The organism is Marinobacterium iners, from assembly GCF_017310015.1.
Taxonomy (GTDB): domain Bacteria; phylum Pseudomonadota; class Gammaproteobacteria; order Pseudomonadales; family Balneatricaceae; genus Marinobacterium; species Marinobacterium iners.
Genome location: NZ_CP022297.1, coordinates 631556 through 862241, shown reverse-complemented (window position 1 = coordinate 862241; position 230686 = coordinate 631556). Strand labels below are relative to the sequence as shown.

General features: G+C 55.3%; 224 protein-coding genes, 2 tRNA genes, 1 pseudogene and 2 CRISPR repeat arrays (1 of these 229 only partly in view). Of the genes and pseudogenes, 106 read left to right on the top strand and 121 right to left on the bottom strand.

Features of this window, described 5'->3' with window-relative positions; translation table 11 throughout:
- Together csm6 (CFI10_RS04185) and CFI10_RS04180 are read left to right on the top strand one after the other, a co-directional pair.
- Positions 1-20, top strand: partial view of a CRISPR-associated ring nuclease Csm6 gene (gene csm6, locus CFI10_RS04185; protein WP_206839770.1) — the 3' portion only. 1228 nt of this gene lie to the left of the window's left edge; the window shows 20 of its 1248 coding nt (coding positions 1229-1248); its start codon lies off the left edge, out of view; the stop codon is at positions 18-20.
- A gap of 17 nt (positions 21-37) precedes the next feature.
- Positions 38-1915 (top strand): ATP-dependent helicase, encoded by a 1878-nt coding sequence (locus CFI10_RS04180; RefSeq protein WP_206839768.1) that lies wholly within the window; start codon positions 38-40, stop codon positions 1913-1915.
- Here CFI10_RS04180 and CFI10_RS04175 read toward each other — a convergent pair.
- Positions 1912-2487, bottom strand: a complete 576-nt coding sequence (locus tag CFI10_RS04175; protein WP_206839766.1) for a hypothetical protein — start codon at positions 2485-2487, stop codon at positions 1912-1914. The two genes, CFI10_RS04180 and CFI10_RS04175, sit on opposite strands and share 4 nt — an antisense overlap.
- Positions 2488-2685: 198 nt before the next feature.
- Between CFI10_RS04175 and csx2 the strand changes: the two genes are divergently transcribed.
- Positions 2686-3840 (top strand): TIGR02221 family CRISPR-associated protein, encoded by a 1155-nt coding sequence (gene csx2 / locus CFI10_RS04170; protein ID WP_206839765.1) that lies wholly within the window; start codon positions 2686-2688, stop codon positions 3838-3840.
- Positions 3841-3965: 125 nt separating this feature from the next.
- Positions 3966-5131: direct repeats of the CRISPR family, unit length 37 nt; unit sequence GTCTTAATCCCCTCCGGTGTCGGGGTAGCTCTCGGAC.
- Positions 5132-5312: 181 nt separating this feature from the next.
- Here the strand turns inward: csx2 and CFI10_RS04165 are convergent.
- Positions 5313-6008: a lecithin retinol acyltransferase family protein gene (locus tag CFI10_RS04165; RefSeq protein ID WP_160142048.1), complete on the bottom strand. Its 696-nt coding sequence runs from the start codon at positions 6006-6008 to the stop codon at positions 5313-5315.
- Between the two features lie 211 nt (positions 6009-6219).
- Here CFI10_RS04165 and CFI10_RS04160 point away from each other — a divergent pair, with 211 nt between their 5' ends.
- The gene (locus CFI10_RS04160) at positions 6220-6723 is read left to right on the top strand and encodes a hypothetical protein (protein WP_206839763.1); all 504 of its coding nucleotides are present in this window, start codon (positions 6220-6222) and stop codon (positions 6721-6723) included.
- 15 nt (positions 6724-6738) lie between these two features.
- On the opposite strand, the gene CFI10_RS04155 is transcribed toward CFI10_RS04160, so the two are convergent.
- From CFI10_RS04155 to CFI10_RS04130, 6 genes are all read right to left on the bottom strand, one after another.
- A complete protein-coding gene (locus tag CFI10_RS04155) occupies positions 6739-8385 on the bottom strand; it encodes a GTPase (protein ID WP_206839761.1) in 1647 nt (548 codons plus the stop codon).
- A 33-nt stretch (positions 8386-8418) separates the two neighbouring features.
- Positions 8419-10215: a dynamin family protein gene (locus CFI10_RS04150; protein ID WP_206839750.1), complete on the bottom strand. Its 1797-nt coding sequence runs from the start codon at positions 10213-10215 to the stop codon at positions 8419-8421.
- A 47-nt stretch (positions 10216-10262) separates the two neighbouring features.
- On the bottom strand, positions 10263-10820 hold the full coding sequence (locus CFI10_RS04145; protein ID WP_206839741.1) for a hypothetical protein: 558 nt from the start codon (positions 10818-10820) through the stop codon (positions 10263-10265).
- Between the two features lie 45 nt (positions 10821-10865).
- Positions 10866-11699: a GTPase gene (locus CFI10_RS04140; RefSeq protein WP_206839740.1), complete on the bottom strand. Its 834-nt coding sequence runs from the start codon at positions 11697-11699 to the stop codon at positions 10866-10868.
- Positions 11700-11886: 187 nt separating this feature from the next.
- The gene (locus CFI10_RS04135) at positions 11887-14574 is read right to left on the bottom strand and encodes a hypothetical protein (RefSeq protein WP_206839729.1); all 2688 of its coding nucleotides are present in this window, start codon (positions 14572-14574) and stop codon (positions 11887-11889) included.
- A 56-nt stretch (positions 14575-14630) separates the two neighbouring features.
- Positions 14631-15887, bottom strand: a complete 1257-nt coding sequence (locus CFI10_RS04130) for a PDDEXK family nuclease (protein ID WP_206839728.1) — start codon at positions 15885-15887, stop codon at positions 14631-14633.
- A 129-nt stretch (positions 15888-16016) separates the two neighbouring features.
- A CRISPR array of direct repeats spans positions 16017-17168; the repeat unit is 37 nt; unit sequence GTCTTAATCCCCTCCGGTGTCGGGGTAGCTCTCGGAC.
- Positions 17169-17457: 289 nt separating this feature from the next.
- Between CFI10_RS04130 and CFI10_RS04125 the strand changes: the two genes are divergently transcribed.
- From CFI10_RS04125 to CFI10_RS04100, 6 genes are all read left to right on the top strand, one after another.
- Positions 17458-18324 (top strand): hypothetical protein, encoded by an 867-nt coding sequence (locus tag CFI10_RS04125; RefSeq protein ID WP_206839726.1) that lies wholly within the window; start codon positions 17458-17460, stop codon positions 18322-18324.
- A gap of 300 nt (positions 18325-18624) precedes the next feature.
- The gene (locus tag CFI10_RS04120; protein WP_242530101.1) at positions 18625-19392 is read left to right on the top strand and encodes a vWA domain-containing protein; all 768 of its coding nucleotides are present in this window, start codon (positions 18625-18627) and stop codon (positions 19390-19392) included.
- Positions 19393-19462: 70 nt separating this feature from the next.
- On the top strand, positions 19463-20458 hold the full coding sequence (locus CFI10_RS04115; protein WP_206839724.1) for a kinase: 996 nt from the start codon (positions 19463-19465) through the stop codon (positions 20456-20458).
- A 53-nt stretch (positions 20459-20511) separates the two neighbouring features.
- Positions 20512-21627: a protein phosphatase 2C domain-containing protein gene (locus CFI10_RS04110; protein ID WP_341868545.1), complete on the top strand. Its 1116-nt coding sequence runs from the start codon at positions 20512-20514 to the stop codon at positions 21625-21627.
- Positions 21628-21632: 5 nt separating this feature from the next.
- Positions 21633-22640, top strand: coding sequence for a hypothetical protein (locus CFI10_RS04105; protein WP_206839712.1), 1008 nt, complete (start codon positions 21633-21635; stop codon positions 22638-22640).
- An 81-nt stretch (positions 22641-22721) separates the two neighbouring features.
- Positions 22722-23000, top strand: coding sequence for a hypothetical protein (locus CFI10_RS04100; RefSeq protein WP_206842322.1), 279 nt, complete (start codon positions 22722-22724; stop codon positions 22998-23000).
- A gap of 101 nt (positions 23001-23101) precedes the next feature.
- Here the strand turns inward: CFI10_RS04100 and cmr6 are convergent, their stop codons facing one another.
- From cmr6 to CFI10_RS04045, 11 genes are all read right to left on the bottom strand, one after another.
- Entirely contained in the window at positions 23102-24259 is a 1158-nt protein-coding gene (gene cmr6 / locus CFI10_RS04095) for a type III-B CRISPR module RAMP protein Cmr6 (protein ID WP_206839710.1), read from the bottom strand.
- Positions 24259-24753, bottom strand: coding sequence for a type III-B CRISPR module-associated protein Cmr5 (gene cmr5, locus CFI10_RS04090; protein WP_206839708.1), 495 nt, complete (start codon positions 24751-24753; stop codon positions 24259-24261). Before cmr5 ends, cmr6 begins: the two co-directional genes overlap by 1 nt.
- A complete protein-coding gene (cmr4, locus tag CFI10_RS04085; protein WP_206839706.1) occupies positions 24753-25664 on the bottom strand; it encodes a type III-B CRISPR module RAMP protein Cmr4 in 912 nt (303 codons plus the stop codon). The genes cmr5 and cmr4 overlap by 1 nt, the downstream gene beginning before the upstream one ends.
- 45 nt (positions 25665-25709) lie before the next feature.
- Entirely contained in the window at positions 25710-26888 is a 1179-nt protein-coding gene (locus tag CFI10_RS04080; protein ID WP_206839704.1) for a type III-B CRISPR module-associated Cmr3 family protein, read from the bottom strand.
- Entirely contained in the window at positions 26885-28906 is a 2022-nt protein-coding gene (locus CFI10_RS04075) for a Cas10/Cmr2 second palm domain-containing protein (RefSeq protein ID WP_206839695.1), read from the bottom strand. Before CFI10_RS04075 ends, CFI10_RS04080 begins: the two co-directional genes overlap by 4 nt.
- Positions 28907-28908: 2 nt before the next feature.
- Complete coding sequence (gene cmr1 / locus CFI10_RS04070; protein ID WP_206839693.1) at positions 28909-30177, bottom strand: type III-B CRISPR module RAMP protein Cmr1; 1269 nt, start codon at positions 30175-30177, stop codon at positions 28909-28911.
- Positions 30178-30277: 100 nt separating this feature from the next.
- Entirely contained in the window at positions 30278-31585 is a 1308-nt protein-coding gene (gene csm6 / locus CFI10_RS04065; protein ID WP_206839689.1) for a CRISPR-associated ring nuclease Csm6, read from the bottom strand.
- 85 nt (positions 31586-31670) lie between these two features.
- A complete protein-coding gene (locus CFI10_RS04060) occupies positions 31671-33389 on the bottom strand; it encodes a radical SAM protein (RefSeq protein ID WP_206839688.1) in 1719 nt (572 codons plus the stop codon).
- Positions 33390-33569: 180 nt separating this feature from the next.
- Positions 33570-33911, bottom strand: coding sequence for a hypothetical protein (locus CFI10_RS04055; RefSeq protein WP_206839680.1), 342 nt, complete (start codon positions 33909-33911; stop codon positions 33570-33572).
- Positions 33912-34863: 952 nt separating this feature from the next.
- Complete coding sequence (locus tag CFI10_RS04050) at positions 34864-35040, bottom strand: hypothetical protein (protein WP_206839679.1); 177 nt, start codon at positions 35038-35040, stop codon at positions 34864-34866.
- A 223-nt stretch (positions 35041-35263) separates the two neighbouring features.
- Entirely contained in the window at positions 35264-35401 is a 138-nt protein-coding gene (locus tag CFI10_RS04045) for a hypothetical protein (protein ID WP_206839677.1), read from the bottom strand.
- Positions 35402-36613: 1212 nt separating this feature from the next.
- On the opposite strand from CFI10_RS04045, the gene CFI10_RS04040 reads away from it, so the two are divergent.
- The 10 genes from CFI10_RS04040 to CFI10_RS03995 all read left to right on the top strand — a co-directional run bounded on the left by CFI10_RS04040 (position 36614) and on the right by CFI10_RS03995 (position 44116).
- Complete coding sequence (locus CFI10_RS04040; protein ID WP_206839674.1) at positions 36614-36811, top strand: excisionase; 198 nt, start codon at positions 36614-36616, stop codon at positions 36809-36811.
- Positions 36784-37956 carry a site-specific integrase gene (locus CFI10_RS04035; protein ID WP_206839672.1) on the top strand — a complete coding sequence of 391 codons (1173 nt, stop codon included), beginning with the start codon at positions 36784-36786 and terminating at the stop codon, positions 37954-37956. Before CFI10_RS04040 ends, CFI10_RS04035 begins: the two co-directional genes overlap by 28 nt.
- A 293-nt stretch (positions 37957-38249) precedes the next feature.
- Entirely contained in the window at positions 38250-39611 is a 1362-nt protein-coding gene (locus CFI10_RS04030; RefSeq protein WP_206839670.1) for a tyrosine-type recombinase/integrase, read from the top strand.
- A gap of 510 nt (positions 39612-40121) precedes the next feature.
- A complete protein-coding gene (locus tag CFI10_RS04025) occupies positions 40122-40349 on the top strand; it encodes a helix-turn-helix transcriptional regulator (protein WP_242530100.1) in 228 nt (75 codons plus the stop codon).
- Positions 40350-40360: 11 nt separating this feature from the next.
- Positions 40361-40498 (top strand): hypothetical protein, encoded by a 138-nt coding sequence (locus tag CFI10_RS04020; RefSeq protein WP_206839661.1) that lies wholly within the window; start codon positions 40361-40363, stop codon positions 40496-40498.
- On the top strand, positions 40495-40953 hold the full coding sequence (locus tag CFI10_RS04015; RefSeq protein ID WP_206839660.1) for a CHC2 zinc finger domain-containing protein: 459 nt from the start codon (positions 40495-40497) through the stop codon (positions 40951-40953). The genes CFI10_RS04020 and CFI10_RS04015 overlap by 4 nt, the downstream gene beginning before the upstream one ends.
- Positions 40946-42517: a hypothetical protein gene (locus CFI10_RS04010; RefSeq protein ID WP_206839658.1), complete on the top strand. Its 1572-nt coding sequence runs from the start codon at positions 40946-40948 to the stop codon at positions 42515-42517. The genes CFI10_RS04015 and CFI10_RS04010 overlap by 8 nt, the downstream gene beginning before the upstream one ends.
- Before the next feature lie 10 nt (positions 42518-42527).
- Positions 42528-42929 (top strand): TubC N-terminal docking domain-related protein, encoded by a 402-nt coding sequence (locus tag CFI10_RS04005; protein WP_206839656.1) that lies wholly within the window; start codon positions 42528-42530, stop codon positions 42927-42929.
- Between the two features lie 60 nt (positions 42930-42989).
- Positions 42990-43376 carry a hypothetical protein gene (locus CFI10_RS04000; RefSeq protein WP_206839654.1) on the top strand — a complete coding sequence of 129 codons (387 nt, stop codon included), beginning with the start codon at positions 42990-42992 and terminating at the stop codon, positions 43374-43376.
- Positions 43377-43939: 563 nt separating this feature from the next.
- The gene (locus tag CFI10_RS03995; protein WP_206839653.1) at positions 43940-44116 is read left to right on the top strand and encodes a hypothetical protein; all 177 of its coding nucleotides are present in this window, start codon (positions 43940-43942) and stop codon (positions 44114-44116) included.
- A 106-nt stretch (positions 44117-44222) separates the two neighbouring features.
- On the opposite strand, the gene CFI10_RS03990 is transcribed toward CFI10_RS03995, so the two are convergent.
- Both CFI10_RS03990 and CFI10_RS03985 read right to left on the bottom strand, forming a co-directional pair.
- Positions 44223-45140, bottom strand: a complete 918-nt coding sequence (locus tag CFI10_RS03990) for an ADP-ribosylglycohydrolase family protein (RefSeq protein WP_242530099.1) — start codon at positions 45138-45140, stop codon at positions 44223-44225.
- A gap of 835 nt (positions 45141-45975) precedes the next feature.
- On the bottom strand, positions 45976-46146 hold the full coding sequence (locus CFI10_RS03985; RefSeq protein ID WP_206839644.1) for a hypothetical protein: 171 nt from the start codon (positions 46144-46146) through the stop codon (positions 45976-45978).
- Between the two features lie 1112 nt (positions 46147-47258).
- Here CFI10_RS03985 and CFI10_RS03980 point away from each other — a divergent pair.
- The 6 genes from CFI10_RS03980 to CFI10_RS03955 are packed head-to-tail and all read left to right on the top strand — an operon-like array spanning position 47259 to position 55046.
- Entirely contained in the window at positions 47259-50003 is a 2745-nt protein-coding gene (locus tag CFI10_RS03980) for a DNA methyltransferase (RefSeq protein ID WP_206839641.1), read from the top strand.
- Between the two features lie 43 nt (positions 50004-50046).
- Positions 50047-50388, top strand: coding sequence for a type II toxin-antitoxin system RelE/ParE family toxin (locus tag CFI10_RS03975; protein WP_242530098.1), 342 nt, complete (start codon positions 50047-50049; stop codon positions 50386-50388).
- Positions 50385-50693, top strand: coding sequence for an addiction module antidote protein (locus tag CFI10_RS03970; protein ID WP_206839639.1), 309 nt, complete (start codon positions 50385-50387; stop codon positions 50691-50693). The genes CFI10_RS03975 and CFI10_RS03970 overlap by 4 nt, the downstream gene beginning before the upstream one ends.
- A gap of 29 nt (positions 50694-50722) precedes the next feature.
- On the top strand, positions 50723-52804 hold the full coding sequence (locus CFI10_RS03965) for a DEAD/DEAH box helicase (RefSeq protein ID WP_206839631.1): 2082 nt from the start codon (positions 50723-50725) through the stop codon (positions 52802-52804).
- On the top strand, positions 52801-54075 hold the full coding sequence (locus tag CFI10_RS03960) for a GIY-YIG nuclease family protein (protein WP_206839629.1): 1275 nt from the start codon (positions 52801-52803) through the stop codon (positions 54073-54075). The genes CFI10_RS03965 and CFI10_RS03960 overlap by 4 nt, the downstream gene beginning before the upstream one ends.
- Positions 54076-54128: 53 nt before the next feature.
- On the top strand, positions 54129-55046 hold the full coding sequence (locus CFI10_RS03955) for a hypothetical protein (protein WP_206839627.1): 918 nt from the start codon (positions 54129-54131) through the stop codon (positions 55044-55046).
- 204 nt (positions 55047-55250) lie between these two features.
- Here the strand turns inward: CFI10_RS03955 and CFI10_RS03950 are convergent, their stop codons facing one another.
- From CFI10_RS03950 to CFI10_RS03940, 3 genes are all read right to left on the bottom strand, one after another.
- Positions 55251-55658, bottom strand: coding sequence for a hypothetical protein (locus tag CFI10_RS03950; protein ID WP_206839625.1), 408 nt, complete (start codon positions 55656-55658; stop codon positions 55251-55253).
- A gap of 671 nt (positions 55659-56329) precedes the next feature.
- Positions 56330-56857 carry a hypothetical protein gene (locus tag CFI10_RS03945; RefSeq protein ID WP_206839623.1) on the bottom strand — a complete coding sequence of 176 codons (528 nt, stop codon included), beginning with the start codon at positions 56855-56857 and terminating at the stop codon, positions 56330-56332.
- Between the two features lie 176 nt (positions 56858-57033).
- A tRNA-Pro gene (locus CFI10_RS03940) sits at positions 57034-57110 on the bottom strand.
- Between the two features lie 168 nt (positions 57111-57278).
- Between CFI10_RS03940 and CFI10_RS03935 the strand changes: the two genes are divergently transcribed.
- Positions 57279-58463: an acetyl-CoA C-acyltransferase family protein gene (locus tag CFI10_RS03935; RefSeq protein ID WP_206839620.1), complete on the top strand. Its 1185-nt coding sequence runs from the start codon at positions 57279-57281 to the stop codon at positions 58461-58463.
- Between the two features lie 112 nt (positions 58464-58575).
- On the opposite strand, the gene CFI10_RS03930 is transcribed toward CFI10_RS03935, so the two are convergent.
- The 9 genes from CFI10_RS03930 to CFI10_RS03890 all read right to left on the bottom strand — a co-directional run bounded on the left by CFI10_RS03930 (position 58576) and on the right by CFI10_RS03890 (position 66754).
- A complete protein-coding gene (locus CFI10_RS03930; RefSeq protein ID WP_206839618.1) occupies positions 58576-58935 on the bottom strand; it encodes a MerR family transcriptional regulator in 360 nt (119 codons plus the stop codon).
- Complete coding sequence (gene ihfA / locus CFI10_RS03925) at positions 58907-59218, bottom strand: integration host factor subunit alpha (protein WP_091821389.1); 312 nt, start codon at positions 59216-59218, stop codon at positions 58907-58909. The genes CFI10_RS03930 and ihfA overlap by 29 nt, the downstream gene beginning before the upstream one ends.
- A gap of 16 nt (positions 59219-59234) precedes the next feature.
- On the bottom strand, positions 59235-61610 hold the full coding sequence (gene pheT / locus CFI10_RS03920; protein WP_206839616.1) for a phenylalanine--tRNA ligase subunit beta: 2376 nt from the start codon (positions 61608-61610) through the stop codon (positions 59235-59237).
- A gap of 39 nt (positions 61611-61649) precedes the next feature.
- Entirely contained in the window at positions 61650-62633 is a 984-nt protein-coding gene (gene pheS / locus CFI10_RS03915) for a phenylalanine--tRNA ligase subunit alpha (protein ID WP_091821395.1), read from the bottom strand.
- 86 nt (positions 62634-62719) lie between these two features.
- Positions 62720-63076, bottom strand: a complete 357-nt coding sequence (rplT, locus tag CFI10_RS03910; protein WP_091821399.1) for a 50S ribosomal protein L20 — start codon at positions 63074-63076, stop codon at positions 62720-62722.
- Positions 63077-63117: 41 nt separating this feature from the next.
- Positions 63118-63312 (bottom strand): 50S ribosomal protein L35, encoded by a 195-nt coding sequence (gene rpmI, locus CFI10_RS03905; RefSeq protein WP_091821403.1) that lies wholly within the window; start codon positions 63310-63312, stop codon positions 63118-63120.
- A 107-nt stretch (positions 63313-63419) separates the two neighbouring features.
- Complete coding sequence (infC, locus tag CFI10_RS03900; RefSeq protein WP_425270443.1) at positions 63420-63875, bottom strand: translation initiation factor IF-3; 456 nt, start codon at positions 63873-63875, stop codon at positions 63420-63422.
- 101 nt (positions 63876-63976) lie between these two features.
- Positions 63977-65896 carry a threonine--tRNA ligase gene (gene thrS, locus CFI10_RS03895; RefSeq protein ID WP_206839606.1) on the bottom strand — a complete coding sequence of 640 codons (1920 nt, stop codon included), beginning with the start codon at positions 65894-65896 and terminating at the stop codon, positions 63977-63979.
- A 165-nt stretch (positions 65897-66061) separates the two neighbouring features.
- Positions 66062-66754 (bottom strand): FadR/GntR family transcriptional regulator, encoded by a 693-nt coding sequence (locus CFI10_RS03890; RefSeq protein ID WP_242530097.1) that lies wholly within the window; start codon positions 66752-66754, stop codon positions 66062-66064.
- A gap of 127 nt (positions 66755-66881) precedes the next feature.
- Here CFI10_RS03890 and CFI10_RS03885 point away from each other — a divergent pair, with 127 nt between their 5' ends.
- From CFI10_RS03885 to CFI10_RS03875, 3 genes are read left to right on the top strand one after another with little or no spacing between them, the layout of a single operon-like run.
- Positions 66882-67673 (top strand): (Fe-S)-binding protein, encoded by a 792-nt coding sequence (locus CFI10_RS03885; protein ID WP_091821413.1) that lies wholly within the window; start codon positions 66882-66884, stop codon positions 67671-67673.
- A 14-nt stretch (positions 67674-67687) separates the two neighbouring features.
- The gene (locus tag CFI10_RS03880) at positions 67688-69106 is read left to right on the top strand and encodes a LutB/LldF family L-lactate oxidation iron-sulfur protein (protein ID WP_206839598.1); all 1419 of its coding nucleotides are present in this window, start codon (positions 67688-67690) and stop codon (positions 69104-69106) included.
- Positions 69103-69771, top strand: coding sequence for a LutC/YkgG family protein (locus tag CFI10_RS03875; RefSeq protein ID WP_206839596.1), 669 nt, complete (start codon positions 69103-69105; stop codon positions 69769-69771). Before CFI10_RS03880 ends, CFI10_RS03875 begins: the two co-directional genes overlap by 4 nt.
- 178 nt (positions 69772-69949) lie before the next feature.
- On the opposite strand, the gene hisI is transcribed toward CFI10_RS03875, so the two are convergent.
- Positions 69950-70396 carry a phosphoribosyl-AMP cyclohydrolase gene (hisI, locus tag CFI10_RS03870; protein ID WP_206839594.1) on the bottom strand — a complete coding sequence of 149 codons (447 nt, stop codon included), beginning with the start codon at positions 70394-70396 and terminating at the stop codon, positions 69950-69952.
- A gap of 145 nt (positions 70397-70541) precedes the next feature.
- On the opposite strand from hisI, the gene CFI10_RS03865 reads away from it, so the two are divergent.
- Positions 70542-71195 carry a DUF1826 domain-containing protein gene (locus tag CFI10_RS03865; RefSeq protein WP_206839585.1) on the top strand — a complete coding sequence of 218 codons (654 nt, stop codon included), beginning with the start codon at positions 70542-70544 and terminating at the stop codon, positions 71193-71195.
- A gap of 24 nt (positions 71196-71219) precedes the next feature.
- Here the strand turns inward: CFI10_RS03865 and CFI10_RS03860 are convergent, their stop codons facing one another.
- From CFI10_RS03860 to CFI10_RS03825, 8 genes are all read right to left on the bottom strand, one after another.
- The gene (locus tag CFI10_RS03860; protein WP_206839584.1) at positions 71220-71756 is read right to left on the bottom strand and encodes a retropepsin-like aspartic protease family protein; all 537 of its coding nucleotides are present in this window, start codon (positions 71754-71756) and stop codon (positions 71220-71222) included.
- A gap of 61 nt (positions 71757-71817) precedes the next feature.
- The gene (locus CFI10_RS03855; protein ID WP_206839582.1) at positions 71818-74151 is read right to left on the bottom strand and encodes a DNA polymerase II; all 2334 of its coding nucleotides are present in this window, start codon (positions 74149-74151) and stop codon (positions 71818-71820) included.
- The gene (gene mvaD, locus CFI10_RS03850; RefSeq protein ID WP_206839574.1) at positions 74151-75146 is read right to left on the bottom strand and encodes a diphosphomevalonate decarboxylase; all 996 of its coding nucleotides are present in this window, start codon (positions 75144-75146) and stop codon (positions 74151-74153) included. The genes CFI10_RS03855 and mvaD overlap by 1 nt, the downstream gene beginning before the upstream one ends.
- Positions 75133-76074: a mevalonate kinase gene (gene mvk, locus CFI10_RS03845; protein WP_242530096.1), complete on the bottom strand. Its 942-nt coding sequence runs from the start codon at positions 76072-76074 to the stop codon at positions 75133-75135. The genes mvaD and mvk overlap by 14 nt, the downstream gene beginning before the upstream one ends.
- Positions 76052-77056, bottom strand: a complete 1005-nt coding sequence (locus CFI10_RS03840; RefSeq protein ID WP_206839565.1) for a mevalonate kinase family protein — start codon at positions 77054-77056, stop codon at positions 76052-76054. The genes mvk and CFI10_RS03840 overlap by 23 nt, the downstream gene beginning before the upstream one ends.
- Entirely contained in the window at positions 77056-78222 is a 1167-nt protein-coding gene (locus CFI10_RS03835; RefSeq protein WP_206839561.1) for a hydroxymethylglutaryl-CoA synthase, read from the bottom strand. Before CFI10_RS03835 ends, CFI10_RS03840 begins: the two co-directional genes overlap by 1 nt.
- 15 nt (positions 78223-78237) lie before the next feature.
- Positions 78238-79266 carry a type 2 isopentenyl-diphosphate Delta-isomerase gene (gene fni, locus CFI10_RS03830; protein ID WP_091821445.1) on the bottom strand — a complete coding sequence of 343 codons (1029 nt, stop codon included), beginning with the start codon at positions 79264-79266 and terminating at the stop codon, positions 78238-78240.
- Complete coding sequence (locus tag CFI10_RS03825) at positions 79266-80303, bottom strand: hydroxymethylglutaryl-CoA reductase (RefSeq protein WP_091821447.1); 1038 nt, start codon at positions 80301-80303, stop codon at positions 79266-79268. Before CFI10_RS03825 ends, fni begins: the two co-directional genes overlap by 1 nt.
- 364 nt (positions 80304-80667) lie before the next feature.
- Here CFI10_RS03825 and CFI10_RS03820 point away from each other — a divergent pair, with 364 nt between their 5' ends.
- Complete coding sequence (locus CFI10_RS03820; protein WP_091821461.1) at positions 80668-81039, top strand: hypothetical protein; 372 nt, start codon at positions 80668-80670, stop codon at positions 81037-81039.
- Here CFI10_RS03820 and CFI10_RS03815 read toward each other — a convergent pair.
- The 3 genes from CFI10_RS03815 to CFI10_RS03805 form a co-directional block, all read right to left on the bottom strand.
- Positions 81027-82622, bottom strand: coding sequence for a hypothetical protein (locus CFI10_RS03815; protein WP_206839553.1), 1596 nt, complete (start codon positions 82620-82622; stop codon positions 81027-81029). The two genes, CFI10_RS03820 and CFI10_RS03815, sit on opposite strands and share 13 nt — an antisense overlap.
- Before the next feature lie 155 nt (positions 82623-82777).
- Positions 82778-84004 carry an argininosuccinate synthase gene (locus tag CFI10_RS03810; RefSeq protein ID WP_206839550.1) on the bottom strand — a complete coding sequence of 409 codons (1227 nt, stop codon included), beginning with the start codon at positions 84002-84004 and terminating at the stop codon, positions 82778-82780.
- A gap of 112 nt (positions 84005-84116) precedes the next feature.
- Positions 84117-84959, bottom strand: a complete 843-nt coding sequence (locus CFI10_RS03805) for a flagellar protein MotY (protein ID WP_206839548.1) — start codon at positions 84957-84959, stop codon at positions 84117-84119.
- A 180-nt stretch (positions 84960-85139) separates the two neighbouring features.
- Between CFI10_RS03805 and rnt the strand changes: the two genes are divergently transcribed.
- Positions 85140-85760, top strand: a complete 621-nt coding sequence (gene rnt, locus CFI10_RS03800) for a ribonuclease T (RefSeq protein ID WP_206839546.1) — start codon at positions 85140-85142, stop codon at positions 85758-85760.
- A 75-nt stretch (positions 85761-85835) separates the two neighbouring features.
- Here the strand turns inward: rnt and grxD are convergent, their stop codons facing one another.
- Complete coding sequence (gene grxD / locus CFI10_RS03795) at positions 85836-86162, bottom strand: Grx4 family monothiol glutaredoxin (RefSeq protein WP_206839544.1); 327 nt, start codon at positions 86160-86162, stop codon at positions 85836-85838.
- Positions 86163-86432: 270 nt separating this feature from the next.
- Between grxD and CFI10_RS03790 the strand changes: the two genes are divergently transcribed.
- The 3 genes from CFI10_RS03790 (at position 86433) to CFI10_RS03780 (ending at position 89613) form a co-directional block, all read left to right on the top strand.
- Entirely contained in the window at positions 86433-87632 is a 1200-nt protein-coding gene (locus CFI10_RS03790; RefSeq protein ID WP_206839536.1) for an aspartate aminotransferase family protein, read from the top strand.
- A gap of 63 nt (positions 87633-87695) precedes the next feature.
- The gene (gene argF, locus CFI10_RS03785) at positions 87696-88607 is read left to right on the top strand and encodes an ornithine carbamoyltransferase (protein WP_091821486.1); all 912 of its coding nucleotides are present in this window, start codon (positions 87696-87698) and stop codon (positions 88605-88607) included.
- A gap of 91 nt (positions 88608-88698) precedes the next feature.
- Complete coding sequence (locus CFI10_RS03780) at positions 88699-89613, top strand: LysR family transcriptional regulator (protein ID WP_206839534.1); 915 nt, start codon at positions 88699-88701, stop codon at positions 89611-89613.
- Between the two features lie 2 nt (positions 89614-89615).
- On the opposite strand, the gene secD is transcribed toward CFI10_RS03780, so the two are convergent.
- From secD to CFI10_RS03760, 4 genes are all read right to left on the bottom strand, one after another.
- Positions 89616-91883: a protein translocase subunit SecD gene (secD, locus tag CFI10_RS03775; RefSeq protein WP_206839532.1), complete on the bottom strand. Its 2268-nt coding sequence runs from the start codon at positions 91881-91883 to the stop codon at positions 89616-89618.
- 76 nt (positions 91884-91959) lie between these two features.
- Positions 91960-92343, bottom strand: coding sequence for a hypothetical protein (locus CFI10_RS03770; RefSeq protein WP_206839524.1), 384 nt, complete (start codon positions 92341-92343; stop codon positions 91960-91962).
- A 115-nt stretch (positions 92344-92458) separates the two neighbouring features.
- Complete coding sequence (locus CFI10_RS03765) at positions 92459-93130, bottom strand: RES family NAD+ phosphorylase (RefSeq protein ID WP_206839522.1); 672 nt, start codon at positions 93128-93130, stop codon at positions 92459-92461.
- 2 nt (positions 93131-93132) lie between these two features.
- A complete protein-coding gene (locus CFI10_RS03760) occupies positions 93133-93522 on the bottom strand; it encodes an MbcA/ParS/Xre antitoxin family protein (protein WP_242530095.1) in 390 nt (129 codons plus the stop codon).
- Between the two features lie 213 nt (positions 93523-93735).
- Here CFI10_RS03760 and CFI10_RS03755 point away from each other — a divergent pair, with 213 nt between their 5' ends.
- Genes CFI10_RS03755 through CFI10_RS03725 form a run of 6 tightly spaced genes read left to right on the top strand, consistent with a single transcriptional unit; the run spans position 93736 to position 98555 of the window.
- Positions 93736-95088: a class II 3-deoxy-7-phosphoheptulonate synthase gene (locus CFI10_RS03755; RefSeq protein WP_206839520.1), complete on the top strand. Its 1353-nt coding sequence runs from the start codon at positions 93736-93738 to the stop codon at positions 95086-95088.
- 2 nt (positions 95089-95090) lie between these two features.
- Positions 95091-95417, top strand: a complete 327-nt coding sequence (locus tag CFI10_RS03750) for a YqcC family protein (protein WP_206839518.1) — start codon at positions 95091-95093, stop codon at positions 95415-95417.
- A gap of 28 nt (positions 95418-95445) precedes the next feature.
- The gene (locus tag CFI10_RS03745; protein WP_206839516.1) at positions 95446-96309 is read left to right on the top strand and encodes a potassium channel family protein; all 864 of its coding nucleotides are present in this window, start codon (positions 95446-95448) and stop codon (positions 96307-96309) included.
- A 3-nt stretch (positions 96310-96312) separates the two neighbouring features.
- Positions 96313-97806: a DUF1538 domain-containing protein gene (locus CFI10_RS19390; RefSeq protein WP_341868544.1), complete on the top strand. Its 1494-nt coding sequence runs from the start codon at positions 96313-96315 to the stop codon at positions 97804-97806.
- Positions 97803-98156 (top strand): transcriptional regulator, encoded by a 354-nt coding sequence (locus CFI10_RS03730; RefSeq protein WP_091821519.1) that lies wholly within the window; start codon positions 97803-97805, stop codon positions 98154-98156. The genes CFI10_RS19390 and CFI10_RS03730 overlap by 4 nt, the downstream gene beginning before the upstream one ends.
- Positions 98157-98168: 12 nt before the next feature.
- Positions 98169-98555: a CBS domain-containing protein gene (locus tag CFI10_RS03725; protein WP_091821521.1), complete on the top strand. Its 387-nt coding sequence runs from the start codon at positions 98169-98171 to the stop codon at positions 98553-98555.
- A gap of 33 nt (positions 98556-98588) precedes the next feature.
- Here the strand turns inward: CFI10_RS03725 and CFI10_RS03720 are convergent, their stop codons facing one another.
- On the bottom strand, positions 98589-100151 hold the full coding sequence (locus tag CFI10_RS03720) for a cation:proton antiporter family protein (protein ID WP_206839514.1): 1563 nt from the start codon (positions 100149-100151) through the stop codon (positions 98589-98591).
- A gap of 76 nt (positions 100152-100227) precedes the next feature.
- Entirely contained in the window at positions 100228-101931 is a 1704-nt protein-coding gene (locus CFI10_RS03715) for a potassium/proton antiporter (protein ID WP_206839506.1), read from the bottom strand.
- Between the two features lie 179 nt (positions 101932-102110).
- On the opposite strand from CFI10_RS03715, the gene CFI10_RS03710 reads away from it, so the two are divergent.
- The gene (locus CFI10_RS03710; RefSeq protein WP_206841898.1) at positions 102111-103184 is read left to right on the top strand and encodes a DUF3549 family protein; all 1074 of its coding nucleotides are present in this window, start codon (positions 102111-102113) and stop codon (positions 103182-103184) included.
- 15 nt (positions 103185-103199) lie between these two features.
- Here the strand turns inward: CFI10_RS03710 and CFI10_RS03705 are convergent, their stop codons facing one another.
- The 4 genes from CFI10_RS03705 to purU all read right to left on the bottom strand — a co-directional run bounded on the left by CFI10_RS03705 (position 103200) and on the right by purU (position 106171).
- On the bottom strand, positions 103200-103859 hold the full coding sequence (locus CFI10_RS03705; protein WP_091821533.1) for a replication protein P: 660 nt from the start codon (positions 103857-103859) through the stop codon (positions 103200-103202).
- A gap of 61 nt (positions 103860-103920) precedes the next feature.
- Positions 103921-104790: a DnaT-like ssDNA-binding domain-containing protein gene (locus CFI10_RS03700; protein ID WP_206839490.1), complete on the bottom strand. Its 870-nt coding sequence runs from the start codon at positions 104788-104790 to the stop codon at positions 103921-103923.
- Positions 104791-104812: 22 nt separating this feature from the next.
- On the bottom strand, positions 104813-105226 hold the full coding sequence (locus CFI10_RS03695; protein ID WP_091821539.1) for a CBS domain-containing protein: 414 nt from the start codon (positions 105224-105226) through the stop codon (positions 104813-104815).
- A gap of 90 nt (positions 105227-105316) precedes the next feature.
- A complete protein-coding gene (gene purU, locus CFI10_RS03690) occupies positions 105317-106171 on the bottom strand; it encodes a formyltetrahydrofolate deformylase (protein ID WP_091821542.1) in 855 nt (284 codons plus the stop codon).
- A gap of 172 nt (positions 106172-106343) precedes the next feature.
- On the opposite strand from purU, the gene CFI10_RS03685 reads away from it, so the two are divergent.
- The 6 genes from CFI10_RS03685 to CFI10_RS03660 all read left to right on the top strand — a co-directional run bounded on the left by CFI10_RS03685 (position 106344) and on the right by CFI10_RS03660 (position 111635).
- Positions 106344-107882 carry a thymidine phosphorylase family protein gene (locus CFI10_RS03685; protein WP_206841895.1) on the top strand — a complete coding sequence of 513 codons (1539 nt, stop codon included), beginning with the start codon at positions 106344-106346 and terminating at the stop codon, positions 107880-107882.
- On the top strand, positions 107879-108775 hold the full coding sequence (locus CFI10_RS03680; protein ID WP_206839488.1) for a ribose-phosphate pyrophosphokinase: 897 nt from the start codon (positions 107879-107881) through the stop codon (positions 108773-108775). The genes CFI10_RS03685 and CFI10_RS03680 overlap by 4 nt, the downstream gene beginning before the upstream one ends.
- Positions 108762-109346: an alpha-ketoglutarate-dependent dioxygenase AlkB family protein gene (locus CFI10_RS03675; protein ID WP_206839473.1), complete on the top strand. Its 585-nt coding sequence runs from the start codon at positions 108762-108764 to the stop codon at positions 109344-109346. The genes CFI10_RS03680 and CFI10_RS03675 overlap by 14 nt, the downstream gene beginning before the upstream one ends.
- A 30-nt stretch (positions 109347-109376) precedes the next feature.
- A complete protein-coding gene (gene nfsA, locus CFI10_RS03670; RefSeq protein ID WP_206839472.1) occupies positions 109377-110114 on the top strand; it encodes an oxygen-insensitive NADPH nitroreductase in 738 nt (245 codons plus the stop codon).
- 112 nt (positions 110115-110226) lie between these two features.
- Positions 110227-110550 (top strand): hypothetical protein, encoded by a 324-nt coding sequence (locus CFI10_RS03665; RefSeq protein ID WP_091821557.1) that lies wholly within the window; start codon positions 110227-110229, stop codon positions 110548-110550.
- Between the two features lie 62 nt (positions 110551-110612).
- Positions 110613-111635 (top strand): CobW family GTP-binding protein, encoded by a 1023-nt coding sequence (locus CFI10_RS03660; protein WP_206839465.1) that lies wholly within the window; start codon positions 110613-110615, stop codon positions 111633-111635.
- Between the two features lie 33 nt (positions 111636-111668).
- Here CFI10_RS03660 and CFI10_RS03655 read toward each other — a convergent pair whose 3' ends face one another.
- The 5 genes from CFI10_RS03655 to CFI10_RS03635 form a co-directional block, all read right to left on the bottom strand.
- Positions 111669-113021: a TRAP transporter large permease gene (locus tag CFI10_RS03655; protein WP_091821564.1), complete on the bottom strand. Its 1353-nt coding sequence runs from the start codon at positions 113019-113021 to the stop codon at positions 111669-111671.
- The gene (locus CFI10_RS03650; RefSeq protein WP_206839463.1) at positions 113011-113652 is read right to left on the bottom strand and encodes a TRAP transporter small permease subunit; all 642 of its coding nucleotides are present in this window, start codon (positions 113650-113652) and stop codon (positions 113011-113013) included. Before CFI10_RS03650 ends, CFI10_RS03655 begins: the two co-directional genes overlap by 11 nt.
- Entirely contained in the window at positions 113627-114667 is a 1041-nt protein-coding gene (locus tag CFI10_RS03645; protein ID WP_206839453.1) for a TRAP transporter substrate-binding protein, read from the bottom strand. Before CFI10_RS03645 ends, CFI10_RS03650 begins: the two co-directional genes overlap by 26 nt.
- 181 nt (positions 114668-114848) lie before the next feature.
- A complete protein-coding gene (locus CFI10_RS03640) occupies positions 114849-115898 on the bottom strand; it encodes a TRAP transporter substrate-binding protein (RefSeq protein ID WP_206839444.1) in 1050 nt (349 codons plus the stop codon).
- A 79-nt stretch (positions 115899-115977) separates the two neighbouring features.
- Positions 115978-117477, bottom strand: coding sequence for a CoA-acylating methylmalonate-semialdehyde dehydrogenase (locus CFI10_RS03635; protein WP_206839442.1), 1500 nt, complete (start codon positions 117475-117477; stop codon positions 115978-115980).
- Positions 117478-117623: 146 nt separating this feature from the next.
- On the opposite strand from CFI10_RS03635, the gene CFI10_RS03630 reads away from it, so the two are divergent.
- Entirely contained in the window at positions 117624-118580 is a 957-nt protein-coding gene (locus tag CFI10_RS03630; protein WP_091821582.1) for a LysR family transcriptional regulator, read from the top strand.
- A gap of 63 nt (positions 118581-118643) precedes the next feature.
- Here CFI10_RS03630 and CFI10_RS03625 read toward each other — a convergent pair whose 3' ends face one another.
- Entirely contained in the window at positions 118644-118856 is a 213-nt protein-coding gene (locus CFI10_RS03625) for a cold-shock protein (protein ID WP_091821585.1), read from the bottom strand.
- A gap of 762 nt (positions 118857-119618) precedes the next feature.
- Between CFI10_RS03625 and CFI10_RS03620 the strand changes: the two genes are divergently transcribed.
- A complete protein-coding gene (locus tag CFI10_RS03620; protein WP_206839440.1) occupies positions 119619-121595 on the top strand; it encodes a methyl-accepting chemotaxis protein in 1977 nt (658 codons plus the stop codon).
- A gap of 6 nt (positions 121596-121601) precedes the next feature.
- Here the strand turns inward: CFI10_RS03620 and CFI10_RS03615 are convergent, their stop codons facing one another.
- From CFI10_RS03615 to CFI10_RS03565, 11 genes are all read right to left on the bottom strand, one after another.
- A complete protein-coding gene (locus CFI10_RS03615) occupies positions 121602-123830 on the bottom strand; it encodes a YgiQ family radical SAM protein (RefSeq protein ID WP_206839437.1) in 2229 nt (742 codons plus the stop codon).
- Positions 123831-123922: 92 nt separating this feature from the next.
- Complete coding sequence (locus CFI10_RS03610; RefSeq protein WP_206839435.1) at positions 123923-125017, bottom strand: DUF1513 domain-containing protein; 1095 nt, start codon at positions 125015-125017, stop codon at positions 123923-123925.
- A gap of 2 nt (positions 125018-125019) precedes the next feature.
- Positions 125020-126015 (bottom strand): imelysin family protein, encoded by a 996-nt coding sequence (locus CFI10_RS03605; protein WP_206839433.1) that lies wholly within the window; start codon positions 126013-126015, stop codon positions 125020-125022.
- The gene (locus CFI10_RS03600) at positions 126015-127421 is read right to left on the bottom strand and encodes a di-heme oxidoreductase family protein (protein ID WP_206839430.1); all 1407 of its coding nucleotides are present in this window, start codon (positions 127419-127421) and stop codon (positions 126015-126017) included. Before CFI10_RS03600 ends, CFI10_RS03605 begins: the two co-directional genes overlap by 1 nt.
- A gap of 95 nt (positions 127422-127516) precedes the next feature.
- Positions 127517-128860: an imelysin family protein gene (locus CFI10_RS03595; protein ID WP_206839428.1), complete on the bottom strand. Its 1344-nt coding sequence runs from the start codon at positions 128858-128860 to the stop codon at positions 127517-127519.
- Positions 128861-129052: 192 nt separating this feature from the next.
- Entirely contained in the window at positions 129053-130375 is a 1323-nt protein-coding gene (locus CFI10_RS03590) for a Na+/H+ antiporter NhaC family protein (RefSeq protein ID WP_206839426.1), read from the bottom strand.
- A 189-nt stretch (positions 130376-130564) separates the two neighbouring features.
- Complete coding sequence (gene mtgA, locus CFI10_RS03585) at positions 130565-131290, bottom strand: monofunctional biosynthetic peptidoglycan transglycosylase (protein ID WP_206839424.1); 726 nt, start codon at positions 131288-131290, stop codon at positions 130565-130567.
- Between the two features lie 38 nt (positions 131291-131328).
- Positions 131329-131946 (bottom strand): flavodoxin domain-containing protein, encoded by a 618-nt coding sequence (locus CFI10_RS03580; protein ID WP_206839422.1) that lies wholly within the window; start codon positions 131944-131946, stop codon positions 131329-131331.
- Positions 131943-132752: a DUF4198 domain-containing protein gene (locus tag CFI10_RS03575; protein ID WP_091821615.1), complete on the bottom strand. Its 810-nt coding sequence runs from the start codon at positions 132750-132752 to the stop codon at positions 131943-131945. The genes CFI10_RS03580 and CFI10_RS03575 overlap by 4 nt, the downstream gene beginning before the upstream one ends.
- A gap of 61 nt (positions 132753-132813) precedes the next feature.
- A complete protein-coding gene (locus CFI10_RS03570; protein ID WP_091821618.1) occupies positions 132814-133332 on the bottom strand; it encodes a DUF2271 domain-containing protein in 519 nt (172 codons plus the stop codon).
- A gap of 26 nt (positions 133333-133358) precedes the next feature.
- Entirely contained in the window at positions 133359-134018 is a 660-nt protein-coding gene (locus CFI10_RS03565) for a PepSY-associated TM helix domain-containing protein (protein WP_206839421.1), read from the bottom strand.
- A gap of 291 nt (positions 134019-134309) precedes the next feature.
- On the opposite strand from CFI10_RS03565, the gene CFI10_RS03560 reads away from it, so the two are divergent.
- Positions 134310-136589, top strand: a complete 2280-nt coding sequence (locus tag CFI10_RS03560; RefSeq protein ID WP_242530094.1) for a TonB-dependent receptor domain-containing protein — start codon at positions 134310-134312, stop codon at positions 136587-136589.
- A 58-nt stretch (positions 136590-136647) separates the two neighbouring features.
- Here the strand turns inward: CFI10_RS03560 and CFI10_RS03555 are convergent, their stop codons facing one another.
- The 16 genes from CFI10_RS03555 to CFI10_RS03480 form a co-directional block, all read right to left on the bottom strand.
- Complete coding sequence (locus tag CFI10_RS03555; RefSeq protein ID WP_206839419.1) at positions 136648-138027, bottom strand: sodium-dependent transporter; 1380 nt, start codon at positions 138025-138027, stop codon at positions 136648-136650.
- Between the two features lie 61 nt (positions 138028-138088).
- A complete protein-coding gene (locus CFI10_RS03550; protein ID WP_206839417.1) occupies positions 138089-139306 on the bottom strand; it encodes a tetratricopeptide repeat protein in 1218 nt (405 codons plus the stop codon).
- Between the two features lie 4 nt (positions 139307-139310).
- Positions 139311-139967, bottom strand: coding sequence for an energy transducer TonB (locus CFI10_RS03545; protein WP_206839414.1), 657 nt, complete (start codon positions 139965-139967; stop codon positions 139311-139313).
- Positions 139967-140380, bottom strand: a complete 414-nt coding sequence (locus tag CFI10_RS03540; RefSeq protein ID WP_091821634.1) for an ExbD/TolR family protein — start codon at positions 140378-140380, stop codon at positions 139967-139969. Before CFI10_RS03540 ends, CFI10_RS03545 begins: the two co-directional genes overlap by 1 nt.
- Positions 140377-140874: a MotA/TolQ/ExbB proton channel family protein gene (locus CFI10_RS03535; protein WP_091821637.1), complete on the bottom strand. Its 498-nt coding sequence runs from the start codon at positions 140872-140874 to the stop codon at positions 140377-140379. The genes CFI10_RS03540 and CFI10_RS03535 overlap by 4 nt, the downstream gene beginning before the upstream one ends.
- A complete protein-coding gene (locus CFI10_RS03530; RefSeq protein WP_242530093.1) occupies positions 140864-142213 on the bottom strand; it encodes a MotA/TolQ/ExbB proton channel family protein in 1350 nt (449 codons plus the stop codon). Before CFI10_RS03530 ends, CFI10_RS03535 begins: the two co-directional genes overlap by 11 nt.
- Positions 142210-142977 (bottom strand): DUF3450 domain-containing protein, encoded by a 768-nt coding sequence (locus CFI10_RS03525; RefSeq protein WP_091821641.1) that lies wholly within the window; start codon positions 142975-142977, stop codon positions 142210-142212. The genes CFI10_RS03530 and CFI10_RS03525 overlap by 4 nt, the downstream gene beginning before the upstream one ends.
- A gap of 180 nt (positions 142978-143157) precedes the next feature.
- On the bottom strand, positions 143158-144666 hold the full coding sequence (locus tag CFI10_RS03520; protein WP_091821644.1) for a fumarate hydratase: 1509 nt from the start codon (positions 144664-144666) through the stop codon (positions 143158-143160).
- Between the two features lie 118 nt (positions 144667-144784).
- Positions 144785-145657, bottom strand: a complete 873-nt coding sequence (locus CFI10_RS03515; RefSeq protein ID WP_206839410.1) for a prenyltransferase — start codon at positions 145655-145657, stop codon at positions 144785-144787.
- An 82-nt stretch (positions 145658-145739) separates the two neighbouring features.
- On the bottom strand, positions 145740-147101 hold the full coding sequence (gene trhP / locus CFI10_RS03510) for a prephenate-dependent tRNA uridine(34) hydroxylase TrhP (RefSeq protein WP_091821649.1): 1362 nt from the start codon (positions 147099-147101) through the stop codon (positions 145740-145742).
- A 22-nt stretch (positions 147102-147123) separates the two neighbouring features.
- The gene (gene thpR / locus CFI10_RS03505) at positions 147124-147693 is read right to left on the bottom strand and encodes an RNA 2',3'-cyclic phosphodiesterase (RefSeq protein WP_091822825.1); all 570 of its coding nucleotides are present in this window, start codon (positions 147691-147693) and stop codon (positions 147124-147126) included.
- 54 nt (positions 147694-147747) lie between these two features.
- Positions 147748-148362 (bottom strand): glutathione S-transferase family protein, encoded by a 615-nt coding sequence (locus CFI10_RS03500; RefSeq protein WP_206839400.1) that lies wholly within the window; start codon positions 148360-148362, stop codon positions 147748-147750.
- Position 148363: 1 nt separating this feature from the next.
- Entirely contained in the window at positions 148364-149239 is an 876-nt protein-coding gene (locus CFI10_RS03495) for a coiled-coil domain-containing protein (RefSeq protein WP_206839398.1), read from the bottom strand.
- Between the two features lie 116 nt (positions 149240-149355).
- Complete coding sequence (gene groL, locus CFI10_RS03490; RefSeq protein ID WP_206839396.1) at positions 149356-151002, bottom strand: chaperonin GroEL; 1647 nt, start codon at positions 151000-151002, stop codon at positions 149356-149358.
- A 68-nt stretch (positions 151003-151070) separates the two neighbouring features.
- Positions 151071-151364, bottom strand: a complete 294-nt coding sequence (locus CFI10_RS03485; RefSeq protein ID WP_091821661.1) for a co-chaperone GroES — start codon at positions 151362-151364, stop codon at positions 151071-151073.
- Positions 151365-151578: 214 nt separating this feature from the next.
- A complete protein-coding gene (locus CFI10_RS03480) occupies positions 151579-152052 on the bottom strand; it encodes an FxsA family protein (protein WP_206839394.1) in 474 nt (157 codons plus the stop codon).
- A 297-nt stretch (positions 152053-152349) separates the two neighbouring features.
- Here CFI10_RS03480 and CFI10_RS03475 point away from each other — a divergent pair, with 297 nt between their 5' ends.
- The 3 genes from CFI10_RS03475 (at position 152350) to CFI10_RS03465 (ending at position 154855) form a co-directional block, all read left to right on the top strand.
- Positions 152350-153111, top strand: a complete 762-nt coding sequence (locus CFI10_RS03475) for an SDR family oxidoreductase (protein ID WP_091821667.1) — start codon at positions 152350-152352, stop codon at positions 153109-153111.
- Positions 153112-153227: 116 nt separating this feature from the next.
- The gene (locus CFI10_RS03470; RefSeq protein ID WP_091821670.1) at positions 153228-154565 is read left to right on the top strand and encodes an AmpG family muropeptide MFS transporter; all 1338 of its coding nucleotides are present in this window, start codon (positions 153228-153230) and stop codon (positions 154563-154565) included.
- Positions 154566-154639: 74 nt separating this feature from the next.
- On the top strand, positions 154640-154855 hold the full coding sequence (locus CFI10_RS03465) for a hypothetical protein (RefSeq protein WP_091821675.1): 216 nt from the start codon (positions 154640-154642) through the stop codon (positions 154853-154855).
- 36 nt (positions 154856-154891) lie between these two features.
- Here the strand turns inward: CFI10_RS03465 and CFI10_RS03460 are convergent, their stop codons facing one another.
- A complete protein-coding gene (locus CFI10_RS03460) occupies positions 154892-155374 on the bottom strand; it encodes a YajQ family cyclic di-GMP-binding protein (protein ID WP_206839391.1) in 483 nt (160 codons plus the stop codon).
- Positions 155375-155454: 80 nt separating this feature from the next.
- Here CFI10_RS03460 and CFI10_RS03455 point away from each other — a divergent pair, with 80 nt between their 5' ends.
- The 3 genes from CFI10_RS03455 to CFI10_RS03445 are packed head-to-tail and all read left to right on the top strand — an operon-like array spanning position 155455 to position 157744.
- Positions 155455-156372: a ketopantoate reductase family protein gene (locus CFI10_RS03455; protein ID WP_206839388.1), complete on the top strand. Its 918-nt coding sequence runs from the start codon at positions 155455-155457 to the stop codon at positions 156370-156372.
- Entirely contained in the window at positions 156365-157174 is an 810-nt protein-coding gene (gene ppk2 / locus CFI10_RS03450; protein WP_206839380.1) for a polyphosphate kinase 2, read from the top strand. Before CFI10_RS03455 ends, ppk2 begins: the two co-directional genes overlap by 8 nt.
- 9 nt (positions 157175-157183) lie before the next feature.
- Positions 157184-157744, top strand: coding sequence for a cob(I)yrinic acid a,c-diamide adenosyltransferase (locus CFI10_RS03445; RefSeq protein WP_206839378.1), 561 nt, complete (start codon positions 157184-157186; stop codon positions 157742-157744).
- Between the two features lie 9 nt (positions 157745-157753).
- On the opposite strand, the gene CFI10_RS03440 is transcribed toward CFI10_RS03445, so the two are convergent.
- Positions 157754-159298: an HDOD domain-containing protein gene (locus CFI10_RS03440; RefSeq protein WP_206839370.1), complete on the bottom strand. Its 1545-nt coding sequence runs from the start codon at positions 159296-159298 to the stop codon at positions 157754-157756.
- Between the two features lie 296 nt (positions 159299-159594).
- Between CFI10_RS03440 and CFI10_RS03435 the strand changes: the two genes are divergently transcribed.
- Positions 159595-160170, top strand: a complete 576-nt coding sequence (locus tag CFI10_RS03435; RefSeq protein ID WP_206839369.1) for a Z-ring associated ZapG family protein — start codon at positions 159595-159597, stop codon at positions 160168-160170.
- A 32-nt stretch (positions 160171-160202) separates the two neighbouring features.
- On the opposite strand, the gene CFI10_RS03430 is transcribed toward CFI10_RS03435, so the two are convergent.
- Complete coding sequence (locus tag CFI10_RS03430) at positions 160203-161354, bottom strand: IS4 family transposase (protein ID WP_206835208.1); 1152 nt, start codon at positions 161352-161354, stop codon at positions 160203-160205.
- A 133-nt stretch (positions 161355-161487) separates the two neighbouring features.
- On the bottom strand, positions 161488-162249 hold the full coding sequence (locus CFI10_RS03425) for a Nif3-like dinuclear metal center hexameric protein (RefSeq protein WP_206839367.1): 762 nt from the start codon (positions 162247-162249) through the stop codon (positions 161488-161490).
- A gap of 85 nt (positions 162250-162334) precedes the next feature.
- Between CFI10_RS03425 and CFI10_RS03420 the strand changes: the two genes are divergently transcribed.
- Positions 162335-163483: a Do family serine endopeptidase gene (locus CFI10_RS03420; RefSeq protein ID WP_206839358.1), complete on the top strand. Its 1149-nt coding sequence runs from the start codon at positions 162335-162337 to the stop codon at positions 163481-163483.
- Positions 163484-163555: 72 nt separating this feature from the next.
- Here CFI10_RS03420 and hisD read toward each other — a convergent pair whose 3' ends face one another.
- From hisD to CFI10_RS03375, 9 genes are all read right to left on the bottom strand, one after another.
- Positions 163556-164860, bottom strand: a complete 1305-nt coding sequence (hisD, locus tag CFI10_RS03415) for a histidinol dehydrogenase (protein WP_206839348.1) — start codon at positions 164858-164860, stop codon at positions 163556-163558.
- Complete coding sequence (gene hisG / locus CFI10_RS03410) at positions 164857-165507, bottom strand: ATP phosphoribosyltransferase (RefSeq protein WP_091821704.1); 651 nt, start codon at positions 165505-165507, stop codon at positions 164857-164859. The genes hisD and hisG overlap by 4 nt, the downstream gene beginning before the upstream one ends.
- A 16-nt stretch (positions 165508-165523) precedes the next feature.
- Complete coding sequence (gene murA, locus CFI10_RS03405) at positions 165524-166786, bottom strand: UDP-N-acetylglucosamine 1-carboxyvinyltransferase (protein ID WP_091821708.1); 1263 nt, start codon at positions 166784-166786, stop codon at positions 165524-165526.
- Between the two features lie 19 nt (positions 166787-166805).
- Positions 166806-167045, bottom strand: coding sequence for a BolA family protein (locus CFI10_RS03400; protein ID WP_091821712.1), 240 nt, complete (start codon positions 167043-167045; stop codon positions 166806-166808).
- 85 nt (positions 167046-167130) lie between these two features.
- Positions 167131-167433 carry an STAS domain-containing protein gene (locus CFI10_RS03395; RefSeq protein WP_091821715.1) on the bottom strand — a complete coding sequence of 101 codons (303 nt, stop codon included), beginning with the start codon at positions 167431-167433 and terminating at the stop codon, positions 167131-167133.
- Positions 167408-168082, bottom strand: a complete 675-nt coding sequence (locus CFI10_RS03390) for an MlaC/ttg2D family ABC transporter substrate-binding protein (RefSeq protein ID WP_242530092.1) — start codon at positions 168080-168082, stop codon at positions 167408-167410. The genes CFI10_RS03395 and CFI10_RS03390 overlap by 26 nt, the downstream gene beginning before the upstream one ends.
- Complete coding sequence (gene mlaD / locus CFI10_RS03385) at positions 168079-168537, bottom strand: outer membrane lipid asymmetry maintenance protein MlaD (RefSeq protein ID WP_091821718.1); 459 nt, start codon at positions 168535-168537, stop codon at positions 168079-168081. The genes CFI10_RS03390 and mlaD overlap by 4 nt, the downstream gene beginning before the upstream one ends.
- A 1-nt stretch (position 168538) precedes the next feature.
- Positions 168539-169321, bottom strand: coding sequence for a lipid asymmetry maintenance ABC transporter permease subunit MlaE (gene mlaE / locus CFI10_RS03380; protein ID WP_206841881.1), 783 nt, complete (start codon positions 169319-169321; stop codon positions 168539-168541).
- 2 nt (positions 169322-169323) lie between these two features.
- Entirely contained in the window at positions 169324-170136 is an 813-nt protein-coding gene (locus tag CFI10_RS03375; RefSeq protein ID WP_206839346.1) for an ATP-binding cassette domain-containing protein, read from the bottom strand.
- A gap of 203 nt (positions 170137-170339) precedes the next feature.
- On the opposite strand from CFI10_RS03375, the gene CFI10_RS03370 reads away from it, so the two are divergent.
- From CFI10_RS03370 to yjgA, 12 genes are read left to right on the top strand one after another with little or no spacing between them, the layout of a single operon-like run.
- Positions 170340-171311, top strand: a complete 972-nt coding sequence (locus CFI10_RS03370; RefSeq protein ID WP_091822833.1) for a KpsF/GutQ family sugar-phosphate isomerase — start codon at positions 170340-170342, stop codon at positions 171309-171311.
- Positions 171311-171850 carry a KdsC family phosphatase gene (locus tag CFI10_RS03365; RefSeq protein WP_206839338.1) on the top strand — a complete coding sequence of 180 codons (540 nt, stop codon included), beginning with the start codon at positions 171311-171313 and terminating at the stop codon, positions 171848-171850. The genes CFI10_RS03370 and CFI10_RS03365 overlap by 1 nt, the downstream gene beginning before the upstream one ends.
- Complete coding sequence (gene lptC, locus CFI10_RS03360) at positions 171851-172414, top strand: LPS export ABC transporter periplasmic protein LptC (protein WP_206839330.1); 564 nt, start codon at positions 171851-171853, stop codon at positions 172412-172414.
- The gene (gene lptA, locus CFI10_RS03355; RefSeq protein ID WP_091821731.1) at positions 172404-172916 is read left to right on the top strand and encodes a lipopolysaccharide transport periplasmic protein LptA; all 513 of its coding nucleotides are present in this window, start codon (positions 172404-172406) and stop codon (positions 172914-172916) included. Before lptC ends, lptA begins: the two co-directional genes overlap by 11 nt.
- Positions 172916-173641 carry an LPS export ABC transporter ATP-binding protein gene (gene lptB / locus CFI10_RS03350; protein ID WP_091821734.1) on the top strand — a complete coding sequence of 242 codons (726 nt, stop codon included), beginning with the start codon at positions 172916-172918 and terminating at the stop codon, positions 173639-173641. The genes lptA and lptB overlap by 1 nt, the downstream gene beginning before the upstream one ends.
- A 51-nt stretch (positions 173642-173692) precedes the next feature.
- Positions 173693-175198, top strand: a complete 1506-nt coding sequence (locus CFI10_RS03345) for an RNA polymerase factor sigma-54 (RefSeq protein ID WP_206839329.1) — start codon at positions 173693-173695, stop codon at positions 175196-175198.
- 51 nt (positions 175199-175249) lie between these two features.
- Positions 175250-175540: a ribosome hibernation promoting factor gene (gene hpf, locus CFI10_RS03340; RefSeq protein ID WP_091821741.1), complete on the top strand. Its 291-nt coding sequence runs from the start codon at positions 175250-175252 to the stop codon at positions 175538-175540.
- Positions 175541-175561: 21 nt separating this feature from the next.
- On the top strand, positions 175562-176023 hold the full coding sequence (locus CFI10_RS03335; protein ID WP_091821745.1) for a PTS sugar transporter subunit IIA: 462 nt from the start codon (positions 175562-175564) through the stop codon (positions 176021-176023).
- Position 176024: 1 nt separating this feature from the next.
- The gene (rapZ, locus tag CFI10_RS03330; RefSeq protein ID WP_206839328.1) at positions 176025-176909 is read left to right on the top strand and encodes an RNase adapter RapZ; all 885 of its coding nucleotides are present in this window, start codon (positions 176025-176027) and stop codon (positions 176907-176909) included.
- Complete coding sequence (locus CFI10_RS03325) at positions 176902-177171, top strand: HPr family phosphocarrier protein (RefSeq protein WP_206839327.1); 270 nt, start codon at positions 176902-176904, stop codon at positions 177169-177171. Before rapZ ends, CFI10_RS03325 begins: the two co-directional genes overlap by 8 nt.
- Before the next feature lie 53 nt (positions 177172-177224).
- A complete protein-coding gene (gene mgtE / locus CFI10_RS03320; protein WP_091821753.1) occupies positions 177225-178574 on the top strand; it encodes a magnesium transporter in 1350 nt (449 codons plus the stop codon).
- 11 nt (positions 178575-178585) lie between these two features.
- A complete protein-coding gene (gene yjgA, locus CFI10_RS03315) occupies positions 178586-179104 on the top strand; it encodes a ribosome biogenesis factor YjgA (RefSeq protein WP_091821756.1) in 519 nt (172 codons plus the stop codon).
- Positions 179105-179109: 5 nt separating this feature from the next.
- Here the strand turns inward: yjgA and CFI10_RS03310 are convergent, their stop codons facing one another.
- From CFI10_RS03310 to CFI10_RS03285, 6 genes are read right to left on the bottom strand one after another with little or no spacing between them, the layout of a single operon-like run.
- Entirely contained in the window at positions 179110-182685 is a 3576-nt protein-coding gene (locus CFI10_RS03310; RefSeq protein WP_206839326.1) for a YhdP family phospholipid transporter, read from the bottom strand.
- A 12-nt stretch (positions 182686-182697) separates the two neighbouring features.
- Positions 182698-184170, bottom strand: a complete 1473-nt coding sequence (gene rng / locus CFI10_RS03305) for a ribonuclease G (RefSeq protein ID WP_206839323.1) — start codon at positions 184168-184170, stop codon at positions 182698-182700.
- 34 nt (positions 184171-184204) lie between these two features.
- Positions 184205-184786 (bottom strand): Maf family protein, encoded by a 582-nt coding sequence (locus CFI10_RS03300; RefSeq protein ID WP_206839321.1) that lies wholly within the window; start codon positions 184784-184786, stop codon positions 184205-184207.
- Positions 184787-184793: 7 nt separating this feature from the next.
- Positions 184794-185279, bottom strand: a complete 486-nt coding sequence (gene mreD, locus CFI10_RS03295; protein ID WP_091821768.1) for a rod shape-determining protein MreD — start codon at positions 185277-185279, stop codon at positions 184794-184796.
- Positions 185272-186144 carry a rod shape-determining protein MreC gene (gene mreC, locus CFI10_RS03290; protein WP_242530091.1) on the bottom strand — a complete coding sequence of 291 codons (873 nt, stop codon included), beginning with the start codon at positions 186142-186144 and terminating at the stop codon, positions 185272-185274. The genes mreD and mreC overlap by 8 nt, the downstream gene beginning before the upstream one ends.
- Positions 186145-186193: 49 nt before the next feature.
- Complete coding sequence (locus CFI10_RS03285) at positions 186194-187231, bottom strand: rod shape-determining protein (RefSeq protein WP_091821774.1); 1038 nt, start codon at positions 187229-187231, stop codon at positions 186194-186196.
- A gap of 211 nt (positions 187232-187442) precedes the next feature.
- On the opposite strand from CFI10_RS03285, the gene gatC reads away from it, so the two are divergent.
- Genes gatC through gatB form a run of 3 tightly spaced genes read left to right on the top strand, consistent with a single transcriptional unit; the run spans position 187443 to position 190672 of the window.
- Positions 187443-187730 carry an Asp-tRNA(Asn)/Glu-tRNA(Gln) amidotransferase subunit GatC gene (gene gatC / locus CFI10_RS03280; protein ID WP_091821777.1) on the top strand — a complete coding sequence of 96 codons (288 nt, stop codon included), beginning with the start codon at positions 187443-187445 and terminating at the stop codon, positions 187728-187730.
- 27 nt (positions 187731-187757) lie between these two features.
- Positions 187758-189215 (top strand): Asp-tRNA(Asn)/Glu-tRNA(Gln) amidotransferase subunit GatA, encoded by a 1458-nt coding sequence (gene gatA, locus CFI10_RS03275; RefSeq protein WP_091821780.1) that lies wholly within the window; start codon positions 187758-187760, stop codon positions 189213-189215.
- 2 nt (positions 189216-189217) lie between these two features.
- Positions 189218-190672 carry an Asp-tRNA(Asn)/Glu-tRNA(Gln) amidotransferase subunit GatB gene (gene gatB / locus CFI10_RS03270; RefSeq protein ID WP_206839319.1) on the top strand — a complete coding sequence of 485 codons (1455 nt, stop codon included), beginning with the start codon at positions 189218-189220 and terminating at the stop codon, positions 190670-190672.
- A 216-nt stretch (positions 190673-190888) separates the two neighbouring features.
- Here gatB and CFI10_RS03265 read toward each other — a convergent pair whose 3' ends face one another.
- Together CFI10_RS03265 and rpe are read right to left on the bottom strand one after the other, a co-directional pair.
- Positions 190889-191569 (bottom strand): phosphoglycolate phosphatase, encoded by a 681-nt coding sequence (locus CFI10_RS03265; RefSeq protein WP_206839315.1) that lies wholly within the window; start codon positions 191567-191569, stop codon positions 190889-190891.
- Positions 191569-192243, bottom strand: coding sequence for a ribulose-phosphate 3-epimerase (rpe, locus tag CFI10_RS03260; protein ID WP_206839312.1), 675 nt, complete (start codon positions 192241-192243; stop codon positions 191569-191571). Before rpe ends, CFI10_RS03265 begins: the two co-directional genes overlap by 1 nt.
- Here rpe and CFI10_RS03255 point away from each other — a divergent pair.
- Positions 192230-193408 (top strand): DUF3530 family protein, encoded by a 1179-nt coding sequence (locus CFI10_RS03255; protein ID WP_206839310.1) that lies wholly within the window; start codon positions 192230-192232, stop codon positions 193406-193408. The genes rpe and CFI10_RS03255 overlap by 14 nt on opposite strands.
- A 1-nt stretch (position 193409) precedes the next feature.
- Here CFI10_RS03255 and djlA read toward each other — a convergent pair whose 3' ends face one another.
- From djlA to CFI10_RS03240, 3 genes are read right to left on the bottom strand one after another with little or no spacing between them, the layout of a single operon-like run.
- Complete coding sequence (gene djlA / locus CFI10_RS03250; RefSeq protein WP_206839306.1) at positions 193410-194228, bottom strand: co-chaperone DjlA; 819 nt, start codon at positions 194226-194228, stop codon at positions 193410-193412.
- A gap of 11 nt (positions 194229-194239) precedes the next feature.
- Positions 194240-194917, bottom strand: coding sequence for an N-acetylmuramate alpha-1-phosphate uridylyltransferase MurU (gene murU, locus CFI10_RS03245; protein ID WP_425270442.1), 678 nt, complete (start codon positions 194915-194917; stop codon positions 194240-194242).
- Positions 194918-194925: 8 nt separating this feature from the next.
- Positions 194926-195963: an aminoglycoside phosphotransferase family protein gene (locus CFI10_RS03240; protein ID WP_206839302.1), complete on the bottom strand. Its 1038-nt coding sequence runs from the start codon at positions 195961-195963 to the stop codon at positions 194926-194928.
- 117 nt (positions 195964-196080) lie between these two features.
- Here CFI10_RS03240 and CFI10_RS03235 point away from each other — a divergent pair, with 117 nt between their 5' ends.
- Genes CFI10_RS03235 through apaG form a run of 5 tightly spaced genes read left to right on the top strand, consistent with a single transcriptional unit; the run spans position 196081 to position 202538 of the window.
- Positions 196081-199035 (top strand): LPS-assembly protein LptD, encoded by a 2955-nt coding sequence (locus CFI10_RS03235; protein WP_206839286.1) that lies wholly within the window; start codon positions 196081-196083, stop codon positions 199033-199035.
- A complete protein-coding gene (locus CFI10_RS03230) occupies positions 199022-200314 on the top strand; it encodes a peptidylprolyl isomerase (RefSeq protein WP_206839278.1) in 1293 nt (430 codons plus the stop codon). Before CFI10_RS03235 ends, CFI10_RS03230 begins: the two co-directional genes overlap by 14 nt.
- Positions 200315-200316: 2 nt before the next feature.
- Positions 200317-201309 carry a 4-hydroxythreonine-4-phosphate dehydrogenase PdxA gene (pdxA, locus tag CFI10_RS03225; RefSeq protein WP_206839276.1) on the top strand — a complete coding sequence of 331 codons (993 nt, stop codon included), beginning with the start codon at positions 200317-200319 and terminating at the stop codon, positions 201307-201309.
- A gap of 3 nt (positions 201310-201312) precedes the next feature.
- Positions 201313-202113: a 16S rRNA (adenine(1518)-N(6)/adenine(1519)-N(6))-dimethyltransferase RsmA gene (gene rsmA, locus CFI10_RS03220; RefSeq protein WP_206839275.1), complete on the top strand. Its 801-nt coding sequence runs from the start codon at positions 201313-201315 to the stop codon at positions 202111-202113.
- Entirely contained in the window at positions 202113-202538 is a 426-nt protein-coding gene (gene apaG, locus CFI10_RS03215; RefSeq protein ID WP_425270441.1) for a Co2+/Mg2+ efflux protein ApaG, read from the top strand. Before rsmA ends, apaG begins: the two co-directional genes overlap by 1 nt.
- A gap of 3 nt (positions 202539-202541) precedes the next feature.
- Here apaG and CFI10_RS03210 read toward each other — a convergent pair whose 3' ends face one another.
- Positions 202542-203399, bottom strand: coding sequence for a DUF72 domain-containing protein (locus CFI10_RS03210; RefSeq protein WP_206839272.1), 858 nt, complete (start codon positions 203397-203399; stop codon positions 202542-202544).
- Between the two features lie 76 nt (positions 203400-203475).
- On the opposite strand from CFI10_RS03210, the gene CFI10_RS03205 reads away from it, so the two are divergent.
- The 4 genes from CFI10_RS03205 to CFI10_RS03190 all read left to right on the top strand — a co-directional run bounded on the left by CFI10_RS03205 (position 203476) and on the right by CFI10_RS03190 (position 205592).
- Entirely contained in the window at positions 203476-204300 is an 825-nt protein-coding gene (locus CFI10_RS03205) for a motility protein A (RefSeq protein WP_206839271.1), read from the top strand.
- A complete protein-coding gene (locus CFI10_RS03200; RefSeq protein ID WP_206839270.1) occupies positions 204297-205094 on the top strand; it encodes a flagellar motor protein MotB in 798 nt (265 codons plus the stop codon). The genes CFI10_RS03205 and CFI10_RS03200 overlap by 4 nt, the downstream gene beginning before the upstream one ends.
- Entirely contained in the window at positions 205091-205462 is a 372-nt protein-coding gene (locus CFI10_RS03195; protein WP_206839267.1) for a PilZ domain-containing protein, read from the top strand. The genes CFI10_RS03200 and CFI10_RS03195 overlap by 4 nt, the downstream gene beginning before the upstream one ends.
- Positions 205463-205515: 53 nt before the next feature.
- A tRNA-Met gene (locus CFI10_RS03190) sits at positions 205516-205592 on the top strand.
- A 345-nt stretch (positions 205593-205937) separates the two neighbouring features.
- On the opposite strand, the gene CFI10_RS03185 is transcribed toward CFI10_RS03190, so the two are convergent.
- Positions 205938-206186, bottom strand: a complete 249-nt coding sequence (locus tag CFI10_RS03185) for a helix-turn-helix domain-containing protein (RefSeq protein WP_206839265.1) — start codon at positions 206184-206186, stop codon at positions 205938-205940.
- Positions 206187-206310: 124 nt separating this feature from the next.
- Here CFI10_RS03185 and CFI10_RS03180 point away from each other — a divergent pair, with 124 nt between their 5' ends.
- The 6 genes from CFI10_RS03180 to CFI10_RS03155 all read left to right on the top strand — a co-directional run bounded on the left by CFI10_RS03180 (position 206311) and on the right by CFI10_RS03155 (position 211087).
- Positions 206311-206547 carry a hypothetical protein gene (locus CFI10_RS03180; RefSeq protein ID WP_206839263.1) on the top strand — a complete coding sequence of 79 codons (237 nt, stop codon included), beginning with the start codon at positions 206311-206313 and terminating at the stop codon, positions 206545-206547.
- Positions 206548-206581: 34 nt separating this feature from the next.
- Positions 206582-207751 carry a site-specific integrase gene (locus CFI10_RS03175; protein WP_242530090.1) on the top strand — a complete coding sequence of 390 codons (1170 nt, stop codon included), beginning with the start codon at positions 206582-206584 and terminating at the stop codon, positions 207749-207751.
- Between the two features lie 13 nt (positions 207752-207764).
- Positions 207765-208730, top strand: a complete 966-nt coding sequence (locus CFI10_RS03170; protein ID WP_242530089.1) for an HD domain-containing protein — start codon at positions 207765-207767, stop codon at positions 208728-208730.
- A gap of 57 nt (positions 208731-208787) precedes the next feature.
- Entirely contained in the window at positions 208788-209408 is a 621-nt protein-coding gene (locus CFI10_RS03165; RefSeq protein ID WP_206839259.1) for a hypothetical protein, read from the top strand.
- A 139-nt stretch (positions 209409-209547) separates the two neighbouring features.
- Complete coding sequence (locus CFI10_RS03160; protein ID WP_206839257.1) at positions 209548-210267, top strand: plasmid pRiA4b ORF-3 family protein; 720 nt, start codon at positions 209548-209550, stop codon at positions 210265-210267.
- Positions 210239-211087 carry a hypothetical protein gene (locus CFI10_RS03155; protein WP_206839256.1) on the top strand — a complete coding sequence of 283 codons (849 nt, stop codon included), beginning with the start codon at positions 210239-210241 and terminating at the stop codon, positions 211085-211087. Before CFI10_RS03160 ends, CFI10_RS03155 begins: the two co-directional genes overlap by 29 nt.
- On the opposite strand, the gene CFI10_RS03150 is transcribed toward CFI10_RS03155, so the two are convergent.
- Positions 211088-211498 carry an HNH endonuclease domain-containing protein gene (locus tag CFI10_RS03150; protein WP_206839246.1) on the bottom strand — a complete coding sequence of 137 codons (411 nt, stop codon included), beginning with the start codon at positions 211496-211498 and terminating at the stop codon, positions 211088-211090.
- 175 nt (positions 211499-211673) lie between these two features.
- On the opposite strand from CFI10_RS03150, the gene tnpA (CFI10_RS03145) reads away from it, so the two are divergent.
- From tnpA (CFI10_RS03145) to CFI10_RS03120, 6 genes and pseudogenes are all read left to right on the top strand, one after another.
- A complete protein-coding gene (gene tnpA, locus CFI10_RS03145) occupies positions 211674-211991 on the top strand; it encodes an IS66 family insertion sequence element accessory protein TnpA (RefSeq protein ID WP_206839244.1) in 318 nt (105 codons plus the stop codon).
- A 32-nt stretch (positions 211992-212023) separates the two neighbouring features.
- Positions 212024-212359 (top strand): IS66 family insertion sequence element accessory protein TnpB, encoded by a 336-nt coding sequence (gene tnpB, locus CFI10_RS03140; protein WP_206839242.1) that lies wholly within the window; start codon positions 212024-212026, stop codon positions 212357-212359.
- 223 nt (positions 212360-212582) lie between these two features.
- Positions 212583-214070, top strand: a pseudogene (tnpC, locus tag CFI10_RS03135) (IS66 family transposase); the annotation flags it as partial.
- A gap of 373 nt (positions 214071-214443) precedes the next feature.
- On the top strand, positions 214444-214965 hold the full coding sequence (locus CFI10_RS03130; protein WP_206839230.1) for a hypothetical protein: 522 nt from the start codon (positions 214444-214446) through the stop codon (positions 214963-214965).
- Between the two features lie 71 nt (positions 214966-215036).
- Positions 215037-216722, top strand: coding sequence for an IS1634 family transposase (locus tag CFI10_RS03125; protein ID WP_206837824.1), 1686 nt, complete (start codon positions 215037-215039; stop codon positions 216720-216722).
- Between the two features lie 69 nt (positions 216723-216791).
- On the top strand, positions 216792-217520 hold the full coding sequence (locus CFI10_RS03120) for a DUF2325 domain-containing protein (protein WP_206839228.1): 729 nt from the start codon (positions 216792-216794) through the stop codon (positions 217518-217520).
- Positions 217521-217605: 85 nt separating this feature from the next.
- Here the strand turns inward: CFI10_RS03120 and CFI10_RS03115 are convergent, their stop codons facing one another.
- Positions 217606-218856, bottom strand: a complete 1251-nt coding sequence (locus CFI10_RS03115) for an MFS transporter (protein ID WP_206839225.1) — start codon at positions 218854-218856, stop codon at positions 217606-217608.
- A 62-nt stretch (positions 218857-218918) separates the two neighbouring features.
- Positions 218919-220985: a putative bifunctional diguanylate cyclase/phosphodiesterase gene (locus tag CFI10_RS03110; protein ID WP_206839223.1), complete on the bottom strand. Its 2067-nt coding sequence runs from the start codon at positions 220983-220985 to the stop codon at positions 218919-218921.
- A 230-nt stretch (positions 220986-221215) separates the two neighbouring features.
- Here CFI10_RS03110 and tnpA (CFI10_RS03105) point away from each other — a divergent pair, with 230 nt between their 5' ends.
- The 8 genes from tnpA (CFI10_RS03105) (at position 221216) to CFI10_RS03070 (ending at position 227928) form a co-directional block, all read left to right on the top strand.
- Positions 221216-221533, top strand: coding sequence for an IS66 family insertion sequence element accessory protein TnpA (tnpA, locus tag CFI10_RS03105; protein ID WP_206834810.1), 318 nt, complete (start codon positions 221216-221218; stop codon positions 221531-221533).
- A 32-nt stretch (positions 221534-221565) separates the two neighbouring features.
- A complete protein-coding gene (gene tnpB, locus CFI10_RS03100) occupies positions 221566-221901 on the top strand; it encodes an IS66 family insertion sequence element accessory protein TnpB (RefSeq protein ID WP_206834807.1) in 336 nt (111 codons plus the stop codon).
- A gap of 46 nt (positions 221902-221947) precedes the next feature.
- On the top strand, positions 221948-223570 hold the full coding sequence (gene tnpC, locus CFI10_RS03095) for an IS66 family transposase (RefSeq protein ID WP_206834804.1): 1623 nt from the start codon (positions 221948-221950) through the stop codon (positions 223568-223570).
- A gap of 563 nt (positions 223571-224133) precedes the next feature.
- Positions 224134-224778, top strand: coding sequence for a TorF family putative porin (locus tag CFI10_RS03090; RefSeq protein ID WP_206839216.1), 645 nt, complete (start codon positions 224134-224136; stop codon positions 224776-224778).
- 142 nt (positions 224779-224920) lie between these two features.
- Entirely contained in the window at positions 224921-225742 is an 822-nt protein-coding gene (locus CFI10_RS03085; protein ID WP_206839214.1) for a symmetrical bis(5'-nucleosyl)-tetraphosphatase, read from the top strand.
- A 3-nt stretch (positions 225743-225745) separates the two neighbouring features.
- Positions 225746-226063, top strand: coding sequence for a thiosulfate sulfurtransferase GlpE (gene glpE / locus CFI10_RS03080; protein ID WP_206839211.1), 318 nt, complete (start codon positions 225746-225748; stop codon positions 226061-226063).
- Positions 226063-227184, top strand: coding sequence for a tRNA nucleotidyltransferase/poly(A) polymerase-related protein (locus tag CFI10_RS03075; protein ID WP_206841873.1), 1122 nt, complete (start codon positions 226063-226065; stop codon positions 227182-227184). The genes glpE and CFI10_RS03075 overlap by 1 nt, the downstream gene beginning before the upstream one ends.
- 6 nt (positions 227185-227190) lie before the next feature.
- Positions 227191-227928 carry a pteridine reductase gene (locus CFI10_RS03070; RefSeq protein WP_206839204.1) on the top strand — a complete coding sequence of 246 codons (738 nt, stop codon included), beginning with the start codon at positions 227191-227193 and terminating at the stop codon, positions 227926-227928.
- Here CFI10_RS03070 and folK read toward each other — a convergent pair.
- The gene (gene folK / locus CFI10_RS03065) at positions 227914-228438 is read right to left on the bottom strand and encodes a 2-amino-4-hydroxy-6-hydroxymethyldihydropteridine diphosphokinase (protein WP_206839202.1); all 525 of its coding nucleotides are present in this window, start codon (positions 228436-228438) and stop codon (positions 227914-227916) included. The two genes, CFI10_RS03070 and folK, sit on opposite strands and share 15 nt — an antisense overlap.
- A complete protein-coding gene (gene folB, locus CFI10_RS03060; protein WP_091822198.1) occupies positions 228438-228794 on the bottom strand; it encodes a dihydroneopterin aldolase in 357 nt (118 codons plus the stop codon). Before folB ends, folK begins: the two co-directional genes overlap by 1 nt.
- A gap of 144 nt (positions 228795-228938) precedes the next feature.
- Here folB and plsY point away from each other — a divergent pair, with 144 nt between their 5' ends.
- Positions 228939-229511, top strand: a complete 573-nt coding sequence (gene plsY, locus CFI10_RS03055; RefSeq protein WP_206839200.1) for a glycerol-3-phosphate 1-O-acyltransferase PlsY — start codon at positions 228939-228941, stop codon at positions 229509-229511.
- Here the strand turns inward: plsY and tsaD are convergent.
- Positions 229508-230536: a tRNA (adenosine(37)-N6)-threonylcarbamoyltransferase complex transferase subunit TsaD gene (tsaD, locus tag CFI10_RS03050; protein ID WP_206839194.1), complete on the bottom strand. Its 1029-nt coding sequence runs from the start codon at positions 230534-230536 to the stop codon at positions 229508-229510. The two genes, plsY and tsaD, sit on opposite strands and share 4 nt — an antisense overlap.
- Between the last annotated feature and the right edge of the window lie 150 nt (positions 230537-230686).

The window sequence follows — 230686 nt, the reverse complement described above, 5'->3', positions numbered from 1 at the left end:
AACAGATCGATATCGTCTGAGGGGGCCTTACCGGTTTATGCTGCAGCCAACGGATGAGCAACAAGCAGTAATCCAGCATGATAAAGGTCATGCCTTGGTTTGTGCGGTCCCCGGTTCAGGCAAAACAGCCACGCTGATCAACAGGGTGCAATACTTGCTGAACACCGGGGTGCCTGCTGAAAAGATTCTGGTTTTAATGTTCAACCGGCAGGCATCTCAAGAATTTAAATCACGGCTCGACTTCACATTATCATTTGCTGAAAGCCCTGAGGTTATGACTTTTCATGGTCTTGGCTTCAAAGCGCTGGAGCAGCTATCGAAGCTGGGGCATATCGAAAAGCGAAGCCTGGCCAACAACCATGATCTGATGCGATATGTCCGTCAGGGGGTTGCGCACCACACACGCAAGCTGGATCGAAAGGCTCGTCAACTGTTCAGCAAAGCGGATATTCTGGTCAAAAAAACGCTCACGCAGATCGAGCAGGGACTGTCGATGCCGAGCGAGCCGCTGAGCACATTATTAAAATCCAAACTCCAGTCCCGTTTGGGGCTGGATCAGTGGATGAGCTTCAACATAGCACGCTCAGTTCTCGATGCGTTGAGTGCAAAAGGACTGATAACCTATCGCATGATGCTCACAGAACCAGTGAGATTGGCTCAAGAACAACAACTGGTAGCCCCCATTTTACGCGGCTACAGCCACATTCTGGTTGATGAGTATCAGGATATAAACTTCGACCAGATTCAAATGCTGCGCCTGCTGATTTCCGAACATACAGCACTGATGGCTGTTGGAGATATGGACCAGTGCATTTATGAATGGCGAGGCGCTCAACCTGACTATATGCTGGATGAGCATTTTTCACAGGAGTTTCCGGGCTATACCCGCTATGCACTGACCCGGACGTTTCGTTACGGGGCGTCACTCTGTACGGCTGCAAATAATCTGATTGACCACAATCTGAAACGTCTGCCCCTGGTTTCCACGCCTCATGACGACTCACTGGAAACACAGGTGTGCGTCGTTCGCGGCAAACGTGCCATGGCCGATGAGATTTCCGACTGGTACAAAAACGGTGTAACCGATCAGAGTGCGGTTCTGTATCGCTATTGGGCCGACACCATTCCGTTGCAGCTATCCCTTGCCGGCAAAGGCTATCCTTTCCGCGTAAGCTCAAAAGAGCGCAGCTTATTCAACAATCGCCCCATGAAGGCTTTAAGTGCTTGGCTGCATATCGCCGCTGAGGGTAAAGCCAGTCTTGATGATCTGATTTCGGTGTTCAGCTTTCCTACCTTGATGATCAAAAAGGAAACGCTGCGTGGTCTGATATTACAACTGCTTCAGGGCCAGTCTGGTGAGTCCGTTGCAGCCCAACTGGATCTTGCGCAACAACTTCCTTTTGCACAACGCTGGTCTTGCGTGCAGCAGTGGGTGCAAATTGACTCGTCCGAACCGGTTGAGCCGAAGCTGAAGAGCTTGCAAAGCACTCTCGGCTGGGCAGCTGCATTAATGGATGAAGGGGATACCGAAGAAGCAAACGAGCAATTAAAGGAGATGGACGCTGTCATTCTAGACGCGGCTGGCCGCAGGCGCCTGACGATTCTTCAGCTTCACACCGAGCTAAGCAGCCTGGCAAATAATAATCACAACCAGGATGGCCTGCTGATTGCCACCATTCACGCCACCAAAGGCCTTGAGTGGGATAACGTGATTCTGGATGGGCTGGAGGCAAGCCGATTTCCGAGAGATGACGACAAGGGTGACCGGCTGATAGAGGAAGAACGGAGACTGTTTTACGTGGGCATGACGCGGGCACGCAAACGTCTGGTGTGTGTGCTGCCTGACTCTAGTGAGCCAAGTCAATTTTTAGCGGAAGCCGGGCTCTTCAGCATAACGCCAGAAACCGGCGTCTAACTGGAGCTTTCTGTTGCCATAGCCATCCAGCGATCTTCAGGATCGCTGATCCCCATTTCGGCTGATGAAAACAGATCATGAAGCTCAGGATATGCTGTCTCTGTACTTTCCTCTCGGCCTGGCACCACCGAAGATGCAGAACGTCTGGTTCCACTGCCGCCACAGGAAAAACAAACACCATTACATACATGTGCATATACAGGTATGTATCCTGTTCCGCCGCAACGCCCACAGCTATTGCGCTCATCAATATCGACATAACGCCTTACTTGGGAGCTGGTTGACGGCCTGTTGCTCAGGCGTCTCCCCTTAAGAATGATTGTTTTTAGCTCTTGGGACGCGGCATTACGAAAAGCCTCGAGCTCTGGATGCTTGGTATCTTCAAGCACTGATATCTGTTTACGGACCACGAAGCGACGGTAGTGATTGACGGGGTCCAGCACATCAACTTGGCGATAGTCCGATAACGACTCAAGGTCTTCATAAACCAAGCCGACCAGAAGCTTGCCGGTCAGCGGATTCTTAATACCCTGGCACAGTACAGTAACCGGACGGTTGTTTTTTGATCGCATGATGCCTCCCACAAATGCTCGTGTTCGATGACCACACGATAGCGGCAACCTCATGCTGATTGAGGCTTGGCAAGCTTGTGTGAGCCAGGCATGGCTGGACAAAACTCTTCTCGCCTGCACCAAGGAAGCATTGATGGATTTTTAACCCAGCCGATTCATCAGGTAGTATCAGATGACCAAGCCAACAAGGATGCATTGATGAACACTACATTGATTACGTTTATTGGCCGCACACCGAAGACATCTGAGGGATATCGTAAAACGGTTTACAGCATTGATGGACACCGCCAGCCACCCAGTGCATTTCTCGGCTTCAATCTGAAGCAGCACCTGCAACCTGACCGGATCGTTATTCTCGGCACCGCAGGCAGTATGTGGGACCACCTTTTTGAGGGTGATATCGACTTCGGCAACGATGCAGAAAATGATCGGCTAGAGTTGGCTTTCGCTGTTGAAGAAAGTCGGGTCACTCAAGCCATGCTGGATCAGATTCAACCCGTGCTGGCCGACAAATTGGGCATTGAAACCCACCTTCAGCTTATTCAGGTTGGGACTACGCTGAATGAACAGATTGAGGTGGTCGAGCTAATGTCCCGCCACGTTGACACTGGTGACCAAGTGCACCTGGATATCACCCACGGGCTTCGCAGCCTGCCGATGATTGCACTGCTGACAGCCATGTATCTGCGTAACCTGCGACAGGCAACCATCGAAGGTATCTGGTACGGAGCCTTTGAGTTGCGTCAGGATGACATTACCCCTGTCAACAACCTGCAGGGACTGCTGCAGATGGCCGATTGGCTCAGCGCTATGCATGCCTACTCCAAAGACGGTGACTACGGCGTGTTCAGTGAACTGCTTGGTGAGGCCGGTCACTGTTTAAAAGAGGCCGCTTTTTTTGAGCGCATCAATAATTCAGCGAAAGCCAAACAAAAGCTGGAAACCTGGAGTATTGAGGGCAAAATCGATCAGGATCCCGTCGCTCGATTATTTGCCGATGAGTTACAGCAAAGGATCGCATGGCATCGCAAAGGCTCTCGCCACGATCGAGAACAAAAACTGGCGAAGGAATACTTTAAGCGGGGTGACTATCTGCGCGCGGCCATTCTGGCCCTGGAGGCGAAGATTTCAGAAGAACTGCATCAAAATCGTGAGCCAGACACCCGTGACCACCGAGAAGAAGCAAGCAAATCACTGCAGGCAGGATCGCGTGAGTTTCAAACCCTGAGCAGAATCCGCAACGCCCTGGCACATGGGGTACGCAGCCCTGATAAGAAGATCGACAAGCTGCTGTCTGATGAAAACAGCTTAGCGACTGAACTGCAGCGCTTGTTTAAAAGCCTGAAAATTTAAACCGTCGCCATCACTTCCTGATCTGGCCGGTGTCAGCCGCATGCTGGCCGTTTTTTGGTGCCTGTAATCCGGTGTCGGGGTAGCTCTCGGACCGACTACCGCGAACTGGCAGACCTGCCCGCTAAGTCTTAATCCCCTCCGGTGTCGGGGTAGCTCTCGGACCCCTCCAGGAACGCACCCTGCGCCTCTGGGCCTGTCTTAATCCCCTCCGGTATCGGGGTAGCTCTCGGACTGCTCCGCGGTGAGGAGACGCCCACCGAGCTGGTGTCTTAATCCCCTCCGGTATCGGGGTAGCTCTCGGACGTGTGAGATGTCTTCTGACCCTTGGGATTAATTGTCTTAATCCCCTCCGGTATCGGGGTAGCTCTCGGACACTACCACCAACCAGACCATGCAGACGCGTGCTGTCTTAATCCCCTCCGGTGTCGGGGTAGCTCTCGGACCTGAACATAAAACATCAACCCAGTAGCTTCTACCAGTCTTAATCCCCTCCGGTGTCGGGGTAGCTCTCGGACATCATGTCAGCTATCAGAACCACCGCAGAGGTGGTGTCTTAATCCCCTCCGGTGTCGGGGTAGCTCTCGGACATTGACCAGCGCACAAAAAAGCATTGTAGAATTGTCTTAATCCCCTCCGGTGTCGGGGTAGCTCTCGGACAGACAATCGTGTCAGCATTACTACGTTCATACTTGTCTTAATCCCCTCCGGTGTCGGGGTAGCTCTCGGACTAAAGCGGGTCTCATCCCGAACCTTAACTATGAGTCTTAATCCCCTCCGGTGTCGGGGTAGCTCTCGGACATAAAATGAATAACGTCGAATTTGCCATCTTCTAGTCTTAATCCCCTCCGGTGTCGGGGTAGCTCTCGGACCGACTGAGACAGCGTATGATGCTCTGAAAGGAGTCTTAATCCCCTCCGGTGTCGGGGTAGCTCTCGGACGCTACATCGCCCACGCATCCAGTTCCTTCGGGCTGTCTTAATCCCCTCCGGTGTCGGGGTAGCTCTCGGACCGTACTTTATTGCGCGGAATCCCGCTGATAGACGGTCTTAATCCCCTCCGGTGTCGGGGTAGCTCTCGGACACGTGACTACAACTTTGAGCAAGTACAGGCAGGTCTTAATCCCCTCCGGTGTCGGGGTAGCTCTCGGACAAAAGCGTCTGGATGAACCGTAAACAAATCCTGAGTCTTAATCCCCTCCGGTGTCGGGGTAGCTCTCGGACTTTGTACGGCGTGACAATGTACATTTGCACAAAAGTCTTAATCCCCTCCGGTGTCGGGGTAGCTCTCGGACTCCAACCAAATATTTTTATCAATCAAATCAAGCAGATAAAACCTACTTTTTACTGATTTTTTTTTAACCAAAAAGTTGGCTAATATTTGATCAGGTGTAACCTCGAGCATTGCTTTCCTCCCGGTCCGAGAGCGGTTCAAGCTTGCCGTGTATTGATCCAGGTTTCAAGCCCTTTACACCCTCACCACCAGTCAAAGAGCTTACCTACGCCATACACCAGTCCACCCGTAACCAGGGCTGCAGCAGCTATAGGAGCCGCCGGTGTTGCGAGTAAGGTTGACCCCGTCGCTACAAGCCCTGTCGCAGCGGAGCCTCCTGCCACTGATCCACCAGCGGTTAAAGCGGCCGTTGCACCCGCTGCCCCACCACCGCTTGCTGCAGAGACAAGCAATCCGGCCTGAGAAGATGATGATGACGCCGCAGCCAAACGAACCGCATTAACAACTGTACTGGTTGTTTTGCTGGCCCGGTAAACACGCACGGCACCTGCGCTCGCCGCTGCCGCTGCGACGACCACACCGGCACGCTGTACCTGTTCGCTGCTGTGTTCGCCATGTATGCACCAGCTGACAAAATGCTCGCAGTTATTGGTGATAACTGAGTAGCGGTTTTCACCCAGCCGACTTTTGGCGCGACGTACTATTTCATCAGCTGCGAATTTTGCATCAGGTTCAGACACACGATAAACCGTACGCTGGCCCGCAAACTGAGCAAGTGTTGTTTCCTGTACAAAACTGCAACTATCGTCGAACAAACCATTACTTTTTCCGGCGTAATGCACAACACGGCCCTTACCCACATAGATGCCATGATGACTGTAAAGGCCGCTACTCACTTTCAGGTGCTGGCCTGGCTTGAACTGGTTCAACTTGCTCATACTCATCCCTCCAATGCCCTGTTTGAGAGAATAGTAGCGCGTGCATTTTGAATGTGTTGGCTGACAAATTTGTTGTACCTAGTGCCGAACGGCATTGCTCTGAGCACCGATCAGAGGCGAGTTGCAGACAAATTTGTAACAGGCCCCGAGTCATTATTTCAGGTTTAGACTGCCCTCATTCATTGATCAGACGGTCACAGGGGGGCGGGATATGCAGTTTTTAAAGCTGAATAATGAACAGGAAAAGCGTGCTTATCTGCCCCAGGTTTGGCCTTTACTGGATGCGAGTTATCGCACGGTTCCGGGCGGTCTGCATTTTGCGTCGCAGGAAGAGCTTATTAGTGACACCGATGAGTGGCACCTGATCGTTCTGGACGGAGTCGTGCTGGCATTAACCCTGCATAAATACAAATGTGGACTGAAGTTGGTCGCTTTGGCAAAAGCCCGGGCGGAAGGCGCGCGTGCAGCGTTGAAGCAGTTGATCGAGCATGCCCTGCACTTTGGCTGGATGGAGCTTTCCGACCAGGCAGAAAACTTTGTCATGCGTGAGTGTAATGGTCATCGCTTTCTGATCCATGCCAGCCTGGCGGGCAAGCTACTGAAAAAAATGGTGGAGCCCGCCGGCAGTGATGCCTTTCACTACCGCCGACGCATTATGAACTGCGTTAAAACCAAGCTGATTCTGGGCACCCCGGACTTCAGCCAATTGGCATAACGCTCGTTGTGTTACTCAGCTTCCCCGGCCGTACGCTAGCTCAAGCTGGCTTTCCAGCTGCGCCAGTTGGTTGGCATCTTGCGCAAGGCGAAGGCTCTGCCGATCAACTTTTTCAATCGCATCCTCGATATAACGCTGCGCCGGCTGCAACGCCTGACGCAATACCTCACTGATGCACAGGCTCACCGAGTGTTGATATTGACTGGCAATCTGCTGGGCCCCTGAGCGTACTGCCTCATGAAAACGCACCATCATCTCCTGTTGCTGACGCAACTCTTTTTCCGCCTGATAGTGCTGATAAATACCGCTGAGCAACTGGACGCCCACCTGCACCACAGGCCCGCCCACACGGATTTTTTCAAGTATCTTTTCAGCCCACTTCTCCATGGTTTTCTGACCAATACCCTTGAACAGGCTTGGGAGTGCTGATTTGGCGAGCTTCATTACACTCACAAGATGCTCGGATTTAATGTGCTGAACCAACATCTGCAACGTACCATCCGGCAGCAAGCTTTCGCTGCTGGGCTGGGTCAATGTTTTGGGGTTTGAATTGGGCAGTTCAATCCCATCAGGAAGGTCAACCTGTGCTCTGACAGGCGACAATTCACGGTCGAGCTCATTGACCAATTGATCCAAGGCATCGGCTGCTCTGCCAAGCTCCTGTTGTAACTGCTGCTCAACTTCCAGGGTGAGGCTTTGCATGTGCCGGTCGAGTTGCAGCTCACGTTGTGCGTCATCCAGATCAGCCATTGCCAGTTCTTTAAAAACTGACGCAAGCGACTGGCTTTGCTGTCGCAGCAGGCCTTCCAAACGACTTTGGATACCGGTCTGCTCCTGCTGCAGGCGCGTTGCCAGTCGCTGGAAGCCTGAAGTGCCCAGCGCATCCATCTGCAGTTTTAACGCGGCCTGTGCTTCAGCCAAAAGTCTTGCAAAGTCGGCGGCCAGACGCTCTTCACGCTGACGGAAGTCCGTTTGTTCAATAAAATCTGACAGGGCTTGTTCAAACTCGGGCAAACCTGACGACTCAAGCAACAAAGGCTGCTGTTTGAGCTTGCCCTCCAGACCCAGTTTGGCATTGACCCAGTGAATCGGCACTGCAGCCAGGGCGTCAGCTTCAGGCACATCCATTTGCCTGGCTTTTTCCTGGAGTTGTTTACGCAGCTCATCATTCAGCTGTATCTGATACGCGCAATCGCGGGAGATTTCACGCTGATTAACCACCAGCATGACCCGTCTTTTTAAGCGAACCAGTTCAATGATCGCCTGGTATGAATGCAGGTCGTCCAGTGCTGTTGAGGACGATACTACAAACAGCACAAGATCGGATTTTTCCAGCTGCTCACGGGTCACTTGTTCATGTTCAGGAGGTGCATCAACGCCCGGGGTATCATCGATGGCGAAGCTGCCAAACGGATAGCGGCTGACCTTTTCCGTAGTAGGACTGCGCCCTTCTGCTGCTACCTTTTGCCCAGACAGCGCATTGATCAGGCTACTCTTACCGGCACTATAAACGCCATACATCATGATGGTAGGTTTGTTGCGCACCAGTTCGGCAGCGAGATGCTCCTGAAACCGCTGGCAACGACCGTCCTGCAGGTAACAGCCCAGCAATTCGCTATGGGTGCTCAGCATCTGAATCATTGGATGTTGTGTGGCTGTCATCGTATCGTCCTTTTCATTCCAATTCCGTTGATGTTATGCGCGCTCGGTGCTGGTCAAAGGCTCTGTTAACGGCTGACAGCGCTGACAAAACTGCTCCAGCAGGCGTCTGGAATCACGGATGTTTTGCTCCATCTGCTGCAGAATTTCCAGCATCGGTGTGCGGTAACCCTGCTCAAGCGTGTCCGCTATGCGCGTTGAAAACAGCTGATAGGCGGCTTGCTCAATTGCAAACCGGTTATCGCCAATCAGGATGGATCGAGTCGAATCTTTGCTGAAGGCACGCCCGAGCCCCTCTCCTGCTGCCCCACCGAGAATACTTCCAACAACAGCTCCCATAGGCCCAGCCAGGAAGAAACCTACTCCTGCTCCAAGTGCACCACCGCCGGCTCCACCCCAGGCACGTTTGTAGCCACGGTCGCTGTAGTTGAACGATGAATACTCATGCTCGAATCCAGGCAAGGCATCAGAGCTGTCAAACGTAATGGCGGATGCCATGTTCTGCTCCATCCCGTGAAGTTGCTGTTCCAGTTCGACCTGGATCAATCCAGTGGCTTTTTGCTGCAAGTCAGTCGCTATTTGGCTGCTCAACGCCGCATTATCACCGCTGTAATTTTGCATGGCCCGGGCGATAACATCACTCAGTTGCAGTGTTAACTGCTGACTCATTGTCTGGTAACGACGCTCGACTTCGTCCTGCTGTGCTGTCAGTTCCGACTGTATGTCGGCCTGTTGCTCTGCCATTTGTTCTGTACCGGCAAGCAGGCGCTGGGCGAATGCAGCAAGATTTCGCCTTGGCGTTGCCTGCTTAATCCGGACGCTTTCCTGCTTGATGTACAACTGCATGGTGCGCAAAAAATGTGGTATGCCGGAATCTTCAAGCGCCTCTGGTGTATCGGATATTTCAGCACAGCGTACGGACACACTCATGATCTGCGCTTGTGCCAACCCCGGATGCTGGCCGAAATGACGCGACAGCGTTTGCATGACATAGCGTTCCTGCTCCTGTCGATCATCTTGCGAATACATGACAGGGCGTGACACCAGCTGGCCATCTACAACAGCAGGCTTTGGTTCATCTGCTCGGGTCAGCACAAATACCACTGGTTTCCCCATGGATAAGAGCTCACCAATTTCCTTCATGTCGGTTTCGCGTGCGGGGTGCTCGGAGTTCATCACGTACACCACCACATCTGCACTCTGTGCATATTGACGCGCCAGCTCACCATTACGAGCTGTTTTCGAGTGCAACCCCGGCGAATCAACCCATGTCAGACCAGGCAAGGTAAAGTACTGCACAGCGGAGGTGCATTCCTTTCGATCCACTTCAAACCCCTGCGTCAGTGACTGCTCAAGCGCTGCGCCACTGACTTCATGCATGGCAAAACGCAGCCCGTTTGCGGCTAATGCGGCAACCTGCTGAGCATTAGGCTCAGCGCACCCGGTGGCAATATGATTGCCAAACGAACTCTTCCCCGCATTAACCTTGCCGTACACATAGATCAGCAAGGAGTCGCCCTGCTTTTGCCGCAAGCGCGTGCCCTTATCAAAGGATTGTGCAGCTTGGAGCCAGCGCTGACGAGCGCCGGCGATATTTGCCAACCACTGTTCACACATCTGACTCAGCGGATGTTCAGGGTTAAGTTGATCTTGTGTCGCCCGTGCCAATTGCTCAAGCTCTGCCGACACATCGGCCTGATCCTGCATCAGTGCACGCTCCTGCTGCTGAACTTCCGACTGCACGGCTGCGAAGGCTGCCTGCAACTGGTGAAAACTGTCCAGAAACTCACTGCGAGCCTGATGATCAACACTGGTTTTCAGAGTATGTGGCATACAAGATCCTCAGAAGTGGGAAGGGGTAATATCCATGCCATCGCCTGTCAGACATCCGGGATAAGCTGGATGGCATCGGCACACAATTCGTCCAACCGTGCTCCGCTGCGCAGTTGCGCCTCTATTTGACGCATCAGCTTCAACCGCTCCGTACGGGCAATCAGCTCGTTTACAGCAGATTCCATAGCTGGCAACCCAGGCTCACCGAGGTCAATTTGTGTCAGCAAATGCGCCATCTGCATCCGGGCCGATTCAGTACCAACATCCATGTGCGTCAAGTTATTAATAAGCTGCTTTCCGCTCCCTTTTGGACTGGCCATCGTTGATTGACCAAAGGCGATTATCTGAGGTGTCATCAAGTGCCCCGATGCGCCCAGCGCTGTCAACTCAGCGGCCAGCAGCCGACGCGATTCAGCATGCACACGCTTTATCCGTGCCTGCCGCTGCTTCTCCGCATTAGCGGCCCGCTGGCGACGGGCCTCTTCATCGGCGCGATTATCCGAGCCCGATGAGGAAGAAGACCCCGAATCGGAATAGTAAGCCGCCGCTGCGGTACCTGCGGCAATAACACCTGCAACTGCAACCCAGATCAAAGGGAATGGCATCGTGTCTCTCCTGTATGACTGTTCAAATCTTTGGAAGAAAGCCCTTTAACGCTTTTGCAGCGCCGTACGCACCTGACTCAATGTCTGCCCCAGCTGATCAACCCGGTGTGAAAGCGCCTGGTGCTGATCAGCAAAGGCCTGCTCTTCCTGGGCAATCATCTCCTGCAAACGGTCTGCCAGGGCATTGGCCAGCGTTTCTCGCTGCTGGGCCCGGTGCTGCTCTTTGTCGACCAGCATCACCTCAACCCGTTGCTGCAAATAGTCCTGCAAGGCAGGAATACCGCTGTACTGAATCAGGAGCGGCTGCGCCTGACGAACTCCACTCATGTAGGTGTTAGCCGACACTCTGAAAATATCCGGTTCACTCCCACACAGCTCGGCCAATTGACTGGCGATCAACGCCTCAAACTCGTGTTGATCCTCATCAGGCTGTTCTGCCTTGGTCAATACACACACCAATCTATCAGCCAAAGGGCGTTGGCTGTGCTGACTGATCCGGCTGAGGTAATCCAAGGTCGGCTGATCCAACTCCCCTTGCCCCATGCTGTGACACAACAGCAGCAGGTCACTGGTCACAATGCCGTCAAACGCCACCTGATCATCGGTATCTTCCGCATCCAGCCCCGGAGTATCGGTATAGTCAATCTGGCCGACACGGAGTGTTTTCAGCTCGCGAGTTTCACGGGATCGCGCCGTTTTAAAGAACTCCTGCTCCAGGTTGTCCGTCAGCACATTGAGCAGAGTGCTTTTCCCGGCTTTAACCAGACCGACTACTGTCAACGTCAGGGCATCATTGCCAACCGGCAAATCGTCCAGCTGCTGCAGTGCTCGATAAAGCTCTGGCTGATGATGAATCAAAAATTGCTGAACAGTCTTCATTCGACATCTCCCGTGTAGATCTTTGCTGGCACTTTCAGGGCTGCGACACCATCCCTGTGCCGACGAAGACCACTATACAAAAAAGAACGTGAAATAATTGAGTTGGCAAGCTTGGGAGATATGGATGTTTGCGAGAGATTGAGACAAGGGGGGCAGGCCACAGCTCTAGGCCGTGGCCTGCGTATACTTAATGGAAGTTAAACGGCAGGGTTTGGTTGAGCATATTGATCAGAGCGGAGCGGCTGTGGTCCTGAATCTGCAGCGCCCTATCCAGTTCAGCGTGAGGTGCTGCCGGCAGCAAAGTGCGCAGCGCTTCCCTCTTACGGTCCAACCGCTCCAGATAGGGCATAGACAGTTGCAGCTGTTCACCAAGGGTCTGTATCACACAGCCCAACCATTGCAGAATACTGCCTGACTGCTGTTCACAGAGTTCAACGGCTTGCTGCAATAGTTCACTGGCTTGATTCCGCTGTCCTGCATCATTGAGCAACCAGGCACGGTAGGCCAAAATCAAAGGCCAGGGATGATCTTCACCCTGAAGCCAGTCTGACCGAGTGTCCAGATAGGATGCACACTGGTCTGCCATCTCATCCGGATAAGTGAGCAATGCACGCAGATACAGCTGGTGCGCAAAGCGCAAATTCGAGCCTGATCGCGCCAGTTTACCTGGCAACTGATCAATGCTGCAGTGGAGCATCGCAGTAAGGTAGGTCTCAAGCAGAGTGTTAAATGCCTCGAATGCTGTTTCAGGCGAACTTAGCATGGCAAACAGGCGATAGGCCGTAGTCTGTTGCACCTCCCTACCCGCTTGCAATGGATCAGACAAGCGTTCAAATGTGGCAATCGCCTGCACAAAGCACTCATCAGCTGCAGTGTATTCACCCCGGAAAGCGTGCAACTGCCCTTGAGTTGATAAAAGCTTGGCATGGTTAAGAAGCCCAACGCTGGCAACCGGGAGTGTCAGCCATTGTTGGATAAACCCTTCCATGCTATTGAAGTCAAAAGCGTTTGTAGCCGCCACAACCGAGCGCAGTATGATCTCGCAGGCTTGTGGCGCATCTTCATCGATCAATTGATTGGCTGTTTCAAAAGCACTGGCAACCAGCGCCATATCACAAAAGCCACGGTGGTTCTGCAGCGCCAGCCTTGCTCCTTGTTGGCGCAATGACAACAGGGGTGGCAGCGTTTCGCCGTCGGGCTTGTGCGTCTCCAGCCAGTCCAGCGTACTTTGCAAACCTGCAAGTGAATACGATTTGAGCCGCAGCTGTGCCTGAACTTCCTGTAAATAGCCTTCCCATAGCTTCGGCTGCTGTTTGACGGTATCACCCAGCTGTTGCAGGCAGTTATGCAGTAGCGTGAATGCCTGCCCCTCTTCATCGACAGCCGCTTGCAACAGGGCATACCAATCAGAGGGTCGCAATGCCTGGCCCCCTTCCAGAGTCAATAACAAGCGCTCGTAAACGTGTTCACCGCTGGGCAACAGCAGACAATGGCCCGGCAAGGCAAAGTGTCGCAGCAGTTTTTTCTTATCTTTTTGCGGGCTGCCCCAGCAGTTGGCCAGAGTATCCACATAGCCATTCAAGGGTTCACTGTTTTTATCAATAAACTCAATGCTCAAACTCAGCTGCGCGTAACGTTTGGGGTCCAGCTGATGCAACTCAGCCAGCAGCGTTTCGGTACGGATCTTCCAGTCGACACGGGAGTTGTAGCCGCCACGGTTTTCAATGCTGAACTTGACCCGAGTCGGCACCCCCTGTTTCATCGGCAGCAAGCGAAGCACCCAGCGGACCAGCTGGTCAATCTGTTGCAGCCAACTGAAACGGCCTGCAACCGGGTCTTTACTGGAAAAACCAAAGATACCAACGGGTTGTGCCGTCAGGTCACTCAAGATGCGTTCGATCCGCGCATTACTTTCATTAACAGCATGAAAACCAGCGCCAAGTGGAGCCAGACCTACACCTTGCGGAATCGCCAGCGCGACCACCTTGCCCACATCTTTATGGTTGAGGTTTAACTCCTCCACCTCGTTGTCAAACGCCTTGCCGGTTTCATCGACCAGGACCGTCCAACTGGGTGATGGGTTCAGGTTGGTAATGGCATTGGGATGACCCTCAGCAGACACGATCAGGGGCGGCGTGCTAATGGTATAAGTGGCGTTATGCTGGGTTTTGGCGCGCTGTTGCTGCAGATGTTCCCTTTGCTTACCGAGCAACTTGTGCAGGTGTGTGGCGACGCGCGATGGGCAGTCCGCTTTGGTAGCCTCATACCATTGCTTGAACTCGACACTATCGGCCCCCTGTTCGCGGAGCCGCTTGACCAATTCGTTACCCAGCTCGTACGCTGTCTCGCCATCCCGTATGGCCTTGCCGATGCGCTGATCAAGGTTGCTCACATCCTTGAACAACTCCTCTGCCTGTAGCATCAGCCGTTGAATATCGGCCTTATTCTGGCTCGCCCCCCAGGCATGGCGCAGGTATAAATCGTGGTCGATTTTATTCGCCTGTTTGTGCACGTCAGCAGCATTAATGGCTGGTTGTTTCGGTCGTTGCGGTTCAGTTTGAGGCGCCACACCATTTGACTTAGCGGCCTTGCTTTCGTCTGCTGCAACCTGGCTGCTTCTTTCAGTAGACCAACGATCATCGCCAAGATGGTGTAAAAAACGAGCTTCCGGCCAGAGTCGACAGGCGCTCTCTTGCAGCGCCACATCGGTTTTCAAACCGGCGATAATGCAGGCAACATTGCGGGTCAGGCCTGATGCAACCAGAGATTCCAGATCAGTACAGTGGACCTCGTGGCCCAATTGCAGCTCTGCCGTTTTAATGTAGTGATGCGGACGCTGGGAGGGCGCGCCGGGCAAGAGGATGGTGATATCCATATAAATGAGGTTCCTGAACTGTCTTAAAAACGAAGCAGCAGTAAAGCCGGCATGGCTCAGACTCCAGACTCAGCTGCAAGACCAAATGCTCGCAGCAAACTGGATCTGTCAAAGGCTAACAGGATACCACTGCCACTGAAACGTGCTTCAATAAGATGCCAGCGCTGATCCTCAATCAGCTTATGCTGCAATTGAGGGCCGATGAACAACACCTTTTGAGTTTTACCAAAACGATCGCCCAGGCTGGCCAATTGGTGTTCAGCCGAGCGCATATTGGCATCATGAGGCAGGTCAGCCTTGATTTCGACCAGATAACTTCTACCGCGATGGTGAACAAAAAGGTCTGTTTCACGGCCGGACTCAGACAGATTGCTCGCCTTGCTGTCCGCTATCACACCACGGGCAATGTGCGCTGCCGGCATACCGCCCTGCTGCAGCCAATTGACTGCCAACTCTTCCAACCATTCACCACTGATCCAACGGCGCAGGTATTTACCCTGCTTTCTGGCGCCATTGCCCGGAATGGTGATCCGGTTTTGCTGCAGGCAAAAGTAATGCGTATTCAGTTGTGCCAACCGGTTCAGCCATCCCACCAAGGTAGACTCCGGCACCTGCCCTTGGAGCAATTCATCAAGCGAAAACGCCAAACTACTGTCAGAGAAAGCGGCTGTACCACGTCCCTCTGACCAGATTCGGTCCAAGGCATTAAACAGCTGCAACAGCCCAGCATCCTCTTCTTTCAATGCCCTCCAGATATTGTTGGCTAATGCGGAGGTCAGCTCTTCTTGTCCCCGCAGCCCTGTCCCAATTTTGACATCACCTGCATACAACTGAGCGACCTGCAGAGGCGTTGCTGTTACCGGCTCAATATCACCACTACCGCTCAGCAGTTGCTGACCATCTTGCTGCAGCACTTGGATACGGCTCTTACCCATCCCTTTATAGTGCAGATATCGGCAATTCAGGTTAGTAATCAGTGCCAAGCTCAGGGCCTTGGTACCGCCGGTAAAATTCAGAATCTGTTGATTGTGAGCGGGGGTATGCTCAGCAAGATATGGAATCAACGTAGTGGCAACCCAATGCTGAACAGCGAGAATGTCTTCGCCATCGAAAGAGTCGGGCTCATCAGGGCGATGTACCCTGATTCTGGGAATCGCGCCCTGCACGGTTGATGCAAGCCGCTGGGCACCTTGGCGGGCTTTTTCAAAGTTGCTGACGATTAACACTAGATCCGAAGGCTGAACAGCAAGGCAGGCTTCAAGCTCAGGCACGTTGAACTCAGATGCGATGCAAATGTAAGTAATCGGATTCATGGCACCAATGCCCTCTGGATATATCAAGCTCCGTCAACCATCCGGTTTGGGATACAAGGGCATTGTGCGGATTGAAGAAGCGCAGGACAAGAAAGCGTTGTCCTGGATTCAGCAGGCCTTCATCGCAGCGTCTTAATCCCCTCCGGTGTCGGGGTAGCTCTCGGACTTAGCTGACCTCGAACTCAAAGAGATCGAACTGTCTTAATCCCCTCCGGTGTCGGGGTAGCTCTCGGACGCCTTCCATGTGTACAGGAATACAGTCTTAGGTCTTAATCCCCTCCGGTGTCGGGGTAGCTCTCGGACGCAGCAGTCGTATCATCTCTGCTGGGTGTGCAGGTCTTAATCCCCTCCGGTGTCGGGGTAGCTCTCGGACAATAGTAAGCTACATACCCGGCGAAGGCTGGGTGTCTTAATCCCCTCCGGTGTCGGGGTAGCTCTCGGACCTTGCCGAATGACCCTTGTGCAGTAGCCTCATGGGTCTTAATCCCCTCCGGTGTCGGGGTAGCTCTCGGACCTACGAGAAAGAGTTCCTTGCCGACTTAGAACTGTCTTAATCCCCTCCGGTGTCGGGGTAGCTCTCGGACGAAGAGATGGAGCTGTTAGAGATCGATGAGTCGTCTTAATCCCCTCCGGTGTCGGGGTAGCTCTCGGACCACCACCACCATCACCATCGACGACATGATGGAGTCTTAATCCCCTCCGGTGTCGGGGTAGCTCTCGGACCCAGCACAGCAAGGACGGCCGTCGCACCTTCCGTCTTAATCCCCTCCGGTGTCGGGGTAGCTCTCGGACATATGAAAAGGAATTCTTAGCTGACTTAGAGCTGTCTTAATCCCCTCCGGTGTCGGGGTAGCTCTCGGACGTCCTACTGGCGAGGGCGACTGGCGCAGCTCAGGTCTTAATCCCCTCCGGTGTCGGGGTAGCTCTCGGACTATTAAAGCCGATGTTCCGAGTGTAGAGTGGTGTCTTAATCCCCTCCGGTGTCGGGGTAGCTCTCGGACGGGCATACCCAGCCTCCGGTCTACATCAACCCGTCTTAATCCCCTCCGGTGTCGGGGTAGCTCTCGGACGGATATTCTTGGCGTTGTGACACTTGCGACAATGTCTTAATCCCCTCCGGTGTCGGGGTAGCTCTCGGACATAGTTGCAGAAGGACTGGAGGGCGTGACGATCGTCTTAATCCCCTCCGGTGTCGGGGTAGCTCTCGGACTTCAAACAATACTTTATCGTTATGATGAATACGCGTCTTAATCCCCTCCGGTGTCGGGGTAGCTCTCGGACTCCAACCAAATATTTTTTCCAATCAAATCAGGCAGATAAGACCTGCTTTTTACTGATTGTTTTTTAACCAAAAAGTTGGCCAATATTTGACCAGATGTAACCTTGAGCATTGCGGGCCTCCCAGTCCGAGAGCACATGTAGGTTACCCCGTATTCTGATGAGGATTCAATAGCTATGCGCCCTAACGCAGCTTTGAATCTCCGTTGTTGTATGCAAAGCGATACTGGATTTACACACCATGATGGAAAAGGTAGATTCACAGCTGCAATGGAGCTCAGGATCAAGTTGTATGGATGCACGAAATCAACCGCACTACTATTTCCCCCACCCTGCAATTACGAGCCTGAAAATCGATGTGCAGCCATCAACTACGCTGGAACTGCCTGAACACCCAGGCAGCATGCTTCGCGGGGTTCTGGGGCATGCATTGCTATCACGTTTTTGCCTGTGTAAAAACGCTACTGCTCATCGTCCTGACTGTTTGTATGCTCACCTGTTTGAGGGTTACCGCCGCAACGGCCAGGATGGTATTCCGGCGGTATTACTGACGCCGCTTGATCATTCAAGACGTTTAGCACATACCGAATACTTCTCCTTCCTGCTCCATTTTATCGGCTTGTCCCCTGTCGTGCAGAGTGGAGTACAACAGGCGCTCGCACAAGGGCTGGAGCACGGACTGGGCACGCCCCTGACTCCTTGTGTGCTGAAGTCGTGGTCGGCCGAAAAGCTTGCACTACCTTCAGGACTGACACACCTGGAATTGAAGCTGGCAACGCCGTGGCTGATTAAACGCAAGGGAAAAGCGCTTACATCCAAAACATTCAGTATTCATGACGTGTTGATCGGACTGGCACACCGGCAGCGAATCATCTGTGAGCACTTTGATCTTGAACTGTCTCTACCCGCTAATAGGGAAATTTTGGCCTTTGCCGATAGCTTGCATGTTAAAACTCAGCTTGAGGACTCATCCTGGATACGCCACTCCAACCGCCAACATACTCGCCATCCGCTGACAGGAGTCATCGGGCATTTTCGTATTCGCAGCGAAGATGCGTTTCCAGACTGGTTTGGGGCATTAATCGCTAATGGCCTCGCCCTGCATGGTGGCGGCAAAACATCGTTTGGCCTGGGAGCATTAAAGGTCAGCCTCCAATAGCCAGGGCGACCTTCCTTTTCTACCACCATTTTGCCTGTTTCAGGGCTAACTCTCTTTCTGTTCATCCTTGCAGTAACCAAGGGCGAGCCCCTTTTGGGCTCACTCCTCTGTTCTCTTGTCTCACAAATTTGTTTGCGACCATTGGCAAATGGCATGTGGGATAGTTGCCGTCACCAGCAACGACACGACCAACACTGCAATCTAGGTAGCTAGCAAGCTTGCCAGCCGCCCTTTGCCACTGCAGGCGTGCGACTGTATGTCGAAAGCGTTATCAACCTTTGGCATGAACAAGGAGGACAGATGAGTTTACTGGATTTTTTGGCCGACACGCTGAGTCAGTCGGTCACATGCGTGAGTCAGCCACAGTCCTGTTTTTCAACCACAACACGAGGTAACACCATGGCCCGCAACGAACTCGCCATCCAAAACGATCTGATCGAGAACCCGTCGCCACGCTGTGCTTGCACGGTTGTGCTGGATACTTCGGCATCCATGAGCGGTGCTCCAATCCAGCAGCTTAACGCTGGGTTGCAGCACTTTTTGCAGGCTGTGCACGCGGATGAGGTTGCAGCTTGCAGTGTCGACATTAGTGTCATCACGGCAGGCGGCCAGATTTGCGAGGAACTGCCGTTTACCAACGCTCTTAATGTCGAGGGTTGCGGGCACTTTTCCGCCGGAGGGGCGACTCCACTGGGCGCAGCCGTTGACTTGGCACTGGATAACTTGGCCGAGCGCAAAAAGCAGTACAAGCAAAACGGCGTGCCCTACTACCAGCCATGGCTGGTGATGATCAGCGATGGAGTACCTACTGATCAATGGCGTGCTGCCGCGGCGAGGGCAAAGCAGCTTTCAGCGGAAGGTAAGCTGGTTTCCTTGGCGGTTGGAGTTGAGGGTGCAAGCCTTGCGGCACTGGGTGAGTTCTCACATCGGCCTGCTGTCATGCTGGATGGGCTCAAGTTCAGTGAGTTCTTCCAGTGGCTCTCCGCCAGTATGAGTCGGGTGTCTCAATCTGCATCGACGACATCATCGGTTGACCTGCCTCCCATGGATGGCTGGGCCAGCATCTGACCCCTTTCACCTGTCAGTAGACTTATCTGCTGACAGGGTCATTACCCACCAACAGCAGCATGAGGTGCTTATGAAACGAGTAACAACTGTCTTTGATGCTCTGGGCAAGCCACAGACACTTGCTCCCCAGCTCGCTGAAGGTGGGGAAGGGGTCATCTACCCATTGGCCAACCGCGATGAGGTACTGGTGAAGCTATATCACCTGAAAGAGCTGTCCAAACGTGGCGACAAACTGCAGCAAAAAGTCGAGGCTATGCGTGCTATCCCTGGCTTCAGCCAGCAGACCGGAGTTAGCTGGCCATTAATCAGTGTATTTGATGCGGATAAGCGCTGGGTCGGCTATGCCATGTATAAAGCGGATGGCAAACCCATGTTCAATCTGGCGCACGCTGTGCTTTATAAGCGTCACTTTCCGGGCGTGGATCGCCGAGGTATTACCGCCTACCTCATCAACCTTTTGCAACGGCTAAAGGAACTGCAAAGCCTTGGTGTCATGATCGGTGACTATAACCTGCACAACATTCTCTGCGATCCTGCCAGTGACAGGATAACCCTGATTGATTGTGACAGTTACCAGTTGCAGGCTCAGGGCACGCTTTATCCCTGTCCAGTCGGCACACCTGATATGACGCCTAAAGAGCAGCATGGTCAACAGTTCTCCAAGCTTAAGCGCACACGTGAAAGTGAAGCCTTTTCCCTGGCAATTATCTTGTTCAAGTGCCTGATGTTGGGACGTCACCCCTACGATATTGTTGGCGGTGATGACCCGGTTACCAACCTTAAACGGGGCAATTTTGCGTACGGAATCGGCAACCGGGGTATCCCTCGAGGCCCTTGGTACAACATCTGGAGCCACATGCCCCATCGGCTGAAAACGCAGTTTATCAGCACATTTACCGAAGGTGCAGATAATCCATCAAAGCGCACCAGCTTGGATGAATGGCTGGAAACAATGTTGCTGTACCGAAAGGAGATGGATAAAGGCTGGCACGATACTGCCATTCAGCCAGCGGAACCCAAATCAAAGCAGTACCGAGGCACAAGTGCCAGCTTAACCGAGTCATGATCACCGCTTAGATTAAGCAGAGCCGAGTTGAGTTGAGACGCGAAGCAAATACGATGAGTAAACACCCAGTCCGAAAGAAAAAGGCCCGTCGCATGCCTGTAAAACCAACAGTAACAGAAACCGAAGTAGCAGCCGTGCATACTGAGACAGCACCTGTGTCCAAACAACGCGTTACTGGAACCAATCCGGTCATAAGTGCTGCCAGCCTTCGTCGCAAATCACCCCTTTCGGCAAAGGGAGGTGATACCGAATCTTCGGAGGTTAACCCCAGGGGCACCTCCGACCCGCAGAACTGCAATGACGCGCCTGAAGAAAAAACCAAACAAACTCAGCCGATACAATCAGGTCAGCAATGGCATGGCTGTTTTGAAATGGTGACTGGGCTTGCACACCGAGATGCAAACCCACCCCTACCCTGTCAGGATAGTGCGATTGCCGTTAGCAACCCGCGACCAGTTGCGATCGTTGCGGATGGCGCCGGCAGTTCTGCCGTGTCCGAGATTGGCTCTCAGGCCGTTACTACTGGGCTGATACGTTTGCTACACACTCTGGAACAGCAAGTCGCATTACTGTTGGATCAGCCGAATACGCCACAGGAAAGTGAAGCTCGCAATTTTGGTTTGCTGCTGGTGAAGCATGCAAAAGGGATCCTGGATGATTTGGCGGTACAGCACCGCCGCGCACTGAAGGACTTTCGCTGTACGTTGTTGCTGATGGTGCGTGGACAAAAACGCTTGTTATGGGTCAAGGTGGGTGACGGCGCGCTGATAACCGAATCCATGAGTCACCAGGATGATGCTTTACAATCTACCTTGAGTACTCTTGGCGAAGTAGGCAAAGGCGAGTTTGCCAACTCTACTACGTTTATTGATAACAGCCTTCAGCCCACCGATGTTCAAACCGGCATGTGTAGCGGCATCTATATTACCGGCTTTGCTGCCATGAGTGACGGCGCGGCTGACCGCCTGGTCTCCAATGATGGACGCAGGGTTTCTGGACAGGTGGGTAGCTGGCTGCATGCACTGCGCCAGCAGACATTGAAGCGCAGGGAGCTAACCCGGCTGTTGAACTCCGAGGCATTTACCAAGGGCACAACCGGCGATGATGCCAGTATTGCGCTGTGCGCCTGCACGCTGGGGGACACCATTGAGCCATTTCAAGAGGGATAATTGATATGTGCAACAAGCGAAGCTACACGCCCTACCAGCGTTCGGCGATAAAAGGGATTGCAAAAATTGTAGGGGAGACTCCGTTTCGCTACGAAAAGTCTTCCAACAATCATTTGAAGGTCACGATCGAAGGAATAGATCAGGTGTTTTTTACTTCGTCTACACCTTCAGATCACCGGAGCTTAGAGAATTTTCTGGCTGAAATCCGCTGCGCGTATAAACAAAAAAACCGGGCTGAACCGGGCATACAGACAGAAATACCCCGCTCTGTCCGCAAGGCAAATGCCAAGAAAGCCAGTATAGAGGCCATGGCAAAAGTGACTGAGCGACTGATTAAAGTCTTTCGAAATTCACTGGATAGTTTCAAGGAAGAGGAAATGAGAATGGTCGAATCCAGCCAAACTGAGCTTTTGGGTGAAAATATACAGGCATTCCGGAAAAAGAAAATTCGGGCCGAGATTGATCGCGCCATTGAATCTTTTGGTACAGGAATCTTTATACCACCCGGGCTGATCAAACAGACTCAAAAGCAGATTGCTGAAAATCTTAACTTCATGCTGCCCACTGTGCTCGAGTACGACCGTATACTGTCGTTAAAATCCGGCGCTTCGGTTAAAGCCATAGATATGCCGGAAGGCTCAACTCAACCGGAGACTGCAGAGGATAACAAGGCTGATGTTGCATCAAACGATTCGCAGAAGGAAAAAAATCCGGCCCCAGATAAAGCCGCTAATGACGATTTAAATGCAGCCTCCGATCCAATCAAGATACCGGATACTGTCATCGATACGAAGCCGTGCATTTCTGAGTCTGCCGCCAGTACACAGCGCTACAGCTTCGCACACGAACTGGCCGATATGACAAAGCGGGATATTCGCCAGCTGATGGCAGACTGCCAACAACTGCTTGATGAAAAACATCAAGCCGACATTCAGTTTCTCGTCAGCCAAATGCATGAACGAGAAGTTGATCTTGCAGAGCTGCAGGCCGCGTTACTGTGTGAATCAGCGTGATACACACAATTTTTTCAGGCCTATCTTGAACCGATTAAAGCACACAACACGACTCAAACTGTTTGAGCACACACCGAGGAGATGGCTCAGGAACCCAAAGACTCTTACAATTGCACTGGGAATTCTGGCAGCCTGTCCCACCTGATCAACCGCCTGGGCCTTTTGCCAAACGTTAAAACACCGACAATGGGTGGCGAGTTCTGGTGGAATGACCTCGCAAGCTGTGATGGGTGGCGTGTACAGCGCAACAGCGTTACGGGCCATTGCCGCATTCTGGATCCCAATAATGTGCGCCAGGCGTGGGGCGGACAAGCACAGATTATGGCTTTATTTCAGATGCTTTTAAAAGGACAATATTAAGGAAGCTGAGAATAAGTATGACCCAAGGATCCTATAGCTCAGATCGGCTCAGCTCATATACATTGGGAATATGAGCTGAGGCTTATCTTAGTTAAAAATATCTATATATTTTTGAGTGCATTGGCAAGCGCTTTAAACTCTTTCTCTCGTTTTTTACTGATGAATTTTTTATAATCATTATAAAAAATCAATAGTGCATCACGCTCATCATCAGGCCAGTGCTGTGCCAACTCAAGTGCCTGCTTCAGCCTGACAAGGAAATCGTTGGACTGACCGGGCGTTTGATTTTCTTTTTTCTTAGCGTCCTCTTTAAGCCCCTCAACCACCTGGGCTTCTGGTGAAAGTTGCGCCAATTGCGCAGCCTTTCGCTGTTCCTCAAGCTGCTCTGCCAGACGGGCATCGAGCTGTTGCAACTCACGCTGTTTTTTCTCATCCAGCGTGCTAAAACCACCATAACCCGCTGCCGTCTTGGCTCCGGCTCCAGCATGGAACAAAGCATCCTGCAACGCCTTGCCGACAAGTCGCATCAACTGGTCAGAATCAGCATCCCTTTTCCTAGGTGCAAAACTGAACATCAGCACCAGCTCTTTGGCCGCCAAAAAGGGCACAGGTACGGGATCATGCCAGTCGGCAGGCTGGTTGGCAGCCATGGATACATCCTCTGTACCGCCCTTTTCGTACCAACCTCCCATGTGCGGGGTCATAGTATCTAAGAGCAGCGTGGCCGGCAGTACCGGTAGTGCATCAAAAAAAATCACATCACCAGCCTGAAAATCCTGCTGACATTTAGTGGGGTCCTTATCTTCGCTGCCAAACAGACAGTGAAACAGCATGCCTGCCTTGTCACCGAGATTCTGCTCCAGCCAGCTGCGTACTAGTCCCTTGACACTGCTGCCAGGCAAATAAGGCGCGGCCAGTGTTGGGTGAAGTAGAAATCCATTCTCCACCGGATGCGGGTTACCCAGCCCGGTGGCAAAATGCCAGTCTGCCTGCAGGGTAATTGTTACCCCACTGCACGCCTTCACCAGCGCGGACTGCCGCAGGTACGCTTGCTGCAAGGCCTGAGCATTGCCACAGCCACCAGCTAATCCCTTAATGAAACTGCTTTTTGCCGTATCCCTAATCGCGAATTCATCATCATACTGATTAAAAAACCGCTCAAACCAGAGGCCGGGATGACAGCCCCTATGCTGAATCTGGCGCTGAGCATCCTCACCCGAAGGAATCGCATGCGTCTGCCAATTATAGAGGGGTAGCATCAGTAGGCCTCCTCATCTTTCAGGATCAATCCCTCGGCAAACTTCTTCACCCAGATCATCAATGCCTGCGTTTCAGCGGTGGCCAAGCGATAGGCGTGCTGGTCGCTTTCGGTAATCGCTTTCAACAGCCGTGGTGCCTGGGCTTCAGCAAAGGCAGCGTAAACCTTGCTGTCCTGGCACAGCCAGTCTTCAACCAGTTGATAGATCACGCCATACGCAGGGTAGTCATTACGCTTTGAGTAGAAAAACGCGACTGCCTGTCCAAAGCCGTTGCTCTGCACCATACCGGGAAAACGACGACAAAAACTTTTCACCTGACTGTGTTTGTATTTGCCCTCTTCCGGACGATTTACAGCGGCCTGAATCTGTTTGAGCGCAAATTCGGCTCGGTGCTGCTCAAGCAGTTGGGGTAAAGGCCTTTGATCCGATGAAATACTCGCAGTCGATACAACAACAGGTGCAGGCTGTTTAATATTTTTCTTATACTTGGCCATTACTCACCTCCTTGTGCCAGCTGTGGCAGTGCAACACGGCACCAGCCCATGCCGGTGGTTTCGTTACCGCCAATCTGAATGTAGGGCTGACCGAACAGCTGTCCTGTTACCGCTTTCAAGAGCTCAGCGGCGCTGGTGTTAGCACCTTTTTTGCGCGAAGGCTGGCAGCCAAGCACCGTGTACAGCAGGGTTTCAGCCGGCAGATTTTCTTCATACCAAAGTGCGCCGTTACGCACGGTTTTGGTCTCACTATTGATGGCGATATGCGGCAGCACCGGCAGGGCGGCCTGACTTAGGTGTCGAAAGCTGTCGTTGTCGATCACTACCAGCTGTTTTTGTAACTCGGCTTTCTGATCGCCACGGCTCACACCTGGCACGGCGGCAATCAGATTCAGCAACAGTTCAATCCAACCATCTGCATCAGCCCAGTCAGATAGCGCGAAGCTAAATTCTTCCAGGTAGATCTCATCTCTCCCCTGGCAATCAGGACTGATCGCCCGATCGGCCGCCACAGCAGGTACCTTAAACATTTGTGCGTTGCCCGTGCGTGCCAGATCAGCCAGCAGGCGGGCCAGTAAGGCCGGGCACGTCACCAGTTTGAAATGGCTGGTCAACGAACGCACTGGCAACAACAGCAAACGGGCATCACTGACCAGCAATGCACCGGCGTGTTCGCTGGCGTTGAGGGTATCAGGGCCGAACGCTTGTGCGATCAATGAAGCATCCATCTTCACCTGCGTTTCTGCGCGTGCACGCAGCGCCCCCTTCATCGATGAGCCATAAACGCAGGGCCAGTTAGTATGTGCTTCTTTCTGAATCGGCAGGTCGATCACCTCTTCCTTGCTGCCGCCACCGGCATGCATGGGGGTTTCGCAGGTCAAACCAACAATCTGATGGGCAATCGCGGTCATGTTTATATCCTTATGTAAGACTGTGTAATACTGGGTAGCTGTTGATCAGTTCAACCAGAGGCCGGCCAACAGACGGCCATAGCCCAAACTGGTATCAGTGCCGATCGGTTGTTGCTGCAGCGTTAGCAGCAACTCGGGCGTCAGTGGCTGCAGGTCAGGGTGCTGCAACTCGCAGTAGTAGAGACTGCCAGCGGCAGCCAGCGAGATCAGGGGTTTGGGTTTACGCAGTTTTTGATCCCAGCCACCCAAACGTTCCGGCCTTGGCAGCACACAGCTAACCAGTTTCAGTGCAACACCGGCCAGTTCACCGATCCAGTGTGTTATCTCACCGCGCTCATTTTTAACCGGGGTAAAACCAGGCAGACACCAGGCAGCATTCGCCGCGTCGCTATTGAGGTTGGCGGGACTTGTCAGATACAGCACAACTCCACGGGCCTTTTTACAGGTTGGCATATCCGGCAGCTTGACTGCAGGCAAATCGGCACTTGTAATGGCGACAGCGGCTTCGCGCCCTTCCCCACCCAAACGCAGGCTGGTTGACTCTGGTAACTGCTGGGCCAGATCGTCACTGATCCCCTGCAGGTACACATCAATGCTGAACTGTTTTTCACCGGTCGGACGTAAATGTCGGGTCTGGTAAAGCAGCCCATTGTCTTTATCAACAACCCCTAGTTTATTGATTCGGCCGATACCGAGACGCGCCTCACTGGTAATCAACTCACTTTGCGCGATTAGCTCAGATTTATCCGGCAGTCCACCCGTCAGCCACTGCTGCAACCCCTTGGCCGTAATCCAGTGGTTTTCGAGTGGTTTACTGCCAGCTGGGGCATCCATCTCAGGCATGGCGACATAACCGAGGTCACAGCGCACCGGAGCACCAATTTTAAGTCGGTACAGCGGATCATTTTGATCTGCGCCTTTGAGAAGATCCTGAGGGGCCGGATAGACAGGCTCCCCATCAACAACGACCTGTATCGCTGCAATATTCAGTAAGCCCAGGTTGTTGCCTTCCCCCAAAAGCTCATGGTGTTTGCCATTGTTGATATTAAACTCATGCCAATCAACGCCAAGATGATCGCCCATAGAGGTGCGAATAGCACCGGCAAGGGTGGTGGCAGGGGGCGGAAATATCGAATTCAACTGCCCTACACCAACCGCATCATGGGAGCGGGCCTCACGGAAGAACCAGCTATCAACAGGTTGCAATGACCAACGCAGTGTCATGCGTGCACCTCCTTGTTTTCTTGCATAGGCTGACAAATTGACTCCTGGGTCAAGAAACGCACCAGCTTGAGTGCATCTGCGTCAAAACGGTGTTGTGGTTTCAGCTCTTTAAAGCGCCCCTGATCATCCGTTTTACGCACATGAGGGGTAGCTAGTGCGATCAGAGGCTGCAACAGCTCATCCAAAATCTGCTGTTTATTACGGCTATTCTGGTTGAGATCAAGCCCTGAGTGAACCAGTTCGGCCTGCAGCATTTTTGCCAGCAGCTCCTCATCCTGCTCTGCCTTCAACAGCTGCTGCGGCAAACGCTGCAACATCTCCTCAGCCTTGAAAATGAACTTATTGGTGAACGGGCTGTTCTGCTCACGCTCGGAAAACATTTTGACTACATCAGACAGCAGATTACCGGTCTGCTGCGCCTGATCTATCAAATATTGCCAAGGTTGTGACCATTCAAGGTGGAGGCCCCCGGGTTTCCAGACGCGAACCGCCAGCGCATCACGTCCGGTTCTATCCTTGGCGATATCATCCAGCAAGCTATGAGAGTCACCGAGTACAAAAGTCAGCGGCGTCTTCATATGGCAGAACTCAATCGCCCCCGACAGGCTGGTAGTGATCTGCTTGTCAGTGCTCAGATTCTTGTTCTGTTGTGCAAAACACTCTGCGTAGAAATTACGCAACTGCAAGGCCAGCTCTACTGCTTTATCGAGGCACACCAGCGCCAACACATCATCACCACCGGCATAGACCAGAAAGCCATCCTGATCCTGCACAATGGATGGTACACCGGTCGTGAAGTTGTTAAGCCCCTTGGAGATAGCCTCCTGCTTGTCAGGGTCACTCATCTGACTGCCCAGACTGTCGCCATCCATAATGAGCACTGCATAGAAGCTACTTGCCTCTGGCAGACCTGTGCTCTGGCGCAGCTCATTCAGCGCGCTCAGCATCGACTTTGCCTTACGTTGAGTGCCAGGATCGTCATCAAAAAGTTTGCTGTTCTCTAATTGACTGACGTGAAATACATTGCCATCAAGACCTGCCCACTCCTTGTGATAGCCCGTCCTCTTTATGGCTGAGTCCACACGCTGAATGGGGTTGGCGGTTTCACTGAAATCGACCAACTGCTCGGCCACATCATAAAAACGGTTCAGTGCTTGATCGACATCTTTGTCTAACTGAGCGTTTTCAAGCACCGCTGCATACCAGGGAGCGGCGGCAATATGCGCCACCGATGGCACCTGAGCTGGCAGCGGCCAGCCCGAAATGGCTTGGCCGGATGGCAAGGTACCCTGAAAGTCCTTAAAGTGGCGCACAAATCGGCGTTTCACAAAACCAAGGGCACTCAGACACTCACCCGGGCGCAGGTCGCTCGTTCCAGACTTAACTGAACGACGTATCCGCTGCCAGAAATTGTCGAGCTTTTTCTGATCCGGGTATTCAAGCCCGGAAAGCTCCTGAAACCCTTCCATCATCATACACTTAACCCCAGGCTCAGGCGGTAATGTATGTGAGCGCCAGTTTTTTCTGCGATCCAACATATTGCTAACATGAGCCTCATCAGCCAGACACCAGTTGATCTCCCAGTAGTGGTGCAACTGACGATGCCAGATCTGTTTGGTTATCTGCTCCTGCTTTGAATCGCTGCCAAGCGTCGGCACCATATCACGCTGCCAGATGTGCTCACAAAGTGCCCTCCAAGCCGCTTGCATATCAGTGACAACCCGTTGAGGGTCAAAGTGCTGATCGACTTGGACCTCAAGGGTTTTAAACCGGTTGGGCACGCTGCCCTGCTGGGGCGGATTGTTTTTAGCTTCACCTTTCAACGCAGCCATGAAGTGGTCATCAGGAATCGGAAAATTGATCACACCACCCTGCTTTTGAGCCGATGCCATCGCCACGCTGGAGAGCCAGGACAGCAGGAAAGACCCCGCCCAGAAGTCCCGCGTACGACGTGCCTGTGCAACAAAACCCTGAACCGGGCCCAGGGTAAGGTGGAAATAGGCTTTCAGTTCATTCACGGTTATTGTGCTCCCTGCAGATCAGTCGTTATTACAGTCTCTTTGTTTTTAAAGCGATCCATATATCGGGTAATAACACTCCAATCAGCATCAGAAGCCGGCAGTGTAAAACTACGTTTGCTCTTATACTCAAGCATGGGATTATTGCCGGGCAAAAAGACTGCTGGCATTAGCAGCTGTACGGCTACAAAACTACCATCAGGCAATAAGTGGGTATGGAGAAAAAGAGGGCTGGCTCGACGCTCACCGGCTGCATCCTTTTTCACATGTATATCAACTTTACCCTTTGTACTGCTGAAAAAATAATTATGCGGCAAACCGAACACCGCGCGCTCAGGTTGCTTCCTTGGTTGCTCGCCTTGAGTCGCGAACAAAGCTTCATCGTGATCTCCTCTGAAATTTTGTTCAGCAGATTTACCGTTTACTTTTCCCTCTCGACCCCAGCTACGGTACATCTGCATCTGCCCGCCCATCTCTTCCAACAGGGCATTCGCAGCCTTGCCGGTAGAGGAGAAGTCTAGTCGGGTGTTGGCACTCACAGCAGTGAATGGAGGGAGTACTCGGGTGGATAACCTGGGTTGCAAAAGCTTTTGCAAGGTTTCCTTGTAAGATTTCATTGACGTCGGGACAGACCAGCGACTGCCAGATAACGCTGTTATCGAAACTGCTCCCAGCCCTTTTCGAGCCCGACTGCCCAGTCCACTCAGCAGACCAAAGGCCATCAGTGCATCGTCTATTGTTTCTTTTATCGATGAAACATTCAGAACAAGTTTCGAAGCGGCAATATCAAGACGATTGGGATGCCAACGCAATTCAATCGTAAAGCAGCTACCATCAGCGATGGCATTTCTCAACAGCTTCTCTTTGTAATTCCACAATCCTTGGCCAAGCAGGTACTGGATCCCTGCCCCCGGGGACCAGTCTTTTAAAAGCTCCAACTTCTGGGTTAGCTTCAAGCTGAAAACCCCTTGTCCTCCAGTCTGGTTACCCTGCGCATCCTGTTTTGCTGCAAGCCCGAAGAGTACTGCCTCTTCATCATGCAACTGTTTAAGCGCACTGGCTTCATTGCCTGCCTGCTGCAGACAACGGCTCCAATTCAGCGCCCGCCACCAGAAGCGGAGCGCGCCCTTGATCGCTGGAGGCCGTATACTGTCGGCCTTCTGTTCACCGTCACCGATAAACATCGGCGTTACAACCTGAAACTCGGCTTTCAGGTTGGGTTCTTCATTGGTTTGATCCAGCAGGTCAATCCATGTTTGCAACTGCGTCATGCCATTGCTCCCTGTAATATTGCTGCGGCTTTTACCGCTTTTAAAGTCTTTATCCTAATCATCAAATCAGCTCATTAAACCAACTCGATAGCGTTAATGACTAAATAAGTTGAATTTGATGGGCAGGCAATAAAAGCCCCAAGTACGCATCTACTCCCTTGGCTGCTTTGCGTTCCTCGCCATCCTCTTTCAATGTGGCCACTTTACATACATTCACGGTTGGACGGCCCTCAGTCTGCTCTAATGCCTTGCGGATATCGGTCATCATCCGCTCAATCGATTTCTCGCTGATGACTCCGTCTTTGGAGAGGGAACTAAAGAGCTTGGGGCTCTGATGAAGAGGAATAAGGTCTGGATTTTCTTGTTTTAGCCTAGCAATATACTTTTCGACATACTCTGCAGGCGCCTCCCAGCTGTTACCTATCAGGCTTTCGAAATCCCTTATACCCGTAACTTCACCCATTAGCTGCCATAGTGCCTGCGTCAAGGCATGCTCTTTATTACCAAAAACTTCTTTTTGATATGAGAATGAGTTTTCATGGCTATCTCGTGCGACTAGGTAATACAACAGATAACTATCAAAATTCCGGATTGGCAATACACGGCCATTGAGGTCAACGGATAGATTTTTAATATTAAATGTCAGTTTGATCCGACTTGGATCTAGGGTAACCTGATAAATATCCACCAACTGTTGATAGCTCAGATTATGAAAAGCATCCGAATCTGTACTCACTAATGCATTGCTGAGCTGCACAAACGGAATTGTGGACAACTCAATTTCTGCTTTGCTCGCATCCAGCACACCGGTGACATCTCCGGTTGCATAGCTTTTTACTGTGATATTAAAAGGCTCTGGTTTCGGATACCAAAAACCTGGGACCTCATAGCCCGGTTCCACCAGAACATGACTGAGCTCATCATTCGCACTCGCGAAGAATGAGAAGATATTGCCCATATAAAACGACATACTCTTTCGCCCACCGGCTAAGGATGCATGTATTGAATCAGGGCGCTTTTTGCCTTTGCCTCGTGGGTGGGTTATTTCACGAATCTGTCGTGTCAAAAAATCAGCCATTGCTTCTTGATGCTCAGAAGTCCGTATATCCTCGAGCTCAACGCCCGCTGAATTCGTTACAATACGCACCTCAATCTTAGCGCCACTGATAACCGGCAGGTTATAGTCCCGACACAGATTCGAAACTTGCTGTTTCAAGCCTTGTTTTTCGATCTGGCCCTTACCATGTAGGGTTGTGAATATCACGACCTTATTCGGGAAATTTTCACGGTCTTTCAAGCAATAGAGTGTTTCGGTCACAACGGCCGGAGATGATCCCGCGACACAGATCAGCCAATGGTCACTTTCGACCGGTCCATTTGAATTAGCGACGTTCATTGTCGTTGGCATAACCTGCCCCTTCATCTCGTTACCATCAGCTCCGTATTATGAACAGACCCGGGTATCATTGTGTTGCAAACAAATTTGTTGGTATTCATGCCAGCCGCATTCTGGTGCTTATATACGAAGCTAGGGGTTCTGTCATTGGCTTCAATTGCTCATCATCCAAGGGAGTATCAGATCTTACAAAGAACAGCCCACTCTCAAGGTTATGGCTGATGGATAACTCTGATTGCCGCACAAAACTGGACCGCCGCAAACGGTAAAAAAAGATGGACCAGTTCAAGTTTAAACGCTGCTCATACCCCTGCTCTGCCAGCTGTTTCAGGTACAAGTCCGGGTCAATGACCTTCTGGCTTTCGCCAGAAAAATGCGTCGTGACCAATCCTGGCTTGAGCGGATCAAAACTGTAAGCCTGCTCGATTTCCAGTGCGTGCTGGTCGTAACTATTGCGGCTTAGCTTGTACACAGTGGAAAAATCGTCGCCTGCCTGACCCACCAACGTCAGGTAGATCTCGTTGAAGTCCCGTCTGCGCTCCAGCCTTTCCTCCAGTGAAAGCTTTCTTTTGAGCTGCTCTATAGCGCTGGATGAGGCCAGATAGTAATAAAACTGCTCTTCTTGAGTCAGATAGTGATTACGAACAATGATGGGACTGTCATCACCATAGTACTGTGCCATGCGTTGAATTTTTTGATCGCCTTGCGTGATCGCCTCTTCAAGCGCCACAGTTTTCAAATCAAAGTCTTCATCCGAATGCAGGAAACAGGGAAAGTATTTCAGCTCTGCAGTAAAGTTAGCGTCACGATTTACGGTGCAGGTGTTGCAGCCTCTGGCACAGGTACAATGCTGGAATTCAAGCTCCAACTGTGTGTCTGCATAGCGATACACATCACGCCTGAAACTCCGCTCTGTAAGAGTCAGCTGGTCACTTAGACGCTCGCGCAGTGCATCCAGCCGGTAGAAGTATCCATACAGATGATTCAGCTCTTTAGTTAACAGCAGCTCCAGAAACTTGATCCGCGTTGCGCCAAGCTGTAACGCGTAATCCAACACAGCCTGGATGGCTTCATCTGACGTATTGAGACCTTTTAATAGAACAAAGTTAAGCTTGAAAGGGATACCTGCCGCTTGCAGCTTCAGCAAATTTTCTTTTACGCGGCGGTGCTCGTTGTGACGAAGTGGCGCGTTCGGCTTTTGTATATCCTGCACAATCTGGTTGTAGGCATGCTCTTCAAGGCTATGCATCGAAATGTTAAAGCGCATTTTGCCAGGATAGGCTTGCAGGCGGGCCAAAAGTTTTTCGGTCAGAGCCAGCCCATTGGAAACAAACGTGATGTCAGGCAGGTAGCCTATTGATTCCATGTAATCGAGACAGGCAACAATCTTATTCGGGTTGAGCAAAGGCTCTCCGCCGGTAAAGGTAAAATCCTGATAATTCAACTCATGGAATTGCCGCAGAACGTCAAATAGCTGTTCCTGTTGGGCAGCAGCACGTGCTTTGCCCATCTCCATGCCTTCTTCATGGCAGAAGAAGCATGCGTAATTGCACTTTTCAGTGATCGAGAAACGAACAGAAGGTTGATAGTGTACCGACTTGAAGAAGCGTTCTGAGCCAGATTCCTGATAGCCGGCATGAGTCAGGCGATCTACCGGAGGGGATGCTCCTTCACTGAAAAACAGCTCAATCCGTCTCAGATTTTGATCTGCCAGCTCTTTCTCTAATTCAATCAGTGCGGGGAGAGGATCACCTGTTGGAAGCCGCGTGACTTCAACATGAGCTGTTTGCCCGCTCTGGGATAACTGGTAGTCCATGAGTTAGTGTCGTCCTTTTCAAACAGCTACCTATCGCCTACAGATTACACAACTATCCAGCCAACGACAATTTATCTCATCGAGGATGAAAAACACCCTCGTTTCCAAGACTGACATAACCTATACCTGCACACAGACTCCAGAGCCTGAACGGGGTTGTAAGCCCCCTCCTTATCCGTGTTAGCCTTTAACCACCAATCCAAACTCTGCAGCCTGATCACCCTCGTTTTCGTCAAACATGCGGCAGGCTAGGCGCTCCTGCTTCAGTGTCGCCAGCGCAGAGAAAAAGCAGCTTTCGCACAAGTGCAGCTCGTATCGGGCTCCATCATAGCGGGATCCATACCCCCAATCAGCTTTGAGCACGCCAAATTGAGGGGTATATCCACCTCCGTCCGATGTGCTGTCACCACAGACATCGCAGCGGTCACCTGTGAGCAATATGACAGAGCCAAACGACAGATCATGTCGCTGCGCTGGATGAGCGTCGGGCATCGCCAGGATTTTGAAGCATTTCTGACTCACATAAGCAGTTGGCCCAACGCCTGCTGGCACACTTTGGGTAGGAATACGCTTGTACACACCTATACCCGCGTATCCGCAAGGTGATCCACGCCGCTGGCGTCTGATTCGGACTCCAGAAGACGGGGTATCGTGGAGCTGATGGATGATCGCTTTGGGAACCCATAGGTGCAGGAGCTGCTACCAAACTGGTGGCTGTGATACTGGATAAGTGTCGAAAATTCGACATTTCAATCACACTGGGGCCGGAGGCGATCTCAGGCACGAACCTCCAGCATGGTGCCGTTCATTCCTGCGCCAGTGCCAAGCTTGTGTCGAATACTCGACACTTCAACCCAAACCGGTTCCGGAGTTGATCTCAGGCACGAACCTCCAGCATGGTGCCGTTCATTCCTGCGCCAGTGCCAAGCGGGTGTCGAAGACTCGACACTTCAACCCAAACCGGTTCCGGAAGTGATCTCAGGCACGAATCTCCAGCATGGTGCCGTTCATTCCTGTGCCAGTCCTAAGCTCATGTCGAAGAATCGACACTTCAGTCTAAACTGGAGCCGGGGGCAATTTCAGGCACTGACCTTCACATGGTGCCGTTCATTCCTGTGCCAGTGCCAAGCGGGTGTCGAAGACTCGACACTTCAGTCACACTGGGCCGGAGGCAATCTCAGGCACTGACATTCGGTACGGTGCCGTTCATTCCTGCGTCAGTCCCAAGCTGGTGTCGAAGATTCGACACTTCAATCACATTGAGCGGAGGTGATCTCAGGCACGAATTTCCAGCATGGTGCCGTTCATTCCTGCGCCAGTGCCAAGCTGGTGTCGAAGACTCGACACTTCACCCCAAACTGGTTCCGGAGGTGATCTCAGGCACGAATTTCCAGCATGGTGCCGTTCATTCCTGCGCCAGTGCCAAGCTGGTGTCGAAGATTCGACACTTCAATCACATTGAGCGGAGGTGATCTCAGGCACGAATTTCCAGCATGGTGCCGTTCATTCCTGCGCCAGTGCCAAGCGCGTGTCGAAGACTCGACACTTCACCCCAAACTGGATCCGGGGGCAGTTTCAGGCACTGACCTTCAACATGGTGCAGTTCATTCTTGGCCAGCCTCAAGCTGGTGTCGAAGACTCGACACTTCAATCACACTGGGCCGAAGGTGATCTCAGGCACGAACCTCCAGCATGGTGCCGTTCGTTCCTGACCAGTCTCAAGCCCGTGTCGAAGATTCGACACTTCAGTCCAAACTGGATCCGGGGGCAGTTTCAGGCACGTACATTCGGTACGGTGCAGTTCATTCCTGCGCCAGTCCCAAGCTGGTGTCGAAGAATCGACACTTCAGTCCAAACTGGATCCGGGGGCAGTTTCAGGCACTGACATTCAGTACGGTGCAGTTTATTCCTGCGCCAGTGCCAAGCTGGTGTCGAAGAATCGACACTTCAACCCAAACCGGTTCCGGAGGCAGTTTCAGGCACTGACATTCAGCATGGTGCAGTTCATTCATGCGTCAGTCCCAAGCTGGTGTCGAAGAATCGACACTTCAGTCCAAACTGGATCCGGGGGCAGTTTCAGGCACTGACATTCGGTACGGTGCAGTTCATTCCTGCGCCAGTCCCAAGCTCGTGTCGAAGAATCGACACTTCAGTCCCAACTGGATCCGGGGGCCGTTTCAGGCACGAATCTCCAGCATGGAGCCGTTCGTTCCTGACCAGTCTCAAGCCCGTGTCGAAGAATCGACACTTCAACCCAAACCGGTTCCGGAGGCAGTTTCAGGCACTGACATTCAGCATGGTGCAGTTCATTGATGCGTCAGTCCCAAGCTGGTGTAGAAGAATCGACACTTCAGTCCCAACTGGATCCGTAGGCCGTTTCAGGCACGAATCTCCAGCATGGAGCCGTTCGTTCCTGACCAGTCTCAAGCCCGTGTCGAAGATTCGACACTTCAGTCCAAACTGGATCCGGGGGCAATCTCAGGCACTGACATTCAGCACGGTGCAGTTCATTCATGCGTCAGTCCCAAGCCCGTGTCGAAGAATCGACACTTCAGTCCAAACTGGATCCGGGGGCCGTTTCAGGCACGAATCTCCAGCATGGTGCCGTTCGTTCCTGACCAGTCTCAAGCCCGTGTCGAAGATTCGACACTTCAATCCAAATTGGATCCGGAGGCAATCTCAGGCACTTACATTTCTGCCAGAGATACCGGACCCAATTCAGACATTCGAGCACTTCATCCATAATTACCTATCACATCTTGAGAACTCAGGGCCGGGACCATTAAAGGATGAGATGCTCACGAGGCTTGATGCTCTGCAGTGCTACCCTGCTGCACCAGAGCTCATCGAAGTTATAGCTGATGACGTTATCGGTCACACAGTAACTTATGCTGCATGAAATTAGACAGCACAACTGGCATATGGAAAACGGCGGAATCACTTCTCGCAAGTGAGGGATTTCACGACCAGACTACTGCCAATTTTTTGGCTTTCAAAATATAGAACATTTAGATTTCAAACTCACATAAGCTTATCGTTAATAGTAAAAAACCATAACCTCATAAAATATAAGTGACCCTCTAATTATTGCGTTTTTTCGGCAATTTCACCGCTCTACATCAGACTCTCTTGAAATAGTATCTACATCCAGTCATCCGGGTGACTTTCACTGAAAAGGTTAAGAATCAATTTAAAGTCAGAGATCAGGGTAGAGAGCATCGCATATGAAGGTAAAACCAATCAGCTTTGTAACCAAGAAAAAGCTGGCAGAGCTCACTGGTTACACTGTTGCAGCAATTGAAACAAAAGTCCGTGACGGTGTATGGCGAGAGGGGGTAATCTACGTGAAGTCGCCCGATGGCCGGCTGCACTTCAATTTGGAGGAGTACGAAAATTGGGTGCAATCCGGCAAACAGGCCTGAAAATCAGGCCTACATCTATCCTCGTCCGCTTCCAGTACCAGGGGCAGCGGTATGAGGAAACGGTCCGCATGAAGCCGACACAAGCAAACATCAAAGCTGCAGCACGGATGCGTGCCGAGATTCTCAGGGAGATCGAGCTAGGTAGCTTCACATTTGCAAACTGGTTTCCTGATAGCAAACACGCACAGAAGGAGAAAAAAACTGACAGCACATTCGAACAGGTTGCACAGACCTATATGAGTAGTCTGATGTTGGCAGACTCTACGATTATGGAGTACAAAAAGGTCCTCCGAAAATACTGGGTGCCAGAACTGGGGAGTATGCTGATACGCGACATCCGGTTTTCGGATTTAATCGAGGTCGTTAACAGCATTCCCTGGTCTTCAGCCAAAACACGGAACAACGCATTAACTCCGCTGAGGGGATGTTTCAAGTTCGCAGTACAAGATATGCAGATCGAACGCGATCCATCGGAGTATTTGAAGAACCAGAAGCATATCAAACCAGAACCAGATCCATTCACCCTACAAGAGCTCAATATGATCACCGGTTGGCTCGACAAAAATGCCCACCCATGCGAAGCAAATTTGATTGAGTTTGCTTTTTGGACCGGCCTGAGATCGTCAGAGCTTTCAGGCCTGATGTGGTCTGATGTTGACTGGCAACAGTCTACAGTCAGAGTACAACGTGCCCGGGATCGGTCTGGAGGTGGTTTGAAGCCGACAAAGACCTATGAAGTTCGAGATGTGGAGCTTAATGCCAGAGCCAAAGCGGCGCTTCAACGCCAAAGGCGATGGTCTGAACTACAGGCTAAGGAGGTGTTCATTAACCCCAATACCGGTGAGCATTACATGACCAACAAGGCAGTACGCACTTTCTTCAAGAAGGCCTTGAGGAAACTGGGGATTCGACACCGCCCTCCCTACAACACGCGCCACACGTTTTGCACGCTGGCATTGATTGCAGGCGCAAACGTAATGTGGGTCAGTAAGCAAATGGGGCATTCGACAACTCAGATGACACTAACCCGCTACTCTAAGTGGATAAACGGAGTCACGACAACCAGCCAAAGCAAGATGCTGGATGCACTCAATGACAGTGATAACATGAACGAAACTAATAATTCGGAGGTCGTGAACGGTTAGCAAATATAAGGCTGTGGGACAATGATGGGACAAATCCCACACTGAATGCTGCTAACCTATTGAAAATAAATCAAATAAATGGTCGGGACGGCAGGATTTGAACCTGCTACCCCTTGCACCCCATAAAAGAAAAAACCATTCCCAGCAAATCCAAGCCATTCCACCGAACATACGTAACTATCTGAAACTAAAGCATTATTAAAAACTCCTCGTCCTTATCGTTCCCATTCGTACCTAGCTAAGCTAATCTCAAATGGCAACCGAATGGCAACCAGCTTTGGGATGGGTACAACATGGCTTCAATTACTGACCGTCAGATCAATGCGAAACCCGGCACAGGAAGCCGGTGGCTGAGTGAGAGCGTTATCAGAGGTCATGGCGCCCTGACTGTGAGGATCACCCCCAAAGGCGAGCGCATTTTCTACTTCCGGTATATCGATAGCCAGGGCAAGCGGGTAACGATGCCTATCGGCAATTACAGCCGAGAGGAGAAGTTGGGCTGCCTGACATTGACACAAGCCAGACTCAGGGCCAAAGAGCTTGCCGGTCTACACCAGAGCGGCATTACCAATCTGCGTGAACACCTTGAAGCGGAGGAACAGCACAGGCAGGCAAGGGAGGAAGCCGAGCGCATCCGTCTGGAAAGAGAGAACCAGCTTCACCGTAGCCGCATGACGATCAACGATCTGTTTAAACACTGGATGAAGGTTGATCTGATCCGCAGAAAAGACCGAGGTGAAAGTACCCTACGCCTGTTTACGATTGACGTGCTGCCAAAGATAGGCCAGCTTGCAGCCGAGGATATTCGCCGCAGCCATGTTACCCAAATCACAGACTCAATCATGGCAAGGGGTGCGCCCCGTATGGCAAAGGTAGCTCTGTCCGAAATGCGGCAGATGTTCCGCTTTGCTGTGGTGCGTGAAATTATCGAGGCTGACCCTACCGCTGCCATTGCCAAAGCCAACATTGGTGGCAAAAACATGGAGCGTGACCGGGTACTGTCGGAGGAGGAAGTTCGCTTACTGGTAAAACAGATGCCAGACGCTGGGCTGATGCCAACAACCGAGCTGGCTGTATGGATCGCTCTATCCACCGGCTGTCGAATTGGAGAGCTACTGTCTGCTGAGTGGGGGCATATCAACATTGAGCAGCACACTTGGTACATGCCCAGCACCAAGAATGGTAAACCGCATACTGTTTACCTATCTGACTTTGCAGTACAGCAGTTCAGAGCGTTGCAGCAGCACACTGGTTCAGGCCAATGGTGTTATCCGAACAGAAATGGCACCGCTCCGGTATGTCCCAAAACCGTTAACAAGCAGCTTCAGGATCGACAGCGTCAGCCAGACCAAGACCGTATGAGTGGCCGCAGCAAAAGCAGCCAGGCTCTGTTGCTTCCGGGCGGCAAGTGGACACCGCACGATCTGAGGCGCACCGCTGCAACGATGATGGTTGAGGCCGGTATTCTGCCCGAAGTGGCCGAACGCTGCTTGAACCATGCCGAGCAAAACCGGGTTAAGCGGACATACCAACGCCACAGCTACGCTGCTGAGATGCAACACGCGTGGCAGACGCTAGGCCAACGGCTGGCGGTACTGACTCAGCCTGAGGGCAGCAACGTAATCAGCGCCAGCTTTGGCAAACAGGCAGGCTGACCCCTTAAATCGAGGGGCCAGCTTTGGCAGCCGATCAGCCTGACGAACACTTCAGATGACGCGATTTGATGAGCAGGTGACAGTCTCGCGGCGTTAAGAGGCAGGTGCCAGCTTGATACTTTCTAATATTCCCATGGGCGCAAAACTACCCGTAAGTACGCGAAACGACTCCAAACGCCTCTATTGGGTTGAGAAAACCTCACTCTTAAAGCACAGGTTCGATGGGCAGCAAAAAAAATAGCAAAAACAGTCCCAATCGGTATGTATAATGCCAACAAGTCTTTGCAGGAGACGAAGAAAAGCCCTGGAGCTTGCGCTTCAGAGCCGATTTTCCTCCCCACAGCAGCCGCTAACTGCTTGGCAGAGATGTTAAGTAACCTAACTTACATTGCCAAAGTTATCAGTGAACTTGTGGTTCAGTCAAGCTTTGCTTGTAGCCATATCGGTCTCATGCTGTCCCATAGCGTCCAAACGTGAGGGGCAAGATGGCTTTGGTTGAGGAGACGCAATATGACCGCAACCCCCGAAATGCTGCAACAGCGTGAACTCCAGATTCTGCGCCGCCGTCAGGTGGAAGAGCTGACCGGCCTTGGCCGCAGCACAATCTATCGTGAAATTTCCCTCGACCGCTTCCCGAAGCCCATCAAACTGAACCCCAATGGCACCAGTGTTGGTTGGCTGGCAAGCGAGATTTATGCGTGGATCGAAGCGCGTATTGCTGACAGCCGTGTGGCCTGAGGGGGTGTGATATGAGAAAGGAAGCAGCGACCCGCACCACACAGGCCGCCGCCGTCAAGCAGATGCTCATTATAGCACTGACCGGCTGGCCTATCGAAACCGCGACCATCCTTTTCGTGACCGCTATTCACTGGGGGCTGATCCGATGACCGCACCGCTCAAACAACCACACCAGCGTCACCCGCTGACCGCCGCCGATCTGCTGGGACGGCTCGACAGGGTAAAGCCCACCGGCAAAGATCGTTACATGGCCTGTTGCCCTGCACACCAGGACAAAAGCCCGAGTCTGTCTGTCCGCTTCGACACCACCGATGGCCGTGTGCTGATGCACTGTTTTGCGGGTTGTGAGATCAGCGACATTTGCGCCGCCATTGGCCTTGAGGTGGCCGATCTGTACCCGCGCACCGACCGTCCGCACTATGCCGGACTGCCCGACTGGAAGCGCCGCCGTCTTGAGGATGCAATGTCCCACCTGAAGCTGCTGATCCTGATGACGGAGAACGCTCAAAAGGCCGGACAAGCACTGTCCGATAAGGATCAAGCCGACTATCAGCAGGCAGTTGCACGAGTAGCCAAGATCAAGGAGGTGCTGCGCAATGGGTGATTATCTCGATGTGCTGGAAGAGATCGATGCCATGCCGGTGCCGGAACAGCAGAAACCGGATGAGGATCGCCGCTCCCAGGCTGACCGCTTGGTTGAATACGCCAAGGCAAGGGTTGTGCTGTTCCATGACTGCAACCGGGATTGCTACGCACTGGATCAGGACACTCAGGAAACGCGCCGCCTTGACTCCCGCGCCTTCAAGGACTGGCTGGCCGCTGGCTTCTACCAGGAAGAACAGAAGTCCGTTAAGTCCCAGTCCTTGACTGAAGCGTTAGGCACCTTGGCTGCCCTGGCGCGGTTTGAAGGTGAGGAGCGCACCGTTAACCTGAGAGTTGCCAAACAGGGTGGCCGCTACTACCTGGACCTATGTGAACCAGGCAAAAGTCGGGCGATTGAGTGGAGCAGTACCGGCTGGCGCGTGGTTGAGAATCATGGCGTCCTGTTTGTGCGTGGTGAGGCAATGCAGCCGCTGCCAGTCCCTGCTGCAAACGGCTCGCTCGACCCGTTATGGCGTATCTGTAATATCCCTGCTGCCGACCGGCCACTGGTGATTGCTTGGCTGATCGATGCACTGCGACCGGATACCCCCTTCCCCGGACTGGAGCTTATCGGTGAGCAAGGATCAGGCAAAAGCACTGCGTCCGAGTCACTGCGCCGACTGATCGACCCGAACGGCTGCAATCTGCGAGGCGCACCCAAGGCCACCGAAGATGTGTTTGTTTGTGCAGGCGTCAACCACTTGGTTGCATACGAAAACCTGAGCCACCTAACCGGGCCGATGCAGGATGCCATGTGCGTGCTGTCTACCGGGGGCGGGTTCGCCAAGCGCAAGCTGTACTCGGATGCAGATGAGAGTGTTATCAGCGTTCAACGCCCCTGGCTGGTGAATGGGATCAGCGCATTGGTTACGGCACAGGATTTGCTCGACCGGACGGTTTGCATTGAGTGTCCCGTGATTAAGAGCCGCACCGCTTCGGCTGACCAGTGGGCCGATTTCGAGCGCGACCTTCCGGCCATACTGAGTGGACTGTTTGACCTGGCAAGTGCTGCTCTGGCGCTGCTGCCGACTATCTCGATTGATGCAGCCGACCGGCCACGGATGATCGAGTATTGCGCCCTTGGGATGGCACTCACTCGGATCAGCCACCAGGACGAAAGGCTATTTCTCGATCTGTTCAAAGGCAACCGCCGTGAAAGCATATCCCGCACCATAGACAGCAGTCCCGTCTGCACCGCGATTATCGAGGCACTGGAACACCGCAAAGAGATCAACGCCCCGGTGAAGGAGATCATGCGCATCCTGGAGCAGTACCGGCCTGAGCGTTGCGATTCCTGGCCGAAGTCTGCAAAGGGGTTGGGCGATGCGCTGCGCCGATCAGCACCTGCACTGCGCCAGCTCGATATTGAGTGTGACTCAATGGGCAAGATAGGCGGGGCTGTCCACTGGTGTATCAAGGTAAAGTTACCGGATCAAAGTCCTGCAAGTCCTAAGTCCTGGCATGAGGAGGTAAAACAGCAGGACATAGGACATTCAGGACTTCAGTCCGCAAAGTATACCCTGTGAGGTCTGGCAGATGAGCATGATTGACACCCTGGCTCAACGCGGACTGATCCTGCAAGCCGATGGCGATAACTTGCAGGTACAGGCACCGGAGCCGCTATCACCGGATCAACTCAACTGGCTATCTCGACACAAGCAGCAACTACTGGATGAGCTGCGCGGCATCCCTGCTGCCAACGACACAAGCATGATGCTGTACTGCGCGGCTGATCTTGATCTGCCCCTGCTATGGGACGATCAGGTTTGGATCGATGGACTGATTCAGTACCGATCAGAGCATGAAAGGCAGGCGTTGCTGACAGAGTACCGGGCGCACTGGCTGGCCACTGCTGGCGCACCTGAGTTGAAATCGTACCAGCGTGACAATGCAGGACGGTTTGCTGCTAACACGTGGCTGCGGACGCGGCTGCACTAACCCAATCAGGGCTGCCGATCTGGTGGCCCTATCCTTCCCCGAACGTATGAGGTAATGACGATGAGCACAGGCAGCATGTTTGGGTATGACCAGATCATTACCCGGCTGCTGCCAAACCTTCCGGGTATGCTGGCGCTGGATCACTGGCTGACGCAGCTCACCCCGCATAGAATATCCACCGACCATCCAGCGAACGGGAGCGGCTTCACAATGCGAGATAACGCGGATCAGTGTGTGGCGTCACGGAACAAGCAGCTCGACATTGAGGTTGTTATCAAGATCAATGGGCGTGAACAGACCGCCCTGAAGGGCAAAGAGACTGCCGGTATCCTCGCCCGACTACTGGGCTTGAAGTGGCGCACGGTACAGAAGCGCAGGCAGCGAGGCAGCGACTGGCGTACAGCACTTGATCCGAAGCTGAAGCGAGCACCATCGCCTGATCTGTAGCAACTGGCTCCGATCTGGAACCAGCTCCAGCATGGAACCCGCTTAACGGTCTGAAGGGTGCCCCGAATCAGACCCCCAGGCACCGCAGCCAGCACTAAATCAGGAACAGCTCCAGAGGGGCTGCAAATCACCGCCTCCTTGACCAGCACCAGCAGGAGCAACACTTTCAGTTGGCCCTAATGTTGGCCCCATCGTTGGCCCTGCCGGATACACGAAAGCCCGCCACAGGGCTTAGAGTGACCTGCTGATCTTACCCGCATCTCAAATCCGACCAAGCCGGTAATGGCTAGATTCCATTGCTTACCGAGCTGGCGCTTCAGATTCTGGCGGCTGGTCAGGGGTGCCCTGTATCTGGGCCTCCCTCATCACCGGCTGCTGATCCTCATCCTGAAGCATGAGCGTTAAGCACCGCACGCCGCCTTGCCGTTCCTGCTGCTTGCCTTGCGTCTTATCTGTTGGATTGCTCATTCCGTTTACCCCATCTGGATTTAAAATCCGATATTGCTCTGCCGCCAGCCTTCGCGCATTCTGTCCATTCACCCACTGAACGGAATCAGGACACTATGACAGCCACAGACAGATCAGCAAAGGCCGGTATCTGGAGCCGGATCAAATCGAAGCTGAAGCCGCACAAGAAGCCACCAGAGCCGGAGTCGGTGACCCTCCCGGCATTCGATACCTACGACAGGGAAACAGACCGCTACATGGAGATTCGATACACCCGAAAGGACAGCGACTGAGCGGCACTGCTGGCGCTGATTCACCGATTACCAGGCGAACATTCACCGAACACTGGATGACGCCTCCCCTTTTCCACAGACTGCGTAAAAGCCCAGGGGTTACATTTCAAATGCTGCCCTTGTGGTCACTGGGCTGGATAACTTCCATTCCCTGATTGATTAGAGACTCTGCTGCTTCAATGATTCTCTGTCCTTCCATGAGATCGCCAACCCACTCTGGTGGTATTGAGTCAAAGCCGTAATAAGCGCCAGCTATCTGCCCGCATACAGCGCCAGTAGTATCGGCATCATCCCCCAGGTTCACTGCTTTCAGCACCGCATCATGGAAACTGTCCGTAGTTTCAAAGCACCAGAGTGCCGCCTCCAAGGACTCCACAACATACCCGCTGCCTTGAATCTGGCCTTCCTGCTTATCGAGGTATGACCGGTTTGCAATGCCAGTAATCAGCCCAGAGCAGCCCAAGTGGGAAGCGTTTTGAAACAGCTCGGCCTTTTCTTCTGCGCCGTGAATCGCCTTACACATCACATGCGCCATCAGCTGACAGGCTTGTATCGACTCCTCTGCCTGGTGTGTTGTTCGTGAAGACTCAGCAGCAAAACGGGTTGCCTCATCTGGCCGGGAAAGGTAGTACAGAACGACCGGAGCCAGACGCATGATGGATCCATTCCCTGCCGACAAAGGATCATCAGAGCCCGCAAAAGGATCACCGGTACGCCGGTATCGGCTCATGGCCTTGGCCACCGTCTTGCCAACGCCAAAGGCTCTTTCACGGGTCGAGTTGTAGCCTTCGTTACCCCAGCGCCAATACCGTTCCATCTGGTCTCGAGCATCAAAGCCACGGCATTCAATCAGGCTATCAGCCAAACACAGAGCCATGGCGGTATCATCGGTCCATTCACCCAGGCTCATCTTGAACTTGCCACCTGCTGCCATGGTAGTGACCGGAGTAAAACGCCCCCTTTGGCAGAACTCCACCGGTGCGCCCAGAGCGTCACCAACCGCTAACCCAACCAGTGCGCCCATTGCTCTATCCCTGCTGAACATAATCAGAACCTCTAACCCTTGATGTTGCCTTCATAATACCGGCATCCCGGTAGTTTGAGACACCGTGTCACAAACCTGCTGGCGCTGCCGGATAGTTCCGCGTAGCCGGAACCTTTGTTCCGTGAATCCGGAACTTTCACCTGCCGATCAACCAGCGGATCAGCCGGTAACGATCAGGTAACGCCGCCACCGTTACCACTCAGGCAAAACTACCGAAACAGTAGTTTTGGGCGCAAAGGTAACGAATCGTTACTTTTGAACAGCGCCGCAGCAGATCACTACACAAAAAGGGTAGTGATCCATTGACCTGATTTTTCAGGTGAATGACTGACCCGGTTTTTCGGGTGAGCCACGTTCCTGAGTTTTCATGAGTGATCCCACAAAGATTTGAAATCCGAATGGGCTTCCCCAGATTTGGGGATACCCGGAGCCAGCGCCGATATTGCGCCAGCTTCCAGAGTTACCGATGCCGGGATTCCGGTAACACTTCAGCCAACACACCAATCAACATGCCGGAAGCCTGTAGCCATTCCGCATTGAGCGATACTGCAACACACCTTCTAACACACCAGCAACACACCTGCTGCCGATCTCGACTGCTGATTATTCAGCAGTGCCTTTCCCCCCCAATGGGGTAAAAGCCCGGAACCAACTTCCTCAGATTGAGGACGTTACCGATATTTCGGGAGCGTAGATGCTTGCGCATACCAACTCCCCCCAATGGGGGAAGTTAATCAGGCCATCATTCAGCAGCCGATTAACCTCCTACGCCGCAGGGAGTTACCAAATGCCTAACCACCAATGGGGAGCGGTATCAGGAAGCGACCAGAGCGCCGTTCTGTTGCGGGTATGCTGGCGCATGGATCAAAGACGAACGCACCGCACAGGGCCAGAATGAAAGGCTCGCACCAATCACCACAGCCATACCTGCCATGAACAATACTGAGCGTTGCAGGCGACCGGCACATTGATAGAAAAATATCATGGGCACGGCTTTTGCTTATTACTTGATTGTTGCAGGGCAATGCAACCGTATAGCGAGGCGAACAGGGTATATCAAAAACCATGCCTGAAATCAGGTTGCAAGAATCGTCATTGTTATTAGCTATCAACCTGTAATTCGCTGGCGCTGAATCGTACCCACTGGCGCACCGTTGACCGCCGGAGCTGTTGCCCGCCCCGTAATGGCTGCCCCGGTAGCGGAATCCCGCTATCGACCTGCTGGCGCTGGATCAGGCAACGAAGGGGGTAGCGAAATGCGATACCCCATCGAACGATCCCGATATTGGGTAGATTCAGGCTGGAGTCGCAAAGCACGACACCAGACCTCGAAGGGGGTAACGAAACGTGACACCCCACCGACAGCTTGACCGACTCCAACCATGATCGAGGGGTGGACAAAACGTCCACCCTGCTGACCCTAACCTCCAATGGAGGATGAACAATCCGAAGGCTGGTCGAGTACAGATCAGCGCCAGCTATCGAAAGGTTGTGGCCCCAGCGAAAACGATAAGGGCTGAAAGTACGAACAGAGGTTCGAACAAGTTTGGTACGAATTGGAGTTCGTACCGACCGGCACAGCGAGCAAGGTTCGCATTGAGGTTCGCGGCTTCAGGTTCGCAGTAGAGTGCAAACCAACCGGGCAAGGTACGCACCAAGGTACGCAGGGAAGTGCGCACAAAATTGGTACGCATTCAGGTGCGCACCGCAGCGTTAACAGGTAGTGGTTAACACCGAAGTTAACAGGCTCACGCGCACGAAGGAAACACTGTTACCAGCGAAGGAAACACCCCTACGCGCAAGACGATCAGGCCACTACAGATGCAACCGCTTCAGGAAGCGTTCAAATACACCGAGCTGGTTAATATCTGACTGACTAGTGTCACAAGACGGGCATAAGCATTGGTGGCCGCTTATGACATTCACCACCGGCACAAAGCGCCAGCGTGACAATGCAGGTCGCTTTGCTGCCAACACCTGGCTGAGGACAAGACTGCACTGATTACGGTGCCAAGGATGGCACCACCCCTACCCCCTCTCTGCCCAAGCGGCTATAGTTGTCTGTCATATATACGCTACACGCAGGACGCACGCTTCATGGCTTTCGACCAGACCTACTGTATGAACACCCTCACGGCTGCCACCGCTGCAGGCGCTGATCCCGGTGAGTTCATATTCGCCTTTCTTGACGCTTACGGTTTCCCCAAAGCAACGATCACCCAGGTGCGCAACAATGGGCAGCGCAATGTGGCATCTCGTAAGGAAGACGGCCATGTGGCGCTGAAGAATTGGCTGTACTTCATGCCGGTGCGTGATGGTGAAAGCATCCATGAAGCCCAACAGGCACTCGCCGACGATGACGAACCACGCCGGCACAAATGCCGCTTTCTGTTGGTCACGGACCACCGTGAAATCACGGCTCTGGATACCCGCACAGATGAACGGCTCGAGGTGGACTTCGACAAGCTGGCCACTCAGTACCTGTTCTTTGCACCAATGGCGGGGCTGGAGCGCACCAAGCACTTTGAGGAGGCATCAGCGGACCTCAAGGCAGCCGCCAAGATGGGCCGGTTGTTTGATCGCCTCAAGGAACACAATGCCTTTGAAACCACTGAACAGCGCCATGCGCTCAACGTTTTTCTGACTCGTCTGCTGTTCTGCTACTTCGCCGAAGACACCGGCATTTTCAAATCTGGCGCCTTCACGCGTGTAATCACTGAGGCCAGCAGCGACAGCGGCGACGACCTGCCAGCCTTGCTGGCGCAGCTATTCACAATTATGAACCAGCCTGAGTCAGACCGCCCTGCCGACCTGCCGGCGCACATCAGCCAGTTCCCATACGTTAATGGCGGCCTGTTCAGCGATGACCTGCCAATGCCCACCATTGGCGCCAGAGCACGGCGCATGATGATCGAGTGCGGCCAGCTCAACTGGGAAGCAGTAAACCCGGATATCTTCGGCTCGATGTTCCAAGCGGTTGTGGATGAGGAAAGTCGTGACAGCCTGGGCCAGCACTATACCTCCGTGCCCAACATCATGAAGGTGATACGACCACTGTTTCTGGATGACCTCTATGCCAGCCTGGACAGCGCCAAAGGCCAGCGCAAGAAACTGGAATCCCTGCTGGGGCGTCTGACCCGAATTCGGGTATTCGACCCGGCAATGGGATCAGGCAACTTTCTGATCATCGCCTACAAGGAGCTGCGCCGATTGGAGATGGCGGTTTTACGTGAGCTGCAGGCCGTCAACCTGAAGAACGCAATGCAGATGCAGCAAAATGAGTTCTTCATGAGCGGTATCCGTCTGAGCCAGTTCTACGGCATCGAAATTGATGACGCAGCCCATGAGATCGCACAGCTTTCGTTATGGCTGGCTGAGCACCAGATGAATACCCTGTTTGCCAAGGAGTTCGGCCATGCGGAACCTCTGCTGCCCTTGAAGGACTACGGCCATCTGGTACTGGGTAACAGCCTGCGTATGGACTGGAATGCGGTATGCCCGAATGATGGCGAGGCCGAGGTGTTTGTATGCGGCAATCCACCATTCCGAGGGGCCACCTATCGCTCTGCAGTACAAAACGCCGATATGGATCTGGTATTTGCCGGGTTCAAGAAACACCGTTATCTGGATTATGTGGCAAGCTTTTTCTGGAAAGGCGCACAGTATATCCGCCAACGCGGTCAAATCGCCTTGGTGGCAACCAACTCAATCTGCCAGGGCGAGCAGGTGGCCATGCTCTGGCCAGCCATACTGGATCTGCAGGTTCAGATAGCCTTTGCGTACCAAACCTTCAGTTGGAAGAACAGCGCCCAAGGCAATGCCGGTGTTCATGTGGTGATCATTGGCCTTTGTTCCAAACCTGAGTCCAAGCGCCTTTATCAGCAGTTGGATAGCCAGTGGCGTCTGCGGGAGGTTGTTAATATCAGTCCATACCTGCTTGAAGCTGGTAACGTTGTAGTGGGCAGTCGCCGCCATCCGTTATTACCCTGTGCAGCTATGGTTTATGGCAATAAGCCACTTGATGGCGGACACCTGATTCTTTCTACAGAGGAAAAAAATCAGTTGTTGCTGACTGAGCCTGAAGCCGCGAAGTGGATCAGACAACTCCTTGGTGCCCAAGAGTTTCTGCAGGGCAAAGAGCGCTGGTGTCTATGGTTAGTGGGTGCAGACCAATCCGACATTGACGCCATGCCTCTGGTGAAAAAGCGTGTTGAAGATGTCAAGGAGATGCGCCTTGCCAGCCGCGATGCTGGCGCCCATAAACTGGCTGAAAGACCACACCAGTTCCGTGATATTAATAATCCAGACACCTTTATCCTCGTTCCCCGTGTTACCTCAGAGAGAAGGGTTTACAGCCCTGTAGGCATTTTTGATGGAACAACAATAGTCACTGACCTCGTACAAACCATCCCCAATGGCACTCTCTACGAGTTAGCAATCTTGTCCACCCAGATGCACATGGACTGGTTGCGGCTGGTCGGCGGCCGGCTCAAAAGCGACTACCGCTATTCGGCCACGCTGGTTTACAACACCTTCCCTTGGCCTGACGCCAGCAATACCCAGCGCAGCGCCATTGAAAAGTTGGGCAGGCAGATAATCCTCGCCCGTGGTGCGCACCCTGACAAAACGCTGGCGCAGATGTACGATCCCGACAAAATGCCGGACGATCTACTGCAGGCACACCAGGCACTCGACCGTGCAGTAGAGCACCTGTACCGAGAGCGCCCTTTCCGTGATACGGCCGAGCGGCAGGAGTTCTTGCTGGCACGCTATGAAGCTTTAATTGAAGCGGAACAGCGTAACGCCAAGACCCGCGCAAGGCGGCGCACATCCAGCGACTGAATAGCCTCACCTGCATAGGCACTGACGTAGCTTTCAAGCTACAATGATTGATATGATTGAGCTAAAGCACTACCTGACCAGCGATGGCCATGACCCTTTTCAGGCATGGCTCGATGCCACCAAGAAAAAGGATATTCAGGCGGCCATGCGCGTGCTGACCCGCCTCAACCGACTGGCGCTGGGCAATGCCGGCGATACCAAAGCCGTTGGTGAAGGCGTGATGGAGCTGCGTATTACCTATGGCCCCGGCTATCGAGTGTATTACGCCGATATTGGCGAACGCCGGGTGTTACTGCTGATTGGTGGCAGCAAAAAACGCCAACAGCAGGATATCACCCAGGCTAAAGCGTTTCTGGCGGATTATCGAGAGAGAATAGAATCATGAAAAACCATGACGATGCTGTAATCGAGATGCTGCGTTCCGACCCCAACATGGCGGTTGAGTACCTGCGTGCAGCGTTTGACGAACTGGACGAAGAAGGCGGCGAATCTGCCTTTCTGATCGCCCTGCGCCATGTGGTTGAGGCACAGGGCGGCATGACCGTAATTGCTGAACGGGCCAAGGTGTCTCGGGAAAGCCTGTACCGTGCCCTGTCACCTAAGGGTAACCCCACACTGCGTACCATGACGGCCGTAATGCGAGCGACCGGAATCCACTTCCACGACCTGACACAGGCGGCATCACACTAACCAAACACTGAACCAGGGAGGGCTGAACAATGGCCGAGTTGATCAAGGTCGAGTACGCACGCAACGGTAAAAGCGCCAGCAGTAACGCACAAGGAATGCGGGAGATGCAGGCCCGCGCCTATGCCAAGCGAGACAGCCAGTACCTGCTGATCAAGGCACCACCGGCATCAGGTAAATCACGGGCGCTGATGTTCCTGGCGTTGCACAAGCTGAATCGCCAGGGGCTACGCAAGGTGATTGTTGCCGTGCCGGAAAAATCCATCGGCGCCAGCTTCAAGGACACCGACCTTACCACACATGGCTTTGAATGGGATTGGCACGTTGAAAGCCGGCATGACCTTTGCCGTGCCGGCAATGACAGCGGCAAGGTAGACGCTTTCCGTGCTTTTATGAAAGACCCCGCTGCCAAGACACTGGTCTGCACTCACGCGACCCTGCGCTTTGCCTTCGACAAACTCACCCCTGTCGACTTCAACGACTGTCTGGTGGCGATTGATGAATTCCATCATGTGTCCGCTGACGAAAACAACCGGCTGGGCGCCCTGATTGATGACCTGATACGATCATCCAGCGCCCATATTATTGCCATGACCGGCTCTTACTTCCGAGGTGATGCAGCCCCTATCCTGCTGCCGGACGATGAAGCCCTGTTCGATAAAGTGACCTATACCTACTATGAACAGCTCAATGGCTACCGTTACCTGAAGTCATTGGGGATCGGCTATCACTTCTATCAGGGCAGCTATCTGGATGCCATCCATGAAGTGCTGGACCCGGAACGCAAAACCATTGTTCACATTCCCCATCGCAACAGCGGCGAGAGCACCACTGATAAGTACAGTGAAGTGGATTACATTCTGGATGCGCTGGGCAAGGTCGAAGATCAGGATGCCAAAACAGGCATTATCACTGTACGTCACTCATCTGGTCGCCTGCTGAAGGTTGCCGACCTGGTAACGGATACCCTTGTCCGCACCCACATTCAGGAATACCTGCGCCAAGTAAACCATCGGGATGATGTGGATGTGATTATCGCCCTGGGCATGGCCAAAGAGGGGTTTGACTGGCCCTACTGTGAGCATGTGCTGACCATCGGCTACCGCAACTCGATGACCGAGATTATCCAGATCATCGGCCGTGCAACACGTGACAGCGAAGGTAAAACACACGCTCAATTCACCAACCTGATCGCCCAGCCTGATGCCGAAGATGAAGACGTGCAGAACAGCGTCAACAACCTGCTCAAGGCGATTACTGTTTCCCTGCTGATGGAACAAGTGCTGGCGCCCAGCATCAACTTCAAGCCCCGCTCTCGTATGAAGCCCGACGAAACGGTTGAGCCAGGCACAGTCGTAATCGAAGACACGGCCGCACCGGTTTCTCAAAAGGTGATGGATATTCTGCAGTCCGGTGGGCAGGAGGACATTATTGCCGCCCTGTTGCAGGAACCCAAAGTAGCCGCTGCGGCCGTCACTGAGTCCACTGAACCTGAAGTGATTAATCAGACCGAGATACCCAAGGTCATAGAGCGACTGCACCCTGATTTAGATGAAGGCGAACGGGAACTGCTGCGTGAAACCGTACTGACCACTATGCAGGCACGCGCCACCGGTGGCCTGTTCAATGAAGAGGACTTGCCAGACGGCGCACAGATATTGGAACCAGACGGTCGCTACGACACGCAGCCCGCCGGTGAAGCCGTCAATCCCGATCAGCGACCAGGTGAATCGGCTGATGAAGATAACATCGATACCGGCAGTGCTGGTGGCGGACGTCAGTTCCTCAAAATAGGTGACAAGTTCGTCAACATTGAACACTTGAACATCGACCTTATCAATCAGATCAACCCCTTCCAGGGCGCCTACGAGATTCTGTCCAAGGCGCTGACCGCACCGGTACTCAAGACCATTCAGGATGTCGTTGTCAGCAAGCGTACCCAGATGACTGAAGAGGAAGCGGTGATTCTCTGGCCCCGCATCAATGCCTTTGTTCAGCAGAAGGGCCGACCACCTTCCGTGACCAGTGACGATCAAATGGAAGTACGCTATGCCGAAGCATTGGCCTATATTCAACAGAAGAAACGTGAGCGGATGAAAGGAGCCACCGCATGATTCGCACCCGCCGTGAGCGACCGGCCAGGCGCACCTTGGATGATATTTTTTCCGGTGATGATCCCTTGGGCCTGCTCAATGTAACGGCTTCACGGGCATCAGCACCCACGGCGGATGAGCGCCTTTTGAGTGGTTTTAAGGCTGTTGAAGTATTTGTGAGTGAAAACGGGCGGGAGCCTGACCAAGACGCTGAAGATTTGCAGGAAGCCACCCTAGCCGTGCGCTTGGCCGCCATCAGAGCCAATCCTGAACACCTGGACAGACTGGCGCAACATGACAGTCTCAGGTTATTGAGCGCCAGCACAGACACTGACGGACAGATTGGCACACACCCGCCTGCCTGCGTGACTGAAGCAGCCGGGTTAGACGATGTAAGTTCACTGGATGACATACTCGAGAGCGACCCCTTGGGCCTGCTGTCAGTGGATGCTGAAGCTGAATCCATCTTTGATATGGCGCATGTGAGCGAGGCTGAAGAAAAGGAGCGCCCGGACGAGATTGCCAAGCGCACAGTCTGTGACGACTTCTACCGCTTCGAGCGCCTGTTTGATGAAGTCCGTGACGCCATACGCAACGGCGGTGCTGAAACCGTACCCTTCAAAAAAGAGTCGCAGATTGATGAAGGCGATATGTTCATCCTCAATGGCATGATCTGTATCGCCGATCAGGTCGGCAAGGAAAGTGTAGGCGCCGGCACCAAGTTTAACCCTAGGCTGCGCGTAGTATTCGACAACGGGACTGAATCCAACCTGCTATTGCGCTCGCTGGCTCGGGCACTGTACAAGGACGAAACCGGTCGCCGCATCCTGCAGCAGGATAAAGCCCTGAATGGCCTTGCAGGACTGACCCACAAAGACCAGCAAACCGGCATCATCTATATTCTGCGCTCGCTGAGCCATGACCCGGTATTGCGGCAGGTACGGCACCTGCACAAAATAGGCTACACCGAAAAGGACTTGGACAAGCGTCTGGCCGGTGCCGAGCGCCAGCAGACCTACCTTGAAGCACCGGTAAAGGTGGTGGCGTCATTCGACTGCTACAACCTGGACCCGCACCGCTTTGAACGACTGATCCATGCCATGCTACATAACCAGCGAGTGAACGTGACACTGCACAGCCGTGACGGTGGCACCTATCGCCCCCGTGAGTGGTTCGATGTAGAGCTGGATACCGCACGGGAAGTCGTGAAGCGTATTATAGACGGCAGCATTATCCGGTATCGGATGGATAATACGACTGGGCGGCTGGTGGAGAAGGATTTTAATATCTGAAGTTATAAAGAATACACTCGCATGGCACTATATTTTATAAAGAGGGACTTAAAATGAGTGAAAGAACTAAAAATGGATTTAGATATGTTTGGACAATAAACTTTTTATATTTTGCTTATAATTTTTTTAAAGTACTTTACGCAATTAATGGTCCTGATTTTTCAGGCGAGTTTGCAATGGCCATTTTAAGATTTATTGGTGGATTAGTTATTTTTAGCCCTATTGCTTTTATTTTAGGCCTTATTTTTTATAAGAAAAAAGAATCAATACAGCAATCTAATAGTGAAAACCCGATATCAACGAATCAGAATGAAAAGACTGAACACTCTAAAAAAGAAACCCCTCCAAAAACAATCACAACTAGCAATTTTGAAAGCCAAGAAAAGTGGGAAGTACTTACAGAGTACTGCCCAATGATGAGTGAATATCACCAAAGACTAAATCAGTTATCCAGAAACCTTGCAGATAGGTATATGGCAGTAGCCTGTAAAAAAAACTATCTTGATAAAGATGGAAGGCTGATGAAAAGGATACTCAGTCTTTATCTGGAAAAGCACTATGGCAAAAGTGAGGACATACAAAACTTTGCACTTAACCTTATCAGAGATGAAAGGCATGACGCTCTAGAATATCTCAAACAGCATATAAATATTGTAGGCGATCAAGTTTCGCCAAGAGAAATTATTGAAAAAATAGAAGATAAGTTTTTTCAACCTTCTGATTTAATCGATGCAATAAAGAGAATCATGGCGTATAACGATTCTTTCTACAGCCGCATACTTAATGAAAACAACCAAACGATTTTGTATTTATTTATTTCGAAACAGCTTTCATCTGTAGGATATGATGTAGTCGAAAAAGGAAAACAGGTTGTGATAACTGGAGAAAAAAACAGGTATGAGTTCGATGATAGAATTCGTTTCGCCCAAGAGATAAGAAGAATAGCAGAAGGAATTGCAGAAGCAAACTGAACTGCTATCAGGCGCGCTCTTTTCAGGGTGCACCGAGTATATATAAACAGTAATCTTTGCAGTTAAATAAATGAAATTGGTGGACATACATCGGCGGAGAAACTTTCCTAAATTGATACGCCGGCTGTGCAGCTCACAGCTACAAATTGATGTGGTTCAGAACATACAGGGAACCCGCTCATGGAGTCGGGTTCATTTTTGGAATTATAAGCCGCTGCACGCAGGCCTATTGACCACGAAGTCATCAAGAACTTCGCCGCGTCGACTTAAGTAGATGTAGCGGAAGTACAGGCCTTTTTTAAAGAAAGGATCTCGCTTTAGCATTGAACAAGTAGCTGGAACAACTTCGCTACGAGTGCCTGAACGCCATATAGCGAGCTCTGCATCCGTTACGTTTGACCTAATAGCAAGCACGTTTTCGTACACAACTGCTTTTCCAGCTGAGTAAGCGCGACTTGAAACAGTTACACCGTCGCTAGGTGGCGATTTCTTGAAAAATTCATTTGCGCCCGCTGCAGCCATTCGTGCATATTCCTCGACCTGCGCATCGTTTGAATACACAGGCCCTGCTGCACTGATAAAAAGCACTGCAGCGACCCAGGCTTTCTTCATGGTGATCACTCCTTTGATATCTGCTCGATGTCTATCCGTTTATATCAGAAAATGACAAGACTTACTGTGTAAATGGGGCAAAAAGCTGGCCTCAGATAGATTTTATCGCACACCTGATCGCGTGCATTGGTTGCTTCCTAACGGCTAATGTGGGTTGGTACTGACAAGGCAGATATAACTCCATCAAAACACAGACTGCGCCATCGAAAAGCACATACCCAAGGGCCCCAACGAAAGCAATAAGTATCAAAGTACGAACAGAAGTTCGAACAAGTTTCGTACGAGTTGGAGTTCGTACCGGCCAGCACTGTGAGCTAGGTTCGCATTGAAGTTCGCGGCTTCTGGTTCGCAGTAGAGTGCAAACCAATCGGGCAAGGTACGCACGAAGGTACGCAGGGAAGTGCGCACAAAATTGGTACGCATTCAGGTGCGCACCGCAGCGTTAACAGTTGAAGTTAACACCGGAGTTAACAGCCCTATGCGCGTGAAGGAAACACTGTTGCCAGCAAAGGAAACACCCCCAGGCGCACGGGCTACCATGCTCGGATATATTTCCGACCCACTGGTAAACAGCAGGTAGTGACAGAAAGTCACCAGCAGCAGGCAAGGGATGACTACGCAACGCCGTTGCAGGCAAACGCAACACCCCTACACGCAAGGCGATCAGGCCGCTACAGATGCAATCGCTTCAGGAACCGTTCAAGTACGCCGGGCTGGTTAATGTCTGGCTGACTGGCTTCACAGGACGGGCATAGGTATTGGTGGCCGGTAAGCTGGTTGTGTACCCATTGCCGGGGCTTGTCCTCATCAACAGTACCGCACTGCTGACAGGGTGAACCATCATCCAGCCGCTCAGGCTCAGTCTGGGCCTTCAGGTAACAGACTGCCGGGGGCAACTCGGAGTGATCCGCAGGCTTGGCCTTTGGTATGGCAACGTGAGAGGGTAACGGCAGGTACACGTCACCATCATCACCGACCCATTGAGGTGCCAGCACCGACAGCAGCCGATCTGCAATCAGAGCCTTCTCATGCCACAGGATTTCCAGTTGCTGACTGGCTTCATGGCCGGGTATGCTTCGGGTGTGTAGACGTTCGGTAAGTGCCTTTTGTTGCTGATCCAGTTCAACCCACTGGCGCAGATCATCAAGCCGCTGATCGTTCAGCCTGGCTGTTGCGAGTTCTCTTCCTTGAGCTGCCATTGAGCAACCTCCCTGTTATCGTTTGTCATGGTGTAGCCACCACAGCAAACATAGCAGACCAGCCTTAACAGAGTATAGGGATTTGCAAATGGCAACCGAGTGGCAACCAGAACACAACTTGAAGCCAGAAACAAAAAAATCGCCACGTGGCGATTCATGTAACTGCTTGATTTAAATGGTCGGGACGGCAGGATTTGAACCTGCGACCCCTTGCACCCCATGCAAGTGCGCTACCAGACTGCGCTACGCCCCGACTAGGCGGGAACTGACTGATCAGTTCCGAAGAGGACGCGAATATTACCTTAAGGTTTTGAAAAAATAAAGCTTTCACAATGGTTTTTTGTCTACGCTGATTGAGGGCAAGACAACCAACCTCGGAATATATACCGTTGAGAAAACAATCAGAACAATGGAGACATGTATGAACAATAATGACGTTGTCGTGCTGAGCGCTGCGCGCTCGGCTATCGGCTCTTTCGGCGGTGGTTTGAGCCAACTGGAGCCTTCTGAACTGGCCGGACAGGTAATGAAGTCGTCCATTGAGCGTTCAGGAGTAGACCCTGAACTGATCCGCTACGTGACCTCAGGCCATTGCATACCGACTGACTCACGCTTTGCCTACGTTGCACGTGTGGCTTCCATTCAGGCGGGGCTGCCCATGGACTCGGTGGCGATGTCGGTAAACCGCCTTTGCAGTTCCGGTTTACAGGCCGTGGTGACCACGGCTCAAGGCATCATGCTGGATGATTACGAATACGGTATTGGCGGTGGCGTAGAAGTCATGTCGCGCTCAGGCTACCTGTCGACCGCCCTGCGCAGCGGTGCACGCATGGGTGACAGCACCATGATCGACATGATGGTCGCAACCCTGAGTGACCCGTTCGGTGTCGGCCACATGGGAATTACTGCAGAAAATCTGGCCGAGAAATGGGGGATCACTCGGGAAGAGCAGGATGCATTCGCCGCTGAATCCCATCGTCGCGCCGTTGCAGCGATTGAGGCGGGTCATTTCAAGGATCAGATCGTCCCGATCAGCATCAAAACGCGCAAGGGTGAGCTGATTGTCGATACCGATGAACATGTGAAAGCCGGCACAACCGTCGACACGCTGGCCGCCATGCGACCCGCGTTCAAAAAGGATGGCACGGTGACTGCCGGTAACGCTTCAGGCATCAACGACGGCGCATCCTATCTGGTGCTGGCGTCTGCCCAGGCAGCTGCACGGGATGGCCACAAACCGATGGCCAGGCTGGTCTCGTACGCGGTTGCGGGCGTTTCCAATGAAGTCATGGGCGAAGGCCCCATCCCGGCTACACGCCTGGCACTCAAGAAAGCCGGCTTGAGTCTGGCCCAAATGGACGTCATTGAATCCAACGAAGCCTTTGCTGCACAAGCGCTGGCGGTAGCCAAAGGGCTTGAACTGGATCTTGCCAAGACCAACCCCAACGGTGGCGCCATTGCACTAGGTCATCCGGTAGGCTGTTCAGGTGCCTATATTGCCACCAAGGCGCTGCACGAACTGCAGCGAACTCAAGGACAATATGCGCTGGTCACCATGTGTATTGGTGGCGGTCAGGGCATCGCGGTTATCTTTGAACGTCTCTGAAGGCAGTCGTTGACAAGACACCCCCCGGCCGGGGTGTCAACCTCACAGGCGGCCTGACTGAAACAGAGTTGAATACACATCGAAAAAGGAAGGTGGAGACACAGGCGCGCACTCAAACCGACTTCAGCAGTGCGCGGATCTCTTCCAGCTCGGTAATGGTCTGACGCAGCAACTGGCGATAACGCTCAGCGTCATCCCCGGCACTTTCCCCGGCCAACCATTGGCGTGCACCGGCGATGGTATAGCCCTGCTCATGCAGAAGACTTCGGATCTGGCGCAGCAGCAACAGGTCCTTGTGCTGGTAATAGCGGCGGTTGTTGCGCTTGACCGGCTGTACCTGTTTGAACTCCTGCTCCCAGTAGCGCAGTACATGGGGCTTGAGTTGACACAGCTCGGCGGCTTCGCCGATGGTGAAATAGCGTTTGGAAGGGATGGGCCCCAGTTCAGACGCTGTCTGGCTGGTTTCCGGCATGGATCTCCACGCGCTCCTTGAGTTTCTGCCCCGGGCGGAATGTGACCACCCGGCGGGCAGAGATGGGGACTTCCTCCCCGGTTTTCGGATTTCGACCTGGGCGCTCACGCTTGTCACGCAGATCAAAATTGCCGAAGCCGGAGAGTTTTACCTGCTCGTTGTGCGCCAGACTGGTACGGATCTCATCGAAAAACGAGTCCACCATATCCTTGGCTTCGCGTTTGTTCAGGCCCAGCTCCTCATAGAGGCGTTCGGCCATGTCAGCTTTGGTCAACGAGCTCATGTCGGTCACCCTGTGTTTACTCTCGTAACGTTGCAGCACAACGATCGCGGAGTGCGGATACAACGGCACTTACCGCACTGTTGATCTCTTCGTCATTAAGAGTGCGCGATGGGTGCTGCCAGGTCAAGCCCAGTGCCAGACTTTTTCGTCCCGGTTCAATACCTTGGCCCTGGTAGACGTCAAACAGTGTCACCTGCTTGATGAACTCGCCAGCTGCTTCGGTCGCTGTATTGCGGATGTCGGCAAATGCGGTTGCCTGGTCCACGAGCAGAGCCAGATCACGGCGTGACTCGGGGAACTTTGACAGTGAGCTGAAACGGGGCAGCTTGCCACCGGTCACCGCATCCAGCGTGACTTCAAACAGATAGACGGGGCCGTTCAGGTCCAATTTCTTCACCAGTGACGGATGCAGGGCTCCCAGGAAGCCCACCGCCTCGCCATTTCGCTCAATGCGGGCAGCCTGACCCGGATGCAGTGCCACGTGGCGATCCGCCACAAAGCTGAACTGCTCGCCACAACCACCCAGCGCCAGCAGCGATTCCAGATCCCCCTTGGCATCGAAGAAGTCCAGCTTGTCCTTCCCGGCTGTCCAGCCTTCCGCATCACGGTTGCCCGCGATCAGACCAGCAATGACATTCTCCTGCACCAGACCTTCCGCCTTGGGCACAAAGCGCTGACCGGTTTCAAACAGGCGCACGCGGCTTTGCTGGCGATGTTGGTTGTACTGCAGCGCCTTGGCCAGTCCCGGCCACAGCGTTGTGCGCATCACCGCCATCTCAGCCGAAATGGGGTTGGCCAGCGCCAGTGCCGTATGCTGGTCATCAAAGGCCTTTTGCAGCTCGGCTTCGATGAAGCTGTAGGTGATCGCCTCCTGATAGCCACGTGCAACCAGATGACGACGCAGTTGCTGCAACGTCAGACGTGCTTCGGCGATCGGCGGGATCGGCAGCTGTGCCGTCGGCGTGTGGACCGGCAGATTGTTATAGCCGTATACCCGCGCAATCTCTTCAATCAGATCGACTTCGATGGTGAGATCAAAGCGATAGCTCGGCACCGTTACCTGCCAGCCATCGTTCACTTCAACCAGCAGCATGCCCAGGCGGTTCAGAATCTCTTCAACTTCGGCATCCGGGATTTCCAGTGCCAGCAACGCCGCCAGCTTGCTGCGACGCAGGAGGACCTGCTGCACTTCGGGCAGGTCAGCCTCGGATACGGCCTCAACCACCGGACCCGGCTCACCGCCAACGATGTCCAGCAGCAGCGCGGTGGCGCGTTCGATCGCCTTGCGCTGTAGCTGCCAGTCGACGCCACGTTCGAAGCGATGCGAGGAATCCGTATGCAGGCCGTAACTGCGGGCACGGCCGGCAATGGCCAGCGGCGCAAAAAAGGCGCTTTCCAGGAAGATGTCGCGGGTCGAGTCGGTAACCGATGTCGGCTCACCGCCCATGATACCGGCCATGGCCACTGGGCCCCTGGCATCGGCGATCACCAGAGTGTCGGCGTTCACCTCGACCTCCTGCCCATCCAGCAGCTGCAGCTTTTCGCCCTGCTCAGCCAGGCGCACGCGAATGCCGCCTTCGAGCTTGCTCAGGTCAAAGGCGTGCATCGGCTGGCCAAGCTCCAGCAGCACGTAGTTGGTGACATCCACAACCGGATCGATGCTGCGTACACCGGAACGACGCAGTTTTTCCTGCATCCACTGCGGTGTAGCAACCCCCGGGTTGATATTGCGAATGACGCGGCCCAGATAGCGCGGACAGCCCTCAGCATGGACCAGTTCAACACCGAAGCGATCGTCATTCTGCGGCGCAACCGGTGCTGCTTCAATCGGAGCCACTGCTGCCTTGTTCAGTACGCCAACCTCACGTGCCATACCGGCAATGCTGAGACAGTCGCCCCGGTTCGGCGTCAGATCAACATCGATGATCTTGTCGTTGAGGTTCAGGAATTCACGAATATCCTGACCGACCGGTGCATCGTCCGCCAGTTCCATGATGCCGCCATGGTCTTCGGACAGCCCCAGCTCGTCTTCCGCACAGAGCATGCCAAAGGACTCGACCTGACGCAGTTTAGCCTTCTTGATCTTGAAGTCACCCGGCAGAACAGCTCCGACACGGGCAAACGCGGTGTTCAGGCCGGCACGAGCGTTCGGCGCTCCGCATACCACATGTACGATCTGCTCGCCGTCATTGACCTGACATACCTGAAGCTTGTCGGCGTTGGGGTGCTGTTCGGCACTGACGATTTCGCCAACAACGACGCCGCTGAAATCACCGGCAACGCTTTCAATATCATCCACTTCAAGGCCGGACAGACTCAGCTGATCCGCCAGTTCCTGTGTTCCGATCTGCGGCTGAACCAGCTCGCGCAACCACTGTTCACTGAATTTCATGCTGCTTTCCTGAAAAATCTGTTGGTGTGCGTTGACGTCTTACTTGAACTGGCCGAGGAAGCGCAGATCATTTTCAAAGAACAGACGCAGATCGTCCACGCCGTAGCGGAGCATCGCCAGACGCTCAACGCCCATGCCGAACGCAAACCCGGTAAACTCTTCCGGGTCGATGCCGGAGTATTCAAATACCTTCGGATGCACCATGCCGCAGCCGAGTACTTCCAGCCACTTGCCGTCACCACGGTCGATATCGACTTCGATTGAAGGCTCTGTGAACGGAAAATAGGACGGACGGAAGCGGACCTTCACGTCTTCTTCAAAGAACTCACGCAGGAACTGCTCCAACGTGCCCTTGAGATCGGCGAAGGTGATGTTGCGGTCAACCAGCAGACCTTCCACCTGATGGAACATGGGCGAGTGGGTCTGATCGTAGTCACAGCGATACACGCGACCGGGGCAGATGATGCGGATCGGTGGCTGTTGCGCTTCCATGGTCCGCACCTGCACCGGCGAGGTATGGGTCCGCAGCAGTGTGTGGGCATCGAAGTAGAAGGTATCATGCATCGCCCGCGCCGGATGGTGAGCCGGAATATTCAGCGCCTCGAAGTTATGATAGTCGTCTTCAATCTCGGGACCTTCTGCAACACTGTAACCGATACTGCCGAAAAAGGCCTCGATACGCTCCAGGGTGCGGGTCACGGGGTGCAGACCACCGACGGACTGGCTGCGACCGGGCAGGGTCACATCAACGGTTTCCGCCGCCAATTTTGCCTCCATCGCAGCACTTTCCAGTGCATCACGACGCGCCGTAATCTCAGCCTGCAAAGCTTCTTTGGCTTCATTGATGCGAGCACCCGCAGCAGGACGTTCGTCTGCCGACAATTTGCCCAGTCCTTTGAGCAGCTGTGTCAGCTCACCTTTTTTGCCAAGATACTGCACCCGGATTTCGTCCAGCGCAGCCAGCGTATCAGTTTCAGCAACAGCCTGTTTGCCTTGCGCCAACAGGGTCTCAAGATTTTCCATTTCCGGCTCCAGACAAAAATAGGGGAAGAGCTTGCACCCTTCCCCTATTCGATTCGATCATTTACCTACCAATAGGCGGGCGTATGTTACGCCAGTGCAGCTTTGGCTTTCTCGACAACCGCAGTAAAGGCACCCTGCTCGTATACAGCCAGGTCAGCCAGAACCTTACGGTCGATTTCGATGTTGGCCTTTTTCAGACCAGCAATAAAGCGGCTGTAGGACAGACCGTTGATACGGGCAGCAGCGTTGATACGTGCAATCCACAGAGCGCGGAACTGACGCTTACGCTGACGACGGTCACGGTACGCATACTGACCAGCTTTGATGACAGCCTGTTTGGCTACACGGAACACACGGCTGCGGGCACCGTAGTAACCTTTGGCCTGTTTCAGAATCTTTTTGTGACGGGCGCGAGCCTGTACACCACGTTTTACGCGAGGCATGGCAATTCCTTCCTATAAAAACTAATAATGACCGAAAAAACTCAGAGGTAAGGCAGCATGCGCTTAACCAGAGCCTGGTCAGCAGCATGAACCTGCAGCATTGGGCGAAGCTGACGCTTACGCTTGGTGCTTTTCTTGGTCAGAATGTGGCTTTTGAAGGCCTGCTTGTGCTTCACGCCGTTAGCGGTTTTCTTGAAACGCTTTGCCGCACCGCGGACAGTTTTGATCTTAGGCATTAACTTTCTCCACGCATTCGTTTGTTAGTCAGCCAACCCGAACAAACAGCAGGACCCGTTACCTGATTTCCGAAGATTTCAGGCAGGCGGGTCCTGCAGTCGGGTGACTATTTCTTTTTCGGAGCCAACACCATGACCATTTGACGACCTTCCATTTTCGGACGCTGTTCAACAGTACTGATTTCGGTCAGATCCTTTTCGATCCGCTCCATCAGCTGCATGCCCAGCTCCTGGTGAGCCATCTCACGACCACGGAAGCGCAAGGTAACCTTGCCCTTGTCTCCGCTTTCAAGGAAACGTATCAGGTTGCGCAGTTTTACCTGATAATCCCCTTCTTCCGTACCCGGACGGAATTTCACTTCCTTGACCTGCATTTGAGACTGTTTCTTCTTAGCCTCATTTGCTTTCTTCTTGGCCTCGTACTGATGCTTACCATAGTCCATGATCTTGCAGACAATGGGATCAGACTCCGAGATCTGAACCAGGTCAAGTTCGGCTTCCTGAGCTTTCTCAAGAGCCTCTGGAATCGAAACAACACCAATCTGGTTTCCATCCGCGCCGATCAGACGGCATTCGGTGGCACGGATATTTTCATTGATTGGCGGCAGAGGCGCACGGCCCCCGCGTCTGTTATCACGCCTGATAGCTATATCTCCTGACGATTTTATTTTGCCTGACGGCCTTTGCGCTCGGTTTCCTGAACCAGCTGTTCAATCAGCGCATCGACGGTCATCGTACCCAAATCCTCACCGGAGCGCGTACGCACTGCAACGGTTCCGGACTCGACCTCTTTGTCACCTACTACCAACAGGTAGGGCACTTTTTGTAGAGTACGCTCGCGGATTTTAAAGCCGATCTTCTCGTTTCTCAAGTCCGCAGTGGCTCGCAGGCCTGATTTTTCGAGTTTTTCTGCAAGATCGCGGCAATAATCCGCTTGATTGTCGGTAATATTCATCACGACGGCCTGCAGCGGCGACAGCCACAACGGCAAGGCGCCAGCATAATGCTCAATCAAAATACCGATAAAGCGCTCAAACGATCCAAGAATGGCACGATGCAACATTACCGGTGTTTCACGCTCGCCATGCTCGTTAACAAACTGGGCGCCAAGACGTCCCGGCATGGAGAAGTCGACCTGAATGGTGCCGCACTGCCAAACACGACCAAGGCAGTCACGCAGGGAGAATTCTATTTTCGGGCCATAGAAAGCCCCCTCACCCGGCAGTTCCTCCCAGTCGAGTCCTGCTGTGTTCAATGCATCAGCCAGCGCCTTCTCCGCCTTGTCCCAACTTTCGTCTGAACCCACGCGTTCTTCCGGACGGGTGGACAGCTTGTACAGAATGTCACTGAAGCCAAAGTCAGCGTAGACCTCATGCAGGAAGTCGATAAAGTCTGCCACTTCGGTCTGGATCGAGTTTTCGGCACAGAAAATGTGCGCATCATCCTGCACGAAACCGCGCACACGCATGATGCCATGCAACGAGCCCGAGGGTTCATTGCGGTGACAGGAGCCAAATTCGGCCAGACGCAGCGGCAGGTCGCGGTAAGAACGAAGCCCCTGGTTGAACACCTGCACGTGGCATGGGCAGTTCATCGGCTTGATGGCGAAATCACGGCTCTCGGAGTGCGTAGTGAACATCTGCTCCTGAAACTTGCCCCAGTGGCCGGACTTTTCCCACAGAGTACGCTCCACCACCTGCGGTGTTTTGATCTCCTGGTAACCGTGACGGCGCTGCTTGGCACGCATGTACTGCTCGATCTGCTGATACAGCGTCCAGCCATGCGGATGCCAGAACACCATGCCCGGTGCTTCTTCCTGCATGTGAAACAGGTTCAGCTGTTTGCCCAGCTTGCGGTGGTCACGCTTTTCAGCCTCTTCAAGACGGTGCAGATAGGCCTTGAGCTCTTTCTTGTCGCTCCAGGCGGTACCGTAAATACGCTGCAGCATCTCGTTCTTGGCATCACCGCGCCAATAGGCACCGGCCACCTTCATCACCTTGAATGCCTTGATATGGCCAGTTGAAGGCACATGCGGGCCTCGACACAGGTCGATAAAGTCGCCCTGTTTGTAGAAAGAGAGCGGCTGATCGCCCGGAATGGAATCGATAATCTCGACCTTATACTTCTCGCCCATCTGCTCAAACAGCTTGATAGCCTCATCGCGCGACATCACGGAGCGGCTGACTGGCAGATTTTCCTTGGCCAGCTGATTCATGCGCGACTCGATCTTTTCCAGATCTTCCGGCGTGAACGGGCGCTCATAGGCAAAATCGTAATAGAAACCATCGTCGATCACCGGACCGATGGTCACCTGAGCACCCGGGAACAGATCCTGTACAGCCATCGCCATCAGATGCGCACAGGAGTGACGAATCACGTCCAGCCCTTCTTCATCACGTGCGGTGACGATCGCCAGATTGACATCGTTTTCGATCAGATAGCTGGTATCCACCAGCTCACCGTTAATCTTGCCGGCGAGGGCAGCCTTGGCCAGGCCAGTACCGATATCGGCGGCCACATCGTGAACGGTAACGGGCTCATTGAAGGTGCGAGTACTCGCATCCGGAAGCGTAATGACAGGCATGTTCTGTTCCCTGATTGACGGATGTACCCATACGAGAGGCCACATCCTGATTAATACACGGTAAATGAAAACGGACTTGTGGCTGCGACAGGTACGAGGTGCCGGCCAGTCCGGGTGGCGATTATAACGGCCCAGTCTGGAAAGCGCGATCCGTAAGCGCAAAAATCAGCGGCATCGTTGCAGCAGGTCACGGGTATACAGGATATGTTGGCTTGCCGCTTCACGAGCCGCAGGGGCATCACGAGCCTGCAGTGCACGGTGGATGCTCTCGTGCTGCCTGCCGATGCCATCGGGATAACGTCCAAAACGCCCCAATGTGCGTGACAGCACACTGTAGATCGCATTGAAGTAACGGTGATAAAACATCTGACTGAAGGAACATACCAGCAGGTGATGACTGGACTGAGCTATCAGCATGTGAAACTGCAGATCCGCCTTGGCTTTTTCCAGCGTACTGTCACCACGGCCAACTGGGCGGCGGTTACGCTCGCACATCCGCTGATACTCCTGCGCCAGAGCGAACAGCTCCTCATCACTGGCACGCTGCGCCGCATACCAGGCCGCTTCAGCCTCCAGCACGGCGCGCGCTTCCAGCACCTTCATCTGGAAATCAATATCGTCCCCCCGCCCTTCCAGCGGCAGCTCAAGGTGTTGTGCCAACAGATTAATGCAGTGGCTGCGCCCGCCCTGACGGGTTTCGATAACCCCGTTGGCTTTCATGCCAGCCAGTGCTTCACGAACAGTTCCCCGCGAAACTCCATATATTTGCATTAATCTGCGCTCTGAAGGCACCGGGTGCCCCGGCACCCATTCGCCTTCCAGCAACAGGCGTTCCAGCTCATATTGTAGTGTCACCATCGCCCCCGGTGATCATTCTGGTAAGACCAGTTGGAAGTATAGCATTCACGCTTAGGCCCTGATCACCTATCTTGATAGCTATACCGCCATGAAACCGCACCGATAATAATCCGAGGTTGCCGACACCATGTCCGACACCCAAACCATGCCGATCAAGGTCGGTCTGTTCGTTACCTGCCTGGCCGACATGTTCCGCCCCGAGGTAGCCTTTGCCACCGTCAAGCTGCTGGAACAGGCTGGCTGCGAAGTGGAAGTACCCCGTAATCAGACCTGCTGTGGACAACCGGCATTCAACTCCGGGGACAAACACAACAGTCGTACCATCGCGCGTCAGACCATCGAAGCTCTGGAGGGCTACCGCTATGTGGTGGGTCCATCCGGCTCCTGCATCGGCATGCTGCACCACTACCCTGAACTCTTTACCGAGGACGATCCCTGGAAAGCACGTGCGGAAGCACTCAAGGCTCGCGCCTTTGAGGTCACATCTTTTCTGGTAGACGTATTGAATTTCAGCGGCATCCAGAGCGAATTCAACGGCAAGATCACCTATCACGACTCCTGCTCCGGGCTGCGAGAGCTTGGCATCAAGCAGCAGCCACGACAGTTGCTCAGCGAAATCGACGGAGTTGAACTGGCCGAGATGCAGGAAGCGGAGACCTGCTGCGGTTTTGGCGGCACCTTTTGTGTCAAGTACCCCGACATATCCAACCGCATGGTCAGCAACAAGACCGGCTTTGCTGCCGACAGCGGCGCCAGCACGCTGGTGGGTGGAGACCTGGGCTGCCTGCTCAACATGGCCGGCAAGCTCAAACGTGAAGGCCGTGAAGTACAGGTACGTCATGTGGTCGAGCTGCTCGCCGACATGACTGGAACTCCGGCAATCGGCGAAGCCGATTACGACCTTGGTCAGCCACTTTAAGCGGAGCCCCCCCCATGCAGATCAAAAGCCCCGAATTCAAGCAAAGTGCTCGCATCGCGCTACAGGATGTCAACCTGCAAAAGGCGCTGGGCAACCTGAAGGCCGGTTTTCCCGGCAAGCGCGCCGCAGCTGTCGCCCGCATGCCGGAGTTCGATCGGCTGCGCGATGAAGCTCGCGACCTGAAGAACCATATCCTTGAACACCTGGACCTGTACCTGGAAGAGTTTGAAGCTCGCGTGGTCGAGAACGGCGGCCAGGTACACTGGTGTCGCACCGCTGATGATGCACGCCAGACCATCCTGCAGATTTGCCGTGAGCAGAATGCCAAAACCGTCACCAAGGGCAAGTCGATGGTGACCGAGGAGATCAACCTCAACGAATATCTGGAGGAGAACGGCATCCACCCGGTGGAAACCGACCTGGGGGAATATATCCTGCAACTGCGCGGTGACCACCCAAGCCATATCATCGCCCCGGCGATTCACCTCAATCTGGAAGATGTATCCGAAGCCTTCCATGAACACCACAAGCGCCCGAAATTGACCGATCCGGCCGCGCTGATGGCCGAGGCCCGTGAAATGCTGCGCAAGCAATTCGTGGCCGCGGATGTGGGCATCACCGGTGCCAATTTTCTGGTTGCCGAAACCGGGTCGACCATTATTGTCACCAACGAGGGCAATGGCGACCTGACCCAGACCCTGCCCAAAACTCATATCGTGGTGTCATCAATTGAAAAGGTTGTACCCACGCTGGAGGACATGACGCTGTTCCTGCGCCTGTTGGCGCGCTCGGCCACGGGGCAGGAATTTTCCGTGTATAACACGCTGTCATCCGGCAACCGCCGCCCGGACGACCAGGACGGACCGGAAAATTTCCATGTCGTGCTGGTCGACAACGGTCGCAGCGACATGGTTGGCACCGAGTTTCAGGAGATGCTGCGCTGCATTCGCTGCTCCGCCTGCATGAACCACTGCCCGGTATACGGCGCTGTCGGTGGTCACAGCTATGGTTGGGTTTACCCCGGCCCCATGGGATCGGTACTGACTCCGCAAATGATCGGCATCGAGCGGTCGGCGCTGTTGCCCAATGCCTCAACGGCCTGCGGCAAATGCGAAGAGGTCTGCCCTGTGCGCATTCCGCTGCCCAAGTTGATGCGTCACTGGCGCGAGAAAGAGTTTGAACAGCACCTGACGCCTCGCGCTGTCCGCTGGGGACTGGGAAGCTGGGCCTTTTTCGCCACCCGCCCGATGCTGTACCGACTGTTCTCGTCCAGTGCATCCCGGCTCATGCGTTTGCTGGGCGGCCAAAAAGGCAGGATCAGCAAACTGCCGCTGGCCTCCGGCTGGACCGACCACCGCGACATGCCGGTCCCAACCGGCAAGACTTTCATGCAGCAGTGGCAAGCGCGCCAGAAACAGGAGAACAAGTCATGAGCAGCCGTGCCGAGATTTTTGCCAACATTCGCCATGGCCTGCGCCGCAGCGAAGCAACGGATGCCCAGCGCGAAGCGGTGCAGCACCGCTTGCAGCAACACCCTCGTAATCTGATCCCCGCCCGCGGCCAGCAGGCGCCTGAGGCACAGGTTGAGCTGTTTATCCGCATGGCACAGGAAGCAGCCGCCGAAGTGGTTACACTTGAAAATATCGAGCAACTGCCAGAGGCGGTGGCGGACACCCTGGAATCAAAGGGCCAGCATGAACTGATACTGGCCAGCGACGAGACCCTCACTGCTCTGGGCTGGGCCGCAGTACATGAGCGTATCCGCTGTCATCAGCGAGTGGGACAGGTGGGAGACGAGGCGAGCCTGACGCTGGCCCTGGTCGGTATTGCCGAGACCGGCACCCTGATGCTCTACTCCCGCCCGGACAGCCCCACCACGCTCAACTTCTTGCCGGATACGCACTTGGTTGTATTGCAGCGCAAGGATATCGTAGGGGTTTATGAGGATGGATGGGATCGGTTGCGCAGCCTCTGCAGCGGCCGCCTGCCCAGGACAGTCAACCTGATCACGGGCCCTTCCCGCAGTGCCGACATTGAGCAAAAACTGCAGATGGGAGCCCATGGCCCACGTCAGCTGGTGATCTATTTGATTGAATGACGTCTGATATCAGAGGCTTCTTGCAAGCCAAAGTTGCTGGGCTGCTTTCCGGTAGCCCGGTACTTTTTGAACATCGTACACCTGTACACCACTCACCCAAGTACTTCCTGTCTTGGCCCTGAACATCTGTCCATCAAAATGGTGATCGCCCACATTTGTAGCGTGGCTTGATAGGGTGTCATACCTGTGAATGACCGTCTTCTGGATCAGGGATTCCGGCGCTTACTACAACCTGAGACTCTTCCGGACAAAACCTGAAATAGAAGCAGTTTGCACGCCCTGTGTGGCACGCTGGCCCCTGCTGGTCCGCCAAGCACAGCAGGGTATCGCCATCACAATCCGCTCGCAGCTCTATCAGCCGCTGTGTGTTACCACTGACTTTCCCTTTTTCCCACAACTGTTGGCGTGAACGTGACCAATAGGTAACCCTCTTTTCCTTGAGGGTCATCGCCAGCGACTCACGGTTCATCCACGCCATCATCAACACCTCACCGGAATCATATTGCTGAGTAATGACGGGTATCAGGCCCTGATCATTCCAGCTCAGACTTTCCATAAACGGCTCTAAATCAACAGCATAACCTTCGGGACTGAGCTCCAGCTCTTCAAAAAAACTCTTTCTCATAGGACCACATATCAACCAATGAGGGACCATGCGCAAAACCAGTTTCATACCGGCATGACACAGAGTGACACTCTCTAAAATCAAGTGTTATATTATAACACGAAAACTTGATCCAACTCTGAAAAACTTACCGGACAACCCTGACATGAACCTTGCCGATATGCCTACCAAGTCCATGTTGCACCACAGACCAAAACCCGCAGCACATGTCAGCGACCACCCCGTTATCATGGGGGACATTTATGCTCCTGAGTGCAACCTGACTGTTTGGCAGCGAAGTCTCGATGATTCCATTGAGCGCTATGTAAGCAGGCTTTGCGCGCAGCAATCGAGTTTGAATATAAGAACAGTGATTCAGTGTGATGAAGATTTGGAGAAAAACGCATCTGAACTGCTGCAGGCGCAATTGCCTGCAGGTGATGGCCAGGCGTCTATTGTTGCCGACATCGTAGAGCTGCTACAAATGTATGAATGCCTGCTTGGCCCCTCACACATCGGTTTGCGAATGACATTGCTGAAAGCCGCCATGTGTCCGAAGTTTCATGTTGACCGGCTTCCTGTAAGACTCGTTACCAGCTATTCAGGCACCGGTACCCAATACCTGCCTGAACCTGAAGGCGACACTGCCCGCATTCCTGCGAATGAACCGGAAAGCGTGTTGCAACTTACCGCTGGTGATGTAGCACTGCTCAAGGGTGATGGCTGGCACGGGAATGAAGGTTATGGCATCGTGCACCGGTCACCACCCGTTAGCGACCACCAGGCCAGACTGTTTCTATCTTTGGATTATATGGAGTAGCCTTTTAGCTCAGCCTTATCGCGATCATTGAGGCAGGCTTAGAGTCAGCTCATTTCCCCGCTGCACCATGTCCAGATGCTGCATAAAGCTCATGCCCAGCAACACCGTATCATCGGGCATATAGGGGTTGATGCTGGCGGTCACATCCCTCAGCTCAATTCCGCCCAGCCGCACCGAGTCCAGCTGCGTGGTGTGTACACTGATCACACCATTGGCGGTCATGGTCTGTTGTCGACGCCCCTTTTCCAGTCCTATTTTGTCCGCCAGTGCCTCGGGCACGCTGACTTGGGTCGCGCCGGTATCCAGCAAGAAGGTGACCGGCTCACCGTTGATACGTCCCGGAGCAACATAGTGGCCACCACGGTTACGCTGCAGCACCACCTCGCCCGCATCATGGCTGACCAGGTTCAAGTTACGATTGGGGTTGCGCTTATCCTCAACAAAGTCCGTGAAGAACAGCGTCAGCAGGAACAGCAGTGCTACCCAAGTCAAATGATGCATCCAGCGCGCCAGCCCGCGACGGGTGCGGTCAGGGTCTGACTGATGGTGATGTTCGGTCATGGCACTCTCCGTTTCCTCTTATTGTTCTGACCTCAAAAACGACAGGACTATCCCTGCCCTCTCAAAACAGCTCCTGCTGAGGAGCGATCAGCCGTTCAAAAGATTCGCCTACGAACGGCAACAAAGTGTCAGCGACCGGCAGCAGCTGCCGGTCGATATAGTGCTGGTAGTCCAGCGGTGAGCGCAGCAATTCCTGCGGTTCCGGGCCGTTGACCGTCATCAGATAGGCGATGCTGTCACCAACCCGTACGACCGGTGGCAAACCACGGTGCCGACGATCATCATCCAACATTTGAGCCGCACGCGCATGAGGCGGCCGATTGCGCTGGTACGCAGCAAGCGGTTGGCGAATACGACGGCGGTACACCAGATCACCATCCCGTTCACCGGCCCGAACGGCACGCACGGTTTCCTGCAACAAGACCTGCCAAGGCTGGTCGCGGAAGATGCGCTCATACAACGCCTGCTGGAACTGGCGTGCCAGAGGCGTCCAGTCGGTCCGGACCGATTCGAGCCCGCGAAACACCAGCTGATCGCTGCCGTCCGGCTGCACCTTGAGACCGGCATACCGTTTCTTGCTGCCCTTTTCTGAGTGACGCATGCGCGGCATCAAAAAACGCCGATAGTGCGCTTCATATTGCAGCTCAAGCGAGCAGTCGATATCAAAACGCTCCCGCAGCTGCTTCTGCCACCAAGCGTTCAGCTCACTGGCAAGCTGATGCCCATATCGGTCCGTATCCCGATCCGGCCAGTCATCCCCGAGCCAGACGAACACCGAGTCGGTATCACCGTAGATCACCTGATGACCAAAGGCCTGCTCGATCCGCTCGGCGGTCTGCTGCAGAATTTGATGGCCACGCAGGGTAATGGAACCGGACAGGCGCTGATCGAAAAAACGGCACACCCGCGAGCCCAATACGCCATAGCAGGCGTTCATCTGAATCTTGATCGCCTGCGACAGGGCCGAGTTACCCTGCCGCTTGGCTTCATCTCGCGCTTGCCAAAGACGTTCGATTATATCGGGCAGCAGCGCATGGCGGCGGTCAAAAATGGCGTGATGGAAACCCGGCACCAATGCATCGGGCGGCGCATCACCGTGAGTACCCAGCGCCAGCCCCAGCGGATCAATCCGAAAGCTGCGGATGATGCTGGGGTACAGGCTCTTGAAGTCCAGCACGAGCACATGACGATACAACCCGGGACACGATTCCATCACGAATCCGCCCGGAACATCCAGCCCATCCACACCGGAGGCATACTGGGGTGCCACATATCCGGCGCGGTGCAAACGTGGCAGGTAGAGGTTATCAAACGCCTGCGATGAGCCACCGACCTTGTCCAGCGGCAGCCCGGTCAGGCGTGCCCGTGCCAGGAGGTAAGGGATCAATTCCGTATGTTCAAAAATCTCGCTGACCAGGCGGCAGTCTTCAAGGTTATAGCGCACCAGCGCCTGCGGATCTTCACGATACAGACGCTGGATTTCTTCTCCGCGGTCGTCCGGGGTTTCGATCAGTTTGCCACGACCCAGCAGCTCACGCGCCACAAATTCCAGACTGTAGCGCTCGAACTGCCAAGTCGCACCTTTAAGAGTATCGATCCCGTCCAGTACCACACGACCATTGAGACGGGCATACCAACGCCCCGTTCGTGTCTGCTCAACCCGTACCGGTTCCTGATCACGACCCAAACAGAGCGGCAAGCGCTGTGCCTCGGCACGCTGCTGCAGCACCCTCAGATCAAAGCCGATCACATTCCAGCCGATAATCAGGTCTGGATCGAAGCGACGCACTTCGGCCATCAGCTGCTGCAGCAGATCACGCTCGTTATGACAGCGCACAACGGCAGGCGAGTTGGTGATGTTGCCGTTGAACAGCACTCGTTCATAGCTTTGTGACTGCAGTGCAACGGACAGGATTCGGTCGGCCCGGAGAGTGGTTTCGATATCCAGTGACAGGATGCGCAGTGGCGGTTCAAACTCGGCGCGTTGCAGGCGAGGCCCTGAAGCATCATCAATGACCCTGGCGGATGCAAAGATACCGCGCTCAATCAGATACCGGTCAGCCGGGCGAATATCTTCTTCCATGAGCGCGACACCCGCCTGCTGCAAACGACCAAGCGCTTCATGCCATTCACGCAGGCTGTCTGCATACAGGGCACTGACCGGCTCATGATTCAGGCTTGATAATGACAGCGGTCGCAACTGACAGCCGGGCAGGTCTGAGAGGAGCTCAGCGACATGAGCCCCATCCGACTGCAGTATAAAGGCGACAGCCGCCTCTCCCTCAATGACCACCTCATGGGCACCGGTAGCGGTTCTGAGCCAATAACTCAGTTGCAGTCGACCGTTGTGATCCCGCTGTCGACGGGTCAGCGGGAAACCGATCAAGGCGGACATCAGCGGCTGCCGAAAGGTTCCACGGTTTCCAGATCAGGGAAGTGACGCAACACTTCATCACGGCACTGCTGTTCAAACAGCAGCTTTAAGTTGGGGCCTGCATCCATGGTGAAATATACAGGCACCCCGCGTCGACGAAGCGTCCACACCGTCTGCATCGCCGCCACCGATTCCGGTTGCCAGTACAGCAGTGGTGGCCAGCTGGCAATCATGGTGGCATGCATCGACAGCGCGTTCTGTTCGGCAGTTTGCCCCAACAACTCAAAATCCTGTCGTGCGATAGCCTGATGCAGCTTTTCCAGATCAGCCGCCGCCTGCAGAGGCCAGCTCTGGTAGAGATGGGCGGTTTCCACCGTGCGCTGCATGCCAGAGCGGGAATCTACCGCCTTTTCTCCGGCATCCACCTTGGCAAGGCCAATACACAGGCCCGGCCATTCTGCATCCAGTGCAATACCGTGGCTGTCGAGCCCATCTTCACGCTGCCCCATACGCCATTCGACGAAGCCATCAAACACTGAACGGCAGGCGCTGCCACTGCCATGGCGGGCCAACACCGACAGCAGCTGGGGCTCCAAATCCAGCCCAAGCGCATCATTCAGTGCCAGCGTCAGTGCAGCAAAGCCCGAGGCCGAAGACGCCAGCCCGGCGGCGGTGGGGATGTTGTTGCGGGTTTCCACCCGGAAGTACAGATCCTGCTGCCGACGAAACAGGTCGATGAAGGCTGATACCTTCTGGCTGAATTTTGCGCTGGGCAAAAGCTGCTGCCCATTGAGCCAGACTTCATCCACTTCAGCATCAATCGGGGTGAGCCGGGTATGGGTCCCCAGATAATCCAGCGAAACGGACAGGGATGCGTTGACCGGCAAATTAAAGCTTCGGTCACGCTTGCCCCAGTATTTGCATAACGCAATATTACTGGGGGCAAACAGCTCCGATGACGCCTTTGCCTGCAGGTGCGAGGGTAATAAACGATCAATCACTTCAGCAGGTGTCATGGCTAATCTCCACTCCAGTAGCGGCTACCGAGACCGGGATCGACTCCCAGGGCAGCGTTTCGGTCATGTGTCCCAGTGCCAGTACACAGTCACCCAGGCCCGAGCCCGATATTTTGGCACCCAGAATGCCCGGTTGCGCTCTCAAGCGCCAAATCATCTCGGACAGGGTGGCATCATTCACCCCCAGCGCATCCATCAGGCCCTGATACAGATTCATCAGCTGACCCAGCTGCGACCAGTCGGCGCTGTCCACCGCACTTCGACCCGCCTCACAGGTCTGACCCATGAGACGATACAGCCCGGCATAGAGTGAGGATTGAGAGGCCGCACGGGATTCCACAAGCGCCAGCACCTCAGGGGTTTTCATCTTGTAACCGCAATACATCAGCGCCAGTGGCGGCAGGCCATTCAGGCGTTCCACCGTCCGCGGACTCACACGGTATTGAACGACACCGCCATATATACTGGCCGCCAGATCAGTTCCGGAGCCGCGTCCGTTCTGGGCTTGATGCACGGCATGCAAGGCCACCTCAAACAAGGCTTCAGGCGTTGTATCCGTGCCACAAAATTCGGCCAGTGCTGCTGTGACCGCTGCCGTGACTGCCGCCGAAGAGCCAAGCCCTACGGTATGTGAAAAACCGGAGCGTATCTGCAGGCGAAAGCCCTGTTTCAAGTAAGGTCGGTACGCCTCAATCACGGCCAGCACAAAGCTCAGCGCAGGTTCCGGTTGCAGCTGACTCAGATCACTTCGGTAGCGTGCTAGTGCGCTGTCAATTTCTACCCGTTGTGATGCCAATGGTGTCAGCTCGACTTCAAGCCAGTGCTCCAGCGCACAGGCCAGTGCCGGTTCGCCAAACAGTACCGCATGCTCACCCATCAGCATGATGCTGCCGGGGGCGCGGGTGTTAATCTTCGAGTATGCGGACACCTTGTCGATCCTCTTTCAGAACACCCCAGTGCCAATGCGACTGCAGCGGCAACTGGGCCGGGGTTCCCTGCGGCAGCCAGAGCAGCATCAGCCCACCCTGATCCCCGGAGACCGCACCCGCGCCACAGATTTTGGCGGCACCACCTCGCTGTTCGACACGCTCGGCAAAGCGTTGCAACGAGGCAGGTACAACACCGATACGGCTCAGCAATCGATGGTTGGCACGCACCTGTTCCAGCGGTGTATCACCCTTGAGCAGCGCCGTTGCCACCTGCTCGGTGATGTCGGCAAATTCACTCCAGATTTCAGACTGACCGAAGTGATGCCTCACCTCATCCACGCAAGCGCCTGTGCTGCTGGCCGGAGTACCGGTAAACAGCCAAAACCACCCGGCCCCCAGCCCCTCATCAGCCAGCGGAAGCCGTGACACCTGCTCACCCTGCAACTTGACCAGCCCTCCACTGCACACAGCCGCTGCATCGATCATGCTGCCGCGCCCATGCTGCAAACGCTCACAGTAACGCACCTGCTGAATCAGTTGTTCAAGGCTGTCAAAATGCCCAAACAGTTTCAACAGTGCCGCAATCAACGCCGCGGAAGAGCCCATGCCAGCACCAATGGGTATATCCGAGTCGATACTGAGGCTGCCTCGCGGCTGAATATCAAGTCCGGACAGCACTCGCGCCATATCAATGGCATAGAAAGCCAACTCAGCGGGTTTTTTCAGGATACGGGTAATTGGCAGTTCGCCGCGCAGATAGCGCTCGAAGTGATTGTCGAGGCGACGCCGCAGGCCGGCCAGCTTGTCCAGCCCCAGCTCATGGGTGCGCTCGCGGGTATGCCAGCTCAAACGCGGCAATTGATCAGGGCGGTAGTGGATCCGCATGTGCCGATCCACCGCCAGTGCCAGCGCCGGCGCGCCATACACCACAGCATGTTCACCACTGAGAATGATCTTGCCCGGAGCGCAGGCGGTCGGCATCAGCAGGGAATATATTCGCGTTTGTGATGGATAATGCCCGCCAGACGGAAGCGGCCGGTGGTGCCTTCAGGGAAGGTGTATTCGCCGCCATCAGTCGGCACCTGATGCTGATACAGTTTCAGGTATTCATCATGGCTGATTTCGCGCCGGGCGTTTAGCATCTCTCGATGCAGTTCGGTATGCAGTGCCTGTTTATAGCCTTCCACCACGGTGCCGGAAAAAAACTCAGCTACACAACCGGAGCCATAACTGAAAAAACCGATCCGCTTGCCGGCCAAATCTTCCAGCGTATTTTCCAGCAGCGAGGTCAGGCCGATATACATGGAAGCGGTATAGCTGTTACCGATGATGCGGTTGTACAGCAGGGTATTGCTGATCTGCGCCTCCTGCTCGGCTGAAGACAGGCCAGCCCTGTTCAGCTTGACCAACTGCTGATGCGCTTTTTGAGCCATGCGACTGAACGGCAGGTGGTAACAGAAATGACTGAAGTCGGCAAACGCCAATGAGCTGGCCTCACGGAAATGCTCCCAGGCTTTTTTGAGGGCCTTGAGATAAATTTTGGTGGAGTACTTGCCATCCACCAGTGCGGTCGAGCGATAGTTCGGCCGCCAGAAGTCCATCACGTCTTCAGTATAATTGCCAACTTCCGGGTCGATGGTGACCAGACGCGGATTGGCACTGATCAGCAGAGCCACGGCACCGCAGCCCTGAGTCGCCTCGCCGGGCGTATCCAGATCGTAGCGAGCAATGTCAGAAGCGATCACCAGCACCTTGCTGTCCGGCTTGCGCGCCACCAGTGCACAGGCCATCTGAATGGCGGCGGTCGCGCTGTAGCAGGCCTGTTTCAATTCTACAACCCGGCAATTGGCGCTCAGGCCAAGCAGACGATGCACGTACACACCTGCAGCCTTGGACTGATCAATGCCGGTTTCAGTGGCAAACAGCAACGTCCCGATTGTTTCAGGCCCAATGCGCTCTACCAGTGGCAAGGCCGCATTGGCTGCCATGGTGACGATGTCTTCGTCCGGCGCGGCCATACCCATTTTCTCCTGACCAATGCCGGTATAGTACTTCTCCGGATCGGTGCCCTGCACCTGTGCCAGCGTGCGCAGGTCCAGGTAATAGTTGGAGGTGTAAAAGCTGATTTCGTCTATACCAACGGACATACTCGACCAGGGTCCTCAACGCTCTTGGACAATAAGCGTCCTGTTCCGGAACAGCGCCGCCACATCAGGCGTACCGAGCAGAAACATCGCAGTAACAAATTCGCGGCGCAAACGCTCAATGGCGTCTACAACCGCTTCGGCAGATTCCATCGCCGGCTGCAGCAGGGGCGCAGCCATACCGCACAGCGAGGCGCCGAGTATAACAGATTTGGCCATATCAATCCCATCTCTGAGCCCGCCACTGGCGATCAGGGTAGCCCGATCCAGATAGGGCTCTGCCTGCTGCAGTGCCAGAGGGGTTGGCAACCCCCAGTCCTGAAATCTGAGCCCAATATCGCTGCCATCATGGCGTCTATGATGCTCTATCCGGCTCCACGAAGTGCCGCCAGTGCCGGCAATATCAAAGTGACGAATGCCCTGCCTGAGCCCCAACTCTATATCCGCCGGGGACAGGCCAGACCCCACCTCCTTGAGCATCACGGGAACCGATAGCCCTGCCGCCACTGCACCCATCTGCTGCGCCAGATTACTGAAGTTAGTGTCACCCTCGGGCTGCACCGCTTCCTGCAGCGGGTTGAGGTGGAAGTAGAGCGCATCGGCCCCGACACAGTCCACTGCCTCCTGACAACGCTGGAGATCGAAGCCATAATTGAGCTGTACACCACCTACATTACCTATGAGTACAGTAGTTGGGGCGAATTGACGCAACTCAAAACTTGCACGCGCTTCCGGGTGGGTAAACATTACCCGCTGCGATCCGACCGCCATGGCCACCTGACACTGCTCAGCCGCCAGCGCCAGGTTCATATTGATACGTCGCACCAACTCATGATCACCACCGGTCATGGAAGAGATCAGCAGCGGAAACGAGAGTCGTTTGCCAAGAAACTCAACCGATGGATCAACCTCATCGAATGCCAGTTCGGGCAAAGCTCGGTGCATCAGTCGAATCCGATCAAACCAATGCCCCTGCCGATCGGTCAGCGGGTCCTGCTCAATCGCCCGGATATGCTCTATCTTGCGCTCGTTGGTGGGGTCGGTCATTACCGCTCCAGCTTGATATGGGCTTCCATCAGCTCACCGGGGTTGGTCTGGGCCGCCATCAGCGACAGCTCGCCACACAGCACGGTGGCAGCACAGATCGCCGCCAGCCTGCGGGCGTTTGCGCCGGGCTCGCGCGCCTCCTTGCAGCCCAGCTGGCGCAGATTGTCCTCGACAAAATCGATTCCCTTGCCGTTGCCTACCGAGCCAACGATCAGGTTCGGAAGCGTACAGGAAAAATAGAGGTCGCCATCACGCACTTCGGCGTGCACAACCCCCTGTGAGCCCTCGATGATGTTGGCGGCATCCTGACCGGTGGCCAGATAGAATGCCAGCAGCATGTTGGCATAGTGGGCGTTGGCACTTCGCAGCCCACCCGCCATCAAGGTCCCTATAAGGTTCTTTTTGATATTCAGATCAACCACTTTTTCCGGCGTGGTTTTCAGGCGGCGTTCGCAGATATCACGTGGAATCAGAATCTCGCTGACCACGTACTTGCCACGCCCCAGTATTCCGTTGACGGCCGTGGCCTTCTTGTCAGAGCAATAGTTGGCCGAGATGGAGCAGTAACGCAGTTGAGGATACTGCTGCAGAATCCATGGAATCAGCTTGTCAGCGGCGTTGGTGACCATATTGTGACCGGATGCATCACCGGTCGTGAACTCCAGCCTCAGATAGATCAGGTTGCCCACGATCTGGCTGTGCATGTCAATCAGGTTGGCAAAGCGACTGCTGGTGGCCACCACGGCATTGAGATCGTCCTTGCGTGCCTTAATTGACTGCAGCGCCTGATGTGCCGCCAGCGCATCATCCGCTTCCAAAAGAATTGAGCGCGTCATGCGCTCGTCCACCACTGTGGTGACAATGCCCTTTTCGGTCAAGGTGGACACGCGTGCTCCGCGGCCAACGGATGGCCACAGTGGCGTCTCATAGGTCGCCAGGGGCACACTGAGCTTTTCATTCAGCACATCGCCGCCGATCTTGATTGGCCCGACCCAGCGCATCGGGATGGGAGCTTCCAGTATTTTATGTGACTTCATGCTCAACGCATCCTCTGAAAACAAAAAAGGGCTGCAACTGTGGCAACCCTCTTGAAAGACCTCAGGCTGCGCGGGATTTTAAGCCACCCGCGCAGATGGATGCAATTACTGCCCGCTGTCAGCAACCTCCTGCTGTGTCTGATCACCCACTTCCAGCAGAGGCATATTGATTGCTTCGAGCTGATCTCCTGTACCTGCCAGATTTACTACGCCGCTAAACCACCACGTCTCATGATGGTGGTTTAAAACAGACAACAAAATTCTAACAGTTGTTTAAATCAACATAAAGCCTCACCACAGGTTACAGCTGCCGATTCTGAGGCTACACTCGAACCTGTACTTAGCTTAGATCAGGTTTATTGTAATGCTCTACGCACTCAGAGACGAAGCGGGCAATATCACCGCCCTGACCGATCGTCAGATCCCTGACTCCCAAGCAGTGGATGCCGCCAATCCAGAGGTATTACGCTTCCTGTCTCTGGATTCTTCTGCTTTTACCGCCAACGAGTTTCTGGAAGATTCGGATCTATCTACCATCCGCATCCTGGAAGACTTGATCGACACCCTTATCGACCGTCAGGTGATACGCTTCACTGACCTGCCAGACGCCGCCCAGCGCAAGCTGCTCAGTCGTAAGGTCGCACGCTCCATCGTCCACCCTGATGAATATGTGGCAGCCGACAGCGACGATATGGACTCAGAGATGTTTCTCAAGGATGAGGATCAGTTATTCTGATCCTGCTGTGACAGTAGTTGCACCTGGGCAGCCAGTCGTTCAGCCAGCGCCGCATGACGCTGCTGTTGGCGGCCGCTGAGCGCCGCATACTGGATTCCATAGAGCACATCATCACAGCATCGGATCGATGCCACCAAGTCCGACGATAGACTTCGCTTGATCAATTCCAGCTCGGTCTGTACCAGATTCAAGCCAATACTGGGGTTATCAGGCTGCACCTGCAAAGCAAAGGCAAACGCGTCACAGGCCTGCGCGAGCTCGGCCTTGCGAAAGTGCATCATGCCCTTGAGATTAGCTCTGGCCCAGTCAATATTGACCATTTTACGGGTCAACTCCTGACGCAACACTGCCACACTGCGTGAGGCTTCCGACAGCTCCAACCCGTCGCTAAGCTGATCAATCCACTGCGCCTGATCATCCAGCGGCAGTGCCAGAAAAAGATCCAGTGCCGACCTTGCTGCCTGCTCCGCCCTCGGCACATCTCCGCTACGGCGCAAAACATCTGATAACAGAAGGCGAGATTTGAAAAGTGCCACCCGATCCTGATCGAAGTCGGAAATGACCTGCTCCAGCACTTGAATCGCTTCAGCCTCGGACTCAGCGGCCAGCCCCCCCTGCTGCCCTTCGACACGGTCGCTGAGCGAACGCGCCAGAGCAAAATAATAGTCCGGCAATTGAAAGGCCGAATAGCGACCAAAGCGAATGGCTGCACGAAAGGAATCAGTTGCCAAGCGCCAGTCCTGCAACCGGGCTGCCACATTGCCAAGCTCTCCTTGCAGTGCCGCGACTGAGGGCTGAAGCAAGACAGACTTGCGCAGCAATGTCATCGATTGACTAAGATCTCCGCGCAAACGATGCAATCGCGCCAACCAATTGAACGCATCCACACTAACCTGCTGCTGATTAATCACCGTACTAAGACAGTCATAGGCCAGATTGAAACGCCCTTCACGGTACGCTGCAACACCTGCCCCCACTCGCATCCAGTGCTGGTCACGTGCTTCAAGCATGCGCTCAAACAGCGTCCGCGCTTCCGGGTAACGTTCCAGCCTCAGTAGAATAATCCCCTTGAAGCGCAGCAGAAATATCTTAAGCGCCGGAAATTCTCGAATCTTTTGATCACAAAGCATCAGCGCCTCAAGCCATTTCTGCTGATCCATCAGCTCAGACAAGGGCTTAAGCGACTGCTTCAAACGCAATAGCTTCTCAAGGACCTGGCGTAACTGGACACCGTTATAAGGCTTGTTGATGCAAAGATCAGGGGAGTACTCGAGAGAGCCAAATAAAAGCTCGGATGTTTCAGGGGCGGCCACCAGCACGAAACCGGTTCCGTAATGACGAATGCCTTCAGCCTGAGCCTCATGCATCACCTGCAGGCCACTTTTTTCACCTTTACCCAGATCATAGGACATAAAGCAGACATCGACATTCTGCTCACGCAGAATCGACAGCGCCATATTGACGGACGACGCGACCTCGATGTGCCCGAACCCCAGGCCGGTGAGCAGATCACGCAACGTCCGGAGGTCTTCCAGCTGCTTATCGAGGATCAGCACCTTTTTGCCTGAAAAAAAAGTATCCATAGGCCTACAGCAACCAAGACTACCGAAAAAATAGCATGAGGGTCTGACTGCAGGCAAAACCCTTTTCCACACAGGGCTTTAGCACAGCACAAAAACAAAGGGGCGATGCCGACATGTGCCGGCATCGCCCCCTATAGATTTCCTTCAACAGGAAATCAGTCTTCAAGCAGGTTGCGCCCCTTACTGGCTGCAATGCGCATGCGCAACGCGTTCAGCTTGATGAAGCCTTCGGCGTCTTTCTGATTGTAGGAACCGGCATCATCTTCAAAGGTCGCGATGCTTTCATCAAACAGGCTATCTTCAGAGCGACGACCGACAGCGCTTACACTGCCCTTGTACAGCTTGATACGCACCTCGCCATTCACGTTGCGCTGACTGTAGTCGATCATTTGCTGCATCATCTTGCGCTCTTCCGACCACCAGAAGCCGTTGTAGATAATCTCGGCGTAACGCGGCATCAGTTCGTCTTTCAGGTGGGCCGCTTCGCGGTCCAGAGTAATCGACTCGATGGCACGGTGAGCCTTCATCATGATGGTGCCCCCCGGCGTCTCGTAGCAGCCACGGGATTTCATACCGACAAAGCGGTTTTCAACGATGTCGAGACGGCCAACACCGTTGGCACCACCCACCTTGTTCAGATATTCCAGCACAGTTGCCGGACTCATCTCCTTGCCATCGATAGCCACGATGTCGCCATTGCGGTAGGTCAGTACCAGGTAGGTCGGCTCATCCGGTGCCTGCTCGGGGCTGACGCTCCAGCGCCACATATCTTCCTCGGCTTCAGCCCAGGGATCTTCCAGAATGCCGCCTTCGTAGGAAATATGCAGCAGGTTGGCATCCATGGAGTAAGGCGACTTCTTCTTGTTCTTGCTGAAGTCCACCGGAATGTTACGCTCTTCGCAGTACGCCATCAGCGTTTCACGGGACGTCAGATCCCACTCGCGCCAAGGTGCAATCACTTTCACACCCGGCTTCAGCGCATATGCACCCAGCTCAAAACGCACCTGGTCGTTACCCTTGCCAGTAGCGCCATGGGAGATCGCATCAGCACCGGTCTCATTGGCAATTTCAATCAACCGCTTGGCGATCAACGGACGCGCAATCGACGTACCGAGCAGGTATTCACCTTCGTAGATGGCATTGGCACGAAACATCGGGAATACGAAGTCACGCACAAACTCTTCACGCAGGTCTTCAATGTAGATCTCTTTCACGCCCAGCGCTTCGGCTTTTGCACGTGCAGGTTCTACCTCTTCACCCTGCCCCAGATCGGCAGTAAAGGTCACCACTTCGCAGTTATAGGTATCCTGCAACCAGCGCACGATGACGGAGGTATCAAGCCCACCCGAATACGCCAGTACGACCTTTTTTATATCGGACATGTTGCTGCTCCAGAAACTGAGTGTGCCGGTCACCACGACCGGCACACGGAAACAAATCACTCGGCACAAAGGCGAGTATCATACCAGAAAGCACAAAGGCGCTGAACAGCCTCTATTCGCGCTCAAGCCGGATCGCCACACGCCGGTTCCGTGCCCGATTTTCTGCCGTATTGTTGGGCACGACCGGATAGCGTTCACCGTGATAGCGAGTGGTGATCATATCTTCCGACACTCCTTGACTGACCAGATAACGCGTCACTTCTTCGGCCCTGCGCTTGGACAGGTCACGGTTCAACAGACGCCGACCGTAATTGTCTGAGTGGCCATCCACATACACTGAATGCACACTGTCATCGGTCTTGATATAAAGGGCAATCAAGTCGAGTCGCTCACGCGTTGCATCGGACAACTGCCAGGCAGCAGAGGGGAACAGCAATGCCGTACGTGCTACCTGACGATAATTTACCGGCAGCAACGTATCAAGACAGCCCAAGTAGTCATCATAGGCTGATTTGAAATTGGCTGCCGAAATACCAATCTGAACCGGCTCATCACTCTCATACCAGCGCTCGCTGGAAAAGGTTGGGGTCATGCCACGATGCAACGCAACCAGCATCTGACTGGCCGCCTCACTATCCAACTCGAGCACACCCGATTGCTGATCCACTTCAACTTCCGCAATGTTGAACGGAGCCTCCCCCGGCTGCCAGGGCGATGCCTGCGCCACCAGCATGGCGGACCCGCTTAGCTGAAAGGTTTGCGTGGGCTGCAGCCTGAAACGCAACGGTTCACCCGCCTCATGCTCGAACACGGCTCGGCCGAACGCAGGTACAGACTGACTCAAGCGACAAAAAAAACGCGAAGTTTCCATCTCCCACACAGACTGATCGATTGATGCCCGAAACACAACGGCCTGCGCACATCCCGGCAGCAACAGGAGCAATAGCAAAGCCATACTGGGATATTTCAATTCGGTCTCTCCCGACAATCAGGTCAGCATTCAAGTATCGGCACCAGCCGCGGGCACTTTAACTCTCATTTTGACCCCACTACCCAGACTGTTAGAATGCCTGCGGCCAATCGCCTGCTGCAATAAGGACTTTCGTTGACTCAACGCAATTCAGCCCCTCATCCAATGGCAGATCGCTTTCGCGGTTTTCTGCCGGTCGTCATTGACGTCGAAACCGCCGGCTTCAACCCGCGTACCGATGCTCTGCTGGAAATCGCGGCCGTCACGCTTACGATGGATGAGAACGGCTACCTGATGATCGATCAGAGCTACGATGCGAACGTACATCCATTTCCGGGTGCCAATCTGGAGCAGTCCGCTCTGGACTTTACCGGAATCGACCCTCACGACCCGGAGCGTAATGCCCTGCCTGAAGAGGAGGCACTTGAGCAAATTTTCAAGCCGATCCGAAAATCGATCAAGTCACACGGATGCAAGCGGGCCGTTCTTGTGGGCCACAATGCATCGTTCGACCACGGTTTTGTTACCAACGCAGCTGATCGAGCCGGTATCAAGCGCAACCCTTTTCACCCGTTTTCCACCTTCGATACCGTCTCACTGGCAGGACTGGCCTACGGCCAGACCGTTTTGGCAAAGGCCTGCAACATGGCCGGCATCGACTTTGACGGCAAACAGGCGCACTCAGCGCTATATGACACCGTCAAGACCGCAGAGCTGTTCTGCGCCATTGTTAACACTTGGAAAGACATGGGCGGCTGGGACATGGTACTGGCCACCCGCGACTGAACCAAAAAGCCCGCACTCCGTAAGAACTGCGGGCTTTCCAGTCAGAACCGGGACTACCGATGCAATGCGGCGCGATCAGGCCTCTGCATCCTTGGCCGCCGCCTGAATCATCTCTTTCAGCTCGCCACTTTCAGCCATCTCGCAAATGATGTCACAACCCCCAACCAGCTCACCGTTGATCCACAACTGCGGAAATGTCGGCCAGTTGGCATACTTGGGCAGCTCGGCACGGATATCCTGATTTTCGAGGATATTAACGAAGGCAAAGCGCTCACCGCAGGACATGATGGCTTCAACCGCACGCGAAGAAAAACCACACTGCGGGAACCTCGGCGTACCTTTCATGTACAGCAGGATGGCATTGTTTTCGATCTGTTCTTTGATTGTGTCGACTACACTCATTTAGAAACACCTTTGGTTAACACTTGTCGGACTGTGCCGGTGAGCAACAGTCTACCATATAACCCACCAAATCACTCAACTTAGCCATCACAACCCGGCGGAAATCTGTTTACTGTTTATCGAGGAAAGACCATACTTTTTCAAGTCGTTGGAGACCATTTTGTTACCTTGTGGCAGCAGGATTAAATTGCCAAACGCGGTAGCTACTCATAGAATGGTCGTTTTTTCGGCAGCTCTGGCTGCCTTTTTGCGTTGTAGGGAGAGTCCCCCATGGCCACGCAGCCACTGATGAATGTATTCAACCGGCTCTCAGTTGCCTTCGATCACGGCGAGGGTGCCTGGCTTTACGATACTGACGGTAACAAGTACCTGGACGCCCTTAGCGGCATTGCAGTCACGGGGCTTGGCCACGCACATCCGGCCATCACCCGCGCGATCAGTGAACAGGCTGCAAAGCTGATTCACTGTTCCAATATTTATACCATTCCACAGCAGACTGAACTGGGCGCCAAGCTGACCCGTATCTCCGGTATGGAAAACGCGTTTTTTGCCAATTCAGGCGCTGAAGCCAACGAGGCCGCCATCAAGCTGGCTCGTCGTTACGGTCACAACCGCGGCATCGACAACCCGGCCATCATTGTAATGGATCAGTCCTTCCACGGACGTACGCTGGCCACTCTGAGCGCCACCGGCAACCGCGCCACCCAGCAAGGCTTTGAACCACTGGTAAGCGGTTTTGTACGTGTTCCCTACGATGATGTTGAGGCGGTGCGCCAGGTTGCCCGCAACAACCCCAACGTAGTGGCGGTGCTGGTTGAGCCCGTGCAGGGCGAAGGCGGCATTCACATTCCGGCACCTGACTACCTGAACCAGCTGCGCGACATATGTGATCAACACCAGTGGCTGCTGATGCTGGACGAAGTTCAAACCGGCAATGGTCGTACCGGAACCTATTTCTGCTTCCAGCAGAACGGCATCCTGCCCGATGTAGTGACCACTGCCAAGGGCCTGGGTAACGGCTTCCCGATCGGCGTTTGTCTGGCACAGGGCATCGCAGCCGATGTTCTAACGCCCGGTACGCACGGCACCACCTATGGTGGCAACCCGCTGGCCTGCGCTACCGGAATCGCCGTGGTCGATACCATTGAACAGGACAACCTCTGTGCCCGTGCTACTGAACTGGGTGAGCGCATTGCTAACGGCTTCCGTGCACAGCTTGGCCACAGCCAGTACGTAAAAGAGATACGCAACAAGGGCCTGATGATCGGCATCGAATTGACAGAGGCCGGTTCTGAATTGGTCGTACTGGCCAAGGTAAAAGGCATACTGCTGAATGTGACCGGTGGCGGCAAGGTCGTGCGCCTGCTGCCCCCTCTGATCATGAGTGACAGCGAAGCTGACCTTCTGGTCAGCACTGTATCGCAGCTGATCAAGGTATATACAGGTGAAGAGCGCGACAGCGCAGAATGAGCAAGACCCCCTTTAACTGACCTCAGGAGCCGGCGGCTTCGGCCGCCGACTGACAACTGACCTATGAGTACACGACATTTTCTGACCCTGCTCGACATGACGCCAGAAGAGCTGCAGCAGATCGTGCAGCGGGCCATCATACTCAAGCAGATGCGCAATGCCGGTGAAACCTACGAGCCTTTGAAAAACAAGGTCATGGCGATGATCTTCGAGAAGGCATCCACCCGCACACGCGTTTCCTTCGAGGCCGGTATGGCCCAGTTCGGCGGTCACGCCATGTTTCTGTCACCCCGGGATACCCAACTGGGTCGTGGCGAGCCAGTGGAAGACAGCGCGCGCGTCATCTCCAGCATGGTCGATGTAGTGATGATACGCACGTTCAGCCACGAACTGGTTGAAACCTTCGCGCGTTATTCACGCGTCCCGGTTATCAACGCCCTGACGGACGAATACCACCCTTGCCAGCTGCTGGCCGACATGCAGACCTTCATCGAACAGCGCGGCTCCATCAAGGGAAAAACCGTAGCCTGGGTCGGCGATGGCAACAACATGTGCAACTCCTATATCAACGCAGCGCGCCAATTCGATTTCCACCTGAACATTGCCTGCCCGGAAGAGTTTGCCCCCAACGCGGATCTGGTCGCCCGCAACAGTGACCGGGTGAGCGTGTTTGAAAGCCCAGAGTTGGCTGTCAAAGGCGCTCACCTTGTCGTAACTGATGTTTGGGCATCCATGGGACAGGAAGCGGAGCAGCGTGAGCGTGTACGCGAGTTCCGTGGTTACCAGGTCAGCCCAGCGCTGATGGACCTGGCTTCACCTGACGCCCTGTTCATGCACTGCCTGCCCGCCCACCGCGGCGAAGAGGTCAGTGAAGACATGCTCGATGACCCGCGCTCAGTGGTGTTTGAAGAAGCCGAAAACCGCCTTCACGCCCAAAAGGCGCTGCTCGAGTTTCTGCTGGTCAACCACAAGTGATCCTCCGACAGCCCGACAGGGCTGTCCTTACCTCGCCAGACTCCCACATTCGATACTATACTGGCTGTGATTCTGATTACGGGAACCGGGTATGATCGAGATACGTCATCTTAAAACACTGACCGCGCTGCGCGATGCCGGCAGTCTGGTCGAGGCTGCCGAACGGATACACCTGACCCAGTCTGCACTCTCTCATCAGATCAAGGACCTGGAGGAGCGTCTCAACTGCTCACTGTTTATCCGCAAGACCCGACCGATCTGCTTTACCAGCGCAGGCCAGCGCTTGCTGACACTGGCTGACGAGCTGCTGCCGATGGTTCGCAGCACTGAGCGTGACGTCATGCGCCTTGCTGGCGGTGAAACCGGACGCCTTAACATCTGTATTGAATGTCACAGCTGCTTTGACTGGCTGATGCCGACCATAGACTATTTCCGCCAACACTGGCCTGAGGTGGAGCTCGATCTGTCTACCGGTTTCAGTTTTCAACCATTGCCGGCACTTGCACGGGGTGATCTGGATCTGGTGATCACCTCCGATCCGGAAGAGCGCAGCGGGATTCACTATGCTCCCCTGTTCAGCTATGAGTCCGTGCTCGTCATGGGCCGGCAGCACCGACTGGTAGCAAGACGCCACATACAACCTCAGGACCTGGCCCAGGAAACCCTGATCACCTACCCGGTTGAACAGGATCGACTCGATGTTTTCTCGCGCTTTCTCGACCCTGCGGATGTGGAGCCCGCCGAGATTCGTACCGCCGAGCTGACCGTGATGATCATGCAGTTGGTCGCCAGCGGCCGCGGCGTGGCAGCCCTGCCCAACTGGGCGGCGCATGAGTATCTGGAGCGGGAGTACATTGCTGCCCGCCCACTGGGCGAAAAGGGGCTTTGGTGCACGCTCTATGCCGCCATGCGGGAGGACCAGAAAGACGCCGACTTTATGGTCGACTTCCTGAGCACCGCCCGCGATGTCACTTTCCGCAACCTGAACGGCATCCGCTCGGCCTGAGCTTAAGGCATCTGCGCCAACTCCCGGCGGATTTCCTCTGTGGTCAGGCGCAGCTGTGCTTCGCCACGGCACGCACGACGCTGCGCCAGCCAATACAACAAGGGTGCGGCAATGAACACCGATGAACTGGTGCCTATCACCACCCCAAGCAGCATCGGCTGTGCGAAGCTGGCCACGGCAGTGCCACCAGCCAACGCCATTGGCAACAACGCCAGCAATGTCGTGACGGATGTATACACCGTACGCGTCAGTGTGGCAGCAATGCTCTCATTGAGCAGCGTCAGCAACGGTTTGTCCGGTGTAGCACGCAGACTTTCACGCACACGGTCAAATACCACCACTTTGTCATTGACCGAATAGCCGATCAGCGCCAACAGAGCGGCCACCGCTGTCAGATTGAACTCTACCCCCGCCAATACGAAAAAGCCGATCGTTTTGGTCAGATCCAACGCAATGGTCAGGGTTGCCGCCAGCGCAAAGTGCGACTCAAACCGCCACCAAAGATAGGCCAGCACACCACTGCCTGCCAGCAATACTGCCAGGATGCTCAGATCACTGAAGTCACCACTGACTTTGGGCCCCACCAGTTCGGTTCTGGGGAAGCTGGCAGCCGGGCTCTGCTCCTGTATGGTCTGCTTTAGCTGTTCCATCTGCTCGGCCGTGATTGCCGGTTCTGCCGCTACCGGCAGGCGTACCAAATAGTGCCCATCCACTCCCATCTCCTGCAGACTGGCCTGCTGCGGCAATACCGATCGCAGCGATTCTGCCGCCAGTCCCGGTGCCGATACTTCAACCAGCGTGCCGCCAGTAAAGTCGATGCCATATTTCAAACCCGGCTGCAGGTACAGCGTAACCGCCGCCAATGACAGTACTGCCGAGGCGATCAGGCCCACTACACGCCCTTTCATCACATTAGGTACTCGGGCACTGAGTCGGTCCAGCCAGCCCGAGCCACCCCAGCGGATCGGTTGACGCTCACGACCCCGAATCTGCCACTCGGTCAGCAGCCGCGTCAGCGTAATGGCGGTAAACAGTGAAGTGACAAGGCCGATACCGATGGTGATGGCAAACCCCTTCACTGGCCCGCTGCCCATCAAAAACAGAAGGCTGACCGCAATCAGAGTGGTGAGATTGGAATCCAGAATAGTGGCATAGGCCCGGGAAAAACCTTCCTTAACGGCCATGGCTGCACTGCGCCCGCGCCGACTCTCCTCCCGGATGCGCTCGTTGATCAGAATATTGGCATCCACCGCCATCCCCAGTGTCAGGATGATTCCGGCAATGCCGGGCAGCGTCAGTGTCGCCCGAAACAGGCTGAGCACTCCCAGCATCAGAACCAGGTTAACGGCCAACCCCAGACAGGCGATAAGCCCCCGACCACGATAGACCACCAGCATGAACGCCACCACCAGCACGAAGCCGATCAGGCCGGTTGTCAGGCCCATGTTGATGGCGTCACGCCCCAGATCAGGACCAACCGAGCGCTCTTCGACAACCTCAAGGGGCACCGGCAACGCCCCGGCTCTGAGCAGCAGCGCCAGTTTTCCGGCCTCCTGCGGGGTAAAGTCGCCGCTGATCTCGCCACTGCCACCAGCGATCACGCTGCGGATCACCGGTGCCATCAGCACCCGACCATCCAGCACGATTGCCAGCGGGCGGCCGATGTTATCGGCGGTCATGCGGGCAAACTCACGCCCCCCATCGGTGTCGAGCGTAAAGTTGACCACGGCAGCACCGGTTTGCGGATTGAAGGCCAACTGAGCATCACGGATATGCTTGCCCTCCAACGCCACCGCCTTATCCAGTCGATAGTACTGATCACCCTCGACAGTCGGCAGTGTCATCTCCGCCACCGCTTCCCCACCCATCAGCACCCAGTGAAAGGTCATTTTGGCGGTCGTGCCCAGCAGTTCGCGCACCTCGCGCGGATCAGCTACTCCGGGCATCTGCACCAGAATAGCATCATCCCCCTGGCGCGCCACCAAGGGCTCCACCAGCCCGGTTTCGTTCAGGCGCCGACGCACCACCTCCAAACTCGCAGCCATCACATCCTGACGCAACTGCGCCTGATCGGGTACTTCGCTCAGATCGGCCTGTAACAGCAGATGTGAGCCGCCCTGCAGGTCAAGCCCCAATGACAGGGTGTTATCGGTGTACCACTGCGGCAGTGATTGGCTGGCACTGGGCGGCAGAATATTGGGTGTGGCGCTGAGCAGGCCACACAGAATCAGCAGACCACAGGCAAGGGTCCGCCAGGAGAATACTTTCATTATGATCCCCGGATCTCATCAACAACTGATCAAACAAACAGAACTGAACCGCCGTTAAGCGGCGAATACTGAGAGATCAGCGGACGGGTGGGGCACGCAGGGGAGGCAGACTGACCGCCGTCCAGGCTTTGGCGGCAGGCGATGATACCGGGGTCGGAATAATCTGACGGGCAACGAGCAGCAGTACCAGACCAGACAACAGTGCCAGCAGCCATTGTGGTTCGTCACCGCTGTCTAACGGCGTCAGTGACTGTTGTTCGTCCGTCGCCAACAGGCTGCTCGGCTGAATCAACGCCACTCTAGCATCGGAGGTGCCCACGTAACCACTCTGCTTCACCCCAGCGTTGAGCATGCCGAACCCCAGCAGCAGGGCGGCCAGCAGCATCAACATGACAGACAGGCTGTAACGCTGATTCAAGGCGGGAAGAGGTGCGACAGCACCGGAGACGTGGGACAGCACCGGAGACGTGGGACAACCGGAATACTCCTGATTAGAAGTTCGAGTATGAACCTGGCGCTGTATCAACGTCAATCCACAGCGATCAGCTGCTCACAGCATTGCAGCAAATCGACCGTTACTTGACCAGACTGACCGATAGAACCGATACAATTCGTTGCGCAGCACCGCTCCACACGTATCGATAGTGGCCTCCCTGTATGGGGATAGAGGTCGCCCTCGGAGTGAATAGCGCAGCACACTCCCCACCGGCACAGCGCACACTGGAATACAACAGTCCCTTGACTCCCGCCTTGCGCTGATCATGTGCAAACCGCTGAGCAGCCGAGTAATCCGTAGGATGCTGAAGTGCCACGTACTTATCACCGCGAATATCCAACAGCGGCAGCTGAATCATGCTGATGTATTCACGCATGGTGATTTCCGTATCGGGCTCTTGAGTCGCGGACAAAAAACGCTCACGGTGATACCGCGTTTCGGCGATTGCCACATCCAAGGAATTTCCGGCGTAGTAAACACCATCGCTCCCGTCGGTAAACCGGCTGGCATATCCAACGTGAGTGAATGCCGCCATCACTGGGGTCGAACCGGAACCGGATATTCGTTCCGAAGCAGGCACTCGTCTCAGGTCCCCCACATCATCCATCAGGCGATCATTGGTGAGTCCCTCGATCTCGAAGATTATGTCCAAATCCTCGGGATCAGCAACGCTTTCGAACAGATTGATTGGCGGAAAGTGGCTGGGCACCAGTCGATGCGCTCGCTCCCATTCAGGCATCAGCTGCTGCATGGTCAGCCTCGCACTGCATCAAGGTAACGCCTGACATCAGCCAGATTGATCACCCTGCCCTTGAGCATCACGGAGATGGCCGACTCGCCATCAAACTCCCGGTTTGCCTTGCGTGGCCAAGCGTTGGCCTGTTCCTCGGTGGGAAACAATATGCGCAACGCCTTGTAGATGCCCAAAATATAGGAGATGCGCTCCAGTGTATCCCCGCTGATAGCTGGGCCTTCGCCTTTTTTCCACTTATAAAAAGTACTGCGTGGCGGACTTCCCAACAATACCTGCTGTTCCTGATTACCGAGCCCCCAACCTTCCGTAATACGAAAGAACGTCTTGAGTGCGACCTCGGATCTGCGTCGCTCATCCGTTTTCGCGGCATGTCCTGATTTAGCCAACACAATGAACACCTCAAGCCATTTTCATTAAGCCCAATATAGTCTACACATATACAAATATCAATTTTAGTCCCTATAGGGACACTCAGACCCACTCATGCCCTTCTGAACAACTGACCGAAACGGGTTGCCTGGCAAGCACTTGCCAAGATGCGCCGTGCCTGCATTGTGGTAAGATCGAAGTTCTTGTTTAATCGATTTTCAGTGAGAGAGTAAATGGAACCCTGGACACCCGAAAGCTGGCGCAGCAAACCGATCAAGCAGCACCCGACCTACCCTGATCAAGCAGCCCTGTATCAGGTCGAGCGCACGCTGAGCGAATATCCGCCGCTGGTGTTTGCCGGGGAGATCCGCTCTCTGACTCAGGACCTGGCTCAGGTGGCCGAAGGCAAGGCGTTCCTGCTGCAAGGCGGGGACTGTGCCGAAAGCTTTACCGAATTCAACGCCAACAAAATTCGCGATACCTTCAAGGTGCTGCTGCAGATGTCGGTCGTCATGACCTTTGCCGGCAGTTGCCCGGTGGTCAAGATCGGTCGCATGGCCGGTCAGTTTGCCAAGCCTCGCTCGGCCGATACCGAAACCATCAACGGTATTGAACTGCCCAGCTATCGTGGCGATATCATCAACGGCATCGAATTCACCGCCGAAGCCCGTACTCCCGATCCGCAGCGCCTGCTGTCCGCCTACCACCAGTCGGCGGCCACACTGAACCTGCTGCGGGCATTCGCAACCGGTGGTTTTGCCGACCTGCACCGGGTGCATCAGTGGACGCAGGGCTTCGTGCAGCAAAGCCCACAGAGTGAGAAATTTCAACATCTGGCCGACCAGATCGACCAGACCATGGCGTTCATCGAAGCCTGCGGCATCAGCTCGGCCAATACCCCGCAGCTGAAGGAAACCAGCCTGTACACCTCGCATGAGGCGCTGCTGCTGGGCTACGAAGAAGCCCTGACACGTCAGGACAGCCTGACCGGCGACTGGTATGACTGCTCTGCACATATGCTTTGGATCGGTGACCGTACCCGTCAGCCGGATCATGCTCATGTGGAGTTCCTGCGAGGCGTGCGCAACCCGGTCGGCATCAAGGTCGGACCGAGCACGCAGCCGGACGATCTGCTGCGTCTGCTTGATATTCTTAACCCAAGTCAGATTCCGGGCCGCATCACCCTGATTGCGCGCATGGGCGCCGACAAGATCACTGAGCTTTTGCCACCGCTTGTGCGCGCAGTGAAGGCCAGTGGTCACCACGTGGTGTGGAGCTCCGACCCAATGCACGGCAATACCATCAAGGCCTCCAGTGGCTACAAGACCCGTAGCGTAAATTCAATTCTGACCGAGATGAAGGGCTTCTTCGAAGTGCACAATGCCGAAGGCACCCATGCCGGCGGCGTTCACTTCGAGATGACCGGCAACGATGTTACCGAATGCATCGGCGGCGCTTATCAGATCACCGAAGAGGGACTGGCCGATCGCTATCATACCCAGTGTGATCCGCGCCTTAATGCCGATCAGTCACTGGAACTGGCATTCCTGATCGCCGATACACTCAAGGCCGCACGCAAGGAGTAAACATGCAACGTACTGAACAGGTATCCGTCCTGTTGCTCAAGATCAGAACCGAGATGGAGGAACTGGAACTTTGGCAGTCCAGCCCTCCCAGTGCGCAGGCGCTGGCCAGCACCCAGCCCTTCTGTGTTGACACCCTGCACTTCACCGAGTGGCTGCAGTGGCTGCTGATACCCCGGCTGCAGGAGATGATCCGCCAGGAGGTTTCGCTGCCTCACAGCAGTCAAATCCATCCCATGGCGGAAGAGGTGTTCAAGCAGATACAGGCAGACACAGACCAACTGCTCGAGCTGATCGAGCAGTTGGACAAGACCCTCTGCACGCTGCACTGAGCCGACACCCAAACATGGACCTCAATTCATGGCTTACGAGAAACATGACAACTTTCTGTTCCGCATCGGCTTTGGTGGTGTAGACCCCTCCGAAAGCCCCAGGGCCAAACGCTGGGGCAAACGGCTTGAATGGCCCATGCTGTTTCTTGCTCTCTGGATCATGGTAGATTGGTACATGCGCTCCCAGAACCTGGGCACTGAGCGTTCAAACCTGTTTACAGACTGGCTGATTTGGCTCGGATTTGTGGCCGAGCTTACAATCATGTTGCTGGTCGTACAGGACCGAGGACGATATCTGCGCCAGAACTGGATGACTTTGGTTATCATTGTCGGCGGCCTGCCTGCCATATGGGGCGCCCACTCTTTCTATGCCGGTGCCATCCGCATGCTGCGCCTGATGGTTGTAGTTGGCATTCTGTTCAAGGTGTCACGCGATCTACGCTCCATTCTGGCGCGGCACAATCTCGGCACGACACTGCTGATCTGCTTCATATTTCTGATCATTTCAGGCCTGGTGATATCCACCCTTGATCCTGCATTCGATACCCCCTGGGATGGTATCTGGTGGGCCTGGGTCACAATTACCACCGTAGGCTATGGTGATATCGTACCCGCCACAAACGAGGGCAGACTGTTTGGCGCGATCCTGATTCTGATCGGGATTTGCATGTTTTCACTGCTGACGGCCAGTTTTTCAGTATTCTTCATCGAAAAGGATGAGGGCGAGATCGCCATCAAGGAACAGCAAAATCTGGAACGCATCCACCACTTGGAAAACAGATTGGAACGCATTGAAGGAAAGCTTGAGCGCGCTCTGATTCTACTTGAGTCGGCACAAAACCGGCCCGTTGATGTCACATCAGAACAGGGAAAAACAACTCGAGGAGACTAGTCTGTGAATTACCTGAGTGAACTTGGTCACAGCTTTCTCCACGCGTTAAAAAACCTGCTGCCCATCGTTGCAGTGGTACTGCTGTTTCAGCTGATTATTCTACAGCAAGTCCCAGAAAACAGCCTCGCCATGGCTGGGGGCTTGCTGATTGTTGCCGTTGGTGTGGCGCTCTTTCTACAGGGACTGGAACTGGGTATTTTTCCGGTCGGCAAAAGCCTTTCCAACCAGTTTGCCCGTCAGGGGTCTTTACCGATACTGCTGGGATTCGGCTTCTGTCTGGGCTTTTCCGCTGTGGTCGCGGAACCTGCACTGATTGCAGTTGCCGATCAGGCACAGCAGATCAGCAATGGGCGCATTGATGCTCTTACGTTGAGAGTACTGGTTGCTGCCTCAGTGGGTGCCGTTACCGCATTAGGGGTGTTCAGAATCATTTTCGGCCACCCGATCCATCACTACATGATCGTTGGTTATATTGTAGTGGTAATTGTCACCTTCTTCGCACCGGAAGAGATTGTTGGCCTTGCCTACGATTCCGGCGGTGTAACAACCAATGTAGTCACTGTCCCTCTGATTGCCGCTCTTGGCATTGGCCTCGCATCCTCTATTCGTGGTCGCAGCCCGCTCAGGGATGGCTTTGGGCTGGTAGCCATGGCTGTAATGGTTCCGATGATCAGCGTACAGCTGTACGGTACATGGGTGTATTCGCAACCCACCTCCGAAGCCGAACTATTGACGCCTTCAAGCGAAAGCGGCGACGGCAACACTCACCCAGTACTCAAAGGCCTGTTGGACCTCGCCACCATGGTGCGCGATGTACTACCAATCATTATCACCATTCTGTTTTTTCAATACCTGATTCTACGACGCCCTCTGGCCAACCCTCGCCAGGTCATATTGGGTTTTATACTGGTCATTGTCGGCCTGTACGCTTTTGTGATCGGCCTGAAACTGGGGCTGTTCCCGATCGGCACCAGCATGGCAGAACAACTGATCGCCCGTGAGGGTTATCTGTTGATCTACCTCTTTGCCTTCATGATCGGTTTTGCCACCACCATGGCAGAACCTGCCTTACTGGCAATCGGCAAGCAGGCCGAAGAAGCGGCAGTTGGCCAAATCAACGCTGCCGCCATTCGCCTGCTGGTGGCACTGGGTGTCGCTGTGGGCATCACGCTGGGTGTGTGGCGACTGGTCCATGGAGACCCTCTCCACTATTACATTATTGGCAGTTACATTCTGGTGATTGGCCTTACACTTATCGCTCCGCGCTACATCGTTGCACTGGCCTACGATTTGGGTGGAGTTACAACGTCAGAAGTGACCGTCCCACTGGTAACCGCACTGGGAATCGGTCTTGCCAGTCAGATTGATGGTCGTAACGTATTGATTGATGGTTTTGGCCTGATCGCCTTTGCCTCAATATTCCCGATTGTAACCGTCATGCTTTATGCCATCTGGGCTGATTGGGCCAACCGTAGAGTCAAACAGGAGTCCGTATGAAATTCACAGCCGTAGTCGGTATTGTGCCTGAGGATATGGAGCAACAGTGTGTCGACAGGGCCCGAGAGTTGGGCGCCGGAGGGATTACCATTATTCAGGGACGCGGTATAAGCAACGAAACTCGAAAGACCTTTTTCGGCTTTGCCTACGATGGCAATCAGTCCGTATTGCTTATGGTGCTTGAACGTCAACTTTCCCTGGAAATACTGAAGGCGTTTGATGCCATCCTTCATGCCGATGACGCCTGCAACTCAAAGGGACTGGTATTCAGCCTCCCGCTTGAGCACTTGCGCGGAATGGATATGGCACAAATCCAGAAGTTTGAACAACATCTAAAAGATTCACTCTGACAGGAGATTACCATGCTGGTACAAGATGTAATGGTCCGCGATGTCGTGATGATTTCGCCCTTCGCAACACTGCGCGAAGCCCTCAGCATGATGAAACGCCGAGACCTGAAGTCTCTGGTTGTGGACAAAAACCATGATTACGATGCATACGGTCTGATCACCTATACCAATATTGTGAAAACCGTGATCGCGGAAAGCGGCGATATTGACCTGCTCAACGTCTATGACGTGTGCGTGAAACCTGCCTTGAGCGTTGGCAAGAGCCTGGCCGTTCGACATGTGGCCGAGTTGATGTCACAACACAGAATCAAACGCATTCTGGTCGTCGAAGACAACGACCTTATCGGCCTGGTGACCATGGATGACATGGTAGAAACACTGCTACAGGAGATTGATTGAGCCCGGGTGAAAACACACGGGCTCAATCTCTCGTTACAGCACTTCCTGCTGCTTGCGTTCACCCACACTGAAAATATGTTCGGCCAGACCTACACCGGTTTCAGCCATGGTTTGATAGGTGTGGTCGGCGCCTGCGCGCGTGATTGCATCAGCGTGGTCGGCAAACATGCTGTGCGCCACGATCACGCCTTCGAAGCCGGACTGTCGCAACTGACGCGCCGCTATGACCTTGGCTTCCACATCATTGGCAGCCAGTATCACATACTCCAGTTTAGGCGCTTCAAGGTTCTTCCAGAGTTGAATATCCTCGGCATCAGCGAACACCACATGACGGCCTCTATGCTGGTGCTCGGCCACTTTGGCCGGGTCTGAGTCCAGGCCTACCATGGCAATATTGCGTTTTTTAAGGTGATCATAGGCTGCCGTGCCTGTACGCCCCATACCAATCACCAGTATGCGCGCATCACCCAGCGACAGCGGCTGCTCGTCTGGATGAAAGCCCTTGCGCTCGAAACGCGACAGCCAGTCACCGAAACGATCGTATAAGGGGTGCGCCATACGGTACAGTGGTGCGGATATCAGGAATGACACCGATACCGCAATTGCCAGCGGGATCAGCCACTGCGGCAGCACAATACTGGCCACAATAAGGCCGAACTCACTGTAATTGGTCAGGCTCAAGCCCGACAGGAAGGCACTTCGTGCCCGCAGTTTGAACATCAGCAGCAGGAAGAAGAACAGAATCCCTTTCAGCGGCAGCAGCACACCCATTACCACCGCGAACACAATCGCATCCATATCCGGCAGACCACCCATACCGATCTGCAGGAAGAAGCCCACCAGAAATACTTCCTTGATGCTCCAAAGCGACTGAGACAGCTCCCCTGCTCGCTTGTGATTGGCCAGTAGAGCACCGAACGCCAGTGCACCCAGCTCAGAGCTGAGGCCAATACTTTCAAAGCCGTGCCCACCTATCACCAGCGCCAGCAACAGCCCCAGCAACACAAGCAGTTCGTCATGCCCGCTGACATCAAGCACCTTGTACAGTATTGGTCGCAGAAGCGGTATGCCAAACACTACCAGCGCCCACATGGAAGGCGTTTTGCCGCTGGCCAGCGCCAGCACCAGCAGTGCCAGAAGGTCCTGCACAATCAGAATTCCGATCGCGACCCTGCCGTGAAAGGCACGCAGTTCCCGCTTGGACTCCAGCACCTTGGCGGCCAGTACCGTGCTGGAAAAGGAGAGAGCAATACCCAGCATCAGAGAGGTGTACCAGTCCAGCTCCATAAAGAAATGTATGCCAGGCATGAAAAGCAAGATAGAGATGACAAAGTGGAGCACGCCTCCGCCAATCACCTCAGGGCGCACCAGATTGCGTACCTTGAGCTTCAACCCCACCGTGAACAGAAGCAGCAGAACACCCAGATGAGCCAGATGTTCGAGTACATCGGTGCCTTCAACAGGAATACCTGCAATATCACCTGCGGCCACGATGGCAAAGCCCGCCGCCAGATAACCGATCAGCGGCGGCAACCCCACCAGCTTGACCGCCATTCCCAACGAAAAGGCAAAGATAATCCAGACAGCTTCGATCACGCGGTACTCTCCTTATGTGACTCTGTGCGCGGGATGGCATTAAACCATGTCAGGTCAAAGGTGTCAGCGATCAGGATCAGAACTTCAGGCCCACCCGCGTAACCTGACCCGCCTCAACCGCCTTGACCACCAGCTCAATGGCCCCCAGGGGCACCCGGTCGCCCACTACCGGAGCCGTATGCAGGCGTTCACGAATATATTCAGACAGTTGTTGCTCCGCCTGATCCGGGGGCACAGCCACACCGAAGTTCTGTGCCAGTGCCGCCAGTTCGATGTTGGCGTTGAGCTCAAAGGCGCCGAAGAAAGTGCGCTCCTTCAACGCAGGGATTGATTCGACAGAGCTGAACAAACGCGCCAGTGGTTTTTCCGCTTCATCATTACCAATCACCGCTAGCCGGTCACCAGACTGCAGTTTGAGTTCAGACGTCCAGGGCAGAAGCTCCCTGCCGCGCAGCACTGCACTGATCACAATATTGCCCGGCAGCTTAACCCCTTGCAGGGTTCTGGCCGGAGTCCAGTGTTCACCATCAAGTTCAAATACCCAAACTCGATGATTCTGTTCCACGGACCACTCAAGACTCAGGCGGCGCATCGCTTCAGGCTCGGCTGGCAGTTCAAGTTTCAACCAGCGTGCTACCCGTGCCAGCGTTGTCCCCTGCAGCAGCAGCGACATGATCACCACAATAAAGGCGATGGTGGGGAACAGCGCCGCATTATCCAGACCCGCCATTAACGGAAACAGCGCCAGTACAATTGGCACGGCCCCACGCAGACCCACCCAGGCGATGAACAGCTGCTCACGCCAGCGAAAGCCGAACGGCCAGAGCGTCAGTGCGATCGATAGAGGCCTGGCCAGCAGGATCAGCACGGCACCCAACGCAATGCCTTCCGGCACAAAGGCAAGCTTGTCATGAGGGGACAACAGCAGTCCCAGCATCAAAAACAGGCTCAGCTGGGCCAGCCACGCCAGACCATCATGCACCTGCAGGATATCGTCCAGTTTGCGCAGCCCACGGTTGCCGATCAGAATCCCCATCAGGTAAATGGCAAGAAAACCACTGCCATCGAGCAGGTAAACCACGGAAAAAACAGTCAGACCCGCGGCTGTTACCAGCAACGGATAAAAGGCCGGCTGCAGATCCAGCCGCGGCAGCAGCCGCGCCATGGCCCAACCGCCGGCCAGGCCACCCAGCGCCCCCAGCGCCAGCTGTTTGCCCAGTAATAGCGCCGCTTCAGCCACCCCGGGAGGTGTATCTCGCGTAATCAGTTCCAGCAGAATGATTGTCAGGAAGATCGCCATCGGATCGTTGCTGCCCGACTCGATCTCAAGGGTTGCACTGACACGCTGGTTCAGACGCAGGCCGTGATTCTGCAGCAACGCAAATACAGCGGCAGCATCGGTTGAAGAGATGATGGTGCCGATCAGCAACGCATGCAGCAGTGGCAACTCGAGAATCCACCAGGCTGCCAGACCAGTCACGGCGGCCGTGATAACAACCCCGAAGGTCGCCAGCGCCAAAGCAGGCCGTAGCCCGACCCGGAACGTCTCGATACGGGTACGCATGCCACCATCCAGCAAAATGATCGCCAGCGCCAGGTGGCCGACAAAAAACGTGCTTTCCACATCCGCCGACAGGTTTTGCCCCATCTGAGTCTGACCGGCCAGCAGCCCAACACCCAAAAACAGTAACAGCACCGGCATGCCGATACGGTTGGAAAGCGGACTCAGGAGGATGCTGATCAGCAGCATCGCGCTGGCAAACAGAAGCGTGAGGATCATCGTACGGAATAGCCTTTATCCATATTAAGTCGGAATTTTATCACAAGCGTGACTTAACAAACGCTGGCTGGTGCAACATGCTTTGTTTCCACATACAGGACAGGCCCTTGGCTGATCTGCATTTGTGCGCCTCAGCTGATAAAATGGCTGCCCGACCAACAGCAAGCCGTGTGAACACTATGCCTGCCAATACTGAAACTGCTCTGCCCGACTCAATCACCGAACTACTGCGTACCAGCGGTGCTGCCCTTCGGGTATTTGATATGGGGCGGCGAATCAGCAAATTAAGTCAGGACCAGTTTCGCCGTATTGAAGACTCTCAACTGGCCTACCCGACACCTTTCCAGCATCTTGCCTGGCTGGCGCTGCTGATCTGGAATCCGAAACGCAAACAGGAAAATGCGGTTTGGTTTTTGCGTTTGCCCCTGGACGAACAGGGGTTGATCGCGCCAGCAGCACGGGATGACCTGCTCAACCGCCTGATCCAGAATGTGATCAATAGCAAAAACGGCCAGCTGGATGAGGACGCGCTGAAGGACAACCCCTACTCCTTTACTCCCGAGCAGAGCCGCATGGCTGCTTTCCACGCTATGGCTGCCCGCGAAATGCAGTCACCGGCGTCACCCCATTACGAACGTACCCAAGCCTGGTTCAGCGCCCAGCTGCCGCTTGATGCGTGGCAGACACTTGCCTATCAGGGGCTGGCCGATTTCATCATGCGGCTGGATCAGGATGGCAACGCCCAGGCCCTCAGGCATCGCCTGCCCGAAATGCCGGCGGCCGTTCTGGAAACGCTTTGTCCACTGCTGGAACATGTTAAACCCGGCCCAGCCCTTCAGGCTGAACTGGAACAGCAGCTGCAGCAATCCCTGACAGGCACTGACAGTAACCGCGTTGCCGCTCTGTGCCGGGCATTGTCCAACATTACGGACGAAGCGGCCAAGCAGCACCTGGTGCTGGATGTGCTGGCCACTCCACATGCTCTGGAGCCTGAGGTAGTGACCGTGATCGCGACCCGGTGTGACAGTGCACTGATGGCACCAAAAGTTCTGCAGGTATTTCTGGAGCGGCTGGCAGAAGGCAAGGCAGGTCAAATCGGATTCAGCCGCATTCTGGCGGAACTGATGTTCATGCCGGTACACCGGGCCCTGATTTTACAAGCGTTTCGTAACCCGGAACGCAGTGAGTGCTTGAGTCAGGCGATCGGGGAGATGTTCGGTCAGAGTTTTGCCACGCCCACCGATACACATTGAACAGAGGCGATTGAGTCAGTGCGCCTCATCCGGCAAGGTGATCCCGGCCGAACGCTGGTCCAGTTTCTGTTGTGACTGTTGCTGCATCCGCTGACGAATTTTGCTGCCGCGAGGCAGGGTCAGGTAATACAGCAGTGTAGCGCCCTCTTCCGGCTCCAGATCATGCTGGGCCGTAAAACGCTGAATAAAGTCGGCAACGGTATTGGCCTGCTTGTTTTCAATCGCCTGGGGTACCGGTTGCTCCAGCGATTCGCCCTCGCGCACACGCCGGCACATGACCTCGTACTGGTAGCTGAAAGCCGGCAGCACCTGCCGCTCCTCTTCGCTGCGCAGCCTGAACCAGCCGGTCTCGCGGCCGGCATGATACACCGCCGGGTGGTTCCATTGATGTTCAAGTGGATGTTCGGCGTGCATGCAGGCTTCTATATAGGCATCGCGCATGCCCGGAAGGCCATGATCACCGCTAATCTCTCGCAACAGGGCAAGGAACTCCGAGATGGTCGGCATCCAGGCGAGGGTTTCCTTGCAGCGATTGACGGCAGCCACCAGCTCCGACTCGCCATAGCCGCGCAAACTGAGTGCCCACTCGCGCTTGGCGATACGCAGCTCGTCCTCGGTTTCAAAACAGCTTTTGAATTTGTGCCCATAGATCGCCATGAAACGGGCGAAAATCATGTTCACCAGCGTTTTGGTCTCGGAACTGATCGGCTGGGCCTGAGCCTGCTCGCGTGCGTCGCTACCAGTCGGTGTCCTTGATGTCCATGATGGCTGCGGTAATCCGTTTGCGCTTTTCCCGAGAATCCCGGCGGGTGTTTTCATCACTGCCCCCTGTTACGACTGACTGGCGTTCCTGTTCATAGCGCTGCTCCCGTGCATCCCGCGTCTGCTTCTTGACCCACTCGCGTTTCACCCAGGCCAGAAACTTCTGATCCCAGTTGCTTTCCTTGCGATCCTTGTCGAGCCAATACAAAACGAACTCGTCCAGGCAACCGCTTGCGAATTCCGCAGGAATCGAGTGACGCGGCAGCATGGCGTGAAACATGTCAGAAGGCTCCCAGCCCAGAAACATCGACTGCAGCTGCTGGTTGCGTTCTTCCGCCTGTTCAAAGATCGCCTGCAGCTCATCTTTGTGACGGCGCCAGCCTATGCTGCCACCAAAGGTGGGAGCAGGCCCCTTGCGCTGCATCATGGTCTCGCGCCGCGCAGGTCTTGGCGGCGGAGCGTCATATACCGGCAACTGCTGTACGGCGGGCTGAGAGGGCGGGCGACTGTCTGCATGAGCCTCGGGCGCAGGTTCACTTACCTGCTGCGGCAGCGGCAGCAACCGCAGCCGGACACTGCCTCCCTGACTAAGATTAGCCTGCAAACATCCTTGCCGCTCCAGGCTTTCAGTGGCTGTGCGCAGCCGCTCTTCGCTCCAGAAACCGGCGAGCTGCAGCCAGCGGCTGTGAGGCAGTATGCACTCCACACAGCCATCATCCGCTTTCATGCCCGCCAGGCGACCATAGTCGGTATAAATATAAAGCAGCAATGCCTCATCACTGCCCAGGCGATGCGCCAAAGAGGGATAAAACAGCAGTGGCGCTTCCGGCAGCCAATCACTCATGGTTGATGTCTCTTGATTTCACTCAACCGTCCTTGGCAAATTCTTCCACGGCACGCAGTACATCACGACGGCTGATCTGGCCAACCAGCTTGCCGGCCTTAACCACCGGCAGACGCCGCCGCCCGTGCGTAATAAACTGATGCGCTACAGCGGTCAGGTCGGCATCATGGGAGACCGTATCAACGTTGCGGGTCATGTAGTCTGCCACATGGCCACCACTGCCCATCTCTTCCTCATGGTAGGTTTGGCTCAGAATTGCCTTGAGGCAATCCAGCTCTGACAGCATGCCGACCAGACAACCATCCACATCCACTACGGGTGCACCAGAGATACCATATTCCTGCATCGCACGGATAGCATCGAACAGATGAGTCTCCGGCCCGAATGAAATCAGGCGAGTGGCCATGTAATCCTGTGCTTTAACTGATCTGAGCATGTGAAGCTCCTTTTGTAGACTTACCAGGTAGCGCGCGGCAGCCTGCCCTTGCGTTAATACTAGTTCAGACCCCGACCAGCCACCATGGGTTCAGGAAAACACAACCGTCTTGTTACCATGGACCAGCACCCGATCTTCCAGGTGCCATCGCAGCCCCCGTGCCAGCACCGTCTTTTCGACATCACGTCCAAGCCGCACCATATCTTCAGGCAGGTCTCGATGGCTGATTCGGGTCACGTCCTGATCAATGATCGGGCCCGCATCCAGATCCTCGGTCACATAATGACAGGTGGCACCTATCAGCTTCACCCCCCGGTCATGGGCCTGATGATAGGGCTTGGCACCGGCAAATGAAGGCAGGAAGCTGTGGTGGATATTGATAATACGGTGTGGGTAGCGGTCGCACAGGTCCGGCGGCAGGATTTGCATGTAGCGCGCCAGCACCACGACATCGGCTTCGTAGTCATTGATCAAGCGGTTTACTTCGGCGAAGTGCGGAGACTTGTCAGCCGGGTCGACCGGTACATGGTGGTAAGGAATACCGTGCCACTCCACCATACTGCGCAGGTCGTCGTGGTTGGAGATCACGCAGGGAATATCGCAGAACAGCTCCTTGCTGTGGAAGCGATACAGCAGATCAGCCAGACAGTGAGACTCGCGGCTGGCCATCAGTACAACACGCTTGGGGCGAGAAGAGTCATTGATCTCCCAGTCCATCTGAAAAGAAGCAGCAATCGGTGCGAATGCCTCCTGCAGCTGCGCAAGCGTGAACGGCAATGTGGCCGCACTGATCTCAACCCGCATGAAAAAGCGACCAGTCACCGGGTCGGAATGCTGGTTGGCGTCTGCAATGGAGCCACCATGGCTGGAGATGAAATTACTGACCATCGCAACAATACCCACCCGATCCGGGCAGGAAAGAACCAAACGGTAACGGCGTTCCATAGATGTGCTCTAATCCTGATAGATCCAAAGTCGAATCGAACATTCTAACAGCAGCGCCCTTCTCTCGACAGCACCTCGACCCGATGCGAGATGGAAAGCTGAATATCCGCAATTGCCGCTGTTGGGTTACACTGAGCCAAAGGCTGTAACCGATCGGAGATCCGCAATAATGATGATGCTGACCCCTGAGCGCATGGCGCCTCTCAAGGCCCGCCGGCTCGGAATAGATACACACCACGAGCCCACCCTTTACCTGCCGGCCCAGAGTCATGTCTGCCGTTCTGAAGGGTTTGAAAGCCTGTCACGCGTGCTGGTAACGACCCATCAGAACCAGCACCTGATTGCCTCACTCAATATCATCACCAGCGATCTGCTCAGTGAAGAGGAGGTCGGCTTCTCAGAATCAGCCTGGCTGCGTCTGAGACTGGAGCATAACGATCCCATCTGGCTGTCACACCCCAAGCCGGTGCAGTCGCTATCCTATGTCCGTGCCAAAGTATATGGTCATGAGCTGACCGATCTGCAGTTCCAGAGCATTATCAATGATATTGTGGATGGCCGTTATGCCGATGTGCACCTGGCGGCCTTTATTACCGCCTGTGGTGATGACAGCCTTAATGACAACGAGATAACTTCCCTGACTCAGGCAATGGTCAAGTCAGGCAGCACTGTAGACTGGAAGCTCCCCATGGTGGTCGACAAGCATTGTGTGGGCGGTCTGCCCGGCAATCGTACCACCCCGATCGTGGTATCCATTTTGACCGCTTGCGGCCTGACAGTACCCAAAACCTCATCCCGTGCCATCACCTCTCCGGCCGGTACTGCCGACACCATGGAAACACTGACCGAAGTGAGCCTGACACTGGAGCAGATGCGTCAAGTAGTCGGGGCTGAAGGTGGCTGTCTGGCCTGGGGCGGCTCCATGCGACTGAGCCCGGCCGATGATATGCTGATCCAGGTCGAGCGAGCACTGGATATCGATAGCGAGGGGCAGCTGATTGCGTCTGTACTGTCGAAAAAGATTGCAGCTGGTGCTACTCATGTACTGATCGACATTCCGGTTGGCCCTACCGCCAAGGTGCGCAGCCAGGAAGCCGGCGAACGGCTGGCAGAAAGCTTTCAGGCCGTTGCCGAGAATCTGGGCCTGACACTCAAAATCCTCTTTACCGATGGCTCCCAACCGGTGGGCAGAGGCATTGGCCCGGCCCTTGAAGCACATGACCTGCTGGCAGTGATGCAAAATCATGCCGACGCCCCGCTGGATTTACGTGAACGAGCCATCAGCGTCGCCGGTGCCATGCTGGCAATGGTCAAGGGCATCAGCGTTGAAGAGGGCGTTGTCCTGGCCGAAGAAACCCTCGATAACGGCAGCGCATGGGACAAGTTTCGCGCCATCTGTCTCGCCCAGGGTGGACTCAAGGTGCCACCTGTGGCGCCCTACCGCTATGCAATGGTGGCTGACCGTGCCGGCATCGTGGACCGGATCGACAACCGGATTCTGGCCAAGATTGCCAAGCTCGCGGGGGCTCCGGCTGATCCGGCGGCGGGGGTTGAGATCTGTGCCAAACTCGGCGACCGGGTTGCCTGTCAGGATGTATTGATGATGATTCACGCCGAGAATGCCGGCGAACTCAACTATGCGGTAGAGTATCTGAATGATCATCTGGAGGTGATCGAACTGACCGATTCAAGCGAGGAAGCCTGCGCATGAGTATTCTGCTGTTCAATCCTGATTCCGACCCGGCACTGGCATCACAACTGGCTCGACTGCTGGATGCGCAGGCGGGGGTACTGGAACAACGCCGCTTCCCCGACGGCGAAAGCTATCTGCGGGTACACACCGAATGCAAGGGACGCCGGTGTGTCATCCTCTGCAACCTGTTTCACCCTGACGAGCGGCTGCTGCGACTGCTGTTCCTGGCGGATACGCTGCGCGAGATGGGGGCGTCCGAGGTAGGTCTGGTCACCCCCTATCTGGCCTATATGCGACAGGACAAGCGCTTCAAACCGGGCGAGTGTGTCAGCTCCCGCCCCTTTGCCCGATTGCTGTCAGAGGCCTTCGATTATCTGGTGACCGTGGATCCGCACCTGCACCGCTATCACTCATTGGACGAGATCTATACCATCCCATCCCGCGTGGTTCAGGCCGCCCCATTGATTGCACACTGGATCGGTCAGCATATCCGCGACCCTTTGCTTATCGGTCCCGACAGTGAAAGCGAACAGTGGGTATCCCATGTAGCCGGTCTTGCCGGAGTACCGTTCCAGATTCTGCAGAAGGAGCGCCGTGGTGACTATGATGTCAGCATCTCGCTGCCGGATCTTGAACAGGGGCAGCAATGCACTCCGGTACTGGTGGATGACATCATCTCCAGCGGTCGTACCATGCTGGAAACCCTGAGCCACCTGCAGTCTGCCGGCCTGCCCAGAGCGACCATCATCGGCGTACACGGCATCTTTGCCGGCGACGCCTATACACGCCTGACTCAGGTTGCCGATGTGGTCACGACCGCCTGCATCCCGCACCTGAGCAACCAGATCGATATCGCCCCCCCCATCGCCGAGGCGGTGCGCGAGCTGATGCAACAACGTGACACTGACTGAACTGTCACTGCCGAACGCCGAGTTGCGCTACCGCCCGTGCTTCCTTGAGCGCAAGGAAGCTGATTTTCTGCTGCAACTGCTGCAGCAGCGGGTGAACTGGCGCCAGGATAGGATCCGGCTGTTTGGCCGCGAACATCTGATTCCGCGCCTGCAGGCATTTCAGTCTGATCCCGGGCTTTATTACACCTATTCGGGGCTGCGTCTGGCCGGCAGCGACTGGTTACCCGCTCTGCGGCCACTGAAACAGCGGCTGGAATCACTGTGCGGCCAGCCGTTCAACGCCCTGCTGCTGAACCTCTACCGCGATGGTCAGGATGCCATGGGCTGGCATGCAGACAACGAGCCTGAGCTAGGCCCCAACCCGCTGATCGCATCCATCAGTCTGGGTGCCGAACGCCGCTTCAGACTGCGCCACAATACCCATCGCGAGACTCACACTCTAATACTGGAGCACGGTTCGCTGCTGCTGATGGCCGGCCCAACCCAGCACCACTGGCAGCATTGCCTGCCACGCAGCCGGCGCTGCCATGAACCGCGCATCAACCTGACCTTTCGCCTGATCCATGTATAATCCTGCCACGCATCTTTTGGGAGAAACGCCATGAACCCGACGATTGAACTGCTCAATGCTCACCGCTCCATCCGCAAATTCACTTCGGAACCTGTCGATCAGGCCACGGTGGAAACATTGATCAAGGCCGGACAGGCGGCTGCCACGTCCAGCTTCATTCAGGCCTGCACCGTTATTCAAGTTTCTCAGGGGGAGAAGCGCAATGCACTGGCCGAGATGGCCGGTAATCAGGCCTATGTAGCGGAAGCCCCTCTGTTTCTGGTGTTCTGTGCTGACATGAAGCGGCACCAGCTGGCCTGCTCAATGCACGAAGCCGAAATGCAGTCCGGTTATACCGAGCAATTCCTGACCGCTTCACTGGACTGTGCCCTGTTTGCACAGAATGTCATCGTTGCAGCCGAGTCACTTGGGCTTGGTGGTGTTTATATTGGCGGCCTGCGCAACAGGATTGCGGATGTGGCCGAATTGCTGGAGTTGCCTGAACTGGTCTATCCGGTATTTGGTCTGTGCCTGGGCAAACCCGATCAGAACCCGGAAGTCAAACCACGCCTTCCCCTGTCAGTGGTGCTTAAACAGGACCGCTACGATGACAGTCAGGACGAGGCTGTCATCCGTGACTATGACGAGACGGTACGCCAGTACTATCGCACCCGTACCGGCGGCAATAAGGAAATGAGCTGGAGTGAGCAGATTTCCGGCATGCTGGTAAAGGAAGCGCGGCCACACATGTTGCCCTTCCTGCAATCCCGGGGGTTTATCAAGCGCTGATTTTTTGCCTGCTGCCCGTGCAGGCTGATTCTGGCTCGTCTATGCTGAACGCAGGTGCCCGCCGCAACCGAAACGGCGGGCTCTGTCGAGTTTCAGCCTGAGGAGCGTCACCATGCCCGGCAACCATATCGACACACTGCTGCAGCAGCTTGAACATGAATCCCATCGCCGTTCCCGTTTGCAGACCATCACCTTGCCGATCGAACAGGAAGATCTGGTTCGTCTGCAGGCACTGGCGGAAGTGTACGGCATGGATATCACTGAGCTGACACCTGTCCTTCTGCACACGATTCTGACCGACATCGAAGCCCATATGCCGTACAAACCCGGCAAAAAGGTGATTCGGGTGGAGGATGACGAGCCCATTTATGAAGATGTGGGCCCAACCCCCCGTTACCTTGCCGCCAAACGCAAACACGAGAAAGTGTGCGCCTGAGCTTGTCAGGACCGAGTGGCTGGCAGACAATTGTTATCCTGTAACACTGACAGGATTCTCTTGTGCCCGCACAGCCACTTCACTCCGTTCCAACCAACATCATCACCGGGTTTCTCGGCAGCGGCAAAACCACTGCCATCAATCACCTGCTGAGTCTCAAGCTTCCCTCCGAACGCTGGGCCGTTTTGATCAACGAATTTGGCCAGATCGGTGTCGACGCCAGTTTGGTGACCCACTCCGATGGCGTTGAGCTGCGTGAACTGGCGGGCGGTTGCCTCTGCTGCGCACTGGGCCCAAGCCTGCCGATCACCCTGGCAACACTTCTGCGCAAAGCAAGGCCGGACCGGCTACTGATCGAGCCCACGGGACTTGGTCACCCTGCCCGTATCGTCGATACTTTGCAGAACGCACAGTTTACAGACGTACTCGATCTGCGCAGCATCATTTGCATGCTTGACCCTGCTGTTCTGACACAGCCCGAGGTAATGCAGCAGCCGGGGTTTCTGGATCAACTCAACCTGTCCGATGTCATTGTCCTGAACCGCACCGATCTAGCGGAATCCAACCTGACGCGGGAAGCACTGGAACTGTCTCAACACATGTTCCCACCCAAGCAGGGAGTCTTCACGGTTGATAGAGGACAGCTGGACCTCGCCTGGCTCGATCTGGTTCACGATGGTCAGCTCAGCGCACAGTTTCCCGAGGCGCATGCCGAATCCGCGAAAGCCAGTCCACTAATGGCACCGGTAATATCACAGCCGGAACAGTCACCACAGCCACGGCAGCCATTATTCAAGCAAGGACAGGCCGAGGGCTATTTCAGTTATGGCTGGGTTTTTACGGCAGCTGACCGCTTCGATTACAGAGCCATCCAAACGTTTCTCGACAGTGTGAGCGAGGCCACCCGAATCAAGGCTGCACTGGGGATCGGTCATACATGGGTGGGGTACAACCGCAATCGCGGGGATAAAGCAGCAGAAGTCAGTGAGCTGGCCTGGCGCCGAGACTCACGTATCGAAATACTCGCCGACCGTCAGATCGACAGTGCCGAGCTGGAAAAACACCTGTTGGCTTGTCTGCAATAGACAGCAGGGCGGGACCAGCCCGCCCTGTCAGTTTCAACTCAGTCCCGGTAACCAAAGCACGATCGACGGGAACATAATGCACAGTGCCAGACCGGCCAGCTGCAGCAGTACAAACGGGATGATTGAACGGTAGATGGTACCGATACTCACATCCCCCCGCGTGATGCCCTTGAGATAGAACAGCGCGTAGCCAAAGGGCGGCGTCAAAAAGCTGGTCTGCAAATTAATCGCCACCAGGATCGCAAACCATACCATCAGCGCACTACCGTTAAGCCCCTCAAATTCGAGCCCGGCGACCACCGGCAGCAGCAACGGCAGAATCACGAAACTGATCTCGATCCATTCCAGGAAAAAACCCAGCAGGAAGATCAGTCCCATCAACAGTAACAGCAAACCGTACGGCCCAAGCCCTGTCCCGGTGATCAGCTCCTCTATCATGTCTGCACCGCCGAGGCGCTTGAACACCACACTAAAACAGGTGGCGCCAATCACCACGAACAGGATCATAGCCGAGGTTTTTGAGGTGGAACGACATACGTGGCGCAGCGTATTCATGTTCAGCTGTCGCAGGAAGAGAGCGAGCAGCATGGAGCCGGCCGCCCCAATGGCAGCGGCTTCCGTCGGTGTCGCAATGCCCGCCATAATCGAACCCAGTACCGCCACGATCAGCACAACGGGACCCAACAAGTCACGCAAAAGTGCCAACCCAAGCGGGGACTGATCTTCTGACAAATGCGCTTCGCCTCCCTCACGGGCCAACGGAGCCCAATCCGGGCGAAAGTACGCAGCCGACAACAGGTAAAGCGTATAGAGTCCGCCCAGCATCAGCCCGGGAACCAGAGCGGCCTTGAACAGGTCGCCAACTGAAATGTTCATGATGGAACCCATCAGCACCAGCATGATCGATGGCGGGATCAGAATACCCAGGGTACCGGACGCCGCCACCACACCGTATGCCATTTCAGGTTTGTAGCCCTGCTTCAGCATCACCGGCAGCGCCAGCAGCCCCAGCATCACAACCGAGGCTCCGATAATGCCGGTGCTCGCGGCCATCACAACCCCGAGCAGTGCCACCGATACAGCGAGACCGCCACGCACGTTACCGAACAGCCGCTGCAGCGTCAGCAGGAGGTTTTTGGCCACCCCGGAACGCTCCAGCATCAGTCCCATAAAGACGAACAGCGGAATGGCAATCAATAGCCAGTTCTCAATCACGCCACCAAAAATGCGGGAAGCAACCGTTCCCAGAAACGGCAACGGAATATCGCCAATGAAGGCGAACAGAATACCCAGCCCCCCCAGCAGAAACGCAACAGGGTAGCCACTGAAAATTCCCACCAGCAGCGCCACAATCATGGCGATGGCCAGGCCATATTCATCCAGCATCAGAGCTCTCCTCTACATCACGTGCCGGGTCCATGATCCGTGCCAAACGATCAAATATCTGCCCCAGCGCACCCAGCGCGAGCAACATGAGACCGGCTGGCAAGGCACCCTTGATCAGATATCGATCCGTCAGCCCCCCATAATTGGATTGCTCACCGGAGATAAACGACATCTGCACCATATGCCGTGACAGCCAGGCCACCAGAATGCAGAACGGCAACAGCATCAGGGTATGCCCCACAATCTCCACCCAGTGTTGGGTGGTACGGGACATGGAATGGTGCAGCATATCCACACGAACGTGTGTATCCGCATGCATGGCATAGCTGGCCCCAATCAACGTCAACAGGCCGAACAGGTGCCACTGCATTTCGGTGACCGTGTTGATGGTCACGGCCTCTCCCAGCAGAAACACCTTGCCATCCCAACGCATCAGTTCATTGATGCCCATGGCATTCATCACCACGGTTGTCAGCACGGCCACCATTACAGCCAGCACCAGCCAACTGCTGATCCGACCGAGCCACCGCCCAACCCCGATCAGGGGGCAGGCAACGATTGAACACCAGCGGGCGCCCTGCAGGCGCCAGCCGGGTAGAGGAGTATCAGTTTGATATCTGCTGGAGTTCATACCATTCATCTACCAGAGCAGAGTGCTGCATGAGCGACTCATAGGCTTGTTTGAATTCCGGGTTGTTGCGCATCTCTTCTTCCCGCACTTCATCCCAGCCTTTGCGAAGTTCCGCCAGGACAGGCTCGGGGAAGCGTTTTACGTTGACCCCTTTATCCCTAAGTTCCTGAAGTGCCTTGATCTGTGCCGGCAATACCTCATCAAACTCCTTCTGGATATTAGCCTTGCACGCGGTTTCTATCCTTGCCTGTTGTGTCTCGGAGTAGCTGTCCCACACGCCCTGATTGATCAAGAGGGCAAGCCAGCCGGCACCCTGCTGCCAACCCGGGAAGTAATAGTTGCTGGCGATCTCGTGCAGCCCCATGGACTGGTCAACGGCCGGGATTGAAAACTCCGCTGCGTCCACACGACCACGCTCAAGTGCCAGATAGACTTCACCGCCCGGGATCAGCTGGGTTGTGGCACCATACTTGTTAAGCACCTTGGCTCCCAGACCTGAAATTCGCATTGAGAGTCCCTTGAAATCCTCAATGCCGTTGATTTCCTTGTTGAACCAGCCACCGGGTTCCTGAGGCAGGAAGGAACAGGGCACAACCTTGACACCGTACTTATCCATTGATTTCTGCAGCAGCTCACGCCCTTCACCTGCTGCAGTCCATGAAAACACGGCTTCCGCAGATGGACTGAAAGGCAATGCGCCATACAGGTTGGCGATCGGCAAGGTGCCGGCAAAATAGGCAATACTGCTCCAGCCCGCGGGAATCGCTCCGGAGGATACTGAGTTCAGGATCTCGAAGGGAGGTACCAGCTCACCCGGCTCATGGACTTTCAGCTTCAGCTCGCCGCCACTGAGCAACTCAACCTGCTCAGCCACGTTCTGCGCACTGGCACCAAACATGTTCCGAAGTGAATAGCCGCTGGCCACATCAAGTCTGGACGGACCTTCCGCCACCACCGACATGCTGATCGCTAAAACAGAAACGCCTACCGCAAGAGATTTAGTTTTATTTTTCATGGTGTTAAGTCCTATCAGTGGGTGTCAGACCAAACTATGACACTCATCAATAAGACGATATCCATTATCCGCAACGACTGTCCCTCTACTGCACGCCGGCATAGGCTGACGTGCAGAGTTCGAATGGCTGTCAGGTACTGACACGGGTCCGCCACGAAGGCGGGCCCGTGTCGATAGCCGATCAGCGCGGTATGGCCTGCAGCTCGTACCACTCATCAACCAGCTTGCTATGCTCCATCAACGACTCATAGGCTTTCTTGAACAACGGATTGTTTTTCATCTCTTCTTCGCGGACTTCATCCCATCCCTTGCGCAACTCGGCCAGCACCGGATCCGGGAAACGTTTTACTTCAATTCCCTTCTCTTCAAGCTTGCGAATGGTACGGATCTGCTCAGCCGGCGCTTCTGCCATGGCCCATTGCAGGGTGGCGCGACACGCGGTTTCAAACTGTGCCTTGGTCTTCTCGTCGTACTGATTCCAGACATCCTTGTTGATAATGAAGGAGAACCAGCTGGCCGACTGATGCCAACCCGGGAAGTAGTAGTACTTGGTAATCTCTTCAAAGCCCATCAACTGATCGACCTGAGGTACCGAAAACTCGGAGGCATCAATACGACCACGCTCGAGGGCGAGGTAGATTTCACCGCCCGGAATCAGCTGAGTGGATGCACCGTATTTGTTCAACACCTTGGCACCCAACCCGGAAATACGGATACGCAGACCATCGAAATCCTTGATATCGTTGATTTCCTTGTTGTACCAGCCACCGGTTTCCTGCGGTGAAATGAAGCAGGGCAGCACTTTTACGTTGTACTGATCATAGGCACTTTGCAGAATCTCGGTGCCCTCGCCGGCCCACATCCATGACATGAAGGCTTCCGGGCTTGGGCCAAATGGCAACGCACCGTAGAGATTTGTCACCGGTACCGTACCGGCCCAGTAGCCGATCCAGTCCCAGCCTGCGGGGATTGCACCCGAAGATACGGCGTTGAACACTTCAAACGCGGGTACCAGATCGCCAGGGTTGTGGACCTTCAGCTGTACCTTGCCGTCGGTTACCGTTTCCAGCTCCTTGGCAAAACGAACTGCACCTTCCCCGATGAAAATATTGGTGTTGAAGGTGTTCGCCACGTCCAGTTTGGCGGGGCCTGCCGCCTGCAAAGTGGTTGAAAGCGCAAGTGCTGCCACACCAGCGCCGATGGCGGTTGTCATGCGAGAGTACTGACTCATGATTTCACTTCCTGTTGTTGTTATTACGTGGGTTGAAACCTGAATGTATCGCTCCGGTGAAAAACCGGAGCGACTCCAGTTACTTCATGGAAATTGTAGTATTGACCCCAAGCGATTCGCTGTCAGGTTCAAACCAGCGAGAAGTCACGGTTTTGGTCTGCGTCCAGAATTGAATCGCTTGCTTGCCGTTGGGGCCAAGATCCCCCAGCTTGGATGCTCTTGAGCCGGTAAAACTGAAGAAGGCCACTGGAACCGGAATCGGCACATTGATGCCCACTTGGCCGACGTCGATATCGTTCTCGTAGCGACGCGCCGCCCAGCCGGAACTGGTGAAGATGGAGGTGCCGTTGCCGTTGGGGTTGGCATTGATGAACTCAATGGCATCATCCAGAGTGTCAACGCATACAACACACATCACCGGCCCGAAGATCTCTTCACTGTAGATGCGCATTTCGGGCTTCACATCGGTGAAAATGGTCGGCCCAACAAAGTTGCCTTCAGGATAACCGTCCACACTGATGTTACGACCATCCAGTGCCAGAGTTGCACCTTCAGCCACTCCCGCGTCGATGAGGCTAACCACGCGGTCCCGCGCCTGTGGCGATACCAATGGCCCCAGGTCGGCATCACGCTGGGTGCCGGGCCCCACTTTCATCTCTTTGGAGCGCTCGATCATCTCGGGCAGCCACTCCTTCGCTTCCCCGACCAGCACTACAACCGAGTTGGCCATGCAGCGTTGCCCTGCCGCACCGAAGCAGGAACCGATCACGTTGTTGATCGCCTGGCTGCGGTTGGCATCCGGCATGATCACACAGTGGTTCTTGGCTCCCATCATGGACTGCACACGCTTGCCGGCCGCACCGGCACGGTTGTAGATATGAGTACCCACATGAGTGGAGCCGATAAACGAAAGCGCCTTGATATCAGGATGGTCACAGATCTGGTTGGCAACATCGGCACCACCGTGCACCACATTCAATACGCCAGCTGGTATCCCAGCCTCATGCGCCAGCTCAACCAGACGCATGGTCGACGTCGGGTCCTGTTCGGACGGTTTGAGAATGAAGGTATTGCCTGTGGCGATGGCCAGCGGGAACATGAAGCAAGGCAACATCACAGGGAAGTTAAACGCCGTAATGCCAGCTCCCACACCGATCGGTTGCTGCAGCGAATAGACATTCACGCCTCCGGCGGCATTCTCGGCGATCTCCCCCAACTGCAGTGAGGTGATGGAACAGGCATGCTCTATAACTTCAAGACCACGCCCCACTTCACCTTCGGCGTCAGGCAACGTCTTGCCATGCTCTTCGGTAATCAAGGCAGCAAGCTCTGGCGTATGTTCACGCACCAGTGCCTGAAATTTCAGCATGATGCGCATGCGCTGAGCCAGCGACACCTTGCGCCAGCTTTTGAACGCCTCCTTGGCTGAAGCTACCGCACGATTAACTTCATCCACCGTGGCAAAAGGAACTCGGGCGACCACCTCCTGCGTGGCCGGGTTGATGACATCGCGCCACTCTGGGCTCTGTGAACGGACCGGTTGACCATTAATGAAAAGCGGAATTTCTCGAACCGACATCTACCTGATCTCCTTATATTTTTTGTGTACTCAGGCAAAACAGAACAGTGTCTGCAGCTGCTTTCGAGTCTAGCGGCGCATCCAGTTGACAGACAACGGCCATCCAAGCACATTGGTTGTGCAAAAATGCACAAGGAAGATTCCATATGCTCAATTGGCAGGACATCCAGATCTTTCTAGAAGTGGCCCGTGCCGATCGGCTGACCGATGCAGCCCGCCGATTAACCATAGACCATTCCACGGTATCACGTCGTATCCGTCGCTTTGAAACCGAACTCAATACGCAACTTTTTGAGCGCAGCACCCACGGCTACAGGTTAACCGCCGCCGGTGAGCAACTGCTGCTGTTTGCAGAAGAGATGGCTCGCCAGGTCACAGGGGCAAGCGAGAGTATCAGTGACCAGAACCTTCAGGTCAGCGGCCAGATCCGACTCGGTGTAACCGAAGGCTTTGGCACCTACGTTATCACGCCGCTTTTGAGTGCATTCCAGCGCCGCTATCCGGAGTTGACGGTTGAGCTGCTTGCCCTTCCCCGTGCGGTCAACCTGGGGCGGCATGAAGCGGATCTGGCCATTACAATCGACCGTCCACGAAATGCCGAGATGGTGGTTTCGCGGCTGTGCCACTACAGGCTGCAGCTTTATGGTGAGCAGGGGTATCTGGATCGCAGGGGGCGCCCGGCCGGAGTTGATGCGCTGTCAGACTTTGATCTGATCGGCTATGTGGACGATCTGATCTTCAGTGATCAACTGTGCTATCTCGATCCTCTGCTGCAGGGATTACCGACATTGCCCCGCTTTGCACAACGCAGCACCAGCATTGTCACCCAGCTGCATGCCGTGTTGGCCGGCAGTGGACTGGCTGTGCTGCCCTGCTTCATGGCGGAGCAGGACCCTCGACTGGAGCCCTTATTGAGGTCTGAGATCGACATTTGCCGTGAGTTCTGGATAGCCGCCCGTGCGGAACAGCGCCAGCTGTTGCGGGTACGCTTGTTGTGGCAATTTTTAAAGGATGCGATTGAGCTCAATCAGCCTTGGCTGATGGGAGAGAGCGACACAGGTCTGCAGCTGCCGCTTTCAGTACCTTTGGTGCAGCAAACGTAAATCGCGGGGTATAAACAGAACAGCGGGCATGACGCCCGCTGTTGGAATCCGGACTGTCGATGCTCAGGCAACAACAGTGACGTTTTCAGCCTGCGGGCCTTTCTGGCCCTGAGTAACTTCGAAAGTTACAGTCTGGTTTTCCTGCAGAGAACGACGACCAGTACCGTTGATGGCACGGAAGTGAACGAATACGTCCGGGCCGTTTTCCTGCTGGATAAAGCCGAAGCCTTTTTCATCGTTGAACCACTTGACGGTACCAGTTACGAGCTGTGACATTTTTTGCCTCTTTCTTTTACATGTACACCAGCCATTGGCCGGCTTTTCTTATGGTTGGATGCACTAAAGTGCGATCCAGTCGCTAAAGGTTCGACACACCGTTCGAACCCCTTGATACCGGAACCTGCTGGTATCCGGCCTCTTTCAGCCTTCGGGTATCATGCCCGAATGCAGAAATCTTCCCTGGTATTGGCACACTCAGGTAACACTGAGACAGCCTCGCTGTCCGTCATCAACCAGTCTGATGTGCAGTCTTTGCAATTCCATGACGCACTTATCCTCGCTACAGACTGTAGCAAGGTGAGTACAACACAACATGAAAAAAAAGAGGCAAAAGGACTGACAACAGAAGGTACGTTCTTCACACTGGCCGAGAAGCGGCTGAAGAGAGGACGGTAGACACCAAAACCGGGAAAGAGGGTTATGGCGTCTGTTTTGCGGGCGGCAGTCATGCCGCTGTGTGGCTGTCGTATCAAGTAACTCAAACTCCGGGCCGATGTCATATCGGCTGTCCGGCTGCCCGCAGGCGGCTATTTCATTAGCACCGGATTTAAACGCTTTCCAGCATAATACCCAAGTTCAGGGCAAATACAATGCCGCCTCTGCGAATTTTTTCAGCCTGTCAATCACCCTATTCAAGTCACTGCTTACAGGGCATTCTGCACCAATTTGGCGCTGGCAAATCCACCCACAACGCTCTAACCTTCAACAAACAGCTATTTGTCGTCGCGCCGTCTCGACAGCCGCAAGGGATCTCGACCCATGAAAATCCGCTTTATCCACAAAATACTGCTGCTGTTACTGCTTCCCGTACTTGGCATCACTATGCTGCTGGGCGATACACTGATTGATCGTTATCACGACGCCGCGGCGCTGAACAAGCTGGAGCTCGAGGTTGAACTTACTACCTATAACAGCGCACTCGTGCATGAATTGCAGAAAGAACGAGGCGCCACCAGCGGTTGGCTCGGGGCAGGTACCGAGGCGTTTGCCAATACTCTGCGCCAGCAGAGGCAACAAACCGATCAGGTAATGTCGCGCTGGCAAAACTACCTTGAAGGGCAGGCATTTTCCGATGCCGATATCACCTCAACCCTGGTCCGAATCCAGCGAGAGCTGGGGCAGTTACGCACTATTCGCCAAAGTGCAGACAACCGTGATATTGAACTCTCCCGCGCCCTGGGCTATTTCACGGATCTGATAGCCGAGCTGCTGAGCGTATCCGCCACCACCTCACGTATCAGCGATGATGCAGCCATTTCACGTGCGTCCGCAGCCTTCTATGCGTACCTGCAAGCCAAGGAGCGCGCCGGAATCGAACGTGCAGTCCTCAGCAACGTTTTCGGCCGCGACAGCTTCGCCCCCGGTCTTTATGAACGCTTTCTGAACCTTGTGTCACAGCAGGAGACCTACCTGGCCCAATTCAAGGTACTGGCCACTGAAGAACAGGGAAGCCGCTTTTCTCAGCTGGACAGCTCTGCGGAGTTTTCTGCCGTAGAACGTTTACGCAAGGTGGCAATGGACAAGGCAACGAGCGGCAATTTCGGAGTGCCCGGCACGGAGTGGTTTGATCGCGCGACCGATCGCATCAATGTCATGAAGAGCTTCGAAGACCAGATTGCCGGCGAGCTGCTCAATACGGCTGCCAACCAGCACCAGCAAGCCCTGTTCCAGACCTGGCTCGCGGGTTCCGCCCTGGCCGGAATTCTGGCTTTGGTTGCGCTGATCTCATCATGGATCATACGGGGCCTTCACCGTCAGGTCGATGCCCTCGCCAATACCATGGACCGGGTGCGCAACGAGCATGATCTCACCGCTCGCGCCGCTGTTCTGTCCGGTGATGAGCTGGGTACGGTGGCACATTACCTCAATCACACTCTGGACAACTTCTCCAGCGCGATCAGAGAAGTCGCCACCGCCAGCACCCAATTGAATCAGGAAGCGCTCAGCACCAGCAGTATTGTGCAGCAGGCAGAACAGAGCCTGCGGTCACAGAGCAATGAAACCATGCAGGTGGCGGCAGCGGTTGAAGAGGTTTCGACGGCAGTACAGGATGTAGCCAACAGTACGGTCAGTGCATCTGATGCCGCACATCAGGCCAATCAGCTGGCGATGGACGGTCATGCCAAGGTACAGGCGGCGGTCGAGGCTGTTGCCAGTCTTGCCTCCGACAGCCAGCGGTTGGCTGAAATGACGACACGCCTCAATGAAAGCAGCCAACGCATCTCCGATGTCACCAATGTAATCAACAACGTTTCCGAACAGACCAACCTGTTGGCACTCAATGCCGCTATCGAAGCCGCCAGGGCCGGCGAGCATGGCCGAGGTTTTGCAGTTGTCGCTGATGAAGTGCGTACACTGGCACAACGTACGCAACAGTCCACCTCGGAAATTGACGAGATAATCCGTCGTTTGCAGCACGAAACACAACAGGCCAATACCCTGGTTGAAAGCAACCAGAAGGATATGGAGGTTGCAACCAGCCGTGCCAAAGAGGTCGAGCAGGCGCTGGATCAGATTGTCATTGCCATTGGCGATATCACCAACATGTCGACCCAGATCGCAGCGGCGGCCGAGGAGGAGTCCACCGCCATCAGCGATATCGGCCGCAACATTACCGGCATCGACAATAGCGCCGAAACCATCAGTGAAAGCGCCCGCGTCCTGTCCGAACATGCCGAACAGCAGCTGCAGCTGGCACAGAATCTCAGCCAGCTGATCAAGCGCTTCAAAACCTGACGGCGCCTACCCCTGCCGCCTGCGCCCCGCGGGAGGTTTCTTGCGACCGCTCCTGTTGGGGGTATTGCCTGCACGCGGCGGCAAACCGGTATGCTGAGTCAGCAGCTTGCCCTTGCCGGCACGGTTTGATGCAGGCGAGTTCTTGCGCCTTGGGCTGACATGGCGGGCATCTTCGGGCTGCTCGGCCGGGATCAGTTGCTTCTCGCCATCACCAATCAGGTCGGCACGACCCATCGCCGTCAGTGCCTCACGCAGCAGCGGCCAGTTGTCCGGGTCGTGCCAGCGCAGAAACGCCTTGTGCAAGCGGCGCTGACGCTCCCCTTTTACGGTTTCGACCTTTTCGCCGCTCTTCTTGTAGGTCAGCTTGCGAAGCGGGTTGCGGCCAGTGTGATACATCGCCGTGGCGGTGGCCATCGGTGAAGGATAGAACGCCTGTACCTGATCCGCCTTGAAACCACTACGTTTGAGCCAGAGCGCCAGGTTCATCATATCCTCGTCGCTGGTGCCGGGATGCGCCGCGATGAAGTACGGAATCAAATACTGGTCCTTACCCGCCTCTTTCGAGAATTTCTCGAACATGCGCTTGAACGCATCGTAGGTACCGATGCCCGGCTTCATCATCTTGTCGAGCACGCCGCGTTCGGTGTGCTCTGGCGCGATTTTCAGGTAGCCGCCCACATGGTGGGTGACCAATTCACGCACGTACTCGGGATCCTCCACCGCCAGATCGTAACGCAGGCCGGAGGCGATCAGGATCTTGTTCACCCCCTTGAGATCACGTGCCTTGCGGTATAGCTGCGTCAGTGAGCTGTGGTCGGTATTCAGGTTTTGACAGATGCCCGGAAACACACAGGACGGTTTGCGGCAGGCGGCCTCGATCTCGGGGCTTTTGCAGGCCAGTCGATACATGTTGGCCGTGGGGCCGCCCAAGTCGGAGATCACACCGGTAAAACCCGGCACCTTGTCACGAATCTCTTCGATCTCCTGCAGGATCGACTCATGGGAGCGGTTCTGAATGATGCGTCCCTCATGCTCGGTGATCGAGCAGAAGGTGCAGCCACCAAAGCAACCGCGCATGATGTTGACCGAAAAGCGGATCATCTTGTAGGCCGGGATCTCCGCCTTGCCATAGACCGGGTGCGGCACGCGCTGATACGGCAGGCCGAATACATGATCCATCTCCGCAGTGGTCAGCGGGATCGGCGGTGGGTTGAGCCACACCTCCTGATCACCATGCAGCTGCACCAACGCACGGGCGTTACCGGGGTTGGTTTCCAGGTGCAGTACCCGGTTGGCGTGTGCGTAGAGTACCGGGTCGTTGCGCACCTTTTCAAACGACGGAATTCGGATTACGGTCTGACTGCGGTCCAACTTCACCCGCGGCTCGATATGCAGGATCTGTACTTCGTCCTCGCCGTCCATCTCAGCAGTCTCGCCCCCCTCTCGGCCATTCTCCAGCTGGCAGGCCTCAAGGTCCCGGGTATTCACATAGGGATTGATGATTTTGTCGATCTTGCCGGGGCGGTCGATGCGGGTGGAGTCGATCTCCATCCAGCCCTCGGGCGTATCCTTGCGCACAAAGGCGGTGCCGCGCACATCGGTGATATCGCTCACCGGCTCACCCCGGGCGATGCGGTGGGCAACCTCCACCACAGCGCGTTCGGCATTGCCGTACAGCAGCAGATCGGCACGGGCATCAAGCAGGATGGAGCGTCGTACCTTGTCCTGCCAGTAGTCGTAATGAGCGATACGGCGCAGCGAACCTTCAATGCCACCAAGAATGATCGGCACCTCCTTGTACGCCTCGCGGCAGCGCTGACTGTAAACAAGACTGGCGCGATCCGGCCGCTTGCCCGCCTTGCCGCCCGGCGTATAGGCGTCATCGGAGCGAATCTTGCGATCAGCGGTATAGCGGTTGATCATCGAGTCCATGTTGCCGGCTGCGACACCGAAGAACAGGTTAGGCTTGCCCAGTGCCTTGAATGCATCGGCAGAGTGCCAGTCGGGCTGGGCAATGATCCCCACCCGGAACCCCTGAGCCTCCAGTAGACGACCGATGATCGCCATGCCAAACGACGGGTGATCCACATAGGCATCACCGGTGACGATGATGATGTCGCAGCTGTCCCAGCCAAGCTGATCCATCTCTTCACGGGACATGGGCAGAAACGGCGCCGGACCAAAGCACTCGGCCCAGTATTTGGAATATTCGTAGATCGGGGTGACAGCGGACATGGACGACTCTGCGCTAAGGATGAATCAGGGGGCGCGAGTATAGCGCACTTTTTGATCAGTGCCGATCTCCGCCCCCCGTCAAATCGACAGATTCACACCTGTGTCAGATGATTGTCCCAACGGATGCTGTCAGATCTGACTTGCTGCAACTCTTGGCTGCCAGGTGTCAGGCGATAGACGCCCCCCATTCCCGATGTGCAGATGAAACCGCCTTCGGGCAGAGGCAAAACGCCCGATACATCGTCCAACTCAATGCTGTGCAGATAGCGACGTCGGCGATAGTCCAACAGAACTACACGGTTGCCGCGAGGAGCCGTAACGGCAACCACTCCAGTCACTGCATCCATCGCCACACTGGCGATGTAATTGCGCAGCACCTGTTGATCGGCATCCGGCAAACGGATCTCTTCAAATCGCTGCTTCTCGACATCGAGCCAGGCAATCAGGTTGGGCCGCTTCCACTCAGCCCCCTCAAACTGATAGCCCGCCACTACAATCCCCTCGGGGCTGATATCCAGATGATGCATGCTGAGCTGGTGGTGAGACGGTTGATGCCGTTGAGTCACCTTGCCCGTGAGACGATCCACGACCAGCAGGGCCGGCTGCATCCGATCAAGATTGAGCTTAATCCGGCCGTAGTCGGGATGGGTCTGAATACCACCCGCGGCAACCACCAGATCGCGCCCATTGGGATGCAACCGCACCTCGTGCGGGTCCATTACGCCAAGCTGGATCTGACCTATCAGGCGGTAAGACTGGTCAGCCGCGTATACGTTGAGTACCCCTTCGCTTTCCTCATAGCGGTGCGCCGTTGCATAGAGCAGGTCGCCTTCGGGCGAAAATGCCCCGTGACCATAGAAGTGCTCACCCGGTTCAGAGGTTACTACCTGAACCAGCCGGCCCTGCTTCGCATCGATAATATTGAGCTGCCGGCCGGGTCTGCGCGAGAAAAAGGCCACCTCATCAGACGCCGGTCGCAGACAGCCCGCATGGCAACGCTCGGCCACCTCGAGGCTGTGCACCACCTTCCCCTGTACATCTGCAATCAGCACACGATGATCACCCGTCGCCGTATTGGCTGCACTGATGAAGCACCCCTCGCGGGTTTGCGCCAGCAACCCGGGGGACAGGGATGCCAAGGCAGCTGCTGAAGCCATGCCCAGCATAAAGTCACGACGCTTGAGCATGGTCAGTCACCGTCACTGGAGTTAAAGCCCTTCACAATGCCCAGCTCTACCGCAACGCGATCATTGAGATGGATCGCCAATGCATCGATGCTGATGAACAGGGACTGCAATTGTGCATAGCCCTCATCGTTGTTCAGCAACGCTTTCATGCCAGGTGGCAACGCACGGGCTTTTTCCAGTGCCGTGGTCAACCGTTCACGGGTTTCCTGCAGCAACTCCGGTGCCGAACCTTTCAAGACCTGCTCAAGCCCGGGCATGAAGTAGTCGTTCAGCCCTTCCAGTGAGGCCTGAATAGTCGCCAGTGACTGCTCACTGCGCCAGGCATCGGCCAAAAAGTGCAACCGCCGATTGCTGCCATGCAACCCCATGGGCTCTCCAAGGCGCTTGTCACGAGTAATTTCCGTGGCGTGGATCGCCGATTTCACCATATCAGCGGTGTACGTGTCACGGGACTCAAAGTGAGGCTGAAACTGCTGCCAGTTTTGCGCCAGTGTTTCAGCATTGGCTTCAAGCTGATTACCAATAACAGATGATAAAGGACAGGCACTGCCCGGGCCGCTTTTGGCTTCATGCTCAAACAACAGATATTCCAGCGCCGGGAATCCTTTTACGGCCACCCCTTCGTTCGCCAGCGTCTCGGCCGTGACCGGTGTTTCGCTGCGCAGCAGCATCTGACTCTTACGGGCAATCAGATTTTTCTTGTCCGGCCAGAACTGCATCTGCCAGCCCATACTGTCCTGCTCGATCGGTCCAAACTCGACAAAACGAACGGCCTGCCAGGCCATGAATGCCTTTATCCACTGCTCTCGAACAGCCGACTGTCCCGCTGCATCAGGCATCGCACAATACTGATTCAGTGCTTCGGAGAGATGACCTGATGTAGCGGCCAGCCGGGCATATCCCTGTGACAGGTCTGCGTGCCAGCTCTGCAGAGGCGTTTGCGCATGCGCGGCAAGCGGTAATACTGCGGCAACAACCATACATGCCAGTTTTTTCATTACAGAGACTCCAGAAACCTGATCAGTGTCGCGCGCTGTTGCGCGTCTAGTGCCCGATATACCTCTTTTGCCGCCTGCGCCTCACCTCCGTGCCACAAAATGGCCTCCTCCAGAGTCCGAGCACGACTGTCGTGCAGGAAACCGGCTCGCGGGTTGATCAACTGTGCAAGCCCTACACCCCAAAGCGGTGCAGTGCGCCACTCCTGACCATTGGCCAGAAACTCGGGACGATTGTCAGCCAGCCCCGGTCCCATATCGTGCAGCAGAAGGTCGGTGTAGGGCCATATTTCCTGCCCACTCAGATCCGGTCGACCATTGACCTGACCCGTTACATACCGCGGTGTATGACAGGCTGCACAGCCCGCTTCATTAAACAACTTTGCTCCCTTCTGCACATCCATGTCATCCATGTCACGACGCTCCGGTACTGCCAGACTGGAGGCGTAGAAACCGACAAAGTTGGCGATCTTGTCGCTGACTTCGATATCGCCACCATTCGGAAAACGCTCACAGCCCTGCTCAGGCGTACAATCAGTATGAGGTGCCAGTGTCGATGTCAGCCCCATATCGCCGGCAAACGCACCCATGCTTTGCTGCATCACATTGGGCTCGGCCGCCTTCAGACCAAAACGCCCCAAGACGCCGCTGGTCTTGGTCGCCTTGTCCCAGACACGGTTGGCACGACCGGAAATACCGTTTCCATCCCGGTCATCCGGATCCTCTGCCGCCAGGATATCTTCTTCAGGAATAGCCTCAAGCAACCCCAGACCAATCATGGGAGGAGCAACACGGGGTGAAGTCAACAAGCCTTCCGGCAGTGGGCCGTAGCGGGGGTTCTCAATGGTAAAAACGGGCTCACGCAGTTTCACAACCGTACCGTCAGCCAGTTTTTCTTCTCGCTCTTTCCATTCCAGCAACAGATCGGCTTCGGGCTCCATACCCGGAATGGCGGCAGTTTGCAGCTGAGTACCGTATACCGGCGCGGGAATGAAGCCGTGTTGGCGGATGGCTTCGGCATTCTCATCCGGGTCGCCCAGCACCGCCAGGCGCAGGAATATGGAAACGGGCGGCTCACCCGGCTCATGCGGGTGGCCACGGCCATCCTTGATATGACAGCCCTGGCAGGAGTTGGTGTTGAACAGAGGACCAAGGCCATCACGGGCATCCGTGCTGGCCGGCGCGATCACCCAGGGGTTGCGAAAAAAACTGTTACCAACGCTGAAATTCAGCCTTTCGCTCATGGCCAGGTTGGCCTGCGGCAATGAATAGGCGTTGTGGTCAGATTGGGCCACACTGCCCTCGCCACCACTTTTCGGATTGGTTTGTATCGGATAGTCCGTCTGAGCCAGGCTGGACGAGGCCAGCGGCAGCATCAGGGCCAACAGTCCGCTGCGTAACATGTTCATTGTTGTCTTCTCACGGTGGTCAGCCGAGCATCCTTGCCCGGTCAAACGAAGGTTATTGCATTTGAAAGCCATGGCAGATGCCATGGCCTGAGTTCTCAGAAGCTGTGACCGGCGGTATCAGGCTCCAGCGAGGTGATCCCCAGTTTTCCAGCTACCTGCTCAATGCTGCCGGTCTGTTTAACCAGCGCCATGATCGCCGCATTGATGATCTCAGCGCCCTTTGCGTTGCCAGGAGCAATCATCATGTCAAACGGCATCGGCGCTTCACTGCTCTCGGCAGCGGCAACCATGACTTCAAGCGCCTGCATGCTGGAAGCCAGGTCAGACTTCACACGCGCATCAAGTTCAGCATCCTGAGCCGCAACCAGATCAGACAGGGACGGGCCATTCAGCTCTTCGCCACTGGTACTGACATAGCGCCCCAGGTAGACGTTCTGGATACCTTTGGCGTTGTAGTAATGAGAGTTGTGCGTGTTGTCACTGAAGCAGTCGTGCTCATCTTCATAGGAGTTGGCTTCAAGCGCCACTTTCATGCGCTCGCCAGCCAGCTCACCCAGCGACAGAGATCCCATGCCGAACAGCATGCGCCGTACAACTTCTGATGTATCAGCGGCCAGCAATTCGGCACGATAGTTATCCTGCGCACCCGGTGCCCACTGTGCAACCATCCACTCCAAGTCCTGAACCAACAGCTCGGATGCAGCCGTCAAGTACTGGCCACGGCGGTCACAATTGCCATTGGTGCAATTTTCGCCCTGCGCAAAGTCACTGGCGGAGCGCTCACCGGCGCCTACGGCAAAGCCGTTCAAATCCTGACCCCACAGCAGAAACTCGATGGCGTGATAGCCGCTGGCCACATTTGCCTCTGAACCGCCGATCTCGTTCAGATCCGCCAGCAACTGAGGCGTGATTTCACTGACATCGATGGTTTCACCGCCAACCTGGAGGCTTTCGCTGGCAATGATGTTGGCCAGAGCACCTTCGTTGCCCAGTTCATACTGGTAGTCAGCCTCTTTGACGTAATCGATCATGCCCTCATCCAGCGGCCAGGCGTTGAGCTGGCCTTCCCAGTCATCGACAACGGCATTGCCGAAGCGAAATACCTCAGACTGCTGATAGGCCACTCGTGCTTTCAACCATGCTTCACGAGCTGACTGAAGATTGGCTTCGGTCGGTGATGCCAACAGTTCTGCAATTGCCTGTTTCAGCGCCTGTACCGTGACCAATGAATCTTTATAAGTGGCATGGGCCAGATCCGCATAATGCACTGCCACCTGTCGTGGCGTGACTGCTTGTTGGCTCGCAACAGACTGCTCAACCGCCTGTGCGGGTTGGGTATTCACTGATACCTGCTCAGCTTCCGATTGGTTACAGGCCGTCAACACAACAGATGCGGATATGACCAGCGCAAGGGGTTTCCAGGTAAAGCGCGATGACATAAGACAAGCTCCCTCTGATCAATATTGATAATGAGATAGATTACTATTAACTATTGTCTGATTTATTGATCCTGAGCACAAGAGGTTGCAGTAAGACCACAAAGCGCTTCATGAAAATTTCATAGAGAATAGAGCCAGCGCCTTCTCATCAGGAGCGAAAGCGCCGCGCTTCAGCTGCGAGAGCGAATCCACTCAGTGCCGTGAGGCAGGGACACCTGGCTTGCCAAGCATAATCGATACCAGTCCAGCGCCTGCCAACACCCAACAGTAATGAATGTTGCCCGCAAGCAAGAGCGGCGACAGTCCAGCTATCGATCCAGCCAGCAGCACCTGAGCACCATATGGCAGCATGCCCTGAACGACACAGGAGAAAATATCCATCAAACTGGCACTGCGACGCGGGTCAACACCGTAGCGCTCGGCAATGTCCCGGGCCAGGCCACCAGAGATGATAATCGAGACCGTATTATTGGCAGTACAGATGTTAGTCAGCGCCACGGCGGCACTGATGCTGACCTCACCTGAGCGGCGATGTTTTTTGGGATCGCTGCTCTGGCGCGACAGCCTGTCAATCATGCTGGAGAGCCAGATCAGTCCTCCCTGAGACTTCATCAGAGCCCCCAAACCACCAATCAAGAGCGACAGGATCAGAATTTCCTGCATGCCGGTATAGCCCGCATAGATATCCTTGGACCACTGTGCGATTGAGTATCCATCCATCGCAAACAGCCCCACGCCGCCCGCCAGCAGAATCCCCACAAACAGTACAACCATGACATTCAACCCTGACAGTGCCAGCACCAGTACGGCCAGATAGGGCAACACGCGCAGCAGCTCATACTCACCCGGCGCCTCCACCCGGGCACTGCTGCCCTGAATATAGAGCCAGACCAGTGTCAGCAATGCTGCCGGCAAGGCAATTTTGAAGTTGAGTCGAAACTTGTCCTTCATTTCACAGCCTTGAGTACGGGTCGCGGCGATGGTGGTATCGGAGATGATCGACAGGTTATCGCCAAACATGGCCCCTCCGACTACGGTACCGATCGCCAGCAGCAATGACAGGTCAGTCGCTTCCGCAACACCCACCGCAATGGGAGCGACTGCGGCAATCGTACCCATAGACGTTCCCATGGATGTGGCGATAAAGGCGGTAATGACGAACAGCCCGGGCAGTACAAACTGGGGCGGGATGATACTCAGGCCAAAATTAACGGTGGCATCCACACCACCCACTGCCTTGGCCACACTGGCAAAGGCACCCGCGAGCAGAAAGATCAGTGCCATCGTAATGATCGTGTGCTCTCCCACACCGCTGATAAACGTCTCGATACGCTCATTCAGCCTTCCCTTTTGCAGGATCAGCGCCAGGACAATGGCAGGCAGAATCGCTACGGGAGCCGAGATCTGGTAGAAGGCGAAATCAACACCGGCAGACTGGTAGTAGAGACCACTGCCAATAAACAGCGCAAGGAACAGGCCCAGCGGCAACAGAGCCAAAGGCGATTGTCGAATCATCGGTCATCATCCGTTCTGGGTTACGGCGATCAGCCGCAACGTTCTTCCGTTCAGTCTGGTACACCGACACGAAAGCGGAAAGAGGAAGTACACGGGATCACTGCCGACGGTTCATGGAGCCTGCAGTTGCGTGCGTGGAAACGCGCAATTCTGTCACAACAAGCATAAAAACTGAACAGCTTATAACCATCACTCGATATTGACGATCCAGTCTGGCCCCAGTTGCTGCATCTGACGCAATACCCAGTCAGTACGCTGGCGCACATGACGCGAAGGCGGCTGAGCCGAATAGACCCAGGGGTTGGGCAGTATCGCCGCCAGCCGTGCAGCCTCATTTCGGCTCAGCCGCTGTACCGGCTTGTCAAACCAGTACTCACTGGCCGCTCCGACCCCGTACACACCGGGCGCGAACTCGACAATATTGAGATAGACCTCCAGCGTACGACGCTTGCCCCATATCTGCTCCAGCAGCAGTGCCAGCGGCAACTCAAGCCCCTTGCGGGTCCAGTCACGCCCCGGCCAAAGAAACAGGTTCTTGGCGGTTTGCTGAGTCAGAGTGCTGGCCCCGCGCAGAGTATCGCCCGCCATCGCATCGCGTATTGCCTGCTCCAGCTCCTTGAAATCCACCCCCCCATGCAGGGGAAAACGCTGATCCTCGGCCGCCACCACCGCCAGCTGCATGTGCAACGGTATGGCATCCAGGTCCATCCATTGGTGGCTGTAGCGATCGGGGTAGCCTTCAGGTGTGGTGATACCACGCCAGATCATCCAGGACCAGAACGGCGGGTCCACATAACGCAGCGCCACTGTCACAACCGCGGTTACAATCAACCATACCAGCAGGGCACGCCAAAGCACTCGCCACAGGGGACGAAGCAGATAACGGGATAAAAATGAAGGGTTGGAAGCGGCCACATGAAGTCCTGTCTGATAATGCGTCTATTGCAGCAAAATCAGACCGGAATGTCAGCCGCCTTCTGCAGACACTGATACCAGTAGTTGACCATGGCCGGGTCAGCCTGACTGACCTGCACCGGCGCGAATAGCGGTTTGGCACCCGCCTGCTGCAGTTGACCGGCAACCGACAGACCGAAGGCACAGAACTGTGGATAACTGCGATCCCCCAGCGCCAGCACGGCAAAGGGCAGGTCCACATAGCGCTTGAGGTCATCGTTGGTTGGCCAGCGATCCCCTGTGCGCGGGGCATCACCCTGGCCAGTGGTACTGGCGACCAGCAGCAGCGCCTTGGCGGGCAGCGACTGATCCGCCAACCGGTTGAGCTCGGTCAGGGCTGCAGTGCAGCCCTGTTTGCCCAGTCGCTTGCGCATCTGCTGTGCCAGCTGGCGGGCGGTGCCGGTTTCAGTGGCATAGGCGATCAGGTAGTCCGCTTCACCACTGACAGCCGGTTGCTGCCGCTGCCTGCGCACCTTTGCCCACCACAACAGCAGGGCGTAGGCCGACAGCACCAGCGTTGCCAGCCACTGCCGGCCCGAGCCAAGGTCCTCCATCTGCCAGACCAGCGCCGTGGTCAGCGCCAGCAGTGCAAGAATCAGTTTGCCTGCATGCCTCAAAGCGGCAGCACCTCCAGAGTAGCGCTGTAGCTCAGACGACGCTTGGCGCCTTCAAGCAGCTTGCTGTCCCGCTCTGCCTCAACTTCCAGCCAGTACATGCCCGGCTCGCTGAATTCCAGATTGACCTGACCCTTGGCATCGGATTTCACAATGATCTCTTCAACCTGATCACGATAACGGATGCCGTGACGGATCAGGGTGACTTCGAGATCAGCCGCCGGCTCACCATCGAGCAAAAAGCGAAACTCCACCGGTTCGCCAGTAAACAGATCATTCGGATGGGTTACCGGCACCAACTCGATGCCCTGACCGCTGGTTTTGAAGTTGGCATCGGTCGGGGCGCCCTTGGTGACAAACACCTGCATGCGACTATCGATTTCACTCAGGCGCAGATCTTCCGCTTCAGCCGGAATCTGGCTGATTTCGTCTACACTGCCACGCCAGCGTTTCATCTCACCTTCCAGTTTGTAACGACCAAACACGCCCTGGTTGCGGTTTTGCAGAGTGTAAGTACCCTCTTCTGCCAACTCCACATCAAATACCGAACGGTATTTCCCAGTAGCCTGATTCTGCGCTTCAACCAATTTACCACTCGGCGACAGAATCTCCAGATTGTTCAGCTGCAGAGGGTGGTGTTCAAAATAGAACAGATTGTTGGAGATGGCGCCGTCTACGGTGACCCAGGCGTTTTCGCCAGACAGGACGGTCGCGGAGGGCAGCATCCAGGCACGATGCGCCTGAGCTTCGATGGAAGCGCCCATGCCCAGGGCCAGCAGTGAACAGGCAGCCAGTTGTTTCAGATTCATTGTATTCTCCTTGTTTGAATGGGGACGGTTACACGAGCGCAATCACTCAAAACCGCTGCTATCAGGGCTTGAGTGAGAGGGTTACACGACCCAACTCATGTTCGCCGTTCTGAGTCTGCTCGCTGGCGGCCGCAACCGGCCAGGTGAACGGGAGCTTGAGCAGCTCACGGCCACCCACTTCACGGGCCGCTTCCACCACCAGCTGATAGTCACCTGGCTTCATGGCCACCAGCCCTGCATGCTCATCACCAAAGGTCAGCGAGTGGGTGCCCACCGGGCGGGTTGCGCCCGAAAGGCCATCCACCGGAAACTCCAGCTGACGGCCGCTGCGACGCCACCACTGGCGCAAGTCCTTGAGCCATTTGGTGCCTTCGTTGTCTTTCAGCTCCAGGTCGTACCAGACCGCCAAATCGGTCTGATGCCGCCCCTTGTCGGTTTCGATCCAGATCGCTACATAGGGCCGGTGGTATTCCGCCACCTGCAGCGCCGGTATCTCCACATCCAGTTTCAATTCAGCGGCCATGGCGGTTGAACTGCCCACAGCCAGCAGCGCAGCCGCTGCCGTTGTTTTCCATTGCATAAACGCTCCTCGATCAAGATGCACAGTCAATGCACCAGCAATATGGCAAGCAGCAGCGGCACCATGACACCCAGCCCCGTAATCGGCCAGACACTGATCCGCTCCCGCGCATGTAAATAGAGAACCCCAAGCCCCGTCAGGCAGAACACGATGCACAGTACGGCGAAGAGGTCGATGAACCAGCTCCAGGCGGTGCCGGTATTACGCCCCTTGTGCAGGTCATTCAGATAGGAGATCCAGCCACGATCGGTGGATTCATACAGCAGCTCGCCGGATTCGAAATCCACACTAAGCCATGCATCACCGCCGGGACGCGGCAGCGATACGTAAAGTTCATAGTCGGACCATTCAGGCTGGGCGTTACCCAAACCTATGCCCTCCTTCCCCAGCCAGCGACGCAGGTCACCGGGCAGATTTGCCGGAGAAGCGTCAGTCCGCGATGACAGAGACTCAATCAGTTCGGGCGGGAGCCGGGCCTCAACGGTCTCAACCACCGGCGTCGCCGGAATCTGCCCGGCATGATTGAGGGTGATACCAGTGAACGCAAACAGCAGCATGCCAAAAAGCGCCAGCGCCGAGCTGATCCAGTGCCAAGTCATCAAACGGCGCAGCCAGCGGCTGCGAGCTTGAGCATTCCCTTGCGCGCCTTCAGAGACACGCTCCATTTCAGTTTGATCAACACTCATCACGCTTTGTGTTGCCCCATTCATTACCACGACCCCATCACCGGCAGAGCGCAAAAGACTATAACAATTCTCAATCACCATCAACGAATGATAATGATTATCAGTGTAAAGTTTTGTATCCTGCCACTGCGTTATTGGGGAAACCGCGGGAACAAAACAAATTTAATCTAAATGATAATGATTCTTTTTATTGACGTTTTTATTTTTGGTTGCTAGATTCCCTCCCACTTGAACACCCGTGTCAGGTTCGCTGTATATAAAACCAATTAGAAATGAGAAAAGGATAGAGACGTGAGGAAGTCACATTACCGCACTGCTGCAATCGCCTTGAGTGCCGCCATCTCTGCATCCATCCATGCGGAAGAAGCCGTCAAGCTGGATACCATGGTGATCAGTGCCGCTGGTATCGAGCAGAAACTCACAGATGCACCTGCATCCATCACCGTAATCACCCGTGAAGAGCTGGACAAAAAACCCTATATCACTCTGCTGGATGCAGTGCGTGAAGTAGAGGGTATCGATGTGGGTGAAACTACTGACAAAACCGGCCAGGGTGGCATCAGTATTCGTGGCATGGGGGCTGATTACACTCTGATCCTGATCGACGGCAAGCGTCAGAACAACGTGGGTGACATCTATCCGAACAACTTTGGCGGCAACCAGTTCAACCACATCCCGCCCAAGGAGATGATCGAGCGCATCGAAATCATCCGTGGCCCGGCCTCAACTTTGTATGGAGCCGACGCACTGGGTGGCGTCATCAACATCATCACCAAACGCAACAGTACCGAGTGGCACGGTTCGGTTTCACACAGCCGTACCCATCAGACCAACGACGACTTCGGCAATGACACCACAACCGATTTCGCCGTAAGTGGCCCATTGATTCAGGACACTCTCAATATCGGCATTCGCGGCAGCCTGTATGAGCGTGATGCTTCAGAGCCCAATTTTGCTGAGATTGTTGACCCGAACGGTAACCCGGTACCGCGTGAGCTGGGCTATGGCGCTGGCGGCAAAACCACCGAGAATGAAAATCATAACCTTGGTATCCGGCTGGATTTCAAGCCGGCGGATAATCAGAATCTGAGCTTTGATTACGAGACATCCGAGCAAACCTACGACAACAAACCATCCGATGGTGCAAACCCTCTTGGCACCACTGACAGCGTTAACCGTTTGCCGCGTGCAGGTTACGCCCTGGAGCAGCAGTTCAGCCGTGATCAGTTTTCCGTACGCCATGAGGGTGACTGGGCCTTTGGCCACTCAGATATCACCTTGCACCATGTTGCCACCAGCAATGATGGTCGCACTCTGCCACTGACAGCAACAGAAAGACTGCAATATGACCAGATGGTGGCTGACGGTGCGACGGATGCCGAGATAGAAGCGGCATTGCTGCCTCGCCCCAAACGAGCACTGGAAACCCGCCAGACCACTCTGGATGTCAAACTGGACTCACAAATCGGTGATCACTGGCTGGTATATGGCGGTCAGTACATTGATGCCGAAATGGAAGATGGCACGTTTGGCATGAATGGCAGCGGTTTTGCCAATGGCAGCGTACAGGAACACAAGCAGTGGTCACTTTTTGCCGAAGACAACTGGGGGATGACTGATGCCTTCACTCTGACCGGCGGTGTCCGCTATGACCACCACAATATTTTTGGTGGTCATATCAGCCCTCGCGTCTATGCCAACTGGAATCTGACACCCGAGTGGACTCTGAAAGGCGGCGTCAGCACAGGCTATAAAGCCCCCAAGGCAAGCGATCTGTATAACGGCATCACCGGTTTTGGTGGTCAGGGTACACGCCCCTTCCATGGTACGCCGGACCTGCAGCCTGAAACGAGCGTCAACAGCGAGTTGGCGATCTACTACTCACATCCGGAAGGCCACAACTTTAACGCCACCATATTCTCGAACAAGTTCAAGGACAAGATCGAGAGTGGTGATGGTATCTACCACTGCGATGACCCAGCCGCTAACACTGGCAACTGTGCCAACCTGGCACCGGAATGGAATCGGGTGCTGGGCGATGGTTACACCTTCAGTCAGCTGATCAACATCGACAGTGCCAAAATTGACGGCATTGAGTTGGCGGGTAAATATCAGCTGACCCCCACACTATACCTGCGCGCCAACTATACCTACACCGATGCGCGCATCACCAGCGGTGCCAACGAAGGTCAGCCTCTGAGTGGCACAGCCAAACACATGGCCAACGCAACACTGAACTGGCAGGCAACACCGCAATTCAGCACCTACCTTACCGCTGAAATGCGTTCAGAGCGCTTCACCAGTACGCCACGCGGCTGGTCATCTGACGTGGATTACCCGGAATTCTACAAGGACTACACCATCTTTCATCTGGGTGCGAGCTACAACGTGACGAAAAACTTCACGGTCAACGCACGCATCAACAACCTGCTGGATGAAGATTTCACCAGCTACCAGACCATTTTCACAACAGAAGATGGCGGTGCAACCTGGGATCCCAACTACATCGACGACTACAACGTGAAAGCGAAATCACGCAACTTCTGGCTCTCCGCCAACTACCGCTTCTGACCAGAAGCAACCCTCATTCATTTGGCGCTCCTTGTGGGCGCCTTTTTTATGCACCGAACTACAATGCAATGACGCCCACTGCCTGCAAAAAGATCACCAGGATAATCACCGGTACCAGATAGCGCATGAGCCGCAACCAGATACGCAACACCCCTTTGCGTGCACCCAACTCTTCAGCCGTATGTTCCGGCTTCATAACCCAGGCTGTGAACAACGCCATGCACAAAGCTCCCAGTGGCAGCATCCAGCCAGAGGTAAGATAATCCAGCGCCTCAAAAAATGTCTTTCCGGCCAGGGTCCAGTCGGCACCGATATTGAAGGAAAATACTGTACCCAGGCTCAACAACCAGATGCCCCCGCCACCGAGCAGGCAGGCTTTAAGCCGCGACATGCCACGCTTTTCTGTCAGCCAGGCAATGGCCGGCTCAATCAAGGAGAATGCCGAGGTAAGTGCCGCTACCGACAGCATGACGAAGAACAAGGTACCAAACAGCGTGCCAAACGGCATCTGACCAAAAGCGATTGGCAGGGTTACGAAAATCAGCCCAGGACCACCTGCCGGTTCGAGACCATGCGCGAATACAATCGGAAAAATCGCCATGCCCGCCAGCAGCGCAGCCGCTGTATCCAGTATGGCAATCAGGATGGAGGTGCGCACAATCGACACCGACTTGGGCAGGTAGGAGCCGTACACCATCATCGCACCACCGCCGATGCTCAGGGTAAAAAAGGCATGCCCCAGCGCCAGTAAAATGCCGGAGGCGCTGAGCTTGCTGAAATCGGGGCTGAACATGAAGGCGGCCGCTTGTGCAAAGTGACCACTGCTGGCGGCAAAGCCCACCAAGATAACCAGAAACAGGAACAGCAGCGGCATCAACAGATTAGCAGCCTTTTCCAGACCACTGCGCACACCCCGTCCGACGATCCCCAGCGTCAACACCAATACCAGCGTACCCCAGCCAATCAATACCCACGGGTTGTGCAGATGCGCATCAAATTGCTGCCCGATTTCAGCTGGCTGCAGCTGGGCAAATACACCACTGGCGGTCAAAGGGATATAGGCCAGGGCCCAGCCAGCTACCACCACATAGAAGCTGAGCAACAGAAAGCCGGTCAACACGCCCAACCGGCCGACGTTTTTCCACAGTGGGCTGGCACCTGCCTCCTGTGCCAGAGCCGCCATGGAGTTGACCGGATTCTGCTGACCGCGCCGACCGATCAGTACTTCGGCCATCAGCAGTGGCAGCCCCAATACAGCGATACATGCCAGATAGACCAGCACAAAGGCACCGCCGCCATTTTCACCAGCGATATAGGGAAATTTCCAGATATTGCCCAGCCCGACCGCTGCACCGGCAGCGGCCAGCACGAAGGCAAGACGGGTGGACCATTGCTGTGCGGGCATTCGCCCGGCAGAGGGGTTCGATATGTTGTTCATGACAGGATTCCGCTTGGATCAGCGGGATATCCTGCCATAAAAGCAATGCGTTTTCTGCCGCTTAACTACGGCTCTGTACCTGCTCCAGATAATTCAGCCAGCTCTTCGCCTGATCACGGGTACCATTGTACGCACTGGCACGTTCAAAGCTGGAACGCGCCAGTTCATATTCAGCGCGGTTGATATCGGCGATTCCGCGCAGCAAGAGCAGCTCAGCCGCATCCGGCTTAAGCGCAACGGCCTTATCAATGCTGCGCTTCATGTCACTCCAGCGCTTGAGCTGCAGCTCCAGGTAGGCCAGCTGACGCCAGGTGTCATAATCCGGCTTGCGCTCGGCGATGCGCTGCAGGGTCTTGCGCCCCTGCTCATAGAGCTTAGCATCCAGCTGTGCCTGAGCCAGCAGGCGCTGGTGCTTGAGGGTATCACGCACAGTGCCCGCTCGCAGGGACTGCTGCAACACTTCGGCGGCGCGTTGAGGGACACCCTGCTGCATCATCAACTGCACCAGCCAGATATACTGTCGTTCTTTCTGCAGATGGCCACCAATCCAGGCGGCACGCAGCGTTGCCAACGCATCAGCGTGACGCTCACGAATCTGATATACACTGGCCAGCTGCTCCCAGTACTGAGACTTCTGTGGATAACGTTCAGTCAGCAGTTCCAATACAGCTGTCGCGCCCTGCCACTGCTTAAGCTGGAAGTGTGCCGCCAGCTGCAGACGATACCAGTCTTCGGGGGCACGGCCTTTAATTCTGATTGCGGTCTTGATGGGATCAACGACTTTTTGCCATTGCTCCTGTTGCGAATAGCCCTGTGCAAGCAATAGATAGTCATCGGCACGAATTTCACTGTCTGCCATCCCGGCCGCACGCACCAGTTGCATCCAGTGCTCCAGAGACGCGGTACCCTTCTTCCATTGATCCAGTGTTAACTGCAATTGAGCCACCGTGTGCAGCAACCGGCGCTGATCCTGTTCGGTCAGTGCCTTCAGCTCCCAGGCGGCCTTAAACTGCTTCAGCGCTTCGGCCTCACGTTTCTGCTGAAGTGCCAGGTTACCGCGAAACTGATGCATATAGGCTTTGCCTGGTGGGCTCAGATCCTGCTGCGCAAGCTTGTCCAGCACCTCGGTCGCCTTGGCGAACTGTTCTTGTGCCATCGCCTGCTGCGCTGCATTCAGCTGCTGCAGCACAAAAGGAGATATGTTCACCGTTTCGGCCCGGACAGCACCGGTCAAACTCAGCAATAACAGTAACGGCAACAGGATGATCGTGCGCTTCATGCGATTACTCCAACTTGAATTCCAGACGCTGACGGGTTCGGAACGGCACGGCCTGCCCCCCTTCAGTCAACGGATTGAAGCGCCAACGCAATAGCGCGCGCTCAACGGCACTGTCAAACATGCCCGGCGGTGAAGACTCGACTATTTCAAACGAGTCAGCGACGACATGCCCGGAGCGATCCACCGTAAATTCGGCGACAACGAACCCTTCTATGCGACGCGTCAAGGCACGCCGCGGGTATTGCGGATTCATTCGTGAAACCGGCGTAGCATTGAGGTTCATGCTGATACCCGGCGAAGGCGCCGGTGCCGCAACAGCCTGGGCAGCCGACAGATTCGCTGCAGCATTGATGCGAATATTCATATCCAGGCTGGGCGTTGGCATATCCAGCGCAACCGTTGGCATATTGATCGCCGCCGTCTGCTGTATGGCGGGCGGTTGTGGTGTCTCCGGCTGCTGTATCACGGGCTCGGGTGGCGGCAGCGATTCCCGCTGGCGCAGTTGTACCTCGGAATCCAGCTTTAGCCGGTGAAGGTTGATGTTTGTATGATCCGTCATTACCGGTGGTTCACTGCGACCGATACCGGCAAGATGCGCCATCAACATAAACAGCAACAGGCTGACCAGCACAGCCCCTGGCAGGAACAACAGCGCTCGCATCAACCCTTACCCTCGCGGGTGGCGACTGCAACCTGCTCAATACCGGACAGTTTCACCTGATCCATGACCTGTACCAGCAAACCGGTTTTAGCGTCCTTGTCCGCCTGAATCATCACACCCAGATCGGGCTGCTCCACCTTGAGCCGCTCCAGTGTGGGTCGAATCATACGGATATCCACCGGCTGACGATCCAGCCAGACTTCATCCTGCGCCGTAATTGCCAGCATCACGCCCTGGCTTTCCTGCACTTCAGACGTATCCGACACCGGACGTTCAATCTCGACCCCGGCCTCTCGTACAAAACTGGTCGAAACAATAAAGAAAATCAGCATGATGAACACGATATCCAGCATCGGCGTCATGTCGATTTCGGCATCATTTTCCAACATTTCCAGATTGAGTCGTTGCCTCATCCTCTGGCTCCTGTGATATCAAGACGGGTACGTTGCAGTTGGCTCCAGCGGGCAAGACGGTTCCACAGCAGCAGTCCACTGACGGCCATTACCATGCCTGCCAGCGTTGGCAGGGTCGCACGAGCCACACCAGCGGCCATAAGACGCGGATTACCGGTACCGTTCAAGGCCAGGGTGTCAAACAGGTGGATCATGCCGGTCACGGTACCGAGGAGCCCGATCAGCGGACACAGCGCTATCAAGGTTCGGATCAACGGCAATGCCCCCTGAAGATCCAGAAGCAGGTCCGCTCGCTCAAGGCCTCGCAGTGCGCCGGGCTGTTGCTTACGGTAGGCACGGATACGGCGCGGGAAATCGATCCAGCGAAACCAGAGCCGCTCCAGTAAAAGCGTCCACAGCAGCAGGCTGACCAGCAGCAGCGCCCAAAGCACAGGACCACCCGCCTTGAAAAAGCCCTCCAGTGCTGCCTGATACTGGGACAGATCAGGCAGCATGGCGCGCCTCGTCCGCATCACTGAGATTTGCACGCTGCGTGGCCAGCAAGGCCAGCCCCTTCTGCTGCAGCAGCTGCAGCAGGCGACGGCTGCGTGCAGCCAGCAGGCTATGACAGAACAGCAGCGGTATCGCCACACACAGCCCCAGCACTGTGGTCATCAGCGCCTGGGAAATGCCACCAGCCATCAGTTTGGGATCACCGGTTCCGAACAGAGTGATGCTCTGGAAGGTGCCGATCATACCGGTTACGGTGCCCAGCAGGCCCAGCAGTGGCGCAACGGCCGCGACCAGTTTCAGCAGAGTCAGGCCACGCTCAAGAATGGGGGCTTCCTTGAGAAGCGCCTCATCAACTCTCAATTCGGTTTCATCAGTCGTACGGCCCGATTCTCCCGCCTGCATCACTCGGCCCAATGGATTATTGCTATGCGCCTGCTGCGGCTGGCGCAGCTGTTTGCGTACACTCAACTCGACTGTGATCGTGGTCATCAGTTTCCAAAGCGCAACCAGCAGACCAATGCCGCCCAGCGACAGAATGATGTAACCCACCAGCCCGCCCTGTGCGATGCGCGCCTTCAGATCAGGGGTTTGTGCCAGCAACGCCAACAGATTGCCGCGACTGGGGTCGACTACCACCACATTGCCCTGCCCAGCCATAAAATCACGGGCCTGCGTGATCACGCCACTGTCTGGCTGCACCGGCAACTGCTGCAACACACCATTTTCATAGTTCAGATAGTGGCCTTCAGATGTCAGGGCCGTGAACGGACCAATCCTCAACACATTTGTTTCGGCGCGACTGCCATCAGGCTTCACCACCGAAGCTGTGAAGGGGGCAACTTCTCCCGTAGCGGTCATTTCCTGCTGCAGCAGGAACCAGAGTCCCTCCAGCTCGGCCAGCAAAGGAATACGCTTGAGCTCGGCGAAGGCCAATAGCTCATCACGCTGGGGATATTCTGCCGTGATCAAGGAGTCAGACAGCTGTCCCTGAAGTTCCTGTGCCTGCTGCTTGACCACACCAAACACCTCACCCAGCTGTCCGCTGCGCATGCGCAGGGCTTCGCCCTGCTCAGTTAACGCATCCTCATTGGCCTGAAATTCGGCCTTCAATCTTTCCTGCTCGGCTTCGGCCGCCGCCAGTCGCTTCCTTGCATCATTCAGCAGGGCCAACTGGCGATTATGATCACCCTGAAATGCCTGCAAGCGCTCGGCATCCTGACTGCGATCCCGAGATACATCTGAACGAATCTGCTGCAGCAATTTCTGCAATTCATCGGCCTGAGCCGGCACACTTAATATGATGGCACATGCCACGAGCGCGATCTTCATGACCTGTTTCACAGTGAACCTCCTGTCAGCTCAAGCGGCAGTTCCAACAACTCAGGTACAGACTGCTGACGCGCAACGCTGATCGCTTTGCGAATCGACCAGTTGTGCGATGCATCCATGACTTCCCAGCCATCTTCGGCTTTGCTCCAGCGACCACTCTCTTCACCATTCAACGTCTGGTAGTACAGCCCCACACGCCCCAGTCGCAGGAAGGTTACCTCTCGCTCCGACCCATTCTGGCTCAGCGACCCGGTCCAGGCTTCCAGCGTACGGCCATACTCGGCTTCGATTTGATAGGCTTCAAGAATCTGGCGATATTTCTCCGCCAAACTGACATCGGCCCGATCCATCAAACGTGCCAGCCTCTCCGTCCGTTGCTGGCGCTCTTCAAGCAGGAACGGCAGGTCAGCCGCGACGAACTGTTCCAGCATGGCCTGCATGCGAACCAGAAGAGGCAGCGTAGCCTGCTCGGTTTCAGCCAGTGACACCAGCTGCTCTTCAATATCGACAAGTTCACGGGACTGATCGTCAATCATGCGTGACAACTGCCGGTTGTAGGCTTCCACCAGATCGGCCTGACGCAGGATCGCACTGTACTCTTCGTAGTTTTCCCGAGTCTGGCGATCCAGCTGATCGATGTTACGCTGTACCTGTGCGCCTTCACGATGACTCTGTTGCAGTGTCTGCTGCGCCTGATCGAGTGGTCCTGCCTGGACCAGCAGCGACACTGAGCAGCCTAGTGCAAGCAAAGCGGCCTTACTGTGTATGGACTGCATGATTAACCCAATATGTAATTTTAATGAAAACGATTCGCATTATTTAATCTATTGTTTTGAAATGCAACCCTGAATTGGTATTGAAGCTCAGATACCTTGGTGTCGAATCGTCAGACCCAACAACAAAAAACCCGCCGAAGCGGGTTTTTTGTTACAGCGTATTCTTGCTATACCACAGCATCACACCGCCTTGTGGGCGATGATGTCCTTCCACTTGGCCGGACCGGTGGTGTGTACGGATTCGCCTGAAGTATCCACGGCCACAGTGACCGGCATATCCTTCACTTCAAACTCGTAGATCGCTTCCATACCCAGTTCCGGGAAGGCAATCACATCGGCATGGGTAATCGCCTTGGATACCAGGTAAGCTGCACCACCAACTGCCATAAGGTAGACGGCCTGGTTGTCCTTGATCGCGTCGATGGCGATCGGGCCGCGCTCGGACTTGCCGATCATGCCCAACAGGCCTGTGCTTTCCAGGATCTGACGGGTGAACTTGTCCATACGGGTAGAGGTAGTCGGGCCAGCCGGGCCGACCACTTCATCACGCACCGGATCAACCGGGCCCACGTAGTAGATGAAGCGACCTTTCAGATCCACCGGCAGCTCTTCGCCGTTGTTCAACATTTCAACCATGCGTTTGTGCGCGGCGTCGCGACCGGTCAGCATCTTGCCGTTCAGCAGGATGGTCTCACCGACTTTCCACTCTTTCACCGCTTCCGGGGTGATCTCGTCCAGATTGACACGACGGGTATTGGCGCCGACTTCGAAGGTCACTTCCGGCCAGTCATCCAGGCTAGGCGGCGTCAGTACGGCCGGGCCGTTGCCGTTCAGGGTGAAGTGGGTGTGGCGGGTAGCGGCACAGTTCGGGATCATGCACACTGGCAAAGACGCCGCGTGAGTCGGGTAATCCATGATCTTGACGTCGAGAATGGTGGTCAGACCGCCCAATCCCTGAGCGCCAATGCCCAGGGCGTTGACCGCGTCCATGATTTCCAGGCGCAGCTCTTCGATACGGTTCTGCGGGCCACGCTCGCGCAGTTCGTGAATATCGATCGGGTCCATCAGCGACTCTTTCGCCATCACAGCCGCCTTCTCGGCGGTACCGCCAATACCGATGCCCAGCATACCCGGCGGACACCAGCCGGCACCCATGGTCGGTACAGTCTTGACGATCCAGTCCACGATGCTGTCGGATGGGTTGAGCATCGCCATCTTGGACTTGTTCTCGGAACCACCGCCCTTGGCCGCCACGTGTACTTCCACTTCGTCGCCTTCAACGATTTCGTAGTGGATTACCGCCGGGGTGTTGTCCTTGGTGTTCTGACGCTTGCCAGCCGGATCAGCCAGGATAGAGGCGCGCAGCACGTTATCCGGGTGCATGTAGGCGCGACGTACGCCTTCGTTGACCATGTCGGTCACGGACATTTTGGCGTCCCACTGAACGTTCATGCCCACTTTCAGGAATACGGTAACGATACCTGTGTCCTGACACAGCGGACGGTGGCCCTCGGCACACATGCGTGAGTTGATCAGGATCTGCGCCATGGCGTCTTTTGCCGCCGGGTTTTCCTCTTTCAGATAGGCTTCGTGCACACCCTGCACAAAATCGATCGGGTGGTAGTAGGAAATGAACTGCAGCGCATCGGCGATGCTGCTGATGAAATCATCCTGGCGAATAACGCTCATTGACGACTCTCCAATCTGGCTGGTTTGGGTTCACTGAGGTCGGGCCAGTCCAAAGACCGGCAGAATCTGGGGCCGCATTATACACCAAATTGGCCCCTTAACTTCTCGGGTATTGGTATTAGAACAGGGGCGGCAGCGGGTTGATCAGCGCTACACAAAACAACAGACCAAAGCCCAACAACAGTCGTGCCGTGGCAGGCGTCAGCGGAGCCCGCCGTTCAGCGGGTGCATTGAGCAGGCAAACCGGCTTAAGTGTCAGAAGCAGACTCGGCAGCAGCCAGAAGGCACCGGGCAGCAGCCCCAGTGCCAACAGCAATGCCAGCAGCAGGTAGGCCAGCGCCAGCAGTACGCAGTAAAGCCGCACCGAGAAATGATAGCCAGCTCTGACTGTCAATGTATTGTGACCGTCGCGCTGATCGGTTTCGTAATCTCTCAGCTCATTACTCAACAACAGCAGAGAGACCAGCAAACTCACCGGCAGCGATTGCAGCACCAGTCCAGCCGTCACGGATGCACCTAACGCAACGGCACTGCCGCTGATCATCAGCACACCCATCAACCAGAACACCAGCACCACACCAAGCCCTCGACTCTTGTAGTTGACCGGCTTCAGGGTATAGCCCAAAGCACCTGCCAGCCCCAGCACACAGAGCAACAGGAAGCTTAGACCTCTGAGGCTGACAAAATAGAGCGCGATGGCACTGGCCAGCAGGAAGCAGGCCATGCCCAATCGAAAATGCCGCTGCACTGCCTGTATCTGCCACTCACTACCCGGCTTCCGTCGCAACAGCGGCAGATCACTGTAGTCATTGATCAGGTTCACGCCAGCCTGCAGCAGCACGCCACCGACCAGTACCAGCACTGCCTGCAGCGAGTTGAATTGCCCCTGCTGCCAGGCCAGCAGCAGGCCGATCGAGCAGGTGACAAGCGCGACCGGGAAGGTAAACGGGCGCACCGCACCGATGAAGGTATATTTGTCAGGAGTTTTCATTCAGGCCAGCTGCCCAACAAGGGTTATTCAAAAAAATGGGGAGCATTGGCTCCCCACTGGATTGCGTGCGAGTCAGTGTGTATCAGCCACGCGCTGGCGCGTTGGGCAGGTCACGCATTAGCAGCGCATAGGTCATATCGGTATCGAAATCAACCGGAATACGCATGCGATGGCCGGAACCCGGTGCCACCTCTGCCGCCTGACCTTTCTTGTCCAGCATCTCCTGCAACACAAAGCGCTTGTTGCCGGCCGGGGTCATCAGCTCCAGAGTGTCGCCCTTCTTGAAGTGGTTTTTAACATCCACTTCAATGAAGCCGGTTTGGGCATCATGGCCGATGATCTCGCCCACAAACTGCTGATGCACGCCAACGGAGTTGCCGGTTTCATAGTTCTGGTACTCGTCATGCACATGACGACGATAGAAGCCTTCGGTATAGCCACGATTGGCCAGGTTTTCCAGCGTATCCATCAGGCTCATGTCGAACGGCTTGCCTGCTACAGCATCATCGATCGCCTTGCGGTAGGCCTGGGCCGTACGCGCCACATAGTAATGCGACTTGGTCCGACCTTCGATCTTGAGCGAGTCCACGCCCATCTCGGCCAGCTTGTGTACATGCTGGATGGCACGCAGATCCTTGGAGTTCATGATGTAGGTACCGTGCTCATCCTCGAACGCCGGCATGTATTCGCCGGGTCGAGTCTCTTCCTGCAGCAGGAAGATGCGATCGGTCGGCTTACCCTCACCCAGTGCTGGTTGTGTTTCGTCAGCCCGTGCGTTGGGATCAAAGGACTGTACCGGCACCACATCACCGGATTCGTCTTCCTTCGCTTCGTGCGCGTCGTACTTCCAACGACAGGTGTTGGTACAGGTACCCTGGTTGGGGTCACGGTGATTGATGTAGCCGGACAGCAGACAGCGACCGGAGTAGGCGATGCAGAGCGAGCCGTGCACGAACACTTCCAGCTCCATCTCGGGACACTGCTGACGGATCTCGGCAACCTCGTCCAGTGACAGCTCACGCGACAGGATGATGCGCTCGATGCCGGCCCGATGCCAGAACTTCACCGAAGCCCAGTTCATTGTATTGGACTGAACTGACAGATGGATCGGCAGATCCGGGTACTTGTCCTTCACCATCATGATCAGACCGGGGTCGGACATGATCAGGGCATCCGGCCCCATCGCAATGACCGGGTCCAGGTCCTTCATGTAGGTCTTGAGCTTGGAGTTGTGCGGCATGATGTTGCTGGCAACAAAGAATTTCTTGCCCATTTCATGCGCAATACGAATCCCTTCGGCCAGATTGTCGTGCGTAAAATCGTTGTTACGCACCCGCAGGCTGTAGCGGGGCTGGCCCGCATAAACCGCATCGGCCCCGTAGGCAAATGCATACTTCATGTTTTTCAGTGTCCCGGCTGGGGACAGCAGTTCAGGTGTTCGCATAGAGTCTGTGTAATCTGAGTAGTTATAGGGCCTGGTTGCAGGCAGACAGGTGAACCTCAAACAGGGGTGTGTAAATGGAGCCACGCTCACCCGGGCGGCTCTGAAACAGCACCACTGAATCCGCCGGCGTGGTCAGTCCCGGTTGTGGCCAGCAGTCGGGCACTTCGAACCGGTTACTGGCCGGCAAACGAGCCAGCGTAATATGAGGTTTGAAATCGCGTTCATCATACCGAATTCCAGCTTCCTTGGCGATCTCGACCATCTGCCGGTGCAGCGCCATCAATGGCTCGCTTTCGCTCGTCAACGCTGCCAGCACGGCCAGACGCGGATTGGCCTTGTAATAAGCCAACCGATCCAGTTGCACCATAAAGCTTCCCTGCTGCTTAAGCCTCTCACGGCAAAGCTGCTCCAACTCGGTAACCTGATCCAGTGTCACTTCACCTGTAAAACAGAGTGTCAGATGATAGTTGGCCGAGTCGACCCAGTGGGCATCCAGGCCTCGATCATAGGCACAGAGCGTATCGGCACAGTCGGACAGCGGCCGTGCAATTCGCTCGGGTACCGGCAACGCAAAAAATGTTCTCAGATTCATGTCGTATGGCTGCACACGCTGCCAACAACAGCGCGAGCAGCCTTCACCTTCCTGTTATTTGGCGGCTTTTGCCATCAGTGTCTTTTGCGCCGGATGCGACAGTATCGACTTGATCCAGCGATGCACCTCAGGATAGGCACTGTAGTCAAATCCGCCCAGTTTGGGCCAGCTCAGCACCATAGCACCGTGAATATCCGCAATGGTAAGATGATCACCACTAATCCATTCACGTCCCTGTAACTGCTGCTCCAGCGTCGGCAAAAACCGATTCAGCTCTTCACTGGCGCGCTCAATCACAGCCTGATCGGGATTGTCCTTGTTGAACTTGAACTGGATCAATATATCCAGTGCCGGCACTTCCATCTGGTTACTGACAAAAAGTGACCAACGCAGGATATCAGCTTCCTCTTCCGGAGTAGTACCCCAAAGACGACCGTTGCCGTACTTGCGCGCCAGATAGAACAGAATCGCCTGCGTTTCGAACAGCACCAGATCACCATCGACCAGCGTGGGAATTTTTCCGGTGGGGTTAAGCGCCCGATACTCGCTGGATTGAGTCTGCTCACTGCGCGGCAGCATATCCACCGCTTCGTACTCCAGCCCCAGCTCTTCAAGTGCCAGCATCACCATGCCGGCACGGGAAAACACACTGCCATATACTTTGATCATGCTACTGCTGCTCCACTTTGAGTTGCAGATTGTTCAACTGCTGCCGAATACGCAACAGGTCCTGATTGATTTGACGTCGGGTTCCATCAATGGCGCTGATCGCCTGCTCATTCTGGCGGATCCGCTGCGCCAGCTCGGCGCTGCCACCCTGCCCGTCTTGCAGGCCGGTCAATTGCTGAGTCAGCTGCTGTTGTACCTTGAGCCGACCTTCACTTTCCACTTTCAGGCCCTGCTCCAGAGTGGCCAGCTGTTGTTCCAGCCCCTTAAGCCGAGCATCCAGCCGTTGCTGCGAGCTGCTGACAGCAGATTTGGCAGCACTGGCCTCTTCAAGCGCCTTGCCTGCCTGAGCTGCCTGCTGGCGAACCGATTTCAGACTGCTGCCCAAGTCAGCCAGAGAACCTTCAAGTGTTTTCAACTGTTCGGCATGCGCATCCAGCTGAGGCTTGTTACGCTGATAGGCAATGGTCCACAGCTTGGCAATTTCAGAATCAACATGGGTCACTCGCTCGTTCACACGCCCACTCAGGTCTTCCAGCCGCTGCTGCAGCGTCTGACCGGATTGAGCTGCGCTGTCAGACGTAACCTCCAGCATCTCCTCCAGCACCTCTACCCGCTGCTGTGCCTGAGTCAAATCCTGTTCCAGCTGCTGCAAACGCCCCTGCTGTTCCGTAAGTATGAAACCCAGGTAACCAACCCCGGCCACCAACAGCAGCAGGATCAACGTTATCAGAAGGCTGCCGCCCCGCCCCGCTCCGGCAGGAGCGGGCGCAGCCGCTGCACGCTCAGGAGCGACACTGGAAGAAGAGCGGGACACCGGCTCGGCCGCGATCGATTCCAACCCGGCCGTGTCCAAGCCTGGCTCCTTGCGTTCACTCATGATGTTTCAATTTCTCTGTCGGCGTTAAGCGCTCAACCCTAGCAGGTTTGCCGGGAACGAAAAAGCCCCGCGTATGCGGGGCTTTCAGGGCCATTAAAGGCGTGAGGGAGGCTGAATCACATCATGCCGCCCATACCACCCATTCCGCCCATGCCGCCCATATCCGGCATGCCACCGGCATTCTCTTCCGGGTGGTCGGCAACCATTGCTTCAGTGGTGATCATCAGGCCAGCGATAGAGGCAGCCGCCTGCAGCGCAGAACGAGTCACCTTGGCCGGGTCGATAATACCCATTTCCATCATATCGCCGTACTCTTCGGTACCCGCGTTGAAGCCGAAGGCTCCTTCACCAGCACGTACCTTGTCGACTACGACAGAGCCTTCGCCACCGGCGTTGCCCACGATCTGACGCAGCGGTGCTTCCATGGCACGCAGTGCCAGCTGGATACCGATGGTCTGATCATGGTTGTCGCCTTGCAGGCCTTCCACCTTGCTCAGCGCACGGATCAGGGCAACACCACCACCCGGTACCACGCCTTCTTCAACGGCAGCACGGGTTGCGTGCAGAGCATCGTCAACGCGGGCTTTCTTCTCTTTCATTTCCACTTCGGTGGCAGCACCCACCTTGATTACGGCCACACCGCCTGCCAGCTTGGCAACGCGCTCCTGCAGCTTTTCACGATCGTAGTCAGAAGTGGTTTCTTCGATCTGGGTACGGATCTGCTGTACACGTGTCTCAATATCAGCCTTGGTACCGGAGCCATCGACAATCACCGTGTTTTCCTTGGTGATATTGATGCGCTTGGCAGTACCCAACTGTTCAAGAGTCACCGTTTCCAGGCTCAGGCCGATCTCTTCAGAGATTACCTGACCACCGCTGATCACGGCGATATCCTGCAGCATCGCCTTGCGACGATCACCAAATCCAGGCGCCTTGACGGCACATACCTTGACGATGCCACGCATAGTGTTAACTACCAGCGTCGCCAGTGCTTCACCCTCAACATCTTCAGCTACGATCAGCAGCGGACGGGAAGACTTTGCAACCTGCTCAAGTGTTGGCAGCAGTTCACGAATATTAGAGATTTTCTTGTCTACCAGCAGGATGAACGGGTCTTCCAGCTCAGCTGACATGTTCTCTTGGTTGTTGATGAAATACGGAGACAGGTAGCCACGATCGAACTGCATACCTTCAACCACATCCAGTTCGTTATCGAAGCCGGATCCTTCTTCAACAGTGATGACACCGTCCTTGCCTACACGCTCCATCGCTTCAGCGATAATGCGACCGATTTCCGGATCAGAGTTGGCGGAGATGGTGCCCACCTGCGCAATCGCCTTGGAGTCTTCGCAAGGTACAGACATGGCTGCCAGCTGTTCTACAACCGCCTTAGCTGCCTTGTCGATACCGCGCTTCAGGTCCATCGGGTTCATGCCAGCGGCAACGGACTTCAGGCCTTCGTTCACGATCGCCTGAGCCAGAACGGTTGCAGTGGTAGTACCGTCACCGGCCACATCGTTGGCCTTGGAAGCGACTTCCTTGACCATCTGTGCACCCATGTTCTCGAACTTGTCTTTCAGTTCGATCTCTTTGGCAACGGATACGCCATCCTTGGTCACGGTCGGTGCACCGAAGGACTTGTCCAGTACCACGTTACGGCCTTTCGGGCCCAGAGTTGCCTTTACTGCATCAGCCAGGATGTTCACGCCCTTGAGCATGCGCTGACGGGCATCATCACCAAAACGTACGTCTTTAGCAGCCATTGTTCACTAGTCCTGTATTCAGTATCGAGTTAATAAGTTGACGATTTGAGCGACGCGAAGCTGAGCTTTCAGTCTTCCAGGACGCCGTAGATCTCACCTTCCTGCATGATCAGCAGTTCATCACCATCGACTTTGACGGTGTTGGAGCCGGCATACTGACCGAAGAGGATCTTGTCACCCACTTTTACGGAAGGCGCCTGAATCTCACCGTTATTGAGAGTCCGGCCCGGACCTACTGCCACGACTTCGCCACGGTTGGGCTTCTCGGCTGCAGAGCCCGGCAGCACAATACCGCCAGCCGTAGTGGTCTCTTCTTCGCTGCGGCGAACTACAACACGGTCGTGAAGTGGACGAATTTTCATCTGGTTGTTCTCCTGGTATCTAGGATCCAATGCGATGTTGTTGTTAATGCGGACGCGATGCGCGATCCGAATTCAGGTTGCAACGTTAATGGGGGGAGCCTTCCGGCTTTTCAATGCCTGAACTGCAACTTTTTTTTGCAGCTGCAGAGCTCTCCATCCTGCAGCAGGAAATGGGGGGGACAGGGGGTGTTTTCAAGGGGCCGAACAGGATTTTTTATCGATCTCGATGGGTGATTTCACCTTCAATCGGGTCACGCTCTTCTACCGTTCTGTAGTCATCCGGATCTGCCGTGTACACGTGCATTTCTTCGGTCTGATTCCGGTGAGTGGCTGCCACTACGGTAAAGCGCCCGATCAGGGGTTTGATCAAGGCACATCGTGCCGCCGGGATCAGGCAGCTGAAGCCGATCACATCCGTCACAAAGCCAGGCGTCACCAATAGTGCTCCACCCACTGCAAGCAGTATGCCTTCAGCCATTTCCTGCCCCGGCACCTCACCCTGATCCATGCGCTGCTGGGCGCGCGCCAGCGTCGACAGGCCCTGGTGGCGCAGCATGTTGACACCGATAAAAGCGGACAACAGTACCAGTCCGACGGTGTACCAAGCGCCTATTGCCTGTCCCACTTGAATCAGGACGGTGATTTCAATGATTGGAATGATGATGAACAACAGAAAGAGAACGCGCATGTGACTCCTGCAAGGCAAGCTGGATATAACAATCGGACAGTCACATGATCGCTCAGTTCCGACCCAAAGTCATGCTGCCGTAACCACTCCGCCCATATAAGAGAAAACCCTTATTTTACAAAAAGTTAAGCTTTCACCCCTCTTATCCATTAGACACCAAAACCCTCCATTATTAGTACATTTCATGACTTTTTTGCGACAGATATAGACTTTTTAGACGATGCAAATTAAATTGTTGCACTGCAATATGTTGCGGCGCACAATAAGAAACTACCATTTGATTAGAGGGGATTCCCGATGGAACTCAAAGATAAAGTGATCGTTGTAACCGGTGGAGGCCGCGGTCTGGGCCGCGCCATGGCGCTTGAATTGGCTGGCAAGGGTGCCAAGCTGGCACTGGTAGACCTGAATCAGGATGACCTGGACCAGACCGCTGGCCTGTGCATGGAAATGGGCGTCGAAGCACGCACCTACACTGCCAACGTGGCCGAAGAAGCCGATGTTGAAAAACTGTTTACCGATATCGTGCGTGATTTCAGCAGCATCAACGGCCTGGTCAACAATGCCGGCATCACCCGTGATGGCCTGTTCATCAAAGCCAAGGATGGTCAGGTGGTCGGCAAAATGTCGATGGAGCAGTGGAATCAGGTTATCGCCGTCAATCTGACCGGTACTTTCCTCTGCGCGCGTGAAGCCGCCGCCAAGATGATTGAGCTGGGCTGTGAAGGCTGCATTATCAACATCTCTTCCGTTTCACGCTCCGGCAACATGGGCCAGACCAACTACACCGCCACCAAGGCTGGCGTCGAGGCCATGGCTGTCACTTGGGCCAAGGAACTGGCACGCTACGGCATCCGTGCAGCCTCCATTGCACCGGGCTATATCGGTACCGAAATGGTAATGAGCATGAAGCCGGAAGCACTGGAAAAGATCGCATCCGGCATCCCGGCCAAGCGCTTGGGCAAACCGGAAGAGATCGCCAAAACCGTCACTTTTATTCTTGAGAACGACTATGTGAATGGTCGCTGTCTGGAAATTGACGGTGCACTGCGCATCTAGTTCCCCTGATGCAGCGCCGGCGTTCGCGCCGGCCTGCAGCACCCGCCTTTCGCTGTTGCACCAACCACTTTCCGCTATACTCGGGCCTTTCTGAATTAGCCGGACCCGCATCTAATATGCCGCACTCATGGAAAGAAACCTTCTCCCGATACCGTGATATCCGCCTGCTATGGATCTTTCTGATGGGATGCTCCAGCGGTTTTCCCTTTGTGCTGATTGGCAGCAGCCTCAGTGGCTGGCTTGCCGACGCTGGCACCAGCCGTGCTGACATTGGCCTGCTGGGAACCGTAGCCACCGTGTATGCGATCAATTTTCTCTGGGCACCACTCGTAGACCGAGTAAAGCTGCCACTGGTCGGCCGCCTGGGACAAAGGCGCAGCTGGATTTTCACTACCCAGATACTGATGTTGCTGTTCGTTTTGCTGATTTCTACCGTGGACCCAGCCTCCAATCTGGTTCTGGCAGGGGCTTTGGCATTGGGTATTGCCGCCAGCTCCGCCACACAGGATGTAGCCATCGATGCCTTTCGAATAGACCAATTTGCTCGTCATGAGAAAGAAAAGCTGCCCCCAGCCGCCGCAATGGCCATTATTGGCTGGTGGACCGGTTACTCATGGCCGGGCTACCTGGCCTTTGTTCAGGCTGATCGCATCGGATGGAACGGGGTCTACTTGCTGATGGCCGGCATCATTCTTCTATTAATGCTGTTTACCCTGATCGTACGGGAGCCGGTCACCTCACGTGACCTGTTGCAGGAGCAGGCTGATCGACGCTACCAGCAAGAGCTGCACAGCTCGAAAATCGTTGCCTGGCTGATGGTCACCGTGGTGGAACCGTTCGCCGAGTTCTTCCGCAAGAATGGTATCAAGGTCGCACTCATGCTGATGCTGTTCATCTTCCTGTTCAAAGTGGGCGAGGCTTTTCTTGGTCGGATGTCGATTGTGTTCTACAAAGAGGTGGGGTTCAGTAATGAGCAGATCGGCGAATATACCAAGATGTTCGGCTGGTTTGTAACCGTGAGCTTTACCCTGCTCGGCAGTGCCTTTAACACCCGTTTTGGTGTTGTGCGTGGCTTGTTGCTGGGCGGTGTTGCGATGGCGTCCAGCAATCTGATGTTTGCGGTGATCGCTGCCGTCGGCCCGGTCGAGTGGCTGCTGGTCCTGACCCTGATTGTGGATAACTTCACCACAGCATTTTCGACCGTGGCGTTTGTCTCATTTCTTACGCTGCTGACCGGTCGCGCCTTCAGTGCGACCCAGTATGCACTGCTGGCCTCGTTGGGCAACCTCAGCCGGACCACGCTGGCCGGCCTCAGTGGCTACAGCGTTGACTGGCTGGGGAGCTGGGAGCGGTTCTTTATCGTCACGGCCCTGATGGTGCTGCCATCACTGCTGATGCTCTGGACCCTGCGACATCGGTTTGATGCAATAGCCGTTGATGCCGACAATAAATGATATCAATTATCATTTACAATAAATTCTACGACAGATAGAGTAACTGCTGAACCGAATGACAGCAGGAGTCTGACATGACATTTCAAATTAACGCTTGGCTGGAGCATCCCCAACCCAGCCTCAGTATCAGCGATAAACTCAGCGGCGCAACTTTGATGGAGTGGAAAGGCCCACAGCTGCACCGGCTGTTCACTAAAGGAGGGCTGGTAGCAGAGGACTTCAGCCACTGTGGAGAGCAGGAACAGCAGGCGCTGGCACGCGAACTGTTTCTGCTCTGTTGCCAAGACTAGACTCAGTAAGCCGAGTACACACTCGGCTTTGCCCAATCAGTCACGGAAGTTGTTGAACTGCAGCGGCAACTCGACATCAGACTCACGCAGCAGCGCGATCACCTCCTGCAGGTCATCGCGCTTTTTGCCGGTCACGCGCACCTTGTCACCCTGAATCTGGGTCTGCACTTTCAGTTTGGCATCCTTGATCACCTTGCTGATCTTCTTGCACAGCGGCTGGTCGAGTCCCTGACGCAGGACCACCTCCTGCTTCGCCTTCACACCGCCCAGATCCGGATCCTTGATCTCCATACACTTGATATCGATCTTGCGCCCGGTCAGCTTGGCCTTCAGCATTTCCAGCATCTGCTGCAGTTGAAAGTCCACTTCCGCTTCCAGTGTCACCACCTCACCGCTGAGTTCATATGCCGCCTTGACACCCTTAAAGTCATACCGGCTCTGTAGCTCACGGTTGGCCTGATCGACAGCATTGGTTACTTCATGCATATCCAGCTCAGACACTACATCGAATGAAGGCATTTCAACTCTCCTGTTAATATCGGTTTCATCCCCGCCTGAAACGGGGCTAAGATCATGCTTTTTGGACCTGCGGAGTACCCATGCACTGGTACATTCTTGGCGCTGGCGCGATTGGACGCCTCTGGGCCTGCCTCTTCGAACACGGCTCGGTACCAACGACCCTTATGCTGCGCGACAAGGCTGCACTGAAAAGCTGGCAGCATGGCAACAACATAGAGCTGCATGAGTCAGGTCAGGTACAGCGCTGCTCACCCAAAGCGGAAACCATCAACAACCCCAACCCGATCCGGCACCTGCTGGTCACAACCAAGGCCTATGATACCCTGACTGCGCTGCGTGCCATACAACATCGGCTGCAACCCGACTGTCAAATTGTGCTGTTGCAGAACGGTATGGGGCAGCAACAAGCCGTGCTTGATCTGCTACCCGACTGCCAGCTCTGGGCAGCCACCACTACAGCCGGCGCCTGGCGCGAGCCACCCAACAAGCTGCACTGCATCAGCCGCGGCGAAACCCTGATCGGCCCACTGACCCCAGCTTCACCTGTTCTACCTGATGGCTGGGACCGGTTGCCTCTGACACTGAAAGGCTGCAACGAAATTCTGCCGGTACTGTGGCGCAAGCTGGCAATCAATTGTGCCATTAATCCGCTAAGCGCCCTGGAAAACTGCCGTAACGGCGAACTGCTGCATAATCAGCATCGCCTGCAACTGCTGCGACAGGTTTGCACCGAAGTCGAGCAGGTAGCCGCAGCCGCCGGTATCACACTGTTTACTGAACCGCTGCATCAACAGGCAGAAGCCGTGGCACATGCGACAGGCGACAACCTGTCTTCTATGCTGCAGGATATACGCCATAAGCGACAGACGGAAATCGAACAGATTACCGGTTACCTCTGCCATCGAGCATCTGAATATGGCATTGCCACCCCACTTAATACGGCCCTGCTTCATCAGATCAGAACATTGACCATGGAAAGAGAACATCGGAATGACTGAACCGCACACACCGGATTACCCCTACAAAAAAAAGCTCAAGCGCGACATCTACGAAGCGGAAAAGCGCGAGCTGCAAATTGAGTTGCTCAAGGTACAGCGCTGGGTACGAGAAACGGGGCAGAAGATTCTGATCATATTCGAGGGGCGCGATGCCGCAGGCAAGGGAGGTACCATCAAACGCTTCATGGAGCACCTCAATCCGCGTGGCGCCCATGTCATTGCACTTGAGAAGCCAACCGAGCGTGAGAGGTCGGAATGGTATTTCCAGCGCTATATAAAACACCTTCCCGCTGCTGGTGAGATCATCCTGCTCGACCGTTCATGGTACAACCGCGCAGGCGTCGAGCGTGTAATGGATTTCTGCACCCCGTCGGAATACCTGGAATTCATGCGCGAAGCACCGGAGCTGGAACGCATGTTCGTGCGCAGTGGCATTCGACTGTTCAAGCTGTGGTTTGAAGTCAGCCGAGAGGAACAGTTCAATCGTTTCCAGTCACGCCGTACCGACCCGCTCAAGCACTGGAAACTGTCTCCGGTTGATCTGGCATCGCTGGACAAGTGGGATGCCTATACCGAAGCCAAGGAATCGATGTTCTTTCATACCGACACGGCAGACGCCCCCTGGACCATTATCCGCTCTGATGACAAGAAACGGGCACGCCTGAACGCAATGCGCCATATTCTCAGTCATTTGCCTTATCCGGATCCGGATCCGGACATTCAGATCGAACCCGACCCTCTGATCGTACAAGCGGCACACATCAGCCTGCAGCAGCGAAGCCCATCAACGGAGCAGAACTAAGGAACCCACATGAGTAATCGTCTCACTCGAATCTATACTCGCAGCGGCGACAGCGGTACTACCGCTTTGGCAAACGGCCAACGCATCCCAAAATATCACCCGCGCATCGAGGCACTTGGTGATGTGGATGAACTCAACAGCCTGCTGGGGCTGCTGCTAGCTGAGACTGACATGCCGGACAGCCTGTCACCGCTGTTGCAGCGCATTCAGAATGACCTGTTTGATATCGGCGGCGAGCTGGCTGTAGCGGACCCGGATTACACTGTAATCACACAGGAAGTGGTTCTATGGCTTGAGCAGCAACTGGATAGCCTCAACACCGAATTGCCGCCACTGGAGGAGTTTATTCTGCCCGGCGGCAACCGTGCAGCCGCTCAGGCTCACCTCTGTCGCTGTGTGTGTCGGCGCGCCGAACGCCGGGTTGTTGAACTGGCCGGTACCGACAGTGTCAACCCGCAAAGTGCAGCTTACCTCAACCGCCTCTCAGACCTGCTGTTCGTGTGTGCCCGTACACTGAGCCGCCTCAATAGTGGTACTGAAGTATTGTGGCAGCCACGCCGGCCAAAGTAGGCGCAGGTATTAACGCCGATGACGCAGGACCTCCAACCCAAGGCGGGCCTGCACCAAAAACTGGTTGAATACCCGAAATTCCTGATCCTCGACAATACTCCCCGGTGTGACTTTATCGGCATAGATTAAGCCGATCACCCTGTCATTGACGACCAGAGGCGCCATGATGAAACCACGTGGATCCACCTGTTGCATGAACTCGGCTGGCAGTCGGTCACGCCAGCCCGGCTCATCGGTATCAGGCACCAGCAAGGTCATACGCTTATCCATCAGACGAAAGAACAGCGTAGCCCACTCATCATCGCGCCTTAGCTGAAAAAAATGACGCAGCGGTCGTCCATCAAGTCCCGACACCAGTTTTGCCCTGAGTTCCTTGCCTTCAGAACCGAGCATACAGAACGCCGAACGCTCCAAAGCACAGCTTTTTACAATCGCATCGACAGCCACTTCCAGCAGACTGGTGGCACCGGCCTGCTCACTGATGAGTTCGTTCAGCCGCTGCAGATAGATAAGCTGTTGTTCCATCCAGTGAGCTTTTTCATCCAACTGAGCCGATTCAAGCGGGGCCGGCACAACGTCAGGGTCGCGTCGGCGGGCCTCTCGGGAGTGGACATAATAGGCCAACTTGCGGGTAGCTTCGTCCAGTGGCGCATCTTCAGACGCCTCGACGCGAGGGCTGATGGTGCTGTTCCTGAGACCGTACTCATCAGCCAAATCACACACCTGACGAAACGCTTCGCTGACATGCTGATCCAGGCTGTCCACCGGTTGCCGGGTAGCTGATGCCAAATCCAACATCAGCTCGGTGTAATCCAGGTCACCGGAAGTATCACGTCGATAGATCAATTCCAACAGATCATGACAGCCGGCGGCCAAGCGATGATTCAGCTTGTCCTTGCCGTGCAGTTGATCGGCTGACAGCGGGTCCATCGCCTGTACTACGGTTTTTGGAAAGCCCCAGCTCTGCGCCAAATCCTGGCCTATGTCACTAAAGTGTCCACCCAGCGCCTGTAGCTGGATACGTGGCCACCCCTCTCGCTTGAGGGCACGCTGGCGCAGCATGTCGCGATAGGTATCCGGCAAGGTGAAGGCAACGATAATCTCCCCCAGTCCGTAGAGCAAACCACAGATATAGGTTTCCTCTATATCAACAGCCCCGGCCACAGCGGCCATTTCCCGAGCGATGGACGCATTGAGAAAGGCACTGATCAGCAGCTGCTCGATTCCTGTATCCGGTTGCTCATCCCGAAAGCTTTCGATCAGCTTGAGGGTCATGCAGAGATTGTGAATCCGCTCAAAGCCAATCAGTACAACCGCTCTGGAAACGGCGCTTATTTTGCCCTGACCTCGATTGTAGGTGTGGGTATTGGCTATCTTGAGCAGTTTGGCTGACAGGTTGGCATCTTTCATCACTGCCATGGCCAGTGCCATGGCATCACTTTGTCGGGAGCTGCTGACCTGACGAATACGATTCACCGTAGCACTGAATACAGGCAGGTCACCCAGACGATCCAGGCGGGCATAAATAGCGTTAAGTGTTTCCTGGTATTTCAATCTAGGCTGTCCTCACCGCAATATACTGTCGCAATTGGACGGCATTGTATCAGAGTTACCCGCCGATCACGCCTTGATCCAGCGGGTACAGAAGAGTGTCTTCTAAGCTGCACAACGGATACTCGCTGTGACTGACATCAAGCCAAGGCGCACTTGCACAGTATAGCTGAGGGCTACTCGACCAACCGCCTATGGACACGACTCTTGCGACAAGAATAATGGTTGATGCATAGGTTTCGGGATCGCTTTACTTTAATATGAAGGCGTTAACAGATTTTGTGAATGAGGACTGAGGCGTGGAACAAAGCAACATATGGATTATCACACTGATTGCCCTGGTGATCGGCGCCCTCATCGGTTATCTGCTGGGTCGTGCCGGTGGCTCTTCGAATCGCGAGCAAGAGCTTGTGGATGAATTGGACAGCGCCCGCAGCGAGCTTGAGCAGTACAGGACCAAAGTTGGTCACCATTTCGAGGAAACGGCCGAGCTGGTTAATGGTCTGAGCGAACAGTACCGCAAGGTGCACCAGCACCTCGCCAACAGCGCAGAATCGCTGTGCCCAGGGCTACCGGCCTCAATGGCACTGCAGCATGAGGCACCGCCCAAACTGGGCCAGGACATTCCAACCGTGACAGATGCGCTTGATAACAGCGAACAGGAAGAGCTCCCGGAGCCACCGCGTGATTACGCTCCGAAGAAGTCCGACGAAGCGGGCACCCTGTCTGAAAGTTACGGCTTGAGCCGTAAAGAGCAGACAGAAGCGGAAGAGCACACGAAAGCGCCTGCCGCCCATGATCCGACCGCTTACGGTGATGATGCACCGGAGGATAATTCCCATAAGCGTTCTTCAGAGCAGAAGCCAAAAAACTGACCCTTCCGCCACTGCTGTCCCATAGTTTTTGATCATAAAGGGATCCTCATTTGAGGGTCCCTTTTTTCTGGCTTTAGTGGAGGAGGATTAAGCAGCGCCCAAAGGGGCATGCGTTCGAACAAGCTCACCTGAAGTGTTCGCATAATGCGTTGTACGCTCCAGCCTTGCCGAGCGCTGTGGCGAGCAAACGAGAGCAGTAGATAGCATATCATGGCGATCCAGATCTGCGTCAGCACAGCATTCTTACTGTTACCTAAAAATGCCTTTATCTTCAGGTTCTGCTTGAGTGCTTTGAAGAAGAGTTCCACCTGCCAACGATCCTTATAGATCGCCGCAATTGTCGTCGCGGCCAGCTTGAAGTTGTTGGTGATAAAGCGGAAGTGTTTACCGCTTTCCGGGCAGTTATACCCCACCAATCGAAGCGTGGGTGCGCCCTGTTTTTGCGCGTGCTGACTGCTCAACTCAATCACTTGATCGTACTCAACCGACGTTTCGGCACGTACTGGATTCGATTTCTGCACCTGATAAACAGCTTTGGGCTTCAGTCGTGTGACAAAGCTAACTTTTTGTTTTGTCAGCTCTCCATACCAGCGGTAATCAACATAGCCCTTATCAAAAGCCACGATACTGCCTGCCGGGAAGGTGAACTGGCGCCCCTGAATCAAATCGCCTTCCCGTCCATCACTGAGCGCAACGAACTCGGGAATTAAGCTGGCGTTGTTCAGGCCGGTATGCAGCTTTACACCGGCTTTTGACTGATGGATTTTTGCCCAGGGGAAAATATTCAATGACAGATCGATGGTGCTGGCATCGAGTGAATAAAGTGGATTTTTGAAGCGAAATTTATGCGCATTTGAACGCACAGAACAGCGCTGCAAAAGCTTATAAAAGATGGCCTCATAGAGCTCGGCAGGCTGCTGCTCATTGAGGCGGGCAAGGGTTGAGCGAGCAATCGGCTTGGCTCCGAGGTGGTAGAGTTTATGCCGCTGACTGGCGAGGCTAGACTCGATGTCGCGAAGACTTTGTCGGCCAGAAATCTGGGACATCGCAATGCCAATGAACTGATCCCAGCGTGAAGCTGAACGGAGCTTTTGCCCCACATGATGCTCACGGGCCGTTCGCTCAAAATCATGTCTGGACAAAGGCTGGAGCAACTGATGAAACGCGGTGTTATGATGAGACAAAGCCTGAATCCTTTGTGAGTAGAGTGTTTGGTCGCACTCTCATTTTACTCACTTGGATTCAGGCTTTCTCATTTGCTGCCATTTATGGGACAGCAGTGACCCTTCCGCCCGCTTTATTAGGGTACTTCAGGGCTTACACCGGGTTGTCGATATCGACAAACCGGTGTTCCAGCCCGAACTGCTCAGCCAGATGTTCCCCAAGGGCCTGCACACCATAACGTTCGGTTGCATGATGGCCCGCACCGATGTAGTGAATTCCCGCTTCACGCGCAATGTGCACCACCGGCTCTGATATCTCACCGCTGACATAGGCATCGGCTCCTTGAGCCAGAGCATGCTCAATCATCCTCTCTGCAGCACCGGAGCACCAGGCTATCGTACGAATATCGTGATCCCCGCCACTGATGACCTGTGGGCTGCGCCCGAGCACCTGATTGATGCGCTGCTCCAGCGCCTGCAGTGAAAGACTTTGTGGCAGTCGACCCACATTCCCAATGGCCGGAGCAGAGCCCGGCTCAAGCGGCCCTTCTACCTCGAAACCCAGCAGCACAGCGAGCCTGGCGTTGTTGCCCAGTGTCGGGTGCGCATCCAGCGGCAAATGATAAGCCATCAAATTGATATCATGCTGCAGCAAAGTTTTCAGGCGACGCTGTTTGATCCCCGTCACAACCTGAGACTCACCCTTCCAGAAGTAGCCATGGTGTACCAGTACCAGATCAGCCTGCCACTCAACAGCGACATCCAGCAGCGCCTGACTGGCCGTCACCCCTGTGAGAATACGGCTAATCCGGGAACGCCCTTCCACCTGCAGGCCGTTGGGACAATAATCACGGAAACTGCCGACCTGAAGCAGCTGGTCACAATATTTCACCAGCTCATTGATATTCATCGACATCAATTCCTCCATCAATTTTCAAAACAGCTCGCGCAGCCGTATAATCAGTCCAGTCTGAAATGATGTACAGGTGCAATCAAGCAAGATGCGCAGAGTATCCTATCTCATCTGGCCAGTAGTAACCGGTATTCTTGCCGCTCTGCTGATACTGCAATTTTATCCACAGCTGATCTCACCGCCTGTTACCACTGTCGAGATCCGCGAGGCCGCCTCCTCTGAACTGACACTCCCAGCACGAGAAGGCGTGGTGTCCTATGCTGACGCGGTCGACAAAGCAGCTCCTGCCGTGGTGAACATCTATACACGCACACTGGTTCGCCAGCCAGTCAACCCTCTTTTGAATGATCCTTTCTTCCGCAATTTTTTCAATGCCGAGCAACTGCCACAACGCGACCGAATAGAGTCCAGCCTTGGCTCTGGCGTTATTCTTAACGAACAAGGATATGTCGTCACCAATAATCACGTTATCAGCGGGGCTGACAGTATCGTGGTGGCACTGCGTGATGGCCGAGAGGCACAGGCCAGCGTTGTCGGCCTTGACCCGGAAACGGATCTCGCCGTCCTCAAGATAGAGCTTACAGACCTGCCCAGCATCACTCTGGCGGCCAATGACGAGCTGCGCATCGGGGATGTCGCACTGGCGATAGGCAACCCCTTCGGCGTTGGCCAGACCGTTACCATGGGGATCATCAGTGCCACCGGTCGTAACCGCCTTGGCTTGAGCACCTATGAAGACTTTATCCAGACCGACGCCGCGATCAACCCCGGAAATTCTGGCGGGGCGCTGGTGGATGCACACGGCAACCTGGTTGGCATCAATACCGCCATTTTTTCCAAATCCGGAGGCTCGCAGGGAATCGGTTTTGCCATCCCCTCATCGTTGGCAAGACAGGTGATGCAGGATTTGATCAGCCATGGCCGTGTAATCCGTGGCTGGCTCGGCGTAGAGATTCAGGAACTGACCCCTCGGCTCGCCGAGTCATTCGGTGTTGGTGAGCGGCCTGGCCTGATTGTGGCGGGAATCTTCCGTAACGGCCCGGCCCACCAGGCAGGACTCCAGCCCGGCGATATTCTGCTGCAGGTTGAAGGCGAGCCGGTCTCCACCAGTCGCGCCACCATGAATCGTATCGCTCGCTTCAAGCCTGGACAGAAAATTGCTCTGGGTGTCCTTAGGGACGGTCATGAGATGATGGTTACAGCCAGCATTGGTGAGCGCCCACCCAGCCGTAACTGACACATCCGCCACTGAAACAGATAAAGGCTCCCTCGGGAGCCTTTATTGTGCACGCTGCATGCTGTTTTCGGATCAGTTCTTGATCCTGTACTCGGCCGAGCGCGCATGAGCGGTCAGGCTCTCGCCACGAGCAAGCACCGACGCCACCTTACCCATTTCCGATGCCCCATCGGCTGAGAACATGATCAACGATGAGCGTTTCTGGAAGTCATAGACTCCCAGAGGAGACGAGAACCGCGCCGTACCAGAGGTCGGCAGTACATGATTGGGACCGGCACAGTAATCTCCCAATGCCTCCGCTGTGTAGCGCCCCATGAAGATGGCCCCGGCATGACGAATCTGAGGCAGCAGTGCAACCGGGTCTTCTACAGACAGCTCCAAGTGCTCCGGCGCTATACGATTGCTCAGCTCCGCAGCCTGCTCCATGTCGGCCACTTTGATCAAGGCAGCACGGTTCTGCAATGAAATTTCGATAATCTCGCGCCGCTCCATGGTTGGCAGCAGCTTGTTGATACTGGCCTCAACCTGGTCCAGGTAGTCTGCATCCGGGCAGATCAGAATCGATTGGGCATCCTCGTCATGTTCAGCCTGCGAAAACAGGTCCATCGCAACCCAGTCCGGGTCTGTTTTGCCGTCGCATACCACCAGGATTTCGGAGGGGCCGGCAATCATGTCGATACCAACAGCACCAAAAACGGCACGCTTGGCTGTCGCGACAAAAATGTTGCCCGGACCCACGATTTTGTCTACCCGCGGCACCGTTTCAGTGCCGTAGGCCAGTGCAGCAACCGCTTGAGCACCACCAAGGGTAAACACACGATCGACACCTGCCAGCGCTGCCGCTGCCAGTACCAGCTCGTTGAGCACGCCTTCAGGGGTGGGTACAACCATAATGATTTCACGCACACCTGCCACATGGGCCGGCAGTGCATTCATCAGAACCGAAGAGGGGTAAGCCGCCTTGCCACCGGGAACATAGATGCCAACACGGTCCATCGGCGTAATTTGCTGACCCAGCATGGTGCCATCGGCTTCCGTGTACTGCCAGGACTCACCTTTCTGCCGTTCATGGTAGTCACGCACACGGTCGGCTGCCTTTTCCAGTGCAGCGCGCTGTTCAGCCGGCAGGCCATCCAGTGCCTGCTGCAAACGCGCCTGCCCCAGTTCAAGATCCTGCATCGACTGGGCATTGGTGCGGTCAAAGCGGTTGGTGTACTCGACCAGTGCAGCATCGCCTTCGGTACGTACACGGCCAATCACTTCATTGACGATCGTGTTGACCTTGTCATCTGACACACTTTCCCACGCCAGCAAGCGGCTCAACTGCTGATCAAAATCGGACTGCGCCGCATCCAGACGTTGAACGGAGATACTCATGCTGCTCCCTCCCGACGTGCATCGATCGCCTGCTGCAACTGATCCAGAATCGGCTGAATCAGTGCGTGCTTCATTTTCATTGACGGCTGGCCAACCACCAGGCGAGAACTGATATCCGCAATGTGCTGCATCGGCTCCAGGCCGTTGGCGCGCAGGGTGTTGCCGGTATCCACGATATCCACGATTCGGTCGGCCAGCCCCATGATCGGCGCCAGTTCCATCGCACCGTAGAGCTTGATGATGTCGACCTGCTGCCCCTGACGGGCAAAGTACTCTCGGGTCAGGTTGACGAACTTGGTCGCCACCTTCATACGCCCCTCAACCGCGGCCGCATTCTTCATCCCGGCTACCATCAGTTGACATTTGGCAATTTCAAGGTCCAGTGGCTCATACAGTCCCTCACCACCATGCTCCATCAGCACATCCTTGCCTGCCACCCCCATATCGGCACCGCCGTATTCAACATAGGTGGGCACATCGGTCGCCCGAATGACCACCAGCTTGATATGCGAATGATTGGTATCGAAAATCAGCTTGCGACTGCTGAATATGTCCTCAGCCGGTACGATATCGGCCGCTGCCAGCAGCGGCAGGGTCTCTTTCAGGATGCGCCCCTTTGACAGGGCGATGGTCAGCTGTTGTTTCATTGGCCTCTTCGCTCACTCAGCCCGGGACGCGGCGAATACGCGCGCCCAGCAGCTGCAATTTCTCTTCGATACATTCATAACCGCGGTCAATGTGATAGATGCGGTCAATTTCGGTTTCGCCTTCCGCCACCAGGGCTGCAATCACAAGGCTGGCCGATGCGCGCAGATCGGTCGCCATGACAGGTGCACCTTGCAGCTTTTTGACACCTTCAATAATGGCTGTATTACCTTCTATGGAGATGTCCGCGCCCATGCGGATCATCTCCTGCATGTGCATGAAGCGGTTTTCAAATACGGTCTCGCGGATCTTGCCCACACCGATCGCAACCGCATCCAGTGCTGCAAACTGTGCCTGCATATCGGTCGGGAATGCAGGATAGGGAGCGGTTGTAACACTGACCGCTTTCGGCCGCTGTCCATGCATATCCAGGCTGATCCAGTCTGCACCGGTTTCAATCTCGGCACCGGCCTCTCTCAATTTTTGCAACACGGCATCGAGTGTATCCGGCCGTGTATTCTTGCACTTGACCCTGCCTCCGGTCGCGGCTGCAGCCACCAGGAAGGTGCCGGTTTCAATTCGGTCCGGCAATACCGAGTAACGACAACCCTTGAGTGATTCCACACCATGTACGGTAATGGTGTCGGTACCGGCCCCGCGCACATCCGCCCCCATCGCATTGAGGCAGTTGGCAAGATCGACCACTTCAGGCTCACGAGCAGCATTTTCGATGATGGTTTCACCTTCTGCCAGTGCCGCTGCCATCAGGATATTTTCTGTCCCGGTTACGGTTACCACATCAAAAAACACACGCGCGCCCTTTAGACGACCGTTGCTGCTGGCACGGATGTATCCGTTTTCAACGACGATATCGGCCCCCATAGCCTCAAGGCCGCGGATATGCAGATCAACCGGGCGGCTGCCGATGGCACAGCCCCCTGGCAGGGATACTTCTGCTCGACCGAAGTGTGCCAGCAAAGGCCCAAGAACCAGAATCGAGGCGCGCATGGTTTTTACCAGCTCGTAGGGCGCGCACAGGTCGGTAATGGTACTCGCGTTGAGCTCAACGCTCAGCTTTTCATCAACAGTCAGATCCACTCCCATGCGGCGCAATAGCTCCAGCATGGTGGTAATATCATGCAGATGGGGCAAATTGCATATAGTGACCGGCTCATCCGCCAGCAAGGTCGCGGCCAGGATCGGCAGTGCCGAGTTTTTGGCGCCGGAGATACGGACCTCTCCATTGAGGCAGGCACCGCCTTCGATAATCAGTTTGTCCATCGGTATTCCTGCTGGAAACTCAGTTCAGTGCGGCCCATTGTTCCGGGGTATAGGTCTTGATGGTTACGGCATGAATGGCGCCGCTGGCGATCTGTTCGGTGAGGCAGCCGTATACCAATTGCTGCTTCTTGACCGGTGTAAGGCCAGCAAATACATCACCGACTACGGTCACCTGAAAATCACAGCCTTCCCCAGCCGTGTAAGCGGTGCAACCGTCAAGCTGCTGTTCCAGAATCTGTTTTACTTCATCGGCCTGCATTCGCTACTCCCGTGCTGCAACGTGGTCTGTACTCTTAAAACTGGCGCTGATGATAACGAAAAGGGGGACAAAAGGCGATTGACCCTCAGCGCCGCACACCCTCAAGCCCGACCAACTCGGCAATCGAACAAAGATCTTGCGGCGGACTTTCCAATATCAGATTGACCCCTCTGCGTTTCGCTTCACGCTGGCACACCAGCCAAAGCGACAGCGCCGAGCTGTCGACGCGCCCCACGGCCTCCAGATTCAGTCGACGTTCCCCCTCACGGGCAAAGAGTTCCTGCAGCAACGGCTCGCGCAGCGCCGGAACGGTCTGGAACGTCAAGTCACCGGAGACCCGGATAACGCCGTCGTTGCTGGTATCAAGCTTCGCTACTGTCAGTTTCATCCTGCCCGCCCGGCTGCTCCTTCAGGTTGACATCCTGCATCTGGTCAGCCCATGCCTCGATTGTGGCTGACATGGACCGGTTACGCTCATACAAATCAGCAAACTGGTTACGGAAGGTGATACGCAGATTGATGCCATCCACCATCACGTTCACCAGCGTCCAACGATCCTGCTGACGCAACATGTAGTAGACCAGTGTGTAGGTCTGACCATTAGCGGCCTGCATATTGACGCTCACGACCTGTTTGTCAGGCTCTGGGCTTTCCGAGCCCGGAACCTGCATGTCGTAGTTACGCAACTCAAAGCCGGAAATCGATTTGGCATAAGTGCGCAGCAGGGTTGTCTTGAACACATCCGCAAAGCGATCACGCTCCTCATCAGATGCACGACGGAAATACTTGCCCATGACTTGACGCGCGATGTAGGGGAAATCAACCACCGGCGAGATGATGGTTTCGATTTCGCCCATCATCTTTTCAATGTTCTCTTCTCCGGTCAGGCCGTCATTGTCCATCAACGCCAGCATGTCTCGGGTAGCGCTGTCGATTACAGCACTGGCCTCCTTCCAGCTGCCCTCTGCCACCGCCGGCTGAATCACCAGCACCAGCAATGCGACCAAGGCATTCCTGCAGACTTTAACCATCATCATTCACCTACCTTGTTGAACAGGAACTTGCCGATCAGCTCTTCAAGCACTAAAGCCGATTGTGTATCTTCAATGTAATCACCGTCGCCAAGCACTTCTACATCCGCGCCCGGCACAACACCGATATATTGCTCACCCAGAAGCCCAGCCGTCAGAATACTGGCCGAACTGTCAGTAGTGAGGTAATCAACTTCGTTGAAAATCTCCATCTCGACTTCAGCCATCAACATGCGTGTATCAATACGGATCGCGGTCACCTTGCCGATCTGAACACCAGACATCGATACCTTGGCCCTTGGGGTCAGGCCACCTATGTTTTCAAAACGAGCATATACCTTGTACCCCTTACCCTGTTCAGACAGGTTCAGACCACTGACGTTCAACGCCAGCACAAGCAGGGCGGCGATACCCGCCAGCATGAACGCTCCCACACCGATTTCTACGGTTCTCATGCGCATTTCAGAGTTCTCCAAACATCAAAGCTGTCAGTACAAAATCGAGCCCCAGCACCGCCAGCGACGAGTACACAACCGTACGGGTCGTTGCCTGACTGATTCCTTCCGAGGTAGGGATACAGTCGTATCCCTGGAATACCGCTATCCAGGTCACCACCAGACCAAAACAAACGGCCTTGATAACGCCGTTGACAACATCATCGTAAAAACTGACCGACTGCTGCATGTTGGCCCAGAAAGAGCCTTCATAAATGCCCAACCAATCTACGGCGACCAGAGAGCCGCCCCAGATGCCCACAACGGCAAAGATCATGGCCAGCAATGGCATGCAGATGAACCCGGCCCACAGGCGTGGTGCGACAATACGGCGCAACGGGTCGACCCCGATCATCTCAAGACTGGCAAGCTGTTCGGTAGCCTTCATCAGACCGATCTCCGCTGTCAGTGCCGAACCCGCCCGACCGGCAAACAGCAGAGCGGCCACTACCGGTGCCAGTTCGCGTACCAGACTCAGCGCAACCATCTGGCCAACCGCCTGTTCTGATCCGTAATCGACCAGGATGGTATAGCCCTGCAGCCCCAGCACCATGCCGATAAAGCCGCCGGATACTACGATAATCACCAGTGACAGCACCCCGACAAACCAGATCTGCTTGAGTACCAGTGGCAACATCACCAACGGCTGCGGCCTGGCTACCAGGGACTGAAACAGAATTTGGCTCGCCCGCCCAAGCGCCGCAAGTCTCGACAGGGATCGATGGCCCAGCCGCTGCAACATATTCAGCATCATTACCGTGTTTCTCCCAGCAGGTCCTGCATATAGTCCGGCGCCTTGTAATGGAACGGCACGGGTCCATCGGGCAGCCCCTGCATGAATTGGCGCACTTTATCGGAATCCACATCGGCCAGCTCCTTCGGGGTGCCGCTGGCAATAACCTTGGCATCCGAAAGTATGTATATATAGTCCGCGATCCCGAGGGTCTCCTTGATATCGTGCGACACGATAATACTGGTATGCCCCAGCGCCTGATTAAGCCTGCGAATCAGGTTTACCAACACACCCATCGCAATAGGATCCTGCCCGGTAAAGGGTTCGTCATACATTACGATATCCGGGTCCAGTGAGATGGCGCGCGCCAGGGCAACACGACGCGCCATGCCACCTGACAACTCACTTGGCATCAGTTCACGCGCTCCCCGCAGCCCTACCGCCTGCAGTTTCATAAGCACGATATCTCGGATCATTTCTTCGGGAAGATCGGTATGCACTCGCAGCGGAAAAGCCACGTTTTCAAATACATCCATGTCGGTAAAAAGCGCTCCGCTCTGGAACAGCATCCCCATGCGTTCACGCACCTCGAACAGTTCACGCCGGCCCAGAGTCGGAATATTAAGATCATCCAGCAGAATATCGCCACGATCAGGGCGCAGCTGGCCACCGATCAGCTTGAGCAAAGTTGTTTTGCCGGTACCGGACGGCCCCATGATAGCCGTCACTTTGCCGCGTGGTATTTTGATATCCACGCCATCAAAAATTGGCCGATCGCCACGGGAGAAACTCAATCCGCGGATATCAATAATGGCATCGCTTTCAGGCTTCATAGCGTCAGCATGGCTCCAGCTTCCGTTCAGATTCAGGCCTCTGTGACGAGCCCGCAATCCATACACAAAGGTGGGCAATATACCACTGCGACGGTTAAACTTGAACGTCTTCCTCAGGCTTGTCAGACATGCGTTAGGCGCCCCGGCCACTCTGGGGTAGAATGCCGTTTTTGGCAGACACAACTGATCAGGTGATACCGACCATGACTCAAAGCGACTACCTCCGATCCGGCCAGCAGACCATCCGCCTGGAACTGGAGGCGGTACAGGAGTTGCTGAACCACCTTGACGAGCATTTCAGCCAGGCCTGTAATCTGATGTTCAATTGCAAGGGTCGTGTCATTGTGACAGGTATGGGCAAGTCTGGGCACATCGGTAACAAGATAGCCGCCACCCTCGCCAGTACCGGCACTCCGTCGTTTTTCGTTCACCCTGGCGAAGCCAGTCACGGTGATCTCGGCATGTTTACCGGCAACGATGTCGTGCTGGCCCTGTCCAACTCAGGCGAAACCGCTGAACTCATTACCATTCTGCCGCTGATCAAACGAATGGGAGCCCCCATGATCAGCATTACGGCGAATGCCGATTCCACCCTCGCGCACAGCGCGGATGTCAATCTGCACATCCCCGTAGATCGTGAAGCCTGTCCACTGGGGCTTGCTCCAACTTCCAGTACAACGGCACAGCTGGTATTGGGTGATGCATTGGCCATTGCGCTGCTCGAAGCCCGCGGCTTCAGCAGCGAAGACTTTGCCTTCTCACACCCAGGTGGCAGTCTTGGCCGACGGTTATTGCTGAAAGTCGACGACATCATGCACACCGGTGAGGACATTCCTCAGGTCCAGGCCAGCACCTCGGTGCGTGAAGCACTGCTGGAAGTCACACGTAAACGCTTGGGCATGACGGCCGTGACCGATCCACAGGGTAAATTGCTGGGTGTCTTTACTGACGGTGACTTGCGCCGCACACTGGATCAGGAGATCAACCTCGCCAGCACACCCATTGCTGACGTGATGACAACCGAATGCACACGTGTATCTCCCGGCATTCTGGCCGCCGAAGCCCTCAGCCTGATGCAGCAGCGCAAAATCAACGCATTGTTGGTAGTTGACGAGCATGATCGGCCGGTCGGCGCCCTCAACATGCATGACATGCTGAAAGCGGGAGTCATCTGATGCATCTGGACAATTTTCCCACCTCATTGCGTGAGGCACTGAGTAATATCCGTCTGGCAGTGTTCGATGTCGACGGCATACTGACAGATGGCCGCCTCAACTTTCTGGCTGATGGCCGCGAAGTCAAAAGCTTTCACACCCTCGACGGCCTCGGTATCAAGCTGCTGCATCGCTGTGGCATCGAGACGGCCATCATCACGGGGCGCCGTTCGCCCCAGGTGGAGCAGCGAGCTGAAGCGTTGGGCATCACCTATCTTCGCCAGGGGCGAGAAGACAAACTGGTCGCACTGGATGAACTGTGGCAAACCAGTCGACACAACGCCGCCGATACCGCCTATATCGGAGACGACCTGCCCGACCTTGCCGCCATTCGCGCCTGCGCCTTTGGCGCCTGTGTACCCAACGGTCATCCACTGGTGCGCAAAGAGGCGGATTGGTGCAGCAGTGCCGCTGGAGGCAAGGGGGCCGCAAGGGAGTTTTGCGAGTTGATTCTGGCCGCACAGGGCAAACTCAGCGCCATCTACGACGAGTACCGCTGAATGCTGCAAAGTCGACTGAGACTCTCCATCGCCTTGATCCTGCTGCTGGTGCCCCTGCTCTGGTGGGGGTTTGCCTCTACCCGGCTGAACGACGAGCCTTTACTGGACAAGGGTGCCGCTCGGATCGACTTTTTCGTCCGCAAGGCCCAGATCACGCGCTGGAACCAAAGCGGCGAAATGGCACAGGCACTGAGCTCTCCTCTGATGCGCCACTACCCTGAGCCAGGTGAGATGCTGCTGGACAACCCAACCACCCTAATACCCCGCGAGCAGAGTGGTGAGTTCCGTATTTTAGCACAGGAAGGCCGTATGCCCGACTCACAGGAACGCATAGTACTTGCAGGGGATGTACAGCTTCATGATAATCCGCCTTCAGGCAGTGCCAGCGAGATGCTGACCGAGCGACTGACACTCTACCCTCCACGCGACTATGCCCACACAGACCTGCCAGTCAGGGTAATACGCGGCCTGGACCATATGGAAAGCCAAGGCATGGAGGTCTTTTTTGACGAACAGCGGGTTGAACTGCTGTCCGAGGTAAAAGGTACATACCATGCGAATTAACCGCCCTGTGTTGCTGACCACCCTGCTGCTGAGCCTGTCCGCCAGCGTGCAGGCACTGCCCGAGGATCGCAATCAGCCAATCAACGTCTCGGCTGACCGCGCCAGCATGAACGAGCGTACCGGTATCACCGTATACACAGGCGATGTGGAAATAATTCAGGGCAGCATGGAAATTCGTGGTGAGCGCGTTGAACTGCACCGTGCAGCTGACGGCAGCATTGACCGCATTATCTCCACCGGCAAGCCGGCCAGATTTCAGCAGCAGCCATCTGCCGATCAGCCCCTGACCAAGGCCTACGGTGAAAGGATGGAGTACCGGGTCAAGCAACAAGAGGTTACCATCACCGAAAATGCACGCGTCGATCAGTCCAAGGATACCTTCACCGGAGAGCGGATCGTTTACAATATGGCGCGTGCGGTGGTGAACGCTTTCGGCAGCGACCGCGAGGGCGGCGAACGGGTCAAAATGGTGATTCAGCCCAAGCCGACGGGGACCAACTGATGGCGACACTGGAAGCCTTGCACCTTGCCAAAAGCTACAAGGGGCGCCAGGTGGTACAGGATGTATCTCTGCAGATGGAAACGGGCCAGATCGTTGGTCTGCTGGGACCCAACGGTGCCGGCAAGACCACCTGCTTTTATATGATTGTGGGACTTATCCACGCCGACCGGGGACAAATCCGACTGCACCAGGACGACGTTACCCGCCTGCCCATGCATGAGCGCGCTCGCCGCGGTATCGGCTATCTGCCTCAGGAAGCTTCGGTGTTTCGGAAGCTGAGCGTACATGACAACCTGATGGCCATTCTGGAAACTCGCAAGGAGCTGAACACCTCTGATCGTAAGGCATTGCTGGAGCAGCTGCTGGAAGAGTTCCACATTACTCACCTGCGCAATAGTCTGGGTATGGCCCTGTCTGGCGGAGAGCGTCGACGTGTTGAAATCGCACGGGCCTTGGCAACCGAGCCTGACTTTATCCTGCTGGACGAACCCTTTGCCGGCGTTGATCCAATCTCGGTCAGCGATATCAAACAAACCATTCGCCACCTACAGTCTCGCGGCATTGGCATTCTGATCACCGATCATAACGTGCGCGAGACACTCGACATCTGCGAACGAGCATATATCGTAAGTGAAGGGGGGATACTCGCACAGGGCACACCGGCCGAGATCCTGGCTAACGAACAGGTTCGCCGTGCCTATCTGGGCGAGCAGTTTTCCCTTTGATCCTGAGTCGTCAATCATGTACATCCACTCCGTCCACCTGGCAGCTCTGATATGAAGCAATCGTTACAACTCAAGATCGGCCAGCATCTGACGATGACACCCCAGTTGCAACAAGCAATACGTCTGCTGCAACTGTCAACGCTGGACCTGCAGCAGGAGATCCAGGAAGCCCTGGAGAGCAACCCACTGCTGGAAGTCGAGGAGGAACTGGACAGCGCCGAAGAGACCCAGACTGAAGCCCGTGATGATCGTCACGACGCCTCTGCCGACAGCCTCTCTAACGACACCGCTGACGAGGACAGCTGGGACGAAAACGCACTGGAAGAGCGCTGGAATGATGAAATCCCTCGTGAACTGTCCACCGACAGCAACTGGGATGATACCTTCCAGCACCAGAGTACACCCGGTCCTGCCCGTGATGATGACTGGGAACCCGGTGATAACGATTCGGCCGAAGACAGCCTTCAGGATCACCTACTGTGGCAGCTCAACCTGACCCCCATGAGTGACCCTGACCGTATGGTCGCCATGGCCCTTATCGATGCTGTCGATCCGGATGGCTATCTACGCACGGACGTAGATGAAGTTCTGGAACACTTCACCCGGAGCGAACCCCAGCTGTTTGCAGATGCCGAGCCTGAAGAGATTGAAACGGTACTGCACCGCCTGCAACAGTTTGACCCGCCCGGTGTCTGTGCACGAGACCTGAGCGAATGTCTGCAGATACAGCTGCGCCAGCTGCCTGAAAATACTCCGATGCTGAAAGAGGCATTACGCCTGGTACGCGATCACCTGGGTCTGCTCGGCAATCATGACTATCGTACCTTGATGCGCCGCATGCGCCTGAAGGAAGAGGCCCTGCAACAGATCATCAGTCTGATCCAGTCGCTTAATCCAAAACCGGGCACCAGCATCAGCAGTGAACAGTCAGAGTACGTTATACCCGATGTTGTGGTGCGCAAGGTGCAGGGGCAGTGGAATGTAAGCCTGAACTCAGAGGCATCCCCCAAGCTGCGTATCAATACCGACTATGCTGATCTTATAAGACGGGCCGACAACAGCGCTGACAACACCTATCTGAAAAACCATCTACAGGAAGCGCGCTGGTTTCTGAAGAGCCTGCTGAGTCGCAACGAAACCCTGCTCAAGGTCGCCACCGAGATCGTGGCCCGCCAGATCGATTTTTTCGAGGAAGGTGAAGAGGGTATGAAGCCGATGGTTCTGCATGACATCGCTGAAGCCGTAGAGATGCACGAATCAACCATTTCCCGTGTCACTACCCAGAAATACATGCATACGCCCCGAGGCATCTTCGAGCTGAAGTATTTTTTCTCCAGCCATGTGAGCACGTCAGACGGAGGCGCTGCCTCCTCTACCGCCATTCGTGCCTTGATCAAGAAGCTGATCAGCGCGGAGAATACCGCAAAACCACTCAGTGATAACAAGATAGCCGACCTGCTGAAAGAGCAAGGATTTAACGTAGCCAGACGCACAGTGGCAAAATATCGTGAAGCGATGAACATTCCGCCTTCTAATGAGCGCAAGCGTCTGGTTTAATGAGACTACAGGCACGCCGGAAGAACGTGCTTTATGACGAGGAGAAAACCTATGCAGATCAACATCACTGGCCATCACGTCGAACTGACTGACGCCCTGAACGAATATGTACGTACCAAGTTCGACCGACTGGAACGCCACTTCGATAACATCACCAATGTACAGGTCACCCTCAGTGTCGAGAAGCTGCGCCAGAAGGCCGAAGCCGATATCCACCTGGCCGGAGGTGAAGTATTCGCAGCGCATGAGCATGACGACATGTATGCTGCAATTGATGGCATGGTGGACAAGCTTGACCGCCAGATCATCAAGCACAAAGAAAAACTCAAATCCCACAAATAACCGGTAGCAGCACGTCACGACATGCAACTATCAGAACTGCTGACCTCATCCCGTACACTCTGCCACGTCGATGTGGTCAGCAAAAAGCGAGCGCTTGAGCTCGCCAGCCAGACTATCGCCGAGCAGCTGGACGGCATGGCCGCTGAAGATATCTTCAGCGGCCTGATCAACCGAGAACGCCTTGGCAGCACCGGTATCGGTGAAGGCGTTGCCATTCCTCATTGCAGAATTCCAGGTGTTACAACAGCCATCGGATTACTGATGACGCTGTCCAGCCCGATTGACTTCGATGCCATCGACAACCGTCCAGTCGACCTGATCTGCTTCCTGCTGGTTCCCGAAGACGGCGCTGAAGAGCACCTGCAGACACTGGCAGGGTTGGCAGAGCTGTTCAACGACTCCAGCACCCGTGAATCACTGCGCAGCTGCGAAGATTCCTCAAGCCTGCTGGATCGCGTCCAAACTCTCTGCAGAGGCGCCTGACATGCGACTGGTCGTCATCAGCGGCCGCTCCGGCTCAGGCAAAAGCACCGCCCTGCAGGCACTGGAAGATGTCGGTTTCTACTGCATCGACAACCTGCCGGCCCTGCTTCTGCCCGAGCTGATCCGACTGATGCTGGCTGAGGAAAACCCTAATCGAGAAATTGCCGTCAGCATTGATGCTCGCAACCTTCTGAGCAACCTGAAACAGTTCCCCAGTGTGATGCGCACTCTGCGTGAACAGTCCAAGCTGAGCACCGAAACCCTGTTTCTTGATGCTGGTGAAGCTACTCTGCTGCGACGCTATAACGCAACCCGGCGGCGTCACCCGCTCACCGATAAACAACAGAGCCTGCAGCAAGCAATCCGAACCGAACGCAGCCTGCTCGAGCCCATCGCCAATCTCGCTGATCTGCGCATCGATACTACGCGGCTATCACTTTATGAGCTGCGTGACGAAGTCAAACTGCGTGTTGCCGGGCGCAGTGAACAGGTTCTGTCACTGCAATTTGAGTCATTTGGCTTCAAGCATGGTGTACCGCTCGATGCCGATTTCACCTTCGATGTACGGGCCTTGCCCAATCCCTACTGGGTCCCTGAATTGCGCCGTCATACCGGCCTCGACACCGAGGTGATCGAGTTTCTGCGCCAGTCGCCCGAAGTCAGCGAGATGGTGAACGACATACAGGCCTTCGTAAGCAAGTGGCTGCCTCAGTTCCAGGCCAATAATCGCAGCTACATCACAATCGGTATTGGCTGTACCGGGGGCCAACACCGCTCGGTCTATATTGCCGAGCAACTGGCTGGTTATTTCCGCAGGCATATGGATAATGTGCAGGTGCTACACCGAGAACTGAGTCAGCCTGCCGCAGGACCACACCATGATTGAAACGCGACTGACCATTATCAACAAGCTGGGCCTGCACGCCCGCGCCGCTGCCAAGCTGGTCACGCTGGCCAATCAGTTCAATGCCAACATCCGCATCAACAAGGATGGCCGCGAAGTGGATGGCAAGAGCATCATGTCCGTGATGATGCTGGCCGCCAGCAAAGGTACCGAAATCGCGCTTGCCGCTGAAGGGGATGATGCTCCTGAGGCGCTTGATGCCATCACCGCATTGATCAACAATCGCTTTGACGAGCCCGAATAAGATCGCGCTCCCCCTTTCCCCGGACAAGCGCCCACCTCCGATCGAGATCCGCCATGAGTCAGCAGGAAACCAAATCCAACCTGGAAGCATTGAGCGCCGCGCTTGAGGTCGGTGAACTGCAGCAATTGAGGTTCATGCTCAACAAGGGGCTAAAGCCGGTTGAAGTGGCGCACCTGCTGGAAAAGACACCTCCTCGCGAGCGCCAGATTCTGTGGAACCTGCTCAACCAGGAGCTGGAAGGTGAGGTATTGCAGTACCTGGGGGACGATGCCCAGACCGAAATCCTGAGCCGCATGGAGGCTTCAGAAGTACTCGCCATTACCGAGTCGCTGGAAACGGACGACATGGCTGACATCCTGCAGCAGCTGCCCGAACGGGTCATGAAGGAGCTGCTGCAGATCATGGACCAGCAGAATCGTGAGCGGGTCGAGGAAGTACTGGCGTACCCGGAGGATACCGCCGGCGGTCTGATGAACACGGATACAGTGACTATCAGACCCGACATCAATGTGGAAACGGTACTGCGCTATTTGCGCCGCCACAAAGACATCCCGGAAATGACTGACACCCTGTTCGTTGTGAGCCGCAAGGACTCCTACATTGGTGTACTGCCACTGACCCGCTTGCTCACGGCAGATCCCGGCGTGCTGGTGCGTGAAATCATGCAAACCGATGTAGAGCCGATTCCGGCCGACATGCCGGATGAAAGCGTCGCCCGCCTGTTCGAACAACTGGACCTGATCTCGGCCCCGGTAGTCAATGAAGAGGGCCGCCTGCTGGGCCGTATAACCATTGATGACGTGGTCGATGTCATCCGCGAAGATGCTGATCACTCACTGATGAGTATGGCCGGCCTTGATGACGACGAGGATACCTTTGCGCCGATCATGAAAACTACCCGCCGGCGTGCAGTCTGGCTTGGTATCAACCTGATAACCGCCTTTGCGGCATCCGCGGTCATCGGTCTTTTTGAGGCCACGATTGATAAGGTGGTCGCGCTGGCCGTACTGATGCCGATTGTTGCCTCTATGGGGGGCATCGCCGGCAGCCAGACACTGACACTGGTGATCCGCGGTCAGGCCCTGGGGCATATCGAGCGCTCCAATATCGGCTGGCTGTTCAACCGAGAGCTGGTGGTAGGGCTGTTGAACGGGATGCTTTGGGCATTGGTCGTTGCCGTAGTGGCTGTACTCTGGTTTCAGGACATGACGGTTGGTATCGTGATCGCCATGGCATTGGTAATCAACTTGATTGCCGGCGCCATGGCCGGCACCCTGCTGCCAACGATATTGAAATCAATGGGTATAGACCCTGCACTGGCCGGAGGCGTCCTGCTGACAACCATCACTGACGTGGTGGGCTTTTTCGCCTTTCTGGGACTGGCGACCCTGTTTTTTGCCTGATGGAAACTGTTATGAGCGATTTTGACCACCTGCAGCATGATGACGAAGAACAGCTGCCGCCAAGCAAGTCCCAGCTCAAGCGTGATGCAGATGAGCTGCAGAATTTGGGTCAGCGGATGACTGAACTGCGCCCGGACCAGCGAGAGAAACTGCCGATTGATGACCGCCTGCGTGCCGCACTGGATGAATACAGTCGCATAAAGGCCAATGGCGCCAAGCGACGCCACCTGCAATTCATTGGCAAACTGATGCGTACAGCGGATGCGGACGCAATCCGCGAAGTGGTTGACCGCTTCGACTCCGCTACGGCAGCCCACAACCAGCTGTTTCATGAGCTGGAGCGCTGGCGTGAACGCTTGATCAGCGAAGACAACGAAACACTGCAAAGTTTTATCGCCGCCCACCCGGGAGCGGATATTCAACACTTGCGCCAGCTGGTACGCAATGCCAAGCGCGAACGCCAGCTGGAGAAGCCTCCCGTGAATGCACGCAAACTGTTCAAGTATATTCGCGAGCTAAACGAAGTCTGACAGACTCAGTCACCGGAGCCAGTCAATAGCTCGAGCTCCGGATTTTCCCAGCTACCACTGAGTCGATAGCGCAGTGTCGAGAAGCGCTCCAGCCGATCGCCAATCAATTTGTCGATCACGAATACAGCACCGGCTACTTGGGGCGCTCCAAGCAATACTGCTGCCAACGGCACATTACTGCTGATTGGCAAGGCCACCTCGACCTCCTTGTCCAGAGTACCTTCGGCCAGATTCACCTGCCCCTGAACACTCATATTGGCAGACGGACCCGCCATGACCAGAGGCTCAACGGTGGCAGCAACCCCCTGCTGTAGCCGGTAATGTCCATCCAGGCGATCAAAGCTGACCCCTTTCTTCAACAGATCGCTGAAATCGAGTCGAAGTCGACGCGCCAGTGAGTTGAAGTTCAGTATCCCGAAAACCCGCAGCAGATTGGTGCTTTCAGCCGTTTCTATCAGACGCCCCTCTCGGGTCGAGAACTGCAGCTCGCCATTCAGGCGATCCAGTTTTACGTCCCAGGGTGCACCTTTCCAGTTGAGCTGCAACAATGATTCCACCTGGCTTGTTTCAAGTACACGACCATAGTGCCAGCGCTCAAGCAGCGCGCCGATATCATCCCCCACCAGCCTTAGCGTCAGCTCAGTTTGCTGTTCAGCCTGCTGGCTCCAATGTGCCTCACCTCGCAATATGAGTTGATCCAGGTAGGCCTCCAGTGAAGATATGCGGGTACCTCGCTCATCCGGACGCAGACTGAAACGCCAGTCACCCAGTACCTTTTCACCCAACCAGAGTGAATCTACCCTGACATCGGCTGCAGGCAGGCGCGTACGCCCCAACAACTGTGGATAAAAATCGTCCCTTTCCACCGCGGCTTCGGTCTCGGGTACTTCATCCTGCATCAGTGCATTCAGCTGCAACCGCTCAAGATGGATCTTCAGTGGCTCATCCGCATGCGGCAGTAACACCTTACCCTGCAGGTCAGCACCTCTGATTTCAACCGCAAGCCCGGAAGCCTCGTTTGCGCCGCGGAGTTTAATGGTTTCGGCCGTTGTACCGACGCGCGCAAGTTCCAACTCAACTTCCTGTATCTGAACCGGCGTACTCAAATTCAGTTTCAGATTCAGGGGTGCTGCGACCTCTGCCGGCTTGAACAGGACACCGGGCAACGGCAACTCCACTCCAATCAGATTACTTCTCAGTTCAAGGCTCGGACACGTGGTATCAGCACAGAGCAGCAGTTCACCCTGCCAGTGGGTCGCACCCGTCACCATATCCAGAAGTGGCTGTTCCAACCAGCGGTTCAGGGCCTTCAGGTCAGTCTGCCCCTGCAGACTGACGCTCACTCTATCACGCTCGGTAGTCACGCTGGCGCTGACCGGGCCTCCCCATGCCTGCGCTTGGATATCTCGGGCACTGAAGCCACGGGCATTGGCATACGTGAAGTGTCCTTCGACATTATCCAGCTCAAGCCCGAGAGCCTGTGAACCAAAACGCCCCTTGTGGAGATCCACGGCAACACGTACATCGGGTGGTTGATCTTCAACAAGCGGAATGCTCAGTCCCAGACGGGTGTCTGCTTGCCCTTCCAGCTGCCATCGCTGCAGCTCTTGCCCCACCAGACTGGCCAGTGGAGTGGTTTTGAGTACCTTATCGATATCACTGGCCGGACCATCCAGCAGAGTTTCAATCTCCAACTGTCGACTGCCCGGCGGCAGGTAAGCCCAGCCAGAGGAGATATCGCTGTCGAGAAGTGTAGCCCGGTTGATATTGATCGCCAGCCCCTGATCCTTTACAAGTACAAACAGATCACCCTGCTCAATGGCTGGCCAGCCCGGCTGATAATCCAGCCGTGCATCCTCGATATCAAAAAACAGCTGGACCACAGGGGTCGAGCTCTTGCCAAGAGATCGAGTACCGGTTCTGAGTAACATGCCTGCCTGACGCAACCGCCCAGCCTTGACCGCGCGTTCAAGCCAGCTGTACAGGCCCGAGCCTACCTCTTTTTCAGGGGTATAGAGTGGTGCCTGACTGCCGTCACTGTCTGTCATCCCGATCATCAGGATCAGATCAGCCTGCTGTTCAGGATCAAAGGGCAGATCAATACTGAAACGCCCCGCTGCATTGGTCTGCTGATTATGCAGCTGCAGTTGTTCGCCGCTGACCCTGATGCCAGCCTCATCCCTCTGCCAGCGGATTTCACCACTGGCTTGCTCATAGCTCCAGCCCTGTGGATAAAGCTCAGGGAAGTGCATCTCAAAGGTCTGGCTATCAAGCCGGATCAAGCCAGCATCGAGGTTGGCAAGCAGCTCCCCACTGACACCCTCCAGTGCCGGAGCACCGTGCCAGCCATTGACCCCAACCTCGTCAAGCTCTGCGCTCAGGGTCAGATCACTCCAGTTACCATCAACGGGTTTCTTGAGCCTCAACTGTCGCAACACGCCGCGAGGCTTCAACTGCTGCAGCAGCTTGACAAAATTTGGGGCAATACCATCTGCAATACCAAGCCAGGCTTCGGTTGCTGCAAGGTCCAGCTCCGATATGAAGGCGTGCCTGAAATCAAGTTGCCGCTCTTGCCAGCCAAAATCAGCTACCAGCAGGGGCAAGGTTAACTGCGCCTGTTCATGCACCAGGGTAATCGGCTGTAACTGAAGCTGATATCCCTGATCATTCTGTAGCAACGCCGCTGTAAAGCGCCCCGCCTGAGGTTGAGATAGAGCAGGATCAGTTAACTGCAGCTGTTCAAAGCCAACTTCAGCCTGCAGACTTTGCAATTGCTGATTACGAACATCGACCCAAAGCTCCAGGTCCAGATCCAGCGCTGCCAGCTCAGGCTCAAGCTCAAGCATTTGAAACAGCTCCGGCCCCAGATCCTCGACCTGTAGATAAAAACGGTAGCGGGCCTTGAGTGGGTCCGAAGTTGCCAGATCGGTTTCAATCGCAAAATGCACGCCCGCATCGGCGCCCAGTTCCGGCATACGGAACAGGCCACTCAGGCGATGTTCCTGAGGGGCGTTCTCCAGCTCCAGATCAGCCGGAGTAATAACAAGCGGCCCCCCCTGCTCCGGTATCAGAGTAATGTGGACATCCCGAATGACTGCATAGGGCTGACGGACCAGCAAACCAACCAGCTGTTCCCAGGCGGATGGCGACACCCCCTGATCTTGCCTGCCGGGCGCAGCACCCGGACGATGCAGCCAATGCCCTTCGCGCTGGTGCCAGCGCAGATCTACACCCTCAACTTCAAAGCGTTGAAAGATCGGCATTCCCTCCAGCAAGGAAGCAAGCAGATCCAGCTCAACTTCAAGCCTGTCAATCTGCAGCCTGCCGCCAGCACCGGGATCATCGGCAGAAGTGCTTGCCGAAATACCCTGAACCTCCATTACCGGATAGGCATAGCGCCAACTGCCCTGCATACTGCCAAGCTGTACCGGAAGCGCCAGTACTTCACTGAGCCAGCGTTCAGCCTGCGGACGAAAGCGATCCGCAGACTCCAGCGCCAGCCTCGCAGCCGTCAGCAGCAATGCCAACAACAGCAATAGCAGCAAAAAAAACCACCAGGCACGACTCAAATGACGACGCATCGACGCTCCGTATCAGCGCAGTACAACATCAAACTGTTCCGGGGTATACATCGGCTCAACCTGGAACCGTACCGTCTTGCCGATAAAGGCCTCCAGCTCTGCCACATGGTCAGACACCTCATCCAGCAGGTGATCCACCACCGACTGTGCTGCCAGTACCAAATAGGTCTCGGTGTCATACGCCCGATGCTGGCGCAGGATTTCACGGAAAATTTCGTAGCACACCGTCTCTGGCGTTTTCAGTGAACCCCGCCCCTGACAGTGACTGCAGGGCTCACACAGCACCTGCTCCAAGCTTTCACGCGTGCGCTTGCGGGTCATCTCAACCAGACCCAGCTCTGACACACCGGTCACCTTGCATTTGGCGTGATCCTTCTCCAACACACGCTCAAGGGTGCGCAATACCTGGCGTTGGTGGTCGGGATCTTCCATATCGATAAAGTCGATGATGATAATGCCGCCCAGGTTACGCAGGCGTAACTGACGACCTATGGCTGTGGCCGCTTCAAGATTGGTTTTGAAGATGGTTTCTTCGAGGTTGCGATGGCCCACAAATGCGCCCGTGTTCACATCTACCGTTGTCATCGCCTCGGTCTGATCAAAAATCAGATAACCACCGGACTTGAGTTCGACCTTGCGCCCCAGCGCCTTCTGCATCTCTTCTTCGACATTGAACATATCGAAAATGGGACGCTCGCCAGGGTAATACTCCAGCTTTTCCTCGATTTCGGGTACGAGTGCCTGAACGAATTCCTGTGCACGCTGAAAGGTTTCGCGTGAGTCGATTCGGATCCGTTCAACACCGGCATGTGCCATGTCTCGCAAGGCACGCATATTCAGTGGTAGATCCTCATACACGATGGCAGGCGGCTTGACCTGCTTGATTTTGTATCGAATGGATTCCCACAGGCGGCGCAGGAACTGCAGATCACTTTCCAGTTCAACCTCAGTCACACCTTCTGCCACAGTACGCAGGATCACACCCCACTCCGGGGTGGTGGTTGCCTCTGTCTGCATCAACCCTTGCATCTGGTTGCGCAGACGCTCTCGCTCCTGCGGATCTTCTATGCGTTGCGAAATTCCGATGTGAGTACTGCCAGGCATCAAGACCAGATAGCGCGACGGAATCGAGATATGAGTGGTCAGACGCGCACCCTTGGTCCCGATTGGGTCCTTGGTCACCTGTACCAGCAACCCCTGCCCTTCACGCAGCACCTGCGAGATGGGGGTCGAATTACGCTGTTCAGCCGGCAGGCTCTGATCCACCACTTCATCTACATGAATAAACGCGGCACGCTCAAGACCGATATCGATAAACGCCGCCTGCATGCCGGGCAACACGCGGGCAACCTTGCCCATATAGATATTACCGACGATACCACGCCGCTTGGCACGCTCCACGTAGATTTCCTGGGGCATACCGTTTTCGATCACTGCCACGCGCGTTTCCATTGGCGTGAAGTTAATCAGGATCTCCTCACCCATCCTCTGTGTCCTCGATCAGCTGATTCTTTATAGTTCAGTTTGGCTGCCATACCGGGATATCAAACTTCTGCAGCATTGCAGCCGTTTCCATCAACGGCAAGCCCACAACGGCCGAATAACTGCCATTGATGCTTTTGACAAACACCGCCCCCAACCCCTGTATGCCATAGGCACCGGCTTTGTCGCAAGGCTCACCGGTACGCCAGTACTGGCGACAACGCGCATCATCCAGCTCAATGAACTCCACATCCGTTCCTACACAGCAGACTTCGATTATCCCCTCTGCGGCCAACGCTACAGCGGTCAACACCTGATGGCGCCTGCCAGACAGCTGCATCAACATTGTCACAGCCTCATCCTCATTGGCAGGTTTGGCCAGAATATGATCATCTATGGCTACGGTAGTATCAGAACCCAACACCACCGAATCGCCACCCGCCTGTTCCAGTCCAGCCAATGCCTTCTCTTGTGCCAGGCGAGTCACATATTCACGAGCGGACTCCTGCTGCAGGGGATCTTCACAGATATCAACGGGACGACAGTCGAAATGGACGCCGATCTGCTCAAGCAGTTCACGTCGGCGCGGGGAGGCTGAAGCCAGAATCAGATGTGGCATAACAGTTTCACTGTATGTAGAAGGTGTGACGAACGGCCCGCAGCAGCAGGTACAGCCAGGGCCAGACCAGCGCGCTGACCAGCGATGGCAGCAGAAACAGTAATGACTCGCCCGTGGTGCCGGTAACACTTTGCATCCAGTGAAACAGCAGCTGATTGATACCCACCAGCACCAGTACCATCAGCGACTGCTGCCAGAGCGGGAACATGCGCAGGCGCTTGTACAATACCAGCACCAGAAAGGCGATCAATGTCAGTGACAGGGCGCTGAGGCCAAGCACGCTGCCACGCACCACATCCAGCAGAATGCCGAGCATAAAGGCACTGCCGAGACCCACCCGGTGTGGCAAGGCCATAACCCAGTAGATCAGCATCAGCACGACCCATTCAGGCCGAGCCCATACCAGCAGGTCCGGCAGCGGCATCTGGCTCAGCACCAGCCCTACCAGAAAAGTGGCAAAGATGATTAAACCTCCGCCACGCACCTCACTCATCCGCAACCTCTTCCTGCGGGGCGGGTAGCGCCGGATGATACTCGACCAGTAACAGGTGGCGGCTGCGGTCCAGTCGCGCCGATGGCTCCGCTTTCACCAGCGTGAAGGGGCGTCCCGGATCGCGGATCACTTCCGTCACTCGGGCAACAGGATAGCCGCGCGGAAAACGTCCACCCAAACCTGAGGTCAGCAGCAGATCATCCACACGAATGTCAGCCGTATCGGGCACATGCTCCAGCTCCAGCTCGTTCAAGACGCCCTTGCCAAGCGCAATGCCACGGTAGCCATTTCGATTGACTTCAACAGGCACCGCAGAGCGGGCATCCGTCACCAGCATAACCCGGCTGGTATAGTGTGCCAGCGATACCACTTGCCCCATGACACCACCGGCATCCAGTACCGGCTCGCCAATAAAGACCCCGTCTTCCGAGCCGCGATTGAGGATTACTTCATGCTGAAAGGGGTCAGGGTTTACGCCTATGAGCTCCGCCAGACGAGTGGGTGCCTCTACGCGCTCACCGGCGCTGAGCAGCTCACGCAGGCGAATATTCTCGGCTGTCAGTGCTGCCATTTGCTGCACTTTGCGCTCCAGTACCAGCGCCTCCGCTTTCATGCTCTGGTTTTCACGCACAAGACTGGCACGCTCCACCACCACATCTGACAGGCTGTCAGCTAGCCGGGATGGTATATCCACCACCCACTGCAATGGTGTTACAACAAGGGAAAGCCAGGCACGACCTTCCTTCATTTTGGGCCAGTTGAGGTCAGCCACCATCAGCAGCACAGCCAGAAACACCAGCAACAGAAACAGTCGACGCGGTGAACCGCCACGGAAGATCGGTTTAATAACCCACCTCCCGAACAACCGGGCGCAGGCGGCCGAGGTTACTCAACAGTTGCCACTGCACCCGCTGTCACTCGTAGGTCAGCAGTTCAAAGGAGTGCTTATCCAGCATTTCGAGGGCCTTGCCGCCGCCACGGGCAACACAGGTCAGCGGATCTTCCGCCACAATTACCGGCAGACCGGTTTCTTCGCTGACCAGACGGTCGATATTGCGCAGCAATGCACCACCGCCGGTGAGCACAATACCGTGTTCGGCAATATCAGCGGCCAGCTCAGGCGGGCATTGTTCCAGGGCACTCTTGACCGACTGCACGATGGCAGACAGTGGCTCCTGAAGCGCTTCCAGAATTTCGTTGCTGTTGAGCGTAAAGCTGCGGGGAATACCCTCTGCCAGATTACGGCCACGCACATCGATTTCGAGAATTTCGCTGGAGGGGTAAGCTGTGCCCACCTCCTGCTTGATGCGCTCGGCGGTGGCGTCACCGATCAGGCTACCGTAGTTGCGACGCACATAAGTCACAATTGCTTCGTCAAAACGGTCACCACCGACGCGCACAGACTCCGCGTACACAATGCCGTTAAGGGAGATCACGGCAATCTCAGTAGTACCGCCACCGATATCAACAACCATGGAGCCACTGGCTTCTTCAACCGGCAGACCCGCGCCGATCGCCGCCGCCATTGGCTCTTCAATCAGATAAACTTCACGAGCACCGGCACCGATAGCGGATTCCTTGATGGCGCGACGTTCAACCTGAGTCGACTTGCAGGGCACACACACCAGCACTCGTGGGCTGGGGGTCATGAAGCTGTTGTCATGTACCTTACTGATAAAGTACTGCAGCATTTTTTCAGTGACATGGAAGTCGGCGATCACGCCGTCTTTCATAGGCCGGATGGCGGTAATGTTACCCGGAGTACGACCCAGCATGCGCTTGGCATCAGACCCCACCGCTGCCACGGATTTCTGGTTGCCGTTGACACGAATGGCGACCACCGAAGGCTCGTTCAGCACAATGTCCTTGTCACGGACGTAAATCAACGTATTGGCGGTGCCCAGATCGATGGACAGATCGCTGGAGAACAGGCCTCGAATTTTCTTAAACATGATGACGTGGTTACCCTGAAATTGCCTGACAGGCCTTACCGAACTGGCCGCATTTCTGAAAGCACACAACTCTAACAACGGCAGGGATTTTGGGCAAGGTTCAAACATGTTATCTTATGCGCCATTCACCCTTTCCAAACCCTACTGTTGCGAGGCCTGAGTATTCAGCCGCCCTTAAGCCAACAGACTGATCAGAGCGAGAAGCGGACCTATGTCACTGGACCGATCCGATGTGGAACAGATTGCACATCTGGCACGGCTGCAGATCGATGCGGCCGATATCGACGGCTACAGCCAATCCCTCAACAGTATTCTGGGCCTGGTTGACCAGATGCAGGCCACCTGCACTGAAGGCGTCGAGCCGCTGGCGCATCCACTGGATGCCGTTCAGCGCCTGCGTCGTGACGAAGTCACCGAGCCCAACCAGCGCGAAGCCCTGCAGGCCATCGCACCGGCCACAGAAGCCGGACTGTTTCTGGTTCCCAGAGTGATTGAGTAATGCCTACGGCAGCAAGGATTACCGATAATGTTTGAATTGACACTGGCTGAACTGGCCCGCGGGCTGGATAACGGCGACTTCAGCAGTACAGAACTGACACAGGCCTACCTGCAGCGCATCAAGTCGCTGGATGGCCAATACAACGCATTCATCACCGTTACCGAAGAGCAGGCACTTACGCAAGCCAAGGCCGCCGATGAGGCACGTGCCGCTGGCAAGGCCGGTGCGCTCTGCGGTCTGCCGATCGCGCACAAGGACCTGTTCTGCACCCAGGGCGTGCGCACCTCCAGCGCATCCAAAATGCTGGACAACTTTATCTCTCCCTACGACGCCACCATCGTCAGCCGCCTGAAAAACGCCGGCAGCGTGATGCTGGGCAAGCTGAACATGGATGAGTTCGCCATGGGCTCCTCCAACGAGAGCAGCTTCTACGGCGCCGTGCGCAACCCCTGGGATACCGACCGTGTACCCGGCGGCTCTTCCGGTGGCTCGGCAGCAGCCGTGGCGGCGCGCCTGACCCCGACTGCGACCGGTTCCGATACCGGTGGCTCCATCCGCCAACCGGCAGCACTGTGCGGCGTGACCGGCATCAAGCCAACCTATGGCCGCGTCTCGCGCTACGGCATGATCGCCTTTGCCTCCTCACTGGATCAGGCAGGCCCCATGGCGCAGACCGCCGAAGACTGTGCCATGACCCTCAACGCCATGGCCGGTTTCGACCCTCTGGATTCCACCAGCGCCGAGCGTGACACCGAGGATTACACCGCCGCGCTGAATCAGCCGCTGGCAGGGCTGAAGATCGGTCTGCCCAAGGAGTATTTCTCCGCCGCACTGGATTCAGGCGTCGCTGAACAGGTGCGCAATGCCGTGGCCGAGTTCGAGAAGCTGGGCGCGACCGTGAAAGAGGTCAGCCTGCCCAACACCGAGCTGTGCATTCCGGCCTATTACATTCTGGCCCCGGCCGAAGCCTCCTCCAACTTGTCCCGCTTTGATGGCGTACGCTATGGCTACCGCTGCGACAACCCGGTGGATCTGGAAGACCTGTACAAGCGCAGCCGTGGCGAAGGTTTCGGCACCGAGGTCAAGCGCCGCATTATGGTGGGTGCTTACGCGCTTTCTGCCGGTTACTACGATGCCTACTACCGCAAGGCACAGCAGATCCGTCGCATGATCCAGCAGGATTTCGTCAATGTGCTCAACGACGTCGATGTCATCATGGGTCCGACCACACCGCATCCGGCCTTCAAACTGGGAGAAAAGAACAGCGACCCAGTTTCCATGTACATGGAAGATATCTTCACCCTGTCACTGAACCTGGCCGGCCTGCCGGGCATCTCCATCCCTTGCGGTCAAACCCAGGGCCTGCCGGTGGGCCTGCAGATCATCGGTAACTACTTTGCCGAGTCCAAGCTGCTCAACGTGGCGCACCAGTTCCAGCAGGCAACTGACTGGCATAAACAGATTCCGGCCGGAGTGGAGGTGTAAGCATGGAATGGGAAGTTGTTATCGGACTGGAAATCCACGTCCAGCTGTCGACCAAAACCAAGATTTTCTCCGGCGCCAGCACCGCCTTTGGTGCCGAGCCCAACACTCAGGCCTGCGCCGTTGACCTGGCACTGCCAGGCACCCTGCCGGTATTCAACGAGAACGCCCTGCGGATGGCGGTGATGTTTGGCCTTGCGGTCAACGCCGAGATCGGCAAGCGTTCGGTGTTCGAGCGCAAGAACTACTTCTACCCGGACCTGCCCAAGGGCTATCAGACCACCCAGCTGGCCGAGCCGATCGTTGGCCCGGGCTTCATCGACATTGAGACTGATGACGGCGCACAGCGCCGCGTGCGTATCCACCACGCCCACCTGGAAGAGGATGCAGGCAAGTCCCTGCACGAAGACTTCCACGGCATGTCCGGCATCGACCTGAACCGCGCTGGCACCCCGCTGGTGGAGATTGTCTCCGAACCGGACATGCGCACCTCCAAGGAAGCGGCGGCCTATGCACGCAAGATCCACGCCATCGTCACCACTCTCGGCATCTGCGACGGCAACATGGCCGAAGGCTCCATGCGCTGCGACTGCAACGTTTCCATCCGCCCGAAGGGCCAGGAAGAGCTTGGCACTCGCACCGAGCTGAAAAACATCAACTCCTTCCGCTTCATCGAGCGCGCCATCGACACCGAAGTGGCGCGCCAGATCGATCTGATCGAAGACGGCGGCCGCGTGGTACAGGAAACCCGCCTGTACGATCCGGAAAAGAACGAAACCCGCAGCATGCGCTCCAAGGAAGAAGCCAACGACTACCGTTACTTCCCCTGCCCTGACCTGCTGCCGGTCATTATCGATGACAGCTATATCGATGCGATCCGCGAAACCCTGCCGGAACTGCCGGATGCCCGTCGCGAGCGCTTCATCAGCGAGTACAGCCTGTCCGAGTACGATGCAGGTGTGCTGTCCGCCTACCGTCCGCAGGCCGACTACTACGAGCAGGTAGTCAAACTGTCCGGCGATACCAAGCTGGCAGCCAACTGGGTGATGGGTGAACTGGCCAAGTTCCTCAACCAGAACGACACCGATATCAAGGACAGCCCGGTATCGGCGGAACAACTGGGCGGCCTGTTGGTGCGCATCAAGGACAACACCATCTCCGGCAACATCGCCAAGAAAGTGTTCGAACTGATGTGGAGCAAGGGCGGCAGCGCTGACGAGATCATCGAAGCCGAAGGCCTGAAGCAGGTCACCGATACCGGTGCCATCGAGAAGATCGTTGACGAAGTGATCGCCAGCGCCGACAAACAGGTGGAGCAGTACAAGGCTGCCGAACCGGACAAGCGCGGCAAGATGATTGGCTTCTTTATGGGACAGGTGATGAAGGCTACAGGCGGCAAGGCCAACCCGGGCGCCGTCACCGGCATCCTGAAGCAGAAGCTGGACGCGCTCTGCGACTGAGCTGACGTCGGGCACTGAACGCAAAAAGCCGGTTCCGCAAGGGACCGGCTTTTTTAGTGTTTCAGGCTTGCAGCAGCTGCCCGCGGAAGGTCGAGCAGCACTTTACGGATCGACTGCAGCCAGGACAGCCGCAGTCGAGCCTACAGGGATGTATTTATGGCGTGTCCGTAAAGTGCTGAACGATCAGCCCAAGCTTGGCTCAATGATTGAGCAGATTCACATCAACTCAACAAAACTGTCCACAACCCGATCCGGCGAGCAGTTTTCCACCGGCTCGCCGTGGTTGTAACCGTAGCTGACACAAACCACCGGGCAGCCGGCGGCGCGGGCAGCCAGCACATCGTTGCGTGAATCCCCCAGCATCAGTGCCTGTTCAGGCTGACAACCCAGGGTTTCCATCACCACCCGCAGCGGCAGCGGATCAGGCTTCTTCACCGGCAGGCTGTCACCGCCCAACACCTGTGCGAAGTAATGATCAATCTTCAGCGCCTGCAGCAGCGGCGTAGTAAACGCCATCGGCTTGTTGGTCACCACCGCCATGAGCACACCGGCGTGCTGCAGATGCAACAGCACTTCTTCAACACCCGGGTAGAGTTTGCTGTAGCGCCCATTACTCTGGGTATAGGCCGACAGAAACACCTCGAACGCCGCCTGAAACAGTTCCGGCTCGATGGCATCATCCGCCGGGTACATCTCGCCCGTGAGTGCACGCATCACCAAAACCGGTGCGCCGTTGCCGACCCACTGGCGCACCTTCTCTTCACCAGCCGTCTTCCGCCCCAGCGCCTGCAGCATGTTATCCACAGCGGCCGTCAGGTCCAGCGCACTGTCCACCAGCGTGCCATCCAGGTCGAACATCACACAGGCGGGCAACTCGCCATTGAACAGACTGCGCATCAGCCCGCGACCTTCGCCAGCTCGTCGCGCATCTGCGCAATCGTCGCTGCGTAGTCATCGGTATTGAAAATGGCGGAACCGGCGACAAAGGTGTCAGCACCGGCAGCCGCAATCTCGGCAATATTGCCGATACCCACGCCACCGTCCACTTCCAGACGGATATCAAAGCCACTCTCGTCGATGCGCTGACGTACCTGACGCAGCTTGCCCAGCGTGGAAGGAATGAACTTCTGACCACCAAAGCCAGGGTTCACCGACATCAGCAGAATCATGTCGACCTTGTCCATGACATGGTCAAGGTAGTGCAGCGGTGTGGCCGGGTTGAATACCAGGCCGGACTTGCAGCCATTGTCGCGGATCATCTGTAGCGAACGGTCGATATGCTCGGAAGCTTCCGGATGAAAAGTGATATAACTGGCACCCGCCTTCAGAAACTCACTGATCATGTGATCCACCGGCTTCACCATCAGATGGGCATCGATGGGTGCGGTGATACCGTAGTCACGCAGCGCCTTGCACACCATCGGGCCGATGGTCAGGTTGGGCACGTAGTGGTTGTCCATGACATCAAAGTGGACAATGTCCGCACCGGCTGCCAGTACGTGTTCAACCTCTTCCCCCAGACGGGCAAAATCGGCGGAGAGAATGGAAGGAGCAATCTTGAAATCGGCCATGGGAACTCGTTCGCTGGTTAACAATGCGGCTATTGTACCCAAGCTGCCGACGCTATTCAGCACCCGTACCAGTAATCCTCTTGCGGCCATGCAAGTCAGCCTCGATAATCAGACCATGCCTATTTATTTGAAACTCATCACATTCATGCTCGGCACTCTGATCCCTTTCGCCTTTGCTCAAGCGCAAACGGAGACCCCGGGCGATGATACTGCCCCTGCACGCCATTCGGCGGGTAGTCTTGATGGTGCTGAGCTACTGCTCCTGCAACTCGAAGCGAATGCAGAGCTGATTTCCCTGGAGCTGGAAGAAACTGCCTTTTTTTTGATTTTCCGTCCGGGTGTTGCCCCTGTTCCAGTTGGCAATTTGGTGATCATGCCGGATACAGGTGTTGGCGCAGGCTGGGCCGAGCAAGGTACGGCCATCAGCCGCTATCTTTCGGCGCATGGCTGGAATACGCTGATATTACAGCCCCCAAGCCCTCCAAACCCTGCTTTGCCCAAGCGTACGCTGCCAAGCATGCGGGCGATTAGGGCCGGCACAACGCCAGACACACCACCCACTCCCCAAACTGAAACTGAACCAACGCAACCCGGATCAGAAGAAACGGCCGAAGCAACACCCGAGATGCCTTTCGCTGATCAAGTACGCCAACGACTGTCCCTGGCACGCACTGAGTTGCAGCAGAGAAGCCATGAGGATACCGAAATCAACGTAATGCTGGGCATAGGCAGCAGTGCCCCCTGGGCGGCAGCCCTTGCAGCCGAGCTGGGGGAGGAATGGGATCTGGTGATGATCAATCCGCGTCCGAGTGAAGCCTCGGAAGCCAGCCTGATTGAACTGTTGCCACGGATCAAAGGCAGAATTATTGATCTATATTACCTGCCACTGCCCGGCTACCCGGAAGCCGCACCTGACGCGCAATTGCGTCGCCAACTGGCCATTCGCACGGAGATGCTCGACTATCATCAAAGCCGACTGCCCGGTGTATTCAGAGGCTGGCAGCACGAAATGCCACAACTTGTTCGCCAGCTACGCGGGATTATGGAGCGGATATTACTGGCCGAGCCAAAAGTGCCAGAGTCAAAACAGTTACCAGCACCCGAAACCCAGACCGCGCCGGGCATGCGCAACCCACGCCCGGCGAGCGGCCCCGGAGCGGTATGAGTCACCTCATGCCACGCGCCGCCTTGATACGGTCATAGGCAGCCTGTATTTCCTGGGTTTTCTCTTTGGCAAGCTGAACCATGTCTTCCGGCAGCCCTTTGGCAATGAGTTTGTCTGGATGATGCTGACTCATAAGCTTGCGCCAGGCCTTTTTGACATCGGCATCACTGGCTTCGGGGCTAACCCCGATTACACCATACGCATCCGCCAAAAGGCCTGCCTCGTTATAGCCAGGCTGCTGATGCGATTCCCAAGAGTGGCGTCTGAAAGCATCTTCTGCCCGCATGCGCGACATCAGCAGCTCCATTTCCTGCTGCGTGAAACGTAGTTCCGAAAACACCTGCTGCAGTACAGCTTGCTCTGCCGGGCTAATTTCGCCATCTGCCATCGCTGCCTGCAGCTGAATCTCGACGAACATCAATTTCACGGTCGGCCGCTGGCGCAGCACAATGGCCAGTGGCCTCAATACGGCGGCGATATCAAAATCGTCCTGCTTACCTTCCGTGAAATGCTCAATCGCTTCACGTCGACGCGCCTCGCTCAGGCTCATTCGGGTCATGACTTCACGGGCAAAAGCGATCTCGTTTTCGGTTACACGCCCATCCGCCTTGGCCACCTTGCCCATGACACTGAAGGTACCGCGAAAAAACAATTGCTGCGGGTTATACGCCTGCAGTTTGCCGCTCAGGCTACGCTGAATCAGAAAGCCGACCGTACCGCCGATCAGTAAACCCAGAGGGCCGCCACTGAGCAGCCCAATCAAACCGCCAGTGATTGCCCCGGCCCGGTAACGCCGCAACTGTTGCAACAGGTTTTCCATAATTCCCTCCCCTAAATCCTGCCGTTACGCAGGCGTTGATCCAGTTGCGCCAGACGCTCTGGCGTACCAACATCTTCCCACCAGCCCTGATGACGCTCACCGTTGACCCGTCCACGCGCCATTGCTGCACGTAACAAGGGGGCCAGTGCAAAAGCGGTCTCGGTCACCCCCTCGAACAGCTGGGGAGTAAGCACACTCATGCCGCTGAAGGTCAGTCGTGGCTCACCCTGCTCACTGATTTGACCAGACGCCTGAAGTACAAAATCCCCTGCAGGATGCCAGGGTGGGTTGTCAGTCAACACCAGATGTGCCCCACCCTGAGCAGGCGCGACTTGAGCCAACTGGTGCAAGGGATGAGTACTGAAAACATCGCCGTTGAGTACCAGAAAAGGTTCATCGCCTCGCTCACACAACAACGGCAAAGCCTGCAGAATCCCTCCGCCCGTTTCCAGTGGCTCAATTTCGGGCGAGTACTGAATCCGTGCCCCGTAGCGACTGCCATCCTGAAGGTAATCCTCAATCTGCTGACCCAGCCAAGCGTGATTAATCACGATATCGGTAACACCGGCGGCCACCAGCCGCTCAATGGGATACTCGATCAGCCGCTTGCCACCCACGCTGAGCAGAGGTTTGGGGGTTGTCAGGGTCAGCGGTCGCATACGCGTCCCTAACCCTGCCGCAAGAATCATCGCTCGCATCACTGCCACCAACGCTCGATCTGCTTGCCGGCAAAATGCGGATGCGCCACGAAGGCAGGTACCACTCGCCGATCCAGCCAGCGCACGAACGGCGCCAGCTCCTCATAGCGTGAAGCGACCCGGTAAAGATAGGCAAAGGTTCTGGGCAGGTCATCCAGGTATCCAGCCTTGCCGTCACGTAGCCAAAGCCGGGCGAAAATACCCAGCACCTTTATATGGCGCTGCATGCCTATCAAATCGAACTGCTGCTGAAACAGCCCCTGCTCCGCAACATCAAGACCATCCTGTTTCAGGCGCTGACGGAACGCTTCCACCCAGAAGCGCACCTGTTCGTCTGGCCAGTCGATATAACAGTCACGCAACAGCGAGACCAGATCATAGGTAACAGGCCCCGATACGGCATCCTGAAAATCGATAATGCCCAACCGGCCATCGTCGATCAGCATCAAATTGCGCGAGTGGTAATCTCGGTGCACACTGACTTGTGGCTGTGCCAGCGCGGATTCAATCAGCAGCTTGGCCACCAGACCAAGAAGGTGGTATTCCTCTTCCTGCAGTTCCAGTCCCAGTAAACGTGTCAAAAACCACTCGGGAAACAGCGCCATCTCGCGCGCCAGCATCACACGGTCATAGGGGGGTAATGCAGGCTGATCGGTTGTACGCTGAATCTGCCGTAACGCTTCGAAGGCTGCGGCATAATGCTGCTCTACCGTTGTTTCGGAAAGCTGGGGTAGTAGAAGCTGGTCCCCAAAGTCCTCTAGCAGCATAAAGCCCAGCTCAAGGTCGCTGGCAATCACCCTCGGTACCGCAATGCCCTGTGCATGCCAGGCCTGAGCTATGGCCAGAAAAGGCTCACAATCCTCATGCTCGGGCGGCGCATCAACGGCAATCCAGCTCCCCTCAGGGCCTGTGGCTCGAAAATAACGGCGGAAACTGGCGTCACCGGAGACTGCCTGCAGCTCAGCGTCTACCCCCATTTCCTGCGCAGCGGCCTGCTGCTGTACCCATTCTGAAAGCTGTTTCAGCCGTTGCCCCATTCGCCCTTATCCTCTAGCACTTGAAGTTGTGAATGCTTTATCATGCATGGCTCGGTATGGTACTCGACTTACGGGCTGGCGTGAAACCGGCCACGACCGCAACTGGATGGCGATCTGATGCCCTTTAACACCCGCGCTGCATTCAAACTCACCCTTGCCATTGCTGCTGCCATCTGTACTCAGTCAGTACAGGCACAGGAGAGCAACGAACGACTCTGGAGCTGTAACCTGACTCCATCTGGAGAATGGGACTGTGAAGTCAATGAAGCCCTGATGCAGCAACAGGAGGGCACACCTTCTGCCAGTCAAGCAACGGCGGAAACCGACTCCACAACCGGGCAGGACACCCTCCAGCCCAGTGAGTCGTCTACAGCGGATACAACTGTAACGGCTACCACACAGAAAGAAGCGGCAGCTGAAACAGGCGCAGAATCCGTCAGCATCAGCACTGTATCTGCAGCGCCGCCCGTTACTGACACAGAGTTGAGAACAGGCGCACCAGCGACCATACAGTGGCCTGAGCCTGCAGCGGCTACACTACGATCGAAGCCCATCATGGCTCAAACACAGATTGCAGCGACTCCCACCACCTCTGGGGACTGGAGCTGTGTCGCTGTCGACGGTGAGTGGGACTGCAACCGCCAAAGTGATACCAACGGTCCTCGCCCAGGCATGGCCATTGCGGGATCGAGTGCTGCAATGACCGGCAAGCCGGAGTGGAGCTGCGAAGCTGACGGCAATGAATGGGCCTGTCAGCAGGTCGCCACTCAGGCCCCCTCTCAGCCTGCGGCCCAGGGCGCTCGCATCGCGACCCCTGCCAATCAAGCCGCGCTGGACTGGTATGCCTACGCACCCGGTGAGGCACCTGGTGCCTGTACTGGCCGCTACATTGAACCTGAATTTGCCTTTCTGGAAGATAACCGCCCCTTTGATCAACAGCCGGTCTATATTAATGCGCTCAGATCCAGCACAGAGCTTGGCGGCATTACCCGGCTGGAAGGTGGTATCGAAATACAACGCGGTGGCCGCCTGTTTACAAGCGCCAGTGGCGAATTTGACCAGGGCGCGCGCGTTGCTCGCCTGATTGGTGGCGTTAATTACCGGGAAAAAGGCCTCCTCCTTCTGAGTGAGCAGGCCGAAGCGAACATGATCAGCGGTGAGACCCGATTCGATGGCGCTCAATATGTGATGCATGAGCAGCACATGCGTGGCAGCGCTGACAACATCACTCGCTTCGGTGATCGTCGTATTCTGTTGAACGAAGGCGCCATCACATTCTGCGAGCCTGGCAGCAATGCCTGGCAAATCGCAGCGGAATCCATTGAGCTCAACCCCGAGGCCGGACGAGGTGTCGCCAGGCATGCCACATTTGATGTTGCTGGCGTCCCCATCCTGTACACCCCTTATCTGTCATTCCCGATTGATGATCGTCGCCAGTCAGGCTTCCTCTACCCCAGCCTTGGTTACTCGGAAAGCAATGGGATCGATATCGCCATTCCCTACTACTTCAATCTGGCCGAGAATTTCGACGATACACTGACCCCACGCTACATCGGTGAACGCGGGTTGCTGCTGGAAAATGAATTCCGTTACATGAACCGCTGGTCACACAGCACTCTGAGTACAGCCTGGATGTCCGATGACAGTCGTTATAACGACAGTCGCTGGCTTTTTGGTGTCGATCATAAGGGCACCCCTTATGACAACCTCTACAGCCGTATCGACTTCACCCGAGTCAGTGACGATGATTACTTTGAAGATCTAGGCACATCACTCGAAGTTCAGCGTGATGACCACCTCGACCAGCTGTTTGAGCTACGGTATCTGCAGCCGAGCTGGAATCTTGCACTGCGTACAGAAAGCTATCAGACCATTGGTGGTTCCACCCCCTATGAACGTTTGCCGCAGCTGTTGCTGACAGGCCATCAGAACCGCCTTGCCGGCATATTGGATCTAAGCTATCAGGCCGAATACACACGCTTTGAGCGTGATCTCGACAGTATCTACGCACCGGCAGGTGATCTGGCAGCGACTGTTGGCGACCGTGTACATCTGCGCCCCAAGCTGAGTCTGTCTCTTGACCGTCCCTGGGGGTTCATCCGTCCGGCCGTTACACTTTGGCACTCATCCTATGAGCTCGAAAACGAGCGCAATGGCGCCTTGGGAGGTAGCCAGTCAATCACTGCCAGTATTTACAGCCTGGACAGTGGACTGGTACTTGAACGTGATTTTGGCCTCGCTGAAAGCAACTATACGCAAACGCTTGAACCTCGTTTATTCCTGCTGCATTCGGACGCCGACGAGCAGCCGGATTCACTGATTCCCCGGTTTGACTCGTCACAACTCGGCTTTACCTACTACAACCTGTTCCATGAAACCGGCTGGAGTGGTAACGACCGGGTAGCTGACACAACGCAGGCAACCATTGGTTTGTCCAGTGCCCTGTATAATGATCTGGGTATGGAAAAGCTGCGCGTGGGTGTGGCTCAGGCACAGTATTTTGCTGATCGTGAGCACGCGGGTCGTCCGGGTGATAACATTACAGGCTCTACTGCAGGCAGCTCCAATTTGGCCACTCTGGCCAACTGGAGTATCACGCCCAGCCTGAAGCTGAGTCATGATGGCGAAGTTGATCGCGACAGTTACGAGTTTCTGGAACACAACTACAAGCTAAGCTATCTGCCGGGTGACAAGCGCCTGCTCTACGTGAGTTATCGTGACAGTATCGAAAAGGATCTCAATGAAGGTGTTAAGCAGCTGGATGTAGCCTTTCGCTGGCCTCTTAACAAAAGCTGGACCAGTTACGGTCGCTGGCAACATGACCTGGACAACAGCGAAAACCTTGAAACCCTGCTCGGGGTCGAATACGCCAGCTGCTGCTGGAAGATGCGCCTTACCGGTCGCAGCTGGGTAGTTGACCCCAATACAGTTGCCCAAAACCAGTTTGAAACCGATACAGGCGTCTTCCTGCAGTTCGTTTTCCGAGGCCTTGGCGCCTTTGGACAAGGCAGTGGCCGCGAGTTCCTGGAAGATATCACCGGATATGATGAGGATGAAAATGGCTCTTTCTAAACTGAGGCACCCCCTGGCGGCCTTGCTACTGTTGGCCCTGCCGCTGACCTCCGTCAACGCCGAGTTACTCGATCGTGTAGCCGCCATCGTGAATGAAGATGTGGTTCTGGAAAGCGAGCTTGAACAGCGGTTGGAGCTGGTGACTGAACAGATTAATGCCCGCGGTGAAGACACGCGTCTGCCACCCGAAAATGTCCTTAAACAGCAGGTGCTGGATCGCTTGATTCTGGAAAGCATTCAGACACAAATTGCCCAGCAGCAGGGCATCCGCGTCTCCGATCGTCAGCTGAACGATGCTCTGGAACGCATCGCGCAGCAAAACAACATGACGCTGGGACAGTTCCGCGAAGCACTGATTGCCGAGGGCCAGGATTACAACGCCGCTCGTGAGCAGATTCGGCGCGAAATTCTGCTTAGCCAGGTGCAGCAGAGTAACGTCAACCGTCGCATCAGTGTCTCTGACCAGGAGGTACAAAACTTCCTTGATTCAGAGTTGGGACAGCAGGAAATTCAGGCGGAATTTCAGTTGCGCAACATCCTGATCGCACTGCCTGACGGCGCTTCGCCCCAGATGATTCAGCAAGCCGAGGAGAAGTCACGCGACCTGTATCAGCAGCTGCAGGAGGGTGCAGACTTTGCCGAACTCGCACTGGCGGTATCCAATGCCCCCAATGCGCTGCAGGGTGGGGAACTGGGCTGGCGGCGCGAGTCCGAACTGCCTGAACCACTGGCTGCAGCCATCGGCAAACTGAGCCCTGGTCAGATCAGCCAGCCAGTTCGCACTCCCGGCGGCTTTCATATCCTCAAAGTTGAGGACAAGCGTGGTGGCAAGGTCCAGCTGGTGAATCAGGTTAAGGTACGCCATATTCTGCTGACGCCAAATGAGATTCGCAGCCCCGAACAGACCCGCCGCCTGATCGACGAGCTGTACCGCCGCCTGCAGGATGGCGAGCCCTTTGATGAATTGGCACGCCGTTACAGCGACGATGCTGCCAGCGGCTCGCAGGGCGGTGACCTGGGCTGGACCCAAAATGGCCAGATGGTGCCTGAGTTTGAGCAGGTGATGAACAGCACCGACAAGGGTGAGATCAGCGAGCCTTTCCAGTCACGTTTCGGCTGGCACATTCTGCAGGTACAGGACTATCGTACACAGGATATGGGTGAAGAGATGCTCGAATCCCAGGCACGAAACAGCATTCGCCAGCGTAAGTTCTCAGAGGAATTGAACAACTGGCTGCGCGAGATTCGATCTCAAGCCTATATTGAGCGCAAGATTTGACTGTGAGTTGCCCACGCCTTGCCCTCACCCCCGGGGAGCCTGCCGGTATAGGCCCTGAGCTCTGCGTACAGCTGGCCCAGCAGGCGTTTCCCTGCCAGCTGGTTGCCGTAGCGGACCCGGAGCTGCTGCGCCAGCGTGCTGCAGCCCTGGGGCTTGAACTTGAAGTACTCCCCTTCAACAGTGTCGAACCTGCTGCGCCCGCTCAGCCTGGAGCCATTTACTGCCAGCCGGTACAGCTCACGGCCAAAAGTGAACCCGGCCTGCTGAACCCGGCCAACGCTTCCTATGTGCTGGAAACGTTGCGACAGGCAACTCTGGGCTGCCTTTCCGGCAGTTTCGATGCGCTAATAACGGCACCTGTACACAAGGGCGTAATCAATGACGCCGGCATCGCCTTTACCGGCCATACCGAGTTTCTGGAAGAGATGACCGGCAGTCACAAGGTCGTGATGATGCTGGCCACTGAAGGACTGAAAGTCGCCCTGGCTACCACTCACCTGCCTCTTGCCGCCGTATCCGCCGCCATCACCCAACCGCTGTTGCGTGATGTCATTACGGTGCTGCTGCATGATCTCAAGCGGTCATTTGGCATCAAGCAGCCTCGCATACTGGTGGCCGGGCTCAACCCCCATGCCGGTGAGGGTGGCCACATGGGCCGCGAAGAGATCGATGTGATCGAGCCGATACTGGCGGAACTCAGACAGCACGGAGCTGATCTGGTGGGCCCCCTGCCCGCTGATACGCTGTTCACCGAACACCATCTCAAGGATGCCGATGCGGTGCTGGCCATGTATCATGATCAGGGACTGCCCGTCCTCAAGTACAAGGGATTCGGTCGAGCGGCCAACATCACACTGGGGTTACCGATCATCCGCACCTCGGTTGATCACGGTACGGCGCTTGACCTGGCCGGCACTGGGCTGGCCGACATTGGCAGCCTTCAGACCGCGCTGCGTTTTGCCCTCGACATGGCCCGCCATCAATCAGGTAACTGATCAATGAGTAAAAAACCCGTTGGACACAAGGCGCGCAAGCGTTTTGGTCAGAACTTTCTGCACGATCAGGGCGTCATAGGACGTATCATCCGTGCCATTAACCCTCAGCCGGGCGAACATATGGTCGAAATCGGCCCGGGGCTTGGAGCTCTGACTGAAGAACTGCTGGACGCCTGCAATGGCGAACTGGATGCCGTGGAGCTGGATCGGGACCTGATTCCGGTCCTGCGCACGCAGTTTTTCCGTTATGCCGACACCTTCACCATCCATGAAGCCGATGCACTCAAGTTCGACTTTGAGAGCCTGAAACAGGATGAACGGCCGTTGCGCATTGTGGGTAACCTGCCCTATAACATCTCGACACCGTTGATCTTTCACCTGCTCAGCTTCAATGGCCTCATTAAGGATATGCACTTCATGCTGCAAAAGGAGGTCGTTGAGCGCCTGGCCGCAGGTCCGGGTGAAAACCACTACGGCCGACTGGGGATTATGGCCCAGTATTATTGCCGTATAGAGCCTCTGTTTATCGTGCCTCCGGAGGCTTTTTCGCCAGCACCCAAGGTCGACTCAGCCATCGTTCGTCTGGTCCCCTTTGCCGAACCCCCGGTTCCGGCAAAGGATGTGCACCTGTTGCAAACAGTCGTGCGTACCGCCTTCGGTCAGCGCCGTAAAACACTGCGCAACAACTTGAAAACACTGATTGATGCCGATCAGCTGGAACAGCTGGGCATCGACCCGGGACTACGCCCGGAGCGGCTGACACTGGCACAATTTGTCAGCATCAGCGATGCTTTGACTGCGTGATGAACCCTGCTCACAGGCAAGAGGAAACCGAAAAACTGATGCAAAATCTGGACTACAGTCGAAACATCGAGATCCGTGTCGACACCGCCTACCTGCCGGAACAGTCCGAGCCAGAGGCGCACCGTTTTGTTTTTTCCTACCGAATCAGCATTACCAACAACAATACCGAAAGTGTTCAGCTCTTGAGCCGACGCTGGCGCATCACCGACGGCAATGAACATGTTCAGGAAGTTGAGGGTGAGGGCGTGGTTGGAGAAAAACCAGTCATCGAACCTGGCCATACCTACGAGTACACCAGTGGCACCGTGCTTGCTACTGAGGTTGGCAGCATGCAGGGACACTACCATATGGTAACGGGTGACAATCAAGGCTTTGACGCTCAGATCCCCCCGTTCACTCTGGCTCAGCCCAACGCACTGCACTGAGTGTCAGAACAGCCCCGGTTGACGCCGGGGCTGCGTTGCCCAGTCGACAAAGCCACAAATCCCGGGCCGCTGTTGCTCCAGCCTCTGTGCAAACCAGCGCGCCAGCTCAGGCGCCCTCGCATTATCGGGCGAGTGCATGAATATGAAGGGGGTCCTGCCCTCATCAATCCATTTCAGTACCTGTCCAACCCAGGGTTCAAGCCACTGATAGCCCTGCTCCAGTGCCAGCGGTGCAATGAATCTCACCATGGGTGTTAACCCTGTCGCCAATACTCTCAGTGGCAGATCCGGTTTCTGCTGAAGTGCCTCTCGACTGACAGGGTCAGCCGCCGGGTTGGCAAACAGAGCTCTGGTATCAAAACTGACCCGATTGATCCCCGTTTCCATCAGCAGTCTGTTCAGACAGCGCTCCGGCTCCCCGCCCTGAAAAAACGCCTGATGCCGAACCTCTACCCCGTAACGCACACCGGCTGGCAGCTGTTGCAGAAATCGTTCAAGCAGAGTCAGGTCGTTAGGCCCGAAGCTGGCAGGCAGCTGCAGACAGAGCATTCCCAACCGCTGCTCCAGCAACAGCATATGATCCAGAAACGCAGCCAGTTCAGCTCCGCAACCGCGCAGACGCGCTGCATGGCTGATGCTTTGGGGAAATTTGAAGCAGAAACGGAAATCTGCAGACGTTTGGCTCTGCCAACGCAACAACGTATCGCGCCCGGGCAGCCCATAGAAGGTCGTATTACCTTCCACTGAATTGAAGCAGGCGGCATACTGAGCCAGATCGGATTGCTGTGCATCCGTCTGGAAACTGTTATCCCACTGCGGATGTTTCCATTGCGGCAGGCCAATATAGTAGTCTGACGACATCGGTAGGGTCTTGTTATACTGCGACTTCACATTCCAGTGCCGACATTGGCACGGCTGTACAGGGTACTCAAAAACAATGGATTTCGCCTCACTTCTCGGGATTTTTTCAGGCATTGCCCTGATCGTCAGCGCCATCCTGTTGGGCGGCGACCCCGATGTATTTGTCAACATCCCCGGCCTGATGATCGTAGCCGGCGGGACTATTGCAGCCACCCTGCTGACAGTACAGTTCAAGGATGTACTGAACGCCTTTAAGGCGGCCTGGATCGTATTCACCCAAGACAAAACCAACGCACAGGAAATGATCGACACCATGCTCGAGCTGAGCCGGGTATCACACCGTCACGGTCTGTTGAAACTGGGGGATGTGGAAAGTGATTCTCACGTACTGAAGCGCGCCTGCAACCTGCTGGCCGAAGCCGCATCCGAGCAAGTAATAAGGAACACCCTGCAGAATGAGATCGATTCACTGATCGCACGTCATCACTCGGTACAGGACGTGTTTCGCAAGATGGCAGCCTATGCACCGGCTTTCGGCATGCTGGGCACCCTGATCGGTCTGATCCAGATGCTCAGTCAATTGAGCAACCCGGAAACCATTGGCCCCGCGATGGCCGTTGCTCTTTTGACAACCTTCTATGGTTCGCTTCTGGCCACCATGGTGTTCCTGCCCATTGCCGGCAAACTCCACGCGCGCACCCTGTCTGAGGTCACCAATCTGGAGATTATTCGGGAAGGCTGCATCAGTATCCTCACCAATGACCATTACATGCATGTCTACGAACAGCTGGCCTCCTACCTGCCCGAAGCCCAGCGCAAGCCGATTAAAATCGGCAAGGCACAAAAGCCCGGTGAAGAGAATGCCAAAGCAGCTCGCAAGAAGCCCGAGGCTTCGCGGTGAGCAGTCGTCGACGTGAGCTGACAGACGACTCCGGCTCTCCAGGCTGGTTGATGACATATGCCGACCTAATGACGCTGCTGCTGGTGTTCTTTGTTTTGCTGTTTTCCATGTCCAACCTGGAAAAGGAACGCTTTGCTGATGCGATGCGTTCATTCCAGAGCGCTTTCCAGCGTGCCGTCTCCGGTGCGCCCAACAGTATCGTGCCGCTGGAGCATAACGCCCCAACCACTGACTCAACCGAAATTAACGATACCATTTTGCAAACGCCCGAAGAGCGTCCACAGTCCGATCAGGATTCTGATGCGGACCAGAAAGCACGCGCACTGGAGCTGGAGTGGCAGCAGCTGACGCGTGATATGCAGCGAGCGTTTGAGCTGATGCAGATGCAGGATGCGGTCGAAATCGGCGCACCCAAAGATGGCAAGCTGTCTCTGCGCGTCAAGGGAGCAGCCCTGTTTGGCTCCGGCTCTGCCGAGTTCAATCGCGCCATGCTGCCGATGCTGGATGCACTGCTTGAGACGCTGGTAATCAACCCAGGCTACAAGCTGGAAATTCAGGGTCATACCGATGATATTCCGATCAGCACAGCTCAGTTCCCGTCAAACTGGGAATTGTCGGCCGTACGTGCCACCACAGTACTGCGCTATATGGTCGATGCGGGTATCAACCCCAAACGGCTGACGGCAACCGGCTATGGCTCTTCAATTCCGCTTGTACCGAACATATCGCCAGAAAACAGGGCCATTAACCGCCGCATTGAATTCGTTTTGGAAAAACGGGCTGTAGAACAATGAAACCAAGGATCCATATTCCAGAGCTTGCCGACAACGGACGCAGAGCCTATCGCCTCAAGGTCAACGAGGACGACCCTATCTGGGTTGAAATACAGGGTATGAGCGTACACTTGGAAGACCTGTCTGAAACCGGCATCGCCTTTTTTGCTGAAGCAGACCTGTCGCTCCAGTGCTATCCGGTCAGGCTGAAATTCCAGATTAATGATCGCGCATTCAGTTTTGACTGCTCACTCCAGCTGGTGCGCCAGGTAAACGAGCTCTGGTGTGGTGACCTGTCGGACCTGTCCGAGTTTGAGCACAGAATGCTGTCGCAGTTCGTAACCTGGTGCCAAACACGTGCCATCCGACGCGATAGAATGAAAACGTAATAAACTCTTGACCTTAGCTTAATCCGTGCGTAGTATACGCGTCATCAAGTTGATGCGGGGTGGAGCAGTCTGGTAGCTCGTCGGGCTCATAACCCGAAGGTCGTTGGTTCAAATCCAGCCCCCGCTACCAAATTTTAAGAGGCAGATCAGGTACTTACCGGTCTGCCTTTTTTCGTTATGTGTCCAGAACACTGTCATGTGACAAATTGTGACAAAACCTGTGACAGAAAATCGCCTCAATCCAACTGGTCACTTTTTGACCTGACCTTAAGGGGTCCTTGCCTCACATCTGTACTCTTGGCGCTTCATACGAGCCAACGCCAAGTTTTGAGTGCTCTTTCCTTACACTGATCACCCGTCTGCTCATCCAGAGTGGATTCGAGAAAATCTCCCTTTGTTGTTCTACCTCCAGGCCTCCGTGACCACAGCGGCTCCAGAGGCCTGAACACACTCCGTACTGGCTACCACTCTACTACTAAGTCAGAGGGTCGCCCTCTCCCCCCTCATCTTTGACATGCGTTATGAGGCTCTCAATCTCACAATTGAAGTAAAAACAGAGCTTATCCAGGTTATCCGTCACCGTACTACTGCCTTGGTGGTTCAACATCTTCGACAGGGTCATCCTGTTGATTCCCGTTTTCTGTGCAATCTCAGAAACAGTAATCCTTCTTTTCTCCTGGAATTCCTTTTCGGCGATCAGTTCCTTGAGGTGATAACGAATCATGCATACCTCTGATAAAAATAATTATCACAAGATGCTTGAAATAATCATCTGAGGCGTTATATTAACAATCAGATGATAATTTAAATCATCAAACGATAGCTTAAAGACGAAGAGGCATGATCTCATGAACAACACATACCTGACAACGGAAGAGTTGTCCTCCCGCATCAAGTACGACCCTCGCACTATCCGGCAGAACCTGAAGGACTCAGTGCTTATTGAAGGCAAGCACTACATTCGCCCTTTCGGTGGCCGGAAGATCCTCTACATCTGGGAGACCATCGAAGAAGACATGCTCAACGTTACACATGCGAGCAGCCTGGAGATCCCGATGGCAAACGGCGGGGTGTGCTATGGGTAAGGTCCGGGCACGGAAAGAAACAGGCAACCTCTACATGGATTTCAACTACATGGGTGTGCGCTGCCGGGAACAGACCGCCCTGCCCGATACCCCGTCAAACAAGAAGAAGGTAGAGGCTTTGCTGAAGCGCATCGAAGCATTGATTGTGCTCGACCAGTTCAACTATGCGGATTTTTTCCCAACCAGTAAAAATGTCAAAAAGTTTGCTGAAAAGCCTAATTTTGTTGCAGCAACTGAGAACAACGAGAAGAACAACGGCAGCAGCTGCCCTCTCTTCTCTGAGTTTGCCGAGCAGTGGTTCTCTGAGGTCAAAATTGAATGGCGTAACTCGCATATCCGCAATGTGCGCTCACTGCTGGACAGTTCTATCTTGCCGTTTTTTGGTGAAAAACCGCTCGATCAGATCACCAAGGGCGATCTGATGGAGTATCGCAGCCAGCAGTCAAAGCTGCCAGGACGCAACGGGAACACGTTCATCTCAGCCAAAAGCCTGAACAACCGCATGGGTCTGGTGAAGCTGATCATGGACGAAGCATCGGATCGCTTCGGTTTTGAGAATCCTTATCGGAACATCAAGCCACTCAGGTTGCAAAAGGTACACATCGAGCCGTTCTCGCTGCTTGAAGTCAACCGCATCATTGAAAACGTGCGTGAAGACTACCGCAACTACTACACCCTGCGGTTCTTTACCGGCATGCGCTCTGGCGAGATCGATGGTCTCAAATGGGAATACATCGACTTCGACAAACGCCAGATTCTGGTTCGAGAGACCTTGATCGCTGGTCAGACGGAATACACCAAGACCGATGGCTCGCAGCGGGAGATTCCGATGCTCGGCCCTGTGTATGACGCGCTGAAAGACCAGTTCCAGAGTACCGGCAGGTTGAGCCCCTATGTGTTCTGCAACACCGAAGGCAAGCCATTGGACCAAAACAACGTTACCAAGCGTGTCTGGTATCCGCTCCTGCGTTACCTAGGACTCAAAAAGCGCCGTCCTTATCAGACCCGCCATACCTGCGCCACGCTGCTGCTGGCATCCGGCGAGGTCGCAGAGTGGGTTGCACGATTCCTTGGGCACTCCTCCACGGAAATGCTGTTCAAGGTCTATTCGCGCTATATCCCTAACCTGACGCGAATGGACGGCTCTGCATTTGAAAACCTTGTTCGCACTCACAAAGACAAGAACGACCAGTCATCCGACTGACAGGAGAAACGTTATGAACATTTCTAACACCTTGGCTGACCATACACAGCCGTATCACGACCTTCTGCGCATCACCAGCCTGGTCACCCACACCGATCAGGACGGAGAACCTGTTCATGAGTTGAAACTCAGCTGCTGGAGCATGACATATACGGCATTTGCCAACTCACAGTGCTGGATCGAGGCCGATGCATTAGGTCACCTGTCGCTGGTTGAGGTAATGGGGCACTGTGTCTGGGAGGATCAGATCCCCGTCCTCTACCTGACCTATATTGGCAAGCCCAAGCTGGACCAGTTTATGTCTCTTCCCTGCCTCTATACTCTGCCTCGGGACCTCTGTCCTTTGCCGGATATTTCAGACCAGCTGGTACATGCAGTTGTTGGCTTGAAAACCAAGCCCCTTCAGCACTTCGTGAAGCTGGTACTTGAGCGACGTGATCGCCTGCAAGCGTTCATGCAACTGCCGGCCAGTCAGAATGATCATCACGCCTACCCAGGGGGATTGCTTGAGCATTCACTGTCGGTTGCACGTAATGTGATTGGCATGATCCAACTGAACGAGCCCGAAATGCCGATCGAGATGCAAGAAGCTGGATTCATCGCCGGGCTCCTGCACGACATTGGTAAGACGAGGACCTATCGCAAGGGTGGCTTTCAGCAACCCATGGCATTGCTAATGGATCATGACCAGCTGACCCTTGAGCTGTGCGCCGTCGGTTTATCCTACTTGGATCGTGCAATACCGGAAATTGCAACAATGTTGCGGCATGTTTGGACCTGCGCATCACCCGGGGCTCGCTATGGAAAACCCGCAATGACAACTCTGGCTCGGTATCTCCGGGATGCCGATGGCCAAAGCGCCATGAGTAACACCCATAAACGGGTTTCACGCAACTATTCAAAGCGGGGGATGCTCAGCAGCAAGCACCAGCGCCTTTGGCTCCCCGCCACCAATCAACCTGTGTACACGTCAGCTTGAATTTTTATCTGAGTACTGCTGCATAGAACCCCGTATTAACTTTTAAGGATAACGTCTATGTCCGATAACGATCCCGCCATGAAGAATATTACCGAAGTCGACTCAGGGTTCATGGTTCGTAAACACGTCAACGGCAAGCGCCATCAGCTGTTTTTCGGCAATGCTGCCTACGGTAGCCGAGATCAAGCACTGGCAGCGGCCATGCACGCGCGCGATGAGCTAGTCTCCTCACTGAAAGAGAAGCGCGTACTGCCAACCTACAATTACCATAATCCAACCGGGCTGACGGGGATATCATGGCACTGCAAAGCCAACCCTCACCGCAACGGCAATATCTCTCATCAATTCCGTGTGCAGGCTCCTAATACAGCAGGTGGAAAGGCATTTAAAAACAGCTTCTCGGTCAAAGAACACGGACTCTGGAAAGCATACCTCAATGCCGTTGTCTGGCGGATTGAACACACATTTTCTCTGCTGGAAGAAGCACCGAATACCGCCCGTTCGTTCCGGCATTTTATGACTCATTATCTGGATACGCTTACTCATTCAGCGCCAGGACCACACCGAGATGAATTGAATCTTCGCTTGAGCGCACTACTCGCAGATACCACTACACCACAAACCATCCGCATAATGGTGATCGAGTTGCTGGTGGCCGAACGGCGGTACGCTGCCTGAAGCGCCTTTTACTCCCCGGGCCAGTCATACCGGCATGACCGGCCCGTAACGCCTTCCTCAACACCCTGAAATTCCAATCACTCTCTCACATCGCGACAACCGTCTGGTACGAAAGTGTTTTTTCCAGTCGGATCTGCCAATGGCCACCCAGTCCAGCACTCTTTATCAACTTCACATTGAATTGGAGAACGTTCAACCTGCTGTGTGGCGCCGCCTTCTGCTACCCGCCGAGATGAGACTCAGTGAGCTGCATCCCATTTTGCAAGCCGCGATGGGGTGGCAGGATATGCACTACTACTGCTTCGTCACCGCTGACCAGCGATTCTTCACTGATGAAGAAGTCATCGACCAAGGCTTTGATGAATGGCAGGACGATACAACGGCTCGTTTGCAGGATGTACTGACGACCACCAAATCGGAGCTGTTCTACGAATACGACTTTGGTGACGGCTGGCGACATCGTATTCGTCTGGAAAAATCACTGCCATTAATTGGCGCACAACCGAGCGAGGCAATCTGCCTGGCCGGTGAAAACGCCTGCCCACCCGAGTCCTGTGGTGGAGTACCCGGTTATGAGCGACTGGTCACCATCCTGAAAGACCCTCAGCATGATGAGTATGACGAGTTATGTGACTGGCTGGGCACTGACTCCTTTGATCCTGCTCACTTCGATAAAAAGTCTGTTAATGCCCGATTGGAGGCGATGCACCACTACAGCCCGTTGCTGGTTCATGATGAGCTCTTTGAGGCCTTCAAGTCCGTACAGCCTGAAATTGACCGGCTGTTAAAGCAGGGTGAGTTTGAGTCCGACATGATTAGACAGGCATTTATTGATCAGTTTTTGCTTCACATCATGTGAGGATGATGAACAACCGCTGGTTGAGCTGCCGATGTCGCCTCACCTGCTACATCAGTTACTCTATCACCCCTTTGAAGCACCGGAAGTGCTGCAGTTTAACCCTACAGCGGCTACGCCTGAAAACTCGCCACTGTTGGCGCTGTTCAAGACGCTGGCCGAGTGCGCTGAAGAAAAGGGCATCAAACTGACCAAAAAAGGCAACCTGCCACTGGCAGTCGTGCGCAAAATGGTCGATGCCGTCGATCCCGCTCTGTTGCACTACAATCGATTTATCTGGCAACGCGGCTATCGATCCGAAGAAGATGTGCCACCCGTGCATTACAGCCGCATCATCGCAATAGTGAGCGGCCTGTGCCGCATCGTCAAAGGTCAGTTAGTGCTTACACGAAAAGGCCAGACCATTCTGAAAAAGCAGGACTGGCCTGCTGCCTTTCATACGCTAATGAAAGGTCTGTTTTCCCAGTTCAACTGGGCCTATGTGGATAACTATCCGGCAATGCCATCGGTTCGATTAACAGCATTGGTTTTGCTTTACCGTCTGCACACACAGCAGGACAAGCTCAAAAGCGTTGATGCAGCCGATTATCTTAGAGAGCTTTTTCCGCATATGTTGGCCGAGCTCGACGAGGAGGGCTTCCGTATCTACCGAGAACCCGGTGAAGTATTCACTGATGTAATCAAACATCGCCTGGCGACACTGCTCACGCTGGCGGGACTGATAGCATTTGATGAGGGTGAAAACACTGTTTTGCTGGAAAGCGATGAATCATGCCTGGAATTGAGCCAGCTTGGCAATGAGTATTTGCAGTGGAAAAGTTAGTCACACCCCCAACCACTCCACCAGTCTCAAGTTGGTTTTAAGGCGCAAACGTTGCTGTAGCATCCCTTCGAATACAGCATCCAACGTCCGATGCTCACCGAGCATAGGAAGCGCTGCCTCTGCTTCGGAATAAAACTGTTGTTCACGCTCGGTACCAATAATGGCATTCTCCCACCAATCAACCACTCGTGGCCGGGCTTGCTTCAGTAGGAAGTCGGCAGGAAGCTTCTCGGATTTTACTGCATTGGCTTGCTGGGTAGCCGGCAGTAGATTCCAAAGGTCATTGTTATTCCATCGAGACCAAGGAAAGCAGTGATCAACTTCATAGCGGTTACGAGACAGGTCTTTTGCCGTCCAGACACACTCCACAGAACCGACAGACAACTGATGGTCAACCAATTTGCGTACCAAGGTTGTGTCCCGACGCCCCTCGGCCCACTGCAAAGCCCTGTGGTATACCTCAGTTGAATAACGAGCTTCCCAACCACTCATCAGGTTTATCGTAAGCGCCAGAGAATCAGCACCTTTTTTCCAGCCACTGACCGCCGCACACTGATTCCATCGTCACCTACGCGAGGAATCCATCATGAACTCAGCCGAGCGCACTTACCACTGGCAACAGCACATTGAACACTGGCGTGATACCGGACTGTCCGGCGTCGCTTTCTGCAAACAGCAATCGCTGTCCTATCACCAGTTTGTCTATTGGCGCCGCAAGCTCGAAGGTACAGATGATGCGACCGATACCGAGCGTACACCAACATCCGGCTTTGCTCGCGTCACCCAGGTGGCCGCTTCACCGCTATCGGATGATCTGACCCTGAGGCTTCCGGGTGGCATGGCCATTACAGGGCTGCATGCCGGTAATGTCGATCTGCTCGGTGCGATCCTGAGGCAGCTCTGATGAAGCCACGGTATCTTCGTCCCTCTCGGTCAATGCCGGAGATCTATCTGTACTGTGAGCCCATTGATTTTCGCAAGCAGGCCAATGGTCTGGCGGTGCTGGTTGAGCAGGAGCTGGGACATAGCCCTTTTACCGGTGCCCTGTATGCCTTCACCAACCGGCAGCGCAATAAGATCAAGTGCCTGATGTGGGAAGACAACGGCTTCATCCTCTATTACAAGGCGCTGGCCGAGGAGAAGTTCAAGTGGCCAAGCCCGGCTGATGAGCTCATGCCGTTGACCGGCGAACAGATCAACTGGTTGCTCGATGGTTATGACATCAGCCTGCTGCAAGGCCATAAAACCTTGCATTATGAGGCCGTTGGATAGCGGGTTTTGGGTGCTTCAACTGGCTGTTTTTGATATAATTTTGCCCATGAAAACACAGCCCAAAACCACCTCAAAGACGCCTGAACTCAGCGGTTTATCCACCGCTGACTTGCTGTCGATGGTGGCCGGGCTGCAGCAGCAACTGGCCTCGAAAGAGGATGAGCTTGAGCAGCGGGATCAGGTCGTCAAAGAGCGCGACCGGCAACTCCAGCAGCGCGAGCAATACATCCTGTTGCTGGAAGAGATGCTGCGTTTGCAGCGCATCCAGCGCTTCGCGGCCAGCAGTGAGAAAACGGCCCACCAGATCCACCTGTTCGATGAGTCCGAGCTGGAAGCCGAGATCGATCAGCTGCGGGATCAGCTCCCGGACGATATTGAAGTCGCTGAAGACGATACCCCTGCTGCCGCGTCTACACCCAAACGCCGTCAGCGCGGCTTCTCCGATAGCTTGCTGCGTGAGCGCATCGAGCTGCGGCTGAGTGATGAAGAGAAGGCCGGGGCCGTCAAAACCTTCTTCACCAAGGTGAAGGAAGAGTTGGACTATATCCCGGCTCAGCTCAAAGTACTGGAATACTGGCAGGAAAAAGCCGTGTTCGAGACGAACGGCGACGAGCGGATCGTAGCCGCGGCTCGCCCGACACACCCGCTGGGCAAATGCATCGCCACCCCGGCCCTGCTGGCCTACCTGATCACCTCCAAATATGCCGATGGTCTGCCGCTGTATCGTCAGGAGCAGATGTTCAAGCGTCTGGGCCATGAGCTGAGCCGCACCAGCATGGCGCACTGGATCATCCGTCTGGATGAGGTGTTCAAACCCCTGTTCAACCTGATGCGGGAGGCGCAGAACAGTGCGGCCTACCTGCAGGCCGACGAAACCCGGATCCAGGTACTCAAAGAGGACGGCAAGGCTGCCCAATCCGATAAATGGATGTGGGTGACCCGGGGCGGACCACCCAGCCAACCATCAGTCCTGTTCGCCTATGATCCTTCCCGAAGCGGAGCGGTACCCGTACGCCTGCTCGATGACTTCAAGGGTGTCCTGCAGGCCGATGGTTACTCCGGTTATGCGCAGATCTGTTCAGCCAATAAGCTGACCCGCATCGGCTGCTGGGATCACGCCCGCCGCAAGTTCATCGAAGCGACCAAAGCGGCCAAGCCGGCGGGTAAAGGCAAACAGGCCAAGCTGTCCAAAGCGGATGTGGCACTCAGTCACATCAACAAACTGTATGCCATCGAACGTCAGATCAAGGACCTGAGCATTGCCGAACGCTATCAGATCCGTCAGGCATCGAGCCTGCCTCGACTGGAAGCGTTCAAGGCCTGGCTGGACGCCAACGTGGGTCGCGTGATGAAAGGCGGGTTAACTCGCAAAGCTATGGAATACACCCTGAACCAGTGGCCCACCCTGATCGGCTACTGTGAGCGGGGTGACCTGCACATCAGCAACGTGCTGGCCGAGAATGCCATCCGTCCGTTCGCCGTGGGGCGCAAGGCCTGGTTGTTCGCGGATACTCCGCAGGGCGCTCACGCCAGCGCCACCTGTTACTCCCTGATCGAAACGGCCAAAGCCAACGACCTGGAACCCTCGGCCTATATCCGGCATGTACTGGAGCGCATCGCCGACGCCGACACGCTGGAAAAGCTGGAGGGGCTGCTGCCCTGGAATGTTAAACTGGAGCGGACTTCAAAAAAAGTGGCGCAGTACAGTTAAGGGCAAGTGGGTCGTTTTAACGGCGTGTACCATTGAAACAACATCACCGGCATGGGAAGAAGGGATCAAAATTCTTTCAGCACGCCTGGGTAGCCGCATTGACAATTTGAGCCAACTGTCCGACTTCAAACTGTTCAAATTGATTCCTCAAAGTGGCCGCTATGTGAAGGGATTTGGCCGCGCCTTCACACTGGAAGGTGCAGGTACACAGGGTATGGGTGTTAGCCACCTGCGTGACGGACACAAGAGGCGAGAGTCCGTCACAACCTGATGTCTGATGATCATCATCATATAGGATCAAAACCAATGGTCTTGGGAGGTGCCTGACATGTGTCAAAGCTGCAGCGGTGTCAACTCAGCAAAGCATCCGCGCTTGTCAAAACGCTATAAGCTCTGGCAACTCCCCACCTACACCCACTGCCCAGTTATCGGCACCTGCTTAACTTTGTATGAACTGATCAAGGTAGTCCGACAGACAGGATTGATTGTCGAGCATGGCAGTGACTACTACCTTCACAGCAGCCTGGTTCAATTGGCAGACCAAAACGCACCACCCTCACGCCGCATCCAGAAGATTCTCGACTCAAAATACAGCCGCTGGATCAAATCCTATGGCGCACTGACAACTGACGCAGAACGAAAAAAGTTCTGGCATGATGCTGTCAAAACAGGACAAGTGCCGGGAGCCTTCTGGGCCGTTATCAGCCACACGCACTCCCCTGCCGACTTGGTTGACCTGGCCCTTGGCGATGTGCATATGCTCTCACACCTTCAAGGGGCGCTGAACAGGGCTGACTTGCAGTACACCCGAGTTCGACAGTTATCCACTGAAAATTGTCTTTTTTACACACCGCAGCCCAGTATTCATGCGGGTTTCCGCTTTTTAGACGCCTAAAACCTTGTAGTGGCATTCCTGTGGATATCTTTTCTGTTTTAAAGGTCATAAAGAGATGATAAAGTCATGGCATGTACGTCAAAGTCACCAAGTCCGGCCCTCGCAAGTATGTGCAGCTCGTTGAAGCCTATCGAGACGAGAACGGCCGCCCAAAACAACGCACGATTGCGACCCTCGGCCGTCTCGACAAGCTCGGTGATGAGCTGGAGTCCGTGGTCGAAGGTCTGTGCCGGATTACCGGGCGATCGCTACCGGATAAGCCCGCCGTCAGCTTTGAGTCATCTCGTGCCTTGGGTGATGTCTGGGCACTGACTCAGCTCTGGAATGCGCTCGGCTTTGAACAGCTGCGCAAGGCCTTCCGCGGTACGCGTCACAGCATCCAGATCGAAGCCTTGATCCGCATTATGGTCATGAATCGCCTGACCTCGCCGGACTCCAAACTGGGCGTGCTGCGCTGGCTGGAGACTGTCTGTGTTCCCGGTGTTGGCAGTATCAAAAAAGTCGACCATCAGCACCTGCTGCGGGCAATGGATGCGCTCAATACCCAACGCGATGCCGTCAATGACAAAGTCACTGAACTGCTGCGCCCGCTGATCGATCAGGAACTGTCAGTCGTCTTCTACGACATGACCACCATCCGTGCCGAAGGCTTGACCGAGCAGGACGAAGAACTCAGGCAGTACGGGCGTTCCAAGGACGGCGGCATCCGTCGTCAAGTCATGCTGGGCATGGTTCAGACGGCCGAAGGACTGCCGCTGTATCACGAGGTGTTTGAAGGCAACACCGCAGAAGTTAAAACGCTTCAGCCCACCCTGAAAACGATCATTGAGCGCTTCCCGGTTAAGCGCATTGTCGTGGTTGCGGACCGTGGGTTACTGTCGGTCGACAACCTGGATGAGCTGAAGCAGATGACACTGCCGAACGGTCAACCGGTTGAGTTTATTCTGGCGGTTCCCGGGCGTCGTTATAGTGACTTCGAACCGATCCTGGAGCCCTTGCAGCGCACGGTTTTTGACTCCGCCGACGCGGAAGTGATCACAGAGACACACTGGCAGGAGCAGCGCCTGATCGTAGCCCACGATCCCGTACGTGCCGCCGATGAAACCGTGGCCCGTGATGCCAGAATCAACGCGATTGAAGAGGAAGCACAGCGCCTGGCCGAGAAGCTTATCCGGCAGGATGAAGGCAAGACCACACGCGGTCGCAAGCTGTCTGATGGTGGTGCAACAGCCCGTTTATACAAAGAGGTCAGCGAATCCTCGTTGGCCAAAATCGTGCGTATTGACCTGAAAAGTGAACTGTTTAGCTACGATATTGACGAAAAAGCCCTGAAGCGTGCACGCCTGATGGATGGCAAACTGCTGCTGGTCACCAACGTCCAGGACTTGTCGCCAACAGAGGTGGTCAAACACTACAAATCACTGGCAGACATCGAGCGAGGCTTCAAGGCGCTGAAATCGGATATCGAAATCGGCCCGGTATACCACCGGCTGCCTGAGCGGATCAGAGCCCATGCCATGATCTGCTTTATCGCTTTGGTTCTGCACCGCGTGATGCGGATGCGCTTAAAGGCAGCAGGCTCCGAGCATTCGCCCATGCGGGCACTGGAGCAGTTACGGCGTATCCAATATCACCAGGCAACCCTCGGTGGCAGCACCGTGACAGGCGTGTCCAGTATGAGCCGTGAGCAGCTGGATATCTTCAAGGCTCTTAGTATCGAAAAACCCAGCGTTGGCACCGATAACCTGATCGTGTAGTGGAGCATTTTGCAGTGCCGCCTATACGAATCAATAGCTTATAACGCCAAGTGTCGAACTCGGGAGTACATGGCCAAGCTTGAGCAGGAGGTTTGCACTCTGCGCGACAAGCTTGAACGCCAGCAGATACAACACCAAAAATCACAGCAGCAAAGCAGCCGTCTGGTGATGGCTCAAGAAAAAGCATTACAGAGCTTGCGACAGCAAATTCGACCTGATGAGAATGGCCCTTCGAATGTGCAGAAAGAACTGGAATCCGTGCGCAGGAAATACCACTTGGTCGCTCGCCAGAAAGATTGGGCTCTGAAACAACTGCAGCAACGCCTGACGAACATAAAACGACTGGAAGCACGACAGGAGGCGCTTGTTGATCAACTATTGGAGACTACGCAGGAACGCGATGCCCTCGAGTCCACGGTTGAAAACCTGTTACAACCCGGCCACAGTGAGGACGAGCATAATCGAACCGCCCGCGTGTTCGACCTGAACGGCCGAAAGCTGGCCTATGTGGGTGGGCGCACAGCCCTGTTTCCAAGGCTTAAATCATTTGTAGAAGCCCACAATGGACAATTTTATTGTCATGACGGCGGCATTGAAGACAGTCACCCGGAACTCTGCCAATGCCTGTCAAAAGCAGATATGGTGTTCTGCCCTATCGACTGCGTCAGCCACAACGCCTGCCTGCAGGTCAAAAAGTATTGCAAACGCAATTCAAAGCGGTTTGTACCGCTTCGCAGCGCAAGCCTTGCAACTTTTACACACCAACTGAAACAGAGTTGTGAAACCTCTGTGGAGTAGAAGCACAACGCCAACTTCGAATTTTGCGGGCCTGTGCCGCTCCTGTTTTTTATAGGATTGATGCAGTGGAAGGCGGGGCTGTGCTCTACGACGATGCGTTTTTTTCATCCCTCCTGTCCACCGTAAACCCGTGTCCCAGCCCCACACGCCAGGACCAGACCAGAAACAGCAACAACAGGATGCCGGCTGAGAGGGCGAACGCGGTCGGAAATCCGTAAAGCTCAGCCAGAAAACCAACCATAACGGGTGCGGATGCCTGAGCAAGTCGGTTACCCATAAGTCGTGTAGCCAGACTGGGAGAACGCTGCTCACGGCTGACGCTTTCGGACAAAATCACCATCGACAGCGGCTGGGATATCCCGCCCGCGACACCGATCGCTATGGTCAGCAGAGCCAGCAGCACGACCTGGTCACCCACCATACCGGTAAGCATCAGCGCTCCCGTCACCACAACGACACCGATTTGAATCGAGCGGGTACGCCCGCCGAGCCAGTCGATCATACGCGACATCACCAATCGCACCAGCATGGAGGTCAGCGCTCTGAGGCTTAGCAGTACACCGATTAGGCTCGCGCTGATGGCAAGCCCCTCAAGGTAGATCGGCATGAAGCCTGCGTGTGCCCCCATAATAAACAGCGACACACTCGACATGATGATCGCCAGCTGTACGCCATGGTTGGTTCGAAGCAAACGCCACTGGGCAACATAGCTGGCATTGCCACGCTGACTTTTTCCGCCATAACCGGCACTGGACGAGAAAAACAGCGCACTGACAAACGACAGCAGCGGAATGAAAGCGATGGTCGCAAAAGACAGGTGCAGCGAGTAGTGTTCAATCAGATAGCCTGCAAGCAGAGGCCCCAACAGCTGTCCGGCTGACATACACATTGTGTACCAGCCGAAACAGCGCTCAAGCACTCGTCCCTGTCCAAGCCCGGACACCAATGACTGGGCGGCAATAATAAGTACCATATTAGACATGCCGGCAATAACCTGGTTGGCCAGCAGACCCGTCAAGGAGGGGAAGAACAGTGAGCATAAAGGCCCCACAGACATGCCCAAGGCCCCGGCCAGAATAATGTTTCTGGCACCCATGCGGCCCACGAAACCACCGATTGGAATGGCCAGCACCAAAGGCAAGACGTAGGGAGCTGCCACAATCAGACCGATCATGGCAGGGCTGACCTGCAGTTCCAACGCCATGAAAGGCACCGTCAGCAACAGCATGGTGTTGGCCAGCATGGCAAGTGATAGGGCAAGACTCACGACGACAAGATCACGGTAAGCTTCTGGGTAGGCTATCTCGTCTCTGGGCGTTTCAGGTGTATCCGGCACGATGCGATGTCCAAAAAACTCTCGATTCTACACCAGCCTGCTTACTGGTGAAGCATCGGGGCTCAGTTGCCAGCCGAGCAGTTTTCCCCATACAACTGCATGAATTCGCTCGCCGGCATGGGCCGATAAAACAGAAAACCCTGCCCTGTCTTGCATCCTATATCCTGCAGCAATCGGGCCTGTTCATCGGTTTCAATCCCTTCGGCTACCACTCCGAACTCCAGCTCAGAGAGCAGCTGAATTATGCCTTTAAGCAAGGTAGCCGCACGTGCATCGGTACACAGGTCCGCTACAAAACTGCGGTCGATTTTCACCACATCCAGAGGCAGGCGCCTCAGGTAGGTCAAGCTGGAATAGCCGGTCCCGAAGTCATCCAGCGCCAGGCTGAAGCCAGCAGCACGCAAACCGGCAAGCTGTCGCAACACATCGTCCGCCAGGTTGATAAATGCGGTCTCGGTCACTTCCAGTTCCAGCTGTTGTGCCTCCAAACCATATAGGGCGATGGTGTGCAGACACCAATCAACCAGATCCGGCTCCTGCAGCTGACGCGCCGACAGGTTGACACTCAGCCTCGGCAAGCCTGGCAGTAGAGTCTGCCACTGCTGCAGCAGAGCACAACTTTGACTGAACACCCAGCGGTCAAGCGCCACGATCAGACGGCTTTCTTCGGCAAGTGGGATAAACTCGCCCGGCGAGATCATTCCTTTTTCAGGATGTTGCCAACGCAACAGAACCTCTGCTCCCACCAGCGCACGGTCGATGATGTTAACCTTCGGCTGCAGGTAGAGTTCAAGCCCCAGACCGGTTTCATGCTGAATCGCCAGTCTCAGCTGTTGCTCCAGCATCAGCCGTTGACGCAATTCGTTACTCAGAGCTTCGTCGTAGAAACGATAACTGTCACGCCCGGCCTGCTTGGCCGCGATCAACGCTGTCTGGGCACAGGCCAGCAGAGTATCGGCATCATCACCATCTTTGGGAAAAACCGCCAGCCCTGCCGAAGGACTCAAGCGAATCGTCTCACCTTCAAGATATAACGGCACCTGTAACTGGCTGATACACTCACTGGCATAACGCGCCATTCCGGTCAGGTCATGGGTGTCATTGATAATAGCCACCAGCTCATCGCCGGTCAGACGAAAGAAACTGAGCCTGTCGCCCAGGTGTTGCTGCAGTCGCTCGGCCTGACGCTTGATCAGCTGGTCGCCGCCACGCATACCAAAGCGATCATTGATCGGTGACAATTGACCAATATCGATGCACATCAAGGCAATCAAGGCTGAATTTGTAGAGGGTTTTCGGTCTCGTCTCAGCAGCTGGGCAAGCGTCTGCACCAATTTGTAGCGGTTACCCATCCCCGTGAGCGGATCAGTAAATGCAAGCTCCTCGATTTGCGCTTCTTTTGCACGCATTTCGGTAAGATCATGGAAGATGGAAACAAAATTGGTTACGACGCCGTTATCATTCTTCAGCGCACTGACCGACATCCACTGCAGATAGACTTCACCACTCTTGCGCCGGTTCCAGACCTCCCCCTGCCAACTGCCGTGGTGTCGCAGCGACGTGTTCATCGTGTCATAGAAGGGCTGTTCGTGATGATTGGAGCGCAGCATTTTGGGTGTCTGCCCAATCACTTCCAATGCTGAATAACCGGTGATTTGGGTAAATGCCGGGTTAACCCGCTCGATCCGGGCGGCGGCATCCGTGACGATAATACCTTCAATAGTGCTATCCAGAATGCGTTCCGCCATTGCTTCCTGGGTTTGAAAGGCACGCTTTAAGCGCTGATCCTGGCCTATACCGGTCAAGCCGGTTACCTGACCCTGCTCATCCAGATGAGGCAAAATGCGGAGGCTAACAGGCACTTCATGGCCCGCAAGGGTGCGGAAATTCACCACCCCGGCCCAGTAACCACATTCCAGTACCTGCGGAAAAATTTCGCGAGACAGCTGCTGCCAGGTACTTTCGGTATGAAAGTCGCTGACGTGCAGCGGCTGCACACTCAGGTCATGTTCCTGACCGATTCCCAGCAGTTCACGTCCGGAGCGGTTTATAAACTCGATCCGGTAATGCTTGTCGACACTGGCAATAAAATCGCCGGTCAGATCCAGAAACTGCTGTTGTCTATCCATCGCTCAATCCAGTTATATTCCGTCAAGCGCCACTGCTCTGCCAGAATTGTGCTGCAAGCGCGTTAAAGTCCGTTGCCACTCGCAATACGTGCCGTCCGACCAGTCCATCACGCTGCAAGCGCAGCATTTTCATCACCAATTGTACCGTATCCGCCCATAAATCAGCCCCTTTTTTCCAGCCACTAACCGCCGCACACTGATTCCATCGTCACCTACGCGAGGAATCCAGCATGAACTCAGCCGAGCGCACTTACCACTGGCAACAGCACATTGAACACTGGCGTGATACTGGGCTATCCGGCGCTGCCTTCTGCAAACAGCAATCGCTGTCCTATCACCAGTTTGTCTATTGGCGCCGCAAGCTCGAAGGTACAGATGATGCGACCGATACCGAGCGCTCACCAACACCCGGCTTTGCTCGCGTCACCCAGGTGGCCGCTTCACCGCTATCGGATGATCTGACCCTGAGGCTTCCGGGTGGCATGGCCATTACAGGCCTGCATGCCGGTAATGTTGACCTGCTCGGTGCAATCCTGAGGCAGCTCTGATGAAGCCACGGTATCTGCGTCCCTCTCGGTCCATGCCCGAGATCTATCTGTACCGTGAGCCCATTGATTTTCGCAAGCAAGCCAATGGCCTGGCGGTGCTGATTGAGCAGGAGTTAGGGCGTAGCCCCTTCACTGGTGCCCTGTATGCGTTCACCAACCGGCAGCGTAACAAGATCAAGTGCCTGATGTGGGAAGACAACGGTTTTATCCTCTATTACAAGGCGCTGGCCGAAGAGAAATTCAAGTGGCCCAGCCCGGCTGATGAGCTGATGCCGCTGACCGGCGAGCAGATCAACTGGTTGCTCGATGGTTATGACATCAGTCTGCTGCAAGGCCATAAAACCGTACATTATGAGGCCGTTGGATAGCGGGTTTTGGGTGCTTCAACTGGCTGTTTTTGATATAATTTTGCCCATGAAAACACAGCCCGAAACCACCTCAAAGATGCCTGAACTCAGCGGTTTATCGACCGCTGACTTGCTGTCGATGGTGGCTGGTCTACAGCAGCAACTCCAACATCAAGAGCAGCATATCCAGAAGCGCGAGCAATACATCCTGCTGCTGGAAGAGATGCTGCGCTTGCAGCGCATCCAGCGGTTCGCGGCCAGCAGTGAAAAAACGGTCCACCAGATCCACCTCTTCGATGAGTCCGAGCTGGAAGCCGAGATCGATCAGCTGCGGGATCAGCTCCCGGATGATATTGAAGTTGCTGAAGACGATACTCCTGCTGCCGCGTCTACACCCAAACGCCGTCAGCGTGGCTTCTCTGATAATCTGCTGCGTGAGCGCATCGAGCTGTGCCTCAGCGATGAGGAAAAAGCTGGGGCAGTGAAAACCTTCTTCACCAAGGTCAAGGAAGAGCTGGAATACATCCCGGCTCAGCTCAAAGTGCTGGAATACTGGCAGGAAAAAGCGGTGTTCGAGCAGGACGGTGATGAGCGTATCCTGGCCGCGGCTCGCCCGACACACCCGCTGGGCAAATGCATCGCTACTCCGGCCCTGCTGGCTTACCTGATCACCTCCAAATATGCCGATGGCTTGCCGCTCTACCGTCAGGAGCAGATGTTCAAGCGTCTGGGCCATGAGCTGAGTCGCACCAGCATGGCCCACTGGATCATCCGTCTGGATGAGGTGTTCAAACCGCTGATCAACCTGATGCGGGAAGCGCAGAACAGTGCGGCCTACCTGCAGGCCGACGAAACCCGCATCCAGGTACTCAAAGAGGATGGCAAAGCTGCCCAATCCGATAAATGGATGTGGGTGACCCGAGGCGGACCGCCGGGCCAACCGTCCGTCCTGTTCGCCTATGATCCCTCCCGAAGTGGAGCGGTGCCCGTGCGCCTGCTCGATGACTTCAAGGGTGTGCTGCAGGCGGATGGTTACTCCGGTTATGAACCGATCTGTTCAGCCAATAAGCTGACCCGCATTGGCTGCTGGGATCACGCCCGCCGCAAGTTCATCGAAGCGACCAAAGCGGCCAAGCCGGCGGGTAAAGGCAAACAGGCCAAGCTGTCCAAAGCGGATGTGGCACTCAGTCACATCAACAAACTGTATGCCATCGAACGTCAGATCAAGGACCTGAGCATTGCCGAACGCTATCAGATCCGTCAGGCATCGAGCCTGCCTCGACTGGAAGCGTTCAAGGCCTGGCTGGACGCCAACGTGGGTCGCGTGATGAAAGGCGGGTTAACTCGCAAAGCTATGGAATACACCCTGAACCAGTGGCCCACCCTGATCGGCTACTGTGAGCGGGGTGACCTGCACATCAGCAACGTGCTGGCCGAGAATGCCATCCGTCCGTTCGCCGTGGGTCGCAAGGCCTGGTTGTTCGCGGATACCCCGCAGGGCGCTCACGCCAGCGCCACCTGCTACTCCCTGATCGAAACGGCCAAAGCCAACGACCTGGAACCCTCGGCGTACATCCGGCATGTGCTGGAGCGTATCGCCAACGCCGACACACTGGAAAAGCTGGAGCGACTGCTGCCCTGGAATGTTGAACTGGAGCGGACTTCAAAAAAAGTGGCGCAGTACAGTTAAGGGCAAGTGGGTCGTTTTAACGGCGTGTACATTGTACCCAACCGATCCCATCATGGCGCCCGGTGCAGATATAACGCGCCACGGGGTCACCAATTGCCACCTGTGCCTCGGCAGCAAGCTCTCGCCAGGGTTACATGGTCCAGACGATCAACAGAGTAGAAAGAATATTAGCACTATCTGAAAACGTTTCTTCTTGTTGTGTAACCGGCATGTTGATCTTCAACCGAGATCTCCTGCTGGGCGTACAGTGACTCACTGAGAATGCAGCCATGAAAAGACACTACTTTAGTATCAAAAGCGAAGCAATAACCCTTTAGGTTGTGTCGAATTGTTCAAAATACATTTTTAACTGGATCACCTGCCCTCACGATTGCCAACGGCTGCACACTCCTGGAGCCGAGTGCGTTTTATTGGTGCACAAATCAAGAGCACAACATTGTCATATCCATGTAACACATTGTAAATATTTGTATTTATCAACACTGGCACAGCTTTCGCTTTTACAGGATCAACAAGCGGCACTCAATGCCCGACTTGCTATTTCAAGAGACTGTAAGGGGAATATGATGAAAAAGCTGACCAAATCTCTGATCGCTGCCGGCCTGCTGACTGCATCCGCTGCCGCAAGCGCTGAACTGTCGGTCAACGTGGGCGCCATGAGCGACTACTGGTTCCGTGGCATTGATCAGACCGGCAACAACGCCAGCCTGATGGCTGGTGCGGACTATGACTTCGGTAATGGTTTCTACGTCGGCACCTGGGGTGCTCAGCTGGACGATGCTGAAATCGAATACGATCTCTACGGTGGCTACGCCGGTGAAATCGGCGACTTCACCTACGATGTAGGCTACGCTGGCTACTTCTACACTGTTGATGATGCATCCGATTACCATGAACTCATCCTGGGCGGCGGTTACAAATTTCTGAGCGCCCAGTTTGTCCTTGGCCGTGAAAATGTTGACGGCGCAGGTGATGACGCCGACTACACCTTCTTCAGCCTGACAGGTGAATACGAAGGCGCCTACCTGACCTATGGTGTATTCGGTGAAGACTATGACGGTGACTACGTTGAAGCCGGTTACGGTACAACTATTCAGGGCCTGGACATGAGCCTGGCATTCATCAAACAGTTGGACACTGAACTCGACGGCGATGGCGAGAAAGACTCCGAATTTGTCTTCACCATCAGCAAGACCTTCGATCTCTGATCAGACATCTCCTCTGCGTTACTGAACATACTAAGGTTATCTTGGGGCCCTGCGGGGCCTCTTTTTTTCAACTGCCGTCGGGTTTCAGATCAGTACCCGCTTCCGTTATCATGCCCACCTGTATCACTGTTTTGGAGCCTAAATGGCGACCTACGCAATTGGTGATCTGCAGGGCTGTTATAACGAATTGATGCAGCTTCTTGAGCAGATCAACTTCAACGACCAGGATCAACTCTGGTTTACTGGCGATCTGGTCAACCGTGGTCCCGGTTCACTGCAATGCCTGCGCTTTGTCAAAAGTTTGGGGGATCGCGCTGTCTGTGTACTGGGCAACCACGACCTGCACCTGCTGGCCCTGCACAATGGCAACGGAAAGAAAGCAAACTCCACACTGGAACCGATTCTGGCCGCACCCGACCGGGATGAGCTGATGCACTGGCTGCAACACCGCCCCCTGCTGCACGATGACAAGTCGCTGGGCTACGTCATGACCCACGCCGGCATTCCTCATATCTGGAGTCTGAAAACTGCCCGCAATCTGGCTGCCGAGCTTGAAGCTGTGCTCCAAAGCGACAGAGCCGAACGTTTTTTTGCCAATATGTACGGCAACCAGCCTGATCTTTGGCAGGACGACCTCAAGGGACCCGCGCGTTTGCGCTGTATCACCAATTATTTGACCCGAATGCGCTTCATCACGACCGAAGGGCGGCTGGAATTCAGTGCCAGCGGCCGCCCTGAAGAGGCGCCCAACGGTTTTCGCCCCTGGTTTGAACTGCCGCCGGCCAAACCACTCAAACGCATACAACTGTACGGCCACTGGGCTGCACTGGGGCATCATCGCAATGAGCGCAGCATCTCGCTCGATACCGGCTGCGTATGGGGTAACGCCCTAAGCGCACTGCGCCTGGATGATGGCCAGCTGTTCAGCCAACCCTGCACTGACCACCCAACACCCGGAGACTGACACGTGAGCGAGTACCGCTGTATCAACATCACCGAAGCCTGTGACCTGATCGACCAGGGTGCACAGGTAGTCGATATCCGCGATGAAACCAGCTTCAACGAGCTTCACATCCGCGATGCAACCAACCTCAGCAACCACAACCTGCCGGAGTACCTTGCACAGGCAGACTTTGACCAGCCCTTGATTGTCTGCTGCTACCACGGCATCAGCAGTCAGTCGGCAGCCGCTTATCTGGCACATCAAGGGTTTGAACAGGTCTGTAGCCTGGACGGTGGTTTTGAAGCCTGGCGCGCACAGTGCCCGGACCGTTGCAGCCGCTGATGCAGATTTATCTGGTCGGCGGCGCAGTCAGGGATCGACTGTTGGGGCTTGAGGTCAAGGACAGAGATTGGGTGGTGGTCGGCGCCACTCCGGACGAAATGCTGGGTCGGGGTTTCAAACCGGTCGGACGTGATTTTCCCGTGTTTTTGCATCCGGATACCGGTGAGGAATACGCTCTGGCCCGTACCGAACGCAAAAGCGGCAAGGGGTATACCGGCTTCCAGTTCCATACCAGCCCGGATGTTACACTCGAAGAAGACCTGCGCCGCCGCGACCTGACCGTCAACGCCATCGCGGAAGCGGAAGACGGCACGCTGCACGACCCCTGGCACGGTCAGGATGACATCAAGACGCGGATGCTGCGCCACGTTTCACCGGCCTTCAGTGAAGACCCGCTGCGAGTACTGCGAGTGGCGCGCTTCTATGCCCGCTTCGCCGATCTTGGCTTTCAGGTTGCTGACGAAACGCTGGCACTGATGCGCGAACTCAGCGCCGGGGATGAACTTGCCCACCTGACGCCCGAACGCGTCTGGCAAGAAACGGAGCGCGCGCTGGCCACTTCCAGCCCCGCACATTACTTCGCCCTGCTGCAAAAGACGGGGGCGCTGGACAGCCTCTTTCCCCAACTGGAAGGGCTGGACACCAATCGATTGGCTCAGCGTCTGTCTGGTTTGGCCGATACCGACGCACGACCAGCCATGGCGTTGGCTCTGCTGCTGTACCAGGCCACCGAATCGATACTGCCAGAACAGGCCTGCGACATTATCGGTAATTTTTGCAGCCAGCACCGCGTACCCAACCGGATGCGCGATCTGGCACTGAAACTGCGCCAGGGTATAAACGGTCTGTATCAGTTTGACCGGCTTGACGGCAACGCACGGCTACAGCTGCTGAAACAACTGGACCTGATCAGGCGCCCTGCTCTCATGCCTACGCTTCTGCAGCTGGCCCGACATATCCACGTCATGCCGGTAAAGCGGGAAGCCGCTCTGCAGCGACAGCTGATGCAGTTGTCTGAAGTGGATACCCGCACGCTGATTGAGCAGGGCTTCAGCGGCAAGGCTCTGGGAGAGGAGCTGGCCCGACAGCAGGCTGGAATCTGCGCGCGGTACAAGGAGTAAAATGCCATGAGCACACGTCCGCTGGCACTGGTCACCGGTGCCGCACTCAGGATCGGCGCAACCATCTGTGAACGTCTGCATGATGCAGGCTACGATCTGTTACTGCATTACCGCCATTCGGCCGAAGCTGCTACCGCACTGTCCGAACAGCTCAATCAACGCCGCGGCGACAGCTGTCGACTATTGCAGTGTGATCTGGCCAATCTCGATGAGCTGCAGGGAATGATCGACACACTCGGCACAGAGACCCGCTTGGGTCTGCTGGTCAACAATGCCTCCAGCTTTTACCCCACCCCGGTGGATCAGGCGACACAGGACGACTGGGATCAGCTGATCAACAGCAACCTGCGTGCTCCCTTCTTCCTGAGCACTGCGCTGGCTCCGCAGCTGAAACACAACAGTGGCTGCATCATCAATCTGGTGGATATACATGCCGAGCGCGGCTTGAATGGTTACCCGATCTACTCCATCGCCAAGGCCGGTCTGAAAATGATGACTCATTCCCTGGCAAAGGAGCTGGCCCCTGAAGTGCGAGTCAACGGTATCGCTCCAGGGCCCATTCTGTGGCCTGAAGCTGAAGCGACATTGAGTGAGACGGCACGGGAGCAGGTACTCGCCAAAACACTGTTACGCCGCACCGGTTCACCCGAAGACATCGCTCAGGCCGTGCTCTACCTCGCTCAGGCCGGTTATGTTACCGGACAGGTATTGGCCGTGGACGGCGGGCGCTCACTCTACAGCTGAATCTGTCCGCGAAATGGCTCGCCCATGCCAGCTGAAATTGATCGGCCACAGCTTCTGCTCCCGATCATAGGTCTGCCAGAGTTCAGCATAGGGACGCTGGAGCACCGGGTGCAGGTCATCCGGTGCAATTTCGGCCAACGGCAGCAGCACAAAGGCGTTATTGAGAATTTCGTCACGCGGCAGCTGCACCCCGGCCACCGGCTCAGTCAACTCATCGTAGGTCAGGATATCAATATCGAGCGTACGGCCACTGAAGCGGGGACCACTGCGCTCGCGGCCATTATCATCTTCAATCCGTTTGAGGCTGGCCGAGAGCTCGGCCACATCCAGATCGGTTTCAATCCCGACCACCAGGTTATAGAAGTTATCGCCCTTGAAGCCTACCGCTTCACTTTCATACACCGACGAAATCTGCAAATGCCCAAACCGGCGGCTCAGTGCATCAAGCGCAGCGCGAATATAGTGCTCACGCTCGATGTTGCTGCCCAGACTGAGGTAAACCCGGTGCATCAGCCCCGCTCTCCTCGCTCGATGATCACCCCCACATCACGTGCACCACGTACGGCGCCGGGCTTGCTCAAGCGCAGCCGCAGCCAGGGTACGTTAAACTCTTCCTGCACAATCTGAGCGATCTCTTCGGCCATGGTCTCGACCAGCAGGAATTCACTCTGGCCAATAAACGCAATCAGCCGCTTGGCTACAGTCTTGTAGTTGAGAGTGCTGTCGATATCTTCAGTGGCGGCAGCTGCACGAATATCCGTCCCCATCTCCAGATCGAGACTCACGGTCTGGCGCACTTCACGCTCCCAGTCGTAAATACCGATAACGGTTTCAACCTGCAGTTCTCGAATGTAGACGATATCCATCTGTACTCCCGTCGGTACGGCGCATGCCAGAGTTGCATTGTAGCTGACACCCGCCTTGTATATGCTTGATTTGAGGCAGTTGTTAATTTACCACGCTGGCAGTCGCTCCGCGAAGGATCGATGCCGGCCCGTCTGGAATCCTGCATGTTTGAATTCTGGCTGCTGTTGTGCGCCTACCTGCTCGGCTCTTTTTCAAGTGCTGTGCTGGTCTGTCGTGCAATGGGGCTGCCAGACCCTCGCCAGAGTGGCTCCGGCAACCCCGGCGCCACCAACGTGCTTCGGACAGGTGGCCGAGAAGCCGCCATCCTGACGCTGGCAGGCGATCTCGGCAAGGGCTCACTGGCCGTGCTGCTGGCTCTGCTGTCCGGTGCCTCACTGCAGCTGCAGGGCTGGTGTTTGCTGGCTGCGGTCTGCGGCCATCTGTTTCCGTTTTTCAGCAGCCTGCGCGGCGGCAAGGGTGTCGCCACTACGCTTGGCGCCATGCTGGTACTGCACTGGCCTCTGGCACTGATTCAGCTGGCATGCTGGGGGATCCTTTTTGGACTGAGCCGCATTTCGTCATTGGCATCCATCGCCACCGCCCTGCTGACACCCCTGCTCTGCCTGTTGCTGTTGCCCGAACTGATCTGGTCGATCAGTATCACCTGCCTGCTGTTGCTGCTGCGTCACAGCAGCAACCTCCGCAAGCTGATAAGCGGTCGAGAACACCGCTTTTAAATCGCATCCAGCGTATCCAGTGGCCAACGCGGTCGGCACTGGATGGTCAGATCAGCCTGCTGTCCTGCCAACAGCCGCTGACAACCGGCATATGCAATCATCGCACCATTATCGGTACAGAATTCGGGACGAGCGTAAAACAGCTCTGCACGCTCCTTTTGCACCATGGCACCCAGTTTTTCACGCAGATGCCGGTTGGCACTGACCCCACCGGCAATAACCAACTGCTTCAAACCCGTTTGCTGCAGGGCGCGCTTGCACTTGATCGCCAACGTATCCACCACCGCATCCTCAAACGCACAGGCGATATCCGCCAATGTCTGCGGATCGATCCGGCCCAGTTCATCTCGTGCGGCGTTGGCCGTATTCAGGGTAAAGGTCTTCAGTCCCGAAAAACTGAACTCCAGCCCGGGGCGATCGGTCATGGGCCGCGGAAAACGGTAGCGACTGCGATCCCCCTGCTGTGCCAGTTTGGCGATCAAGGGGCCGCCCGGGTAATCAAGACCCAACATCTTGGCTGCCTTGTCGAAAGCTTCACCAGCGGCATCATCCAAGGACTCACCCAGCAGTTCGTAACGACCGATACCATCCACACGTACCAACTGTGTGTGACCACCCGACACCAGCAGTGCCACAAAGGGGAAGGCCGGAGGCTGTTCTTCCAGCATCGGCGCCAACAGATGGCCTTCCATATGATGCACCCCAATCGCAGGTACTCCCAGCCCAAGCGCCAGCGCACGGCCGGTTGAGGCGCCCACCATCAGCGCACCGATCAGCCCTGGGCCAGAGGTATAGGCTACGCCATCCAGATCGGCCAGCGTCAAATCCGCCTTCGCCATCACTTCGCGGATCAGCGGCAGCAGTTTGCGCACATGGTCACGAGACGCCAGTTCAGGCACAACGCCACCATATTCGGCGTGCATTTTGACCTGGCTATACAGCGCATCCGACAGCAATCCCTGCTTGCTGTCGTACACCGCCACACCGGTTTCATCACAGGATGTCTCAATTCCCAGCACTCGCATAACAGCCTCTTCGACAACGCAGTTGCAATATAGACGGCATTATCCTTCAGATAGAGGCAAAATTCACGGGTCTTTGCTTTACACCACAGCCCGGGCTTAATAAAATATGCGGCCTTCTTGCCAGGGATCCCTGATCCGAGCGGGGAGAAA

What these genes read in the sequence shown, in the direction of transcription:
- CFI10_RS03400 (WP_091821712.1), bottom strand. Translation starts at nt 167,045, where the DNA reads ATGCAGGCCGATGAAGTAAAACAGATTCTGGAACAGCAGCTTGACGGT.
- CFI10_RS03700 (WP_206839490.1), bottom strand. Translation starts at nt 104,790, where the DNA reads ATGAGTGATTGGCTGCCGGAAGCGCCACTGCTGTTTTATCCCTCTTTG.
- CFI10_RS03970 (WP_206839639.1), top strand. Translation starts at nt 50,385, where the DNA reads ATGAAAAACCATGACGATGCTGTAATCGAGATGCTGCGTTCCGACCCC.
- CFI10_RS03750 (WP_206839518.1), top strand. Translation starts at nt 95,091, where the DNA reads ATGCAACGTACTGAACAGGTATCCGTCCTGTTGCTCAAGATCAGAACC.
- CFI10_RS04155 (WP_206839761.1), bottom strand. Translation starts at nt 8,385, where the DNA reads ATGACAGCCACACAACATCCAATGATTCAGATGCTGAGCACCCATAGC.
- CFI10_RS04110 (WP_341868545.1), top strand. Translation starts at nt 20,512, where the DNA reads ATGAGTAAACACCCAGTCCGAAAGAAAAAGGCCCGTCGCATGCCTGTA.
- CFI10_RS03980 (WP_206839641.1), top strand. Translation starts at nt 47,259, where the DNA reads ATGGCTTTCGACCAGACCTACTGTATGAACACCCTCACGGCTGCCACC.
- CFI10_RS03640 (WP_206839444.1), bottom strand. Translation starts at nt 115,898, where the DNA reads ATGAGTCAGTACTCTCGCATGACAACCGCCATCGGCGCTGGTGTGGCA.
- CFI10_RS03825 (WP_091821447.1), bottom strand. Translation starts at nt 80,303, where the DNA reads ATGAAGTCACATAAAATACTGGAAGCTCCCATCCCGATGCGCTGGGTC.
- CFI10_RS03345 (WP_206839329.1), top strand. Translation starts at nt 173,693, where the DNA reads ATGAAGCAATCGTTACAACTCAAGATCGGCCAGCATCTGACGATGACA.
- CFI10_RS04010 (WP_206839658.1), top strand. Translation starts at nt 40,946, where the DNA reads ATGGGTGATTATCTCGATGTGCTGGAAGAGATCGATGCCATGCCGGTG.
- CFI10_RS03075 (WP_206841873.1), top strand. Translation starts at nt 226,063, where the DNA reads ATGCAGATTTATCTGGTCGGCGGCGCAGTCAGGGATCGACTGTTGGGG.
- CFI10_RS03595 (WP_206839428.1), bottom strand. Translation starts at nt 128,860, where the DNA reads ATGTCATCGCGCTTTACCTGGAAACCCCTTGCGCTGGTCATATCCGCA.
- CFI10_RS03705 (WP_091821533.1), bottom strand. Translation starts at nt 103,859, where the DNA reads ATGATTTTCGCCCGTTTCATGGCGATCTATGGGCACAAATTCAAAAGC.
- CFI10_RS03650 (WP_206839463.1), bottom strand. Translation starts at nt 113,652, where the DNA reads ATGAACTCCAGCAGATATCAAACTGATACTCCTCTACCCGGCTGGCGC.
- CFI10_RS03625 (WP_091821585.1), bottom strand. Translation starts at nt 118,856, where the DNA reads ATGTCACAGCTCGTAACTGGTACCGTCAAGTGGTTCAACGATGAAAAA.
- CFI10_RS03455 (WP_206839388.1), top strand. Translation starts at nt 155,455, where the DNA reads ATGCACTGGTACATTCTTGGCGCTGGCGCGATTGGACGCCTCTGGGCC.
- djlA (WP_206839306.1), bottom strand. Translation starts at nt 194,228, where the DNA reads ATGGAAAACCTGTTGCAACAGTTGCGGCGTTACCGGGCCGGGGCAATC.
- CFI10_RS03810 (WP_206839550.1), bottom strand. Translation starts at nt 84,004, where the DNA reads ATGTCCGATATAAAAAAGGTCGTACTGGCGTATTCGGGTGGGCTTGAT.
- hpf (WP_091821741.1), top strand. Translation starts at nt 175,250, where the DNA reads ATGCAGATCAACATCACTGGCCATCACGTCGAACTGACTGACGCCCTG.
- CFI10_RS03665 (WP_091821557.1), top strand. Translation starts at nt 110,227, where the DNA reads ATGCCCGGCAACCATATCGACACACTGCTGCAGCAGCTTGAACATGAA.
- CFI10_RS04000 (WP_206839654.1), top strand. Translation starts at nt 42,990, where the DNA reads ATGAGCACAGGCAGCATGTTTGGGTATGACCAGATCATTACCCGGCTG.
- CFI10_RS03240 (WP_206839302.1), bottom strand. Translation starts at nt 195,963, where the DNA reads ATGGGGCAACGGCTGAAACAGCTTTCAGAATGGGTACAGCAGCAGGCC.
- CFI10_RS03540 (WP_091821634.1), bottom strand. Translation starts at nt 140,380, where the DNA reads ATGAGGCAACGACTCAATCTGGAAATGTTGGAAAATGATGCCGAAATC.
- CFI10_RS03880 (WP_206839598.1), top strand. Translation starts at nt 67,688, where the DNA reads ATGCAGATCAAAAGCCCCGAATTCAAGCAAAGTGCTCGCATCGCGCTA.
- CFI10_RS03485 (WP_091821661.1), bottom strand. Translation starts at nt 151,364, where the DNA reads ATGAAAATTCGTCCACTTCACGACCGTGTTGTAGTTCGCCGCAGCGAA.
- CFI10_RS04145 (WP_206839741.1), bottom strand. Translation starts at nt 10,820, where the DNA reads ATGCCATTCCCTTTGATCTGGGTTGCAGTTGCAGGTGTTATTGCCGCA.
- CFI10_RS03265 (WP_206839315.1), bottom strand. Translation starts at nt 191,569, where the DNA reads ATGCGCAGTCTGTTCAATGGCGAGTTGCCCGCCTGTGTGATGTTCGAC.
- fni (WP_091821445.1), bottom strand. Translation starts at nt 79,266, where the DNA reads ATGACCGACCCCACCAACGAGCGCAAGATAGAGCATATCCGGGCGATT.
- CFI10_RS03525 (WP_091821641.1), bottom strand. Translation starts at nt 142,977, where the DNA reads ATGCAGTCCATACACAGTAAGGCCGCTTTGCTTGCACTAGGCTGCTCA.
- ihfA (WP_091821389.1), bottom strand. Translation starts at nt 59,218, where the DNA reads ATGAGCTCGTTGACCAAAGCTGACATGGCCGAACGCCTCTATGAGGAG.
- CFI10_RS03160 (WP_206839257.1), top strand. Translation starts at nt 209,548, where the DNA reads ATGGCCACCCAGTCCAGCACTCTTTATCAACTTCACATTGAATTGGAG.
- hisG (WP_091821704.1), bottom strand. Translation starts at nt 165,507, where the DNA reads ATGAAACAACAGCTGACCATCGCCCTGTCAAAGGGGCGCATCCTGAAA.
- CFI10_RS03120 (WP_206839228.1), top strand. Translation starts at nt 216,792, where the DNA reads ATGGCCAAGCTTGAGCAGGAGGTTTGCACTCTGCGCGACAAGCTTGAA.
- CFI10_RS03820 (WP_091821461.1), top strand. Translation starts at nt 80,668, where the DNA reads ATGCTCTACGCACTCAGAGACGAAGCGGGCAATATCACCGCCCTGACC.
- CFI10_RS03765 (WP_206839522.1), bottom strand. Translation starts at nt 93,130, where the DNA reads ATGCAGCAGCTGATGCCTGAATGGGAGCGAGCGCATCGACTGGTGCCC.
- cmr1 (WP_206839693.1), bottom strand. Translation starts at nt 30,177, where the DNA reads ATGACGCAGTTGCAAACATGGATTGACCTGCTGGATCAAACCAATGAA.
- mreD (WP_091821768.1), bottom strand. Translation starts at nt 185,279, where the DNA reads ATGAGTGAGGTGCGTGGCGGAGGTTTAATCATCTTTGCCACTTTTCTG.
- trhP (WP_091821649.1), bottom strand. Translation starts at nt 147,101, where the DNA reads ATGCGAACACCTGAACTGCTGTCCCCAGCCGGGACACTGAAAAACATG.
- CFI10_RS04165 (WP_160142048.1), bottom strand. Translation starts at nt 6,008, where the DNA reads ATGAGCAAGTTGAACCAGTTCAAGCCAGGCCAGCACCTGAAAGTGAGT.
- CFI10_RS03685 (WP_206841895.1), top strand. Translation starts at nt 106,344, where the DNA reads ATGATGCTGACCCCTGAGCGCATGGCGCCTCTCAAGGCCCGCCGGCTC.
- CFI10_RS03475 (WP_091821667.1), top strand. Translation starts at nt 152,350, where the DNA reads ATGGAACTCAAAGATAAAGTGATCGTTGTAACCGGTGGAGGCCGCGGT.
- CFI10_RS03465 (WP_091821675.1), top strand. Translation starts at nt 154,640, where the DNA reads ATGACATTTCAAATTAACGCTTGGCTGGAGCATCCCCAACCCAGCCTC.
- CFI10_RS03370 (WP_091822833.1), top strand. Translation starts at nt 170,340, where the DNA reads ATGACTCAAAGCGACTACCTCCGATCCGGCCAGCAGACCATCCGCCTG.
- CFI10_RS04160 (WP_206839763.1), top strand. Translation starts at nt 6,220, where the DNA reads ATGCAGTTTTTAAAGCTGAATAATGAACAGGAAAAGCGTGCTTATCTG.
- CFI10_RS03205 (WP_206839271.1), top strand. Translation starts at nt 203,476, where the DNA reads ATGGATTTCGCCTCACTTCTCGGGATTTTTTCAGGCATTGCCCTGATC.
- CFI10_RS04130 (WP_206839728.1), bottom strand. Translation starts at nt 15,887, where the DNA reads ATGAATCCGATTACTTACATTTGCATCGCATCTGAGTTCAACGTGCCT.
- CFI10_RS04015 (WP_206839660.1), top strand. Translation starts at nt 40,495, where the DNA reads ATGACCGCACCGCTCAAACAACCACACCAGCGTCACCCGCTGACCGCC.
- CFI10_RS03590 (WP_206839426.1), bottom strand. Translation starts at nt 130,375, where the DNA reads ATGATTCGACAATCGCCTTTGGCTCTGTTGCCGCTGGGCCTGTTCCTT.
- CFI10_RS03165 (WP_206839259.1), top strand. Translation starts at nt 208,788, where the DNA reads ATGTCCGATAACGATCCCGCCATGAAGAATATTACCGAAGTCGACTCA.
- CFI10_RS04105 (WP_206839712.1), top strand. Translation starts at nt 21,633, where the DNA reads ATGTGCAACAAGCGAAGCTACACGCCCTACCAGCGTTCGGCGATAAAA.
- CFI10_RS03860 (WP_206839584.1), bottom strand. Translation starts at nt 71,756, where the DNA reads ATGACCGAACATCACCATCAGTCAGACCCTGACCGCACCCGTCGCGGG.
- CFI10_RS03710 (WP_206841898.1), top strand. Translation starts at nt 102,111, where the DNA reads ATGCCTGCCAATACTGAAACTGCTCTGCCCGACTCAATCACCGAACTA.
- tnpB (WP_206834807.1), top strand. Translation starts at nt 221,566, where the DNA reads ATGCCCGAGATCTATCTGTACCGTGAGCCCATTGATTTTCGCAAGCAA.
- CFI10_RS03890 (WP_242530097.1), bottom strand. Translation starts at nt 66,754, where the DNA reads ATGGTGACACTACAATATGAGCTGGAACGCCTGTTGCTGGAAGGCGAA.
- CFI10_RS03070 (WP_206839204.1), top strand. Translation starts at nt 227,191, where the DNA reads ATGAGCACACGTCCGCTGGCACTGGTCACCGGTGCCGCACTCAGGATC.
- CFI10_RS04140 (WP_206839740.1), bottom strand. Translation starts at nt 11,699, where the DNA reads ATGAAGACTGTTCAGCAATTTTTGATTCATCATCAGCCAGAGCTTTAT.
- tnpA (WP_206834810.1), top strand. Translation starts at nt 221,216, where the DNA reads ATGAACTCAGCCGAGCGCACTTACCACTGGCAACAGCACATTGAACAC.
- CFI10_RS04135 (WP_206839729.1), bottom strand. Translation starts at nt 14,574, where the DNA reads ATGGATATCACCATCCTCTTGCCCGGCGCGCCCTCCCAGCGTCCGCAT.
- lptA (WP_091821731.1), top strand. Translation starts at nt 172,404, where the DNA reads ATGCGAATTAACCGCCCTGTGTTGCTGACCACCCTGCTGCTGAGCCTG.
- apaG (WP_425270441.1), top strand. Translation starts at nt 202,113, where the DNA reads ATGAACCCTGCTCACAGGCAAGAGGAAACCGAAAAACTGATGCAAAAT.
- murA (WP_091821708.1), bottom strand. Translation starts at nt 166,786, where the DNA reads ATGGACAAACTGATTATCGAAGGCGGTGCCTGCCTCAATGGAGAGGTC.
- CFI10_RS03480 (WP_206839394.1), bottom strand. Translation starts at nt 152,052, where the DNA reads ATGCGCGTTCTCTTTCTGTTGTTCATCATCATTCCAATCATTGAAATC.
- CFI10_RS03875 (WP_206839596.1), top strand. Translation starts at nt 69,103, where the DNA reads ATGAGCAGCCGTGCCGAGATTTTTGCCAACATTCGCCATGGCCTGCGC.
- rng (WP_206839323.1), bottom strand. Translation starts at nt 184,170, where the DNA reads ATGGGTGAGGAGATCCTGATTAACTTCACGCCAATGGAAACGCGCGTG.
- rplT (WP_091821399.1), bottom strand. Translation starts at nt 63,076, where the DNA reads ATGCCTCGCGTAAAACGTGGTGTACAGGCTCGCGCCCGTCACAAAAAG.
- rpmI (WP_091821403.1), bottom strand. Translation starts at nt 63,312, where the DNA reads ATGCCTAAGATCAAAACTGTCCGCGGTGCGGCAAAGCGTTTCAAGAAA.
- CFI10_RS03090 (WP_206839216.1), top strand. Translation starts at nt 224,134, where the DNA reads ATGATGAAAAAGCTGACCAAATCTCTGATCGCTGCCGGCCTGCTGACT.
- CFI10_RS03570 (WP_091821618.1), bottom strand. Translation starts at nt 133,332, where the DNA reads ATGCAATGGAAAACAACGGCAGCGGCTGCGCTGCTGGCTGTGGGCAGT.
- CFI10_RS03175 (WP_242530090.1), top strand. Translation starts at nt 206,582, where the DNA reads ATGGATTTCAACTACATGGGTGTGCGCTGCCGGGAACAGACCGCCCTG.
- thrS (WP_206839606.1), bottom strand. Translation starts at nt 65,896, where the DNA reads ATGCCTGTCATTACGCTTCCGGATGCGAGTACTCGCACCTTCAATGAG.
- CFI10_RS04045 (WP_206839677.1), bottom strand. Translation starts at nt 35,401, where the DNA reads ATGAATGAACTGCACCATGCTGAATGTCAGTGCCTGAAACTGCCTCCG.
- thpR (WP_091822825.1), bottom strand. Translation starts at nt 147,693, where the DNA reads ATGAATCTGAGAACATTTTTTGCGTTGCCGGTACCCGAGCGAATTGCA.
- CFI10_RS03375 (WP_206839346.1), bottom strand. Translation starts at nt 170,136, where the DNA reads ATGAAGCCTGAAAGCGATGCCATTATTGATATCCGCGGATTGAGTTTC.
- CFI10_RS03695 (WP_091821539.1), bottom strand. Translation starts at nt 105,226, where the DNA reads ATGCTCAGATCAGTTAAAGCACAGGATTACATGGCCACTCGCCTGATT.
- hisD (WP_206839348.1), bottom strand. Translation starts at nt 164,860, where the DNA reads ATGAGTATCTCCGTTCAACGTCTGGATGCGGCGCAGTCCGATTTTGAT.
- argF (WP_091821486.1), top strand. Translation starts at nt 87,696, where the DNA reads ATGAGTACACGACATTTTCTGACCCTGCTCGACATGACGCCAGAAGAG.
- CFI10_RS03085 (WP_206839214.1), top strand. Translation starts at nt 224,921, where the DNA reads ATGGCGACCTACGCAATTGGTGATCTGCAGGGCTGTTATAACGAATTG.
- CFI10_RS03815 (WP_206839553.1), bottom strand. Translation starts at nt 82,622, where the DNA reads ATGGATACTTTTTTTTCAGGCAAAAAGGTGCTGATCCTCGATAAGCAG.
- rnt (WP_206839546.1), top strand. Translation starts at nt 85,140, where the DNA reads ATGGCAGATCGCTTTCGCGGTTTTCTGCCGGTCGTCATTGACGTCGAA.
- CFI10_RS03395 (WP_091821715.1), bottom strand. Translation starts at nt 167,433, where the DNA reads ATGAAACTGACAGTAGCGAAGCTTGATACCAGCAACGACGGCGTTATC.
- CFI10_RS03420 (WP_206839358.1), top strand. Translation starts at nt 162,335, where the DNA reads ATGCGCAGAGTATCCTATCTCATCTGGCCAGTAGTAACCGGTATTCTT.
- lptB (WP_091821734.1), top strand. Translation starts at nt 172,916, where the DNA reads ATGGCGACACTGGAAGCCTTGCACCTTGCCAAAAGCTACAAGGGGCGC.
- CFI10_RS03425 (WP_206839367.1), bottom strand. Translation starts at nt 162,249, where the DNA reads ATGTCGATGAATATCAATGAGCTGGTGAAATATTGTGACCAGCTGCTT.
- tnpC (WP_206834804.1), top strand. Translation starts at nt 221,948, where the DNA reads ATGAAAACACAGCCCGAAACCACCTCAAAGATGCCTGAACTCAGCGGT.
- rapZ (WP_206839328.1), top strand. Translation starts at nt 176,025, where the DNA reads ATGCGACTGGTCGTCATCAGCGGCCGCTCCGGCTCAGGCAAAAGCACC.
- gatA (WP_091821780.1), top strand. Translation starts at nt 187,758, where the DNA reads ATGTTTGAATTGACACTGGCTGAACTGGCCCGCGGGCTGGATAACGGC.
- CFI10_RS03565 (WP_206839421.1), bottom strand. Translation starts at nt 134,018, where the DNA reads ATGAGTGTTGATCAAACTGAAATGGAGCGTGTCTCTGAAGGCGCGCAA.
- tsaD (WP_206839194.1), bottom strand. Translation starts at nt 230,536, where the DNA reads ATGCGAGTGCTGGGAATTGAGACATCCTGTGATGAAACCGGTGTGGCG.
- CFI10_RS03550 (WP_206839417.1), bottom strand. Translation starts at nt 139,306, where the DNA reads ATGAAGCGCACGATCATCCTGTTGCCGTTACTGTTATTGCTGAGTTTG.
- CFI10_RS03520 (WP_091821644.1), bottom strand. Translation starts at nt 144,666, where the DNA reads ATGAGCGTTATTCGCCAGGATGATTTCATCAGCAGCATCGCCGATGCG.
- CFI10_RS03445 (WP_206839378.1), top strand. Translation starts at nt 157,184, where the DNA reads ATGAGTAATCGTCTCACTCGAATCTATACTCGCAGCGGCGACAGCGGT.
- CFI10_RS04180 (WP_206839768.1), top strand. Translation starts at nt 38, where the DNA reads ATGCTGCAGCCAACGGATGAGCAACAAGCAGTAATCCAGCATGATAAA.
- csm6 (WP_206839689.1), bottom strand. Translation starts at nt 31,585, where the DNA reads ATGCCAACGACAATGAACGTCGCTAATTCAAATGGACCGGTCGAAAGT.
- folB (WP_091822198.1), bottom strand. Translation starts at nt 228,794, where the DNA reads ATGGATATCGTCTACATTCGAGAACTGCAGGTTGAAACCGTTATCGGT.
- CFI10_RS03300 (WP_206839321.1), bottom strand. Translation starts at nt 184,786, where the DNA reads ATGCCACATCTGATTCTGGCTTCAGCCTCCCCGCGCCGACGTGAACTG.
- CFI10_RS03630 (WP_091821582.1), top strand. Translation starts at nt 117,624, where the DNA reads ATGCTCAATTGGCAGGACATCCAGATCTTTCTAGAAGTGGCCCGTGCC.
- CFI10_RS03995 (WP_206839653.1), top strand. Translation starts at nt 43,940, where the DNA reads ATGACAGCCACAGACAGATCAGCAAAGGCCGGTATCTGGAGCCGGATC.
- CFI10_RS03780 (WP_206839534.1), top strand. Translation starts at nt 88,699, where the DNA reads ATGATCGAGATACGTCATCTTAAAACACTGACCGCGCTGCGCGATGCC.
- CFI10_RS03645 (WP_206839453.1), bottom strand. Translation starts at nt 114,667, where the DNA reads ATGAAAAATAAAACTAAATCTCTTGCGGTAGGCGTTTCTGTTTTAGCG.
- CFI10_RS03495 (WP_206839398.1), bottom strand. Translation starts at nt 149,239, where the DNA reads ATGAGTGAACGCAAGGAGCCAGGCTTGGACACGGCCGGGTTGGAATCG.
- mgtE (WP_091821753.1), top strand. Translation starts at nt 177,225, where the DNA reads ATGAGTCAGCAGGAAACCAAATCCAACCTGGAAGCATTGAGCGCCGCG.
- CFI10_RS03945 (WP_206839623.1), bottom strand. Translation starts at nt 56,857, where the DNA reads ATGGCAGCTCAAGGAAGAGAACTCGCAACAGCCAGGCTGAACGATCAG.
- CFI10_RS03600 (WP_206839430.1), bottom strand. Translation starts at nt 127,421, where the DNA reads ATGAACATGTTACGCAGCGGACTGTTGGCCCTGATGCTGCCGCTGGCC.
- CFI10_RS03990 (WP_242530099.1), bottom strand. Translation starts at nt 45,140, where the DNA reads ATGGGCGCACTGGTTGGGTTAGCGGTTGGTGACGCTCTGGGCGCACCG.
- CFI10_RS04100 (WP_206842322.1), top strand. Translation starts at nt 22,722, where the DNA reads ATGGCTCAGGAACCCAAAGACTCTTACAATTGCACTGGGAATTCTGGC.
- rsmA (WP_206839275.1), top strand. Translation starts at nt 201,313, where the DNA reads ATGAGTAAAAAACCCGTTGGACACAAGGCGCGCAAGCGTTTTGGTCAG.
- CFI10_RS03235 (WP_206839286.1), top strand. Translation starts at nt 196,081, where the DNA reads ATGCCCTTTAACACCCGCGCTGCATTCAAACTCACCCTTGCCATTGCT.
- CFI10_RS04060 (WP_206839688.1), bottom strand. Translation starts at nt 33,389, where the DNA reads ATGGACTACCAGTTATCCCAGAGCGGGCAAACAGCTCATGTTGAAGTC.
- CFI10_RS03950 (WP_206839625.1), bottom strand. Translation starts at nt 55,658, where the DNA reads ATGAAGAAAGCCTGGGTCGCTGCAGTGCTTTTTATCAGTGCAGCAGGG.
- CFI10_RS04120 (WP_242530101.1), top strand. Translation starts at nt 18,625, where the DNA reads ATGAGTTTACTGGATTTTTTGGCCGACACGCTGAGTCAGTCGGTCACA.
- CFI10_RS03575 (WP_091821615.1), bottom strand. Translation starts at nt 132,752, where the DNA reads ATGAATCTGAAACAACTGGCTGCCTGTTCACTGCTGGCCCTGGGCATG.
- CFI10_RS03755 (WP_206839520.1), top strand. Translation starts at nt 93,736, where the DNA reads ATGGAACCCTGGACACCCGAAAGCTGGCGCAGCAAACCGATCAAGCAG.
- CFI10_RS03515 (WP_206839410.1), bottom strand. Translation starts at nt 145,657, where the DNA reads ATGAAAACTCCTGACAAATATACCTTCATCGGTGCGGTGCGCCCGTTT.
- CFI10_RS03605 (WP_206839433.1), bottom strand. Translation starts at nt 126,015, where the DNA reads ATGAAAAAACTGGCATGTATGGTTGTTGCCGCAGTATTACCGCTTGCC.
- CFI10_RS04040 (WP_206839674.1), top strand. Translation starts at nt 36,614, where the DNA reads ATGAAGGTAAAACCAATCAGCTTTGTAACCAAGAAAAAGCTGGCAGAG.
- CFI10_RS03855 (WP_206839582.1), bottom strand. Translation starts at nt 74,151, where the DNA reads ATGTCCGCCTTGATCGGTTTCCCGCTGACCCGTCGACAGCGGGATCAC.
- CFI10_RS03535 (WP_091821637.1), bottom strand. Translation starts at nt 140,874, where the DNA reads ATGCTGCCTGATCTGTCCCAGTATCAGGCAGCACTGGAGGGCTTTTTC.
- ppk2 (WP_206839380.1), top strand. Translation starts at nt 156,365, where the DNA reads ATGACTGAACCGCACACACCGGATTACCCCTACAAAAAAAAGCTCAAG.
- CFI10_RS03935 (WP_206839620.1), top strand. Translation starts at nt 57,279, where the DNA reads ATGAACAATAATGACGTTGTCGTGCTGAGCGCTGCGCGCTCGGCTATC.
- secD (WP_206839532.1), bottom strand. Translation starts at nt 91,883, where the DNA reads ATGAAAGTATTCTCCTGGCGGACCCTTGCCTGTGGTCTGCTGATTCTG.
- CFI10_RS03730 (WP_091821519.1), top strand. Translation starts at nt 97,803, where the DNA reads ATGAAATTCACAGCCGTAGTCGGTATTGTGCCTGAGGATATGGAGCAA.
- mlaD (WP_091821718.1), bottom strand. Translation starts at nt 168,537, where the DNA reads ATGCGCATGAGAACCGTAGAAATCGGTGTGGGAGCGTTCATGCTGGCG.
- yjgA (WP_091821756.1), top strand. Translation starts at nt 178,586, where the DNA reads ATGAGCGATTTTGACCACCTGCAGCATGATGACGAAGAACAGCTGCCG.
- gatB (WP_206839319.1), top strand. Translation starts at nt 189,218, where the DNA reads ATGGAATGGGAAGTTGTTATCGGACTGGAAATCCACGTCCAGCTGTCG.
- CFI10_RS03125 (WP_206837824.1), top strand. Translation starts at nt 215,037, where the DNA reads ATGTACGTCAAAGTCACCAAGTCCGGCCCTCGCAAGTATGTGCAGCTC.
- CFI10_RS03470 (WP_091821670.1), top strand. Translation starts at nt 153,228, where the DNA reads ATGCCGCACTCATGGAAAGAAACCTTCTCCCGATACCGTGATATCCGC.
- CFI10_RS03285 (WP_091821774.1), bottom strand. Translation starts at nt 187,231, where the DNA reads ATGTTTAAGAAAATTCGAGGCCTGTTCTCCAGCGATCTGTCCATCGAT.
- CFI10_RS03635 (WP_206839442.1), bottom strand. Translation starts at nt 117,477, where the DNA reads ATGTCGGTTCGAGAAATTCCGCTTTTCATTAATGGTCAACCGGTCCGT.
- CFI10_RS03335 (WP_091821745.1), top strand. Translation starts at nt 175,562, where the DNA reads ATGCAACTATCAGAACTGCTGACCTCATCCCGTACACTCTGCCACGTC.
- CFI10_RS03460 (WP_206839391.1), bottom strand. Translation starts at nt 155,374, where the DNA reads ATGCCTTCATTCGATGTAGTGTCTGAGCTGGATATGCATGAAGTAACC.
- CFI10_RS03715 (WP_206839506.1), bottom strand. Translation starts at nt 101,931, where the DNA reads ATGATCCTCACGCTTCTGTTTGCCAGCGCGATGCTGCTGATCAGCATC.
- CFI10_RS03620 (WP_206839440.1), top strand. Translation starts at nt 119,619, where the DNA reads ATGAAAATCCGCTTTATCCACAAAATACTGCTGCTGTTACTGCTTCCC.
- CFI10_RS03210 (WP_206839272.1), bottom strand. Translation starts at nt 203,399, where the DNA reads ATGTCGTCAGACTACTATATTGGCCTGCCGCAATGGAAACATCCGCAG.
- CFI10_RS03885 (WP_091821413.1), top strand. Translation starts at nt 66,882, where the DNA reads ATGTCCGACACCCAAACCATGCCGATCAAGGTCGGTCTGTTCGTTACC.
- cmr6 (WP_206839710.1), bottom strand. Translation starts at nt 24,259, where the DNA reads ATGCTACCCCTCTATAATTGGCAGACGCATGCGATTCCTTCGGGTGAG.
- csx2 (WP_206839765.1), top strand. Translation starts at nt 2,686, where the DNA reads ATGAACACTACATTGATTACGTTTATTGGCCGCACACCGAAGACATCT.
- pheS (WP_091821395.1), bottom strand. Translation starts at nt 62,633, where the DNA reads ATGGAAAATCTTGAGACCCTGTTGGCGCAAGGCAAACAGGCTGTTGCT.
- folK (WP_206839202.1), bottom strand. Translation starts at nt 228,438, where the DNA reads ATGCACCGGGTTTACCTCAGTCTGGGCAGCAACATCGAGCGTGAGCAC.
- CFI10_RS03965 (WP_206839631.1), top strand. Translation starts at nt 50,723, where the DNA reads ATGGCCGAGTTGATCAAGGTCGAGTACGCACGCAACGGTAAAAGCGCC.
- mvaD (WP_206839574.1), bottom strand. Translation starts at nt 75,146, where the DNA reads ATGACACCTGCTGAAGTGATTGATCGTTTATTACCCTCGCACCTGCAG.
- tnpB (WP_206839242.1), top strand. Translation starts at nt 212,024, where the DNA reads ATGCCGGAGATCTATCTGTACTGTGAGCCCATTGATTTTCGCAAGCAG.
- CFI10_RS04125 (WP_206839726.1), top strand. Translation starts at nt 17,458, where the DNA reads ATGGATGCACGAAATCAACCGCACTACTATTTCCCCCACCCTGCAATT.
- CFI10_RS04175 (WP_206839766.1), bottom strand. Translation starts at nt 2,487, where the DNA reads ATGCGATCAAAAAACAACCGTCCGGTTACTGTACTGTGCCAGGGTATT.
- CFI10_RS04030 (WP_206839670.1), top strand. Translation starts at nt 38,250, where the DNA reads ATGGCTTCAATTACTGACCGTCAGATCAATGCGAAACCCGGCACAGGA.
- CFI10_RS03655 (WP_091821564.1), bottom strand. Translation starts at nt 113,021, where the DNA reads ATGCTGGATGAATATGGCCTGGCCATCGCCATGATTGTGGCGCTGCTG.
- CFI10_RS03500 (WP_206839400.1), bottom strand. Translation starts at nt 148,362, where the DNA reads ATGATCAAAGTATATGGCAGTGTGTTTTCCCGTGCCGGCATGGTGATG.
- pheT (WP_206839616.1), bottom strand. Translation starts at nt 61,610, where the DNA reads ATGAAATTCAGTGAACAGTGGTTGCGCGAGCTGGTTCAGCCGCAGATC.
- CFI10_RS03610 (WP_206839435.1), bottom strand. Translation starts at nt 125,017, where the DNA reads ATGCTCAAGCGTCGTGACTTTATGCTGGGCATGGCTTCAGCAGCTGCC.
- rpe (WP_206839312.1), bottom strand. Translation starts at nt 192,243, where the DNA reads ATGGCCGATTTCAAGATTGCTCCTTCCATTCTCTCCGCCGATTTTGCC.
- grxD (WP_206839544.1), bottom strand. Translation starts at nt 86,162, where the DNA reads ATGAGTGTAGTCGACACAATCAAAGAACAGATCGAAAACAATGCCATC.
- CFI10_RS03975 (WP_242530098.1), top strand. Translation starts at nt 50,047, where the DNA reads ATGATTGATATGATTGAGCTAAAGCACTACCTGACCAGCGATGGCCAT.
- CFI10_RS03930 (WP_206839618.1), bottom strand. Translation starts at nt 58,935, where the DNA reads ATGCCGGAAACCAGCCAGACAGCGTCTGAACTGGGGCCCATCCCTTCC.
- CFI10_RS03390 (WP_242530092.1), bottom strand. Translation starts at nt 168,082, where the DNA reads ATGATGATGGTTAAAGTCTGCAGGAATGCCTTGGTCGCATTGCTGGTG.
- CFI10_RS03725 (WP_091821521.1), top strand. Translation starts at nt 98,169, where the DNA reads ATGCTGGTACAAGATGTAATGGTCCGCGATGTCGTGATGATTTCGCCC.
- plsY (WP_206839200.1), top strand. Translation starts at nt 228,939, where the DNA reads ATGTTTGAATTCTGGCTGCTGTTGTGCGCCTACCTGCTCGGCTCTTTT.
- CFI10_RS03615 (WP_206839437.1), bottom strand. Translation starts at nt 123,830, where the DNA reads ATGTCCGCTGTCACCCCGATCTACGAATATTCCAAATACTGGGCCGAG.
- CFI10_RS03805 (WP_206839548.1), bottom strand. Translation starts at nt 84,959, where the DNA reads ATGGCTTTGCTATTGCTCCTGTTGCTGCCGGGATGTGCGCAGGCCGTT.
- CFI10_RS03170 (WP_242530089.1), top strand. Translation starts at nt 207,765, where the DNA reads ATGAACATTTCTAACACCTTGGCTGACCATACACAGCCGTATCACGAC.
- CFI10_RS04025 (WP_242530100.1), top strand. Translation starts at nt 40,122, where the DNA reads ATGACCGCAACCCCCGAAATGCTGCAACAGCGTGAACTCCAGATTCTG.
- lptC (WP_206839330.1), top strand. Translation starts at nt 171,851, where the DNA reads ATGCTGCAAAGTCGACTGAGACTCTCCATCGCCTTGATCCTGCTGCTG.
- cmr5 (WP_206839708.1), bottom strand. Translation starts at nt 24,753, where the DNA reads ATGGCCAAGTATAAGAAAAATATTAAACAGCCTGCACCTGTTGTTGTA.
- CFI10_RS03835 (WP_206839561.1), bottom strand. Translation starts at nt 78,222, where the DNA reads ATGTCCGTTGGTATAGACGAAATCAGCTTTTACACCTCCAACTATTAC.
- CFI10_RS03840 (WP_206839565.1), bottom strand. Translation starts at nt 77,056, where the DNA reads ATGCCGACCGCCTGCGCTCCGGGCAAGATCATTCTCAGTGGTGAACAT.
- CFI10_RS03310 (WP_206839326.1), bottom strand. Translation starts at nt 182,685, where the DNA reads ATGCGTCGTCATTTGAGTCGTGCCTGGTGGTTTTTTTTGCTGCTATTG.
- CFI10_RS03555 (WP_206839419.1), bottom strand. Translation starts at nt 138,027, where the DNA reads ATGAACAACATATCGAACCCCTCTGCCGGGCGAATGCCCGCACAGCAA.
- CFI10_RS04080 (WP_206839704.1), bottom strand. Translation starts at nt 26,888, where the DNA reads ATGACACTGCGTTGGTCATTGCAACCTGTTGATAGCTGGTTCTTCCGT.
- CFI10_RS03110 (WP_206839223.1), bottom strand. Translation starts at nt 220,985, where the DNA reads ATGGATAGACAACAGCAGTTTCTGGATCTGACCGGCGATTTTATTGCC.
- CFI10_RS04020 (WP_206839661.1), top strand. Translation starts at nt 40,361, where the DNA reads ATGAGAAAGGAAGCAGCGACCCGCACCACACAGGCCGCCGCCGTCAAG.
- CFI10_RS04005 (WP_206839656.1), top strand. Translation starts at nt 42,528, where the DNA reads ATGAGCATGATTGACACCCTGGCTCAACGCGGACTGATCCTGCAAGCC.
- purU (WP_091821542.1), bottom strand. Translation starts at nt 106,171, where the DNA reads ATGGAACGCCGTTACCGTTTGGTTCTTTCCTGCCCGGATCGGGTGGGT.
- gatC (WP_091821777.1), top strand. Translation starts at nt 187,443, where the DNA reads ATGTCACTGGACCGATCCGATGTGGAACAGATTGCACATCTGGCACGG.
- CFI10_RS04115 (WP_206839724.1), top strand. Translation starts at nt 19,463, where the DNA reads ATGAAACGAGTAACAACTGTCTTTGATGCTCTGGGCAAGCCACAGACA.
- CFI10_RS04150 (WP_206839750.1), bottom strand. Translation starts at nt 10,215, where the DNA reads ATGCCACATACTCTGAAAACCAGTGTTGATCATCAGGCTCGCAGTGAG.
- CFI10_RS03365 (WP_206839338.1), top strand. Translation starts at nt 171,311, where the DNA reads ATGCATCTGGACAATTTTCCCACCTCATTGCGTGAGGCACTGAGTAAT.
- CFI10_RS03180 (WP_206839263.1), top strand. Translation starts at nt 206,311, where the DNA reads ATGAACAACACATACCTGACAACGGAAGAGTTGTCCTCCCGCATCAAG.
- murU (WP_425270442.1), bottom strand. Translation starts at nt 194,917, where the DNA reads ATGATTCTTGCGGCAGGGTTAGGGACGCGTATGCGACCGCTGACCCTG.
- CFI10_RS03985 (WP_206839644.1), bottom strand. Translation starts at nt 46,146, where the DNA reads ATGATATTTTTCTATCAATGTGCCGGTCGCCTGCAACGCTCAGTATTG.
- CFI10_RS03955 (WP_206839627.1), top strand. Translation starts at nt 54,129, where the DNA reads ATGAGTGAAAGAACTAAAAATGGATTTAGATATGTTTGGACAATAAAC.
- CFI10_RS03230 (WP_206839278.1), top strand. Translation starts at nt 199,022, where the DNA reads ATGGCTCTTTCTAAACTGAGGCACCCCCTGGCGGCCTTGCTACTGTTG.
- CFI10_RS03960 (WP_206839629.1), top strand. Translation starts at nt 52,801, where the DNA reads ATGATTCGCACCCGCCGTGAGCGACCGGCCAGGCGCACCTTGGATGAT.
- cmr4 (WP_206839706.1), bottom strand. Translation starts at nt 25,664, where the DNA reads ATGACCGCGATTGCCCATCAGATTGTTGGTTTGACCTGCGAAACCCCC.
- hisI (WP_206839594.1), bottom strand. Translation starts at nt 70,396, where the DNA reads ATGAGAAAGAGTTTTTTTGAAGAGCTGGAGCTCAGTCCCGAAGGTTAT.
- CFI10_RS03745 (WP_206839516.1), top strand. Translation starts at nt 95,446, where the DNA reads ATGGCTTACGAGAAACATGACAACTTTCTGTTCCGCATCGGCTTTGGT.
- CFI10_RS03680 (WP_206839488.1), top strand. Translation starts at nt 107,879, where the DNA reads ATGAGTATTCTGCTGTTCAATCCTGATTCCGACCCGGCACTGGCATCA.
- groL (WP_206839396.1), bottom strand. Translation starts at nt 151,002, where the DNA reads ATGGCTGCTAAAGACGTACGTTTTGGTGATGATGCCCGTCAGCGCATG.
- mlaE (WP_206841881.1), bottom strand. Translation starts at nt 169,321, where the DNA reads ATGCTGAATATGTTGCAGCGGCTGGGCCATCGATCCCTGTCGAGACTT.
- CFI10_RS03790 (WP_206839536.1), top strand. Translation starts at nt 86,433, where the DNA reads ATGGCCACGCAGCCACTGATGAATGTATTCAACCGGCTCTCAGTTGCC.
- CFI10_RS03545 (WP_206839414.1), bottom strand. Translation starts at nt 139,967, where the DNA reads ATGCGAGCGCTGTTGTTCCTGCCAGGGGCTGTGCTGGTCAGCCTGTTG.
- nfsA (WP_206839472.1), top strand. Translation starts at nt 109,377, where the DNA reads ATGAACCCGACGATTGAACTGCTCAATGCTCACCGCTCCATCCGCAAA.
- CFI10_RS03195 (WP_206839267.1), top strand. Translation starts at nt 205,091, where the DNA reads ATGAAACCAAGGATCCATATTCCAGAGCTTGCCGACAACGGACGCAGA.
- tnpA (WP_206839244.1), top strand. Translation starts at nt 211,674, where the DNA reads ATGAACTCAGCCGAGCGCACTTACCACTGGCAACAGCACATTGAACAC.
- CFI10_RS03185 (WP_206839265.1), bottom strand. Translation starts at nt 206,186, where the DNA reads ATGATTCGTTATCACCTCAAGGAACTGATCGCCGAAAAGGAATTCCAG.
- CFI10_RS03325 (WP_206839327.1), top strand. Translation starts at nt 176,902, where the DNA reads ATGATTGAAACGCGACTGACCATTATCAACAAGCTGGGCCTGCACGCC.
- CFI10_RS03865 (WP_206839585.1), top strand. Translation starts at nt 70,542, where the DNA reads ATGAACCTTGCCGATATGCCTACCAAGTCCATGTTGCACCACAGACCA.